Below are 172,377 nucleotides of genomic sequence, written 5' to 3' on the forward strand. Positions count from 1 at the left end.
AAGACTATATCGATCTAAAAAGGAGTAGCGCACTAAGCCAAAAGGATCAGTACGCTACACAGACTGGTTCTTGACCGTCTTAAAGAACAAAGATAAAAATAATTTTATTTGGAAATCAACACAGAATCTCTACGGATTGTCCAATATTGAGGAGTCGGGAGTCTCCTCTTCCTATATATAAACAATATCAATTAAACCTTTCCGATTTCCATAATAATCGATTCCAGAGGAATAAAGATAATCCTGTTCAAATCTCACAATCCCGGCCCTTACCGGATTTTCATGTAAACTGTACAACAGCTATTAAACTCATCTGATGACTTCAAGTCATCCGATGAGTTTAATAATTAATGTTGTGCTAAAAAATCAATTTTCGTAATCGATGGAAACTCTACGGACAGTAACTACAAAAACCAAATTCTATAAACATTTCAAAAAATTATATAAAATATATCAAAATTTTATCCTAATCTTTGCATGAAATTACATGAAAAAGCTTTTAATCACCGTTTTAGCTGTATTCTACCTGAGTGTTTCATCCGGGGCGACTGTGCATTTCCATTATTGCATGGGAGAGCTGATCGAGTGGGGGCTTTCTAATGACAAGTCAGAAAAAGCATCCGATTGCAGCAATTGCGGCATGAAGAAGGGTCTTTCTGAGGACTGTTGTAAAGATCAGAAGCAGGAATATAAGCTAAAAAAATCTCAAAAAGCTCTGCTAAGCACCTTTCAACCTGTTGTTTTTGCTTTAGCACCAGTCTCTTATCCTGACCTTACCCAAATCTTATCGGGCACTCCTGCGAATCTGATCCCTGAGAGCAATGCTCCTCCACGAACATTGAAAACTGCTATTTTCATTCGAAACTGTAATTTCCGTATCTGATTTTTATTTCCTTCTGGTCTGATTTCCTTTCGGACTGATTTCGTATGTTTTTTATTCTGATAGACTCATCGGAATATTAATCATTCGATGAATTATCGCATCTATTCATTTAACCATTAACAATAAATATTATCGTCATGAGAAAATTAATTTATTCAATCGCAATTTTGGTTCTTTTATTCAGCGCTGCCTGCAATAGCTCAGAAAAGCCTGCGGCCGTAGAAACTGATTCATTATCCACTCAAACTGCAGGAGTAGGATATACCTGTCCGATGCACCCTGAAATAAAGAGTGATAAGCCGGGTACTTGTTCAATCTGCAAAATGGATCTTGTTAAAGATTCGGATCTTGAGTCGGACAGCATGATGACTGATAGCAGCAGTCACGATCATAAGCACTAAGCAAAATGGTTGAAAAGATCATTTCCTTTTCATTAAGGAATCGTTTCATTGTCTTGCTTTTTGCTGCTGGATTCTTTGGATTGGGACTTTATTCGGTCAAGACGAGTAAGATTGATGCCATCCCTGATCTTTCGGAAAATCAGGTCATTGTATTTACTGAATGGATGGGACGGAGTCCGCAGATCATTGAAGATCAGATCACTTACCCTCTGGTTACTAATCTTCAGGGATTGCCCAAAGTAAACTATGTACGTGCCAATTCAATGTTCGGGATGAGTTTCATCTATATCATTTTTGAAGATGATGTGGATGTTTACTGGGCACGATCCAGGGTATTGGAGCGCCTCAATTCAATCGGCAATGTTTTGCCCGAAGGAGTTAGTCCGACGCTTGGCCCTGATGGGACCGGAGTCGGTCATGTACTCTGGTACACCCTCGAAGCTCCGGGCATGGACCTTGGAGAGCAGCGGGCTGTTCAGGACTGGTACATAAAGTTTGCCCTACAGAATGTAGCAGGGGTGAGTGAGATTGCCTCATTTGGTGGTTTCCAGAAACAGTATCAGATCAGTATTGATCCCAATCGCCTGACTTATTATAAGCTGGGCATTCAGGATGTGATGCGGGCAGTTAAGAGTAATAATAATGAGGCCGGAGGTAGGAAGTTTGAGATGAGTGGCATTGGTTATATTATTAAAACCAGTGGTTACCTTAAATCTATTGAAGAGATCGAAAACCTGTCTTTACGTACTCAAAACTCTATTCCTGTGAAGATCAGGGATATCGGAACCGTTCAGATGGCCGGAGAAAGCCGTCTCGGTATATTCGATTATAATGGTGAAGGAGAAGCGGTGGGGGGGATTGTGGTATTACGTTATGGTGAGAATGCCGATGAAGTGATCCGCAAAGTGAAGACAAAAATGACTGAAGTAGCTAAGGGGTTACCCCAGGGGATGAAGTTCAATATTGTTTACGACCGGGGTGAATTGATCGCAGAATCAATATCTTCCATTAAAACTACCCTGATCGAAGAGATGATTGTGGTATCGTTGATCGTGATCATTTTCCTGTTTCACTGGAGAAGCGCAATCAGTATCATCATCCAGATCCCAATCACCATTGCTGCCAGTTTTATTTTGCTTAATGCATTTGATATTTCATCGAATATCATGTCATTAACCGGTATCGCACTGGCGATTGGTGTGATTGTCGATAACGGAATCATCATGGCAGAGAATTCTTACAAAAACCTTGCAGTCAGGCAGGCAGAATTAAATGAACAAAGAAAAGGAGGAAATGCAGATGTGGAATAAATCGAAACTAAACAAAAAGCATGATGATTACGTTAAACTTTCTAATGAGGAAAGACTAAGTATTATCGAAAAAGCCTGTCAACAGGTATCAAGAGGTGTATTTTATTCAACAATCATTATTATTACCTCTTTTCTACCGGTATTTTTACTGACCGGGCAGGAAGGAAAATTATTCCATCCGCTGGCCTATACCAAAACCTTTATTCTGATAATCGATGCGGTACTGGTGCTTACACTGGCTCCTGTAATTATTTCATTTTTCATGAAAGGGCGTTTCCGCCAGGAACATGAAAACCCAATCAACAGAGGTTTGGAGACGGTTTATCTTCCGGTGATCCGTGCCTGTATCAGAAACAGAAAAACTACACTTGGAGTTAATATTCTGGCCTTACTGATCTCTGTTCCAATGATGATGAGCCTTGGACGAGAGTTCATGCCGCCGCTGGATGAGCAATCGATTTTGTTTATGCCGGTTACATTGCCTGATGTTTCCAATTCAGAGATCAAGCGAATTCTGCAGGTTCAGGATAAGATCATCAAATCAGTGCCGGAGGTCGACCATGTTTTGGGCAAGGCAGGCCGGGCAAGTTCAGCAACTGACAATTCACCAATCAGTATGATCGAAACGATCATTTCGCTGAAACCAAAAAGCGAGTGGAGGCCAGGAATCAGCAAAAAGGACATCATTGATGAGCTTGATACCAAACTTCAGATCCCCGGTGTAGTGAATGGTTGGACACAACCCATCATCAACCGTATCAATATGCTATCTACCGGTATCCGTACCGATGTTGGCGTCAAGGTATATGGTCAGGATTTGAAACAGATCAGCCATATCTCTGAAGATGTGCATACTATGCTGAAGAATATTGAAGGAGTGAAGGATCTGTATGTGGAGCCTGTTAGCGGTGGTAAATACCTGGAGATTGAGATCCGACGCGATCAGTTGGAGCGTTACGGATTAACTGTGGATGATATTAATGCGACAGTTGAATCAGCAATTGGGGGTACACCTTTTGCATCAACGGTTGAAGGCCGGCAACGTTTTAATATTCATTTGCGCCTGGGTCAGGAGTACCGGAACAGCATCGACCGTTTGAAAAGAATTCCACTGACTTCCCCCGATGCGGGAACTATACCATTATCAGCCGTTACAACCATCCGTTTTGTGGATGGACCACCGATGATCAGTTCTGAAAATGCAATCTTACGTGGTGCAGTGATGTTCAATGTGCGTGAGCGCGATCTGGGACATACAGTTCAGGAGGCTATTGATAAGTTGAATAAGGATCTGAAACTGCCTAATGGATATTTTGTAGAATGGAGCGGTCAGTACGAAAATCTGATCCGCGGACAGCAAACCCTGGTCTATATTCTGCCGGTAGTGATCTTTATCATCTTTCTGGCACTATATCTTGCTTTTAAATCGATCAGAGAGGCATTTTTAAGTCTGGTGACCATTCCTTTCGCCCTAATCGGAGGTGCTTTCCTGGTTTATTTCTGGGGTGTGAATCTTTCAGTCGCAGTGGCGGTTGGCTTTATTGCCCTTTTCGGGATTGCCGTTGAAACAGGTGTTGTGATGGTGATTTATTTGAATGATGCGATGCGTCAGTTGGTTGCTATGAAGGGCAATTCCAGTGAAACAATTACAAAGGAGGATCTCAGAGAATATGTGATCAATGGAGCTGCGAAACGTTTACGGCCCAAGATCATGACGGTTTGTGTTGCATTATTTGGTTTGATACCTGTTTTATGGTCGGGAGGGGTCGGTAGCGATGTGATGCAGCCAATTGTTCTGCCCATGATTGGGGGAGTTCTTACTTCTTCCACTCATATTTTACTGGTTACACCGCTGATCTTTCTGATGACTAAAGAATATGAATTGAGAAAATTTGGAAAACTGGAGGTACATGATGTTCAGCATTAAGAAAATAATTTTGTTGTTTGCATTCCTGAGTTCTTTTACTGTCTACGGGCAGCAGATCATGAACCTGGAGCAAATATTAGCAGAAATTAACGCCAATAATTCCTCTTTGAAGTCCTATGCAAACCGGATTCAAAGCAAGGATTCTAAAGTGGAAGGTGCCGGCTCATGGATGGCTCCAATGGTAGGAGCAGGAACATTTATGAGTCCTTACCCAGCACAGGGGATGATTGCTGAGGGCGACCGCGGGGCATTTATGATCTCTGCCGAACAGGATATTCCCAATCCCGCAAAGATCAGGGCTAAAAAAGAATACCTTAAAACTCAGTCGCAGACTTATGAGTTTGGTAGAAATGAGCGTTTTAACCAGTTAAGAGCCAGTGCAAAGTATTTGTACTTCGGACTTTTGGTTGCTCAAAAGCGTATCGTCTTCCAGAAAGAGAATCAGCAGATTATGCAGACGATGAAAAAGCTTGCAGAGATTCGTTATCCCTTTAATCAGGGTGGATTGAATCAGGTTTTTAAAGCTGAGGGAAGGGTCTATGAATCAGAGAATATGATCCTGATGACCGAGGCAGAGATTCGTTCAAAAAAGATTGCCTTGAATGCATTGATGAACAGATCAGCAACAGCTGAATTTGAAATTGAAACCGAATATAAGGTTAAGTTTAGTCCTAAAGCAGATCTTGACACTGCTTATCTGGCCGGTGCCCGGAGCGATATTTTGCACATGGAACATGACATTCATGCTATGGAAAGGAATATTGATCTGATGCGGCAGGAGTCAAAACCCGATTTTAAAATTCGTTTTGACCATATGTCTAATTATTCGGCAATGATGCCAAGGCAATTTACGGTGATGGGTATGCTTTCCATTCCAATTGCTCCCTGGTCCTCGAAAATGTATAAATCGGAGATCAAATCAATGAATTTTGAGAAGGAGGCTATGAGGCTGGAAAAAGCGGCAATGCTTACCGAGATTTTGGGGATGAGTAAGTCTATGGAAAATGATCTTCTCAACATGCAGCAGCAGTTAACTAATTATGAGACTAAGATTTTGCCTTCATTGGAGAAATACCTCAAGGTTTCAATGATATCCTACCAGGAAAATAAATCAGATCTAAATACGGTCATTGATGGGTGGGAATCAATCAATATGTCGCAGATGAATTACCTGGATCAGTTACAGAAATATTATCAAATGATTGTGGAATATGAGAAGACTATTGAACGCTAGAATTGCATTATTCCTGATCATCGGATTATCAATTTTGGCTTGTAATTCTGATAAAAAGGCTAGTTCCGGGGGACAGGTTCAGAAATACACCTGCCCGATGCACCCGCAGATAGTAAAGGATGCACCAGGTACCTGCCCGATCTGTAAAATGGATCTGGTGCCTCGGCATACTGCTGATACACACGGCGTTGCGGATACAAGTTTAAATTCCTTAGTAAAGCCTGGCAATGAGTTGGTTATATCAGGAATCAAAACGATCAGGGTAGAGAAGGGTCTTAAAAAATCTGAAATCATCCTGAAAGGTATCATAAACTACAATACGAATAACTGGAGGTCTGTATCGGCAAGGGTCAGCGGCCGCATTGAAAAGCTGTTTGTGAAATACAATTATGAGCCGGTGAGTAAGGGACAAAAGATAATGGAGATTTACAGTCCTGATCTAGCAAATGCCCAGCAGGAATTGCTCTTTTTGAAAAACAATAACGAAACAACACTTCTTGAATCTGCCAAAAAGAAATTGGTACTTCTTGGATTGAGCATGGCCCAGATAAACAGGGTTCTGAGTACTGGAAGAATCGAGGATAGAATTGCTGTTTACAGCCCCTATTCAGGTTATGTGGCTGAATTGGGTTTAAATACCTCAGCTTCTCAGGGTCAGGTAAGCCAGGCAGGTGGAACAAAAATCAGTTCAGGAAGCGGAGTTGGGATGAATTCAATGAATGCTTCTGCTTCATCAGCAATAGTTCCGGAAATACCGGATATCCCGACGGGTGGGGCTTTGCAAATCAGGGAAGGGCAATATATCAATGCAGGCCAGAAGTTATTTGATCTGATCAATACAGATCAGGTTTGGGCCGAGTTCTTTGCCCGCCCTGATCAATTACAGGAGTTTAAGCAGGGAAAAAATGTACTGGTGCAATCCATAGATCTTGCAGATCAGCGTTCTGAAGTTGCCGTGAGCCTTGTTCAGCCCTATTTTAAGGATGGTACCAATTATTCCCTTATCAGAGCCAATCTGCCAAACAGTACTAAAATCTGGAAGGTGGGTCAACTGATTTCAGTAAGCCTGGAGGCCGCAGTTGAAGGTTACTGGCTACCAGCTACAGCCCTTGTTCAGGTTGGAACACAATATGTGGTATTTATTAAGAAGGATAATGCATTTGTACCAGTTTTTGTGAAACTGAAGCATCAGTCAGATCAGTGGATCGATATTGGTGATAGTCTGAAAGCGGATATGGAACTGGCATTGAACGCCTGGTTTTTGATAGATAGTGAAAGTTTTATAAAAGCAAAGCGTTTATAATGAGAAAAAAAATAGTTTTAGGGCTGATCATTCTTTGTTCAGGATTCATTTTCTCTGCCTGTACAGAGGGGCATGAAAAACATGCGGAAGCAGGGAAATACACCTGCCCAATGCATCCTCAGATAGTAAATAATGGTCCGGGTACATGCCCGATCTGTAAAATGGATCTGGTGCCGGTAAATTCTGCAGGCGGTAAAAATGAGCTATCCCTGAGTGAAAGTCAGATTCAGTTGGCTAATATTCATACTATGGTAATCAATCGTACTGACTTCAGTACTTCAAAAGTATTGAATGGCCGATTGATAGTAAATCCGGAGCAAACCGAAGTTATTTCAAGCCGCTATGCCGGAAGAATTGAGAAGTTGTTTGTGAAAGAAATGGGCCGGTCTGTTAGTAAAGGCCAGCCGATTTTTCAGATCTACAGCGAGGAACTTCAGACCTTGCAGCAGGATTATTTATTGCAACTGAAGCAGGTTGCGGCATTTCCGGAGGAGAAGATCTATCAGTCGATGCGGGAGGCAGCAAAAAATAAACTTCGATTGTTTGGCTATTCTGATGCTCAAATTCGAGTGCTGACTGCTGCAGGAAAAACAGCACCACTGCTCACTGTCTATTCATCAGCATCAGGAATTGTCACTGAGCTGAATGTTTCTGAAGGACAATATTTATCCGAAGGCAGCCAGATTTTAAAGCTTGAAAATTTCACACAGCTCTGGCTGGAAATGGATGTCTATCCGAATGAATTAGGAAATATCCGTCTGGGTACAAAGGTACAGGCTTCTATAAATGGGATCAGTGATAAAGAACAGACTCTAACTATAGATTTCATTTCTCCGCAGATGGACCCATCCTCACAGATTCTGAAAGTAAGGGCCCCGGTTAAAAATCCTGGAAATTTACAGGCAGGAATGCAGGCTACGGTATTTTTACCGCTTGCCGAGATATCAGATGCTTTGAGTTTACCATTGGATGCGGTAGTGCGGGATGAAAAGGGGGCACATGTCTGGATCAAAACGGCAAAGAATACTTATTCCCCAAGGATGGTACGTACGGGTGAGGAGGATGCTGAACAGATCATTATCCTTTCGGGTCTTGAAAATGTGAAAGAGGTAGTAGTGAGCGGGGCATATTTGTTATCAAGTGAATTTATTTTGAAAAAGGGTACAGATCCAATGGCGGGACATGACATGAACAAAATGTAGAATTATGGAATTATATATCAAAAACATGGTATGCAACAGGTGTATCACGGCAGTTCAAAATGAGCTGTTAAAACTTGATTTGCATCCCATAGATGTTCAAATGGGTATTGTGAAGTTAGAGGAGGAGAAACTTGATGAAGAAAAACTTCTGATCCTGAATAAGCATTTGAATGCTCTTGGATTTGAGTTACTGGATAAGGGTAAGAGCAGGGTAATTGAACAGATCAAAAATCTAATTATTGAAAAGATCTTCCACACAGAGTTTCTGGAACAAAAAGTAAACTGGTCAGGGTTTATTGCTGATAAGATATTTCATGAGTATGGTTATTTAAGCTCCTTATTTTCTTCCGTTGAGGGTATTACTATTGAACAATACATTATTCGCCAGAAAATTGAGCGGGTTAAAGAGCTCTTGTTTTATGATGAATTGAATCTCAGTGAAATTGCCAATAAATTAGGTTACAGCAGTATTGCTCATCTATCTGCCCAGTTCAAGAAAGTAACTGGCCAAACCCCATCTCAATTTAAAAATAGCAGGTCTATGGATGGGCAAAGAAGATCAATAGACAAGGTTTAATCTTTTTAAACACTGAATTCTATAACTCTTTCCAGTAATTCTGTAAAGCCTTTAGCACCTCTATATCATAATTTTGTATTGTAAATCAAGATTATGAAGGTAAAACCAGAATCTCAAGTAAAAGAGGCTTCCAGCACAACAATCAGAGCAGTATTTCCGGTAACAGGCATGACCTGTGCCGGATGTGCAATCAGTGTTGAATCTATGCTTAAAGCCACAGCAGGAGTAATTGATGCAGGAGTAAATTTTGCTAATAATACAGCATGGGCAGAGTATGATACGCTGAAAACCAATCCGCTAGCTTTACAAAAAAGTATTCAATCAATTGGATATGATATAATTATCGATACTGAGAATTCAGCAGAGCTGCAGGAGGGTTTACAGCTTAAAAACTACCGGGAGCTAAAAATCCGGACGATATGGGCTTCAATTCTTGCCTTACCTGTATTTGTAATCGGGATGTTTTTCATGGACATGCCATATGGTACCTGGATCTCTATGATACTGAGTGCTCCCGTCCTGTTCTGGTTTGGCCGAAACTTCTTTATTAATGCCTGGAAGCAGGCAAAGCATGGTATGGTGAATATGGACACTTTAGTAGCTCTGAGCACCGGAATCGCTTTCATTTTTAGCGCATTTAATACGATCTACCCTGAATACTGGCATAGCAGGGGGATACATCCGCATGTATATTATGAGGCTGCTGCTGTGATTATAGCATTTATTTCTTTCGGAAAATTACTGGAAGAGAAGGCTAAGTCAAACACGACAACAGCCATTAAAAAATTAATGGGATTACAGCCTAAAACGGTCCGGATTCTCCAGGGTGATAAGGAAGAGGAGATTCCTGTTTCACAGGTCATGCCTGGTCAGATTATAGTCCTGAGGCCAGGGGAAAGAGTCTCAGTAGATGGCATTGCCGTTTCAGGATCATCCTATCTGGATGAAAGCATGATCAGCGGTGAACCGATCGCAGTATTGAAAGAAGTGAATGACAAATTATTTGCAGGTACAATTAATCAGAAGGGGAGTCTCCATTTTAAAGCTGAAAAAGTAGGGGCTGATACCTTGTTAGCACATATCGTGAAAATGGTCCAATTAGCCCAGGGAAGTAAAGCTCCGGTGCAAAAGCTAGTGGATAAGATAGCGGGAATATTTGTTCCGGTAGTAATCGGTATTTCAATTCTGACATTTGCTGTCTGGATGTTAATTGGAGGAGAACAAGCATTTTCACATGCTTTACTTACATCGGTAACTGTACTTGTCATTGCTTGTCCCTGTGCTTTAGGGCTGGCAACCCCAACAGCCATTATGGTAGGGGTTGGTAAGGGTGCTGAAAATAATATCCTCATCAAGGATGCCGAAAGTCTTGAATTAGGCTATAAGGTTAATGCAGTCATTCTTGATAAGACCGGTACCATCACTGAGGGCAGGCCAGTGGTTACCGCCGTGAATTGGGCTCCTGAAATTAAGGATCAGGATCATTATTTAAAGATTCTTTTCAGCCTGGAAGTAAATTCTGAGCATCCTCTTGCTGATGCGATAATTAAGAAATTAAGAGAGGATGGAATTTCAGGTGTTCCACTGGATTCATTTGAAAGTATCACAGCCCGGGGAGTGAGAGGAATACATAATGGGATTGGATTTGTCGCCGGGAATCTTCATTTTATGGAGGAGCAAAAGATATTTTTGACTACAGATCAGGTAAAATATGTGCAGAAAAAGCAACATGAGGCCAATACGGTAATCTATTTTGCTAATCAGGAAAAAGTACTGGCTATTATTTCTATTGCTGATAAGGTGAAGGATTCCTCAAAAGAAGCCATTCGTCAACTGCATGAAATGGGTATTGAAGTCTATATGCTTACCGGAGATAATGAGCAAACAGCATCAGCTGTAGCAAGTGAAGTGGGTATCAAAAGTTACAGGGCTGAGGTTATGCCCTCTGATAAGGCTGATTTCATTAAACAGCTTCAGTCTGGTGGGAAGGTTGTTGCAATGGTAGGAGATGGGATCAATGATTCTCATGCCCTGGCGCAGGCAGATGTGAGTATTGCGATGGGTAAAGGTTCAGATATTGCCATGGATGTTGCCAAGATTACCCTTATCACCTCTAACTTACTGTCGATTCCCATGGCATTGAAACTTTCAAAAAGGACCGTTCAAACTATTCGCCAAAACCTGTTCTGGGCCTTTATTTATAATATTATTGGGATTCCGCTTGCGGCGGGTGTATTGTACAGCTACAATGGTTTTTTACTCGACCCGATGATCGCTGGGGCAGCCATGGCACTCAGTTCAGTTTCTGTGGTCAGTAACAGTCTCAGATTAAAGGCTTTAAAACTCAAGTCTAATTAAATAAATAACATCAAAAAATCAGAAATAATGGAAACAATTAAATTTAAAACGAATATCAAATGTACCGGATGTCTGGCTCAGGTCGGTCCGGCATTGAACGAGACTGCCGGTGAGAATAACTGGAAGGTAGATCTTGATTCAAGCGACAAAACATTAACTGTTGAGGGAGATCTTAAGGAAGCTGAAATAATTGCTACAGTGAATAGGGCAGGATATACAGCCGAAAGGGTCTAAGTAGCAAAAAAAGGGTACACCAGCGTACCCTTTTTTATAATATCAAGATTAAATTTATTGAGAAATTGTGATCGTACCAAGATCTTTTACAGATCCAGTAACCACCGCAACATTCTCAATAGTTTTATTGATGTACGGACTTACAGGTTGAATCTCAACTTTATAAGTTCCGGCAGCTACACCAGGGAACCAAAATTTACCGGTCGCATCACTAACAGTCCCAAGAGTATCAGTTCCTGCGATCGCATAGATCTTAGGATTAGAAGCTGAGGGTGTAATGACACCTGTAATAGCTCCTGAAACAGCATTAGGAATAGCTCTGATTACAGGTTTTAAGATGTATTTGCCATTTCCAGTCTGAACAATAGATTTTGCAGCATCAAAGTCAAGCAACATAGTATAGGCAACACCTGCTTCCAGGCTTTCCTGAACTTTTAATTTTACTCCTGAACTCTGTCCGCTTGGTGTAGTCAAAGCATAGGTCACCCCATTGATCTTAACCTGATTTCCGGAATCATTTAATACAAGCCGTACTTCCTTAATATTTCCTGAAGGAATATCCTGAGAAGCAATAAGCGTATCCTTACCCATTCTGAAATTAAGAATATTGAAAGGGGTAGAACCAACGGGCATTGTGCTTGTTCCATCAGATGTTAGAATCTGGATTTCTTTAACACTTAAATAAATAGCATCATAAGCACCGGGACTATCGGTGATCTTTACATTCATCCTGGTCATGCCCTCGTCGCTGTTCTTCTTACAGGCTGTAAATCCCATTGCAAGGCCAATACAGCCAATGATCATTAATTTTTTCATAATATTTTTTCTTAGGTGTCTACTAGATGTACACTGATAAATCAATTGCCGTGCCACTACATTTTTTGATTTGAAATAAACTGGCTTGGTTTATGTTGTATAGATCGTAACTAAATGAAAATCAATATGAAAAGATTAATTAACTATGCTTCAATCCCTTTACTAGTCATCGGGATTTTTTTAATGGGCTCTTGTACTAATAACGCTACAAAATCTGACGACTCAGAAGTTGTTGTAATGGATTCTGTTTCAAAAGATCTGGAACAAACCACTAAAGATCTTGAAGATAAAAACGCAAAGCTTGAGGCTTCCTTAGAAAAAGTTGACAAAGAATTTGAAACTGCTAAATAAAAGATATCATGAAAAGAAATAACATTTTAAGGATTAGTATCCTTCCATTAATTGTGCTTACAATTCTTGCTCTGGCTGATCCGCAAAAGGATAAGAATGGACAGGGTAAATCAGAAGGTAAAGAAAACGATGAGATTGGAAAAGGCAGGGTTAAAAATCAGGGAAATAATAATCAGGGACAGGATAATAAGAGGGGCAAGGATGATGATGATCACGGAAAGGATAAAGACAATCGTGATGGTGAAAACGGAAGAGATAATGATGATAAGTACAATGGCAAGTATAATGACAATAAGGGCAATTCCGGCAAAAATAAAGATAGATCTGAAGGAGACAATTGGGAGATAAAAAAGGGAAAGGGTAATAGTAAGATGATGAATGGCAAGAGGGATATCGATATTGACTGGGGCATTAATAATTGGGCACAGCGCAAACATCCAAAGAATCAAAAGAAAGTTAGTGTATGTCACAATCCTTCAGGAAATAATTCTGGAAATTCTGTGACCATAAACATCTCTGAAAATGCAGTACAGGCACATTTGAACCATGGTGATATAATAGGGGATTGTTCCAATAATTATTCTGAGCGCTGGTCCCGGGAATATATAAAATCACGTGAGATGGTTTATAATACCTATGAGCAAACCTATGAAACTATGTCTTACAGCGAATCACTTTTAAAGTACGCAATGGAAAAACTATTAGGCGTAAAAACAAATCTGAACACCAGCAGAGTAAATCTTAGTGCTCAGGAAGTTCAACGTCGTGAAGGTCTCATTCTGGATCTTCAGAATAATGTAACCGATCTGGAAAACCAATTGGATTTAACCCGTAATAAGCTTGATTCTGATGTGAACATTATTGTTCAATTGTAATAGATTTATAGACCTTATAGGTTTATACTAAACACTTTCATATCTTGTAGATTCATTAAAAATGAAATCAGGATATGAAGGTGTTTTTTTATTTATATTTTTCTGCATTTCGGCCATGGGGCATTCAGCCTTACCTGAAACAATAATTCAGGGACAGCAACCAAAGCTTTCAATTGACTCCAAAGGAGTCATTCGCGTTACCTACGGGAACGGAGAAAAGATCTATTGTCTGACTTCAACAAATAATGGGATTAGTTTCTCTTCAGCAGTGCTTGTTGCTGAACTGCCCGGAATGCATTTGGGGAATACGAGAGGCCCGCAAATTGCATCTTCCAGAAACTTTTCTTTTATCAGTGCAATGGATAAAGGAGGAAATATTCATTCTTACAGATTTAATCATTCAAAAGGAGGATGGACTCGGGTTGCAGAAATAAATGATAAAAAAGGTTCTGCTCCTGAAGGATTAATGGCTATTGCTGCTGATAAAGAGGATAATTTTTATGCAACCTGGCTGGATATCAGGGATGGGGGAAGTAATAATATTTATTATTCTTCAATCAATGGAAAATCTGTTAAATGGGATGCTAATTCCCTGGTTTATAAATCACCGGATAAGCATGTATGCGAATGTTGTAAACCAAATATTGTACTGAACGGTAATAAGCTTGTCATTGGTTTCCGTAACTGGTTGATGGGTTCACGGGATATTTATTATTCAGTTTCATACGATAAGGACAAATCTTTTTCAGAGGCCGCAAAATCAGGGACAGGTACATGGCAGTTAAATGCTTGCCCGATGGATGGGGGTAGTTTAGCCTTTAATTCTGAAGGAAAGGTTTCAGCAGCCTGGAGACGCAATGGGGATATATATTACTGGTCAGAAAATCAGGCGGAGTTGAAACTTGGCACAGGCCGTGATGTAAGTATGGCCCAAAAGAAGAATGAAATTTATATTGCCTGGCAGGATAAAAAGATGCTAAGTGCTATTAATTTATCGTTTAAGGATCAGATACCCTTTATTAAGCGCCAAAACCTTTTGGCCGTTTATCATCCGGTTTGTGGTGATGAGGTAATAATATACACCATCACTTAAGGGAGCACTGGTATTCGAGAGCAATCCGGTATTAGCATATCCGGAAAATACCCTGTCACTTTCATTATACCCCGGCATTCGGTAAACCTCATTCCCCCATCGATTGAAGATCAAAACCAGGTTGTCAGGAAATGAAACTATATTCTCCACTTTAAAAAATTCGTTACCAAGTCCATCATTATTTGGGGACACCAAAGGATCGGGAAGGATATCCGGATTCAAAGGAGGATCATTTTTTGTGGTGATGGGAATTGTAGGTACAGGTGGATAGATATCATTAATAATTACTACGGCGCCGCTACCGATTCTTACCAGTGGGTCGGATGTTGATATGATATTGAGTATAACATCTTCATCACCTTCCTGTTCATTGTCTGTTAAAGCAGCCAGGGTGACCTTTTGAGTAGTTGAAATCTTCCCGCGTGGAATCTTGATATCCAGGTACTGATCCAATAGTACATAATCAAGGTCTTTCTTCGCCCGGCCCTGATAGCTGAGCCTGATAGTTACATCATCCCTGAAGGGCCGCATTAATCTCGCGGATATAGCTGTTTTTTTACCCTCAGAAACATTGCTTGTTGAGGGCGTCAGACTAACAATTGTAAAAGGGATAACTTCAATAATCAGGGAGGCTGTAGCACACATTCCGGAAGTATTGCACACCCGGTAAGAGATTACTTCAATTCCCCAGAATCCAACATTTGGGGTATAGTTGAAGTTGCCATCGGGACTAAAGGTTATCGTCCCATTTTTGGCACTTGATGTAAGTGAAAAACTGATATTTTCTCCCTGACGGTCATAATCATTCAGGGCAACACTGCCTGATACAGGAATTTCTTCATCGGTTTTGAAACGATCATCTATGGCTATAGGTGGGCAGCTTCCCTGTAGCACTTCGGCAGAAACTATCAGGGAACATCCTTTAGCATCTTTTATAACCAATTCATAGGTTCCCGGTGCAAGATTATCAATGAAATCGGTTTTAATTGGACTTCCTTTCCAAGTCAGATCATATGGTTTTGTACCCCCGGTGATTGAGGCAGAAATCATCCCATCGATTGATGTTTTACAGACCGTATTTTTTACAGTTAGTGCCGCCTTAAGGATATCAGGTTCAGATATTGGAATACTCATTGTTTCAGAACATCCATTTGCGTCAATCACCGACAGCGAATAGTTGATATTCGGGGCTAAATTCTGCAGGTTCTTTGTAGTTTCATTATTTGACCATTTATAAGTGTACGGTGAGGTACCACCAGTAACACTAATGTCAATACTGCCATCCCTGGCACCAAAGCAACTTGCATCCAACTTGGTAAAAGTAATCCTGAGAGGGACGGATGGTTGCCTGATGGCTATAGATTCACTGTATTCACATCCCTTTGAATCTGTAATTGTCAGGGAATAAGTCCCCGCAACAAGGCCACTTATATCTTTTGTGATCTGTCCACCTTGCCATCGATAGGTGTATGGAGCTGTTCCTCCGGCTGCTGTAATTTTAATTGAACCGTTATTTCCACCAAAGCATGAAACATCTGTGCGGACGAAGCTTAATCCAAGAGGGGCTGCAGGTTGTGTAATAATATAGTCTGGAGATATTACTGTGATACACTCAGGACTAGCAGTATCCCTTACATATAATTGATAGGTTCCCGCAAGAAGCCCGCTGAATTTTGTGCCGCTTTGCCAGTTTATTCCGCCATTTATACTGTATTCATAGGTGCCGAATCCCCCGGAAACAGATTCAACTTGAATAGATCCGGTATTCGAACCATAACAGCTGATGTTGATAAGTGAAGCACTGGCTTTTATGGCTGCCAATGGCTGAATAATTACAGCAGTACCACTTCCTGTATTCGAGCACGAATTTGCATCAATCACTGAAGTAATTCTATAAGTTCTGGTGGAGTCTGAACTGACATTGAATGTATAGTCACTAGTACCGATTCCACTAATGGTGTTTGAGTTTTTCCCGTCGGTATAGCTTATTGTCCAGGGAGCTTTACCGGTCAGTTTGACCCTCAATGTACTTGTTGCACCATAACAGGCATTTTTCCCTCCACTTAAGGTTGCAGTTGGAAGAGGGTTTACCATGATTGTGTATTTACTTTCAGGTCCGGTACAACCATTATTGACCGGAATAATCGTATAGGTTACAAACTCAGGTGTTGATCCACTATTTGTTAGAAATTGAACAGGAATTTTATTAGTACCGCTACTTGTATATCCTGAAACTGTGGCCGGGGCACTTGCAGTCCAGGTGAAAGTAGTTCCTGGGATATTGGAAGTAAGTTCGACCTCTTTTGAACTGGATTGGGTACATAGCATTTGAGTCAAAGAATTACTAAGCCTGGGAAGTGGCTTCACGGTTATGATATAACTCGAAGAAGGCCCGGCACAACCGTTTAAGGTTGGAGTTACAGTAATCGATGCCTGAATTGTTGAACTTGTAGTATTAACAGCAGTAAATTCTGGTACATTTCCATTTCCGCTGGCTGCTAGTCCGATGGATGCATTTGAATTGGTCCAGGCATAAGTTACACCTGCAATATTAGCTCCGAAGGAAGATGCGGAAATCGGTGTTCCGGAGCATATCGTAAGGCTCAATGGAACAGCTACAGTGGGCTCAGGATTGATTGTTATAGTAAAAGTATATGGTAGCCCATTACACCCATTTAAGCTTGGGATTGCAGTAATTGTTGCAGTAATTGGTGCTAAGGTATTATTTATAGCAGTAAATGCAGGTACATTGCCATTCCCGCTGGCTGCTAGTCCGATTGCCGGATTGGAATTCGTCCAGCTTATGGTGGCACCAGGTGGAGTGCTGTTAAAAATACTTTCCGGCACCGTAACTCCTTTACAATAGTTTTGATTTTGAGGGACTACTAAGGTGGGAAGAGGATTTACTTTTATATCGAAGATTTTTGAAACACTGACACAGGAGTTTAGGGTACCTGTTAAAGCATATGTTCCTGACATAGAGATATTTGAATTTGGACGTGTAACTGAAACACCGGTAGCTGTAAAACCCATTGGTCCCGTCCATTTATAAGTAACAAGAGGATCAGGATTAAGAATTGAAAGGACTAAAGGTTCGCCCTGACATACCGGACTAACATAAGGATTAATAGCCGGCTGAGGCGGAGCTCCGGGGCTTGCAATAGATAGTGTAGGACCAATTAATAAGCAACCGTTGGTATTCTTAATTACAACAGAGTAACTGCCGGCACTTAGGTTAATAAACTTACCCCCATTCTGAACAAAAGTGCTTCCCCCATTAATAGAGTATTCAAGAGGCTGTGTGCCAATTGCAGTAATCGTGATTGTACCGTCATTTAGATTACAAGCGGTTTCATTTGTTGCTAAAGCTGTTGTAATAACGGGCAAAGGATTAACTGTAATTGTATAACTTATTGGGTTACCCGCACATCCATTTAGTGAAGGTATTATGGTAATTGTAGCTGAAATAGCAGAGCCGGATGAATTCGTTGCGATAAAACTCGGGATATTTCCTGTTCCACTTGCCGAAAGTCCAATAGCGGTATTTGAATTGGTCCAGCTATAGCTTGTTGCTGGTATATTGCTTATTAAATTTCCTGCTGGAATGGTCTCACTGGCGCATACAACAGAACTTCCGGGTCCAGTAATTGATGGTAATGGATTTACCGTAATTGTAAACGTATAAGTCTGACCCGGACACCCGTTCAGACTTGGAGTTATGTTAATACTTGCAGTAATGGGGGTATTTGTATTATTTGATGCAATAAAAGAGGGGATGACTCCGGTCCCGCTGGCTGGAAGCCCGATCGCTGGATTTGAATTTGTCCAGCTAATAGTTGATCCCGGGGGAGTGCTGTTAAAAATATGTTCCGGAACGACAGCACCTTTACAATAGTTTTGATTCTGGGGAACAATTAAGGTTGGCTTCGGGTCTACCTGAATATTAAAGATTTTAGAAGTGCTGACACATGCGTTAATTGTAGCAGTTACAGCATAGTTTCCAGACATGGAAGGATTTGAATTTGAGCGGATTACAGAAGTTCCTGAAGCAGAAAATCCCAGGGGTCCTGTCCATGTGTAGGTGGCTAATGGATTTGGGTTCAGGATAGAGAGAATTAAAGGTTCTCCCTGGCAGACTGGACTGACATAGGCATTAATATCAGGTTGTGGCGGAGCTCCCGGACTAGAGACAGATAATGTTGGACCATTAATGATACATCCATTTGCATTGCGTACTACTATTGAATAACTTCCTGCTGCCAGTCCTGTGAAGTTCCCCCCATTCTGAACAAATGTATTTCCCCCATTAATCGAGTATTCTAATGGTTGAACACCACTGGCTGTTATTGTAATTGTTCCATCATTGATGTTACATTGTGATTCTGGAGTTGCTATGGCGGATGAAATCACAGGTAAGGGATTAATCGTTATGGTATAGATTATTTGCTGACCGGGGCATCCATTTGAAACAGGTGTTACTGTAATTGTAGCTGAAATAGCTGATATTGAAGAGTTTATTGGGGTAAAGCTTGGAATATTTCCAGTCCCATTAGCCGAAAGCCCTATACCAGGATTTGAATTTGTCCAGCTATAGGTTGTACCTGAAATGTTGCTGGCAAAATTGCTTGCCGCTATCGTTGTTCCGGAACAAACCACCAAATTTGCAGGTTGACTCATCGCAGGCAATGGATTGACCGTAATAGTATAGTTCGATACTGGCCCGGTACAACCATTGTTTGTGGGTGTAACAGAGATGGTAGAAGTAATTGGAGACAGGGTGTTGTTTATGGCGGTAAAAGCTGAAACGTTTCCAATCCCACTTCCAGCAAGTCCAATAGCAGTATTCGAATTGGTCCAGGTATAAGTGGCACCAGCCGGGATACTACTAAATACCGAAGCTGGAATAGTGGTACCAGAACATGCGATGATATTGGTAGGAGTAGTGATAGCAGGTAATGGATTCACTGTTATTGTATAAACCGAGCTTGGGCCAGCACAGCCATTGAGAAATGGAGTCACAGTTATATTTGCTGTAATCATTACTGAACTGGTATTGGTAGCTATGAAAGCCGGCACAGCACCATTTCCACTACCAGGTAAACCAATGGCAGTATTTGAGTTGGTCCAGCTAAAAGTTGTTCCGGGCTGGCTGCTGCTGAAACTGGACGCAGGAATACTTGTTCCGGAACATACCGTAGAATTAACCGGTACAATAACATTGGGTAATGGATTGACTGTGATTGTAAAGCTGGAGGCAGTTCCGGCACACCCATTAAAATACGGAGTCACAGTGATGATTGCAGAAATAGGAGAAGTGCTGTTATTTACTGCGGAGAATGCGGGTAAATTGCCGTTTCCGTTTGATGCCAGGCCAATAGAAGAATTCGAGTTGGTCCAGGTATAGGTAGTTCCTGAAATATTACTGCTGAATGTGCTAACCGGTACGGAGGCTCCACTACATATTGCAAAATCTGCCGGCAATATTACTGCAGGCCTGGGATTAACAGTTATAGTAAAAGTGGCTGGGGGACCTGTACAATTATTTAGAGTTGGTATTACTGTAATTGTTGAGGTAATAGGAGATGTGGTATTATTAACAGCAAAAAATGGCGTTATATTACCGCTTCCGCTAGCAGCCAATCCTATAGCAGGATTGGAATTTGTCCAGCTATATGTTGCTCCGGCAGGAGTACTGATAAAGGCACCTTCCGGGATAGGTGATCCCACGCAATACGTCAGATTTGCCGGAACCGTCACTACTGGGAGAGGATTTACTGTTATCAAAAATGTACGGGCAGTACTCACACATGAATTCACAGTAGTCGTTACTCCATATTCACCAGCCATGGAACTGGAAATGTTTACAATTGTACGGCTCGTTTCCGGGCCCGAATAAGAATACCCGGAAGGCCCTCTCCATGAATATATCGCTCCAGGCTGTGGATTTTGTATAGTTAATATAAGGTTACTGCCTTCGCAGACCGTACCTCCAATGGGAAAAATATCTGGTGTTGGTGGAGGGTTAGGACTGACAACTGACAATGTTGGCCCAACAAGTATACATCCTGTAGAATTTTGCACCACTACCGAATAACTGCCAGCAGGTAAATTTGTAAAGATCCCGCCATTCGAAAAAAAAGTGGATCCTCCATCAATAGAGTATTGCAGGGGTGCAGAGCCAGTTGCACTTATTGTAATTTTTCCATCACTGATTCCGCAGCTTGTTTCTGCTACTGCAGAAGCTAATATATTTGCTGGAAGGGGGTTTACAGTGATGGTATAAGTGCTGGGAGTACCCGTACATCCGTTTAGAGTCGGTGTAACTGTAATTGTTGCAGAAACAGGAGAAGCTGTGTTATTGACAGCCGTAAAACTGGGTATATTCCCTGTTCCACTTCCCACAAGTCCGATTGAAGTATTGGAGTTGGTCCAGGTATAGCTTGCGCCTATCGGAATACTGCTAAAGTTAGATGTGGCAACCGTTCCTCCAGAACAAATTGTAAAACTTGTCGGAAGGGTTACTACTGGGCTTGGTTTAACAGTTATGGTATAGCTGGAAGGTGTTCCGCTACATCCATTGAGTATGGGGGTAACTGTTATGGTTCCACTAATATTCGCACTAGTACTATTGGTGGCAATAAATGTAGGCACATTTCCTGTTCCATTTGTTGCCAGTCCGATTGCAGTATTGGAATTTGTCCAGGTGTAAGTTGCTCCAGCAGGGTTACTGCTAAAGGAAGTTACACTGGTTGAAGTACCCGGGCAAACAGAATAATTTGATGGAACGATCACTGTAGGTAATGGATTAACTACAACTATTGCTGGATTAGATATTGTAGACCCGCAACTATTGCTGACAATTACATCGTAAGAACCGGCATCGGTTGTTCCTATTGATGAAATCATTAATGTTGATGCTGTCTGACCATTAATATTTAACCCGTCTTTTCGCCATTGGTAGGATACAGGGAGCACACTTGTTGAAGTTACACTTAGATTGAGCATGCTTCCAAAACATAAGCTCTGATTTGAGGGTCCGCTGACGATAGGGACAGAGTTGACTATAACACAAAAAGTAGTTGAATATTCATCAAGCGCATCGATTACTCCGAAATCGCCACTGCAAATATTGTCGATGAGCACCCTGTAACAAGTTGAGGCTGTTAAGTTTGAGTAGTTTAGAGTATTTATAACATTGCTTATAACAGTCCAGTCTTGGGTACCTAAAGGAGCAGACTCCCATCTTAAAACGGGCCCCGTATTTCCGGCTACCATTAAGGAACCACTTGCAGGAGAACATTGAGTTGGTGTACCTGATATTGTTCCTCCAGAAATACTTGATTGATTCTGAGAGTAATACAGAAATACAGGTTCTGAAACGCTAGAGCAATTTGGAGAATTGTCTGTAACGATCCTTCTTATCCGGTAATCACCAGATGCAGTCGAATATGCTGCCAATACAAAATTAGTGATATCATTTTTAGGTAAATCTGCGGTTATTATTGGATTACCACCTCCATTTACAATAGTAGTATATGCGGCACCACTAAATGAGACTTCCCAGCGGTAGGTTTGTCCACTCCCGGTAGGTGTAGAGCCCTTGATATTTTGATAGCTGCTGTTTCCACAAGCATAATTGAAAATAGGCTGTCCTCCTAGAAATGCAAGAGTATTAGGCGCGCACTGACCAAATGCGTTTGAATAGGCAGCGATTATTAAAATTGGAAAAATTAATTTTCGTAAAATTTGCATCATTATGCGATTGCAATTTCATGAAACATTATTTAAGTGTTTAATGTATTCGTCTATTACGAAAAATAGGCATTAATGTTTCCTTAATTGCATTTTTGTAATTTATTGCGATAATGGAAAATTCTTCTAATATTAATTAAATGACAGTTTTTTTTCGAAAAAATATTAAGAAAAAGCCACTTTTTAGATTTGTAGATGGCTGATTTTGGGTGCTGAATAAATTGTTTGCACCATGAACCGCTTCAAATTAATGAGAAGATTACAGGATGTAGAATCAGGGATTATAAGTTATAATTAAGAATTTTAAACCAACTCATCCGATAACAATGATCTTGGCAGACTTTCAAGATAATCAACACTCAGTGAGCTGGTCAGGAAGTCGACTACAAAGGGATATTTCTTTGCACGCTCCGAATCTACCTCATCAATTGAATAGGAGGTAATGATCACTTTGGTATTCTTACAATGCGGATAGATTTCTGAAGAAAATCTATAAAGAAATTCCCAGCCGTCCATAACCGGCATATGCAGATCAAGCAGGATAAGACCCGGAAAAGTGTTCTGATTTTCAGTATTCCTATTAATCAGGTTTTTATAGTACTCCAAACCTTCAAAACCATTGAACGCGGTTATTACTTCCTCTGAAAATTTAAATTTATTCAGAATCTGTTTTTGAATCCACAATGTAACTTCATTGTCATTGATACAAAGCACCTTTTTTAATTGTTCGTAAGGCATATTCTAAAATATTAACAAATCCTGCACTTATATACGGAATTGCGTCTGTGAAAGTTTCATAAATAATAGGCTTCATCCCCCTTATTAGATCTCTCATTTATCTGTATTTTATATTGAACAGCAGAGTGTGCATTCTTTGCTGATTTTGCTATTTTTGGTAAACCCTACCGATGAAGAGACTGTTATTCCTGTTTTGTTGCTTCCACGTTCTTACAGCGTTTGGTCAAAATGGTGCTGGAATTAACCGAAGGACTTCATTTAAGCTGCCTCAGGGAATAAGTCAAAGGGACTATTTACCGGATGTGATCATCGTTAAATTCCGCAAGGGGAGTACTGCAGCTCAGATACGTTCTGCAAGTTCAGCTTCAAGTTTAAGAAATATGAATATTAAAGCTTCTGAACTTAATATCAATCAGCTTTTTAAAAACTCAGTAAAAGCAATCAGTTCCGCGGCGATTCAGCGAATGGCAATTAAAGATACGGTTGGGCTTGACAGAATTTATGAATTGAGGTTCAGTTCAAAGCAGGGAATAGAGAAAGTAATCAATGAATTACTGAAGAATCCCGATATTGAATACGCTGAGCCAAGCTACATTCATTATGTTTCCTATACTCCCAATGATCCGCTTTTTTCAGGCTTTCAAAGCCAGCTTAAGCAAGTGAAGGCAGAGCAGTCCTGGGATCTGATTAGAAATTCTTCCAATACAATCATTGCTATTGTGGATACAGGGACTGATATGGATCATGTTGATCTGAAAGCAAACATTATATTTCCGGGAATAGACCTTGTTGGCTTAAGTGGGTCTAACCCGCAGGTGGATAACAATCCTGATGTGAGTAGTGATTCAACAGATCATGGGGTAAGTGTTAGCGGTATCGCCTCGGCCGTTTCAGATAATGGACTTGGTATCGCAAGTATCGCTTACAACGCTAAATTAATGATTGTAAAAGTATGCGCTGATAATAATGCTACAGTTATTTACAAGGGTTATGAGGGAATTAAATATGCAGCGGATAACGGTGCCCATATAATTAATTGCTCATTCAGTGGACCCAATGGTTCCTCCTTTGGCCAGGATATTGTGAACTATGCTGTATCAAAGGGAAGCCTTATTATTGCTTGTGCCGGAAATTCAAATAGTTCTGCACCCGAATACCCCGCCGCTTATGCAGGTGTGCTCGGAGTGTCGGCAGTGGATCTGAATGATAAAAAGAATGATTTTTCAAGTTATGGCAGCCATATTTCCATATCGGCACCCGGAGTAGTTTATTCAAGCAAAAATGGCAATAAATATGGTCTGGTTGCAGGAACCTCTTTTTCAACTCCAATGGTTTCAAGTGCAGCGGCATTAGTCAGGTCACGATTTCCAGCTTTTGATATGTTTCAGGTAGCTGAGCAATTGAAAGTTAGTTCAGATAATATTGATCAGCTTAATCCGGGCCTGGCAGGTCAATTGGGACATGGTCGGTTAAATGTATTCAGGGCACTTACCGAGACTTTACCTTCAATAAAATATCAGAAAATTACGCTTAATGATAAAGGTAATGGATCAATACCTGCTGGTGATACCTTAGTTATTTTTTTGGATATCAGGAATTTTTTATCACCGGCCTCCGGACTTGCAATAAAGCTGCTTACGACTAATCCGAATATTCAGATCATAAATCAGCAATATGTGGTCAGTAGCATCGGGACTAAAGAGTTGAAGACAATGATTGGACCTTTTCGGCTATATGTCAGACCTGGTACACCGGATAATGAACTTGTCAATTTCAGTATAAATTATTCTTCTGGCAGCAATTATCAGAGTACAGAGCAATTTCAGGTTCGTGTAGCCAGGGATTTCATGAATGTTAATGTAAATCAGGTCAGTTCTACCATTAGCAGTAATGGCCGTATCGGCTATGCTGATAGTGATGGCGAGGATGGCTTGGGATTTATTTATAAGTCTGAGCCTCTACTAGTGGAGGCATCTCTGATGATTGGAAACTCTGCTTCGGCGGTTTCAAATAATACGAGGTCGGGTTTCGGAACTGCAGATCAACATTTTGTTAAAAAGCTTAGGGTTTTCAAAGATGATGTTACCAAAGCTGCATTTCTGGGACATTCGGAGTTTGATGATTCCGGGAGTCCAAATCGCTTGAACCTGCATATCAGGCATAGCCAGACGGCCTATGCACCTATGCCGGATGATAAATATATTATTTCCGAATATGAAATTCGTAATGCCGGGCAAACAGTTTTAAACGGTATTTATGCTGGTTTATTTTCGGACTGGGACGTCGATCAGATTGGCAGGGATGTTACAAAATACGATGCTGCAAACAGATTGGCTTATGTTTACGGCAGGCATGGTGGAACATATTATGCAGGTGTTAAACTTCTTAGCACAACCGGACAAGCTGTTTACTACCCCCTTGCTAATCAGGTTCCGGCCGATCCGATTTTTGCTGATGGTGAATTTAGTATTGCCGAGAAATATCAGACACTTTCTGCCGGAATTAAGAGTACAGGTTTGGGCGAGAATGTTCCTGACGGTTATGATGTTTTACTTGTCAGTGGCTATGGGCCGTTTACTGTCCCGATAAATGGAATTGTTAAAGTAGCTTTTGCATTGATAGCTGGGGATTCACTGACTGATCTTCAAGCCAGCGCTGTTGCAGCACAAAAGAAATATGATGAATTAAACAAATCTGAAAGCGCTGATGTCGACTACGGATTTGTGCTCAGCCAAAACTTCCCAAATCCAGGACTCGATCAAACGGTAATTGATTTTAGCCTGAGCCGCCCCGGTCTTACAAATCTGATCTTGTATAATGCAGCGGGTCAGCCGGTCAGAGAATTAATCAGAGATAATCTGGCAATAGGTTCTTATCGTGTTAATTTGGATCTTTCTGAACTTCAATCTGGTTTATACCTTTACAAGCTGCAGTTTGAAGGCAAAGAAAAGACACTTAAATTGCTGGTTACAAAATAGGTTAATAAACCTGTTAAGATTATGAAACATTTACAAGTCCATATAACCTGAGTTTGATATAAGGAAGGTTAAAATAATGAGGTTATAATTGGTTAGTTAAGCCTCTGGAGTCGCAATGATTAGGTTTTAGAAATCAATACCTGTGTGTTATAGGCTGGTTCAGCCCTTTCCTTTGGAGTAGTTCCGGCAAGAAATCGCGTTCTGATTCAAATTTCCGATAGCCGGAAGCTACCTCCTCCGGCAAGGTTTATTTTACCCGTTGCTGTATTTCATTGGGACGGGCAGCCCAGCAAAAGGACTATCAACCATTTAAAATAGCCAAGCAAGATTTTATATTGGAACTCAGGTTATATTAAATATACCTTATCATTACAGGACAAAAACTATGGAACAGACTCCTGCCGGAAATATATTAAGTAATGGAGTAAATTGTTTATGGGAATCAGGCCTTGGTATTGAAGCAGATCCGGCAGCGCGGCTCATAACTCTCCTTTTCACCCAATAATATTTTCGATTCGCTTGGGACAGTACGGTATGAATAAGTTGCAGGTCCGCCACACTGCAAACAAACGGCATGCACCTTGTTTACCACTTCGGCAATTGACATCAGTTCGGGCATAGGCCCAAAAGGTTTACCCTGAAAGTCCATATCCAGTCCGGCTATAATTACCCGGATTCCCCTGTTAGCTAAAGTGTTGCATACATCAGGCAATTGATCATCAAAGAATTGGGCTTCGTCTATTCCGACAACTTCAGTGTTTGAACTCAGGAGAAGAATCGAGGCGGCATTTTCAACCGGGGTAGATTGAATGGAGTTAAGGTCATGGGATACCACTGAGTTTTCATCGTAGCGGGTATCTGTTTTTGGTTTGAATATTTCAACGTTCAGTTTAGCGATCTGGGCACGTCGAAGTCTTCTGATCAGTTCTTCTGTTTTGCCTGAAAACATTGATCCGCAGATGACTTCAATGCTTCCGCTAAGTTCTTTTCTCCGTTTAAAGTTGTGTTCGCTGAATAACATTCTGCTTGTTTGTTCGTCTTTTTTCTTATCGCTAATATCCGATTTTAAATGGATTTAAGAGTACAGAAAAGCGATTCTATCACCAATAATTAGTCAATATTTTTGATAAATGTGCTTATATTTGATTGTGGCTTTTTTGCCATGATATCATTTTGGGGTTGATTCGATCCATTCGCCCCAATATTCGAATTAGAATGAATAAGAAAGAAATTTTTAAGAAAGTTGCCGTCATTATTGCAGAATTAAATGAGCAATATGAATATCTGTCCCAGGATCCTGAAAATCTGAATGAACTTGAACTCGAGCTTTTTGCTGCCAATGCAGATTTTTTATCCGATCATATTACAATTCTTCAGAAACTTAGTCTTAATTTCAAATCGCATAAGCCTGATCCAGAGTCTGCTGAATCCGTAACTTCTGAGCCAATAATCTATGAGAAACCTGCTGAAAACCTTATAATTGAAGAGGAAACTGAATTGACTATTCCTGAGTGGAAATTTGAAATTAAGGATGAATCTGTCCAGTCATTCGAGTATGAAGAGAAGAATGCACATGATTTATTTGATCGTCCACTCACTGAGGAAGAAATGGAAGTAATTGAGCAGAAAACTCAGTTGAAAGTCCAGCCTGAGAATGATTCTGAAATGAAAATTGAAGAATCTTCAGACTCAAAACAAATTGAAGAAGTACTACCTGAAGCTGATTTAAATCCTGTGTTCGGAATATTTGAAGAAAGTAAAATTCAAGAACAGACTAACATAACAACAGAGTCTGATGCTGAAGTACAACCACTTACAATCAATGAGATACTTGCATCCCAGGCTTCTCAAAGTACAGTCTCCAGCCAGTTTGCTCAACGGCAGATAAAAGATCTGAAAAGTCTGATCAATCTGAATGATAAATTATTATTTGTAAGAGATCTTTTCAATGGCTACAGTCTGGCTTATAGTGAAGCCATCGAGATATTGAATCGTTTTGAAAGTTTTGAGTCTGCTGATAATTTCCTTAAGCAAAACTATTCTTCCAAGAATAACTGGGCTGAGAAGCAAAATGTTGCAGATAAGTTCTACGAAATTCTGAACCAGCGATTTTCTAGATAATTCCCATTCTGTTAGAATCAAATTTAAGCAGGATAAATAGCAGGATCGTAAAACTCCATAAGGAAGATCCTCCGTAGCTTAAAAATGGGAGAGGGATACCAATCACCGGAATTAATCCGATGGTCATTCCAATATTGATAAAAACGTGGAAGAACAATATTGAGGCCACACCGTAGCCATAGATCCTCGCAAAGGAAGATCGCTGACGTTCCGCAATATTTACTATCCGTATCAAAAGGAAGAGATATAAACTGATTACAAGGAAACAACCAGCAAAACCCCATTCCTCACCTACAGTGCAGAAGATGAAGTCGGTACTTTGTTCCGGAACGAAATCATATTTGGTTTGTGTGCCCTGAAGATATCCTTTCCCCCATAAACCTCCTGATCCGATTGCTATTTTAGATTGATTTAAATTGTATCCTATTCCACGCGGGTCATTTACCTTTCCAAGAATAACATCAATTCGGTTTTTTTGATGAGGTTTCAGGATCTTGTTATAGGCAAAATCAACAGAAAATATAAATAAGACAGAAAATAAAAAACCTGAACCGATGATAGTTAACGACTTTCTGCTTTTTCGATAAAAATAGATGAGGGTAGCTGCCAGGGCAATGACACCAACAAGCACTACGTATTTATTGTATAAAACCGTAAGTACAAAGAGTACTATTGAAAGTCCCTCAATAACCAGAAAATAGCCTGAAAGCCCTTCGCGGTACAGTACCAAAATAAGCGAACTGAAGGTCAGTGCGGAACCAGCATCAGGTTGCAGCAAAATAAGCGCAGTTGGAAGGAGTATGATAAATGCCGCAGTTATTTGGGTTCTGAACTCCTGCACTTTAATGGTACCCGAGCTAAGGTATCTGGCAAGTAATAAGCAGGTAGCAAATTTAGCAAATTCTGAGGGTTGAAGCCGGAAACTGCCGATAGGAATCCATGCCTGATTTCCTCCTACATTACGACCAATGATCAGCACAAGTATCAGAAGTAAAATGGTAATACCATAGAATACCGGTGAAAAAGTATTGAAAAATTTGTTGTCAAACAGCAGAATAGCGAAGCCAATAATGAATGCTGAAATAATGAAGATCAGTTGTTTACCATAATTTGTATCCAGATCAATAATACTCGGATTCATTGGATCATAAACTGCAGCATGGATGTTGAACCAGCCAATAATGCACAGGGTTAGATAGGTTAATATGATAAACCAGTCTACATTAAAAAAGAGGCTGCGTTGATTATTCATTGGATTTTACCCTCGCTTCTGTTAAAACTGTTTTATTCCTGGTGCTGTCTGAATCCTGCTTCCTGATCACTTTAGCTGAGCCTGGTAGCAGGTTCGCGTCAATCAGTCGATCCATATAAGCTTTTGGTCTGCTGATTTTTTTATTTATGTATTTTTCAACCATCAGGCTCGCAATTGGTGCCGACCAGGTTGCTCCGAACCCTGCATTCTCTACGACTACTGCAATTGCAATTTTGGGATTTTCTCTGGGTGCAAATGCCACAAAAACCGAGTGATCTTTTCCATGCGGATTTTGTACTGTACCAGTTTTGCCGCACATTTCAATTTCCGGAATTCGTGAGTACCAGGCTGTACCGCTGGGCTGGTTTACTACCGCACTCATTCCATCTATAATCACATCAAAATACGCAGGATCAATACCTGCACTATTCTTTTTCAGAAATTCTTCTTTAATTACATTCTCATCACCAATTGCCTTAATAAGGTGTGGCTTATAGAAAAAACCGCGGTTGGCAACAATAGCCATCACATTTGCCATTTGTAGTGGGGTTATTCCCAACTCGCCCTGACCAATGGATAAAGATATCGTAAAAGCAGAACCCCATCTGTCGTTTTTGAAGCGTTTGGTATAGAAATCCGAAGTAGGGAGGAGTCCATTGCGTTCTCCCGGTAGGTCAATTCCCAGTGCAGTTCCGATCCCGAACGCAGAAACGGCTGCCCGCCATTTTTTATAGGCATTTACTGGCCGCATACCTGCCTGATCAATCATTCTGGCATAGGTATAACCATAATAAGTATTGCATGACTCTGTAATCGAACCTTTCAGCCCAATTGATCCATGGACGTGAGTACAGCCCATAAAACCCTGGCGGCCATAACGGTAGCCACCCGGACAAAAGAAATAAGTATTCTCATTAATTAATCCGAACTGTTGGGCAACCAGAGCGTTAACTACCTTAAAAATTGAGCCTGGAGGATATTCTGCCTGAATTGGGCGGACAAACATTGGCTTGTATGTATCGTTGAGCAGGGCCATGTAATTATTGCCTCGCTGACGGCCAACCATCAAATTTGGATCATAACCCGGGCTACTGACAAATGATAATATTTCTCCTGTTGAAGGCTCGATTGCCACAATACTGCCAATCTTGTTCTTCATCAATTGCTCTCCCAGTTTCTGTAAATCCTTATCCAGGGAGGAGATCATATGCTCACCTGCAACTGCTACAGTATCATATTTTCCATCTGCATAATTTCCTTTTGGTCGGTTTAATGCATCAACCATCAGGTTTTGTACGCCCCGCTGCCCCCTTAATAATTCCTCATAGGACTTTTCAATACCAGTAATTCCATGATAATCTCCCTGACTGTAAAAGCCTTTAGAATTCTCAATTACTTTTTGATTAACCTCTCCGATATAACCCAGAAAATGGGCTGCGATACTATCCGGGTATCTTCTAACCGTTCTGTTTTGAACAAAAAATCCCGGAAAATTACTCAGCTTCTCCTGAAAGGATGCATAAATCTGTACGGAAAGCTGCTTCTCAAAAATAGAGGCTTTGTATGGGGAATAGGATCGGGCCTTTTTGAATCTCCTGTCAAATCCTTTTTTATCAATTCCGATCAGATTACAGAATTCAATTGTATCGAATGGCTTTACTTCCCTGGGAATAACCATCAGGTCATAAACAGGCTCGTTTTGTACCAGGATATTTTCATTCCTGTCAAGAATAACTCCGCGTGCAGGATAAATGGGTAATCTTCTGATCACATTATTTTCTGCAGAGAGAATGTACTCATCGCTGATCACCTGTATATAAAACAGACGCATGAGCAGAATTATGGTTATGGCGATGAAGATTCCCTGAACTACAAACTTTCTCGCAAAAAAACTATTCATTAATTCTGATCAAATAAAGATTTTAATTTCTACCTAAAGGCCCTTTTTTAACAAAGATACTATTCGGGCGGAACTACCCTTTTACATATAATCTGTTAAACCGTAAAAGTAAGAAAGAATTTATTCTGCGGACATACGCCATATCTAAATATTTAAGCTTATTTATTAAAAGGAATTATAAGGCCGTTAAACACTATTAAATCTTCAATATCACAGTTATAAAGTAAAAAACACCATTAATACAATGAATTATGCCATAATAGGCTAGTTGCATTCAGTACATTTGTAAATATGAAAAGTGATATTCCTGTTTATGACATAACTTCGTTTTCGGAGTTTAGGCATGAGGATATTCTGGTAGCCCGTTTATCAGAATATTGGGATACTCATAAAGATCTTTATTATTCACACCGTCACAATTTTTATCACATAGTTCTTTTTAAAGAAGGTAAGGGGACTCATAGTATCGACTTTCAAACATTCCCTGTGAAGGCGAATCAGATGTATTTCATGATTCCCGGGCAGGTTCATAACTGGAATTTTGAAGGGCCTGTTGAGGGTTATGTTATAAATTTTTCCATTTCTTTTTTTCAGTCGTTCTTATTAAAGCCTGATCTTCTGAATGATTTTATTTTTTTCAGTGGCGCTGCAGCAGATTCTGTGATACAAGTGCCGGATGAACTTGAATTGAAGGTCAGGCTAATTTTTGAGGAGATATTGGATGAAAATTTAGGAAACAGGTTATCCGGACTTACTCTCGTTCGGGCTTTGCTGATGCAAATTTTTATTCTTGTATCACGATTAAATAACTTTCCACATCATGAGATAGTTGCTTCCAGGAATCATACTCTCCTGAAAAACTATAAAGTGCTTATTGAGAAGAATTATGCTGATCTGAAATTGCCCAAAGAATATGCTGAACTCTTGTTCATTACTCCCAATCATCTGAATGCTTTATGCAATCATTTATTGGGAAAATCTGCAGGTGAATTAATCAGGGACAGGCTGTTTCTGGAAGCTAAAAGACTATTAATGAATCCCGACCTGACTATCAGCGAAGTTTCGAGTCATCTTAACTTTGTTGATAATTCCTATTTCAGCAGGGCCTTTAAAAAAAATGTTGGGATTAGTCCCGAGGAATTCAGGCGAAAAAGTTTAAATAATCAATATGAAAACGATCAATCCAGGTGATGAACCGAAAGCGGTTTCGCAAATTAGTGCTGTTATAAACTCGAAATGTCCCCGTTGCCGGAAGGGCGACATGTTTGTAAATTCTATGTATGGATTTAAAGCCCAGAAAATGCATACAAACTGTCCACATTGTGGCTTGAAATACGAAAGGGAGTTAGGGTATTTTTACGTTGCGATGTTTATCTCTTATGCATTAAATGTCGCACAAATGATCATTGCAGGAATTCTGACCTATCTGATCACAGGGAATACGGAGAGCCCATGGTTATATATGGCTACAATTTTCCCCATAGTTCTTATTCTTGCACCTTTTAATTTCAGATACTCAAGAGTATTATTGCTTCATTATATGACTCCGGGTTTGAATTATGTTCCCGCCATGGGAGCAGACCAGAAAGTATAAAGATCCAACGAAAAATTACCTGATTTTCTTGCGGAAGAAGGCAAACTCAGTGATCAGAATCAGGAAAACTGTAAAAAAAGTACTCAGAACAACGCGAATCAAAGTGAAACCAAGTTCTGAGAATTTGAAGGTTTCGAAACTGAATAAGATCAGATGGTGAAAGAAGGTTAGGATGACCGCATAAAAGATAAACCATCTGAATCCCATTATTCCGAGGCTGGGTTCTGGTTCATTGTCAAAACCATCGCGCTGAACAGTTACAGAAATAAATACAATTCTTACAAAAGCCATTACGGTACAGGCAATAGCATTCAGACCAAGTGTGTCGTAAAAAACGTCGACTGTAATACCGGTAAAGAAGGCCAGCACGAAAAGCAGCGTATTGGGTATTCCGAATGGGAGCAAGAGAATAAACAGAATATAAAGATAGGGAATGCTTAGATTATAATACCCAATATTTTTAAACAGAAATACCTGTGTGGCAATCAGCAGAATAAAACGGATACTATTTATAATCACTGCCCGTCCCATTATTCAACTTTATTTTGAGCTTCCAAATTCAATTGTTCTTCAGAAAGCAGATTGATGATCACATAAACGTACTGTAGTTTCGCAAAATCGATATCCAGTTTTACCTGAATGTTAAGGGCACTGTTTCCATCCCTTGTATCTGAGTCGGTTACATAACCGATATTTGTGCCCGGAGGAAAAAGTGAGAACTCTGAAGTGATTACTCTTGTCCCCTTTTTAATCGTTAAATGGCTTTGGATATCCTTCAAAAGGGCAAATCTGGAGTCATAATTTCCCTCTCCCCAGACCAGGGAGCCGATATTTCCATCTACACTTGCACTGATTTTAGTTTCGGTGTGGAGCAGGGACCGTACTGTTGAAAAATTCTCGGAAACATTCAATACAATACCGACGACTCCGCTTGAAGCAATAACACCCATTCCTTTCTTTATCCCATGCTTGCTGCCCCGGTTGATTGTTAAATAATTGTTCTTTTGGTGTACTGAATTATTGATTACCCTCGCTACAGTGTAAGTATATTGTTGTTTAAGTACGCTGTCTTTTACTGTTATCTGTTTGACACTATCATCATAATAAGATGATTTAAGGAGATTTCTAAGCCTGGCATTCTCTGCTGCCAGACTATCGTTGGTTTTTCCTAAAACTAGGTAGCTGCTGAACTCATTTACCCGTTCATAGGCAGTTCCAACTAACTGATTAGATGAGTTCCATACACTGGCACGCTGATATGAATTATTATTGATCAGCAGGATCAGTGAGATGGTGAAGAAGATTACGAGCAAAAAAAATGCGTTGTACTTACTGATGAAAAGCCAGAGGTTACGCATACTTAAAGTTATAGGTTATAAGTTGTAGGTTATAAGTTATAAGTTATAAGTCTTAAGTCTTGTTGATTAACAGTTCTACTTATGACTTTATATCTAAAAGTTTTCAAGCTATTGAAATAAGATACTTGAGTTTAATACTCAATGAGTAGGATTTAAGAACTTATAACTTAAAACCTACTACTTAAAACTTTATTGCATTAAAAATTTAAAGTTTCCAATATTCTTTAAGGCGATGCCTGTTCCCCGTACTACTGCACGCAGTGGATCTTCTGCTACATGTACAGGAAGTTTGGTTTTTGCACCAATACGTTTATCTAAGCCACGTAATAATGCACCACCACCTGTTAAATAAATACCAGTCTGATAAATATCAGCTGAAAGTTCAGGAGGGGTGATCTCTAATGCTTTCAAGATGGCTTCTTCTATTTTTGAAATCGACTTATCAAGGCAATGTGCAATTTCGGTATACGAAACTGTGATTTGCTTAGGTACACCAGTCATCAAATCACGGCCTTGCACAGCATAGTCTGCAGGAGGATCCGATAGTTCAGGCAGAGCAGCACCAACTTCAATTTTGATCTTCTCAGCGGTACGATCACCAATCATGATATTATGTTGTCTACGGATGTATTGAACGATATCGCTGTCAAAATTATCCCCCGCTACACGGATAGACTGATCACAGACAATTCCGGAAAGTGCAATAACTGCAATCTCTGTTGTTCCTCCACCAATATCAATGATCATATTTCCCATCGGTTCTTCCACATCAATACCAATACCTACAGCTGCAGCCATTGGCTCATGGATCAGGTAAACTTCTTTTGCTCCGGCAATTTCAGCAGAGTCGCGTACCGCACGTTTTTCAACTTCAGTAATACCTGAGGGGATACAGATGACCATACGAAGGGATGGGAAAAACCAGCCTTTGCCGTTGTTAATCATTTTAATCATCCCCCTGATCATGTATTCAGCCGCGTTAAAGTCGGCAATTACGCCATCTTTTAATGGCCTGACAGTTCGGATATTATCATGGGTTTTACCTTCCATCTGCATAGCCTGTCGCCCGATAGCAATCACCTTATTCGTAGTACGGTCAAAAGCCACAATCGAAGGCTCATCTACCACAACTTTATCATTATGTATTATAAGAGTGTTTGCTGTACCCAGGTCAATTGCAATCTCTTGTGTAAACCAATTAAATAATCCCATTAGCTATTTCTTATCGTGTTGAAAATGTATTTACTAAGATAAACTCTTTTATCAATCATGGTAGTATAAAACCCGATGATTTTATTTAAAGAGTTCTATTAATGTTTAAAATGTCTGATGCCTGTGGTGACCATACCCACACCTTTGGTATTCGCCATATCAATTGATTCCTGATCTTTAATTGATCCTCCGGGTTGTAAGATCATTACAACTCCTGCATCGGCAGCAATTTCAACACAGTCGGGGAAAGGGAAAAATGCGTCAGAAGCCATAACGCTTCCTGCAAGATCAAAATTAAATGTCTTTGCCTTTACAATAGCCTGCTGAAGGGCATCGACACGGGAGGTTTGACCAACCCCGCTTGCAATCAAACAAGAATTTCTGGCAAGTACAATTGTATTTGATTTGGTATGTTTTACGATCTTATTTGCAAACACCAGATCTTTTACATGTTGCTCAGTTGGTTTACGTTCAGTAACAGGTTTCATCTCTGCGGCTGTTTCCATCAGCATATCTTTGTCCTGTTCAATTACTCCATTCAACAATGTTTTAAACTGCTTTAAGGGCAGTTTAACATCATTTCTTTTAAGCAGAATGCGATTCTTCTTAGTAGTTAATAGTTGTTTTGCAGGCTCTGCAAATGAAGGGGCAATAAGCACTTCAAAAAACAGATTATTGATTTCAGCAGCTGTTTCTGCATCAATTTCACGATTGCAAATCAGGACGCCCCCAAAAGCAGAAACGGGATCACAGGCAAGCGCCGCCTTCCATGCCTCAATTATGGATTCATTGCTTGCAATTCCGCAGGCATTGGTGTGTTTAAGTATTGCAAAAGTTGGTTCATCAAACTCATCAATCAGTGCAACTGCAGCGTCGACATCAACAAGGTTATTATAGGAAAGTTCTTTACCATTTAGTTTGTCGAACATTTTATCCAAATCACCATAGAAAACACCATTTTGATGTGGATTTTCACCATAACGAAGTGTACTGGCCTTTTGTTCACTGTATTTGAAAACAGTTAAAGGATCTTCCTGATTAAAATAGTTGAAGATCGCGGTATCGTAGTGAGATGAAACATTAAATGCCTGACGTGCAAATGCCTTACGGTGACTAAGAGTAGTATAGCCCCCGTTTTCAGTTAAAATATCGCCTAAAGTTTTATAGTCGTCTTTAGAAGCAATGATGACCACATCATTAAAATTCTTGGCTGCAGCACGTATCAGCGATATACCTCCGATGTCAATTTTCTCGATGATATCGGCCTCAGAAGCTCCTGATTTAAGAGTCTCTTCGAAAGGGTAGAGGTCAACAATTACCAGATCAATTTCCGGAATTTCGTATTGCCAGATCTGGGCTTTATCTTCCTTATTTTCCCTGCGGTTCAGGATGCCTCCGAAAACTTTTGGATGCAAGGTTTTTACCCGTCCGCCCAGAATTGATGGGTATCCGGTCAGATCTTCAACAGCAATCACATCTGTACCAAGTTCGCGAATAAATTTTTCAGTACCTCCTGTTGAATAAAATATCACACCCTGTTCATGTAACTGGCGGATTAGAGGTTCTAAATTATCTTTGTAATAGACTGAAATTAAGGCGTTTTTGATCTTGACAGGATGGCTCATTGATATTTAATTCTAAAAGCGCAAAGATAGTTTTTTTGATCGGTTTGCCATGAAAATTTTAGTGAAAAATCTGCTGCAGAGGATGATTTATAAGAAGAGGCAGGTGCTTCAGCTATTTCAAAAATATTTGTTGTTTGATGTTTCGATTAAGGCTTGAGAAAACTAAACTAAGACTTCATCTTTTTCAGCAATTGCTCTACAACTTTCGGGTAGTGTAAATGCTCCAATTGTTGGCCCTTGAATTTGACCATTTCAAGATCATCACTTGCTTCTATCCTGAAACGCGACTGATGAATAATTTCACCTTCATCAAAATGTTCGTCAATAAAATGGATGGTGATACCCGACTCTTCCTCATGGGCATCAAGAATTGCCTGATGTACCCGGTCGCCATACATACCTTTTCCACCGTATTTGGGAAGCAGTGCAGGGTGGATATTGATAATCTTGTTTGGGAAGGCTTTTAATAGATTTTGTGGGATCAGCCACATAAAGCCGGCCAGAACAATCAGGTCAATCTGAAGATTTTTTAAGAGATCAACCACATTGTTTGTTTTGTAGAATTCATGCTTATCAAATATATGCGATGGGATCTCAAAATTATCGGCACGTTGCAAAACGTAGGCTTCAGGATTATTGGTCAGAACAATGACAACCTCAGCATCCATGTGTTTTTTGAAATGCTCCATAATCTTTTGAGCATTTGACCCTGACCCTGATGCGAAAATTGCGATACGTTTCTTCAAGATTATTCTATTTTTAACAAAGATATTATTTTGGAGGTTTTATGGAAATGATCTTGATCAATTTGTCAATTATCGATTTGTCAATTAGACAATTTGTCGATGTGAGGAATTAGCAAATTAGCAAATTTGAAAATTAGCAAATGATTGTGATTTGTCGATTATGTTAATTAGTTAATTAAAATCAATCTGCCAAACTTATTCTGCTCCCATCTTCAAATCACCTCATCTTCAAATCTCCAAATTAATCACTCCATCTTCAAATCACCTCATCTTCAAATCATCAAATTCCTTACAGGTTCCCCCTTGCTTCCTGTTCTCTTTCCAAAGCTTCGAAAAGTGCTTTGAAATTTCCTGCTCCGAATGATTTTGCTCCTTTGCGCTGAATGATTTCAAAAAACAGGGTTGGCCGATCCTCAACAGGTTTAGTAAAAATCTGGAGTAAATAGCCTTCTTCATCCCGGTCGACCAGAATTCCTAAATTCTTGAGTGGTTCGATATCTTCTTCTATCTTACCTACCCTTGCTTCCAGATCATCATAGTAGATGGCCGGAACCTTTAAAAACTCAACACCCCGGTCCTCCAATTTGCTTACGGTATCTACTATGTCATTGGTTGCAATTGCGATATGCTGAACTCCTTCATCCCCATAAAAATCGAGGTATTCTTCAACCTGCGAACGTTTTTTACCCTCTGCAGGTTCATTTATCGGAAACTTTACATAGCCATTCCCATTACTCATCACTTTACTCATTAAAGCTGAATATTCGGTAGAGATCTGTTTATCATCAAAAGTCAGGATATTTTTGAAGCCCATCACATCCTCATAGAATTTCACCCATTTATCCATTTGATTCCATCCCACATTACCTACACAATGATCAACATAAAGCAGTCCGGTCGGTTCCGGATTATAGGTGCTTTCCCATTTCTCATATCCGGGCATGAACAGACCATTGTAGTTTTTGCGTTCGACAAACATGTGTACTGTTTCACCATAAGTATAGATACCACTCATCTTTACCTGCCCATAATCATCCTCCAGTGTTTGAGGATCCAGATAACTTTCAGCACCGCGGGAAGTGGTTTGATGGTGTGCATCATAGGCATCGTCCACCCAAAGGGCAATGATCTTAACCCCATCACCATGGCGGGTCAATTGTTCAGAAATGGGGTGATCCGGGAATAAGGGAGTGGTCAGCACCAGTCTGATCTTGTTTTGAACAAGAACATATGACGCACGGTCTTTAACCCCGGTTTCCGGGCCGGCGTAGGCCAGACTTTGAAAACCGAAGGCCGTTTTATAAAAATGTGCTGCCTGTTTGGCGTTTCCAACATATAATTCAATATAATCTGTTCCTTTTAGGGGAAGAAAGTCTGTTGTCTGTATACCTGCTACTATCGTTCCTGTTTTCATAATTTTACTGTTGAATATTATTGTTCCTCATCATCAAATCATCAAATCTTCAAATTGTCAAATCGGCATTCACTCTACATTCTCCTGCCAGCTTTTATGATAATTTTCATCCTCAATACTTAACGCGTAATCTGTCAGCATCAATGGTTTAAAGGGATCAATCATCACTGCCAACTCTTCTGTTCTTTCCTTTCCAATTGATTTTTCAACTGTACCCGGATGCGGACCATGAGGTATTCCACCCGGATGAAGGGTTATCTGTCCCTTAACAACACTCTTGCGACTCATAAAATCGCCATCCACATAATAGAGAACTTCGTCGCTGTCTACATTACTATGATTGTATGGCGCCGGGATTGCATCCGGGTGATAATCATATTTTCGCGGACAAAAAGAGCAGATCACAAAATTATGACCCTCGAAAGTCTGATGAACGGGTGGTGGCTGGTGAATTCTTCCGGTAATTGGTTCAAAATCGTGGATCGAAAATGCCCACGGGTAATGAAACCCATCCCATCCTATAAAATCAAAAGGATGAGTGCCATAGGTATAGGGATAGATCAGACCTTGTTTTTTAATCAGTATTTTAAAATCTCCGGCTTCGTCATGAGTTTCAAGATCAGCCGGGCGTTTTATATCACGCTCACAAAAGGGGGAATGTTCCATTAATTGTCCCCATTCATTACGGTAGCGTTTTGGGGTGCGTATCGGACTAAAACTTTCGATTATAAACAATCTGTTGTCTTCAGTGTTGAATTCCATCTGGTAAATCGTACCCCGGGGAACAACAAGATAGTCGCCATATTCAAATTTTATCTTTCCGAAACCGGTTTTCAAGGTTCCGCTGCCTTCGTGGATGAAAATAACCTCATCCGCCTGACTGTTTTTGTAATAATAATCCGTCATTGAATGGCGTGGAGCTGCCAGCGAAATATGAAGATCGCTATTCACCAGTACGGGCTTTCGGCTCTCCAGATAATCATCCTCGGGTTTGATCTTAAAGCCGATCAGGCTCGTATGGCGAAGATGCTTTTCTCTGGCAATCTTCGGTTCAACTGAATAGGGTTCACCCAGTTCTTTTACAATAGTTGGAGGATGACAGTGATAAACCAGCGAATAAAGACTGGAAAAACCTTCAGTAGAGACCAATTCCTCAGCATACAACACACCGTTTGCTTTACGGAAGGCAGTATGACGCTTATGAGGAATAGATCCTAATGTATGATAAACAGGCATAAATTAGAATTTATTGGTTTTATAATTGGTAATACAAAGTAAGCTTTTCTTTATTGGAAACTGAAATATGTTTGTGACGACTCTATCTTTGTTTTTTTGGTGAATGAATAAAGGATAAGCAAAATTCATTAGTTTTGAATAGCTGCTAACCTAATTAGACCTTTCATGAAATTAATTTCCTATAAAACCGAAGATCGCGAACACCTTGGCTTGTTCATTAACGGACATATTTACAATCTGAATTCCTGCGATAAGCTCATCCCCGACAATATGAATGAGTTTTTGAGTGGGGGTGAGGAGTTAATGGAGCGGGCCAAGAAGGTTAATGAAGAGATTAAATCGGGAAAGCAGAAAGCAAAAGAAGAAATATTCTTTGAAGTTTTGGCTCCTGTACCACATCCCAGTTCCTGTCGTGATGGTTATGCTTTCAGGCAGCACGTTGCTTCTGCAAGAAAGAACAGGCGGGTTGAAATGATTCCTGAATTCGATCAGTATCCCATATTTTATTTTACAAACCATAATTCTATTCAGGGCATGGGCGATGTTGAATGTATGCCTGATCATTTTGAGAAACTTGATTTTGAATTGGAAGCCGCAATCGTTATCGGCAAAAAGGGACGAAATATCAGGGCATCAGAAGCCGATTCTTATATCGCAGGATATATGATTATGAACGATTTGAGCGCCCGTACCCTTCAGATGGAGGAGATGTTGCTCAATCTGGGCCCTGCAAAGGGAAAGGATTTTTCAACAGTGATTGGTCCCTGGCTGGTTACCCCCGACGAATTAAAGAAATATAAAATACCTGCAAAATCCGGACATACCGGAAATGCCTATTCGCTTGATATGAAATGCTGGGTCAATGGTAAGGAAGTATCAACAGGATCAATGGCTGATATGGACTGGACCTTTGCCGAGATTATTGAACGTTGTTCTTATGGTGTGGATATTCTACCCGGAGATGTAATCGGATCAGGAACCGTTGGAACCGGATGTTTTCTCGAATTGAATGGAACCGGATTGTTGAATGACCCGGAATATAAATCGCAGTGGCTCCAACCGGGTGATATTGTTGAAATGGAAATTACCGGATTAGGGCGTTTGACCAATACAATCAGAAAAGCAAATACAGACTGGTCTATTTTGAAATTAAAAAAGAAAAGTTCTTAGTGAGTAGAAATTTCCCTTTGGTCGGTGTTATCACTGGACCATAGCACTCATATATACCATGGTCGGTGATAACACCGACCAGAGGGGCGGATTGCATAAGATTGCTTCATCGTACCTGCCCGTCCGATCAGGTGGGCCTCCTCGCAATAACAGTTACGGTGTCATTGCGTGGAGCGAAGCAATCCCCAAACTAATCGTCGGGACTCTTCGCAAAGACATTCTATTATAGTTAATGATATGCTGACAATAAATACCGCCGATCTCAAGCCGGCTGAACTTCAGAATTATCTTCAATATGCGATCGCACCAAGGCCGATTTGTTTTGTTTCGACGATTGATAAGAAAGGCAATGTCAATTTAAGCCCTTTCAGTTTTTTTAACATATTTAGTATCAATCCACCGGTCTGCGTGTTTTCGCCTTCACGTCGGGTAAGGGACAATACCACTAAACATAGCCTTGAAAATATTCTGGAAGTGCCTGAATGTGTGATCAATATCGTGAATTATGATATGGTGCAACAAACATCACTTACCAGTGTGGAGTATCCAAAAGGTGTAAATGAGTTTGTTAAAGCAGGATTTACGCAAATCTCTTCTGAACTGGTAAGGCCTCCGCGTGTTGCTGAATCTCCGGTGCAGATGGAGTGTTTGATCAGGCAGGTAATTCCCTTGGGAGAGAATGCTGGTGCAGGTAATCTGGTTCTGGCAGAAATTAAACGAATACACATCAATGAAGACATACTGGATGATTCCGGAAAGATTGATCAGGCCAAAATTGATCTGGTCGCAAGATTAGGTGGGGATTGGTATTGCAGGGTAGGGGTTGACAATTTATTTGAAGTTGAAAAACCTGTCCGTACACTTGGTATTGGAGTTGATTCCCTTCCCGCGTCGATCCGAAACTCAGCGGTTTTGACCGGAAATAATCTGGGGCAGCTTGGCAATGTTGAAAGCCTGCCATCTGATGAAGAAATTGCTGCGTTCAGGACAGATCCGGAGCTCAGACAAATTCTTGATGCAACGATTGGTGATTCACTTACAAGAGAAAGAGAACTCCATCAGTATGCCAGAAAATTGCTGAAATCTAAGGATGTAATAAAGGCCTGGAAGGTGCTTTTGAGTTAGATTGTCTGTTAGCAGTTAACTGTTGTCTGTTACCTGTAAAACGCCTCCCAACCATGGAATTCCATTCTCAACTGTCAATTAACTTAAAGTCCCAATACCTGTCTCAATTTCGGATACCCTGTTTTGCTGACCGGAATCTTTTCCCCTGATTTCAGAATTGCGAGATGGGATTCTTTTTCATAAGGGTCAATTCTGGTAATTTCATTGATCCTGACAATATAAGAACGGTGAACCCTGACGAAATCATCTTCTCCCAATAGCTTTTCGAAATACGCCATGGTTTTATTCTTAAGAAATGATCCTTCGGGTGTGTGAATTTTAACATAATCATCATCCGCAGCAAGGAAAAGAATATCATTTACCGGGATGATCTTGATTTTGGTTCCTGTTTTAACTACTACACGCTCATTTCTGAGACTTGAGTTCTGAATATTGTCGAGGAGTTGTTTTGTGTTTTGCTTTGGTTCTGCAACCTGTCGCTGATCCATCCACTTTAGAACGGCTTTATTGAAGCGTTCTTTGGTAAAAGGTTTCAGTAGATAGTCTACAGCATGTTCTTCAAAGGCTTTAATGGCATATTCATCAAAGGCTGTGGTAAAGATTACCGAAGGGGGCTGTTCAATAAGTTCGAGCATCTCAAATCCATTGATCTTAGGCATCTGAATATCCAGAAAGATAAGATCCGGCTCATGCTGTGCAATTGCTTTCACTCCTTCAAAACCATCACTGCATTCCTGAACAATCTCCAGATCCGGCCAGGATTGAAGGTATTCAATCACTACTGAACGTGCCAGAGGCTCATCATCAATTACAACTACTCGCATATTTATACCTGAGGAATTTTTACAATAGTTGTAAATATATGGCTATAAGATGTAGTTTCCAATAGGTCGGTTCTTCCAAATAATAAATGCAATCTCCGTTTTACTCCGCTTAGTCCAAAGCCGGTTCCATGTTTAGGACGGGTAGTATCCGGATCATAAGGATTTTGAACAGTGATCTGAAGTTCATTTTCAAGGCATTCTGCAAAAATACTAATGGTAACTACGCCTGTTGTATCATAGAGGCCAAATTTAATTGCATTTTCTACAATAGGCTGAAGCAGCATTGGTGGAAGTAATTTTGATTTGCAGGCTTCATTATATGATATTTCAGTAGAGAGTCGGTGCCCAAACCGAACTTTTTCTATGTCCAGATATAATTCTAAATGTTCCAGTTCATCAATTAGCGAAACAGGCTGCTGATCCTCCTTTTTAAGAGTACCCCGAAGAAAATCTGATAATTGATGGATCATTTTCCTGGCTTCTTCGGGTCTGCTGCCTATCAATGCAGTAATTGAGTTTAAACTGTTAAATAGAAAGTGGGGTTGTAATTGTTGTCTCAAATTGTAGAGCTCGGCATCCCTGGCAAGAGTTTCAGCTTCAAGTTTTCTTTTTTCTGTCTCTTTTTGATCTTCCTGTGTATACCAGACCACACTAACCATGGCCATCAGGCCTATGATTAAGAGTCCGATAAAAAAACGGATAGGTAATGAATTGTATAAAAACTCAGCATAATGCGGGTCGTTTAAAATGATGCTGTCAAGAACCCAATTATTGATCAGCAGCCAAAGAGAAGCAAGAATCGAGCAATACATTAGCATTAGCAGGTACCTGTTTTTCTCTGGCCGGTAATATTTCAGGTTATTTCCGATCAGGTAACAGGCGATTGCAAGCAGTAAAATACTTACGGCACTGTCCAGTAATGAGGTCTGAAAACTGAATCCAAACCATAGCAGTATCGCTGTCTGAGACAAAATACTGGCAACAATACATTGGACAATGACAAGTAAGATCTTACTTCTTGACAAAACCCCGTTGTTAGGATTTGAATTAGATTGCCGTTGTGACACTTGCTTGTTGATTTTGGCTTATCGATAATGCTTTTCTAAGCGCTTCCTTTTCCCCTGAAGCACTGATCAGTCTGAGCTGCTCGTCAAATTGTGGTTGGTGATTTCCATTGCCACAGGTAATTCTGAAAATGAGTTTAGCAACATACCAGTTCATAGCTGTATAATTTATAGGGTGATAGATGATGTTTTTTAACAGGAGAGCTTTCTGATTGGTTTAAAAGCTCTTAATATCTATTCCTCCAAATATGGATGTACCTTCTATAACCAGGATCTTGTCCGGAATTGCATTCAGCTGAGGAGGGCGTTTGTCTTCAATCCCCCCGAAAATGGCGACCATCTCTGAATGGATAGTCCAGTTTGCAGGTACAATGATTTTAGTACCACCAAAAACCTGTACAACTTCAATTTTTACCCTGCCTTTGATGTCGGCCTGCATCAGATTAATCTCACAGCCTCCAAAGAAATTTACTATTTCTCCTCCCTGAAAATCTTTGGAGACAATATTCTTTTTTACTCCACCAAATATTGAAACAGATTCAATTTTGTCTTCAGTTAATGGTCCGGAAGCAGGTCTTTCCTGAGCTTCTCCTGTAAAATTAGTATCATTGCTTTCAGGGTCTACTCTTTTATCCCAGCTTGTAAAATCTTCAGCCTTAAAGCCCTTCTTTCGGCCAAATACTAACCAGGTTCCAAGACCAATGATCAGGAATGGCCAGAAAAATCTGCTAAGTTCCATGCCGGGTATTATCTTATTGCTCAGGAATAGTGCACCGATGGCAATAGGCATAAATGCAGATGGACGATCATATCCCTGACGAGAGCCTATGAAAACACCAATCAGAATCAAGAATACAGGCCAGCTGAAAATCCATGATGGTATAAAGAAAATGTCTAAAGTACGCAGTAATAGTATGAACCCCAGGCCAAGTAAAACTAAGCCTACTAAGGCTTTACCTGATTTTTGATTTGAGCTGTTAAAATTTTGCATGGCTATAATATTTGATTCAAAACTAAGGTCTTATGATCTGATGTAAAATACTTATTAGGCGAGTTTACTACTCTTCTCGGTGAATGTCGTAAAAATGTCGGTGAAAAATAAATCAATATTAGTTGAGAGTTGAGAATTGACAGTTGACAACTTGTAATTTGCTTATTTGCTAATTTACTCATTTGCTAATGTCTTAATTTGTGCCCTTAAGCCTAATGTAAACATGTTTGATATTTCCTTTCCCGGATACCCTTTCATCAAATTCAAATTTATTCAGGTTTTTAATCAGGGGAAGTAGTTTGGGATAGTTATAATTTCTGGAGTCGAAATCAGGTTTCTTTTTCAGAAGTAAATTTCCAAGGTTTCCAAGATAAGCCCAACCATTCTCATCTTCAAGGTCAGAAATACTGTCGCTGATCAGTTTGATTAGCTCTTTATCAATATTATTCAGAGGGGCATTTTTCTTCTTGAGGGGTTTCTTTGATTTTCTGTTTAGTGGGGTTTCATCAAAAGTAGCTTCCTCTGTGCTGCTTTCTTCTGCACTCAGAATCTCGATATAGATAAATTTATCACAAGCCGTGATAAAAGGGATTAAGGTTTTCTTCTCACCGATACCGATAACCATCATCCCCGCTTCCCTTAATCGGGTAGCAAGCCTGGTAAAATCACTGTCGCTTGAAACAATGCAGAATCCATCTACCTTTCCTGAGTATAAAATATCCATTGCATCGATGATCATCGCACTGTCGCTGGCGTTTTTACCGGTCGAATAGCTGTATTGCTGAATAGGTGTAATAGCATTCTCCAGTAAAACCTTTTTCCAGCCCGAAACGGTTGGTTTTGTCCAATCGGCATAGATCCGTTTAAATGTTGGAGTGCCATATTTGGCAATTTCCTGAAACATAGGTTTTACATTCGCATAGGGGACATTGTCAGCATCAATGAGAACTGCGAGCCTAAGATCTTTGGTTATTTCCATGCTGTATAAATTCTTGTATTTTAATTGGCCGAAAGCCATACACATAAAGGTAGGCCTTTTATGCGTTAAAATTTAATGCCTGTTTTGAATTTTAGCTGAATTTTCCTTCAGGATCCGCTTTAATTAATCAGATTTTCCAATCGGCTGACACGATTTTTCCCCTGTTTAGGGAGACATTATCCAATTCAAAATTGTATTTTGCACTTAAACGCAGACAGGGTTCAAAACCCTGTAAGCGTTGATCCGAAGAAGGATCGCAGAGGTGTAAATTTAAATCTCTTCCACTTAATAACGATTCTATGAAAATTTTAATGATTTTTTTTCTGTTTCTGTTGGGCATTTCCACAGAAAATTATGCCCAAAGCAGGTCAGAGAACCTATTTTATATGGTTAATACCCCCGAATCATTTGAAAGTTTTAAGGCCAATGTCGCTCAGATCTCCATCGTTTGCCCCCAAACATTCCTTGTCAGCAAAGAAGGTGTTCTTTCGGGTTCAGTAGACCCCCGGGTGCTTGCTCTGGCAAAGGCCAATCATGTCAAAGTAATGCCTTTGATTGTAAACAGTGGCTTCAATCAGAAACTGCTACACGATATTGTTTCAAATCCGGTGGCGCGTAAACGTTCCATTGAAATGATGCTCGAGTATGCGAGAAAGTATGATCTGGATGGATGGCAATTTGATCTTGAGGGCCTGCATATCTCTGATATGGATAATTTTACCCTCTATTTTAAAGAAACAGCTGATGCATTGCATAAAGCAGATCTTCAACTATCTGCAGCCCTGGTTCATGCAACAGAAAATGTGGGTGGACCCACTGCTTATCATCTTTTCCTATATGAAAACTGGCGTGCAGGATATTCACTGAAAGAGCTTTCAGAAATTGGCGACTTTATATCTATCATGACCTATGATCAGCATACCAGGCGTACCCCTCCTGGACCTGTTGCCAGTCCCGAATGGATGGGAAAAGTGATTGAACATCTTCTTGCTCAGGGAGTAGCACCGGGTAAACTGTCTATGGGAATTCCGAATTATTCGGTTCATTGGTTTACAGATTATACTGAGGAAAGAGGAGGTTTCGCAAACGGCCGGAGTGCTAAATATCCTATGGTTCAGCATCTTCTCGGACAGTACAATGCTATAAAACAATGGCATGAAAAAGCACAGGTTAACTGGGCCATGTGGGATAATGACGGGGTATTTGAGTATTTATTTATCGAGGATGCCCGATCATTAAAACCAAAATTAGATGTTCTGAAGAAATACAATTTAAGAGGTATTTCTGTATGGGTACTTGGAAGCGAAGATCCGGAGTTTTGGAGCGTGCTGAAGAGGGAAGTGGTCAAGACCATACGGTGACCTGTGGTTATAGGAGGAACAAACAACACATAACTTAAGACATACAAATTACAACGCATACCCATGTTAAAAATTGGTATCATCGGACTGGGAGATATAGCTCAAAAAGCATATTTGCCGGTATTAAGTGGCAAAGACCTTGAAATTCATCTTTTTACCCGTAACCAGGAGCGTCTTGCCCAAATAGGAAAGCAATACAGACTCAATAATCTTCATTTTAGTCTTGAATCTATCCTCGAAAGTGGTATCAAGGGTGCTTTTGTTCATACTGCAACCGAATCGCATGAAAGTATCATAGAACAGCTTCTCAGTCATGATATTCATGTATATGTTGATAAACCTATAAGTTATGATTATGCTTCTTCTAAGAGGCTGATTGATCTCGCAGAAAGCAGAGGCCTGAATCTGATGGTTGGTTTTAACAGAAGGTACGCCCCGGCTTACCGGGAACTGAAACAGGTCGAAAATCCGAACATGATCATTCTTCAAAAGAATCGTCATTCCCTGCCAGGGGATATACGGACCTTTGTTTTCGATGATTTTATTCATGTTATTGATACCATGCGCGACCTGTTTACCTTGCCGATTAAAGAAGTTTTGGTGAGAGGAATGAAAAGGGATGGCTTATTAATTCATGTTGTGCTTCAACTGATTGCTGAGAATGGTTCAACTGCTATTGGAATTATGAACAGGGATTCAGGAACCCTTGAGGAGAAAGTAGAAGTATTTAGCCCAGAAGAGAAGAAGACCGTTGTTAATATGACCAACTTGAGTACCATGCGTCAAAAAACCGAAATTTCAAGCGGAATTAACGACTGGGAATCGACTTTATCGAAACGCGGTTTTGAAAGTATTATTCAGGATTTTCTACAGGCACTTGAAAATGGTACGAAACCTCAATTCAGTATGCAGGATGCCTTGCTGACTCATGAGATGTGTGAGAATGTGGTTAATCAATTGATAGTTGAGAATTGATAGTTGAGAATTGACAGTTGTCTGTTGAGAACGGGGATCCGATAGCTATCCTATCGTGTGGACACATCTTCCATGTCGTTATACTTAGGCATCCAGTGTCCCCCGCTGGCGGGGGAATTAAAGGGGGTGGATCCTCCCCTTAGCCCCTCTAAAGGGGCACAGCATAGCGCCTAAATCCCTTCTTAATAATAAATTTTGATACTTAGACACCTGTTTAAAGATGTGTCCGCACGATAGGATAGCTATCGGGTTGAGAATGATGAATCTTTGTTTTTGACTTTATTTTTTAGTATATTGATAAATACTTCGGGTTATCAATTTCTTCATAAACAAATTCATGTAAGCTTATACCGACCTTATAGGGTCTTTATACGGACCTTATAGCGATACAGGAATAGTAGAGCAAGTGTGGAACAAGGCTCGAACAACGCTTGGGACCCGAAAAGAGATAGCCGCTAAGGTGTCGGGTGAGAATTGAAACCCAATAGCTATCGGGTTGGGCATGCAGAGTACCAATAGCTTATTGGTTTAAAAATATTACTTACGAAAATTTCTTTCATAAATACCAACCCAATCTGCTATGCTGATTCTTTTGACCAATTGCCCGATCAGTTCATATGGTATCTGCTCTGGTTTTTTAAACCGCAGACAACTTTTACCCATATCTTTTTTAGCCGAAGTATGTTTGGGATATTCTTCCAGAAACCAGTCCATTGTTTTTTGATCTGCATAAATTCCCATATGGTAAAACGCAATAAAATTTTTCTGGGAAGCAAGCCCCATAAATGGTAGCGGCAATTTAGGACTGCAATGATATCCTGCAGGATATATGGAATGTGGCACAACATAGCCAATCATTCCATAACTCATTTCCTCTGAAAATCCCTTGGGCAGATTATCGAGAATCACTTTTCTTAACTTATTCATCCCTTCCTTACGGTCTGCCGGAAGGGAATCGAAATATTCCTGTGGGGTCATTGCTGTGGATTGCATATTTTTTATTTATTGACTTTCCATTGATGAGAATTATCTTCCATGATCTCCCGTCCCCAGACTGGTAGTTCAGCCTTCAATCTTTCTACGGTTTCATTACAGGCGTCCATTGCAGCTTTTCGGTGTGCTGATGAGGTGAATACAAATAAGCAAATTTCACCTGCTGCTACTTCCCCAAGGCTGTGATGTACATGCATACAGGTTAGTGGGTATTTCGCAAAAATATCCTCCCTGATCAGATGCATTTTTTCAATTGCCATATCTTCAAAGGCTGTAAAATCAATGGCACGTACTTTCCCGTTTTCAGTATCATCTGCCCTTACCTGACCCAGAAATATGCTGTGACCTCCAATAGCTGTCTGGGTACTGTGTTTTTGGATGCTTTGAGCAATGAATGTTGCAGGAATGGCGCCCTGGCTAAAGATGTTTTTAGGTTTTCTTTCTGACATTACAGTACTATTTGGATTTCTGCCAACCGGCGATTCCATCTTTCAAACTATATATTTTTCTGGACTTGCCAAAATGTTTTGATAGTATCTCAGCAGCACCTGCACTTCGTTTGCCACTCTGGCAGAAAAGAATAATCGTTTCGGCTTTAATATCAGGAATTTGATCTTTTAGACTGCTCAAAGGAATATTAATATGGTTAAAATCTTCTGGCTGAGCCGCTTCTCCTGCTTCTCTCACATCAACAAACTGGATATTTTTGTCCATGATCTTTTCTTCAAACTCTTCCTGACTCAGTTCAAAAGCTGAATGAGCTGAACAAAACCAATCGTAGTTGAATGCCTGAAACGCCCTGGTATCTTTCGGAATCATTTTTCCGGTTTCAGGCATCGCCAGTAATTCCATCTCGAAAAAATGATTATTGAGGGAATTGTAGGTTAGCAAACGATTGATCAGAGCATTTCCAATACCGGTGATCAGTTTAATGGTTTCATTGGCCATCATGGTTCCAATGATTCCGGGAAGTACCCCGATTACACCGGCTTCCTCACAATTCAAAACTTCCCCATCTGCGGGTGCCTGAGGGAAAAGATCACGGTAATTGACTGCTATTTTTGCCTCTGAAGGATGATTGAAAATGGCTAACTGGCCCTCAAAACGGGATATTGCGCCATAAACCAGGGTTTTCTTCAGAATGACACAAGCGTCATTAATAAGGTATCTGCTCGCGAAATTATCAGTGCCATCCAGAATAATATCGAAGCCTTTGAGAATGTCAAGTGCATTGGCATTACTGAGTTTTTCGTTGAATACAATGATCTCAATATCCGGATTAATCTGTTCCAGCACATCCCCGGCTCTCAGAGCTTTTGAAAGGCCGATGTCATGAACAGTGAATAAAACCTGTCTGTGAAGATTGCTCAGTGAAACCAGATCAAAATCTACTATACCAATTCTACCAACACCTGCACCTGCCAGGTAAAGCAAGGCAGGACAACCCAAACCTCCTGCACCTATTACCAGTACTTTTGCATCCTTTAGCTTTTGCTGGCCAATTTCACCAAGCTCTTTCAGGGAGATCTGGCGCTGGTATCTATCGTTTTTTGAGGGATTGCTCATGATTAACCTCCTGAAAATGGTGGTAATAATGCGATATTATTGTCTCCGCTAAGAATAGTGTTCTCTTTGATTACTTTTTTATTTAAAGCCATGGCATATTTGGCATTCGCCAAAGATGGGTACATTTCATTCAAGGTTTTAATCAGTGTTTCTGTGTCAGGGACATCATGAAGGATCATTTCTGTTTTCCCTGTGATATCTGCGAGTTGCCCGAATAAAGTAAGATGTACCTGCATATTATTCGTAATTTTTTATGTAAAAATAAGCTTTATTCCGGCCAGCAGTAGTACAATCGCCAGTGTATTTTTTAAAATATTCTGATTAAACTTTAATGAACCAAAATAAGACCCGCATAAACCTCCTGCAAAAGCAATGGCTACATAGCTAATCATATCCGGACTAAACTGAATGCCCTTACTCACATGACCTGCCAGACCCGAGAAGGAGTTTACAAAAATAAATAAAGCACTGATCGCTGCGGTCTGTTTCTGATCTGTCCATTTTAAAAGCAGTAGGACCGGTGAGAGAATGATTCCTCCACCTATTCCAATCAGACCGGATAAAAATCCAATAGATGAGCCAATCAGGATGGACAGGAAAAGATTGTTTTTCCGGATCTCTTCGGTTTGGAAGTTGGCAAAGAAAAGGAAGCGGATCACGGGAATGAATAGGAGTAAACCTAAGATTTTTTTGTAAAAATCAGCCTCTATACTGATCAATCCCCCGGCAAAGGCCATCGGTACTGATGCAATCGCAAGTGGCAAAAATATATTCCATTTGAAGTGCTTTCCTCTATAAAACTGATAAAATGAGGTTAGAGATACAAAGAGGTTTAGCAGCAATGCTGTAGGCTTCATCACCTCCGGTGAAATAGCATAAATAGCCATAAGTGCGAGATATCCACTTGCACCTCCATGCCCTACAGAAGAGTAGAGAAAGGCAACAATAAATAATAGAATGTAAAAGACGTAGATACTTTCCATTCTCTCAAAATGAAGGTAAAATATGGATTTCTACTTCCTCTCCGGCCTTATATTCCGTACGATCCTCATCTAGTTTAATCAGGCAGTTAGCTTTTGCAAAGGAACTTAGTCTGAAAGATTCCTGTGCTTTTAAGTCATTTACGGTTTTCCCGTCAAAATATGCTTTTAGAAATTGGGTAAGACCTGCCGGTTTTTTTATATCTGTTTTCAGAATTACATTCATCATGATCAAGTCTTTCTCATAGTTGCTTAGCAGTTGGATTGCAGGATAGACATATTCATAAAAGCAGCTTAATACTGATGCAGGATTTCCGGGCAAACCGAAAATACATTTATCACCCTTTTTTCCAAAATAGATCGGTTTGCCGGGCTTTTGTCTGATCTTATGAAAAACCTGTTCCACTCCGTTTGCTTCTGCTGCACGAATTACAAAGTCATAATCACCTACACTTACCCCACCTGTCAGCAAAACCAGGTCGCTTTGTTCCATAGCAATTGCCAATACTTCTGTCAGAATTTTAAGATCATCTTCGGCTGAAAATACATCTACATTCAATATTCCCAATTGCCTGATTGCAGCACTTAATGCATAAGAATTGGATTCATAAACCTGACCATAAGATAGAGGCAGTCCGGGTTGCTGGAGTTCATTGCCTGTGAGGATGATGCTAACTGTTGGCCGTGGGTGTACCATCAGTTCATGGATACCCAATCCGGCCAGAAAGCCAATTGCAGGCGCATTCAGCAAACATCCCTTTTCTAGTGCGATTTCACCTTTTTTTGCTTCAGAACCCTGAATTCTTACATTCTGGCCTGCTATTAAATTACTGTCTTTTATAATTAGTTTACCGTCCTGAATATCAACTTTTTCCTGCATCACTACCGTATCTGCACCCGGAGGGATTGCAGCTCCGGTAAAGATCCTGCATGTGTTATTTGCTTGCAAAGGATCCTGTTCGGAAAGGCCTGCCTGAGCCAGACCTTCAATTTTAAGCATATTATTTTGCTTCCAGCCTGCATAGTTCAAGGCATAACCATCCATTGAAGACTGATTGAAGGGGGGGACATCGGTTAATGAATAAATGTCTTCAGCGAGGATTAAACCCGCAGCAACTGAAATAGAAACCTTTATAGAATCAAGGCTTTTAATATTTTCCCGGATCAATTTTTTTGCTTCCGAAACCTCAATAAATTCTGCCGGCATTCCTGTTGAATTTGTTAAACAAATTTGAATTTCTATAAAATTGGAGGATTAGCAATCAGAGCAGCAATCTTATCCCCCAATACTGATCATACTTCTGTTATGAAGATCTTCTGTATGGATTTTTTCAAAATCTTTAGTGAACTGCCCTCCCAATTCTTTAGCTTTTGAGCGGATACTCTCCTGAATCAGGGGCAGAACATCATCTCCTTTTCTAAGTGCAGTAAGCAGGTCGGTTTCTTCCTGAGAAAAAAGACAATTTTTCATTTTGCCATCGGCGGTAAGCCTCATCCTGTTGCAGCCCGAACAGAATGGAGAACTCATGGTACTAATAATGGCAAAAGTGCCTTTATGGCCCTCGATGCTATATTTTTTTGCTGTATCATGGATGTCGCCCTTCAGCGCTACCGGACTATATTTCCGGCTGATTTCCTCCAGCATTTCTTTCCAGGTAAATACCTGATTGCTGGTCCAGCGATTACCTTCAAAGGGCATAAATTCTATGAAACGGACATGAACATTTACATCCTTTGTCCAGGCAACAAAGTCATTGATTTCGTGCTCATTCATTCCTTTCATAACCACTACATTCACTTTTACATGAAAGTTTCGGTCGATCATCAGATGGATGTTGTCCATTACCCTTTTAAAACTGTCTCTGCGGGTGATGATGTTGAATTTATCAGAATCAAGTGTGTCCAGACTAATATTTAAAGAGCTCACTTTTGCTTCTTCAAGTACGTTAACAAAATCATGAAGACGGGTAGCATTGGTTGTTAGGGTGAGTTTGACAGGCAGTTTAGCCAGACGAAGGATGATATCTGCTGCATCTTTCCGTACCAGCGGTTCACCACCCGTCAGCCGAATTTTGCTGACCCCATTATCGACAAAGAGTTTAGCTAATGATTCAATTTCTTCAGGCTGCATTAGCCTTGAATGGGGGGTAAATTCATAATCTTCTTCGGGCATACAATAGAAGCAACGCAAATTGCAATTGTCTGTAAGAGAGATTCTCAGATAATTATGAACCCGGTCAAATGAATCAATAAGCATGGTTAAAAGTACGCTATTTCACTAAATTTCTGTAATCCTCAATTGTATCAATATCAATACTGCCATGATCGAAAGGAATTGTCTCAATTGATTCGGTGTACTTTTTTATCAGAGATCTTGCTCCGGTATCTCCTTTCAGTTCGGAAAGCTCATCGAAATGATTTTTATGAAACAGGGCAGGAGTACCATGTATATTTTCATAGCTGCTGGCCACAATGAAGCTGCCACTTTCTTCCTGTTTTTTAATAAGGTTCTTCAATAATTTTGCATTGACAAATGGTTGATCACAAACCATCAGGATCGCAGATTCAGTATCAGGGTACAAATTATTGATTGTATTAATTCCGCATACTACAGATGAGGCCATACCACTTTCCCAGTTTGGATTTTTAACAATAGTCAAAGGAACTGGATCTAGCCTGGAAGCAATTTCTTCCATATCTGAGCCCAGAATCACAATGATTGGTCCTATCTGACTTTCATGGGCAGCATCAATTGTATGCTGGAGAAGATTTTTCCCCTGATATGAAAGTAGCTGCTTCGGACTGCCCAATCGTGCCGATCGGCCTGCAGCCAGAATAATTAGCACATATTTTCCACTTAGCTCTTTTGAAGGCATATTCTTCTTAATTTCTTGAATGAATAGGTGATCTTCTTTCCCTTAGAAAGCTGCCATCCCTTCCTGAAAATGCAGCTCTGATTCCTGCAGCCAGTGATAAAGCGATTTCTTCCGGATTAACGGCTCCAATATCGAGTCCAAGCGGGGCAAAGATCCTCGCCATTTCATCTCCTGTTACAGCTTGTCCTTCCTGCTCTAATTCGGCCCATATTCTTTCTGAGCGAACTCTCGGTCCGAGCATGCCAATATAGGAAGCGTTTGTGCTCAGTGCTTTAGGGAGATTTTTTTTATCCGTTTTATAATCATGCGACATTAGAATGATTGCCGTATGTTCATCAATTATCAATTCCGGAAATTCAGCCGGCGTCTTGATTTCATCTGCGATCCCCTTTATTAATGAATTGACCTTAATCAATTCGGCAACAATACTTACACGCCAGCCTAGCTCTTTAAACAAGCGGCTCATCGGATAAACATCGTACTGATGACCCATTAGAACCACATGAATCTCCGGGGGTAAAATCTCGATAAAGAGATCAGCTGTTCGGCCGTTCTGACTCTCAAAGCTGTATGGAGCTGATTTTTTCTCAGCTATCTGGTGCTGAATCTGCTTATCCATTTCAGCCTCAAGGATTCTGTCTCCAAAAATACTCAGACTGCCGGATCCTTTATATTTGATAATTTGGCCGGTTTTAGGCAATTGCCATTTTCCGTTTAAACTTGTAATTGTAATCAGTGTGTGAATCTCCCTGCTTTCCTGAATGCATGATTTTAATACCTCAACCTGATTTTGAGGGTTGTTGAAATCCAGGGGACAAAAGAGTACATCGATAATTCCATTGCAACCCAGGCCGACTCCAATCTGATGTGGATCATCTTCACTGGTATCATAGGTGATCAGAGTAGGGCGGGAGCTATTTATTGCCAGACGCGCCCTTTTTAATGCATCGCCTTCGAGGCAGCCGCCGCTGATACCACCAATCCAGGTACCGTTATCCATCACCAGCATCCGGGCTCCGGTACGCCTGTATGAAGACCCCTCAACCCGCACAACAGTTGCCAATGCAGCTTGCTGAGTGGCTTTATCCATTTCATCGTAAGCTTTAATTATGGCTTTAATTTCTTTCATTATTCAATAATATATATCTTTCCAATTAATTATTGATCAGGTTTAATGAATCTAAGGATATAAGATTTGGGTCTGATCTGAAATTACATTATTTTGAATAATATAAATTTAGATGAGCTTACAAAAATCTTAATTTTTTAATTATGAAGAGCACATTATTTGCGGCGTTTTTAATGTTTTTTGCTTTGTTTACATTCGGGCAAAGCGATAATCCCAAGTATGATCAGGTTTTAGCCAAATCTCTGGGTGGGGATGATTATGGCATGAAAATGTATGTCTTTGTTATCCTCAAAACAGGAAGCTATAGTCCTGAGAAAAAGATCAGCGATAGTCTGTTCATGGGTCATATGCAAAATATTAAACGCCTGGTGGATTCCGGTAAATTGATCGTTGCCGGTCCGATGAGGAAGAACGACAAAAACTACCGCGGCATATTTATTCTGAATGCACCTAGTCTTGAAGAGGGAAGGCTTTTGGTAGATTCTGATCCGGCTGTTCAATCGAAATTGCTTGATGCTGAACTTTTTCAGTGGTATGGCTCAGCAGCGCTACCTCAGTATCTGAAATATCATGAAGTAGTCGAGAAAAAGAAAATGTAACTGAACAGGAATGTCACTTATTTTCCAGTGCCTTTCTTACCGCTGGTGCAACCACCGAGCCATACAATTCGATCGATTTCAGGATGTTCTTATGAGGCATATCTCCCATACTCATTTGAGCCAGAAAACGGGTATGCCCAAAGAGTTCATGTTCATACAGAATCTTATCGATTACTTCCTGCGGACTCCCCACCAGTAATGCGCCTTTTGCTGATCGGGAATATTCAAATTGCTGCCGGCTTAATGGCGACCAGCCACGTTCCTGTCCGATACGGTTCATCATAGTTGCATAAGATGGATATAATTCATCGGCCGCCTGTTGAGAATTATCTGCAATATAAACATGCGAATTAATCCCGATCTGAAGTTCTGCAGGGTTTTTTCCACTTTTTTCGGAGTTTTGTCGGTATAGTTCAATAAAGGGAACAAACTGTTCGGGCATACCGCCAATAATAGCCAATGCCAGAGGAAGACCTAGTTTAGCTGCCCTGACTGCGGATGCAGGTGTACCGCCGGCGGCAATCCAAACCGGAAGTGAATCCTGGTAAGGGCGGGGGTAGATGCCGCGATTATCAAATGAAGGTCGGTGTTTACCATGCCAGCTGAGTACTTCATGCTGATTAATTTGCAGGAGCAGATCAAGTTTTTCTGAAAAAAGTTCATCATAATCCTGCAGACTATGCCCGAATAAAGGATAAGATTCAATGAAAGATCCTCTTCCGACCATAATCTCCGCCCGGCCTCCTGATAGCTGATCTATAGTTGCGAAATCCTGAAATACCCTGACCGGATCATCCGAGCTAAGCACAGTAACTGCACTGCTCAGTTTGATCGTTTTAGTCCGAACCGCTGCAGCTGCAAGAATAATTGCCGGAGAAGATACCGCATAGTCAGGCCGGTGATGTTCACCTATACCGAACACATCCAGACCAAGCTGGTCGACAAGCTCAATTTCTTCAAGCAAATCATTAATACGCTGATGGGTGTTTTTGCTTCTTGATGTATTATCAGGAAGCATATCAGCGAAAGTATAAAGGCCTAATTCCATATCAATTTTTTCATTAATTCAGCGCTATTTTTTCATTGGAATAATCGGTTTTAAGAAAATTCCATCCTCATCGCTGCATGTTGCAAATTTCGTTTTAAATATGAAAGGGGAAAAATTGCTATGGGGAAAAATTGTAATGAGGCTGTCAATTTATATTGGATTTATTACCAATTCGGATGAATCAAGCTACAGAAGAGGAGAAAAAAGTCTGACTGCTTTTTCCATGAATTTTTGAAGAACAGATCTTTTAGTCCATTCAGTTTGATTTAATTGTACAGAATCTTTCAAGTCATCATAAAATATACCAGCCAACTCATTAGCTACCTGCTTATCATAGACTATTGCATTAACCTCAAAATTGAGATCAAAGCTCCTTGAGTCCATATTAGCGGTACCAACTATGGCTATTTTAGAATCGCAAACCATGGTTTTTGCGTGAATCAAGCCTTTAGAATATTGAAAAACTTCGATTCCTGCATTTAAGAGATCTGAATAATAAGATCTTACTGCATAATCAACAAATTTCGAATCAGACTTCATGGGTACCAGGATTTTTACTTTTACACCTCCCAAAGCTGCGATGCACAGGGCATCTAAGAGGCTATCATTAGGGATAAAATAAGGACTTGTGATCAGAATTTCTTCGCTTGCAAGATTGATCGCCTGTAGTGTTGCATATAATATCACCGGGCTGGGAGAATCCGGACCACTTGCTGCAATCTGAGTAATTTTATTTCCTTTAACGGGAATGGAGCTAAGCGGAGGGAAAAATTTATCGTTAGGCTCCAGCTTTAGCTCAGCACAAAAATTCCAGTCGCAGAGAAAGAGGTATTGCAGGTATTGCACTCCCGGTCCGTCAATCCGGAGGTGGGTATCCCTCCAGAAGAGTTTGTCAGGCTGCCTGATGTCATTGATATATCTATCGCTGACATTGATTCCCCCGACAAAAGCAGTGATTCCGTCTATTACAATGATCTTACGGTGATTCCGGTAATTCAGTCGGTTGGCGAGAGTAATGAAACGAATTTTGAAAAAAGGAAAGGATTCAATGCCATGAGATCTCATTCTTGGCACCATTGTTTTTCTAATGGCGCGGCTCCCATAATCATCGTAGATGAACCTGACATCGATTCCTTCCCTGACTTTCTGTATCAGGATATTCTCGATCTCCCTTCCGATGTGATCATCTTCGAAAATATAATATTCGATGTGGATATGATCTTTCGCATTTTTTAAAGCTTCTAAAACATCCGGGAACTTATTTTCCCCATTGACCATCAGCTTTACCGCATTATCAGAAGTCAGAGGGCTAAGGGTATCTTTCAAAAGCAGGTTGGCCAGTTCTTCATTACTTTGAACAGTGGCATCGCTCAGATTAAAAGTCTGTTTAGAGTACTGGTAAATCTTTTCACGCAGTTTATCGGATAATTCACTGTTTTCAGTTAACTTTTTACTGTACATCTTCCGGTTTCGGTAGTTTATACCAAACGTGAAATAAAATATTATACCCAAAAACGGAACAAAAACAGCAAACAGGAGGTAGGCCAGACTTTTGGCATTAGTTCGGGTATCATAAATAATCCGGAAGCAAACCAGTACAAGAACCAGCAGGTAGACTATCTCAAAAATAAGCGTCCAGTTCATGTCTAAATATCGATTATTATTTGGTATGAAGATATAGTATTTCCATTGGAACTAAATATAGGTCTTGTTATTTAACCTGCTGGTATTCTTCGGATTCCTGTTAACCGAAATCAACATAAATAGAGACCTGGGTCATATTCTTATACCTATATTAATGTAAATTTGTAAATATAATTTATGCCGATGAACATCAGATTTTTAGCTTTATTATCAATGGTTCTTTTTTCCTGTGGAGATTCAGTCGAAACCATCAAACCGGCCATTGAATCTATTTCTCAATCAGTTTATGCATCCGGGGTAATTAAAAGTCAGGACCAGTACCAGGCTTATGCTTCGGTCAGTGGAATTATTAATCAAATCTTTGTTATTGAAGGTGATACAGTAAAAAAGGGTGATCCAATTCTGACAATTTCCAATGAAGTTCAGAAGCTGAATACAGAAAATGCCAGGATTTTCTCCGATTATAATGCCCTCTCTGCGAATCAGGGTAAACTTAATGAAGCAGCATCTTTGATTGAATTTACCCGGAATAAGATGCGAAATGATTCTGCTTTATTTTACAGACAGAAAAATCTTTGGGAGCAGGAGGTAGGGACGAAGGTTGACCTGGAGCAGCGAGAACTGGCCTGGCAAAACTCAAAAAACACGTATAATTCAGCATTAATTAGGTATAATGACCTGAAACGGCAGCTTAATTTTGCAGCATCCCAGGCCCGGAAAAGTCTCTCGATTTCTCAAACACTTGCCAATGATTATACTTTGAAAAGTGAAATTGATGGTATTGTCTATAATATTTATAAGCTGAAGGGAGAGATCGTTAGTCCTCAAACCCCTGTAGCAGTAATTGGAGCTGCTGATAAGTTTACATTGGAGATGCAGGTTGATGAAAATGATATTCTCCTGGTCAGAAATGGGCAAAAGGTATTAGTTAATCTGGATAGTTATAAAGGGAAGGTATTTGAGGCTGTGGTAAGCCGTATCAATCCGCTGATGAATGAACGGAATAAAACGTTTATGGTTGAAGCTGAATTTATTCAAAAGCCTGAGCGGATTTATCCTAATATCACGTTTGAGGCTAATATTATAATTCAGGAGAAGTCGGATGCATTACTAATTCCAAGGACTTATTTACTCAAAGACACCCTTGTGATTAAAAGCAGCGGGGATACCATTGTAGTAAAAACAGGGTTGAAAGATTATCAAAAGGTAGAAATTCTCTCCGGTATCAAGTCGGACGATGAGTTGGTAAAGCCTGAATTATGAATTACAAACTGATCGCCGACATTTCCCGTTCATTATTGTTTGCCCGATGGAAGCAGACACTGGTTGCTGCAATCGGGGTTACCTTTAGTATAACCATGTTTATCAGCCTTCTTAGTTTTATGTCGGGTTTAAATGATCTGCTTGATGGTTTAATTATTAACCGAACACCTCATATCCGCATGTATAATGAGATTAAACCTTCTGCTCAGCAACCGGTAAGCCTCTCAGAAGAATACAGGGATCACTATAATTTTATTAGTAAGGTTAAACCTAAAAAAGAGCGCCTCGAAATTTATAACAATGCTGCAATTATGAATTATCTGCAAAAGGATGACCGTATTCTTGGTATTGCCCCTAAAATTACTACTCAGGTATTTTATAATGTTGGTGCTATTGATTTGGCTGGGGCAATAAATGGCATAGATGTTGAAGCTGAAAATAAATTGTTTTTATTTCAGAGTTATTTGACAGAAGGAAATTATGTGGATCTGAAAAATACCCCAAACAGCATTATTCTTGGGAAGGGATTATCAGAAAAGATGCTTGCGGATATAGGGGATGTGATTCAGGTCACAACATCCAGGGGAGAACGAATGCCATTGAAAGTTGTCGGATTTTTTCAATCCGGATTGCAGGATATTGACAATACGCAAAGTTATGCCTCCATTACTACCACACAGAAACTTTTGGCGGAGTCGGGTTCCTATATCACAGATATTCAGGTCAAGTTGAAAGACATTAATTTGGCTCCGGAATTGGCATTGGAATATCAGAATTTATTTGATCTGGAGGCTATTGATATTCAAACAGCCAATTCTCAATTCGAAACGGGTAGTTCTGTCAGGACCATAATTTCCTATTCTGTAGGAATTACTTTGCTGATTGTAGCAGGCTTTGGTATCTATAATATCTTAAATATGATGATTTATGAGAAAATGGATTCAATCGCAATTCTAAAAGCTACAGGCTTTTCCGGGAAAGATGTGAACCGGATCTTTATCACCATTGCGCTTAGTATTGGTATTTTCGGAGGTATTCTCGGACTCATTTTTGGTTTCGGTCTTTCTGCATTGATTGATCAGGTTCCTTTCAATACACAGGCACTGCCTACCATTAAAACATATCCTGTTAATTATAATCCTATATTTTATGTCATTGGAGCAGTTTTTTCAATTGTCACGACATATTTAGCAGGTTACTTCCCTTCCCGGAAGGCCAGTAAAATCGATCCTGTAATTATTATAAGAGGCAAATAAAATGGATCTGAAAATTCTCGAGGCCAAAAGTGTTACCAAATACTTTCACGATCCAATTACCTATCAGGTACTCAAAGAGATCAGTTTCTCTGTCAATAGAGGAGATTTCATTTCGGTAATAGGCAAATCAGGCTGCGGGAAATCGACATTATTGTATATACTTTCAACAATGGATACCGACTATGAAGGAGATATTTTGATTGATGGTGAAAGTATGGTGAACAAAAAGGAAGCCGAGCTTGCAATGGTTAGAAATGAGAAAATAGGCTTTGTCTTTCAGTTTCATTATCTCTTGAATGAATTCTCTGTTTTAAAGAATGTGATGCTTCCGGGTTTGAAATCAGGAAAGTACTCAGAAGCAGAAGTGGAACACAGAGCCTTCGAAAAATTGAAAATCCTTGGAATAGAATCCGAAGCCTTAAAAAAGCCAAATCAGGTTTCAGGGGGACAAAAGCAGCGTGTGGCTATTGCCCGTGCCCTGATCAATGATCCCTTAATAATCATGGGGGATGAGCCAACCGGAAATCTTGATAAAAAGAACAGCGAAATTGTTTTCAATATCTTTCAGGAACTGGCAGAAGTATATAATCAATCCTTGCTGATCGTAACTCATGATAATGAGTTTGCAGCCCGTACTCACCGGATTATAGAGATGGAAGACGGGCGTATCATTAAAAAATAGGGTAGATAATTCTGCCGTTTTATTCAGTAAAACGGTTACAGAGATCTTCAACTTCGGAAATTATTTTTTTGATTCTGGGCTCTGAAATTTGAATTTCTTTCAGGACTTTTTCCTTGCCGATCAGGTTTTTACATAATATGATTCCTTTATCAAGCAATTGTTGTTTTTCAAATTTGCTTAAAGTGAGTAAGCTGGTTAAAGGGTGTAAACCCGATTGATCAATCAGCGATTTTAAACTTTTTCCTACTGGATAATCCCAGCTAAGCAGATACATTCCCATACAAAGGCCGTACTTAAGTGCATCACTCGAAAACCGGGTATTTGTAACCAGTCCGCCGATAAATATCGTGTCCTTATGCCCGGATTTCTTTTTTAGTTCCTGTTCTACATCCATGAATCTGGAATGGATATACAGGGGAACTTTTACATCGCAAAAACGACGCTGGTCACTGTGAAATTTACATTCCAGTAAGATGTGTCGATTATCCCGCTCCGCAATAATGTCTATCTCATGACTTACACAATGCCCTTCAACTATATTTCCTACCTCTGTTCGATAGTTTTTAAATTTCAATAATTCACTGATATAGTCTTCGAAAGGAAAGCCGGTTGGACCTAATTCAAGGATTGATTGTTTTAGTTTATATCTTGATGCGGAGTGGGAAGAACTCTTACGAAGATGAGCAAAAGCCATACGGTAGATTTCTTTCGTCGAAATGGAGTCCCTCAGTTCAGTCTTAACTTTTTCTACCACCTTATCAATAATATCATCTTCAGCTTTCGAACGTTTTAATGAATTTCTTAGCTTTTCTTCGTCAAATATGGTTCTCTCACCCGACATCTTGGTGACATAGATTTGTTTGGAATTCATTAATAAGGGTCTTAATTAATCATAAAATTCTTAATGCTCAATTATGTGCCCCGGCAAATTAAGAATGTTTTAGGGAAATTTAACGGCCATATTTTAAAATAATGGCTAATTGTCCTGCATGATATGCTGTATGAGTAATGATGCGGCCAAGTGCCTCAGATTTGGTCTTGGTGCCAAATTCTTTCGTGTTAATCGGATCTTCCCAGGCTTCGTCATTCTGAATTGAAATGGCTGTTTTTAATCCCTCGTAGGCTTTTTGATTATATTCAAGCAGATCGCTGAGATCGGTCCATTCACCTGTGTCCCTCTGGTCAATTATGGTTTGGGCATATACCTGAATACCTTCTGTTTTAAATACATTTTTCGCAAACAATAGTTCTACATCCGCAATATGTCTGATGATGAATCCGGCAGAGTTAGGAGCAGGGGCAAGTGTTTTTTTGAGGTCTTCTTCTTTAATTTCAAATAGTAGTTTTGAAAATCTGGTTCGTCCCTCTTCCCATAGTCTTAAAAAATGCTGATTACTGCTCATATATTAAATACCTTGTATTTGCCGTTTTTTTATGGGTTTATTCGTTAGAGGATATATTTTGTTTCAATTTTTTTGATTAAAAGCTCTTTTCAGAGTTAAAACTGACCAGATAGGTTTAAATTATCTGACCTTTACACAATCAGGCAAAATATGCCAATCAGATTTGCCTTTTTGCCAATCTGTGCCTGAGTTATTTTGTTAATAGTCTATTTCTTCTCTTTTTGAACAGTAGATAATCCAAAAGGCAGATATAATGGGCAAAAACTCATAAAGCTTGTTATTATAAAGGCTCCTGCGACAATTAAAAGCACAATTGCAAGTGTTCCTGAAATTAATTGCATGAAATAAAGAACTCCAATTAAAATTGCTGCCAGAATTCTGATGATTTTGTCGGTATTACCCATGTTTGCTTTCATAACCTTTTATTATTTGTTTATTAAATATACCAAATAATTTTAAAAATGAGATTCAATCAATTCATTTGAAATTCTTAGTTTGAATTAATCCTGAATGGTTAAAACTCTTTATCTGCCTATTTTTTTATGGTATTTAATTCTTTTGACTTTTGTAATGCATCATTGATGTTTAATACAATATTATGTTTATCAATTATTGAATATAACTGAGCTTTCAGCATTTCATGTCTGACCTCATGATTAGCTTCTGAAATTATAATTGTGGTACCTTTAGCAAGAAGCTGTTTACACATCTCTTTGAGGCGGTTAATACCGGTGGCATCTATAAAAGGAACATGCCTCATTCTCAGAATTAGAATTTCAGGTTGTTTATTCAGATCTGTAATCACTTCCTGAAATTTTTGAGATGCACCAAAGAATAGGGGGCCATTAATTTCATAGATCTGCACATTTTTTGGTATTCCTGTAAGCTCTTCTTCAAACAGTATTCCTTCGTTTTCAGACTTGGGTTCCAGTAGATTTCCGGCAGTCTTTATTGACGTTGCTTCACTCATCCGTTTCATAAATATAAAACTGGATAATATCATCCCTATTTCGATGGCTACAATCAGATCAAAGAAAACGGTGAGAAAGAATGAAGTCAGCAGCACAAGCACATCCATACGGTTGCTCTTCATCATCGAAAAGAAGTGATGCCATTCACCCATATGCCAGGCAACAACCACCAGAATCCCTGCCAGACATGGAAGGGGGATCAGTTTAGCAATCGGTGCGAGCAATAGCATAATTAATAATAGTACCAGTGCATGAAAAATTCCTGCAATTGGGGTTCTTCCACCGTTTTTTATATTGGTTGCGGTTCTTGCTATAGCACCGGTAACAGGAATGCCTCCAAATAATCCTGAAAAGATATTAGAAGCCCCCTGTGCTACCAATTCCATATTTGAACGGTGCCGGCCTCCAATCATTCCATCTGCAACAACAGCCGAAAGCAAAGACTCAATGCTTCCCAGTAAAGCGATCGCAATGGCAGGTTGTATTAGCAGTTTGATTGTAGCAAAATCAATACCCGGTACAGAAGGCATAGAGATTTTGTTTGGGATCTCTCCGAATTTACTTTCAATTGTTTCAACCGGCAGTTTGAAAAAATATACGACTGCAGTACTTAACACAATTACAACAATTGATCCCGGGATCTTCGTGCTGATCCTGTGAAAGTTCAGGGATAATAGCACAGTTCCCAGCGCAATGGCAAATGCGGTCCAGTTGATCTGACCAATATAATCCCCATATACCAACCATTTATTTACAAAATCCGGAGGTAAGTTCTGAATCGGGAGACCGAGAAAATCTTTTATTTGTGAAGAGAAGATGATTAGTGCAATACCGCTTGTAAAACCAACAATAAGCGGGTAGGGTATGAATCTCAGGTAGTTGCCAAGTTTGGCAAAACCCATTCCGAGCATCAAAAAACCAGCCATAAAGGTTGCAATTGTTAGTCCATCAACCCCGTGATCATGAACAATGGCATATACAATGACAATGAAGGCACCCGTTGGCCCACCAATCTGTACCCGGCTTCCTCCTAAAACTGAAACAATAAGTCCGCCAATAATTGCTGTAATCAGCCCTTTTTCAGGGCTAACCCCCGAAGCAATCGCAAAAGCAATTGCCAGGGGTAATGCTACTATCCCAACAATTATACCGGCTAAAATATCTTTACTGATCTGTTGTTTGCTGATACCCGAACGAAGAAGGGAGATAAATTTCGGGGTAAACTCATTCTGTTTCATATTCAAATCGTCTTTTGTGGAATTGATTCAGGAAAGGTTTTAAGCAAACAGTTTAATTTCTAATCCTTAAAGGTAATTGTAAATGTTGCTCCTTCATTGATTTTACTGTCCAGTGAAATTCTTCCCCCAAGGCTGTTGATATGATTATAGACCAGATACAAACCGATCCCCTTACTATCAGGATGGTCGTGGAATTTTTGATTCAGACCGAATACCTTATCCCTGACTTTTTCCATGTCAAAGCCCATTCCATTATCAGAAATGATCAGCTGACTTAGTCCATTCGACCGCCTGGAGTAAATTGATATAAGAGGAGGGATACCGGATCTGGCATATTTAATAGAGTTGGTAATCAGATTAAGTAATATGCTTTCCAGGTAATTCCTATTGAATTTGATCGTTTCAAGTTCAGAAAAATCTGCTTTTATACTAACATTTGAGCCCTCTAAGATAGACTGGATTGAACCTAATACCGAATTCAGATGCTGGTTGAGGTTTAATTCTTCAATCTGAATATTCAATTGGTCTTTTTGAGTTAAAACATCTACAGAATTGTTCAGGATCTCACTTAAATTTTCTGCTGATGATTTCAGGAATGTGAGATACTGTAAAATCTCGGGATCATCTACTTTTGAATCATCCAGAAGACCTACTAATGAGAGTAAGTTATTTATTGGAGATCTGAGGTCATGGGAAGTTGCATAAGTCAATTGTTTCAAATCCTGATGGCTTTTCGTTAGATTGGCAAGTTGCTGGTTTCTTTCTTCTTCCAGTTTCTTCTTGTAAGTAATATTTTTCGCTATGGCATAGATTAGTTTTTCCTTTTCAACAGGCATTGAAGTCCAGGAAAGCCAGATAATTCTCCCATCCTTTGTGATATACCGGTTTTCAAAGTTTATCAGTGGATTGCTTTCTGTTAAATACTCACGGGATTCGTCTGTCTTTATCTTGTCTTCAGGGTGTACAAAGCTTGAAATTGGTCTGGACGTAAGCTCTTCAACAGAATACCCTAAAGTACGCGAAACGGAAGGGTTAATCCTTTTCCAATACCCGTCAAAACCTGCAATGCATAGCAAATCAGGGGATAATTCGAAAAAATGCTCGAATTTATACAGGGAGTATGAATCCAGGCTCAGGTTTTTCATGACTAACATTTGGTAAATGTTTCGGAAAATTAAGAAAAAAGATTCATTTTTTAACGATTAGATCGTTACAACTATATACGAAAATAAACATGCTCAGTTGTGATTAATTAATTTTCTGATCTCTTTGATCTGAACCAATCATAGATCAGATGCTTAAATCCGCCTTTAATTTGAGAAGTATAAATACCAGTACCGCCTGAAAACAGGTACGAAAAGGCACAGGCAATGCCGATAAAATACATACTTTCCATTCCGAAGAGCTCTATGCCCAGAATAGTTGATGCAATGGGGGTATTACTTGCGCCTGCAAATATTGCTGCCAGACCCATTCCGGCAAGAAGAGCTAAGGGTAGAGGTACAAACCAGACCAGTGTATTTCCCAAAGCAGCACCAATGAAAAACAAAGGAGTAACTTCCCCGCCTTTGAATCCGGCTCCAATGGTGATGGAGGTAAACAAGAGCTTTAGCAGAAAATCGTAGGAATTAAGATCAGTTTTGAATGCACTTTCGATAATGGGTATGCCTAATCCCATATATTTATAACTACTTGTTATCCAGATAACTGCAGCGATAAAGATCCCGCCAATAAAAGGTCTGATCGGCGCATAATTTATCTTCTTGAAAATATCCGTACAGAAATGTGTCGTTTTGGAAAAAAGCATAGCGGCAAGTCCGAAAATCATTCCTGCCAAAGCTGCCCATAAAATGTTTACAGTACTCATCACCGGCACAAAAGGGATGTTGTATTGGGTATGACTGACATTCCAGGCTGTACAGGTATAATCGGCTATCAGGGCGGCTAATAAGCTGGGTAAAATAGCGTCATAGCGATATTTTTTCAGGATCAGTACTTCCAGAGCAAAAATAGCCCCGGCTATCGGAGTGCCGAATACGGATGCAAAGCCAGCACTGATACCAACGATAATCAGAATCTGCCGGTCTTGTTGCTCCAGTTTGAATACTCTGCTGAACTGGTCGGATATCGCTGCGCCCATCTGCACCGCAGTTCCTTCACGTCCCGCAGAACCACCGAAAAGATGAGTGATCAATGTTCCGAACAATACCATTGGTACCATTTTTAACGGAATCACCTGTTTTGGGCTATGAAACTCTTCCAGTAATTGATTATTGCCTTTAACTATATCGGTACCCCAATAATGATAGGCCAGGCCAATGATGAGTCCACCAAGCGGTAAAAAAGCAATTATCCAGAGATTGCTTTCACGAAGCTTTGTTACCCAATCTAAAGAAACCAGGAAGAAAACGGAGGCAGTTCCGGCAAGGATTCCTGCAATGATTGAAAGGGATACCCACTTTAAGATGTAAACCAGCAAATGACTTTGTACTTTATTTAGAATATTAGACGGACTCATTTTGCCATGATGCAGATTTACTGGTACGCGGATGATCTCGTATTGTGGAGGCTAATGTAATTTTTTTTTATTAATGTTTGAGATTATAGAGATTTTCTGCGAGGTATTGTGTGATTCTTAAGGAGTTCATTGCGAAGGAAGCCCGGCAGGCACAACAGAGGAATCTTTTTTAGGTAGCTTGATTCCTCGAGTTCTATTTATTTGGATTTCTCCATGACCTCTTTGACCTCTTCATCAGTCAGAAATTGAAAATGACTAAAAACAGAAGCGCCATTCAATCTTGTCAGCTGCCTGTATCCCACCATGGTATCTTGTTTGCTTTGAACAATTTGAATAACAACCACCAGGTCTTTTTTCCCTCTTTTTGGGTAGGAGTAATAAGCGAGTTTAGGTAATTTCATATCATAAGCTTTTACATCCCTACCGGGGTTTGGATAATAAAGGAGCGCAGTACCATTGTCAATTTCTTCCTTAGTTGGAAGACGGCCATTTACAACAGGAGTTCTTTCCCATTCCTTGATCTTGATCGGAGGAAAGAGTTCAGCGACAGACTTTTGATCCCTTTGTTTCATCTCCGCACAGGATGCAAGAATCAGCAGAATGATAATCCCGGTAATTTGTGTTTTCATCTCTTTTGAGCAATAATATTAATATGGTTTTCGGGATATTGGTCAAGCTCAAGATGAAGGCATTCGCAGCCTGATTCCATGATGGTCTTCAGGTTTCCATTTATTCCGATGCTACTGTATGGGAAATGATCCCCATGCCATTCGCTTTCATGCTCGTCAATAGTATCCCCAAAAGTGTAAATCAGTATTCCAGAATTTTTGAGCATCCTGCATAGTTTGGCGATAACCGGTTTTTGCATAGCCATTGGTAAATGAAATATGCTGTCCCAGGCAATGATCAGATCAAACTTCTGATCGCTTTCCCAATCGATGATATTGCAGTTTGTTAAATTAATATCCTTGTGTTCCGATTGTGCAATTGCGATCATCTCTGCTGATGCATCAATTCCGTACACAGTAAAATTTTCCTGGATTAATTTGCGGATTATACGGCCACCGCTTCCGCAACCCACATCAAGGGCAGAATTTTTATGCTTACAATAACGGATCGCCCGTTCAATCTGTTCTAAACCATACGAGCTGTTGACATGATTCTCATGCCACCACTTTGCAATTTTATCGTATTTTTTGCCGATGTCAGAATCCATGCAGTAAAAATATAAAATTTGCTATTCCCCTGATCTCAAAATCGTTTTTACATTTAGAATTAAATTATTTAATCTTAAATCAATATCGTGGACGAATTTATTGGTATTGTTAAACTTTTTTAGAGGCAATTTTGCGCCTCAGGCCGGGCTTTTTGTGATGGAGCTTTACTTTCAATTGCTCAGAATCAGGTATTATTTGCATTGCTGGGCAATCAATTTGGTGGTGACGGACTTACTACCTTCGCGCTTCCGAACCTTCAGCCCCTAATATCAGCAAACGAAGCGCCGGTTCAATATATCATCTGTTTGTTTGGGGTTTTTCCATCAAGAGGATAAAGAGTTTTTAGTTACCTGAATAATTTGGAATCATTTCAGGAATCATCCCATTTAAGCATAGTTTTTCTGAACCTGAATGGTTTATCACCAGTTTCAGATTCAATTCTCAGAAATTCTGTTGGCCCAGGGTTAATCGCGCCATCAGGTAACTCACTGTTGATTCTGCTCCCTGGTTGAGGTTTACATTATTGAGTTCAATTCCGTCATAGCATCCTCCCGTACAAGGATTATATACGATCTGATTTAAATGATTATTGCCTTGAAACCAGCTGAATGCTGATTCCATTTTTCTCCGGTAAGAGGGCTCCCTAAAATGCCTGTAGAATTTGCTCAACGCAATTATTGTATAGGCGACATCAATAGGTTGCTCACCTCCGGCATGATCAGCAGGTTGATTTTCGCCTTTTTGAAGCCAGGTTATATTAGAAATTACCTTGATATTGTCATCATTAAAGGTTTTTTCTAATAGAAAATCAAAGCTTGATTTGGCAATGTCTTTATAAACCGTTTTGCCGGTAGCCAGCCAGGCACATAGCAGGGCTTCAGGTAAAATGCTGTTCGCATAGGTGAGATAGCTTTCATACCAGGTCCAATCTTCATCGGATTCATGCCTGAACATTTGAACAAGGCGGTCTGCGAGTTCAATAATTAATCCATGATCTTCTTTTGAATTACGGTAATAAAGACCTTTGATGATGAAACCCATTGACCGTGTTGAGTGGGTAGTATAAGTATTCGGAAGTGCTTTCCGGATGATCAATTCAGCTTCTTCCCTGATTTCAGGTGGCAATAGTTCAGCAATTGAGATCAGGTAACCCAATGCCCAGATGGCTCTTCCGTTTGCATCAGAAAGATTGGTTGAATCATTTTGTTCGGTAAAATCTTTATCAGCATTCACATAATTGAGAAAGTTCCCCCCAGCCTGAATACAGTATCCTATAAAGTTCAGATAGATCTTAATATATCCGATATCGGCTTTGTCGCCACACATTTCATAATGCTGACAAAGGGCTATCATAGCTCTTGCATTATCATCCAGTGTATATCCTGACTCCATATCGGGATGATTAAGCTTTGAAAACTGGATCATTCCAAACTCTGTAGTCATATTTTTTATATGCGACAGATTTAACTCTGGCAAATTATAACGCAGTTCAAGTTTTTCATGACTTATTTTCTCAATTAAAAGGGCATGGGCAATAGCCGAATTTTCCCATGATGTAGCAGCCATCCTGTGTAATCCATTTGAACTGATATTGGTCCGCAGAACTTCATCATCCATTAAACTGTTGACTGCATCGGCCAGTTGATCCGGATTTTCGAAGTCAAAAATTATCCCCGCATCATTGCCTAAAACCTCGAGGGCATGTGGAATTGGAGTGGAAATGATCGGACATCCTGAACTAATGGCATAGGAAAAAGTGCCACTAACAGCCTGATTTCGATCTTTTGAGGTGAATAAATAGACATCCGTAAGCTGCAGGTATTCCAGAAGTTCAGGCAGCGGTAAAAACTGGTTCACAAAGCGGATATGCTTCTGAAGATCTAAGGATTCAATTATTGACAACAGCATTTCCCTGTACCATTCCCCTTCCTGTTTAACAACAGAGGGATGTGTTTTTCCAATGATCAGAAAAATAATGTCGGGATCCCTTTTAATGATATCAGGCAATGCATAAAGTGTGGTTTCAATACTCTTTCCTGAGCTTAAGAGACCAAATGTGGAGAGTACTTTTTTGCCCAGCAGATTATATTTAGTCTTTAGATGTGTTGCATCAACCTGTGGAACCAAATGTGTACCATGTGGTATGATCACGATCTTTTCAGATTTTATGCCATATTCCTCCATTAAGATTTTTGCAGAAGAATGGGTCATAACAATAATAGATTCTGCAGCAGCGGCAATATTCTGAACGTTTAATTTTAGTACTTCATCAGCACGAGGTAAAACGGTGTGAAAGGCAATAATGACAGGTTTTGTAATGGATTCAATCAGTTTAATGAATTTGACTTCTTTTTTGGCGAAGAATCCAAATTCATGCTGTATGATGACCATCTTGATCTCAAGATTTTGACTGATCTTATCTGCGAGTTTTATAAATGAGTCCTCTTTGTCGGTATTCAGGATATATTTGATAGCATCAGGGTAGCTGTGTATTTCATTTTCTGATTCAAGCGGACAAAGACTGATATTAAAAGATTGACCGAATTTATTGTTCAGGACTTTTATCAGATCCTGTGAATAGGTTGCAATACCACACTCCCGTGGGGGAAAAGAGCTGATCACCAGGATTTCGGGCAGATTAAGTATTTTGGCTGGTGTTTTATGGTTCAGAATCGTTTTTTTGTAGCGCGTTAAATTAAACTGAGCAATATTATTGCCTGTCATTGGCCTGTCAAGAAGGTATGTTTCAGTTCTCATCGTTTATGGGATGTTTTAGCAATTCTTTGATTAATTCAGATAGACTCATCGAGGCAGTGGCCACCCGTTCATCGGCTGCGCCATAATAAATGTAAAGTGTGTCGTCAAACAAGACCGCTCCTGTTGGGAAGCAAACATTATTGACTTCTCCGTTTAATTCCCAGCTTTGTTCCGGTTTAAAAAGAGGGTACGGAAGGCGGGCTATTTCTTTTTGCGGATCATCAAGGTCTAAGAGGGCTGCACAAGCAGAATACACATATCCTTTGGTAGTATCGTGTACACTATGGTAGATCAGGAGCCAGCCTTCTTTAGTTTCGATAGGTGGACATCCCCCACCAACATAGCTGATTTCATGTTTGTATTTAGGAGAGATAACGATGCAGCATTCAATATTAAGGAAATAGTTTTGCCAGAACTCTTTAGTAAGCTCTTTCAAATCTTCGACTGCAACTACTTGAATATCAGGTTTTATCCTGTGCAGGAATTGTAATTTTCCATTTATCCTGCGGGGGAAAAAGATCACATTCTTATCCCACATCAAAATGTTTACATCCAGTTTTTCAATACTATGCCAGGGCTCATTATAACGAAGGTATTTTTCGTTGATCGATTTTTTTGATGCAGCCAGGTGATTGAATTCCTGAAAGGTCATTTGTGGACTTATTATCCCATGTTTCTCCCATGTTTTAAGATCTTTTGAGGTAGCAAGAGCTCCCAGCGCATTGATACCATCGTAAGCAGTATAGGTGAGATAGTAGAGATCATCAATCTTTGTAATCCTTGGGTCCTCAACACCATGCAATTCATAGGCTGCCTGCGGAAAAATAAGCGGCGTATCTGAGCGTTCTGTTATTGTTAGCGGACCATTAAGTTTACAATAGCCAATAGTCGAATAATTGCCTTTACTGACTGCCCTATAGAACAAATGAACCTCTTCGCCAATCCGGATCGCGGCAGGATTTAATACACCTTCATTTTCAAATCCCAGCGCGGTTTTTTCGATTAGAATACCTTCTTTTATAACTTCGATCATGATTAATTTGGATGAATATCCTTTAATAGTAATACAATCTGAGAATTATAAAGGTGCTTAATAAACGCCCGAAAGGCTTACATAACAAAAGGAAAAGCTTATATTATTCACACTTTGGGGGGCTTGAGTGAACTGGATTAAGGAAATTTTCAGGATCCATCGCAAAGGGGTGAAAATCGGGGTAGTGCTACCGATTTTTCAGGGAATTTCAAGAAATCATGACAGGGCCTTAATCGCAGAATGTTTATCCGGCAATTTTATTGATCATTCCATTGAAAATAAAGCCATGAAATGGAAGAACTGCATACCAGTAAAGCCGTCCTAATACACCCAGGGGTCTAAAAGTCGCGGTTTGAGTTAGGATATCATTTTCGTCAATTTTAAACTCCAGCCAGGCCTCACCGGGTAATTTCATTTCGGCATACAATAGCAGTCGCTTTTCATCTTTATCGGCCAGGAGTACACGCCAAAAATCAAGCGCATCACCTGAAACTATTTCAGTATCGCTTTTTCTTCCTCTGCGCATTCCAACACCTCCGGCAAGCTGATCAAGAAATCCTCTGATTTCCCATAACCAGTTACCGTAATACCAACCATTTTTACCACCTATGGACCAGATTTTTTCCAGGGAAGCCTGACTGTTTTTAACCTCAACTCTGCAGATGTCTTTAAAACAACCATTTACTGGAACTTCAATGAATTTTGAAAACCCTTCCCTGAATATATCGCTTGTTTGTGCATCCTTCCAGCTGGAAAGCACCTGGTTTTGTTCTATTTTGTCGAAAGCGAGTTTTATGGATGTGTCGAAATCAACCAGGGTTATACCCAGCATTTCAGCTAAGTTATTGGGTTTACAAATCACTTCAACCTTCATACTGTTTACTAAATTCTTTGCGAGAGCATAGGATGTTGCCGTGACAAAATATAACCAGTAAGAAGAAATTTTTGGAGTCATTACCGGTACAATAAGTATGCGCCGCTTCAATCCCCGGATCTTTGCAAAATGCAAAAGCATTTCTTTATAACTTAAAATATCTGGTCCGCCGATATCGTAGCTCTTATTGTAAGTTTCGGATTTACCAATTGCACGCTCTAAAAATTCCACAACATTCCGAATAGCGATTGGCTGGCACCTTGTTTTCAACCAGCGGGGAGTAATCATAAAGGGTAATTTCTCCACCAAATCGCGAATAATTTCAAAGGAAGCACTCCCGGAGCCCACGATAATACCTGCTTTTAGGGTTGTGAGTGCAAATTTGGAACCCGAAAGAATAGTTTCGACGTTTTTACGGGATGACAAATGTTTAGATAGCTCTTCTGCATTGCCGATTCCACTCAGATAGATCACTTGTTTGGCATTTGTTTGTTCAATCCGATTTTTAAAATTGCTGGCACAAAGCTCCTCCATGTTTTCGAAGTCGCCGCTTTGTGTTGACATGGAATGAATGAGGTAATAAGCTACATCAATATCATTTGGAATTTCCTGCAGACTTGACTCATTTAAAAAATCTGACTCAATTACGGTAAGATTTGACGTCGAATAATTTTTCCTGTTAAATCTGTTTTTATCCCGCACACAACAGATGACTTCATGACCATTTTCCAATAAAACGGGCAATAATCTTTGTGCAATATATCCGGTTACACCGGTAAGCAGAATTTTCATGGATTAATTATGTATGGGAATTTAATTAAAGGTAGGGTTTAGGAATTAAAATGGGGGTGTATGTCAGTATTAGGATTTTTGGATTGATAGGAATGTTAGGATTTCTCATGTTAATCATCCTAATCATATAAATCATAGTTCAGATATCAGCTGTTCGATATGCTTTTCAAAAAAAGCCTAATTTCTACTACCTGTGAATAGTCCTGAACGTGAGGTTTACTCTGGGCCTGCTGATTAATTTGGTAGGAGGGAGCCTGTGCAGCCAATAGGATTGTGTATTGTCCTTCATAACAAGTAAACTGCCATGCTCTAAAACTAGGCTGATAGTTTCTTTATTTTCTTTGTGTTTGAATGCAAATTTTCGTTCTGCACCAAAACTTATGGATGCTATTGCTCCGTTCTTCTTCAAATCCTTTTCAGCATCACTATGCCAGGCCATGCCTTCTTCACCGTTATGATACAAGTTTAAGAGACAGGAATTAAAGGTTTCACCGGTTTGATGTTCAATGAGCAATTTAAGTTCCAGCAGTTCTTTAGTCCAGGGTAATGCTGATTTTGTGGTGTTGGAGTAGGTATATTCATAGGACTTGTCTCCATACCAGGCAACTTTTCGTTTGGTGATGATTCTTTTGCCATAGATAATAGCCTCATCATTACGCCATTCAATTGAATCCAACAAGGTTTTAAGATAATAATCAGCCTCTTTTTGATTCAGCACTTTGCCATAGTAATTTACTGTTCCGTCTTTGGGCAGGTAATTTTTGTTTATATCTGGAAGGGTATTGAATAGGTCCATTTGCTAAATTAAGAATTAGATGATGCGGTGTAGATCCCGTTATGGTCGAATTAATTGTTGATAATCGATTCATTACACCAGTCAAATTTACCTAAACTCTGTCTGAAATAGGATTGGTAGGATTAAGATGATTAATAGGATTTTTCAAAATCATCTTAATCACCAAAATCACAGTTCAGGCACCGTTATCCACCCATTATCTGAACTATGATTGTTTTGATTTTTGTGATTTTTCTGATTAAGGTGATTCTGCTTTTTCATAATAATCCTGCTAATCCTACTAATCAAGTAAATCCTAATTCAGACTATCCTGCTTGTAATTAGTTTCGCAACCAATAGATTTGGAACCCAGCACAACCAGGCTACAATCACATAAGCTTTATTAAAATCGCCAAAAATCATGATTAAAATCGGAAGCCATATTCTTAATGTTACAGCTGCAAAGCATGCAGCATAGCTATAAATCATCATTTTTTGATGTTGTTCAATCCGTTTGTTTCGGATATGTAAATAGGCCATCAGAGTAGTGTAGAACCAGATAATACCCAAAGAAATAAAACCCAGGGAGCTTACGATGCCACCGGTAGCATAAAATCCGATGTAAATTCCTGCAATCGAACTTAGAAAAACTGCTATCAAGTAAAGCTTGCCAACCTGTCTATGCAGCAAAATATTCCTGGTCCGCATTTTTGAATTGAATTGGATCCAGCCAATAAGTAAAGCAAGTCCTCCTAAAATTATGTGGGTATAAAAACCAATGTTCCAGAATATGTTGTTTAATAATTCAGTTTTTTTTGAAGATAACAGGCCAAATTCTCTGGGGATCAGGAAATATATACCCGGATAAAGTCCGATAACAATAGCCATGGTCACAAACAAAATCCAGGATGTTTTTTTTATCATAATAGTATACGAAGCCGGTTTGCCAAACAAAATTCTTTATAATTTTTTTATTTGCTGAATTTTATTTTTTCTCTCCAGCAATAAACGTAATAGATAACATTAACATCCTCATGGGATATTTGTTAAATCGAAAAGCTTTATTGTGTAATCAAATAATTCAGTTCCGCCCCATTTTCCGTGTCCAGGAATTACAATTTTTGCTCCCGGATAAGTTTGTTTGATTTTACGCACGGTTTCCGACCAGGCATCGGTATTGGCATCTCCAAGAAAGCCTTTTGAAGCACCACTTTCTTTTATCAGACATCCCCCAAAAATTGCATCGTCCTTAGGGAAATATCCGATGATATTGTCTCTGGTATGCCCTTCTCCAAAATATGTTGCATACACTTTTTTGTGCCCTATTTTAATGCTGAATTTATTATCAAATGAGTTTATAGGTTTTGAGAATTTTATTCCGCGCTGGTTCAGCAAATCAATAGTCTTAGCCGATGCATATGCCGGGATGTTGAATTCATTAAATTTTTCCAGACCTCCTACACAGTCATTATGAAAATGGGTAGGGATAATTGCCTTTATCTTGCATTTAAGCGTATTAGTTACATAGTTTATTAACTCTGCAGATCCTTGATTGTTTGAAGGAGTGTCGAAAATAATTGCTTCATTTTTGTTAACCACAATCATTCCATTGCAGGCCACATTTCCAAAATCATTTGTTTTTAAAAATGAAACATGAGCATAAATATGATTTGAGAGTTTCTGAATGATCAGATTTTGAGTTTTATAAGAGGCTAAGCTATCTGCTCTGTCTCTGAGATTTTCAGCTGCATTGATTTGCTCAGTTGCAAAAATTTGAAATAGGGTAATTAAAAGGACTTTAATTAGAATAAAACGATGTTTTTCCATATGTTCTTAATTATACCCTGGTGATTTATTCAGGATTATTTGCCCGAATAACTTGTGTTTTTTATTTATTTTCGAGATTAAGACGGTATTTTATGTCAATCATTCTTTGATTTTATTACACCTGTTCTGTACAAGTCCAGCGCTTTTTGTAAAATATTTTCAATTGTCCTGATGGGTAAATCTTTGTCTGGATCAACTCTGAAAATTTTCATTCTTGCGCGATCGCCTGATTCTAATTCAGGATGATCAAGGTGTTTTCCTTCCACCAATAGTATATAAGGTTTATGCGTCTTTTTATCGACCCATAGATAACAAAACATCTTCTTTCTATAGCAAAAGCAGGGCATACCATACTTCTGAGTTTCAGTTATTTCTTGGTTCTGAGCAAGTATAATATCTCGTAAGGCAAGCAAACAACTTTTGATTGGTTCTTCCTTACTAAAGTAGAAGTTATGAAGAGCTTCTGGCATTGGTTACTGTTTTGGACTTGTATAAATTGGATTTATTCCTGTTAAAGATAAAGGATTTGTGGAGATGAGAATTAATGTCTAAATAATTTCCGGGGTGAAGGAGGGACGAACTGTGGCTTAAATCTGCTTATTATTTGGACTTGAAAATGTGGAGATTATCAATTGTCTGAACTGTGATTTGTTTGATTAACGTGATTAAGATGATTGAAAAACTCAATCCGGATGTTAAAATTTAGGGCCATATAGCCTTTATTTTTGTAAATTCTATTCTGTAAACCGCTTTGCTTTCTGTAAAGCTTTTTCCGTATAAGACAGTATAAGACACTTCTTGAAGTGTTCTTGAAGTGTTCGGGAAGCGTTCGACTGTTCTTCGAATCGGCTTCGACACTTGTTCGACAGCTGTTCGACCGGAAGGTACTTTTGTCGAAGCGCAGTCGAACAATTTGCACTTCTTTCTCCTATCATTTCAGGTTTAATTGCCCGGGAGTTTATGGCTCAAAAGTCTCCTGATAGTGTTTTCGCTGAATCTTTATTTGTGCCAATCCTGGTCAAATTACGAAAAAATTTGAGTTTTGATGCATCAATTCCGATGTTATAGACTGCGTTTATTTCTTTGTATTTTCAATCCCGATAGTTATCGGGATTGAAATTGTTATTTTTCACAAAGTTCTTTCAATTTATTGAGTGCTTTTGGGTAGGTCTGGTTCATATAATCTACAAAATCTTCAGTGGTGTCTAAGTCAACAGTAAGACTTGTAGTTCCCCGCCCAACCGGATTGTCCGGGCGGGCATTGCTTTCTTCGAAGGAATAGTTTTCAAATCCGTTTGCCCATTTTTCTACTTCTGGTCCTTCTGTAATTTCCTTGTCAGCTTTTAAAAGACCATAATGTTGAATTGAAACAAATCGGTGGGGAATGTTTTCAGCTATCCTGGAAACCATACCTCCCTTTTCTCCTTTCTCATCCACTCCAACAAATAGAATTTTATTCCCCTTGTCCCAACTTCCTTCATAAGTCGATGTTGGGTTAAATAAAGAAGTCCATTGCTCATAAGTTGATTTACTGTTAATGCCAAGCATAAAATCATATACCCTGCTTACAGGTGCATTGATGCTTACTTTGAATTGTAACTTTTTCATATATTAATATTTGTTTAAATTATCCCGATAGCCTTTCGGGATTGAGTTGTTATTTTTAGTAATACTTAGGAGTCGTTTAACATTGCCTATAACGGCGTTTTCGGGCTTTGAGTTCGGGCGGGTTTCAAAGCACAAAACTATCTGCAAGCATTGAACTTGAATAGAAGCACAAAGATCCAAGTTTGCACGTAAGCCCGCCTGACGCAAAACCCGTGTTGCCAGCCGTAGGGTCTTGTATCCACTTTATTTCGTAACCAGTATTTCGTCCCAAGTTAATTGTCAAATAAATCCTTTATTCATTCCGGGTTAAAAAGTTCAATCAAGTCCTAGTTTACCTTTCACTGATTCAAATATTTTGTTTGAATTAAAACCTACTCCACTCTTGAATATAATTTCCATATTTCTGATTTTGGAGATATCCTTCGATAAATTACCATTTATGAGAATTAAATCCGCTTTCTTTCCAACTTCTATGCTTCCTGTTTCCTTAGCAATATCAAGGTAGTTTGCGCCATTTAATGTAGATATTTTTATTGCTTCCTCAATATTGAAACCTGCTTCAATAAGTAATTCAATCAACCGTTGGTTTGAATAACCGGCTATTGTTCTGCCTGCACCTGTAGGGTCTGTCCCTACAACTACTTTACCCCCCATCGAGTGGAATTGTTTTATTCTCCTCATGTCATTTTTAAAACTTTTATAGCTTATTGAATCTAAACTTGAATTAGCATAGTATTTGTGTATGCCTTGTATTTGTTTCAGTAAAAAGGATGCCATAGCAACGTCACCTCCTCCTGGGATAACTTCTCTTCCTTTAAAAGGTTCAAAGACGGTTGGGGTATATGTAATGGTAACATTCTTTTTAATTAGGTGTTCCATTAACTTTTTCAATTCCGGATTGTTGTCATCCAGACTCAATAAGGATTGAGCAATTTTACTATTGTCACACTCATTCTCTTTTTTATCAGGTATAAAATCAGAAGATGCTGCAAACCCATGCTCAAGGTTATCAATACCAAGGTCGGCCGCTTCACGATATGTAATGGAGCATAAATGTCCAGTCACTTTCATGTTTCTTGCGTGAGCGGCTTTGATAATTCTTTCTAAATCATCTTTTGTGATATTGTTATAAGCCTTTACGGAAGTTACACCCTTGTCTGCCCAATAATTTATCCAGTTTTCAATACTCTCATTTCCATACAGTGATTGAATCTGAGGTATAAAACCTTGCCGTTCGATATGCGGTGTTGAAACATCCATATTCGGCCCAACCATCTTACCTTCATTAATAAGGTTTTTTATATTCAAATCGGTATTAGCCTCAATACTACCGGCCGTTCTCATAGTTGTTACGCCTCCTGCAAGATACATTTTTGGAAAAGTATTGGTCATGTGAACCGCCTTATATGCACCTTCAAAAGGTTTTGCATAGAATAAGTGTTCATGTAGCATAACAAAACCCGGAACTACAGTTTTGCTATTACCATCAATAACTTTTGCGGTGGGAGGAATTTTAATCTTCCCCGAATTACCAATAGCAGTTATGCGGTCACCAGTAATAACAATGTCTTGATTTATTCTTGTCGGGCCACCTGTCCCGTCTATCATAGTTACATTTTTAAGAGCAATGATGGGCGCTTGGATTTCAATGAATTTAGTTACCTCTTCGGAAACCTGTTGTCCGTAAGTTTCACACAACGGTAACAGTAAAACGGAGAGAAGAATAATAAATATTTTTTTCATAACTGGTTTATTTTCAATTTGACAATATTAGCAATGCCCAAGTCATTATTTATAAGATGTTGCCTGTTAATGGTCAGCTCCTTTGTCCGACCCTATGGCTGACGTTTTGTGACTTCAAGTTGTAGCGGTTATCCCGATAGCTATCGGGAGCACTTCGTCCGGCCTTAGCACTAAAGTAGTTAGAAATCAGGTAGTTTCAAATAGCTGTGACCGCTATAGCTTGAAGCCGTTGTTAGGTGACGTTTTATTTGCTGAATGATGCTATCAAACTTTTGCATTTCCAAAGAATGTCTGCCTTGAATAACAAATTCGCCTGATCAAACTCTGATTCAATTTCGATGAGTTTTTCAATATTCCAATTAAACCGTTCCGTTCCCAGTGGTAAGTCGTCTGTATTTATATCATAGTCGCGAAAAACACTAAGATCCTCCTTTAGCGGTTCAATATCATTAATCCATGTGATTATCTTATTCATTTTTTGCACTCCTAACGGTAGAGCAACTTGGTTTGAAATAATCGCCTTGGCATTTGACACTAATTTTTCGATTAGCTGTTGTCGACGCTAATTTTGGTAGTTCATGGTGTTGTGGATTTCATAATGGCACCTAACGGTTACGGGCTTGGCGAAGGTGGCGATTTTCATCGAAAACTTGATGCGGAGAACCAACGTTTGATGAACCACAAAACTGTCTGCGGAGTACTGAACCGCCACTTTTGCCAAACGCCTGTTATAGCCAGTGGTATTTGTCGTCCGTGTGTGCAAACCATTGTCGTTATTGAGTTTCATTGTCTTTGTCGTGGCGGGTTGTGCGGTCGGGTACTTTTTTATTTTTAGAAGGGGAGGAGATTTTTTAATTCAATTTTTTCGGGCGGAAAACTTGGAAGCTCTTTTACAATTTTTGGTTTGTGTGTCGGTCTGTGCGAATTGTAAATGTGCTTACAAGTGTGTGTCGGCTATTTGTTGTCTAGCAGTTCCCGCATTTTCTTTTGGAGCACTTTTTTGTCTGGTAGGTATAACTGGTATTTTGAAACGAAAATTTTATTTGAAATTCCTCTTGTCGCGTATTCGACTGTCACATCGTCCTTGTGTTTCGAAAGAATAATTCCGATTGGTGGATTGTCGCCTTCCACGTTTTGTTCTGTATCAAAGTAGTTCAGGTAAAGATTCATTTGTCCGATGTCGTGGTGCTTTACCGATTTTACTTTCAGGTCTATGAGCACAAAGCATTTGAGGATGCGGTGATAAAAGACCAGGTCAACATAGAAATGTGTATTGTCAAGTGTAATGCGGTATTGCCGGCCAATGAAAGCAAAACCTTTTCCGAGTTCAAGTATGAAGCTCTGCAGGTTGTCAATAATGCGCTGCTCCAAATGTTTTTCAGTGTACTTGTGGTCTTCAGGAATTTGCAGGAACTCTAAAACATAAGGATCACGGGTAATGTCTGTTTCCTTTTCAACAATATGTCCTTTGTTTGCCAGCTTCATTACTCCCTTGGCATCCTTGCTCAAAGCAATGCGTTCAAACAATGCGGTGTCCATTTGCCTGCGTAGTTCTCTCACCGACCAGTTTTCGTGAATCGCTGTCTGCTGGTAAAAGCCGGTTTCCTGTTCAGTATTACATTTTAACAGTTCATAATAGTGCGACCAGCTAAGTTGGTGTGACACTGTCAGACCACTTGATTTTATAGTCTTCTTGCTCTTTTGGTGTGACGCTGTCAAACCAGTTCTGGATTTCCCGGACACAGTCTGGAAAGCCTTAAAACGCTGGTAAAATAAACGCATATAGGTTAGCTGGCTGCGGCTAAAGCCTTTCCCTAATTCTTTTGTCAAGTCCTTGGATAAGTCTATGAGCATTTGCCTTACCGAAACCTCATCGTATTTCTCGCTATGTTCCTTTTGAACAATCAGTTTTCCGACTGTCCAATAAGTCTGAAGCAATTCAACATTGATATTGCGAGCAATATTGTGCCTTGCCTGTTCTACCAGTTGCCTGATTTCAGCTATCAGGTCGTTATAAGCGTTCTTAGCTGGTTTCATTTTTCAAGCTTGAGATGGCCGCAAACCTCCTTTAAAATCTCGCAGGGGTCAACATTAATGGCAAGAGCAATAAGATACAGTTCGTCTGCTCTTAGTTTGGTGGAAGTATTCAAAGTCAATTCACTGATACGGACTTTGCTGATTCCGGTTCTTCGAGATACTTCGGATTTATTAACCGACCTTTTTGCAAGATACTTCCCAAGTAGAGTCATCTGATTATTAAGATTTTCTTATCCAAAGTTCATATAAAAATGCCAAATGTTAATAAAATCCGTACATCCGTTTTGTATTTTGAAATATAATCCTTAAGATTGTACAGAAAATATGTAAATACGTACATTTAATATTAACCAAATATTCAATCACAATGAGACAATACACAAAGGCTGATTTGGAATCACTTGTTTCCTGTCAACTGGAAAACCTGAATGCAATGCACGATTTGTTAAGCATTATGAAGGTTCAGAACGAACTACTTCATAACACGAATAAAAAATTGAAAGAAGAAATTTCGGAGTTTAAAGAGAAACAGTTCCCTTACCCGACAAGGAAAAGAAATACAAAATTGTAAGTCCCACCTTGGAACAGCTTCCTGAATTTACCAAAGGTCTAAATTTTTATATTTCATCGTACCGAAAGACTTTACTTGCTAATTCAGGTGTGATAGTAAGTGCATCTCCTCGTCTCGTTGTTCTCCCAGTCTCGCTAATTAAATGCAAGTTTGTTTTTGCCCGCGAGCAAATAACATACATCAGTTTCTTTGATGCATCGGTTGCATTACCTGAAAAAATCTCATTCCAATGAGGAATATATCCATTTAAAAGCCCGTAGGCAATCACTGTTTCAAATTCTTCCCCTTTTACTCCAACACAGGTATTGATAATTACTCCCGTCATTTCTCTATAGAAACTTTTGAATGATTGAATATCGCTGGGAACTTTAAAGTCGGGATCATTTAATCTGCTTTCTATACTATCAAAGAATAGCTTTCTATTCTCCACCAATTGAGGGTATTTCGTGACATCAATTTCTACGGCCTCAAGAAATTGATCAAAGCAATCGTTCAAATAATCTATTCCTTCTGGTTCACTTGATTTAATGGAATTGATTAACTTCAATAAGTTTCTTTCAATTCTAAACTCTTCATTGAACTCAGTATTTGTTTGAACTCTGAAATTATCAATCAACTCGGCAGCCCATCGGTATCTTGAAGAATATATTTTAGGATTTGGTTCCGTTAAAAATAGTCGTGAGAGTTTATACCAAATGTTTTCTCTATTTCTTGACATTGGTGCTAAACCGGAAGCATCAAAGTGTACATCGGGCAATGTGGCTCTTAGTTTTTTTGATACTGAAGTTATCAGCCACCATTGAGGAACAAGAACGCAAATCTCATCTTCCGGAATGCCGCTATCTAAACTCATCTGAATTAACCGGGCAATCTCATCAACTATTTTCGCATGATGGATAGTATTATTGAGAGTAATTAGTCCTACTGTTTCCGAATTACTGCCAACCGCTTCAATTTTTATAGTTTGAGTTTGGAAGTGTGTGTAAAAATCAATTATTCTCTGACTTGACCTGTAATTTCCAGTAAGTGTTAATGGATTAATCGGCATTCCGTCAATTTCTGCCTTAATCTCTGCCATACTTTTTGCTACACCTCCAAGAGAAGCATAAATCGCTTGGTCAGTATCACCAACAAGAAATAAAGATGTATTTCCGTTACCCGCTTTGATAATTACCGAGATAATAGCATACAGCAAATCTTGAGTATCTTGATACTCATCAACGCAAATTAACTTAAACAAGTTAGAAAGTGTTTGCTGAATTTTTGGGTAAGTTATAAGAATCCTATATGAGTAAAAGAGAAGTAACTCAAAGTCAATAAGCTTTTTGCTTTTAAGAATTTCGTGATACTCTTTCAAAAGTTTCCTCTGAACGCTTTTGGGTTCTATGAAACTTCCATCTCTATTGAACCTCAGATTAACAGGGTCTATTTGCTGTAAGCCGTGTTTCTCCTTTAAGCTGTTAATCAAATCCGAACAGAATGTTTCGTCCGCAATTGAATAACCATTTTTTAATTCGGGCAAGTAACAAGAGTATGGCTTTATTATCCACTCAAAGCAAAATGAATGAAGTGTACCTGACCAAATTTTGCCGCTGTTAATTCCCATTGCATTCAGTCGTCTGAAAATCTCTTCCGAGGCACGAACAGTGAAGGTTAGGGCAACAATTCTCTTTTTACTGCTTTGATCAAGTTGTGTTAATTCGTAGGCCAACTTATGAATAATTACTCGTGTCTTGCCACTGCCAGGGCAAGCGGTTAACAAAACGTTTCCTTCCTGTTTAACCGCTACTCTTTGTTCATTATTTAATTTGTCAAGTATCATAGAAGAGCTAAAAACTTTGTCAATTGGTCTTCCTTGAAGGCATCACAAAATGTGGTTAGAATTTCTTCTTCACTTTTTCCTCGTGTCTTAAATTTTTTAGCCTCACCTTGTAAATCGTCATTCGCATTATTCCTCATCGAACGCAGACGATATAGAGCCGCTTTTGCTTTTGAAGATTGGTTAATGTGGGAAGAAGAAAATGCAATAGCTTTAAGAATATAGTTTGGAATGTAGGTATTGTAAAAAATATGTTCAGCGACCAAAAGAGCTAACCAACCTTTGCCTTGTTTATCAGCAATTCTTAAAACTTCTACGCCCGCCACTTCAACAGAGGTATCTTCAAGCTTGACCTTTGCTTTCGCTATGTCCGCTGGTCTTGAATAAATTTTATCAAGACACTCAGTAAGCTCAAAGCTATTGCCCTTCATTAGAAAATCAACTTCAAATGTATGTTTGAAGTAGAATGTCTTTAAAAATGTGTTTCCATTACAAAAATCAGTTAATCGAACTTTGCGCTCTTCCCCACTTTTTTCTGATGCCCTGCAATGCTTTTGATAGTCATCATCGTCTTTTGGATCTGCTGGAAGTGTTACAATGGATTTGTCCAGATCAGTAAGTATTGCACAATTCTTATTGATTCTGTCTGCGTGGAATATTCTCGCAACATTCTCAAACCCTGTACTACCAATATTTACTAAACTTATTCCAATTTCATCGAGTGAAAGTCCAAATACCTTTTTGAACATTTCTGGAATTAAGATTTGCTCTGCATCACCTTCAACCAAAATAATTCCTTTTGCAAAGAGTAAATTGCTTCGCACGGCATCTAAATACCTCTCAATCCTAACAATTTCTTCCGGTTGAAGATTATTCGAAGGATGAAAAACTAATGCTTCTCTTTCCCCCCTACTCAATACATTCAGGCTGCTAATTTTACTCACAGATGAAATATGAGTTGAATGAGTTGAAATTATTACTTGCGTTCTATTTTCTTTGATGTTGTTAAAAAGCGTTTTTTGGATATGTGTATGAATATGAGCTTCTGGCTCTTCTATCAGGAGAAAATTTGCAATCCTGTCAGTTTTCACCTTCTCATATTCAAGCAGCTTTAATGAAAGATAAATGAGATTAGCTCCACCTAGACTTAGTTCCCATATTCTTCCTTTGTAACCTTCATCATCAGGGTCACCTACCCAAAGTCTTAATGATTGGAATAGTTTTTCCATTTCGTTTGGCAACTCAGATTTAATTTCAATGTTTGGGGCATAGGTAGTGCCAACAGCTTCTTTAATGCTTTTGTCAATTCCCCTCTGAACTTCTTTCACTTCATCAAGCGAACTGATTTGATCATTAAGTTTGTCGATGCTCTCAATTATTTCATTTGATTTTGCGACTTCAACGGTTTTCTCCTTTCCTCTTAAAAGGTTTATCAAGGGATTGCTTGCATATGATCTTAAATCACTTTCAACATCTCTCAACGCTTTTATAAAGGTGCAGGAAACTTCATTGTGAATATTAATTTCTTTCGGTAGCCAAGTTCCAAATATTAGTTCCTCTTTATCATCAGGATCGGGGAATTCGACTGTTTCAAAATTGCCCACGTACTTGGAATAAACTGAATCCTGGCTAAAATCAGCAGATCCTCTACTTAAATAAACTGTTTCGTAATCTTCAAGAGTGAGCTTGTCAAGGATAAGCTGTAAGTCAGTTACATTTTTTCCAGACGTTTGAGAGTAGTCATAAAGTTCTTTTCTAAATTGGTACTTTGGCCTGAAGTAAACCGCATAACTGCCTTGTGTAGCCGTGTCCATATGTCCGCTTGATTGCACCGCCAATGCTTGCGCTTCTTCACTTGAATCTAATTCGTCAAAGACAATTGAAATAATTATCCAATGGCCTGCCCAATTCCCTATGGCTCTATTAAAGTCTGCCGGATAAAAATTGATGTATCTTGGAAGAGTATCATCAATTAGTATTCTCAAAGCATAAAACAAGTTTGTTTTCCCTGAGCCGTTTTCGCCAATAATAGTATTTATGCCGTTCTTAAAGTTTAGTTTTACTTTTCTGAAATTCCTGTAATTTCTAATTGATAAAGAAGATATGTGCATAAGAATCTCAGATTTAGGATGTGAATTTGAAAATAACTGGGTAGGTGAAATTGGCTCTTTTGGTTTTGCCCGTGTGTCGGTTTGTGGGTAGCGCAAAACCAAATGTGCCAATGTGGGCTGGTATAAATTGAATTAAAAAATGTGCGGTGGGGAAAAATAAAAAATACAGAAGTGTCGGCAAGGAGTGTCGGTTTACTCGTTGTCCGTTTGAAATATGATTTGTATGTAGGTCACCTGTCAAAATGGTTTGTCTTTGTGTTAATATTTAAATTTTAGGTCGGTCGGTCGTCTTTGGAACGGTCGTCCTACCATTGGCTATAACGTTTCGGGGGTTTAAGAAGTTGGGGATTTCGGAGCACAAAACTGTCTGCCACCACTGAACTTGATACGAAGCACAAATGTTTGATTAACCACTGAACCCCCAATTTCTTAAACCCCTTGTTATCGGTTGCTCTTCTGTCCGTCTGAAGATGTGTCGTGTCAAGTTTGCTCACACTTTGTCCGAAGCCGCCTAAGATAGAAGCACTGTCTGTCCAGTTACGCACTGTGCGGTTGGAAAAAAAATTAAAACACCGTAGGGTGGGAAAAAAAATAATTTGAATTTCTTCTTGGGTAGGAGAAAAAAATACTCTCTTAAAAACTTTGGTCGTGGGCTGGCTTGCAGCGGTTTTTAAGAGTGTATTTTTTTGTGCGTGGGCTTCTACCTTCATTTCAATTTTCGTCTTTAGATTTTGAAAAGTCAACTGCCACAAGGTCTATGAAGTCAGGAATTGCTATTGAAGCAAACAAGTCGTCATGCGTTTCTGATTTTACAATGTCTTGTGAATAATCTTTGTCAAACAAATATTCAACCACTCCAAACCTGTCACGAATTACTTCATCATGAACTTTGAGTTTAGAACGCAAGAAGCGAAGAAACTTAATTTCATTCTCGTCAACTTTCTCGTCTGCGTGAACAAGGCGAAAAGAAACTTCAAGAATTAAAAGTTCTTGAACAACACCGATGTCAAGTTTTGCAAGTGTGTCAAACAGTTCGTCAACTATGTGTTTACCTCTTGCTTTTAAGTCAGAGAGTAATTCTTCTAACTCGTCTGTCAAGTCAATGCCGTTGAAATATGCTGATGATTTGTTCATCAACTTAATTTCTTTGACTTCTCTATCGTCAATGTGTCCGTCACAAGCCATTAAGCAAAATGCTGTGCGAAATAATAAGCGTTGAAAATCTGGTCTTTCTAATGTCATCGTTTTTTGAATTATTATTTGAAACCTATTGGAGTTCTATCGTTATCGTCTTTGCCTCCTTTTTCGTTATCCCACTTCTGTTTGAGTGCAACATATTTATTGATTTCCTTTAGAGTTACTGATGGCTTGTTTGTTTTGATAACTGTTTGCAAAACTTCCATTGTAATTCTGCTCTTTACTTTCAATGCTTGTCTTGATGCTTCATCAATTAAAAACTTGATGTCGCTTGAAACATAGTTCTCTGTTAGGAGTGAAAGAATATCGTAATCAACTGAAAGGTCAACTGGTCTGTCTTTCAAATACAATTTGAACATTGCTGCTCTTGCCGCTTTGTCGGGTGGTGATAAATAAATTGTCTTGTCTAATCTTCCTGCTCTCAAAATTGCAGCATCTATTTTTTCAGGTCGGTTTGTTGCACCGATTACAAATATTCCTCTCTCTCCGCAATTTGTCATTTGTGCTAAAACTTCATTCACTGCTGATGCTGCTCCTTGATGAAGGTCGCCTTCTCTGCTTGGAACAATTGCATCTAATTCGTCAATGAAAATTATTGTCGGTGCGTTTGCTTCCGCTTCCTTAAAAAGTTTTCCAATGTTTTCTTCCGTTGCATTTACCCACTTACTTTTTAAGTCAGAAGGTTTAATCATTACGAAGTTGTAACCAATTTCATCGGCAAACTTTTGAGCAATAAAAGTTTTTCCGCATCCGGGTGGACCATAAAGCAACATTCCGTTAGGAATGGTAATTCCGTAACTGGCGTAAAGTTCTTTCTCACTCAATGCACGAATTACATCCGTGTAAAGAATTTCTTTCAACTCACTCATTCCCGCAATCTGGTCAAAGCCGCTGCCTTTTTTCTTTTCTTTCTTCTCAATTTTCTTCTCAAATGATTTTTCAACTTCCTGTTTCTCTAACATCACTTCACGCTTCAATGCTTTTGAAAAATCTTCTGCTGTTTGAAATCTTTGCTCAATGTCAATGGAAAGTGCTTTTGTCAAAGTGAATTTCAGTTGGTCGTCAATTTCATTTTCGTCTGCAAAATCAAAACTCAATTTCTTTTCTCTTGCTTGTTCAACCAATCCTTTCACTTTGTTTAAAGGTTGGCTCAAAATATTTTCATTATACCAAGGTGCAACTCCGAAAAGTAAATGATGCAACAATGCACCAACTGAAAACAAATCACTCTGCGGAATGAAAACTCCGTTTAATAATTCGGGTGCGGAATGAAAAAATGAAAGTCCTTTGATTGAAACACTTTGATTGCTGTTCTCTAATGTTCTTGCTTGTTCAAACCCTGTCAAAACAGGCTTCTCTCTTTTGGTTGAAAGGTCAAGAAAAATAGAAGTTGGCAAAATGCCGTTGTGAATTATTGGTTCAGATTTGTTGTGCAAATATTCAATTGCCTCTAACAACTCTGTAACTATCGGCACTGCTTCGTATGGAGAAAGTTTGCCTTCCCGTTTTAATTTTTCTGCAAGCGTTTCACCACTAATAAAATCAAAAGTGAGATAGGCGAATTTCTGTTTGTCAATTATCGTTTCGCCTTCTTCTTTCAATGCAGAAATATTTGTGTGCTTAATTTTTTTCAGCAAAGAAACCTGAATGAGTTTTCCTTCCTCAAAAAAAGAAGATGGGAGTGAAGCAAGATTTATCAAGTCAAGCCGAATAATATTTCCGCTTTTGTTTTTGGCTCTGTATGACTGAACAAAAGAATTGCTTCCGATTGGAAATTGAATTTCGTATCGGTCTGCAATTACAGTTCCTTTTGGAAATATGTTTTGCTTACTTTCCATTAGTCAGTTAATACGCTGTCGTCACCAGCAAAAATTGGTTTATCGCTTTTCGGTAACAGTTTGTAAAGTTCCATTACAATAGGTCTCAACCTTTGTTTTGTAGGTGTTGTTGCTGCAATACTCAAACCTTGTTGGATTAACATTTTCGCTTTGCTCCTGTCACTCCATTCATTAAGGTCAAACTCATCATTAAACTCTTTTAGAATTTGAATTTCCATTTGTGCTCCCATTGCGGCATCAACCAACATAAAATCAAGTGCTCTCATTTGGTCAATCAATTCCTTCGCAACTTTTACATTCTTCTCTTTTATCACTTGCGGAATTTGCTCTTTGAATTGTGCAATTGCTGCTTTTACTCCTTCATCATTTATTCCCTCAACCCTGCCTTCAACTTTTTTGAAAGTTTCTTCTAAGCGGTAAAAGGAATTTTTCAATTCTTCTTCTGTCTTTGGAAACTCTGCTGCATCTTGTAAATCATCAATCTTTCTTAAACTTCTGCGAAGGTTGTCTAACACTTGTTTCTTTCTATCGTAATCACTTCTGCCTTGCTCCAAAAGTTTTTCAAGTTCTGCAACCTCTGAATTTATTTTCGTCAATTCATCTTTGCTTGTTGTTCCGCCTTCGTTCTTGATAATATTTAATGATTGTTTCGCTTTTGCAATCTCTGTTTCCAACCAATCAGCATCAATGTCTTCTTGATTTTTGCTTTCATATTCAATTTCGTGAGAGTATTCAAGAATGGGGAAATATGCACTAAGTGAAATTCTACCATCTTTTACTTTTACAGTTAATTCAACACTACTTCCAGACGGTAATAGTTTTGGCAAATCCTCTCCTGTAATAATTGCGTTAAATACATGTTGATTGTAAATAGACCTTGAACCGTTTGCATCATTCTCGGCTTCATATACAGGAACTTTTATAAAATCTCCTTTCAGTCCAGGTCTTAAATCTTTTTGTGTTTTTAAATCGTTAGCAATACCTGTTGCAGGTTGGGATTGATTTTTTTCCAATCCTTTAATTGACCTAAAGATTAATTTGTTGCTTGCTCTGCTCTTAATCTCAATTCCGATATGGTAAGGAAGTGTGGCACTTCCAATTTTTGAACCTTGAATAATTAAAAACTCCGTTGGCTCACTTGGCAATAAATCTCCCTTTTCATTGTAAACAAAAACATTAAAAGAGTTTGCTTTCCCAGCGTTTAATTTTATTTCAATTACTTCACCCGCTTCATCTATTTGAACTTTGCCACTGTCCCACGCTTTATCAGAACGGGCAATCATTGCATAAACTTTATCGGGAATATTTCCTTCCGTTTTGTCTTTTAAAATTTTCACCGTTATGAATTGCTCCATCTCAACCGTTGTCGGTTCGTAACCAAGACCTAATTGAATTTTAGTCCTGTCTCGGTTTTGCTCTACAAGTTCTTCCGAAACATTTATGGTTGAGGCAAACAACGCGGCACCTTCTGCAACTGCTGTCATTGGGTCAATGCTTGTATCAACTTTGTCGGTTATTTGCTCTTTCAACATTCTCCGAAGGATAGGAGAATAAGTCGGCCCTCCAACTAAAATTAAAGCACCAATGTTTTTTCCAACAAGTGAATTTCTTTGTAGTAATTCTTTGCAGATGTCAATTGCCTTTTGGAAAATTGGCGATATGACAGGGCTTAAAATTTCTTCTGTAATTTTAATGTCTAATTCAATTTCAACTCCTTTATCATCTTCAGGAAAATCATCAGGGTCGGAGAGTGAATGAGAGGAGTTAGCAAATGATAAATCTATTTTGGCTTTTTCGGCAAAAACTTTTAATGCTTCTCTGAAATATTCTTTTTTATCTCCTTGCTCAATAAAACTATTGATTGAAAACTTTTCACCTAAATGAGGAATTAAGATGTCATCTACAATAGCAAAATCAATATTCTTTCCCCCTAAATAATTGTCTCCTTCTGTATCAATTACTTTCATAATTCCATCTTCCACTTTCAAAAGTGCTGCATCAAAAGTTCCACCACCAAAGTCAAAAACTAACCAAAGACCGTCTTTGCTTTTTGCATCAAGCCCGTATGCCATTGATGCTGCAATTGGTTCTTGTAAAAGTTCGCAATGTTCAAACCCCGCAAGTTTAGCTGCTCTGCTTGTTGCATCTTTCTGATTGATGGTAAACTTAGCGGGAACTGTAACGATAACAGATTTCAGTTCTTCGTCTGTGATAAACGATTTCAGTTTCTTCAACACTTCTGCTGATAATTCTTCCGAAGTGTAATCTCGGCTCATGTTTGAACTGGAATATTTTTTATCAGTTCCCATTGTCCGCTTAAACTCAATGTAGGTATTGGTATCGGCTTGTAATGTTTTCAATGCTTTCAGTTTGTCTGAACGAAAAGCGTTTGCAGCTCCATCACCAGCGACAATGGATTGCTTTCTATTAAAGTTGATACAGGAAGGCATTGTATCTTTTAGGGTGTCTGTTTTTTTAATTACAGGTTTCCCATTTTCAATTCTTGAGATAGCGGAATTTGTTGTTCCTAAATCAATACCGTAGTCAATTTTTGTTCTTGCCATTTTTATAATCTTTAAATGATAGTTTATTCTCCTTGGCTTACTTCAATTTGTGCTGACTGTATCATCACACCTTTGAAATTTACTTGTGGCTTAATAATTCTTGTAATGATTTGCTCACCTGCTTTTAAGGTTTCATCAGGTTTAAAGTTTGCCGTTACTTTCATTCCTTGGTCATACGGCTTATTGAGCATATCAACCAGTTCATAACCGTTCGCCTCAAAGTTGTCTTGAATTCTTTTTACAGAAGCAACAAGTTGTTTCAATCCTTTTGTTTCAGCATCCATGTTTCCTAAATTCTTTTGGATGCGAATTATTTCATCAGCCACCTTCAAAGCAAGTTCGTGATTTACTTCTTCGGCTTTTGAAGAAGGAACGGCTTGCCGTTCCTCTTTCATCAGTTGCATTTGCGAAGCAAGTAAATCAGCCAACTTGCTGTCAAGTTTTACTCCTTCTTCTTCTAATGCTTTTTTCGTTTGCTGAATGTTGGCTGTAATGTCGGTTTTATTTTTTGAGACTTGTTTGCGGAGCAAACCGAAAAGCAAAACAGAAAGCAATGCAATTCCTAAAACTGCAATTATCCAATAAAGTGTGTTCTTGCTTACTGTTTCTTGAACTCCCTGTATTTGTTTTTCTGCTGTGGTCTTGTTGTCTTGAATTTTAACTCCCAAATCGTTGCTAAGAGTTTGAATGTTTGCCTTGCTGTTCTCTATTTCTGCCCTTAAATTTTTGATGCTGTCATTTGCAGCAGCAAGTTTATTTGAAAAATCAGTTTTCTGATTTTTCAATTCTGTTTTCAAACTGCTGTTTGCAGTTTCAATTTTTTGCAACCTGTCTTGTAGGTCTTTTATTTCGGGGCTTATATCCGTTTGTGCAAGTGTAACTTGCACTATGAACAGCAAAAGCAAACTTGTTGCTATGTGTAGAATTGTTTTTCTCATTTATTTCCTGTTAGTTTTTTTAACTCTGCGTTCTTTAAGATTATTTGCTCTTCAAGTTTTGATATTTCTTTTTTCCTATCGCTTTCCCCTTTTGATTTTAAGCGTTCAATTTTCTCGTGTTGTTCAGCAATTTGCCGTTGCTTGGTTTCACTTGAACGGAACAATTGCCATTCATTAATACTTGCCATTTCAGTTTCTAATGTTTGCATTTCAGAGGCATACATTTTTTTACTTTTAGTATTTGATAACTCCTTTTGAAGTTTGCTAATTTCACCATCTAATTTTGATTTTTCAAAATTGAATTTTATGCTGTTAGTAATTGGTAGGAGGGAGAGAAATGTGGACTTTTTACTTTTAAAGAAATCAGAGCTTTTGTAAGATAATTTTGCCAACAGTTTATCCAGCGAGGTGTAAAAATTCTTTATTAAATCGTCCTTTCCTGACTTGGCGATTTTTTCAATCATGCTATTATCAAGTAATGGTATTGCTGCTTCCCTTATCTTATCTTCATTCACAACTTTAGACCTTCCGCTAATTATAGCATCAATACCAGAGTTTTCCTTTTCTACTTCCGCATAGACATTAATTACTTGGTTTAGAAATGCTATTACTTGTTTAGCATCCCTGTAACGCATTTCTTCAAGAGTGTCTAAAGCTTCATCAATTCTGTTTTTTACTTGTCCAGTTGCTCCAATGCTCTTAGCGTAATTTGCAATCTTTAAGGCATCTTCAAACGGGTCAAAATCTGTGTCATTATCAGAGTTGTAATAGTTGAAAAAATCAATGGAGCATTGGAGCAATTCATTTGATACTTTGTTTACTATGACCTGATAATTCACATTGCCTGCTCCCAACACATTTTTTAGAAATGCTAAATCAGTCTTGGTCTGTTGGTATAGTTCTTCCCCGTATTCCTCGGCATCACTCGCATCTTCTGTTCTGCTTTGTTTTGTTTTTTCAACTTGATTTTCAATGTTACTTACAGGTCTGTCAGTAAATTTTGCAGCTACATATTGCTTTGTCTCTGATGGGAAACTGCTGAAAGCATCAATTAATTGAGATGAAGTAATTCCCTTTGTCTTGTTCAAATACGGTTTTAGTATTTGTAAAATTTCGTCAACAAATTCCTTTCTGATTGTTTCCTTACTTACGCTTGTATTGTCTCCTGCAACCGTTTGAACGAAGTTCAAAAAAGCATCTGATGAAATGATGTGTCCTTTGAGTTCAACACACTTTTTTAATTGTATAGGATTGAATGAGCCGTTAAGCGTGGTCATTCCTAATTGGAGAGTTGAAAGATTTAATGCTGCCGAATAATTCTTTGCAGTAATCGTGTTATCCTTGATTAGCTTCTCCCAAATTTCAGTTGCCTTGTCAATATTGGCTTCTTTCAAATGGTTTAGTGCCGCTTCGTCAATGTGGTTGGTGTTTAGAAACCAAAATAAAGAGAAGTGAACTTTGTTTTTCGCCTGTTCAATTTTACTGGCTGCTGCTGCAACTGTTTGTTCTTCCCGTTTGAAGTCGCCAAGAAAAGGAAAATCATAGTCAAAGGATTTGGACTTGCCAACCTCTGCATAGCGTTTGATAGTTGCAATTTGCTTTTGCAACTCTTTCTCGGTCGCATTGCCGAAAAGTCCTAAAGTCCTGTATGGATTTTCTCTTACTGCGTTCATAATGTTAAGGTAATTTCAAATGTAGATAATTTAGGTTCTGCCACGAACCTTGTGAAAATAAGGAAAAAGTTGGAAACTTGATGCGTGGAAAAAACGGCACTTTATCACAAGCTTTTGGAGCTTGATTCAAATTGGAAGGTTAATGAAGTTGAGTTAATTGAGGGAGACATTGTGATTTTCGTGGAGTATGTTTCAAACCACTGGGTTGATAAACAAACTGGAGAAGAGTTGCCGATTTATGATTTAAGGGAAGAACGGATGTGGCGTCATTTAAATACGATGCAGTATAAGACGTTCATACATTGTCGAGTTCCCCGGGTTCGAGATTCTAACGGCAAGGTTCGCACAATAGATACGCCATGGGCGAAGGATTTAGACCGATTCACGGTCTGGTTTGAAGCCTTTGTGATTGAGGTTTTACTAGCGACAAAAAATCAAACTAAAACGGCAAAGCTTCTTGGTATGGGCTTTAACCAGGTAAACCGGATTATGCATAGGGCTAGCGCAAGAGGATTGGCCAGACGTGACCTAAAGGAAGTAGTGAATCTGTCTATAGATGAGAAGTCTTTTCGTAAAGGTCATCAATATGTTAGTGTTCTCTCCAGCCCTGATACCGGTGCTATATTGAATGTGACGGAAGATCGCACACAAGTTTCTGCTGAATTGTTGCTTACTGAAACATTTGGGTCTGACCAATTAAGGGAGATTCAAACTATTAGCCTGGATATGTGGAAGGCCTTTATCAATGCTGCTGAGAAGGTTTGTCCAAAGGCAGCACTCTGTCACGATAAATTTCATCTGGTTCAGCATATGAATAAGGCCGTTGATCAGGTACGAAGAGAAGAAACAAAGACCCAGCATGAGCTGAAAAAGACCCGGTATATCTGGCTTAAGGATCACGCAAAACTGACCGATTACCAAAGAGAGATGTTTGACACGATCAAAGATATAAACCTAAAAACTGCCCCGGCTTGGCGATTAAAGGAGATGCTGCGAGACTGCATACCGCATTGTAGTGTCAAATCATTAACAGCTTTTACATTGTGGTTAAGTGAAGCTAATCGAAGTGCACTAAAACCGGTTATAAGAGTAGCCAAAATGTTTACAAAGCATCTTAAAGGAATACTAAATGCCCTTGGACTTCAAAAATCCAACGCAATGGCGGAAAGATTGAATGGAAAAATACAGGAGCTAAAAACGGTTGGAAGAGGTTATAGGACGTTCATAAACTTTAAATCCGCCATACTGTTTTTTAACGGAAAATTAGACTTGCTACCACAAGGTTCGTGGTAGAGCCATAATTTAATAGAGCGTGGCAAAAACACTCTTTCATTTTTTTTGGGTTGGGTTTGAGCCGGGCAAAAAAATGAAAGTGTGTTTTCTGCGAGGGCATAGAAATTCAAATTATTTTTTGTGCGGAGGCGGTGGTTTAATTTTTTTTGAAGCGTCTGCCTGTTGGTTAGAAGTCCTGTCATGTCGTTACTTGTTGTCTTAAATGTTTGTTCAATGTCGTGTCGTTTGATGTTACCACGGTCGTCATAGAGTTACCGATAACTTGTACATAAGGATGATAAAACTACCACAAGCCCATCAAATTCGGGTGTATTGTGGCATGTTTGTACATCCTTTATTTAAATATGCTATTTACCTATTCAATATCCAAATCATCGAAAGGGCTTTTGATGTTCTGCAAGCTTTTAGTGCTTACATGGGTATAGATTTCAGTTGTTTTACTGCTTTTATGGCCCAATATTTCTTGTATGTATCGCAGATCGGTGCCATTCTCTAATAAATGAGTGGCATAGCTGTGTCTCAGCCAATGAAGACTTACAGGCTTTTTGATTTTGGCAATGCTTAAAGCTTGTTTAAGTACGCTTGCTAAACTCCTTTCACTGTACTGCTCCCCGGGATCTTGCCCTTCGAACAGCCACACTTTGGGCCGGTATAGTTTATAATATTCCTGCAATTGGGAAATTATCTTTTCTGATAAGGGGACTACCCGGTCTTTCCTACCTTTTGCCTGCTTGATTATCAGCAGCTTTCTTTTGGAATCCACATGCATGATCTTCAAATTTAGGATTTCTGATCGGCGTAGTCCGCTACTATACAGCAAGCAGAGCATTGCCTTGTGTTTGATGTTCTTAGGAGAATTCAGGATCAGTTTAATCTCTTCTTTACTCAAAACATTTGGTAAAACATGAGCCCTTTTTGGTCGGTGTATCAGGTCTGGATTGATTCGAAGGTCTGTTTGTGTTTTAAAGAATAATTTAATGGCATTGACAACCTGGTTTTGGTAAGATGCAGATAATCCGTTTTTAAGCACATAATTATTATTGTATAAAATCACATCTGCATTGCAAATTTCAGTAATTGATTTATCCTGGTGAAAGGTCAGGAATGAACTTAATGCGTTCATATATGTTTCGATGGTATTTTCGCTATAACGTTTCGATCGAAGCCATAATTTAAACGCAGCAATTTCTGTCGACTTATTGGCTAAGGGATCTGCAGGACCATGGATTTTGAATTTTTCCAGATATTCCTCTGTCATAGGTAAATGCCATACTTTTAAGCTACTACTCCATTTTGCACCGGCTAATTTTCTCATTCTAATAACAAGTTCAGTCTTATTCGGAAAATGAACTGCAATTCTTTTTTCTCCCCTGAGTTTCACAAGTTCAGCCTTCCATTGAATTTCCATTTTCTTTAGTATTTAGTATTAATATATTCACTGCTTCATTTTATATTTGACAATCAATTTCTAACAAAAACAAGCGCAAAGATTCTTCATTAAGTTCAGGATGACGGTCATAGGGAAATTAGGAGCCAGGATTCCTTCATTTGACAATTTTATAATCAATCGCCGTCAACCGACACCCGAATTATACAGCTTTCAGCCTTTCGTTTTCTGCTCAAAACCTTGTTTAACCACTAAATAAACATCCCCTTCAAGCTTCAAAAAGCCATATTCATAACAAAAGTAATAGGTATTTCCGTTCTGGGTTTGATGCAGGTGGGTATGATAATCGGGGTTGAAGCCATTTTTTAGCAGATCGTCTTTTTTAATTCTGATTTTGTTTTCAGGGCAAAGTCTGGATAGGATTGCATGGTTTTTCCGGAGGATGGAGTTTACAGGTTTCATGCTTGAGTTAATGCCGGCCTTCATCCGGTTATTGAAACTACTGCGGCACTGGTCATCGCAGAATTTTTTATCGCTGCGCCCGTGCAGCACTGCGCCACAGTCTAAACATTCACGTTCCATAGGCTTGATGTTGAATTGTTTGATGAATTTAAGTCCAATTCGCATCAATCGCTTATAAACGTATGTATCCGTTTATTGTACGGTAAATTAAATCCGATCTCCTCAACTTTATTCTGCTCCTGCCGGGTGGCAGGTATTGGTAAACATAATTAATTGAGAAATGAGCAATCTAAGAAACAGTGTACGTCTGATGGGATTTTTAGGAAATGATCCGGAAATAAAAACCATCGGCGAGAAAAAGAAAATGGCCAGGGTATCTATCGCCACGAACGACTCCTATAAAAATGATAAAGGAGAGAAAATTGAAGAAACACAATGGCATAACCTGGTACTATGGGACCGGCTCGCCAATCTCGCGGAAAGCTACCTGCACAAAGGCTCAGAAGTCTGCATAGAAGGTAAACTCAACAGTCGGGCTTACACAGATAAGGAAGGCGCCAAGCGCTATATTACCGAGGTGATTGTGCATGATGTGCAGATGTTGGGGAAAAAGGGAGGGGCAATTGATAATTGAGAGTGGAGAGTGGAGAGCAAAGAGATCCCTCCTGTGTTGGGATGACGGTGAGGTGCCTCTTATACCGGGATGAAATTGCCGGGTAAAAAAGCTGGGAGTGGGGGATTGGGGCTCCTGCTTCTGGCTTTTAGCCCTCAACTTTGCAGCTTTTTACCAAGGAGCAATTTCTGCTTTAAACATTTTTGATTGTGTTTTGTACACTTGGAACCCAAAATTTGCAATTAAGAGCAGTGCAGACCTGTGGGTGTAATGTCACGCCATATTTTTGCTTTCCAATTCCCCATTCCCAATACTCTTAAAACGTATAAATTCCATCTTCAGCTGCCTTACAACCTACAACCTACAACCTATAACTTATAACCTACAACTTATAACTTACAGACCATTATCTACAACTCCTTCAATTAAATCCCTTAAAATCCTCCCTCTTATAAACCCCCGGCCTGGCATGGTCACCTTCCTTAAAGCTGAAATCAACTTCGCTTATGCCTTCCAGTTCGGTCAGCGAGAAAGTAACTTCGGCAAGGTAAGCACGGGCACCTTCGGTACCTGATTCACGTGTTAGATAGTCGGAATCCTGAATTTTGACAAAAGCTTTATTACCTTCCTGCTTTACCCATTCCAGTTTAATTTGCGGGTATTTGTAGTTGAGGGCATCAATGATATCGAGATTACTTAAATTGGTCATGTTTGCAGCCGGATTTCGTTTGATCTCCATCATATGGGTATTGTCATTCAAGGTTGCTTCCCAGGGAACGACAAGTGTTTTATTCTGGTCGGCAAGTGCTGCTGAATCTGCAGCCATTTCTTCCAGGGATTTTTTTGAGGAATCGCTCTGGCAGGATGCTAATAAGAGCAAAGCAATAAATGCGATATAAAGTTCTGTCTTCATAATCAGATAGGTTAAGGTGTGCTATGTGCTACCGGAAGGATCTTTCCGTTAAAAAATTTATGTCCGCTTAGGGCGAAATCAGCAATGTACTTGCCCATTTCGAAGGCCATAACCGGCGACTGATAATCGGGGAATGCTTTTTCAAGCATTTCGGTTTGAGCTGAGCCCAGTGCCAGACAATTGACTGCAATATCAAGACCTGAAAGTTCTGCAGCAAGGCATTCGGTCAGGGTATGTAAGGCTGATTTACTGGCTGAATAAGCCGATAAACCGGAAAATTTTTGGGTGCCCTGAAATCCGCCCATACTGCCAATATTTACGATATGACTTTTTACAGGCATCAGCGGCACAATCTTTTGAATCATTTTAACATGGCCTAAAAGATTATTCTGCAACATTTCTGCAAAATCAAGCTGAGAAAGCTGCATAAAAGGCTTGTTAACCAGTGATCCGGCATTATTGATCAAAATATCCACATGTCCAATTTTTTCCTTTATGAAAGGAATCAGGCCATTTTCATAATCATCATGAACGATATCAAATTTAGCCGTGTAGAGCATACAACCGGGGTTCAGGGCGAAAGCGATCTCCTGTAATTTGTATAATTTATCCTCCGATCTTGCCAGTGCGATGATCTTATGATTCCCGCTTCCGATCAGTTCGAGAACGGCTTCAAATCCTACACCACTACTGGCACCGCTGATTACAATATTCATAAATTCATTTTTATTAAAGACCAGATTCCATTTGAGTTTTACTGATCAGATAAAACCCGTTTTGGATCAGTTTGTTCAGTTCAGGTTCATTTGAAGCCTTCAATTCCAGATATATCCGGATGTCTCGTGCTATCTCCTGAAATATGTTTCTCTGCTCTAATATCTCTAAAATTTCGATAGCACAGAGCCAATCCTCCCTAAAATCTTGCTTTAGCTCTTTCCAGATATCTTTTAAACGTTCAAATTCATTTTGTGTTTCACGGCATAATCGCAACTGCCTGAACAATTCATGATAGCGTTTTCGATGCGCAGTGTATTCGGGATGAAAAGTTGCAGATTTTGCTTTTGGGGCAATTTCTTCAAAGGCATCCTTATCTGCCGCTCCGCTATAGACCGATACAATTTTCTCTCCAACAGCCATATCATAGACACCCCAGGAAGGTTCGAAATAAACATTTCCCTGCTCATCTTTCAGCGTGCAATCTGTAAAACTGATCAGTATCAGTTTAGAATTACGATTCAAAATTGAACTGACCATTCCTCTCAGATTTAAGCCGCCAACGAAGTTTAATTCTGCAGTATTTCCGCATATGATTCCCAGTTTTTCAAGCTCATCTTCATTTGCATCCTCAAGAGCCTTGCCAAAGTTTTTTAAACGACCAACCAGCGAAGAAAAACCATCAGCATGTATTTGTTTTCCATGCCCTTCCAGTTGTTTATTATCATAAGAAAGCGCGCTGCCCCCGCTTGTTTTCAGGAACAATAATTCATCATTGTTATCCATCCGCAAATCACAAAAAACTCCGCTGATTTGCAAGCCCGAGCTGTAAACTGCTGTACAAGTGTTTTTGCACTCAATCGCTTTTAAAATACTTTCCGATCCGCCTTTTCTGAAAGCCATGGTATCTGCAAAATTCTCCAGAACCAGTGTCAGGTTTTGAAAATTGGGTGTTACAAATAACTGTGGCTGTGGTTTAGTGATATCAAATGGGAAATTGACGGCATCAGCAGTATACCAGTATTTTTTTACCGAAGGGTCCATGCAGCTTTTACTTTCTCCGATAGAGGAGAGCAGTCCCGCACCATAAATTTTCGGATTTTCAAGTGTTCCAATCAGTCCGTATTCAACTGTCCACCAATGCAGACGACTCAATAATGCCATTTCTGAAGGATCTCCAAGGTTCTTCTGGCAAAATAAGACCCGCTTTTCGGAATTTTTCAAGATTTGTGGATCAGGATCTGGCATTTCTTTTAGAATGGACAGCTCCCGAATTGCTTCATAAAGCTCAAAGTCTTTTGAAGAATACATGGCTTTAGCCCCGATGGAGCCAAAATAGCTCAGGTATTGATGATAATCCGGATCGGCAATGATTGGGGCATGACCTGCCGATTCATGAATGATGTCGGGGGCAGGAGTGTATTCAATATGATGCAATTGTCTGATGTCAGCAGCAATGACCAATACCCTGCAGGATTGATATTCCATGAATGCGGCCGGCGGAATAAAGCCATCGACAGTTACTGCACCCCAGCCAATCTTTTTGAGCGCATCATTCATTTCCTGGAGATCCGGTATTTTTTCGATACTTAATCCTGCGGCTTCAAGTCCGGGGATATAAGGGTAGTATGCAATATCCTTCAGAAAATGGTAATTCTGCCGCATCACGAAGCGCCACACCGCCTGATCAACAGGGGTGTAATGTTCATAATGTTGCTCAACAATAAATTGCTTCAGATGTTCAGGTAATTTTTTTACCTGAGGATTGTTGAAATCGTTAAAGTTACTCATCATTGGTTAGGGGAGCAGATGCCATAAAGTTATTAATTTTTTAAAACCTTGTTCTCCCCATACTGCGATTTTTGTCAGAATCAAAAGGGGATTTTCGTATTTTTGCTTAGAAAATGGGAACAAAAAAGCGAATTCTGATCACCGGTGCTGCGGGTTTTATTGGGAGTAATCTGATTAACAGATTGTTGCAAAGTGGCATCTATCAGGTTATTGGATTTGATAATTTCGACGATTTTTACAGCAGGGAACAGAAGGAAAAGAACGTAGCCCCATTTACTCCTCACCCGGATTTTCAATTTGCTGAAGGAGATATCCGAAATATGGATGATCTCAATGCATTGGGCGATTTGGATGTGATTGTGCATCTTGCTGCCAAAGCAGGAGTGAGGCCAAGTATACAGAATCCGGTTTTATACCAGGAGGTGAATGTTGCCGGAACTCAAAATCTGCTGGAGTTTGCCAGAGAAAGGAATATCAGGCAGTTTGTGTTCGCCTCATCAAGCAGTGTATACGGTATTAATGACAATATTCCCTGGAATGAAGAGGAAAAACTGAAACCCATCAGTCCCTATGCTTCAACCAAACTTTCCTGCGAAATGCTCGGGCATGTTTACAGTCATTTATACGGGATTCGTTTTCTGGCACTTCGTTTCTTTACAGTTTATGGCCCGGCTCAGCGCCCTGATCTGGCCATTCATAAATTTTTCAATTCTATTTCCAAAGGCCAGGCAATCCCTGTTTTTGGGGATGGTTCCACCAGCCGTGACTATACTTTTGTAGAAGATACGATACAGGGCATTGAGGCTGCTATAAATTATGAGCAGTCTGATTTCGAGATCATTAATCTGGGAAATCATCAGACAGTAACTTTATCTGAACTGATTGCCGCGATAGAAAAGATCTGCGGGAAAAAGGCCATTATTGATCGCCAGTCGGAACAGCCAGGGGATGTACCTCAAACCTATGCAGATATCAGTAAGGCCCGGAAGTTATTGAACTACCACCCGGAAACCGGACTTGAAACGGGCCTGCTTAGATTCTATGAGTGGTACAATCTTCAAAACCCGAAAAACAATCATTAAATATTTCTTAAAACGAAAATTATTTTCTTGCAAGTTTAGGGTAGAGTGTATTATATCCTTTAACCGAATACCATAAAATAAGGTTTAAGGTATCCTCATTCGCCTGGTCAAGTTCATCCAGTGACATTTCCATTGATTTTTGAGCCCAAAATTTCCTCTTGCCGGACAAAGCTGAAAGTTTAGGATTCATTTCATCGAGTGGAATCTGATTAGGCAATGCTTTGTATGGCCTGAAGTCGGGTTTACTTGTAAAACAATCGGTCATTGGATTTGCGATCATATCGAACTGGCTCATTGGTGGCAGCCCTAAAATCAATTCGATGGTCCTTAAAATACTGTTTTGATTGTAATGGGTATTCACTACAGCGCCCCTCTTGGTATATGGACTGATGCAGAGTGCTACTGTGCGGCGACCATCAATATGATCGAGGCCAGCCTGAGGATCATCCTCAATGACGAAAATAGCCGTTTCTTTCCAGAATTTACTGTTACTTACCGCTTCCACAATTTGCCCGAGTGCCAAATCATTATCGGCCACCTGAGCCCTTGGAGTCGGATAGCCTTCCCTGGTGCCTGTTGTATGATCATTAGGTAATAGCATGATCATGAAATTGGGTAAGGAGTTTGTTTTCTCATATTCCCTGAATTCCTTTAGAAATTCCCTGGCACGGTAAACATCCGGTATAGAGCTTGGAAAGCCAACGAAGGTAGGGCAGAGGTAAGGCTCCAGGGTATGTAATTTACTGATGGCTTTGATCTTTACATTCCTGGTCCCGTTTTTATAGTCATTATATAACTGCGTCCAGCTGGCATTGGCGGGCTCAACTTTTGCTGTAACGAATTCGCCATAATTCCGGAATGTAAGTCCGGCTTCCAAAACTTTATCCCATATAAAACCCGATGAAGCAAATGCTAAGGCATCATCACCCTCATAAGGATAGCTGCGTACGAATCCTCCAAAGCTTTTTTCAAGGTAATCGGTCACATATCCCTCATTAGCCCACTGATGCCCGTCGGCACTCAATACCCCATTGCAATAGGTATTATCCAGAAGTACAAAATTCTCAGCCAGCGCATGATGATTTGGCGTCACTTTTCTGCCGAACTGAGTCAATGAACTGTCTCCTTTGCCTTGTGGAAGATCTCCAAAAACCTGGTCGTAGGTGCGGTTTTCTTTGATGATATACAATACATGCTTGAATACAGATTTTTCACCCGGACGTGTAGGTACCGGAACAATCCGTTCATTAACTCGTTCCAGCCGCAATGACTGAGTGATTTTAGGTAGTCGCATGGTCGTAGCAGCCCGAATCGTATATTCTCTTAAATTTTCAGAATCGGGTACTGTAATAAAGGAAACTGAACCCGAGTGATCATGCGAGTTGATGCCTTTTTCGCGTAAACCCGTCTGGGGACTGCCATTTCCCTTAATATTTGCAACAAAAAGTTTGCTTCCATCCCGTGATAATAGAACCGCACCGGGATACCAACCGCTAGGGATAAGTCCCTTAACTTTTCCGCTATTAAGGTCAATAACTGCAATATGATTATTGCCTCCATTGGCTGCAAATAATGTTTTGCCATCCGGACTTACCGCAACTGCATTTGGTGCGCTACCAAAAGGTAACTCAGCCATCGGCTTAGAACTCAAATCCTTTATGACAGAATTTGTCCTGGTATCGATCACGGAAATCAAATCACTATTGGCGTTGGCAACATAGAGCTTTGTCTTGTCGGGAGAATAGCTCATCCCGCTGGGATGCAAATGAACCTCAATTTCTTTTATCACTTTCTTAGTATTCAGATCAAGCACAGAGACAGTCCCGGAAGAGGCAATACCTGTTTTAGGATCGACTACGACATTTGAACCGCCCGATGGACCCGTTTTATCGCCGGAGATTGGCTGACGACCACCCCAATTGGAAACATAAGCTCTATTTTCGTGCATGAGTACAGTGTATGGAGCGATTCCTACGCTGATCTGCGATTCAAGTTGTTTGGTCTTAAGATTAACTATTCCGAGGGTGTTATTGCGGCTTAAAGCCACATAAGCATACCCCTTCTGATCATCAATTGTCAAACCGCCCGGATAGGGGCCACTTTTATCATCTGGATTTGGTCCGGGCAGTAAAATGGCATCATCCCAGGCATAGCTGCCATTGATTAATTTTGCGGAGCGTAAATATCCCCGGCTATCTGTAGTCCAGACTTTTTGATCATCAGAGTTCCAGGTAATGCCGTTAAAACTATGACCTCCTGCCGGGAGTTTCAGGGTTTGCATTACAGTATGATTTTCTGCACTCATAAACACAATCGAAGTATTGTTTTTAACGGCTAAAACACTTCCTGAATTATTCAGTGCCAGATCTACCGGACGGCCTGGAAAGCTGATGGTCTCACCTGCAGGATCAATTATTTGTGAAGTAGCCACAATCCGGGTATTATCCTCCTGCGCACCCACTACTGAATTGCTTTTAAACATGTCCTTTGACTTTTCAAATAAAGTATTCAGATTCCATTCTTTATTATTTACGCCGCAGCCGGATAAGCAGATCAGGGAAAGGAAAGCAATTGCAATGGCATAATTCTGCCTTTTGGGTTGGATCATGCTTAATGATCTCTTAGGTTTTGACATAAATTCAAAAATCGATTTGATTACAGACATCATTGCTTTTGTTTTTAAATAAGATATATCCCAAATAATAACCCGCTATTCAATGTGACGCAAGTTCTGAATTGGACAAGAGCCCAACACTTAATTAAAATTAAACATTCAATGTTAAGTATGTTTTAATTTTTTATGATCAAGCCTGATAATTTTTTGAATGGGATTTATGGATACGATTTAACCACAACTATTTTACTGGTATTTGGAAGATCCAAAAGAGCTTTTGGATATGAGCCGCTGCATTTAAGATTCCCTTCTCACAACTCATATCTCACATCTCCCATCTCATTTCTCAATCCCCTGTTTCAGATCAATTTTATTCACTCCGATTTTCTGAGGATGAAAAACAAAATAAATTCCGCTGAATGACAGCAGTGCCGATATGCAATAGAAGAGCAGGCTGATGATAACCGCCAGGTGCTGGTTCATCTGGAAATATTGAGCGCCATAAACAAACACTAATTCTCTGGCACCAAGTCCGCCAACAGTAAAAGGAAAAATGGCCACTAGTGAGGAAATCAGAAACATAAAGAGGTATGGAGAGAATTTTCCTTCAAAATTCAAGGCGTACAAGAGCAGAATAACCGAAATTACCTGCATAGATTGTACCATCAGGGCTTTGATGTGCGAAAGCACAAACTGCTTGCTGTAGTCACTGAAGAATTTTCTCATGACCGCATAATAGGCTACCGTGCCTGCTGATACTACCAGCACCGGAACCCAGTTCGGGATGCCCAGGTGCGGGATAAAGATGACCAGTGCCGAAATGATCAGCCCTAATGCCCACAGGCCACTCAGCCGATCGAAGAATATCGCCTGAAACAACCTTCTTCCTTTAATTTCGAATTTCTTTCGCAGCAGAAATATTTTGTAACCATCTCCGCCAATCCCACCCGGCAGAAAAAGATTGTAGAACATACCAAGCAAATAGATCTTGAAATTGTACGTTTCAGAGATCTTCAATCCGATACCCTTAAAAAAGGTATTCAGACGCGAAGAAGAGATCAGTTGGGAGATCACAAATGCGATGAATGCTAAAAACAGAAAAATAGGGTTGGACTTATCAAAAGCATCTTTCAGGTCGTTGAATTCGACCTTTCTTGACACAAGATATAAAGAAAGACCTGTTATTGAAATTTTTAACAGGGTCTTAGTGATGTTCCAGATCTTCTTTTTTTCCATTAAAAATTCGTCTAACCTGGTATGTTTTTCTGTTTGTACCTTCAAAATAGGTACGCACATTAATTTCTGCTAAAATTCCGAAGGTAATCAGTTGTATACCTCCCAGTAAAAAAATAAGGCCTAGTATCAATATTGGTTTACCCCAGATATCCTGACCCATCAGTTTCAGAATAAGGAGATAAGTATTGATGAGGATACCAAGTCCCAGGGAAATGAATCCCATACTTCCAAAGAGGTGCATGGGCTTCTGTATGTATTTTCGGAAGAAAACCATCGTAATCAGGTCGGCCATTACCTTAAATGTGCGGTTAAGCCCATATTTGGATGTTCCATGAATCCGTGCATGATGCTTCACATCAACCTGAGTGATGCTTGCGCCCTGTAATTTGGCGAGCACAGGAATAAAGCGGTGCAATTCTCCATAAATACCAAGATCTTCGGCGATCTCACGCTTAAAAACCTTTAATGTACAGCCATAATCCTTGATATAAACCCCGGTCATCCTCCGGATAATCGCATTGGCGATCTTTGAGGGGATCTTACGCAAGAAAATTCCATCCTGGCGGTTCGCCCGGTTTCCGGCAACTACATCCCAGTCTTCATCCTTCATTTTTTGGAGCATAAAAGGGATATCGGAAGGGTCATTCTGAAGATCGCCATCAATCAATGCGATATATGTGCCTTCTGCATGATCAATTCCGGCGGTCATAGCGGTACTCTGTCCGTAGTTTTTTCTTAATTCGACCAGTTTGATTTTATCATCTGCATGCTCACGGATCTGTTTCTGAGTTCCGTCATTTGAACCATCGTCAACAAAAATTACTTCGTAATCAATTCCTGTTAAGGCATCTTGTAAAGCGCCGATCAGTGGTACAATATTATCCCGCTCGTTTAAAACGGTGATTACAACAGATAGTTCTCTCATTTTACCTGGTAGAGTTTGAGGTTCCGGTATGTTTTTACCAATGTCGCTTTGGGATTATCCAAATCTTTGTCAAAGGTAAAATAATAACCTGGCTTACTAAGCGCTTCGGTAAATTTCACCTGCTGCATCCGGCTGCACTGAATATAGAATATGAGCCGGTCGTGATGCGGAATATCCAGCTCAGAAGGATGATACTGATAAAGATAAAATGGCTGATTTTTCGAAATATTGCCCATTTCAATTGCTGCATCGCGGTATTTACGATCTTCGAGGTGTTCAAACCTGTGCGGAATTACAAACCAGCTGAAAGCAAATCTGACTACGATCAAAAGGCTGATGAATGCAAATATTTTTCCGGTTTTCAGCCGGAAGATTGTGTAGGAGATCAATGCACCGGCAATGCTAAGCGCAATGACCTTGGGCAGAAGATACGGTACATAATTCTGTAAATCGAAAAATAATGCCCCCGGAATACATAAACTAACCATCACTGCAAGGATCAGCATTAATTTATTGAAGAAACTATTAATTTCCGGTAATTTTTCACGGTATGTGAAATAAGCATGACTCCAGATGATGAACAGAAGTGGGTACAGCATCAATAAATATCTCGGTCTGGTTTGAGGCGATAACCAGTAAACCCAGATATTCGCCAGGAAAACGAGGGAGATGAATGTTAAAAATGGATTGTTTTTAATTCCAGTCAAAAAGTTCTTATGAAAGCAAAATAGCAGCAATAAACTGGCCGGGAACAGATGCCCGGCATGTTCAAAAGGGAAGATGATGAAATGTGTTAAGCTTTGTCCGATGCCGAATTCAGAAGCCGTTCTCCGGCTACTTTGATTCCAGATGGTGCTAAAATAGCCCTCTAAATTGGGATTGTACTGATAATAGTTCCAGAAATAAGCAGCAATAATTAATACACAAATTAGTCCGCTTAGTATATGCTGCCAACTAAAGAGTTTTTTAAAGTTTTTGGTATAGGCGAGAACTGCGATGAGTGTAAAACCCTGAAAAACAATTGATGGTAGTCCTTTGCTGAGAAAGGTAATGGCTGTAATCAAATAGGAAATGAAGAAAAGCAAAAACCAATTCTTTTTTTGAAGGAAATAAAAGATCAGCATAAAGGAGCTGAAGCTTAGCCAGGAATAGAAAAGATCAATATGTCCAAGCATGGAATCATAGATCAGCATCCTCCCGTTAACCAGAAACAGAATTCCACTGATTGCTGCTATTCTTTTGTCCTTTAGAAAAAAGGATACAGAAAAATAGATTGTGAATGCAAACAGGAACATCGGAATGATCGCAGGCAGGCGAGTGGTAAATTCTGAATAATTTCCGCTGAGCTGGTAAATTCCGGCAAGTATCCAGTTATAAAAAGGGGGCTTATTGTAATAATACTCTGCTCCAATGGTGGGCACAGCATAGTTTTTGCTGAGAATCATTTCAAGGGCTACGTTTGCCCGGGTAGGTTCATCAGCAAATAAGGCTAAAAGCCCCAGATTGATAAAAAATGCAGGTATGGAAAAGATAATCAGGAAGAGGAATGCCTTTCCCGGATGTTTAATCAGGAAATTTTCCAGTTTTTGCATCATATCCGGCAAAGATATAAAAGCAAAAGGGAGATTTGATTGCTCAAATCTCCCTTTTTATATTGTCAGGACTTAAATACTTGTCAGGACTGTATTTGCTGTTGAAATAAAGTTCGAGACAGCGATATTCTGATCTAAGAAATTTGAATTGTATTTTTCTTCGGGTCCGTTAATAAACAAGCAGGTCTGACCTTTGATAACATTGATAATTGTTTTAGTCAAATCTGTTGGTAAAGCCGGACAACCGTGGCTTCTTCCCAAACGTCCGTGAGTTTTTACAAACGATTCGCTGACGTAATCAGCACCATGAACCACAACCGCACGATCCATTGCATTGGTGTTGAATCCTTTATCCATTCCCTCTAGGCGCATAGAAAGTCCGTGTTTTCCCTGATAAGTATCGCTGGTTACGTAAAACCCAAGACTACTTTGATGCGAATTAGGCTGGTTAGAGAAACTGGTTGCCATATCCATTCCGCTGCCTTGGCCATGAGCCACAAGCGTATGGAATAAAAGCTTGTTATTTGCAAGATCTACTATCCATAATCTTTTCTGGCTGCTTTTTTTACTGAAATCGATTATAGTAATGATAGCTTTTTGAGCAGATAGTAATTGTGTTTTCTTAAGATTATAATAGCCAACCAGTGCTTTTTTAAATACGTCCTGATCCAATCCGCTCTCGGCTAATCCGGCTTGTTCATAAACAGAATTTACATGCTGAACGAAGAGTTCGGCGCTTGAGCTTGTGTTGTTGGTAGTAGTTTTAGACTTTTCACCACCTTCATCGCCTACAGAATCAAAAAACTTTAAGTGTGACTTAGTAGCTGAAACCCAGCTGATTGCCGGTATTGTGGTGATTAATAGCAGAGCGAAAATTGCCCGGAAAGAATGTTTCTTCATAAATTTCTCTGGTTAAACCCTTTTTAAACGTATTTCTTGATGATTAATTGTTTAAAACTTTATTGAGTAAATTAATGCTATAGGCTTTTCGTTTTTCTGTTACAAAGGTACGGTTTTTGAATTTCTCTATTGTCATGGCAAAGTAGAAAGCTTTTTGCTGAAAATGAGGGGTTTAGGGTTTTGGGGTCTCCTAAAGAGGGGGAGGCATGATGCCTAAAAATTTGTGTTCATTACAAATAGTTATTCTTGAGTACTATTCCTGTGCACCCAATATCCCCCGCAGGTCCAAAGGACTCCTTCGGAGCGGGGGAATTAAAGGGGGAGGATAACATGATATTTCATTGAAATGAGTATAACCTCCCCCTGCCATCGCACAAAGCCAAGGCGCCCCCTCCAAAGGGGGATAGCGTGGCGCCTAAAGGTTTGAATTCATAAAAAATTATTTTTCTTAGTTGATTAGTCCAGACCTGGAGTAAAAATCACCAGAATCACCTTAATCAAACCAATCACAGTTCAGACAAGTATCATCTCCTGAAAAAATCCTACAATCCTTTAATCCTACAATCCTAACAATTAACCTATTTCAACAGATTTTTCCAACTTACCATATCAGAAATGATCTTCTCCAGCTGGTCTGCATTCACACGTTCCTGTTCCATGCTGTCGCGGTGCCTGATGGTAACGGTATTATCCTCGAGAGTTTGATGATCGACAGTAATACATATAGGTGTACCTATCGCATCTTGTCTGCGGTATCTTTTTCCAATTGAATCCTTTTCATCATACTGTAAATTAAAATCAAGTTTAAGCAGATCCATGATTTCACGTGCTTTTTCAGGTAAACCATCCTTTTTAGTTAAAGGGAAGATGGCTGCTTTGACCGGCGCAAGACAAGGGTGTAAGTGTAAAACAGTACGTGAATCCTGCTTTTCTTCATTGCTCAAATCCTGTTCTTCATAGGCATTGCAGAGTGTTAACAAGAATAAGCGGTCTAAACCAATGGAGGTCTCAATAACATAAGGCACATAATTCTTATTCTCGGCAGTGTCAAAGTACTGGAGTTTTTTGCCTGAGAATTTTTCATGCTGACTAAGATCGAAATCGGTACGGCTGTGAATGCCTTCTACCTCTTTAAATCCAAAAGGGAATTCAAATTCGATATCTACAGCAGCATTGGCATAATGTGCAAGTTTGGTATGATCATGGTAACGATATTTTTCAGCCGGAGTGCCCAAAGCAAGATGCCATTTTAAACGGGCATCTTTCCAGTGATTATACCATTCCATTTCTGTTCCCGGTTTCACGAAGAACTGCATTTCCATCTGCTCAAACTCACGCATTCGCATAATGAACTGTCTCGCAATGACTTCATTACGAAAGGCTTTTCCGATTTGCGCGATTCCAAATGGAATTCGCATTCTGCCTGATTTCTGAACATTCAGGAAGTTGACAAAAATTCCCTGGGCAGTTTCTGGACGCAGATACACTTCGTCAGATCCTTCGGCCATGGCACCCATCTGGGTAGAAAACATAAGGTTGAATTGTCTCACCTCTGTCCAGTTGCGGGTTCCTGAAACCGGACAAACGATTTCGTGTTCCTCAATGAGTTCCTTTAATCGTGGCAGGTCATCGGCAGATAAAGCTGCTTCCATATCAGCCTGTAACTTATCCGCTTTTTCAACTTTGCCATCCTTAATATATCTGACGATCTTATCCTCCAATAAATTGTCGGCACGATAACGTTTTTTAGAATCTTTATTATCGATCATCGGATCGGCAAAGCCATCCACATGCCCGCTTGCTTTCCATACTTTAGGATGCATGAAAATTGCGGAGTCAATCCCTACAATATTCTCGTTTAACTGCACCATGCTCTTCCACCAGTATGTTTTCAGGTTATTCTTCAGTTCAGATCCCAGCTGTCCGTAATCATAAACCGCACTTAAGCCATCATATATTTCGCTTGATTGAAATACAAAACCATATTCCTTGGTATGCGATACCACATTTTTAAAAAGTTCGTCTGTGTTTTTGCTCATAACCTTGCAAAGATAGTATTGGTGACTATATTTTGAGTCATATTTGTAAGTTTTAGGCGGTAAGTTTTAAAGACTACTTCGAATTAAATTTCTTATTAGCTAAAAGGGTAAAGCTGAAAGCTAAAAGCAGGGATTTCACTTGATATGGAAATCACCCTTAAAACTTAGTTAAATAGACGTAACATATAAGTATTAAATATTAAAGTTTCAAAATGACCAATTAATTCTCCATTCTCCATTCTCCATTCTCAATTCAATAACTACCTTTGAACCATGAGTATTGTGGTAGAGAACCTCAGTAAAATTTACGGAGCGGAGAAAGCGATCGACGGTATCTCGTTTCGGACTTCGCCGGGGAATGTGCTTGGTTTTTTAGGGCCAAATGGTGCCGGAAAATCCACAACCATGAAAATTCTGACCTGCTTCATACCTCAAAGTTCCGGAACCGCCTCTGTTTGCGGGATGGATGTGAATACTCATTCAATGGAAGTACGCAGGAATATCGGCTATCTGCCTGAACATAATCCACTCTACCTTGAGATGTACGTTCGTGAGGCACTAACTTTTATTGGTTCTGTTTATAACCTTGAAAATTCAAAAAGAAGAATTGAGGAGGTCATTGAACTTTGCGGATTAGGGGAGGAGCAGAATAAGAAGATTGGTACCTTATCTAAGGGTTACAGGCAGCGTTTAGGACTTGCTCAGGCTATTTTTTCAGACCCTGCAGTATTGATTCTTGATGAACCAACTTCCGGACTCGACCCGAATCAGGTGATCGGTATTCGAAATCTGATCACTGAATTGGGAAAAACTAAAACGGTGATACTTTCAACGCACATTATGCAGGAAGTAGAGGCAGTTTGTGGGCAGGTAATCATAATCAATAGAGGTAAGATAGTTGCTGATGATAAACTGAGCAGTCTGAAAGAAGCACACCAGAATAAAAGTCTGGAAGATATATTCATCGGACTAACGGGTTCGGTTGTTCATTGAATTTCATATAATTTTAATTTTAACAAAGGAAAATCAGATCGGGTGTTAAGTATCTTAAATAAAGAAATAAGCGGTTTTTTCAGTTCCCTTGCGGCCTATATTTCAATGGGTGTATTTCTGTTGGTTACCGGACTTTTTCTATGGGTTTTCCCAGATTCAAGTATTCTGGATTATGGCTATGCTGGTCTTGATAGCTTTTTCAATATCGCACCCTACCTGTTTATGTTTCTTATCCCTGCAGTTACTATGCGTTCTCTAGCAGAAGAGCAAAAGGATGGCACATTCGAATTACTGGCAACCCGCCCTCTGAGCGACTGGCATATAGTTCTTGGAAAGTTTCTGGCATCCCTGCTAATTGTGGTGCTGACTCTCGTACCAACACTCATTTATTATATAAGTGTGTATCAATTGGGGATAAGCAAAGGAAATATTGATACCGGTGCCGTGATTGGCTCTTACCTTGGTTTGGTCTTATTGGGAGGGGCTTTCACTTCAATTGGCCTGTTTACCTCCTCTTTGGGAAAAAATCAGATCATTGCCTTTACACTTTCAGTTTTTCTATGTTTTCTTAGTTTCAGCGCTTTTGATTCAGTCAGTAAGCTTATTGCATTTCAGGCTTTTGAGAGTAGCTTAACCAGCCTGGGTATTAACCAACATTATCAGTCAATTAGCAGGGGAGTGCTGGATAGCCGTGATTTTATATACTTCTTAAGTTTTGCCGGATTGTTTCTTTTATTAACTAAAACAGTATTGGGAGCAAGGAAATGGTAAACCGCCGTAAACGTGATTTGAACAATTTGGTCCTTGCAATAGCAGGTATAGTGATACTGAATGTTCTTTCATCATTTTTCTTTACCCGTATTGATTTTACTGCTGAAAAGCGATATACACTTTCGGACATTACCAAAACTATTCTGGCAGATCTGGATGATGCGGTTCAAATAACGGTTTACCTTGAAGGGGAATTTCCGGCAGGATTCAAGCGATTAAGAAATTCCACCGCCGACCTTTTGCGGGATTTTAAAACCTATTCAAACGCCAATCTGAAATTTGATTTTGTAAACCCGCTCTCCGGAGATCAGAAGTCGCAGGAAGATGCGTATCAGTTATTGATTGAAAAGGGCATTGAGCCAACTAATTTGAGCGTCAAGACTGAGGATGGGATGTCGCAGAAAATCATTTTTCCTGCAGCTTTGATTACCTATAAAGGAAGGCAGATCCCAGTAAAGCTCTTGCAATCGAGGGCTGGGATTAGTCCGGAAGAAGTTCTGAATAATTCAATACAGAACCTGGAATATGCCTTTGCCAGTGCGATAAAAAAGATAAATAAAAATGAATCAGGGCGCATTGGTTTTACCGAAGGACATGGTGAATTAAGTGATCAGCAGCTGAGTGACGCGATGAAATCATTGGGAGATTCTTATGAAGTTGGCCGTGTTGATCTGAATACTATACCCTTCGCCGGACTTGATCAGCTGAAAGTATTGATCATTGCAAAACCGGAACAGCCCTTTACTGAAGCTGAGAAATATAAGATCGATTATTTCCTGATGAAGGGTGGAAGGATAATCTGGTCGATTGATCAGGTCAGTGCTGACCTTGATAGCCTTCGAGGCGCTACTGAGCAGCTTGCCTTTGCTAAAAAGCTGAATCTGGATGACTTGCTCTTTAAGTATGGGGTTCGTCTGAACTATATCCTTCTGGCAGATATGAATTCTGCGCAGATTCCCGTAAATGTTGGAGAAGTGGGCGGGCAATCCCAAATCCAGCTATTGCCCTGGTTGTTTTATCCTGTATTTGTTCCTGTTTCTACTCATCCATTGGTTAAAAATCTGGATGGGATACGTTCAGAGTTTCCGGGAACTATTGATCTTATTTCTGTGAAAGGTTTAAAGTCGGAAGTAATTCTTTCTTCATCCCCCTTCAATCGTCAATTGGAAGTGCCGGTGCTGCTTTCTCTCCAAATGGTGGAGGAAGAGCCTGATCCCAAGCAGTTTCAATCTGATCCAAAGCCCTTTGGAGTGCTTCTTGAGGGAATATTTCCATCAAACTTCAAGAACCGGCCTATTCCGGTGGGTATTTCAGAGCCATTGGCCATTCCGGAAGTGGCTAAGCCCGGAAAAATGATTGTCCTTGCCGATGGGGATATCTTTAAAAATCAGATCAACAATACAGATGGCTCTGCCTATCCTTTGGGATTTGACCGTTTTACGAGAGAACAGTATGCAAATAAGAGTTTTCTGCTGAATGCTGCAGATTATCTGTACGATGACTCAGGTATTATTAGTTTGCGGAACAAGGAGATCAAACTCAGATTGCTTGACCGTGCAAAAATCCGCCAGGAAAAAATATTCTGGCAGTTCCTGAACATCGGTTTACCACTGATATTGTTGATAGCTTGCGGTATTTTTCAACATTACTATCGCATTCGCAAGTATACACATTAATTTGTATATTTTTGATTCTGAGTTCCACTGGTTAATACTGATATTTAGCTCTTAACAGCTAATTAGGAACTACCAAAAAGCTTTACTATTATTGTTTTTCAGATATTTGAATATGAGATTTATAGTTTCAACATCGACCTTATTAAAACAGCTTCTTGCTGTCAATGGTGCATCCAGTAGCAGCACAGTATTGCCCATCCTGGAAAACTTTCTTTTTGAGATAAAGAATGGTATTTTGACTGTTTCTGCAACTGATCTGCAGACCAGCATGACTACTTCTTTATCGGTTGAATCAAAGGAAGATGGTAAGGTGGCAATCCCATCCAAGATATTGCTCGAAACTTTAAAAACACTTCCCGATCAGCCAATTTCATTTTCAGTTGATGATAAAACATTTGCAATTGAAATCAGTGCCGGAGATGGTAAGTACAAACTGAGCGGAGAGAATGGAGAAGATTTTCCGAAAATTCCTGTTGTTGAAAATCCTTCTTCGGTAGCTATGCCGGCATCTGTTTTATCTGAAGCTATAAATAAAACACTTTTTGCGGTCAGCGGAGACGAATTACGTCCGGCTATGACTGGTGTATATTGTCAGTTAAGTCCGCAGCACATAACTTTTGTTGCAACCGATGCTCATAAACTGGTGAGATACCGTCGTCTGGATACAAAATCTGAAGCTCCTGCCACCTTTATTCTTCCAAAGAAAGCTTTAACACTTTTAAAGGCATCCCTTCCTTCTGATGATGTCAGCGTTGCAGTTGAATATAACAATACCAGTGCATTTTTCAGATTCGGCAATATCAACCTCATTTGCAGGTTGATTGACGAGCGTTATCCTGATTATGAAGCAGTTATCCCTACTAATAATCCGAATAAACTCATTATTGACAGATCCCTTTTCCTGAACTGTCTGCGTCGTGTGGTGATTTTCGCAAACAAAACAACACATCAGGTACGATTGAAAATTTCAGGAAGTGAGTTGAATATTTCATCTGAAGACATCGATTTTGCAAATGAGGCACATGAACGTCTGTCCTGTCAATATGAAGGAGAGGATATGGAAATTGGTTTTAACGCTAAATTCCTGATCGAAATGCTGAATAATCTTGGAGGTGAAGAAGTTCTTCTTGAAATGAGCAGTCCGAATCGTGCCGGATTATTGATGCCACAGACGCATGATGAGCAGGAAGAAGTCCTGATGCTGGTTATGCCTGTGATGCTGAACAATTATGCATAGATTTCTGAACAGTTTGATGTAAATACAAGCTATTGTTTATTGTTTTTAGCTAAATGGCCTGGTTCTTGAACCGGGCTATTTTGTTATAAAGCCAATTTGGCTTGATTGTAAACTAAAACATTGAATTATGAAAACATCAAATCAATTAAGCAAGTATCAATTTTCTGGTCTCTTAAGCGGGCTTGTTATTGCCACTATGGTACTAGGTTCCTGCAGTAAAGAGGATAATGAGGTTATTATTGAGGGGCGGGCAAAGGTTATGATCGTTAATGCAGCCTCGGGTTCACCGGCTCAGGACTTTTACCTCGATAATTCGAAGGTGAATGCTGAGGCTCTTGCATATTCTCAAAGTACATCTTATATTTCAACTGATGCAGGTAATGGTAGAAAGGCTGAATTTAAAAATAACAGCAATGCAAGCGTCAACTTTACGGGGTATGTGGATTTGACTTCAAATGAAAGTTACACCTTCTTTTACACGGGAAAAGCAGATGGATCTGGAAACAGTAGTGCGGTATTTAAGGATGAGCAGGCTAGTCCTTCTCCAAATAAAGCAAAGCTAAGATTTGTAAATCTGTCGGAGGGTTTGGCGAGTGCCAACTTAATGATTACTGGAGGATTGGTGTTCGCATCGAATGTGGCTTTTGGGACTGCCTCAAATTTCTCTGAAGTTGATCCGGGCACATTTACCTTGCAGACCGTTCTGGCTACCAGTACTTCAACTTCTGCCAATCTGGGCAGTTTTACCCTGCAGGCCGGGAAAATCTATACAATTTATACAAGCGGGTCTTTAACCGGAAGTGCAGAAGCGGCCATATCAGCAAAAATGTTAATGCATAATTAATCATACTTATGCAATTAAAATAGAAAACTCAGAGCCTTTGGCCTGAGTTTTCTATTTTTGTAAAAAAACAGATAAACATTGGAAATTATTCAACAGCTTATTGATTTCATACTTCACATCGATAAGCATTTAATAGAAATCGTTCAGGATTATCAAACCTGGACATACCTGATACTTTTTCTCATCATTTTTGCTGAAACTGGTTTTGTCGTCACTCCATTTTTGCCGGGGGATTCTTTGTTGTTTGCCGCCGGAGCAATCATTGCAAAGCCTGAGAGCGGATTGAATATATTCCTGATGTGCTTCCTGCTAATTATTGCAGCAATTTTTGGAGATCTTGTAAACTACCACATTGGAAATTATATTGGCCCGAAAGCTTTTAGCGGAAAAATCAAATTTCTTAAAAAGGAATATCTGGAGCAGACTCAGGCATTCTATGAGAAGCATGGAGGGAAGACGATTATTTATGCCCGATTTATACCTATTATCAGGACTTTTGCCCCTTTCGTAGCTGGAATTGGCACTATGAGTTATCTCAAATTTGCAACCTACAATATTACCGGTGGAGTGTTGTGGGTCACATCTTTTCTTTTCATCGGTTATTTCTTTGGCGGATTACCGGTCATAAAAGACAATTTCACCTACGTCATATTCGGAATTATCATTCTCTCCATTTTGCCTCCTGTGATTGAATTGATTCGTGAAAAGCAGAAAAGCAAATCCCCTAAGTATTGATCATTCCTTCAATAATCCCGAGATGCCTCAATGAGGTTGATCTTTTTATTTTCCCATTTACATCCCATTAAATATTAAAGTTTTGGAAATCATCAGCACCATTCTCGATTATATATTAAACATTGATAAACACCTGGTTAAGATTGTAAGTGATTACCGCACCTGGACCTATCTCATTATTTTCTTGATCATTTTTGCAGAAACCGGTTTTGTTGTTACACCATTTCTGCCCGGAGATTCGCTGCTTTTTGCTGTAGGAGCACTCATCGCAAAAGGAGATACTGGCCTGAATATTTATACCATGGGCCTGTTACTTATTATAGCCGCCATTACCGGAAATACTGTTAATTATACCTTAGGAAATTTTCTTGGCCCTAAAGTCTTCAAGCCCGGCAACAGGATACTTAAGCTGGAGTATTATGAAAAGACAAAGGATTATTTTAACAAGAAAGGTGGTAATATGCTGATATTTAGTAGGTTTATGCCGATTTTCAGAACTCTTGCACCTTTTGTTGCAGGAGTTGGGAAAATGAAATTTGGACCCTTTACGTATTATAATGTTGTAGGCGGGGTTCTGTGGATCGTCAGTTTCCTTGGAATAGGTTTTATATTTGGTAACATCCCAATTATCAAGGATAACTTTACTTATGTTATGCTGGTCATCATTGTTCTGACTATTTTGCCGGCTGTTATTGCCGCCTTCAAGGCTAAAAATAGTATCGAAGGCGGGAAACTTTAGTTTTCGGATCTGCCAATGATCCGGCCCTGACCGAATAGTTTTTCTGCTCGTTCTGTAGTAAGTTTTTCTTCTTCACTGATTTGCTTCTCCTGGAAGTTTCTGAGTTGAGGTTGTCCGGCATCCACCCAGGCAGAGAACCAAAAACTTCCGGTTATCAGGACAGATGCGCGCATCTGATTTTCTACCATTCCTTTTAGTGCGTTATGATAGGCTCTGGCATATTCTTTTGAATATTGTCTTTCAACTTTATCCTTACGCTCACTGAATGAAAACTTCAGATCAGATGCCATGTTTTTATTGAGTCTGGCCTCGACCAATAGGGTCGAATCGAGTAAACTGTGGCTGTTTCTTATGATTTTCCAGGATTCTTTTAATGGATTTTCCAGGTATTTCGCAGGGCCTGTAATAAAATCGTATTCTGTTGAGAAAAGCTCAGGAAGCCTGCTTTCCCAGAATCCGTGAATTCCTGTCTGTCCGCTTAATTGCCCATTGTAATTTTCTGTGGTATGAAGGGGAACATGAGCATCCGAAACATAATGCCCTAAATCTGCCGAAAGTCGTAAGATCAGGATGGAATCACGTTCCCTGAAAGCTTTTACCAATGAGTAATAGATTCTTTCAATTTGCCAGGGGACAATACCGTTTTCAATGAGCCGGTTTGAAGTAAATTTTAATTCCGCATCCGCCCATTTTTCAGGAATACTGTCGAATGGATTTTTACCATAGCGGTCAGCATCAATAAAATGCCTGGGAGCTTCTGCGGTGTCTGAATAGCGGCGTTTGTCGGCATCTACAGCATGCTCTTTGATATACGAAATGTTGTTTTTGTAAAAGCGGATCATATCAGCCGGTAATATGAAAACAGCCATACGATTGATGTTCTGGTGTGCAAAAAATCCCCATGAGGAACAGGATATCCAGACAATTACTGACAGAAGTATGAGCGGTTTTTTCTTCAATTTAGAGGATGTTGAATTGCTATCTAATTTGAGTTTTTTATTCTTTCGGGTTCAGATCAATTTATTTAACGGTCGGATTGTTGATTTAACGGTAGTAGCAGAAGTAAAATGGGGGAATTAAAGCTAAAATTAGCATGTTTTTAATTATATCCATATGATTTATTTACTCTGTTGGGATTAGTTCAATTAGTAATTGAAAGTTTCTGGTAGGCATCTGATAAGTACAAGGAAAATATTTGTTGGCACTATGAAGCTTAAATATACTATTCTTCTTTTTTTAATTTATGCTTTGTATTTTAAAATAATCGGCATATATTTGCAGTCCTTAAAAGAAGGACGGAATAATAAGCTTAAGAAATGGCAAATCATAAATCATCGATAAAAAGAATTAGATCAAACGCGGCTAAGCGTTTACGTAATCGCTATCAGGCGAAAACCACCAGATCCGCAATCAAGAGATTACGTATTACTACTGACAAATCTGAAGCGACTCCGCTTCTGAGCAAAGTGATCTCAATGCTTGATCGTTTGGCTAAAAAGAACATAATCCACAAAAACAAAGCTTCTAATAATAAATCCAAACTGACAAAATTTGTTAACGGATTAAAATAGTCTTTGAAGATATTTGAAAAAGGGGTACCGTTTAATCAGTACCCCTTTTTTGTTTTCTACTGTTTCCATAAATTTAATTATGGAAACCTATGATCATAAAATAAGCATCAAAGCCTGGGCAGAGGAAGACCGTCCTAGAGAGAAACTTTCAAACCAGGGAAGACGAAGTCTGAGTGATGCTGAGCTTATCGCTATTCTGATCGGATCAGGTAATGTAAACGAAAGTGCAGTAGAGCTTAGTAAACGTATTCTTTACTCCTGTGACTACGATCTGAACCAGCTCGCCCGGCTTGGCATTGCCGACCTTTCCAGATTTAAAGGGATCGGGGAAGCCAAAGCCATTACCATCATTGCTGCCCTGGAGCTCGGCCGCCGCAGAAAGGATACAGTAAGTGCACAACTGGTTCAGGTTAGTACAAGCATAGATGTTTATCAATCCATTGTAGCTCAATATAAAGATCTTAATCATGAAGAGTTCTGGATTCTGCTTCTGAACCGTGCCAATAGAATCACATCCAGGCATTTGGTTAGTAAAGGCGGTCAGGCCGGAACTATCGCCGATCCCAAAATCATTTTTAATATTGCCCTTGAGAATCATGCGGCTTCAGTTATTCTGACTCATAATCACCCCTCCGGAAACCTGAAACCCAGTCAGGCAGATCTCGAACTGACACGCAAATTAAAGTCGGCAGGGCAGTTTTTGGATATCCCTGTCCTTGATCATCTGATCATTACTGATCACGGCTTTCTTAGTTTCGCCGATGAAGGTTTACTCGACTAATTTAATCTGAGGTCTGAGGCCTGAGATCTGAGGACCGACATCCGACATCCGACATCCGACATCTGAAATCTTCATATCTCAATTCTCATATCTCTTACTATCTTTGACCTTTATTTTTTTAGAACATGAAGATCTCTTATAAGTGGCTGCAGCAATTCATTCAAACAAGCAAAACCCCGGAAGAATTATCCCTTATTCTGACCAATATCGGGTTGGAGGTGGAGAGTCTTGAGAAGGTTCAGACTATTCCCGGCGGACTTGAAGGTTTGGTGATTGGTTATGTTAAGGAATGCACACAGCATCCGAATGCAGATCGTCTTAAAGTAACCAGGGTAGATGTTGGCCTGGGAGAGGATCTTCAGATCGTTTGCGGGGCAAATAATGTGGCTGCAGGACAAAAGGTGGTTGTGGCAACAGTAAATACAACCGTTCACCCGACAACAGGTGAGCCTTTTAAAATTAATAAATCAAAAATCCGGGGAGAGGTTTCAGAGGGTATGATCTGTGCTGAGGATGAGATTGGCTTAGGCCATGACCATGACGGAATTATGGAACTGAATGCCGATGCCATAATTGGGTCGGCAGCAAAAGATTACTTCAATCTTCAGGATGATTTTGTTTTCGAGATTGGATTAACTCCGAACAGGGCCGATGCGGCTTCCCATTTAGGCGTTGCACGTGATCTTGCAGCCTATCTTAAAATTCCGGTCATCATGCCTGATTTATCGCGACTTAAAGTGCAGAATCAGGATTTGAATATTCCGGTTATTGTTGAAGATACGGAAGCATGTCCGCGTTACTCATCATTAAGCATTAGTGGAATAAATATCAAAGAATCGCCCGAATGGCTGAAAGATAAGCTGAATGCCATTGGTGTTCGACCTATAAATAATGTGGTTGACGTGACTAATTTTGTACTTCATGAACTCGGACAGCCCCTGCATGCTTTTGATGCGGATTCAATTAGCGGCAATAAAGTTCTGGTCAAGAAATTAGCAGAGGGTACAGCATTCCGGACACTGGACGATGTTGATCGGAAATTATCTGCAGATGATCTGATGATCTGTAATGCTGATGGGCCAATGTGTATCGCGGGAGTGTTTGGTGGAATATCCTCAGGGGTAAAGCAATCCACAACAAAAATATTCCTGGAAAGCGCCTGGTTCAACCCGGTTTCGGTAAGAAAAACATCCAAACGACATGGATTAAAGACGGATGCTTCTTTCAGATTTGAGCGGGGTACGGATCCGGATATGACAGTCACAGCACTTAAACGTGCTGCTATTCTGATTCAGGAACTGGCCGGCGGACAAATATCTTCGGAGATTTCAGATATTTATGCATCTCCGGCAAAACCATTCTCTGTGGAGATATCTTTTAAGAATGTGAGCCGTTTGATAGGAAAGACAATACCAACCGATGAGATACGTGCTACTTTGTTGGGTTTAGGGATTAAAATCAGTTCAGAAGATTCTGAAGGAATGAAGCTGGAAGTTCCTGCTTATAAAGTTGACGTTACGCGAGAGGTTGACATCATCGAGGAGATTCTGAGGATACATGGATACAATAATGTGGAGATTCCATCCCAGATCCGCGCATCCCTGAACACGACAATAAAACCTGATAAGGAAGTTTTACAGAATCAGATTGCCGACCTTTTGTCTGCAAATGGATTTTTCGAGATACTCAGTAATTCCCTGACTAAATTGAGCTACTCTGCCGAGCCTGAAAGGGCAGTCAGAATTTTGAATCCCCTGAGCAGCGATCTGGATGTTATGCGTCAGAGCCTCCTGTTTTCAGGACTTGAAGCTATAGCCTATAACCAGAACCGAAGAAATTCTGATCTCAAATTTTATGAATTTGGAAAGGTATATAATCTTGATCGGGAAGGCTATAAAGAGAATCAACGGCTTTCTGTTTTTCTAAGCGGTTCAAAAAATGCTGAAAGCTGGAATTCAAAATCTCTTAATACAGGTTTTTATAATTTAAAGTCGGCTGTTGATCTGGTTATTAGCAGGTTAAATATAAAAGGATTAGCCAGCTCAGAAACCACAAATCCTGAACTTTCAACAGGAATCTCTTATCTTAAAGGTGAAAAGAGCCTTGTTGAATTTGGTGTAGTTTCAAAAAAATCATTGAAAAAGCTGGATATTAGTTCAGAGGTATTTTATGCCGATTTTGACTGGGATCTGATTGTTCGTTCAATCAGAAATAATAAAATAAACTATACTGAGGTTTCGAAATTTCCTTCAGTTAGAAGGGATCTTTCCATGTTGCTGAATAAGGATATAAGTTTCGATCAATTGAAACAGATTGCTCAAAAGACTGAAAAAGGCCTTTTGAAAGAAGTTAATGTGTTTGATGTGTACGTGGGGGATAAGCTTCCCGAAGGTAAAAAGTCGTATGCTCTTAGCTTCCTGCTCCAGGATGAAGAAAAAACCTTAACCGACAAGCAAATTGACGCGATCATGCAAAAATTAATTCTTAATTTCGAGAAGCAGGCGGGAGCGGAGATAAGAAAGTAAGTTGTAAGTTATAGGTTGTAAGTTATAGGTTATAAGTTATAGGTTATAAGTTGTAGGTTATGAGTGGAGACGTAATTAGGTTTGTTGATTATGAACATATTCTTTATTTTTTTCATTATTCAGTCTTGATGTGTAATTTTAAAGTTTTAGCAGTTTTTAAAACTTATAACCTAAAACTTACAACTTATAACTCAAATGACAGTTACAGATCAGCTAAATAGGGTAATTGATAAAACCAGCAGGTTAATTGACCTTTGTGCTGCTTTGCAGGAGGAGAATGATTTATTGAAACTTGAAAATGATTCTTTAAAACTGTCGGTCGAAAGCCGTGATATTAAAAAAACTGAACTGGAGGAAAAGCTTCGTGTAATGACCCTGGCACGTTCTTTAGAGGGTATTCAGCCAACTGAATTAGGCTTGAGTGAAAAAACTCTTGACATAAAGCAAAAAATTACCGAATTTGTACGCGAAATAGATAAGTGTATTGTATTGCTAAAAAAGTAATACTTAGTGAACTAAGCTCAAATGGGAGAAATCTCCATAAAAATAAATATTGCTGACAGAGTTTACCCCTTAAAGGTAAATATTGAAGAAGAGGAAATAATTAGAAGGGCAGCCAAAGTAATAAATGACCGCATAAAGGAATATCAGGACAATTATGCGGTTCGGGATAAACAGGATTTGTTATCAATGTGCGTATTGCATTACGCTACAACTACGCTAAAAGCGGAACGGAAAGTAATGCATGAAGATACGGATGTAACGGAAAAAGTTCATCAACTGGATCAGCTGCTAACAGATTTTTTTTCTAGGTAATATCGTTCTTTTTAACATAGAGTAATAAAGATTTAACCGCAGTTAAATTTTTGAGTTTCACTATTTTAAGCTTAACAATTCAGTATTAGAAGAGTTAAAAGGTAGATCATTTGCTTGCACCTGATCATGACCAATACTCTAAACCTAATGAATGAAGCTTATACAGTACATGAGGCTTAAGATTTAGTTGCGGTTTTTTTATTTAATCAGAAATTATGGACATAATACAAATAGTACTTTACGTTTTACTTGGTATCGGTGCGGGAATCGTGATCGGGCGCTTTCTTCTAAGGAAATTATTCAGGAACCAGGAAATGGGTGCCCAGAATAAGGCAAAAAAAATCCTGAAAGATGCGGAAACCAATGCTGAAATCCTGAAAAAGGATAAACTTTTGGAAGCGAGAGAGAAATTTCTTCAAATGAAGGCAGAGCATGAGCAGGAGATCAACAGCAAGAATAATGCAATCAATCAGCGTGAGAATTCAATCAAACAGAAGGAACAATCCATTACTCAAAAACTGGATAATCTGACTAAGAAAGAGGAGGAATTAGTTGCCGCTAAAGGGAACCTCGAAAAACAGACTGAAATCACTAAAAAGAAGCAGGAGGATGTTGATGCTTTGAAAAATCAACACATTCAGCAAATGGAAGCCATTGCAGGCTTATCTGCAGAAGATGCAAAGAACCAGCTGATTGATTCCCTTCGTGAAGAAGCCCGTACCCAGGCAATGATCCAGATCAAGGATATTGTGGATGAAGCTAAGCTTACTGCGAACAAAGAAGCAAAAAAGGTGGTTATTCAAACCATACAACGTACGGCCACAGAAAGTGCGATTGAGAACACGGTTTCAATCTTTAATATCGAGAATGATGAGATTAAAGGTCGGGTTATCGGACGTGAAGGCCGTAATATTCGTGCACTTGAAGCTGCTACAGGAATCGAGATTATTGTTGACGATACTCCAGAGGCAATTATCCTTTCCGGATTTGATCCGGTAAGACGTGAAATAGCCAGGCTTGCCCTGCATCGTCTGGTAACTGATGGTCGTATCCATCCGGCCCGTATTGAAGAGGTAGTTGCTAAAACGAAGAAACAGATCGAAGATGAGATCGTTGAAATAGGGGAGCGTACGGTAATTGATCTTGGGATACATGGTTTGCATCCTGAACTAATCAGAATGGTAGGCAGAATGCGCTATCGTTCATCCTACGGACAGAACCTTTTGCAGCACTCACGTGAGGTAGCTAATTTCTGTGCAACAATGGCAGCAGAACTTGGTCTGAATGTGAAAATGGCTAAGCGTGCCGGATTGCTGCATGATATAGGTAAGGTCCCTGATGATAATCCTGAATTGCCACACGCAATTTTAGGAATGCAGCTGGCCGAGAAATATAAAGAACATCCTGAAGTTTGTAATGCGATAGGTGCCCACCACGATGAAGTTGAAATGACCTCGATGATCTCACCGATTATTCAGGCTTGTGATGCGATTTCAGGGGCAAGGCCGGGAGCGAGAAGGGAAGTGGTAGAAAGTTATATCAGACGTCTGAAAGAACTTGAGTCGCTTGCATTATCTTATCCTGGTGTTGAAAAAACATTTGCAATCCAGGCGGGAAGGGAACTGCGTGTAGTAGTTGAAAGTGAACGAATCAGTGATGCGGCTGCAGAGATTTTAGCTGCTGATATTTCAAACCGAATTCAAACAGAAATGACTTATCCAGGACAGATCAAAGTGACTGTTATCCGTGAAACACGTTCTGTTGCTTATGCCAAGTAGTTGTAAGTTATAAGTAATAAGTTATAAGTAATATGTTGTAAGTAATAAGTTGTAAGTGGTAAGTAAAACTTATAACTTAATACCTACAACTTATAACTCCTTCATTTATGCAAAAGCAAACCCAAGTCCGTAAGGTGGATGTCTACTTTGATAAGTATTCGGAGAGTCATCAGAATCATACCAATGAAATTATTCACTGGATATGTGTGCCCCTGATTGTATTCAGCCTCTTTGGTTTAATATGGGCAATTCCATTTCCGCACCTTGAATTCCTGGGCAGATACAATGGCTATGTAAACTTTGCGTCTTTTTTAATTGCCTTTTCGATCTATTTTTATTACAAACTTTCTCCGGTACTATCTTATGCAATGCTGCTCATTATTATGATCTTTTCTGCCGGCATTGTGAGTCTCGAGAAGCTCCAAAAGAATTCGGGCTGGCCTGAAATGTGGCAGGTATGCCTTGCAATATTTGTGCTTGCCTGGATCGGACAATTCATCGGCCATAAGATTGAAGGCAAAAAACCCTCTTTTTTTGATGATGTGAAATTCCTGCTCATCGGACCAATATGGTTGCTTCACTTCATTTTTAAGAAGGCCGGCATACCCTATTGATCATCCTGGTGAAAACCAGGACCCCATTCCCAAAAATTAGCAGCATCCACCTCCTGGTGTGCAGCATGCTGTCTTTGTATTTTCTTTTAATTGTTCAGCCGGTATGCCGCATTTATCCTGGGCAAGACAATTGGTTTGCTTTGACAAAAGCACAAAATTGTCGTTCTTAAATCCAAGTTCATATTTTCCAATAGTCTCATTCTGATATTCAACCTCGATCTCCAGATCCTCCATTCCCAATACTTTTTTGGAAAGTGCAATGATATTCAATAATTTTTGCGGCTTTAACCGGTGGTCAAAATCATTGGCATCCCATAATTGAAAATTAGCCACTTTTTCATTCCTGACCGTACCTCCGCAGTCAATGAAATTTTTGCTTACAATTCCAACTTCTGTAACATGGAAGTGTTCTGGTACAAGGACCCCGTTTTCAAGTTCAAATGTTACTGTTTCAACTTTACTTAAATGTTCTTTAATTTCTGATAGTTTCATCGCTTTTGTGTTAAATGTTCAATAAAATATTATATCGCAATATTACGATTAATGGTTGACATTTTAAAGTTTATTCGAAAAAATTGACTTGATGAAGGGATTAGCAGGGTTTAGGCTTCGGGACTTAACATTCAATTAACATACTTAACACAAAGTTGATTTATTGGTTAATCAGGGTTAATATAAAAGCAATCATGAGTTAACACTGGGGTAATACTTTTGTAGAAATTAAAACGCAACAAAGTGAAACACAACGTTATTGTTAGAATCTTAAGCATCAGTCTACTATTAATTTTAGGTACGCTAACTACTTTTAGTCAGCAGACTGGAAAAATTTCAGGAAAAGTAACTGATTCAAAATCCGGTGAAACATTAATTGGTCTGACCGTTAAAATTACCGGTGCCACCTTAGGGGCATCTACAGATATTGAAGGCCGATATACTCTTGGAAATCTTAATCCGGGAAAATATAGTCTGAGCTTCTCCTATATAGGATATCAGGCAAAGAATATTACTGATATTGAAGTACTGGCGGGTAAAACCACGAATCTTGATGTGATTATGGAAGAGGCTAGTTCTCTTGCACTCGAAGAAGTGGTTATTACTGCAACAGTAAGGCAGGAAAGCATCAGTGCATTATATGCACAGCAAAAGAATAGCATTAGTATTTCGAGTGGTATTACCTCAGAACTGATCAAAAGAACACCTGACCGCAATACTTCAGAGGTATTGAAACGTGTGAGTGGAGCAAGTATTCAGGATAATAAATTTGTGATTATCAGAGGGCTTGCCGACAGGTATAATTCATCTATTTTAAATAATGCTGTATTACCTTCATCTGAGCCCGACAGAAAGGCTTTTTCATTTGATATCATTCCTGCCAATTTAATTGACAGGATTGTGGTTAATAAAACAGCATCTGCTGATCTTCCCGGAGATTTTGCAGGAGGAGTGATTCAGGTAATTACCCGTGATGTTCCTGAAGAGAACTTCCTGAATGCTTCGGTTAGTTTTGGATACAACAATCAGTCAACTTTTAAAGATTTTACTTCCAATGCCCGGAATAAATATGATTTTCTTGGTTTTGATGATGGCAGTCGTAAGCTTCCTGCTGGTTTCCCTGGTTCGTTCCAGGCTTATAACCCTTTGTCAAACGCAGAGAAGGCAAAATATTCAGTACAAGTAAAAAATTCTTATCCGGAGGTTAGTCAAATGGCTATCCCTACTCAGAACCATCAGTTAACCTGGGGCAAGAGGAAGGAACTAAAGAATGGTGCTTCTTTCGGGAATGTGGTTTCCCTGAGTTATCGGAATTCTCAAAACGTAGCTTTTGCAGAGAGAAAAGATTATGAATTCTCAGGAACTCCATTTTATGAGTATTCTGAAAATATTTCAAAATACAGTAATAACCTTGGTGCACTTGCCAATTTTGCATACATCAAAGGTGGAAATAAGATTGCCTTTAAGAATATGTATAATCGCTCTTTTGAAGATAATTATACTGCAAGAACCGGTTTTACAACTGATAATATTCAGGATGTACGTGTTAATAACTCAGATTTGACTACTAAAAGCCTTTTGAATTCCCAATTAGAAGGTGAGCATCAGTTAGGTAAGAAGCAGGTTAAGTTAACTTGGAATTTGAATTATGCGCGTGTAGAACGCGATCAGCCTGATCAGCGCTCTATGGATTATCGCCGTTCACTGGGAACACAGGAGCCATTCCGATTGATCGATAGAAATACCAGAAGGTTATTTTCCAATCTTGAAGAAGATACTTATGGTGCTCAGGCTGCTGTATCTATTCCGGTAAAGTTATTCGAACAACAATCGACCTTTAAAATTGGAGCCTTGAAACAATTCAAGCAGCGTGATTTCAATGCCCGTATCTTCAATTATCAATTCGTAGGACCTTCTGTTTTCGAAAAATCTTATACCAGCCTTCCAAAGGATGAGATCTTTGCACCTGCAAATATTAACGAGAACGGATTTATTTTAAGTGAATTCACCAATAATACCGATAGTTACGATGCAAATTCAGACCTGAATGCAGGATTTCTGATGATGGATAATAAGTTTGGAGAAAAATTCAGGATATCTTACGGTGCCCGTTTCGAGCAGTTTGCCCAAACTTTGAATGCCATCGATTTTTCGGGACAGGCAATTGCGGCAAAGCAGAATAACTTCGATGTACTCCCATCTGCAAATTTAACCTACAGTTTAAATGCAAAATCAAATATCCGCTTATCAGGATCTCAGACTGTTTCAAGGCCTGAATTCAGAGAGCTTGCATTATTCAACTATTACGACTTTATCAGTCAGACTTCAGTTACAGGAAATCCTAACCTGAAGCGTGCGAAGATCTTTAATGGTGACGTAAGGTATGAGTTATATCCATCTGCGGGTGAAACCTTTACTGTTTCGGCCTTCTATAAAAATTTCAATGATCCGATTGAGCAGCGTGTTAATTCAAATTCCACACCAGTAGTCAGAGGTATCAATTACCTGAATGCAGACCAGGCAACATCACTCGGACTTGAGCTTGATATTCGGAAGAAATTATCATTTCTGGGTGACAAGGTATGGTTAAATAATTTGACAGTGTTTGCAAATGCTTCTTATATCGACTCAAAAGTGAAGGGTGTAGGTATCGACCGTCCGCTGCAAGGGCAGTCACCTTACCTGGTCAATGCGGGCTTACAATACTTCTCACCTAAAACAGAACTAACTTTCACTTCAGTCTATAATCGTATTGGTCAAAGAATCTTCCTTGTAGGATATCAGGGCTATCCGGATATCTATGAAAATGCAAGGGATGTACTTGATTTCCAGGTTAGTAAAAGGGTTCTTAAATCTCAGGCAGAGATTAAACTTAACGTAGGGGATATCCTGAATCAAAGCACTGTGTTTTATCAAAATAATACCGGAGATGCTAGAAAGGCTTATGATGGAGCTGGAATAGATAGACTGATCAATTCATACAAGCTTGGATCAAATGTATCGCTGTCTTTTTCATACAACCTCGGACTTGGTAATAAGAAGAAGTAAATTTTGTAAGACAAATTAATATAGACTTAAAACTGAGCTAACATTCAGATCCTATTTTTGTAATAAATAAAAAGAAAATAATATGAAATCATTGAAATTTAACGCTTTAATTCTCGCAGTAGCTATTTTAGCTGCTTCATGTCAAAAGAATTCTGAACCGGATCCCATTAATCCTAATGCTAAACAAACGCTAACTCTCCAAAATGGAGCAGTAATAACTGGGGTATATAAGAATACAATTCTGAATATCCCTGAAGGTAATTTTACCCTGAAAGGATACGTTTATTTTGAAGATGGTAGTGAAATTAACATTGCTGCAGGTGCAACTATAAAAAGTGATGTTTCTGATAAAGGAGCCTTAATTATTGAAAGAGGTGCAAAGATTAATGCAATAGGTACTGCTGCAAAACCAATTGTTTTCACTTCAGGTAAAGCTGTTGGACAACGTAATCCAGGCGATTGGGGTGGTATTATTGTTTTAGGAAAAGCAAAAACTAATCGTTCTACTGAACCTACTATTGAAGGTGGTGTTGGTAAAAACTTTGGTGGTACTGTCGATAATGACAACTCAGGTACTATTAAATATGTACGTATTGAATTCGCAGGTATTGCTTCTCAGCCAAACTCTGAGATCAATGGTCTGACTTTGGGTGGTGTAGGTTCTGGTACTACTATCGAGTACGTTCAGGTTGCCTATGGTAATGATGATGCATTCGAAATCTTTGGTGGAACTGTAAATGCAAAATATTTAGTTGCATATGCTACTGCTGATGATGATTTTGACTTTGACTTTGGATACTCTGGAAGAATTCAATTTGGAGTTGCATTAAGAGACCCATCGGTAGTTGACCCTGGAGATGCAGGTAATGGTGTCGAATGTGATAACGACGGAACCGGGACCAATGCAACACCTGCAACCCGTCCGGTACTTTCAAACTTTACTTTTGTAGGTCCGAATGTTGATAATACAGCATCAAAGAACCATAATTATGCAAACCGTTTCAGAAGAGCTACGAATTTTGTGCTGAATAATTCAGTATTAATTGGCTGGATGAAAGGTGGTTTATCTTTGGAGTCTGATGCTACCTACAGTAGTTTTGTTGGTCCTACCATAACTTCAGAATTCAAAAACAATTTAATTCATGCAAATGCTTCAACTTATAGAATCGGATCAGTGGCGGTTGCTGGTGCAACGGATGTTGCTGTAAAAGCTAAAGCTGAAGGTAGCGCAACAATCACACTTGCAGCAGCCGCAGATGCTAAACTTACAGATCCTTTTAACTTATCCTCACCAAACATGCTTCCTGCTTCAGGTTCACCTGCATTAACAGGGGCTGCATTTGCCGGTGATCTTACAAATACATTCTTTACCAGTACTACATATCGTGGTGCATTTAGTACTACAAACTGGATGGCAGGATGGACAAGTTTTAACTTTACAAAAGGCGCGAGCGGATATTAATATTCCCTGGCCTGAAATAATAAAAAATACCTGCCTATGGCGGGTATTTTTTATTTAGAGAATTTCTGTTCGATTATTTACCTTCTGAAGGATTATACTGATAGACAACCTCGTAGTTCAGGCCTTCCAGATTTGCAGCAATTTGTCCTATCCTTAAATCCCTGTTCTGTGGAGTAGGCTCGCAAACCGAATATTTTTGGCCTTTATAGATAATTGATTTCCCCTGGGCTTTGTCGAACTGTACCGCCATACTGATATGTGTGGGATACAGTAATGCAATCATGGGGAGATTATATATTTCCTTAACCAGGTAGAAGAATAGGGCGGCACGATCATCACAATCACTATACTTTGAGAACAAGGTTTGTTCAGGTGAAAGACGTTTCTCTTTTCCAAAATTGTTCTCATCCGTCTGATATAGAAAGGCATACCTCGTAAAACGCATCAGATAATCAACCCCTTTTTTCTGACTCATTCCTTCAATATTTTTTCTCAATATCGGGATCAGGGAGTGGTAGGTTTCACGGCTTAATGGGATATTGAAATAAGACTCAAAATCAACTCCAGGGTAATTTTTAAAAATGTTTTCAACTTCAGGGTTTAATTTAACCTGGAAGTGATAGGGTCTGGACCGGTAGCTGAATTGAATTTCTTTTTCATTATAGGATTCCGGCTTGAAGTCGGGCATTCGGGTTACTTTATAGGAAAATGAGTTCCTGGCCTCCGGAATATCCACATTGACAGGGTAGACCTTGTCTTTCTCGAAATCTATTTTGCCATAATCATGGTAATTGAGGCACATATATTTATAACCATCCAGGCTGAAAAAGGGTATATCATTGATGTTTTCGTCGTTTCTGACATAGAATATGATACGGTTATTTCCGATGGAAAGCCTGGCATCATAACCCGACTTGCTCAGTAAAAACCATTTATACAGGGTATACCGGTGATAATTTTCAGCCTTTGGACTTATCTGCTGAGCAGTTTTACGAATGAGCTGATAATAGATCCAGTCATTTAACTGATGCTTTTCCTTATAAGCAAGCAATGAATTCAATATAGATTGATATTTGCTTTGGTTTAACTTATGGTAAAAAATCTGAACTGAAGTTGCAGAAAGAGGGTCTGAAAAATCAATTTCTGATCCGGGATCTAATTCGAAATTGAAGGTTCCACTGTAGAATTCAAAGCTGAAATTATTGGCCATAACCCTGCCTGAAGATACACTCAGGAAGAGTATCAGGAGCAGTTTAAAGCTTAATTTAGCAGCAGAGGAATTCATTTATTAATTACTTAACATTAAATTTACATAGAAATAATGTTAAATTAATATACTTATCCTTCTTTATCGAAATTTTTACTCAGTTTTTCCAGCATTTCTTCCGGAATCTTCCTAAGATCTACTACTAAAAAACCATCCAGGCAGTCAGAAAATTTAGGGTCAATATTGAAACTAATTAGCTTTGCATTTAAGGCCAGATACTGTCTTAGTAATACAGGAACCTTCATATGAGAGCTTTCAATCTCTGAGATCAGGCTGTCCAGGTTTTTAAGTGATTCATGTGATTCCAGCAGTAGATCTTTATCAATTTTTGAAAAATCAAGTTTGAACTTTTTGCGGGGTCTGATATATTCTGCCAGTTCATGGTCAAAGTGATTTTTATTGATAAAATCAACAATAAGCGATTTGGATAGTCTGGAAAAGTTATTACTTATACTTACTGGACCTATAAGGTATCGATATTGTGGGTTTTCAATCAGATACTTCAAAATTCCCTTCCAGAGGAGGAATAAGGGCAGTGGTTTTTGCTGGTATTCTTTACGTATCCAGGATCTGCCTAACTCCAGACTTTGTTGTAATACTGGGTAAAATTCATCCCTGATTTTAAAAAGTTCATTGAGATAAAAGCCTCTTTTTCCGAAACTGTAGAAGATTTCATCACCTTTTCCAATTCGGTAGGCACCGACAATCATTTTACTTTCTTTATCCCAGATAAATAAATGATTGTAATAAATATCGTATTCATCTAAATCTGTGGGCTTATTGGTGCCCTCTCCAACTTCCCTGAAAGTAATTTCCCGGAGTCTGCCAATTTCCTGAATGATATTAGGTAGAGCTGAACAAGGGGAAATATAAATCTCATAATTCTTTTCTGTCCAGATCTTGTATTCAACGAGGGTTTCTACTTCTTTTTCAAGTTTCTGATTATCAATTGCTTGGATAATCGCTTGCGGTATTTTTTTTACCTTGAAAATATTGCGGGGGTTAAATATATTTCGTTGATTTTCAAGTCCCGCACCCAAAGCATAAGTTTTAGCCCTTAGGAAATCGAGTAATTTTGCGGGGTTTTGCTGATAATTCAGATCGGAAGGTAGGATTGCTTTCCCAATTCTAAGCCTGATGCTGTGTCCGCGCTTATTAAAAAGCTCTGAGGGTAATTTTGCAGTTCTTAAAGTGGGATGGATATAGCTAAGCAGATTGAAGAGAAGTCCGTTATTGCCATGAAAATAAATTGGTACAACCGGCACATTCGCTTTGGCGATCAGTTTTCCAACCACAGGATGCCATAACTTGTCTGTGACCTGCTGGGTATCAGCCTTGAATGTTGAAACCTCACCCGCCGGAAATATCCCGATAGGGGTACCTGATCGAAGCAATTCCAGGCTTTGTTTGATACCACTGATGCTGGATGAATGTTCAATTGTTTCGAAAGGATTTACAGCGATGAAGTGCTCACTTAGATTTGGAATTTTTTTCAACAAAAAATTAGCCATTAGTTTGGAATCCGGCCTCATCATGAACATGATTTTCAATAAAATAAGTCCTTCAATTCCTCCATATGGGTGATTAGCAATAGCAATAAAAGCGCCATTTTTGGGTATGTTTTTAAGTTCTTTTTCATCAAACTCAACCTTTATCCCAATAACCTGCAGTATTTTATCTATGAAGCTTATTCCGGTAAGATGCTCGGCTTTTTGAAAGACTTTATTAACCTCATTAATTTTCATCACTTCCATTAAAATGGAAGCCAATCCCGGCATGTATATTTTGTTGAGTTTGGCCGCCCTGGAAAATTCTTCTTTTGTAATAATTTTCATTTGAAAACCGATGGGATTGTTCAGATTTGAATTTCAATTCAACCTCAATGTACTGATTTATTAATAGATTTTTTTGCAAATATCTGGAATCCGGACTTAGTAAATTAAAATATTTGAATTACTTTTATGTTAAATCTGTGCCTTATATGATCCCCCAATACCGTTAAATATCATCACGGTAATCTAAAGCAATGCAGATCTATAATTGCTTTTGTCGATTTATATCAGGCCATGTATCGTTTCAAAAATCTGCTCAGATCATACTTTAGTTTTTCTAAAAAGGAATTGAACGGAATTTTTGTGCTCTTTATTCTGATGGGGCTTGTTTTAATAATTCCTTATCTATATCCTTTGTTTGTTAAAGATGAGAAATATGATCTTGAGAGCTTTAGGATTGAGGCAGAGCGGTTCAGAGCATCAGCTGCAAAAAGGGAAATGGAACAAAAGAAGGGCAGGAGTGATCCGGAGCTGAGCTTGGTCAAGCCAGTGTATTTTGAGTTCGATCCCAACGGACTCAGTAATCAGCATTGGTTACAGCTTGGATTGTCAGTTAAGCAGATCAGGGTAATTCGAAACTTTGAGTTGAAAGGTGGCAGGTTTTTCAAAAAGGAGGATTTAAAACGAATTTATTCAATCTCTGAAAAACAGTATAAAATACTCGAACCTTTTGTGCTGATTAATAATAACAATTCTCAGAAAGATTCAAAGAGTTTCACGACAAATTATAAGCCGGCAGGCATTCCGTTCCGCACCAGTACATCCATTATTGAATTGAACTCTGCAGATTCTCTGGAACTTGAAAGTGTTCGTGGGATAGGTCCGGCATTTGCCTCAAGAATAATCCGTTTCCGGAAGCGTTTGGGGGGCTTTTACCGCAAAGAACAATTGCTGGAAGTATATGGAATGGATTCTGTGAAATATAATCAGTTAAAAGATTTGATTCAGGTAAATGGCGAATTAATCATCAAGATTAATCTGAATACATTTACTTTTGAAGAAATCAAAAGGCATCCTTATTTGACTTATAAACAGATGAATGCTATCATTCAGTATCGTTCACAACATGGATCATTTAGATCTATTGATGATTTAATGAAAATTGCCATCTTGAATGAGGAAATTATACGTAAAATTGAGCCATACATTGTTTTAAGTCCATGATTAGTACTAAACTCGAAAATGCCATAAGAGATATTGCCGATTTTCCGAAGCCCGGTATTGTTTTTAAAGACATAACACCGATATTGAAGGATGCCTGTCTTTGCGGGGAAGTAATTGATGAATTTGTGAACCGGCTGGATGGTATTCAGATCGATGTAATTGCCGGTATCGAAAGCAGGGGCTTTTTATTCGGGCTGATGCTTGCCAACAGGTTGGGCATTCCCTTCGTGCCAATCAGAAAGAAAGGTAAACTGCCTTTCAAGACTGTAGAGGAGCCCTGTGAGCTTGAGTATGGATCAGCAATTCTGGAATTACATACGGATGCAATTTATCCCGGGCAAAGAGTGCTGATACATGATGATCTGCTTGCAACAGGCGGAACTGTGAGTGCTGCGACACGTCTGGTTCAAAAATTAAAAGGGGAGGTTGCCGGCTATGCTTTTGTGATCAGCCTTGATTTTCTTAATGCCAGGGAAAAGCTGGAAGTAGTTTCCGAAAATATTATCACATTGGTTTCCTGTAAATAATTTCTGACGAAGTACTATTATAGCTGTATCCCCTAAATATTTGAACCGGGAACCGCTTTGTTCTGTTCTCAATTCAATTTTTTCAGACTGAAAAGGGTACTATAATTGCTATACTTGTAAACTAACCAAATTATTTTATGCAATCAATTATAGCACCCGAATCAGCCGGGATGAATTTCAGTTTATCTGAAAATCAGCAGATGATCATTACCATGGTACGTGATTTTGCCGAAAAGCATATCCGTCCGCATGTTATGGAATGGGATGAAGCCCAAACCTTTCCGTTAGAAACGTTCAAAAAATTAGGTGAACTGGGGTTGATGGGAGTCCTTGTTCCAGAAGAATATGGCGGTTCCGGATTGAGCTATTTCGAGTACGTAAGTATCATAACTGAAATTTCAAAAGTCTGCGGATCGATCGGACTTTCTGTTGCAGCACATAATTCTTTATGCACCGGACACATTCTTGCTTTTGCCAATGACGAACAAAAGCTTCGTTGGCTTCCAAAACTGGCAACAGCAGAATGGATAGGTGCATGGGGATTGACTGAAGCCAATACCGGTTCAGATGCCATGGGTATGAATACTACGGCAGTTCTTGATGGTGATCATTATATCGTAAATGGCTCCAAGAACTGGATAACACATGGTAAATCAGGGAATGTTGCCGTTGTGATGGTTAGAACCGGAGAAAAGGGCGATTCTAAAGGAATTTCAGCACTCGTTATTGAGAAGGGAACTCCCGGTTTTACACATGGTAAGAAGGAAAACAAGCTTGGAATGAGGGCTTCTGAAACAACCGAGCTCATATTTGATAATTGCCGTGTTCCGAAAGAAAATCTGCTGGGTAAGGAAGATGAGGGCTTTAAACAGGCTATGTACGTGCTTGATGGAGGAAGGATTTCTATTGCAGCATTATCTTTGGGTATGGCAAAAGGAGCCCTGCAGGCAGCGGTTTCTTATTCAAAGGAACGCTATCAGTTCGGTCAGCCAATCTCCAGTTTTCAGGGCATTTCATTTAAAATTGCCGATATGGCGACAGAAGTTGAAGCCGCAGAATTGCTTATCATGCAGGCAGCTGATCTTAAAAATCGTGGAAAAAATGTTACCCGGGAATCTGCTATGGCAAAATACTTTGCGTCTGAAGTATGTGTCAGAACTGCAACAGAAGCTGTTCAGATTTTTGGGGGATATGGTTATACCAAAGATTTTCCGGTTGAGAAATTTTACAGGGATTCTAAACTATGTACTATAGGAGAAGGGACTTCCGAAATACAGAAAATAGTTATTGCCAGAGAGATTCTTAAATAATACATCCGGATTTCAGGGTCAGCTAAATTACTGGCCCTGAACTGGTTTAATAAGGCTCGGAATATTTCTTTTCTGAACCAGTGGAATAAATGCAGGATTTTCATTCCTAAGAAAATCTGTTTTCAAAATATTTTCTGCACTTTCACGATTGAATGAACATTGTAATTTTTTTAAAAAGCCTGAATCAGTCTGCCCAGAAAGGTGTGACCGACCCTATCGTTAGAGCAAGAATCAACATCCTGTACTATATGATGAGTGTTACAGTTGTTTTCGGGCTGATTCTAACGATTGTTTATATAATCAATGGACCTCCCGCTCCAATTGATTAGAATAGTGATTGTAATGCTGTCTCTTATCTATGGATTAAGACAGCTAATCCTCTATAATGATTACAGGCCCTCAGCACATATTGTTCTTATGATCATCAATATGCTGGTGTGGTCGAATATTTTTCTGGTTGCCAATGCTATCAGCATCGTCACCGTTCAATATATTTTGCTTTCAAGTACCATCAGTTTTTTCTTTCTTAATGCACGCTGGGGAATTGTTTATTCACTAATTTCTTTGTCCCCTATTATTTTATATTTTTCGCTTAATGGTATAAATGATTCAGTTGCTTTTATAAGTGGTCAGCAGGCAAGTGAACGCGTCTTTATTGCTGTAATGATGTTCAACTTTTTTCAGCTGATCTTCATAAACTATCATTTTATAACGGGATTTTACCTGGCGCTTTCTCAATTGGAAGAAGCCCGGAATGATGAAGAGGAGTTGAATGAGCAGCTCAGGGCAGCAATTTCAAGGGCTGAAAATTCTTCCAAAGCAAAGTCGGATTTTCTCTCAACTATGTCGCATGAGTTAAGAACTCCATTAAATTCTGTGATTGGCATGAGCTATGTTTTGCTTGCAGATAAACCCAGGGAAGATCAGGCAAGAAACCTGGAGGTGCTTCATTTTTCGGCAGAGAGTCTTCTTGCGCTTATCAATGATATACTCGACTTTAATAAGCTTGATTATGGAAAGCTTGAGATGGAAAAGATTGGCTTTTATCCTGCTGAACTGATTGGCCGGATACATAGTGGTCTGAAATATCAGGCAGATGAAAAGGGACTTTCATTCAGCCTGGATCTGGATGATAATTTAAGGGATATTGCTGCAATCGGAGATCCTACCAGACTTTTACAGATATTTTTGAACCTTTTACACAGGCATCCAGTAACATTACCCGAAAATTCGGGGGTTCCGGCCTTGGTCTGGCAATAACCAAACAGCTTCTTGATCTTCACAGCAGCCATGTTGAGTTAAAAAGTGAAGTTGGTTTAGGGACTACCTTTAAGTTTGAAATAAAGTATAAAATATATCATAGCCCTAACCGCTTCTGTTGCTAACGATATTTATAATAAAATAAAGCTTGCCGGATTAAATGATTATGTGTCAAAGCCTTTTAATCCTACCGAGCTGAAAAACAAATTAATTAACCTGTCAAGGTTAATCTCTAAGTAGGATTTAATTTTTGGCTAATCATGCTTTGTTAATCTGTCATCCTGAATACCTGGTTCGGGAGGTGTTTATTCTCTTTTAAATAGCGGAACTATTTTTTATTTCTCTAAAATATCATTTTTCAATATTTTTTGTAGATTTGCAGTCCAAAACCGAAAGGGGGTATCTGTATATTATGATCATTATTAATGTAAAAGACGGCGAATCATTAGATAAAGCACTTAAACGCTTTAAAAAGAAATTCGAGAAGACCGGTGTATTAAGAGAACTTCGCAGCCGTCAGGCCTACGAAAAGAAATCAATTACCCGCCGTACTCAGGTTAAGAAAGCTATTTATAAGCAAGGATTGAACATCGAATCTGTTTAATTTTTCTTTTTTAGATATATTCACAAACTATTTGTATATTCAATTCGTTGGATATGCAAATAGTTTTTGATGTTTATAGAGCAATTCATACAATACCTGCAATTTGAAAAACGGTTCTCTCCACTTACCGTTACTGCCTATCAGAAAGACCTTAATCAATTTCTTGTTTTTTTAGCCTTATCCGAATCGGGGCTATTAAATGTAACGCACCAGCAGGTACGAAGCTGGATGGTTGCACTCATGGATCAAGGCAATGAAGCAAAAACTATTAATCGCAAGATATCGAGTCTTCGTTCCTTTTATAAATTTCTTCAGAGGAATGACCTGATCAAAACCAATCCAATGACTCAGGTCAGGGCTCCGAAGATCCCGAAGCGCTTGCCCGTTGTTATTACCGAGCAGAAGATGGACACGCTATTGGACGGGGGATTCGACTTTAGGGATGGTTTCTCAGGATTGCGGGATCGGCTGATTATCGAACTGCTGTATGGTACAGGTATAAGACTTGCGGAACTCGTAGGACTCAAAGATGAAGATGTCGATACTTATGAGCAGCAGATCAGGGTGTTGGGTAAGCGGAATAAACAGCGGATTATACCTGTTCATAGCTCTCTCGCAAAACTGATCGCAGATTATAAATTTCAAAAATTAAGTCAAAATTTTGATAACAAAAGCAAGACTTTAATCGTTACTGATAGTGGAAGGGATGTCTATCCAAAGTTTGTGTACCGAACGGTTCGAACAGTTTTGTCCATTGTTTCAACACACGATAAAAAAAGTCCGCATATTTTGAGACATAGTTTTGCAACATCATTATTAAACAGGGGAGCTGATTTGAATGCTATCAAGGAGTTGCTCGGGCATTCTAGTCTGGCGGCCACGCAGGTTTATACCCATAACTCAGTAGAAAAGTTAAAAGCTATTTACAAACAGGCGCATCCCAAAGCATAGTTATTTTATGAAATAATTTGACCAAACTATAACACAATACCCCCGTTTATCCGGGACAATTATCTTAATTTTATATAAACAAAAAGGAGGCAATATGAAAATCAGAGTGCAATCGATCCATTTTACAGCAGACATTAAATTGCTGGATTTTATACAGAAGAAAGCAGACAAGCTGGATCAATTTTATGATCAGATAATTGGTGGGGATGTATACCTCAGATTAGAGAAGACAGAAGATGAAGCAAATAAGATTGCGGAGATAAAACTGGCAATTCCCGGGAATGACCTCTTTGCAAAAGAGCAGTGTAAGAGTTTTGAAGAAGCAACAGATAGGGCAATGGAATCGCTCAGAAGGCAGCTCGATAAACATAAGGAAAAACTTCGTTCACGCCTTAGCAACCATAAAGAGGTGAGTTTATCGGACGAAATTTTATAATTTATTTATTCCTAAAGCCCTAATTATTAGGGTCTTTTTCGGCAGTCAAAACGACTGCCGATTTTTTTTTGTAAAAAATTTTGTCCGACCTTAAATTTTCGTAGATTTGCAGTCCATTTCAGAGGGGGTTATAATTAATGATAGCCAACATGAGCTGGAAAGGTTCTTTAAGGTATTAATAGTTTAAAGGTTTATACATTTCGCCTCCTTAGCTCAGCTGGTAGAGCAACTGACTTGTAATCAGTAGGTCATTGGTTCGATCCCGATAGGAGGCTCAGAAATGTTGGGGGGGTTCCAGAGCGGTCAAATGGGACGGACTGTAAATCCGTTACTTCGGTTTCGAAGGTTCGAATCCTTCCCCCCCCACAACCAATTAATTACGAATTGGTTAATTACGAATTACGAATGCAATACTAATTCGTAATTTATAATTCGTAATTCGTAATTAAAAAAGCGGAAGTAGCTCAGTTGGTAGAGCGATAGCCTTCCAAGCTATAGGTCGCGAGTTCGAACCTCGTCTTCCGCTCAAAGGTTTTTCACCTTCTTTGGTTCATCTAAAGTGAATGAATAAAGGTGATGAGTCTGAGAGCAAATTAAAAGCCGACGTAGCTCAGCGGTAGAGCACTTCCTTGGTAAGGAAGAGGTCATGGGTTCAAGTCCCATCGTTGGCTCTGGATTGAATTAAAATTGAACAATAATAAAATTAACCTAATAATAAGTATAAAACAAAATGGCAAAAGAAAAATTTGACCGCAGTAAGCCGCATTTAAATATCGGTACAATCGGTCACGTTGACCACGGTAAAACTACACTTACAGCAGCTATCACTAAAGTGTTGGCTGATGCAGGCTTTTCTGAAGCACGTTCATTTGATTCAATTGACTCTGCTCCGGAAGAAAAAGAAAGAGGTATCACCATCAATACTGCCCACGTGGAGTATTCAACCGCAACTCGTCACTACGCTCACGTTGACTGTCCAGGTCACGCGGATTATGTGAAGAACATGGTTACTGGTGCTGCTCAAATGGATGGTGCAATCATTGTAGTTGCTGCTACTGATGGTCCGATGCCACAAACTCGTGAACACATCCTTCTTGCACGTCAGGTAGGAGTACCTTCACTGGTTGTATTTATGAATAAAGTTGACATGGTTGACGATCCAGAATTACTTGAATTAGTAGAGATGGAAATCCGTGAACTATTAAGCTTCTACGAATTCCCTGGTGATGATATTCCTGTTATTCAGGGTTCTGCATTAGGTGGTCTTAACGGAGATCCGAAATGGGTTGGTAAGATCATGGAATTAATGGATGCTGTAGATAACTACATTCCAATTCCTCCACGTTTGACTGAGCTTCCTTTCCTTATGCCGGTTGAAGACGTATTCTCGATCACTGGTCGTGGTACTGTTGCAACAGGACGTATTGAAAGAGGAGTAATCAACTCAGGTGAGCAGGTTGATATCTTAGGTATGGGTGCTGAAAACTTAAAATCAGTTGTTACTGGTGTTGAGATGTTCCGTAAGATATTAGACAGAGGTGAAGCTGGTGATAACGTAGGTTTATTGTTACGTGGTATTGAGAAAACTGATATCCGTCGTGGTATGGTTATCTGTAAGCCAGGTTCAGTAACTCCACATACTGACTTCAAAGCTGAGATATATGTATTGTCAAAAGCAGAAGGTGGACGTCACACTCCATTTTTCAACAAATACCGTCCTCAGTTCTACTTCCGTACAACAGACGTTACAGGTGAGATCACTCTTGCTGAAGGAGTAGAAATGGTTATGCCGGGTGATAACGTTACAATCAGTGTAAAACTGATCAACGCAATCGCAATGGAAAAAGGACTTCGTTTTGCAATCCGTGAGGGTGGTAGAACAGTGGGTGCCGGACAGGTAACTGAAATTGTAAAATAACAATTTCTTATAAAGGTTAATTGGATAACATAAGTCCCTTTATTGTGGACTTATGTTTTCTTATAATACACGGGCTTAGTTTACAGGTCATTCTGTACTCGCAGTTTTAACAAACGGGAATAGTTCAATGGTAGAATAGAGGTCTCCAAAACCTTTGATCAGGGTTCGAATCCTTGTTCCCGTGCTTATGCTAAATAGAAGATGGCTAACGTAGTAGAGTTTTTAAAAGAATCGTATACAGAAATGACTCAGAAAGTAACCTGGCCAACATGGGTAGAGTTACAGAATTCAGCTGTATTGGTATTGATTGCTTCCATTATTATCTCACTTGTGATATTAGCAATGGATGAAACCGCTGGTAATGCATTAAAGATGTTTTATAAATCTCTGGCCTAATTCATATGAGCGATCAATTAAAATGGTATGTGGTTAGAGCTGTCAGCGGCAAAGAGAAAAAAGTAAAACAATACCTCGAGGCAGAAGTTAACCGTTTGGGAATTGCACATCTTTTACCTCAGGTTCTGATTCCGATGGAGAAATACTATCAGATGAAGGATGGTAAGAAGATTGCAAAAGAAAGAAACTTCTATCCAGGATATGTCCTGATTGAAGCTGCGCTTGACGGAGAACTCGAACACGTAATAAAAGGAATCAATAGTGTAATTGGTTTTCTTGGCGATAAGGGTGGCAATGCCGTTCCAATGAGAGCTGCTGAAGTCAACCGGATCTTAGGTAAGGTTGATGAGATGGCTGAACAAGGCGAATCAATGAACGTACCATATTATGTTGGGGAGAATGTGAAGGTGATGGATGGACCGTTCAACGGATTCACAGGTGTTATCGAAGAGGTAAATGAAGAGAAAAAGAAACTTAAGGTAATGGTTAAAATCTTCGGAAGAAGAACACCACTTGAGTTGAATTATATGCAGGTTGAAAAAGAGTAGTACAGAGTATTGAGTATTGAGTATTGAGATAGAAAGTCGTATAAAATATTATCGATAGGTTGGTATCTAAGTACTTTGTACTAAATACTAAATACTATCAAAGGTCTTAAATGTTACATAGCTTCCACTACTAACATTGAGTTAAAAACAAATCAATAAAAATGGCAAAAGAAGTCGGTGCTTTAATAAAATTACAGATCAAGGGCGGCGCTGCAAATCCATCTCCACCAGTTGGTCCCGCATTGGGAGCAAAAGGTGTGAATATCATGGAGTTTTGCAAGCAGTTTAATGCGCGTACCCAAGATAAGCCAGGTAAAGTTTTACCGGTTGTAATCACTGTTTATGTCGACAAGTCATTCGAATTTATCATTAAAACTCCTCCCGTAGCTATCCAATTATTGGAAGCCACAGGTTTAAAGAGTGGTTCTGCAGAGCCTAACCGTAAAAAGGTTTCCAGTGTAAACTGGAATCAGGTTGAAAGCATTGCCAAAGATAAAATGACCGACTTGAACGCATTTACTGTCGAGTCAGCCATGAAAATGGTTGCTGGTACAGCACGCAGTATGGGAATTACCGTTAGCGGTGATGCACCCTGGAACAATTAATTATACAAAATCAGTTTAAGAAGTGGCTAGATTAACAAAAAATCAAAAATTGGCACATTCCAAAATTGAGGTTGGGAAAGCATACTCATTAACTCAGGCTTCGGCTTTGGTTAAGGATATCACAACTACTAAATTTGATGCTTCGGTTGACCTGGATGTACGCTTAGGTGTAGATCCGCGTAAAGCGAATCAAATGGTACGTGGTATTGCAAATCTTCCTCATGGGACCGGTAAAACTGTTCGTGTTTTAGTTCTTTGCACTCCTGATAAGGAAGCAGAAGCTACAGCAGCAGGAGCAGATTACGTAGGTCTGGATGAATACATTGCCAAAATAGAAGGTGGATGGACTGACGTTGATATCATTATTACTATGCCTAGTGTTATGGCAAAAGTGGGTAAACTTGGCCGTGTTTTAGGTCCAAGGAACCTGATGCCAAACCCTAAATCAGGAACTGTTACCACTGATGTGGGTAAAGCGGTTACTGATGTTAAAGGTGGTAAGATTGATTTCAAAGTTGACAAAACAGGAATCATTCATGCTTCTATCGGAAAAGTATCTTTCGATGCTGATAAAATTTATGAGAACGCGCTGGAAGTAATCCAGACGATTTCTAAATTGAAACCTTCAGCAGCAAAAGGAACTTATTTCAAGAGCATTCACATGTCGTCGACAATGAGTCCGGGAATAGAAATTGAAACTAAATCAGTAGCAGGAATCTAATCATGAGAAAAGAAGAAAAACACGAAGTTGTTCTTGCTTTAACAGAGACGATTGCTGAGTACGGTAATTTTTACATTACCGATACTGCAAACCTGTCTGTAGCAAAAGTAAATGATATTCGCCGCAAATGTTTCGAGAACGATATCAAAATGCAGGTTGCTAAAAATAAACTGATCAGAAAGGCTATGGAAGCCTCTGCAGGTGATTTTAGCGAAATGTTTGACGTACTAAAAGGATCTTCATCTATATTATTCTCAAAATCAGCAAACGCTCCGGCTAAGCTGATCAAACAATTGAGAAAGTCAGGTGATAAACCTGTACTGAAAGCCGCATATATTGATTCAGCAGTATTCATTGGCGATAATCAGTTAGATGCCTTGGTTAACCTTAAATCTAAGGAAGAATTGGTGGCAGACATCATTGCATTGCTTCAATCTCCTGCTAAAAACGTTATCTCCGGCTTACAGTCAGGTGGTAATAAGCTTGCAGGAATTGTTAAAACATTACAAGAAAGAGGGTAACGAACACCTTAGAGTTCGATTAAATTATTCAAGTACAGAATTTTAAAATTAAAATAAAATGGCAGATTTAAAATCGTTTGCTGAGCAATTAGTAAACTTAACAGTAAAAGAAGTTAACGAATTAGCTCAAATATTAAAAGATGAGTATGGTATCGAGCCAGCTGCAGCAGCAGTGGCAGTAGCAGCAGTTTCTGGTGGCGGTGACGCTCCTGCAGCAGCAGCAGAGCAAACAGCTTTCGATGTAATCCTGAAAGAAGCTGGTGGTTCTAAACTGGCAGTTGTTAAATTGGTAAAAGATCTTACAGGCTTAGGCTTGAAAGAAGCTAAAGATTTAGTAGACGGAGCACCTAAAGAAGTTAAAACTGGTGTTGATAAAGCAGAAGCTGAGTCATTGAAAAAAGCACTGGAAGAAGCTGGAGCAACTGTTGAGATTAAGTAATCTTAACTCATAAAGATTATGGCCTTAGACTCCGATTTTCATCGGGGTCTATTGCCATTTGTATTATACCCATTTGATGTTAGACCTACATATCCGCCCCGGGCGGGTGAACAGGACACAGTTTATTTACTAAACTAAATTCTCAATCCCTTGGCAAACAAAATTAAGCACAACGAAAGAGTAAATTTTGCTACCAGTAAGCATGTGATGGACTATCCAGATTTTTTGGATGTTCAACTGCAATCTTTCAGAGAATTTTTTCAGCTTGAAACCACTTCAGACAACCGCCATCAGGAAGGTTTGTTTAAAGTTTTCTCTGAGAACTTTCCGATCTCTGATTCAAGAAACATATTCGTTCTGGAATTTCTTGATTATTTCATTGATCCGCCGCGTTATGATATACACGAATGTATCGAGCGTGGTTTAACCTATAGTGTTCCTCTGAAGGCCAAGCTTCGCTTGTCTTGTAATGATGCGGAACACGAAGACTTTGAAACAATAGTACAGGATGTTTATTTGGGAACTATCCCATACATGACTCCAAAAGGTACTTTTGTTATCAATGGTGCTGAGCGTGTAATTGTATCTCAATTGCACCGTTCACCGGGTGTATTCTTCGGCCAGAGCCGTCATACAAACGGAACTAAATTATATTCAGCACGTGTAATTCCATTTAAAGGTTCATGGATCGAATTTGCTACTGACGTAAATAACGTCATGTATGCTTATATCGATCGTAAGAAGAAATTCCCGGTTACCACACTTTTACGTGCAATCGGTTATGATTCTGATAAAGACATCCTTGAATTATTCGAACTTGCTGATGAAGTTAAAGTTAGTAAATCCGGTTTAAAGAAAGCTGTTGGCCGTAAACTTGCCGCCAGGGTTCTTAAGAAGTGGGTGGAAGATTTTGTGGATGAAGATACCGGTGAAGTTGTTTCTATTGATCGTAATGAGATCATTATGGAACGCGAAACTGTCCTTGAAGACGAGCATATCGATATGATCATTGAAGCTGGTGTAAAAACGATCATCTTGACCAAAGATGATGCAGTAAACAGCGGTGATTATACTATCATATATAATACTTTACAAAAAGATACCTCTAACTCAGAAAAAGAAGCGGTAGAACATATCTATCGTCAGCTTCGTAACGCTGAACCACCTGATGAAGAAACAGCCCGCGGTATTATTGACCGTTTGTTCTTCTCAGATAAGAGATATGATTTAGGTGATGTGGGTCGTTACCGCATTAACCGTAAATTGAAATTAGCAACTCCTATTGAAACTAAGGTTTTAACAAAACAGGATATCATTGCCATCGTTAAGTACCTGATCAAACTGATTAATTCTAAAGCTGAGGTGGATGATATTGATCACTTGTCAAACCGTCGTGTTCGTACAGTAGGTGAGCAGTTATATGCACAGTTCGGTGTTGGTCTGGCCCGTATGGCCCGTACAATTCGTGAAAGAATGAACATCCGTGACAACGAGGTGTTTACTCCAACCGATCTGATCAATGCACGTACACTTTCTTCTGTGATCAATTCATTCTTCGGAACGAATCAGTTATCACAGTTCATGGATCAAACCAATCCACTTGCCGAGATTACGCACAAGCGTCGTCTTTCAGCATTAGGCCCCGGTGGTCTTTCGCGTGAGCGTGCAGGTTTTGAGGTTCGTGACGTTCACTATACTCACTATGGTCGTTTATGTACCATTGAAACTCCTGAAGGTCCGAATATCGGTTTGATTTCATCATTATGTGTTCATGCGAAGATCAATAATCTTGGTTTCATCGAAACTCCTTACCGTAAGGTTGAGGATGGTCGTGTTGTTGTCGAAGAACCTGTAATTTACCTTTCTGCAGAAGATGAAGAAGGTAAAACTATTGGTCAGGCCAATGCAGTTTATGATGATAAAGGTAATTTCGAAACTCCGCATGTTAAAGCACGTTACGAAGGTGATTTCCCTGTAATTGAGCCTAAGAAGCTTGATTTGATGGATATTGCCCCAAACCAGATTACTTCAATTGCGGCTTCATTAATTCCATTCCTGGAACATGATGATGCTAACCGTGCATTGATGGGATCGAACATGCAGCGCCAGGCAGTTCCATTATTGCGCCCGGAAGCTCCAATCGTTGGTACAGGTCTTGAAGGCAGGGTAGCCCGCGATTCTCGTACCCTGATCAATGCAGAAGGTACCGGTGTTGTGGAATATGTAGATGCAAATGAGATCCGTATCCGTTACGAAAGAAATGAGGATGATGTCCTTGTATCATTCGAAGGGGAGGTTAAATCATACCGACTGATCAAATTCAAGAAAACGAACCAGAGTACCTGTATCAATCTGAAACCTATTGTTAAAAAAGGTCAGAAAGTTGAAAAGGGACAGGTTCTTTGCGAAGGATATGCAACCCAAAATGGAGAATTAGCATTGGGTAGAAACCTGAAAGTAGCATTCATGCCTTGGCAGGGATTCAACTTTGAGGATGCGATTGTAATTTCTGAACGTGTAGTATCTCAGGATATCTTCACTTCATTGCATATTGAAGAATTTGAACTTGAAGTTCGTGATACCAAGCGTGGAGAAGAGGAATTAACTCCTGATATTCCTAACGTTTCTGAAGAGGCCACCAAAGACCTTGATGAGAACGGAATTATCCGTGTAGGTGCAGAGATTAAGGAAGGTGATATTCTGATTGGAAAGATCACTCCAAAAGGAGAGTCTGATCCTTCACCGGAAGAAAAACTTTTACGTGCGATCTTTGGAGACAAAGCCGGTGATGTGAAAGATGCATCCCTTAAAACTCCTCCTTCAATTCACGGAGTTGTTATTGATACTAAATTATTCTCCCGCGCGAAGAAAACAACTAAGCAGGAAGAGAAAGCACTGATTGAGAAATTAGATGCTAAACATAATAAGGCAGTTAAGGAATTGAAAGATACCTTGATTGAGAAATTGTTCGTCATTGTGAATGGTAAAACTTCACAGGGTGTATTTAATGTGTACAAAGAACTATTGGTAGCTAAAGGTGTAAAGTTCACCCAGAAGATACTTACTGAACTTGAGTATGCAAATGTGAATCCAACTAAATGGACAACTGATGAAGACAAAAACGAACTGATCAAACAAACGCTTCACAATTATAATATTAAGCTTAACGAAGAGCTTGGTGCTTACAAACGTGATAAATTTGCAATCAGTGTAGGAGATGAGCTTCCATCAGGAATTGTTCAGATGGCTAAAGTTTATGTTGCTAAGAAACGTAAGCTGAAAGTAGGTGATAAGATGGCCGGACGTCACGGAAATAAAGGTATCGTTGCGAGAATCGTTCGTGATGAAGACATGCCTTTCCTTGAAGACGGAACTCCTGTGGATATCGTGTTGAATCCATTGGGTGTACCATCACGTATGAACCTTGGACAGATCTATGAGACAGTATTAGGATGGGCCGGTAAAGAACTTGGAATGAAGTTCGCTACTCCGATCTTCGACGGTGCATCACATGATGAGGTTGAAGAGTGGGTAGATAAGGCAGGTATTCCTAAATCAGGAAGAACCTATCTATACAATGGTTTAACAGGCGATCGTTTCGATCAGCAGACAACAGTTGGTATTATTTATATGCTGAAACTGGGTCACATGGTTGATGATAAGATGCACGCACGTTCAATCGGGCCATATTCATTGATTACGCAGCAGCCATTGGGTGGTAAAGCCCAGTTCGGAGGTCAGCGTTTCGGTGAGATGGAGGTTTGGGCTCTTGAAGCATTCGGTGCTGCTAACATTCTTCAGGAAATACTTACTGTTAAATCTGATGATGTTGTGGGCCGTGCAAAAACCTACGAAGCGATTGTTAAAGGTGAAAACCTTCCAACCCCATCAGTTCCTGAATCATTCAATGTATTGGTTCATGAATTAAGAGGTTTAGGATTGGATATCACATTGGACTAATGAGCTGAAAGCTGAAAGCTGAAAGCTGAAAGCTCTTGAAAGGACGTCAAATCCTATTAAGTTGCCGATGCTTTAAGCTTTGAGCTTTAAGCTTTAACCTAAAAAAAGCTATGTCTTACAAGAAAGATAATAAAATCAAAAGTAATTTCACCTCAATAACCATTAGTTTGGCTTCTCCTGAATCTATTCTGGAGCGTTCAAGCGGTGAGGTGTTAAAACCGGAAACTATCAACTACCGGACTTACAAACCAGAGCGTGATGGCTTATTCTGCGAGCGTATTTTTGGTCCTGTAAAGGATTACGAATGCCATTGCGGTAAATACAAGCGTATCCGTTACAAAGGTATTGTCTGCGACCGTTGCGGGGTTGAGGTAACTGAAAAGAAAGTGCGTCGTGAGCGTATGGGACACATCAATCTTGTGGTTCCCGTAGCACACATCTGGTACTTCCGTTCATTGCCAAATAAAATTGGTTACCTTCTTGGTTTACCAACCAAAAAACTTGATCTGATCATTTATTATGAGCGCTATGTAGTAATACAAGCTGGTCTTAAAGAAGCAGATGGCATCCAGAAAATGGATTTCCTTACAGAAGAAGAATACCTGGATATCCTGGATTCACTTCCAAAAGAAAATCAATACCTGGATGATAAAGACCCTGAGAAATTCATCGCTAAGATGGGTGCTGAGGCTCTTCAGGATCTTTTAGGCCGCTTGGACCTTGATCAGCAGTCTTATGACCTTCGTCATCAGGCCGCAACTGAAACTTCACAGCAACGTAAAACTGAGGCCTTAAAACGGCTGCAGGTTGTTGAAGCTTTCCGTGGTGCAAATACCCGTATTGAGAATAATCCTGAATGGATGATCGTTAAAATTGTTCCGGTTATTCCACCTGAATTGAGGCCTCTCGTTCCACTCGAGGGTGGTCGTTTTGCGACTTCCGATTTGAATGATCTTTACCGTCGTGTAATTATCCGTAATAACCGTTTGAAGCGTTTGATCGAGATCAAAGCTCCGGAGGTAATTCTACGTAATGAGAAGCGTATGCTTCAGGAGTCTGTCGATTCATTATTTGACAACTCACGTAAAGTAAATGCGGTAAAAACTGAAGGTAACCGTGCTTTAAAATCACTATCAGATATCTTGAAAGGTAAGCAGGGACGTTTCCGCCAAAACTTATTGGGTAAACGTGTGGATTATTCAGCACGTTCGGTAATTGTTGTCGGACCAAACCTGAAACTTCATGAGTGCGGTTTGCCAAAAGATATGGCAGCTGAGCTGTTCAAACCATTTATCATTCGTAAGATGATCGAAAGAGGAGTGGTGAAGACGGTTAAATCTGCAAAGAAAATCGTAGACAAAAAAGATCCTATCGTTTGGGATATCCTTGAAAATGTATTGAAAGGTCACCCGGTATTATTAAACCGTGCTCCTACCTTACACCGTTTGGGTATCCAGTCTTTCCAGCCAAAACTGGTTGAAGGAAAGGCAATTCAGTTACACCCATTGGTATGTACTGCATTCAACGCGGATTTTGACGGTGACCAGATGGCTGTGCATTTACCTTTGGGTAATGCTGCGATCCTGGAAGCCCAGATGCTGATGCTTGCTTCGCATAACATTCTGAACCCTGCCAACGGTACTCCAATCACAGTTCCTTCACAGGATATGGTTTTGGGTCTTTATTACATTACTAAAGGCCGCAGAACTGACGAAGGACGTGTTGTATTAGGACAGGATCAAATCTTCTATTCGCCTGAAGAAGTAATTATAGCTTATAATGAGCGTAAAATCGATCTTCATGCTTTTATTAAGGTTAAGGCCAATGTGAAAGAGAAAGATGGATCTATTGTTAATAAACTTATTGACACTACTGTAGGCCGTGTGTTATTCAACCAGAGAGTGCCTGTTGAAGTAGGATATATTAATGAATTACTGACCAAAAAATCACTTCGTGATATCATTGGGGATGTAGTTAAAGCGACCGGTATGGCACGGGCAGCACAGTTCCTTGATGAAATCAAGGAATTAGGTTTCCAGATGGCATTCCAGGGCGGACTTTCGTTTAACCTTCAGGATTTAAATATCCCTGCTGAAAAGGCTCATTTAATTGACCAGGCAAGCAAAGAGGTTGAAGAAGTAATGAATAACTATAACATGGGATTCATTACCAATAACGAACGTTATAACCAGATTATCGATATCTGGACCCGTATCAACAACCGTTTAACAGCGAATGTGATGAATCAGCTTTCAAGCGATAATCAAGGCTTTAACTCGGTTTATATGATGCTTGATTCTGGTGCCCGTGGTTCTAAAGAGCAGATTCGTCAGCTTTGCGGTATGCGTGGTCTGATGGCTAAGCCTCAGAAATCAGGTTCAGGAGGTGAGATCATTGAAAACCCGATTTTATCCAACTTTAAAGAAGGATTGTCGGTATTGGAGTACTTCATTTCTACTCACGGTGCCCGTAAAGGTTTGGCCGATACAGCATTGAAGACTGCCGATGCGGGTTACTTAACCCGTCGTTTGCATGATGTTGCTCAGGATATGATCGTTGGTGAAACTGATTGCGGAACTTTAAGAGGTATTTATACAACTGCTCTGAAAGATAACGAAGATATCGTTGAACCATTATACGACAGAATCTTAGGTAGAACCAGTTTACATGATGTTTATGATCCATTATCAGGAGAACTTTTAGTTTCTGCTGGTGAGGATATTGAAGAGCATGTAGCAGTTAAAATTGAAAGTTCAGCACTCGAAGGAATTGAAATCCGTTCGGTATTGACCTGCGAAAGTAAGCGTGGTGTTTGTGCACTTTGCTACGGACGTAACCTTGCAACCGGTAAACGTGTGCAAATGGGTGAGGCTGTGGGTGTAATTGCTGCACAGTCAATCGGTGAGCCGGGTACTCAGTTAACCTTACGTACCTTCCACGTGGGTGGTACAGCATCTAACATTGCGGCTGAATCTCAGATCAATGCGAAGTTTGACGGGGTTATTGAGTTCGAAAACGTGAGAACTGTAAGCCACGATACTCCTGAAGGAACTCTGGAAGTTGTATTGGGCCGTTCAGGTGAATTCCGTATCGTTGAGCCGGGAACCAAGAAAATGATCATGTCAAACAACATCCCTTACGGTGCATTTTTGTATGTGAAGGATGGTGCCAAAATTTCTAAAGGCGACAAGATTTGTAGTTGGGATCCATATAATGCGGTTATTATCTCTGAGTTTGAAGGTAAAGCTGAATTTGAGGCAATTATTGAGGGTGTTACCTTCCGTGAAGAATCTGATGAGCAAACCGGTCACAGAGAAAAAGTTATTATTGATACCCGTGATAAAACTAAAAACCCGGTTATCCGTGTTGCGGATAAAAAAGGTAATGGTTTAAAAGGCTATAACATTCCGGTAGGAGCACACATTGCAGTTGAAGAGAACGAGAAAGTTAAAATTGGACAAATTATTGCAAAAATTCCGCGCTCTACAGGAAAAACAAGGGATATTACTGGTGGTTTGCCAAGAGTAACTGAGTTATTTGAGGCTCGTAATCCATCAAATCCTGCAGTTGTTACTGAGATCGACGGTGTTGTAACCTTAGGTGGTGTTAAACGTGGTAATCGTGAGATGTCTATCGAATCAAAAGATGGACAGATTAAGAAGTACCTTGTTCCATTGTCAAAACACATCCTTGTACAGGATAATGACTTTGTGAAAGCCGGTATGCCATTATCAGACGGTTCTATTTCACCTGCTGATATACTTGCAATTAAAGGCCCTGCCGCAGTTCAGGAATATCTTGTTAATGGTATACAGGAAGTTTACCGTTTACAGGGTGTGAAGATCAACGATAAGCACTTTGAAACTATCGTTCACCAGATGATGCAGAAAGTGATGATTGAGGATGCTGGTGATACCCGTTTCCTTGAAAAAGAACTTGTTGATCGTTGGGATTTCCAACTGGAGAATGATGAAATCTATGATAAGAAAGTAGTTACTGAGCCAGGAGATTCTCCGAACCTTAAACCTGGTCAGATCATCTCTGTACGTAAACTTAGAGATGAGAATTCAGTATTGAAGCGTAAGGACATGAAACTTGTTGAAACCCGCGATGCAATCGCAGCAACATCAAGTCAAATGCTTCAGGGTATTACCCGTGCATCATTGGGTACCAAGTCATTCATCTCTGCAGCTTCCTTCCAGGAAACTACCAAGGTGTTGAACGAGGCTGCTATCAGTGGTAAACGTGATAACCTGCTGGGTCTTAAAGAAAACGTAATCGTAGGTCACTTGATTCCTTCAGGAACAGGTTTAAGACAGTACGAGCGTATCATTGTAGGTTCTCAGGAAGAATACGATAAATTGATGGCTTCAAAATTAGAAGAAGCAGAAGCTTAAAAGCTTATAAGCTGAAAGCATAAAGCTAAAAGGCGAAAGCTGGATGCAATAGGAAAAGTCCTCTCAGTTGAGAGGACTTTTTTTATTGATAAAATTTGAATGTATAATTTATAACTTTGAGCTATGGAAGAGCAAAACATAGAAAATCAGTTAAATATTGAACTTTCTGAGGAAGTTGCAGAAGGTATTTACTCTAATCTGGCTGTAATAACGCATTCAAACTCAGAATTTGTGCTTGATTTTATCAGGGTAATGCCCGGTGTTCCAAAAGCTAGGGTTAAATCCAGAATTGTATTAACCCCGGAGCATGCCAAGCGTTTTATGGTTGCTCTTGAAGAGAATATTGAAAAATTTGAAGCCCAGAATGGCAGAATAAAGATCAATGCAGAGCAACCCGGATTTCCATTGAACTTTGGTGGTCCAACAGCACAAGCCTAAGTGAGAGCGCGTTTAAATAAGCTTGTTTTTGGTAATCAGAATTCAGGGAAGTCGAAATCTCCTGAACATACACACCATTTTACGAAGATCCAAAATGTATGGGATAGTACTCATTACCCTGATTTTGGTATTGAACGAATACTCAGGTTGTTTCTGGTAGGTTCAAAAATTTTTTTTCCGGGTATCTATATTGATTTCCTGACCAAGAAATCGACGGTTTACAAAAGAAAGCTCGTTGGCGAATTTTATGTGATCTTTAAAACTCTGGTGCCTTTCATCATGCTTTATTTCAGCTTGTGGAATCATTTTGGACTTTATATATTCAATATATATCTGCTAATAGAGACCTTTCTGCACATTTTTCACAAAATATTTCTTCCTGAGCATGACCATGATAAAATGGCTAACCGCTCAATTATTCTGCTTTTCTTTAATTTTATTGAAGTAATTGCATCTTTTGGGGTTATTTATGCAGCCGGTAATTATTTAAATCAACCAATTCAAAGCTGGGTAGATGCTCTTTATTTTAGTTTTATTACCGGTGTTACGATAGGCTATGGTGATTTTCACCCTGTAAATGAAAATGGAAAGATCCTGGTGATGCTCCAGATTTTGAGTACAATGGCTTTTCTGTTCCTGTTCTTTAATTTTTTTGGTCCCCGCTCCGGAGAGAGGATGTCTCAGCATCAAGATAGTTCAAAATAGAATCGTACTCCCGTGGATCAAACCACTTTATATCCTCTGATTTTTTGAACCAGGTTAACTGCCTTTTTGCAAACCTTCGGGTATTTTGTTTAATCTTATCGATTGCTTCTTCTTTGGACAGTTTTCCATCGAAATATTCGAAAATTTCTGAATAGCCAACTGTATTCAGTGCGTTCAGGTGTCTGTAATCATTTAGTCCTTCCACTTCCTCAATCAATCCGTTTTCAACCATCTGATCAACTCTGAGGTTGATTTGTTCGTATAACTTTCCCCGATTCTGACTAATCGCAAGCTTAATGATGTTGAAATCTCTCTGTTTAGCGGTCTTAGTACGGTAAGAAGAGAATGGATTACCGGTACTTTCATAAACTTCAAGCGCACGTATTAAACGCTGCGGGTTGTGGATATCCACTTCTGAATAATACACTGGATCAACTTTTTTTAATTTCTCCCGCAGATGTTCAATACCTTTCTCAGCCAGAATCTGATTTAAAGCGTTCCTGGTTTCTTCGGATGCTACGGGTAATTCGTCAAAGCCATTGCATACTGCATTGATGAATAATCCGGAGCCACCCACAAGTACTACCTGATTATGAGTTTTGAAAAGTTTTTCGAGAAGATTGATAACCGCTTTTTCAAAATCGCCGACACTAAATGAGTCAAGTATGGAATGACTGTCAATTAAATGGTGTCTGACAGCGGCCAATTCCTCTTTTGAAGGCTTGGCAGTACCGATACTCATTTCCCGGTAGAACTGCCTGGAATCGGCTGATATGATCTCAGTTTTGAAATGTTTCGCTACCTGAATCGCCAGTGAGGTTTTTCCTGCTGCTGTCGGACCTGCAATAACGATCAGTGTTTTGCTCATACAGCTTCCGGTTTAAGGCTGATTACTGATTAATATTCATCCTTCTGAATATCATCCGCATCATAACCTTCATTATCAGAGAATTCATCCATAAACTCATCTTTTTCCTCTTCTTCTTCCTCCACAACTTCTTCCCCGGTAGTGATTCCCATGTCGTTCATTTGCTCAAGTTCTTCGGCATCTTCAGGCTGGAAATCTAATTCATTCAGAAAATCAAACTCCCCGGATATCTCTGTTGCTGCAGCAGTCGGAATAATTCCGATCCCGGTAATTTTGGGAGCCTCGCCCAGACTTCGGGCAACACACGGATATGTTTTTCCCGGCTCATCATTCAGGAGTATTTTGACCAGTTCAACATGAAAGTCGAAAGGCCTGTCGAAATTATAGGTATAATAAAATTTCTGGTGAGGGTCATCAATAAAACTGCTAAGTTTTGAATTGCTCATCAGGGCAACTCCATTATTGACCTTTCGCGGGTTAGGCAAAAAGGCGATTTCTTCATTCTTTATCCACTGATCGTTGCTTACATAAAAGGAGGAAGAGGCCTCAACCTGATATCCGGTCGACTGGTGGATAGCACGATGGAGGTCTTCAAATGTTTGATTTGATTTAATGTCAATATCGCGCTCGATATCATCATAATCCTCAAAAGAAACCCTGAATCTATATATTGCCATGTTCTTGTTTTATTATTTACAAAAATACTATTTGATTGTTTGCTTAAAGATTTTAATTCAGCTAATTAAGAATCTTTATGGTTTTAATTTGACAGGGATAAGTCCCATTGCCTTGCCTTTCTCAAGCATATACTCATAGGCTTCTTCCTTTGAGTTTTTTATCTCCCCTTCCAGAATCGCCTCGCGGATCTGTGTTTTAATGATTCCAACGTCCCTACCGGCATTTATGTTGAATGCCTTCATGATATCTTCACCACTTACCGGAGGTTGCCAGTTTCTGAGCTGATCGCTTTGCTCAACATCCTTCAGCTTTTGCTTTACCAGATTGAAGTTACTTCGATATTTCTTTATTTTATATTCATTTTTGGTCGTTACGTCGGCATTACAGAGTAACATAAGCCCGTCAATTTCTTCTCCCGCTTCAAATAGTAAGCGTCTTACGGCTGAATCAGTAACCACATCCTGAGCCAGAACAATTGGCCGGAGATGTAACTGCACCAACTTTTGGACCAGTTTCATCTTTTCATTCAGCGGTAATTTAAGCTGAGCGAAAATTTTCGGAACCATTCGTGCACCCCGGTCCTCATGCCCGTGAAAGGTCCAGCCATGGCCCGGCTCAAAGCGTTTGGTTGCAGGCTTGGCAATATCATGCAGAATCGCTGCCCATCTCAGCCAGAGATCTTCAGTATTTTCGGCAAGGTTGTCTAAAACCTGCAGGGTATGGTAGAAATTGTCTTTATGTCCTTTTCCTGCAATGACTTCAACACCATAAAGTTCGGCCATTTGCGGAAAAATATGTTTCAGTAAGCCTGTATCGAATAAATATATAAAACCGATGGAGGGCTTCTTCGCCAGAATGATCCGGTTTAACTCATCTGTAATCCGCTCGGCAGATACTATCTTTATTCGTTCTGAATTCTTTTTGATCGCTTCAATGGCATCCGCACTAATAGTAAAATCTAGCTGAGTTGCGAAGCGTATGGCTCGCATCATCCTCAAAGGATCGTCTGAAAAGGTCTCAACCGGATTCAGAGGTGTACGAATCAGCTTATTTTCGAGATCTTTAACACCATCAAATGGATCTAACAAGCTGCCGAAGCTGGCAGTATTTAAACCCAATGCCATTGCATTTATACTAAAATCACGTCGTTTCTGGTCATCCTCAAGTGTGCCGTTCTCCACGATGGGTTTCCGTGATTCCAAGCGATAGGATTCTTTCCTGGCGCCTACAAATTCGATTTCGAGATCTCCATAGCGGAGCATTGCAGTGCCAAAATTCTTGAACACAGAAACTTTAGTTTCCAATAGTTTTCCTGCGGCTTCGGCGAATTTGATACCATTGCCAATAACCACAATATCAATGTCTTTTGATGGCCGGTTCAGGAAAATATCCCTTACATAGCCACCAATTACATAGATTTCTGTTCCGGTAGCATCTGCCAGTTCACTGAGCTTCTTAAATATCGGATGTTGGAGGTGTTTTTTCATATTGAATTATTTCCGAATGAATGAAAAGAGGCCACCCGGTTCAAGCTTCATTATGGTTGATGGCTTTTTTTCTTTTTGCTCGTCCTGCTCCCAATTAACCACATAATCAACACCTTGCAGGATTGCTTCATCAATATCATCGAAAGTCGCCGGAGAAGGGTTGCCACTCAGGTTAGCCGAGGTCGATATCACCGGCTTTCTGAAGCGCTGTAATAATTGCTGGCAGAACTCGTGTTTCACTATCCGTATGCCAATACTGCCATCCTTTGCAATGGCGTTAGGAGCGAGATTTTTAGCACCGGAGTAAACGATTGTTAGCGGATTTTCAGCATATTCAATCAGGTCGTACGCGACTTCAGGAACCTCTTTGACATAGCTTTGAAGTTTATTGTCGCTGTCGAGCAGAACAATCAGACTTTTTTCTTCGGTGCGGCCCTTTAGTTTGAAAACCTTTTCAACGGCTTCAGGATTTGTAGCATCACAGCCAATTCCCCAGATCGTATCGGTAGGATAGAGGATTAATCCTCCATTTTTTAATACCTCAAAAGCTTTGTTTACTTCGTCTTTTAACATTTAATGATGTTTTGATATAAGTTATTTAACTGCCCGGCAATTTTATGGTCCGAGAACTGTTCCAGATGTTCCAATCCGGCTTTGATCATATTTTGTCTTTTTTTAGGATCATTTAAGACTTTCAGGATCTCTGCAGCAAGTGCTGAGCTGTCATTGGGATTAATATAAATACTTCCTGCTCCACCCACCTCTTCCAGGCAGGAGCCTTTTGCAGCAATGACGGGTATTCCTGAGCTTAAAGCCTCTACCACCGGTATTCCAAACCCTTCATATTCTGATGGGAACAAGAACAGATCAGCCATCTGATAGATTCCCGGAAGGTCATTAAATGACACGTTTTTTAAAAAATGAACTCGATTATTGAGGCCGTGTTTATTTACATAATCCCTCACATTTACAGCATAAGGGGTATCTTTTCCAATGATAATCAGTTGAATATCAGTACCAAGTTCCCTAATCGCCTGAACAGCCAGTAAAGCATTTTTCCTGGTTTCAATGGTACCTACATTCAGGAGGTAGTTCTCGGGTAAATTATAGGCAGATCGTATCCTTTGCTTTTCTTCATTGGTAATTTTATTCCGGAATGAAGGATCGCAATTTTGATAGATTACTTCAATCCGGTTCTGATCAAAGTTAAACAGATTGATCAGATCCGATTTTGTTCTCTCGCTGATTGCAATGATCTTATCTGCATGATCGGCAGCATAACGTATTTTATATTCATAGATCTTTCTGTCAAACCAGGGATAGTATTGAGGAAACCGGTAAAAAATAAGATCATGAATGCTCACCACCGAAGGAATACCCTGCTTTCTTAATCCAAATGGGATCTCATTACTTAAACCATGATAAAGATCTATTTTTTCAATCTTAAGATTTTTAACTATACCGAAACTTCTCCAATAGCTTTTGGAAAAGTGTTTTTCAGGATATTTAAATTCTATGGAACTAAATTTTTCGAGCCCCTCAGCTGCCAGGGAAGCTTTAGAAGAAAAGACCTGATACTGGTTATCCGGATAGTATTCTGCCAAAATTTTAAGCACATACCTGCTGTAATTGCCTAAGCCGGTGAAGTTTTGGGTTATACGTTTACCATCAAAGCCTATCTTCATCTTATTGAATTAAAACTAAAAAAGGATGAGTATAGATCATCCTTTTTTTAATTTAAAAAAGCTTGAATGCAGGGTTTATACCGCTACATTATTCTCTCTCAGGGCATCATTAAGAGAGGTTTTTTTATCTGTTGATTCTTTACGTTGACCAATGATCAGTGCACAGGGTACCTGATATTCACCAGCAGGGAATTTCTTGGTATAGGATCCCGGAATTACTACCGAACGGGAAGGAACAAATCCTTTGTATTCTATTGGTTCATCACCCGTAACGTCAATTATTTTAGTCGATGCTGTCAGAACAACATTTGCTCCTAAAACTGCCTCCTTTTGAACGTGAACACCTTCTACAACGATCGCTCTTGAACCAATGAAGCAATTATCCTCAATGATTACCGGAGAGGCTTGTACAGGCTCCAAAACACCACCGATTCCAACACCACCACTCAGGTGAACATGTTTTCCGATCTGAGCACATGAACCAACAGTAGCCCAGGTATCAACCATGGTGCCTTCATCAACATAAGCTCCGATGTTTACATAGGATGGCATTAAGATTACCCCTTTTGCCAGGTGTGCACCATAACGCGCAATCGCATGCGGCACAACCCTGACACCGGTTTCTTTGTAATCTGTCTTTAATTTCATTTTATCATGGAACACAAATGGTCCCACTTCGATTTCTTTCATCTCCCTGATCGGGAAATAAAGAATCACTGCCTTTTTAACCCAGTCGTTAACATGCCAGCGATCACCGATTTGTTCGGCAACCCTGATTTCACCTTTATCCAGATGCTGAATTACACTTTCAATTGCAATTCTGTATTCTTTGAAATTGATGAGAGTGCGATCTTCCCAGGCACTTTCAATTAGTTTTTTATATTCGGAAACCATACTTTTAATTTAAAGCAAATTAAAGGATTTTTCTGCCAATTTTTCCATCCTTTCGTCAATTCTTACGTAATTTTGAAGGATGCAGGGATCTGAAAAATTACGCATCGACAAATATTTATGGGCGATCCGCGCCTTTAAAACCCGTAGTATTTCTACAGAAGCCTGCAAATCAGGTAGAATAAAGCTTGATGGTAATAATCTGAAAGCCTCCCATATTGTGAAAATCGGAGAGGTATACACTGTTCAGAAAGGTAGTGATAAGAAGATCATAGAAGTTATAGCCCTATTGGATAGGAGGGTTGATGCAAAGACCGCTGTTAATTTTTATAAAGATCTAACCCCCATTGAAGATACCCAGGCCTATAAATCAATGTTTCATACTGCTAACCTCAGCAGGGACAGAGGCACCGGCCGGCCAACGAAAAAGGATAGGAGGGAGATTGATGATTTGCAGGAGGGATGGTTCGATTGAGTTGACAGTTGATAATTGACAAGGCAAGGACAGTTGACAGTTGAGAATTGACAATGGAAAGTTGACAATTTCCGCCTTTTTGAACGTCAGGGATGACGGTGGCAAGAAATTATGTCACAAGGAATTTTGATTATCTATTACGATTTTCCTTGTCTTGATTCTTGGCTCTTGGTTCTTGACTCAATCTAATTTAACGATTTCCCATGTCTTGATTCCTGGCTCCAGGTTCTTGAATCAAATCAAACAATTATTGCCCTGGTTGATTATTCGCTTCTCCTGAAATTAAACACCGTCACCTCTGCCCTGGATCCCAGCCTGATTGGGATTCCGCTTGTGCCAATCCCTCTCGAAACGTATAGGTGGGGCAATTCGTCACGGTACCATCCGCTAACATATCTGCCGCTGCCATAAGGCCTGAAAGGTGCAAATCCAAACAGGTTAAGCTGTCCGCCATGGGTATGTCCTGAAAGCATAAGGTCTATTGGAATATCTTTCATCTGTGTTTGAATGATATCCCGGTGCTGCGGACAATGGGTCATCACGACATGATAATCAGATTTCTGATAAAACTCCATCGCCATGTTGTAATCAGCTTTCCCCGCAACCAGGTCATCCATCCCCGAAACAGAAATTGTGGTTTCCCCAAATGTATAAAGGAAGGAATGATTGACAATTAATTCGACTTTATGCTTTTTGTAAACATCAAGAAGTTCTAGTGGATGGACCTTCCAACATTCCCAATTCCCCAGAATAGCTGTTTTTTGGATAGAGGGATCGAACATCGCCAGGTATTTGTCCAGGTTTTTTAAGCTTTTATTCCGGTCGATCACATCCCCGGTAAAAAGAATTAGTTCAGGTTTTATCCTGTTTACAAGAGCAGCAAGTTCATTGTGTTTAGGCTGGATTCTGCGAAGGTGAAGGTCAGAGATTTGAAGGACTTTCAGGTTGCTGCCTTCCGGACTTGCATTCCCGATATAATATTCATTGAGTTCGATAAATACCTTTTCATACCAAAAGGCATCAATCGCGGTCACACTCGTAATCAGTCCGATACTGCCCCAGATAAATTTCCTTCTACTGATCTTCTTCATCAATAGTTTGTTTTCATTGCTGAATGCTCCCAGAGTTCGAAGGCCGATTTTGCTTCTTCGTTCAATATCTGATGCATCGCTATTTTCCGCTTTTCTTTGTTCATTGCAATCTCATCATAAATGAAAGAGTCATTAAATCCGATGTTTGCAGCATCATTCTTTGTATTGGCGTAATAAATAGAGTCAATTTGAGCCCAATAGATTGCACTGAGACACATCGGACAGGGTTCACAGCTTGTATAAATCACACAGCCGCTCAGATCGAAGGTCTTTAACTTCCGGCAGGCCAGTCTGATCGCAGAAACCTCCGCATGGGCAGTCGGATCATTTTTGAGAGTTACTTTGTTTGCACTTCTGGCTATTATTTTATTAGCCTTAACAAGCACAGCACCAAAAGGACCACCCAATGCTTTGCTGACGTTTTGTTCAGAAAGCCTGATGGCTATACGCATGAATTTATTATGTAGTTCGGTCTCTGACATATTCGTTCAATATCCTCAAAATCCTTTCATCTTCAAATTATTCTGAAAAATAAAAACCCCGGCGATTGACCGGGGTTTTTAAGAAAAAGAAGTTTTTAAACTATCCTTATTTTTTTTCTTTTTTATAATCTGCATTCAAGCCATCAACAACAGCCTTGGTTACATCCAGACTTTCGTCTGCGTATAATACTGCCGGGTTTGATTTTGAATAAGTAAGTACAATTTTATAGCCTTTTGACTTAGCATATCCTTTCAGATAATCAGATACTTTATTGTATAATTTATCATTTTCAGCGGCCTCTTCGTTTGCCAGAGCATTACCTGCATTTTGATTATAGGTAGCAAGTTCCTGCTGCTTTCTTGCCAGACGTTCTTCAGTTGTAGCCCTTTGTTCAGCACTTAAATTGGCTGCACCTTGCTGATAAGAAGCAACTTCACGCTGAAAAGCCGTTCCTTTTGCAGTAAGATCTGCCTGTGCTTTCTTTGATTTTTCCTGAAATTTATCCCTTACGGCTTTGTAATAGTCATAATTACTTAGTAGAGAATCTGAATTTACGTATACGATACCTTCTGCAGCAGCTGCTGAACTTGCGGCAACACTTCCTGTACTTTTAGTTTGTTCTTTATTACAGGATACTACTATTGCCGACAGTGTTAAAATGATCGCTATTTTACTGATGCTTGTTATTAATTTCTTCATAATTTTTAATAAAAATTTAAGCAAATATAAACTTTCATACCATTTTCTCAACCATTTAATTTAGGATGCAAAAGGGCTAAACAAAAGCCCTGTTAATTTATCCACAATGTAGCAAAATCCATCTAAAATGGTTATTTTTGATCTTTGTTGTAATAATCATATATGAGCGAAGAAACAGAAGACAAATCAAATTATTCAGCGGATAATATACAGGTATTAGAAGGACTGGAAGCGGTTAGAAAACGCCCGTCCATGTACATCGGTGATACAGGATTTAAAGGCCTCCATCACCTGGTTTATGAAGTTGTAGATAATTCAATTGATGAGGCTCTCGCAGGTTACTGTACTGATATTAATGTAACCATACACAAGGGAAATTCGATTACAGTTGAAGATAATGGCCGTGGAATTCCTACCGCCATGCATACCAAAGAAAAGAAGTCGGCGCTTGAGGTAGTTATGACCGTTCTTCATGCCGGAGGTAAATTTGATAAAGACACTTATAAAGTCTCCGGTGGTTTGCACGGTGTGGGTGTAAGTTGTGTGAACGCACTTTCAAAGCCATTAAAAGTTGTAGTCCATCGTGATGGTAAAATATTCACACAGGAGTATGAGTGTGGAAAACCCCTTTTCGATGTTAAAGTTATAGGTGAAAGCGACAAGACCGGTACCATCGTTAACTTTCAGCCTGATCCTGAGATATTTACATTAACAACTGAATATAAATTTGATACCCTTGCGGCCCGTTTGAGAGAGCTGGCTTATCTGAATAAAGGTATCCGTTTATCGCTTGTTGATGAGCGTGAAACTACCGATGATGGAGCTTTTCTGAAGGAAGAATTCTATTCTGAGGGTGGTTTGAAGGAGTTTGTCAAATACCTTGACGGAATGCGTACTTCTATAATTCCTGAACCTATTTATGTGGAAGGAATTAAACAGGGTATACCTGTAGAGATGGCACTTCAGTATAATGATACCTATACAGAGAATGTCCATTCTTATGTAAACAATATAAATACCCACGAAGGAGGTACTCACGTAGCCGGATTCCGTCGTGGTTTGACCCGTACGCTTAAAGCCTATGCCGAGAAATCGGGCATGCTAAAGAACATGAAAATTGAAATTACTGGGGATGATTTCCGCGAGGGATTAACAGCCGTAATTTCAGTGAAAGTTCAGGAACCTCAGTTTGAAGGACAAACCAAAACCAAATTAGGGAATAATGAGGTGATGGGTGCTGTGGATATTGCCGTTGGTGAAATTCTGGGTAATTACCTTGAAGAGAATCCGCGTGAGGCTAAAATGATCGTTAATAAGGTCATCCTGGCTGCTACAGCGAGAGCTGCTGCCCGTAAAGCCCGCGAAATGGTTCAGCGTAAAACGGTTATGGGTGGTTCCGGTCTGCCGGGGAAACTTGCCGATTGTGCAAATAATGATCCTGCAGCTTGCGAATTATACCTGGTGGAGGGAGACTCTGCGGGTGGAACAGCCAAGCAGGGCAGGGATCGGAATTTTCAGGCTATTCTTCCATTAAAAGGTAAGATCCTTAACGTGGAGAAGGCAATGGAGCATAAGATCTATGAGAACGACGAGATCAAGAATATGTTCACGGCCATGGGAGTTAGTATCGGTACAGCCGAAGACGCCAAGGCATTGAATATGGAGAAACTTCGTTACCACCGTATTATCATCATGACGGATGCTGACGTGGATGGTTCCCACATTACCACATTGATCCTGACCTTCTTCTTCAGGTACATGAAGGCTCTGATTGAATTTGGATATATCTATATCGCAGCGCCGCCACTTTACCTTGTAAAAAAGGGCAAGGAGTTTCAGTATGCATGGAATGATGATCAGCGTGATGCAGCGGTACAGGCATTGAAAGGTGCAGGAAAAGAAGAGAGTGTCAACATTCAACGGTACAAAGGTTTGGGAGAGATGAATGCAGAACAATTATGGGACACTACTCTAAATCCTGAAACCCGTACACTTAGAAAGGTTACGATTGAAAATGCAGCAGAATGTGATCATATATTCTCAATGCTGATGGGCGACGAGGTTGCACCACGTCGTGAGTTTATTGAGAAAAATGCAAAATACGCACGTATTGATATCTAATTCAATTCAGGAGTAGGAATATAAAAAAGCCCTCCACTTATTGTGGAGGGCTTTTTGGTTCAGGGGCATATCGTAAATAGACCACTGCACTAACTTCCTTGGTCGATCGTATCAATACCTGGTGTTCCTTAACACCATCATAAATTCTCAGATTTGAAGTGTTAGGAGGGATCTTGCCCAAATTTTCGGCATAGAGAATAATCTCATGTAGTTCCTGGTTTCTGTTTAAGCGAAGTGTATGGTTTGTAGGCTTATTCACAATAAGCTGATTCCTGATAAATGGCCGTCGGTTATGATAGACAGATATAATATCTCCATCCTCCCGCAAATAATCTTTTAGTTCAAGCCTGACTACATTTTCAGTTATCTCAATTACAATCGGCCGGGCTAGTTTGGTTTGCAGGAACACATTCGGATCCCTGGCATCCAGCAAAATACTGGTAAGATAGTTTTGAGGTATGTTCTGCTTGTTTGCATCCGTAAAGCGTTGCAGGTATACATTTCCGGGATAGCAGGGCAATGAATTTTCCCCGGCGCCGGTAAATGTACCGGTCAGATTATCAATACCTTCCTCCTTGCTCAGGTTGAGTTTAAGGTCTTTAATACATAAAAATCGGGCAGTGTCACTTGGGATTTTGGAGTATAATATCTTTAGTTCATTGATTCTCAGGTTACCTTTATTGATCACGCCGATAAAGTCCAGGATACCTTCAGCCCGGAGTGGATTATCACGATAGATATAGGCCTTCCCGTTAACTATATTATTATCCTGCTCCTTCACATGCAAAATGTAGTTCACATTCAGGGTTCTGATATGTTGAAGATCGGTGTCCATATACCCTAGCCATACCCCTTTGAAATCCTGTGTAAAGCCTGAAAATGGAGCGAATAAAAGTAGAAGTATGAGGGAATATTTCATAGATAATCCTTATTTACTGGTCTTTGCTTTTTTTTCTTGCGGTTTATATCTTAAATATATAGCGGCAGTTTTTTGTTTATCAGATACGATCATTACCCTGTGTTTGGTTTCGCCGTCAATTAAAATAAGTTCTGAGGTATTTGGTGGTATCAGGCCAAGATTCTCAGCATACAGGAGCAGCTCATGAACTACGATCCGCTTATCAATACTGAATTTAATCAGAGCGGGCCTTTTTGAGATCTGAATTTTTTTTACCAGAATTTTCCGGTTAAGGTAAACCGATATCGTATCATTATCCGGTTTTAGATAATCCAGTAACTGAATCTGCAGATCGGCATTATGAACCTCGATTTCTGTTACTTTTTTTGGTTCAGTTTCGAGAAATTTTGAGTTAAAATCTACTAAAACCGGAGCTGCCTGTTCCGGATTCTGGGCTAAAGTATTGATCACAGAGTCTTTACGTTGCTCCAGAAATGTATTGAGACCCTCAATCGATTTGGATAGGATTACCTTGCCAGGGATGCAAACTTCGCTGGAATCATTCTTGCTGATCCCGCTCCAGGTTCCCTCCAGATATTCATAAGCACCATCGTTGCGATAAGCCAGATCGAATTTTTTTATGCATGCAACCCAATCCCATGGGACAAAATCTTCACGTATCCAGTCGATACTTTCATAAAGTCTGATGCTGTCACGATCTACCTTGCCTGAAAGTCCAATGCGTATCCTGACCGAATTATCTTTAAAAGAATAGGAATCACCCCAGATATTTTTTCTCTGACTAAGGTTTAATTGGAGGTCATAAAGTTCACTATATCCACCGGGACCCTGGGTAATTTTGCCAAACCATTTCCCGCTTATATTCTGAGCCAGAATATCCTGTGTAAGGATTGATAAGAAAATGAGCAGGAAGCATTTCATACCTTTATTTTAAATCAAGTTAATGATTTTTAAAGGTTTTAATACAGTCCTTTAACGAAAAAGTTTTAAGTGCAGTTTTTTGTAATTGATAATTGCTTTATAGCGCTGTAGAATATCACCGCCCAAAACTCCAATTACAGGCGGAAGGTTCAGGCTTGAATAAGCATGGCTTATCGTGCTGAGGTCGAGCACGGCAGCTTCGAAATTCTTTAATTTAAATTTTCCGATTTTCAAAACAGAAAGAATTATTGTATGGCTTTCCATGCTGTTCGTCCCCAAACCGGTAGATAAAAGCTCTGAATTCATTAATTCAGCATCTTTCATATGTTTTTCGATCACGGTTTTATCAAAAACTGTTTTCGAAGCCCCGGTATCGAGCACCACATTAAAGGATTGCCCGAAAACAACAACTTCCACCAATAGGTGGAAGCCGTCGTCGTGTAAATTTACCAGTTCTAAAGGAACTCTTGTTTCGCTCATTAAGCGTTTAGATAAGGTTAGAATCTCTGAGAACCTGATTCATATTTCTTACTGCATCTGCACTCTTGTTAAACTCAGCCTGCTCAGCATCAGAAAGTTTGAAGTCAAGGATTTTTTCCCATCCGTTTTTGCCAATGATAACCGGAACAACAAGAGAGATATCTTTCTGTCCGTATTCACCGTCAAGGGCGACACCGCAGGAAATCAATTTTTTCTCATCACGTACAATACTTTCAACCATTGCAGCTGTACCCGCTCCCGGTGCATACCATGCTGAAGTGCCAATCAGTTTTGTTAAAGTAGCGCCACCAACCATGGTTGAAGAAACTACTCTTTCCTGCTGCTCTTTAGTTAATAATTGAGTAACCGGAATGCTGTTCCAGGTAGCATGATTGATTAAAGGGATCATGGTCGTATCACCGTGTCCGCCGATAACCACTGCATTTAAATCTGCAGGTGAACAACCCAGTTCTACGCTCAGGTAATATTTGAACCTTGCAGAATCCAATGCTCCACCCATTCCCAGAATTTTATTCTTTGGAAGACCTGAAGTTTGAAGTGTAAGGTAATTCATGGTGTCCATTGGGTTCGAAACCACAATGATGATGGTATTTGGAGAGTGTTTCAGGATATTTTCTGTAACGCTCTTTACAATGTTTGCATTGGTGCCGATCAACTCCTCACGGGTCATTCCCGGTTTACGTGGCAATCCAGAAGTAATTACAACCACTTCAGATCCTGCAGTAGCAGCATAATCATTAGTTACACCTTTGATTTTAGTATCAAAACCCAAAAGGGCTGAAGTCTGCATCATGTCGATCGCTTTACCTTCAGCAAAACCTTCTCTGATGTCTAGTAAAATAAGTTCTTCTGCTAATTCTTTTCTGGCGATGTTATCAGCACAGGTTGCACCTACTGCACCGGCTCCTACAACTGTAATTTTCATTTTATGATTTGTTTTTAATTTGAGATCGGACCTATTTGAGATTTTAATTAAAATCTGCCTTTTTCTTGTTCAAAAACGCCTTTGCCGGCAGCTTTGAATTGACAAGCCGAAGATAGATAATTCAATCTTTTTTATGAAATTATTAGTGCTTGTTGTGTAAGTTTTTTGTTTCTAAAACAAAGGGTAGGGTTGAAAATATTTTCGAATAAAATCTGCTTGTAGGTTTTTCTTTGAATTCAGTTAGGATCTGTTTCTAATGACCCTGAAGGGGTCGAATGTATTGGAAATTTTCACATACGACCCCTTCAGGGTCGAAAACAATGTTTTATAACGTTTCTATAAACATACGACCACCTTCCTTTAGATTAGTAATCTCTAAGAAAGAGTGGTTATTGTTATTGTAGGATTTTCTTTTTGCTTCTTTTTCTTTTGTTAATAACTGAAATTTATGTGTAAAAGTTAACACTGACAG

At 39.5% G+C, this 172,377-nt stretch carries 152 protein-coding genes, 5 tRNA genes and 1 pseudogene; 73 read left to right on the forward strand and 85 right to left on the reverse strand.

Going from position 1 to position 172,377, the window contains the following annotated elements; translation table 11 throughout:
• The first annotated feature begins 487 nt into the window (after nucleotides 1-487).
• From Q8M41_RS12490 to Q8M41_RS12535, 10 genes are all read left to right on the forward strand, one after another.
• Entirely contained in the window at nucleotides 488-883 is a 396-nt protein-coding gene (locus tag Q8M41_RS12490) for a hypothetical protein (protein ID WP_305365614.1), read from the forward strand.
• A 137-nt stretch (nucleotides 884-1,020) separates the two neighbouring features.
• Nucleotides 1,021-1,284: a heavy metal-binding domain-containing protein gene (locus Q8M41_RS12495; protein WP_305365615.1), complete on the forward strand. Its 264-nt coding sequence runs from the start codon at nucleotides 1,021-1,023 to the stop codon at nucleotides 1,282-1,284.
• Between the two features lie 5 nt (nucleotides 1,285-1,289).
• Nucleotides 1,290-2,594: an efflux RND transporter permease subunit gene (locus tag Q8M41_RS12500; protein ID WP_305365616.1), complete on the forward strand. Its 1,305-nt coding sequence runs from the start codon at nucleotides 1,290-1,292 to the stop codon at nucleotides 2,592-2,594.
• Nucleotides 2,578-4,521, forward strand: coding sequence for an efflux RND transporter permease subunit (locus Q8M41_RS12505; RefSeq protein WP_305365762.1), 1,944 nt, complete (start codon nucleotides 2,578-2,580; stop codon nucleotides 4,519-4,521). Before Q8M41_RS12500 ends, Q8M41_RS12505 begins: the two co-directional genes overlap by 17 nt.
• Nucleotides 4,505-5,755 carry a TolC family protein gene (locus tag Q8M41_RS12510; RefSeq protein ID WP_305365617.1) on the forward strand — a complete coding sequence of 417 codons (1,251 nt, stop codon included), beginning with the start codon at nucleotides 4,505-4,507 and terminating at the stop codon, nucleotides 5,753-5,755. Before Q8M41_RS12505 ends, Q8M41_RS12510 begins: the two co-directional genes overlap by 17 nt.
• On the forward strand, nucleotides 5,733-7,058 hold the full coding sequence (locus Q8M41_RS12515) for an efflux RND transporter periplasmic adaptor subunit (protein ID WP_305365618.1): 1,326 nt from the start codon (nucleotides 5,733-5,735) through the stop codon (nucleotides 7,056-7,058). Before Q8M41_RS12510 ends, Q8M41_RS12515 begins: the two co-directional genes overlap by 23 nt.
• Complete coding sequence (locus Q8M41_RS12520) at nucleotides 7,058-8,260, forward strand: efflux RND transporter periplasmic adaptor subunit (RefSeq protein ID WP_305365619.1); 1,203 nt, start codon at nucleotides 7,058-7,060, stop codon at nucleotides 8,258-8,260. Before Q8M41_RS12515 ends, Q8M41_RS12520 begins: the two co-directional genes overlap by 1 nt.
• A 4-nt stretch (nucleotides 8,261-8,264) precedes the next feature.
• A complete protein-coding gene (locus Q8M41_RS12525; protein ID WP_370870495.1) occupies nucleotides 8,265-8,837 on the forward strand; it encodes a helix-turn-helix domain-containing protein in 573 nt (190 codons plus the stop codon).
• Between the two features lie 93 nt (nucleotides 8,838-8,930).
• Nucleotides 8,931-11,195: a heavy metal translocating P-type ATPase gene (locus Q8M41_RS12530; RefSeq protein WP_305365620.1), complete on the forward strand. Its 2,265-nt coding sequence runs from the start codon at nucleotides 8,931-8,933 to the stop codon at nucleotides 11,193-11,195.
• A 27-nt stretch (nucleotides 11,196-11,222) separates the two neighbouring features.
• Nucleotides 11,223-11,429 (forward strand): heavy-metal-associated domain-containing protein, encoded by a 207-nt coding sequence (locus tag Q8M41_RS12535; protein WP_305365621.1) that lies wholly within the window; start codon nucleotides 11,223-11,225, stop codon nucleotides 11,427-11,429.
• Nucleotides 11,430-11,483: 54 nt separating this feature from the next.
• Here Q8M41_RS12535 and Q8M41_RS12540 read toward each other — a convergent pair whose 3' ends face one another.
• On the reverse strand, nucleotides 11,484-12,245 hold the full coding sequence (locus Q8M41_RS12540) for a DUF4382 domain-containing protein (RefSeq protein WP_305365622.1): 762 nt from the start codon (nucleotides 12,243-12,245) through the stop codon (nucleotides 11,484-11,486).
• Nucleotides 12,246-12,371: 126 nt separating this feature from the next.
• Here Q8M41_RS12540 and Q8M41_RS12545 point away from each other — a divergent pair, with 126 nt between their 5' ends.
• The 3 genes from Q8M41_RS12545 to Q8M41_RS12555 all read left to right on the forward strand — a co-directional run bounded on the left by Q8M41_RS12545 (nucleotide 12,372) and on the right by Q8M41_RS12555 (nucleotide 14,564).
• Nucleotides 12,372-12,596 (forward strand): hypothetical protein, encoded by a 225-nt coding sequence (locus Q8M41_RS12545; RefSeq protein WP_305365623.1) that lies wholly within the window; start codon nucleotides 12,372-12,374, stop codon nucleotides 12,594-12,596.
• 8 nt (nucleotides 12,597-12,604) lie between these two features.
• Nucleotides 12,605-13,471: a hypothetical protein gene (locus Q8M41_RS12550; protein ID WP_305365624.1), complete on the forward strand. Its 867-nt coding sequence runs from the start codon at nucleotides 12,605-12,607 to the stop codon at nucleotides 13,469-13,471.
• A gap of 61 nt (nucleotides 13,472-13,532) precedes the next feature.
• Nucleotides 13,533-14,564 carry a hypothetical protein gene (locus Q8M41_RS12555; RefSeq protein ID WP_305365625.1) on the forward strand — a complete coding sequence of 344 codons (1,032 nt, stop codon included), beginning with the start codon at nucleotides 13,533-13,535 and terminating at the stop codon, nucleotides 14,562-14,564.
• On the opposite strand, the gene Q8M41_RS12560 is transcribed toward Q8M41_RS12555, so the two are convergent.
• Nucleotides 14,463-22,319 carry a PKD-like domain-containing protein gene (locus Q8M41_RS12560; protein WP_305365626.1) on the reverse strand — a complete coding sequence of 2,619 codons (7,857 nt, stop codon included), beginning with the start codon at nucleotides 22,317-22,319 and terminating at the stop codon, nucleotides 14,463-14,465. The two genes, Q8M41_RS12555 and Q8M41_RS12560, sit on opposite strands and share 102 nt — an antisense overlap.
• Nucleotides 22,320-22,619: 300 nt before the next feature.
• On the reverse strand, nucleotides 22,620-23,054 hold the full coding sequence (locus Q8M41_RS12565) for a two-component system response regulator (protein WP_305365627.1): 435 nt from the start codon (nucleotides 23,052-23,054) through the stop codon (nucleotides 22,620-22,622).
• Between the two features lie 170 nt (nucleotides 23,055-23,224).
• On the opposite strand from Q8M41_RS12565, the gene Q8M41_RS12570 reads away from it, so the two are divergent.
• A complete protein-coding gene (locus Q8M41_RS12570; protein ID WP_305365628.1) occupies nucleotides 23,225-26,032 on the forward strand; it encodes a S8 family serine peptidase in 2,808 nt (935 codons plus the stop codon).
• Between the two features lie 442 nt (nucleotides 26,033-26,474).
• Here Q8M41_RS12570 and Q8M41_RS12575 read toward each other — a convergent pair whose 3' ends face one another.
• Nucleotides 26,475-27,053 (reverse strand): thymidine kinase, encoded by a 579-nt coding sequence (locus Q8M41_RS12575; protein WP_305365629.1) that lies wholly within the window; start codon nucleotides 27,051-27,053, stop codon nucleotides 26,475-26,477.
• Nucleotides 27,054-27,247: 194 nt separating this feature from the next.
• Here Q8M41_RS12575 and Q8M41_RS12580 point away from each other — a divergent pair, with 194 nt between their 5' ends.
• The gene (locus Q8M41_RS12580; protein ID WP_305365630.1) at nucleotides 27,248-28,153 is read left to right on the forward strand and encodes a hypothetical protein; all 906 of its coding nucleotides are present in this window, start codon (nucleotides 27,248-27,250) and stop codon (nucleotides 28,151-28,153) included.
• Here Q8M41_RS12580 and rodA read toward each other — a convergent pair.
• Both rodA and mrdA read right to left on the reverse strand, forming a co-directional pair.
• Entirely contained in the window at nucleotides 28,146-29,405 is a 1,260-nt protein-coding gene (gene rodA / locus Q8M41_RS12585) for a rod shape-determining protein RodA (protein WP_305365631.1), read from the reverse strand. The genes Q8M41_RS12580 and rodA overlap by 8 nt on opposite strands.
• Nucleotides 29,398-31,305: a penicillin-binding protein 2 gene (mrdA, locus tag Q8M41_RS12590; protein WP_305365632.1), complete on the reverse strand. Its 1,908-nt coding sequence runs from the start codon at nucleotides 31,303-31,305 to the stop codon at nucleotides 29,398-29,400. Before mrdA ends, rodA begins: the two co-directional genes overlap by 8 nt.
• Nucleotides 31,306-31,596: 291 nt before the next feature.
• Between mrdA and Q8M41_RS12595 the strand changes: the two genes are divergently transcribed.
• Both Q8M41_RS12595 and Q8M41_RS12600 read left to right on the forward strand, forming a co-directional pair.
• Complete coding sequence (locus Q8M41_RS12595; protein ID WP_305365633.1) at nucleotides 31,597-32,496, forward strand: AraC family transcriptional regulator; 900 nt, start codon at nucleotides 31,597-31,599, stop codon at nucleotides 32,494-32,496.
• The gene (locus Q8M41_RS12600; protein WP_305365634.1) at nucleotides 32,474-32,899 is read left to right on the forward strand and encodes a DUF983 domain-containing protein; all 426 of its coding nucleotides are present in this window, start codon (nucleotides 32,474-32,476) and stop codon (nucleotides 32,897-32,899) included. Before Q8M41_RS12595 ends, Q8M41_RS12600 begins: the two co-directional genes overlap by 23 nt.
• A gap of 15 nt (nucleotides 32,900-32,914) precedes the next feature.
• Here the strand turns inward: Q8M41_RS12600 and Q8M41_RS12605 are convergent, their stop codons facing one another.
• The 7 genes from Q8M41_RS12605 to Q8M41_RS12635 form a co-directional block, all read right to left on the reverse strand.
• Nucleotides 32,915-33,430, reverse strand: a complete 516-nt coding sequence (locus Q8M41_RS12605) for a rod shape-determining protein MreD (protein WP_305365635.1) — start codon at nucleotides 33,428-33,430, stop codon at nucleotides 32,915-32,917.
• The gene (mreC, locus tag Q8M41_RS12610; protein ID WP_305365636.1) at nucleotides 33,430-34,257 is read right to left on the reverse strand and encodes a rod shape-determining protein MreC; all 828 of its coding nucleotides are present in this window, start codon (nucleotides 34,255-34,257) and stop codon (nucleotides 33,430-33,432) included. The genes Q8M41_RS12605 and mreC overlap by 1 nt, the downstream gene beginning before the upstream one ends.
• 189 nt (nucleotides 34,258-34,446) lie before the next feature.
• The gene (locus tag Q8M41_RS12615; RefSeq protein WP_305365637.1) at nucleotides 34,447-35,469 is read right to left on the reverse strand and encodes a rod shape-determining protein; all 1,023 of its coding nucleotides are present in this window, start codon (nucleotides 35,467-35,469) and stop codon (nucleotides 34,447-34,449) included.
• A 98-nt stretch (nucleotides 35,470-35,567) separates the two neighbouring features.
• Nucleotides 35,568-37,094 (reverse strand): bifunctional phosphoribosylaminoimidazolecarboxamide formyltransferase/IMP cyclohydrolase, encoded by a 1,527-nt coding sequence (gene purH / locus Q8M41_RS12620; RefSeq protein WP_305365638.1) that lies wholly within the window; start codon nucleotides 37,092-37,094, stop codon nucleotides 35,568-35,570.
• 167 nt (nucleotides 37,095-37,261) lie between these two features.
• Nucleotides 37,262-37,840, reverse strand: a complete 579-nt coding sequence (purN, locus tag Q8M41_RS12625; protein ID WP_305365639.1) for a phosphoribosylglycinamide formyltransferase — start codon at nucleotides 37,838-37,840, stop codon at nucleotides 37,262-37,264.
• A 289-nt stretch (nucleotides 37,841-38,129) separates the two neighbouring features.
• A complete protein-coding gene (gene hppD, locus Q8M41_RS12630; RefSeq protein ID WP_305365640.1) occupies nucleotides 38,130-39,254 on the reverse strand; it encodes a 4-hydroxyphenylpyruvate dioxygenase in 1,125 nt (374 codons plus the stop codon).
• A 69-nt stretch (nucleotides 39,255-39,323) separates the two neighbouring features.
• A complete protein-coding gene (locus Q8M41_RS12635; protein WP_305365641.1) occupies nucleotides 39,324-40,490 on the reverse strand; it encodes a homogentisate 1,2-dioxygenase in 1,167 nt (388 codons plus the stop codon).
• A 165-nt stretch (nucleotides 40,491-40,655) separates the two neighbouring features.
• On the opposite strand from Q8M41_RS12635, the gene Q8M41_RS12640 reads away from it, so the two are divergent.
• Complete coding sequence (locus Q8M41_RS12640) at nucleotides 40,656-41,660, forward strand: fumarylacetoacetate hydrolase family protein (protein ID WP_305365642.1); 1,005 nt, start codon at nucleotides 40,656-40,658, stop codon at nucleotides 41,658-41,660.
• A gap of 237 nt (nucleotides 41,661-41,897) precedes the next feature.
• Nucleotides 41,898-42,785 (forward strand): flavin reductase family protein, encoded by an 888-nt coding sequence (locus Q8M41_RS12645; protein WP_305365643.1) that lies wholly within the window; start codon nucleotides 41,898-41,900, stop codon nucleotides 42,783-42,785.
• An 83-nt stretch (nucleotides 42,786-42,868) separates the two neighbouring features.
• Here Q8M41_RS12645 and Q8M41_RS12650 read toward each other — a convergent pair whose 3' ends face one another.
• The 5 genes from Q8M41_RS12650 to Q8M41_RS12670 all read right to left on the reverse strand — a co-directional run bounded on the left by Q8M41_RS12650 (nucleotide 42,869) and on the right by Q8M41_RS12670 (nucleotide 46,643).
• The gene (locus Q8M41_RS12650) at nucleotides 42,869-43,609 is read right to left on the reverse strand and encodes a LytTR family DNA-binding domain-containing protein (RefSeq protein WP_305365644.1); all 741 of its coding nucleotides are present in this window, start codon (nucleotides 43,607-43,609) and stop codon (nucleotides 42,869-42,871) included.
• Nucleotides 43,610-43,611: 2 nt separating this feature from the next.
• Nucleotides 43,612-44,634 carry a sensor histidine kinase gene (locus Q8M41_RS12655; protein ID WP_305365645.1) on the reverse strand — a complete coding sequence of 341 codons (1,023 nt, stop codon included), beginning with the start codon at nucleotides 44,632-44,634 and terminating at the stop codon, nucleotides 43,612-43,614.
• A gap of 22 nt (nucleotides 44,635-44,656) precedes the next feature.
• On the reverse strand, nucleotides 44,657-44,830 hold the full coding sequence (locus tag Q8M41_RS12660) for a DUF4288 domain-containing protein (RefSeq protein WP_305365646.1): 174 nt from the start codon (nucleotides 44,828-44,830) through the stop codon (nucleotides 44,657-44,659).
• 60 nt (nucleotides 44,831-44,890) lie between these two features.
• A complete protein-coding gene (locus Q8M41_RS12665) occupies nucleotides 44,891-45,664 on the reverse strand; it encodes a LiaI-LiaF-like domain-containing protein (RefSeq protein ID WP_305365647.1) in 774 nt (257 codons plus the stop codon).
• A 193-nt stretch (nucleotides 45,665-45,857) separates the two neighbouring features.
• Entirely contained in the window at nucleotides 45,858-46,643 is a 786-nt protein-coding gene (locus tag Q8M41_RS12670; protein ID WP_305365648.1) for an NYN domain-containing protein, read from the reverse strand.
• A 299-nt stretch (nucleotides 46,644-46,942) separates the two neighbouring features.
• Here Q8M41_RS12670 and Q8M41_RS12675 point away from each other — a divergent pair, with 299 nt between their 5' ends.
• Entirely contained in the window at nucleotides 46,943-48,004 is a 1,062-nt protein-coding gene (locus Q8M41_RS12675) for a glycosyl hydrolase family 18 protein (RefSeq protein WP_305365649.1), read from the forward strand.
• Nucleotides 48,005-48,067: 63 nt separating this feature from the next.
• Nucleotides 48,068-48,979: a Gfo/Idh/MocA family protein gene (locus Q8M41_RS12680; protein ID WP_305365650.1), complete on the forward strand. Its 912-nt coding sequence runs from the start codon at nucleotides 48,068-48,070 to the stop codon at nucleotides 48,977-48,979.
• A gap of 537 nt (nucleotides 48,980-49,516) precedes the next feature.
• Here Q8M41_RS12680 and Q8M41_RS12685 read toward each other — a convergent pair.
• From Q8M41_RS12685 to Q8M41_RS12725, 9 genes are all read right to left on the reverse strand, one after another.
• Nucleotides 49,517-49,972: a DUF1801 domain-containing protein gene (locus tag Q8M41_RS12685; RefSeq protein WP_305365651.1), complete on the reverse strand. Its 456-nt coding sequence runs from the start codon at nucleotides 49,970-49,972 to the stop codon at nucleotides 49,517-49,519.
• Between the two features lie 5 nt (nucleotides 49,973-49,977).
• Nucleotides 49,978-50,421, reverse strand: a complete 444-nt coding sequence (locus Q8M41_RS12690) for a molybdenum cofactor biosynthesis protein MoaE (RefSeq protein WP_305365652.1) — start codon at nucleotides 50,419-50,421, stop codon at nucleotides 49,978-49,980.
• A 7-nt stretch (nucleotides 50,422-50,428) separates the two neighbouring features.
• Complete coding sequence (moeB, locus tag Q8M41_RS12695; RefSeq protein WP_305365653.1) at nucleotides 50,429-51,538, reverse strand: HesA/MoeB/ThiF family protein; 1,110 nt, start codon at nucleotides 51,536-51,538, stop codon at nucleotides 50,429-50,431.
• 2 nt (nucleotides 51,539-51,540) lie between these two features.
• Nucleotides 51,541-51,774, reverse strand: a complete 234-nt coding sequence (locus Q8M41_RS12700) for a MoaD/ThiS family protein (protein WP_305365654.1) — start codon at nucleotides 51,772-51,774, stop codon at nucleotides 51,541-51,543.
• A 15-nt stretch (nucleotides 51,775-51,789) separates the two neighbouring features.
• Nucleotides 51,790-52,521 (reverse strand): sulfite exporter TauE/SafE family protein, encoded by a 732-nt coding sequence (locus Q8M41_RS12705; protein ID WP_305365655.1) that lies wholly within the window; start codon nucleotides 52,519-52,521, stop codon nucleotides 51,790-51,792.
• Nucleotides 52,522-52,525: 4 nt separating this feature from the next.
• Nucleotides 52,526-53,725, reverse strand: a complete 1,200-nt coding sequence (gene glp, locus Q8M41_RS12710) for a gephyrin-like molybdotransferase Glp (RefSeq protein ID WP_305365656.1) — start codon at nucleotides 53,723-53,725, stop codon at nucleotides 52,526-52,528.
• A gap of 69 nt (nucleotides 53,726-53,794) precedes the next feature.
• Nucleotides 53,795-54,775, reverse strand: a complete 981-nt coding sequence (moaA, locus tag Q8M41_RS12715; protein ID WP_305365657.1) for a GTP 3',8-cyclase MoaA — start codon at nucleotides 54,773-54,775, stop codon at nucleotides 53,795-53,797.
• Nucleotides 54,776-54,788: 13 nt separating this feature from the next.
• Nucleotides 54,789-55,394, reverse strand: a complete 606-nt coding sequence (locus tag Q8M41_RS12720) for a nucleotidyltransferase family protein (RefSeq protein WP_305365658.1) — start codon at nucleotides 55,392-55,394, stop codon at nucleotides 54,789-54,791.
• 7 nt (nucleotides 55,395-55,401) lie between these two features.
• On the reverse strand, nucleotides 55,402-56,523 hold the full coding sequence (locus tag Q8M41_RS12725; protein ID WP_305365659.1) for an XdhC family protein: 1,122 nt from the start codon (nucleotides 56,521-56,523) through the stop codon (nucleotides 55,402-55,404).
• A 143-nt stretch (nucleotides 56,524-56,666) separates the two neighbouring features.
• On the opposite strand from Q8M41_RS12725, the gene Q8M41_RS12730 reads away from it, so the two are divergent.
• A complete protein-coding gene (locus tag Q8M41_RS12730) occupies nucleotides 56,667-57,122 on the forward strand; it encodes a YciI family protein (protein ID WP_305365660.1) in 456 nt (151 codons plus the stop codon).
• Nucleotides 57,123-57,135: 13 nt separating this feature from the next.
• On the opposite strand, the gene Q8M41_RS12735 is transcribed toward Q8M41_RS12730, so the two are convergent.
• Together Q8M41_RS12735 and cls are read right to left on the reverse strand one after the other, a co-directional pair.
• On the reverse strand, nucleotides 57,136-58,170 hold the full coding sequence (locus tag Q8M41_RS12735; RefSeq protein ID WP_305365661.1) for an LLM class flavin-dependent oxidoreductase: 1,035 nt from the start codon (nucleotides 58,168-58,170) through the stop codon (nucleotides 57,136-57,138).
• A gap of 186 nt (nucleotides 58,171-58,356) precedes the next feature.
• Complete coding sequence (cls, locus tag Q8M41_RS12740; RefSeq protein ID WP_305365662.1) at nucleotides 58,357-59,814, reverse strand: cardiolipin synthase; 1,458 nt, start codon at nucleotides 59,812-59,814, stop codon at nucleotides 58,357-58,359.
• A 183-nt stretch (nucleotides 59,815-59,997) separates the two neighbouring features.
• On the opposite strand from cls, the gene Q8M41_RS12745 reads away from it, so the two are divergent.
• The 3 genes from Q8M41_RS12745 to Q8M41_RS12755 are packed head-to-tail and all read left to right on the forward strand — an operon-like array spanning nucleotide 59,998 to nucleotide 63,015.
• A complete protein-coding gene (locus Q8M41_RS12745; protein ID WP_305365663.1) occupies nucleotides 59,998-61,077 on the forward strand; it encodes an efflux RND transporter periplasmic adaptor subunit in 1,080 nt (359 codons plus the stop codon).
• A complete protein-coding gene (locus Q8M41_RS12750) occupies nucleotides 61,074-62,333 on the forward strand; it encodes an ABC transporter permease (RefSeq protein WP_305365664.1) in 1,260 nt (419 codons plus the stop codon). The genes Q8M41_RS12745 and Q8M41_RS12750 overlap by 4 nt, the downstream gene beginning before the upstream one ends.
• A gap of 1 nt (nucleotide 62,334) precedes the next feature.
• Nucleotides 62,335-63,015 (forward strand): ABC transporter ATP-binding protein, encoded by a 681-nt coding sequence (locus tag Q8M41_RS12755; RefSeq protein ID WP_305365665.1) that lies wholly within the window; start codon nucleotides 62,335-62,337, stop codon nucleotides 63,013-63,015.
• A 19-nt stretch (nucleotides 63,016-63,034) separates the two neighbouring features.
• Here the strand turns inward: Q8M41_RS12755 and Q8M41_RS12760 are convergent, their stop codons facing one another.
• The 8 genes from Q8M41_RS12760 to Q8M41_RS12795 all read right to left on the reverse strand — a co-directional run bounded on the left by Q8M41_RS12760 (nucleotide 63,035) and on the right by Q8M41_RS12795 (nucleotide 70,361).
• On the reverse strand, nucleotides 63,035-63,886 hold the full coding sequence (locus Q8M41_RS12760; RefSeq protein ID WP_305365666.1) for an ATP cone domain-containing protein: 852 nt from the start codon (nucleotides 63,884-63,886) through the stop codon (nucleotides 63,035-63,037).
• 79 nt (nucleotides 63,887-63,965) lie between these two features.
• The gene (locus tag Q8M41_RS12765; protein ID WP_305365667.1) at nucleotides 63,966-64,418 is read right to left on the reverse strand and encodes a DinB family protein; all 453 of its coding nucleotides are present in this window, start codon (nucleotides 64,416-64,418) and stop codon (nucleotides 63,966-63,968) included.
• Between the two features lie 206 nt (nucleotides 64,419-64,624).
• Nucleotides 64,625-64,834 carry a DUF2892 domain-containing protein gene (locus tag Q8M41_RS12770; RefSeq protein ID WP_305365668.1) on the reverse strand — a complete coding sequence of 70 codons (210 nt, stop codon included), beginning with the start codon at nucleotides 64,832-64,834 and terminating at the stop codon, nucleotides 64,625-64,627.
• A 116-nt stretch (nucleotides 64,835-64,950) separates the two neighbouring features.
• Complete coding sequence (locus Q8M41_RS12775) at nucleotides 64,951-66,627, reverse strand: SulP family inorganic anion transporter (protein WP_305365669.1); 1,677 nt, start codon at nucleotides 66,625-66,627, stop codon at nucleotides 64,951-64,953.
• 59 nt (nucleotides 66,628-66,686) lie between these two features.
• Complete coding sequence (locus Q8M41_RS12780; RefSeq protein WP_305365670.1) at nucleotides 66,687-67,772, reverse strand: PAS domain-containing sensor histidine kinase; 1,086 nt, start codon at nucleotides 67,770-67,772, stop codon at nucleotides 66,687-66,689.
• A 107-nt stretch (nucleotides 67,773-67,879) separates the two neighbouring features.
• Complete coding sequence (locus tag Q8M41_RS12785; protein ID WP_305365671.1) at nucleotides 67,880-69,145, reverse strand: voltage-gated chloride channel family protein; 1,266 nt, start codon at nucleotides 69,143-69,145, stop codon at nucleotides 67,880-67,882.
• Nucleotides 69,146-69,342: 197 nt separating this feature from the next.
• Nucleotides 69,343-69,774: a hypothetical protein gene (locus Q8M41_RS12790; protein ID WP_305365672.1), complete on the reverse strand. Its 432-nt coding sequence runs from the start codon at nucleotides 69,772-69,774 to the stop codon at nucleotides 69,343-69,345.
• Nucleotides 69,771-70,361 carry a class I SAM-dependent methyltransferase gene (locus tag Q8M41_RS12795; protein WP_305365673.1) on the reverse strand — a complete coding sequence of 197 codons (591 nt, stop codon included), beginning with the start codon at nucleotides 70,359-70,361 and terminating at the stop codon, nucleotides 69,771-69,773. Before Q8M41_RS12795 ends, Q8M41_RS12790 begins: the two co-directional genes overlap by 4 nt.
• Nucleotides 70,362-70,502: 141 nt before the next feature.
• Here Q8M41_RS12795 and Q8M41_RS18220 point away from each other — a divergent pair.
• A pseudogene (locus tag Q8M41_RS18220) lies at nucleotides 70,503-70,697 on the forward strand (phage tail protein); the annotation flags it as partial.
• 106 nt (nucleotides 70,698-70,803) lie between these two features.
• On the opposite strand, the gene Q8M41_RS12800 reads toward Q8M41_RS18220, so the two are convergent.
• From Q8M41_RS12800 to Q8M41_RS12855, 12 genes are all read right to left on the reverse strand, one after another.
• Nucleotides 70,804-73,119, reverse strand: a complete 2,316-nt coding sequence (locus Q8M41_RS12800) for a glycosyltransferase (RefSeq protein ID WP_305365674.1) — start codon at nucleotides 73,117-73,119, stop codon at nucleotides 70,804-70,806.
• Nucleotides 73,109-74,152 (reverse strand): hypothetical protein, encoded by a 1,044-nt coding sequence (locus tag Q8M41_RS12805; protein ID WP_305365675.1) that lies wholly within the window; start codon nucleotides 74,150-74,152, stop codon nucleotides 73,109-73,111. Before Q8M41_RS12805 ends, Q8M41_RS12800 begins: the two co-directional genes overlap by 11 nt.
• A 244-nt stretch (nucleotides 74,153-74,396) precedes the next feature.
• A complete protein-coding gene (locus Q8M41_RS12810; RefSeq protein ID WP_305365676.1) occupies nucleotides 74,397-75,818 on the reverse strand; it encodes an SDR family oxidoreductase in 1,422 nt (473 codons plus the stop codon).
• Nucleotides 75,819-76,005: 187 nt separating this feature from the next.
• A complete protein-coding gene (locus tag Q8M41_RS12815) occupies nucleotides 76,006-76,614 on the reverse strand; it encodes an alpha-ketoglutarate-dependent dioxygenase AlkB (protein WP_305365677.1) in 609 nt (202 codons plus the stop codon).
• Between the two features lie 300 nt (nucleotides 76,615-76,914).
• Nucleotides 76,915-77,517 carry a DUF2306 domain-containing protein gene (locus Q8M41_RS12820; RefSeq protein WP_305365678.1) on the reverse strand — a complete coding sequence of 201 codons (603 nt, stop codon included), beginning with the start codon at nucleotides 77,515-77,517 and terminating at the stop codon, nucleotides 76,915-76,917.
• A gap of 108 nt (nucleotides 77,518-77,625) precedes the next feature.
• Nucleotides 77,626-78,420: a subclass B1 metallo-beta-lactamase gene (bla, locus tag Q8M41_RS12825; RefSeq protein WP_305365679.1), complete on the reverse strand. Its 795-nt coding sequence runs from the start codon at nucleotides 78,418-78,420 to the stop codon at nucleotides 77,626-77,628.
• A gap of 95 nt (nucleotides 78,421-78,515) precedes the next feature.
• On the reverse strand, nucleotides 78,516-78,890 hold the full coding sequence (locus Q8M41_RS12830; protein WP_305365680.1) for a DUF1801 domain-containing protein: 375 nt from the start codon (nucleotides 78,888-78,890) through the stop codon (nucleotides 78,516-78,518).
• A 652-nt stretch (nucleotides 78,891-79,542) separates the two neighbouring features.
• Nucleotides 79,543-80,028: an SRPBCC domain-containing protein gene (locus Q8M41_RS12835; RefSeq protein ID WP_305365681.1), complete on the reverse strand. Its 486-nt coding sequence runs from the start codon at nucleotides 80,026-80,028 to the stop codon at nucleotides 79,543-79,545.
• A gap of 315 nt (nucleotides 80,029-80,343) precedes the next feature.
• Nucleotides 80,344-81,771 (reverse strand): amidohydrolase family protein, encoded by a 1,428-nt coding sequence (locus tag Q8M41_RS12840; RefSeq protein ID WP_305365682.1) that lies wholly within the window; start codon nucleotides 81,769-81,771, stop codon nucleotides 80,344-80,346.
• Nucleotides 81,772-82,015: 244 nt separating this feature from the next.
• The gene (locus tag Q8M41_RS12845) at nucleotides 82,016-82,246 is read right to left on the reverse strand and encodes a hypothetical protein (RefSeq protein WP_305365683.1); all 231 of its coding nucleotides are present in this window, start codon (nucleotides 82,244-82,246) and stop codon (nucleotides 82,016-82,018) included.
• Between the two features lie 479 nt (nucleotides 82,247-82,725).
• Nucleotides 82,726-83,808: a YhcG family protein gene (locus Q8M41_RS12850; RefSeq protein ID WP_305365684.1), complete on the reverse strand. Its 1,083-nt coding sequence runs from the start codon at nucleotides 83,806-83,808 to the stop codon at nucleotides 82,726-82,728.
• Entirely contained in the window at nucleotides 83,805-84,020 is a 216-nt protein-coding gene (locus tag Q8M41_RS12855) for a helix-turn-helix transcriptional regulator (RefSeq protein ID WP_305365685.1), read from the reverse strand. The genes Q8M41_RS12850 and Q8M41_RS12855 overlap by 4 nt, the downstream gene beginning before the upstream one ends.
• A gap of 155 nt (nucleotides 84,021-84,175) precedes the next feature.
• Here Q8M41_RS12855 and Q8M41_RS12860 point away from each other — a divergent pair, with 155 nt between their 5' ends.
• Nucleotides 84,176-84,379, forward strand: a complete 204-nt coding sequence (locus tag Q8M41_RS12860) for a hypothetical protein (RefSeq protein ID WP_305365686.1) — start codon at nucleotides 84,176-84,178, stop codon at nucleotides 84,377-84,379.
• A 46-nt stretch (nucleotides 84,380-84,425) separates the two neighbouring features.
• Here Q8M41_RS12860 and Q8M41_RS12865 read toward each other — a convergent pair whose 3' ends face one another.
• From Q8M41_RS12865 to Q8M41_RS12900, 8 genes are all read right to left on the reverse strand, one after another.
• Entirely contained in the window at nucleotides 84,426-86,201 is a 1,776-nt protein-coding gene (locus Q8M41_RS12865) for a UvrD-helicase domain-containing protein (protein ID WP_305365687.1), read from the reverse strand.
• Nucleotides 86,198-88,420: an ATP-dependent endonuclease gene (locus Q8M41_RS12870; protein ID WP_305365688.1), complete on the reverse strand. Its 2,223-nt coding sequence runs from the start codon at nucleotides 88,418-88,420 to the stop codon at nucleotides 86,198-86,200. Before Q8M41_RS12870 ends, Q8M41_RS12865 begins: the two co-directional genes overlap by 4 nt.
• Before the next feature lie 194 nt (nucleotides 88,421-88,614).
• Nucleotides 88,615-89,019 carry a hypothetical protein gene (locus tag Q8M41_RS12875; RefSeq protein ID WP_305365689.1) on the reverse strand — a complete coding sequence of 135 codons (405 nt, stop codon included), beginning with the start codon at nucleotides 89,017-89,019 and terminating at the stop codon, nucleotides 88,615-88,617.
• A 1-nt stretch (nucleotide 89,020) separates the two neighbouring features.
• Entirely contained in the window at nucleotides 89,021-89,551 is a 531-nt protein-coding gene (locus Q8M41_RS12880) for a hypothetical protein (RefSeq protein ID WP_305365690.1), read from the reverse strand.
• 14 nt (nucleotides 89,552-89,565) lie between these two features.
• Nucleotides 89,566-91,344, reverse strand: coding sequence for an AAA family ATPase (locus Q8M41_RS12885; RefSeq protein ID WP_305365691.1), 1,779 nt, complete (start codon nucleotides 91,342-91,344; stop codon nucleotides 89,566-89,568).
• Nucleotides 91,344-93,908 (reverse strand): Hsp70 family protein, encoded by a 2,565-nt coding sequence (locus tag Q8M41_RS12890; protein ID WP_305365692.1) that lies wholly within the window; start codon nucleotides 93,906-93,908, stop codon nucleotides 91,344-91,346. The genes Q8M41_RS12885 and Q8M41_RS12890 overlap by 1 nt, the downstream gene beginning before the upstream one ends.
• A 23-nt stretch (nucleotides 93,909-93,931) precedes the next feature.
• Nucleotides 93,932-94,846: a type VII secretion EssA family protein gene (locus Q8M41_RS12895; RefSeq protein WP_305365693.1), complete on the reverse strand. Its 915-nt coding sequence runs from the start codon at nucleotides 94,844-94,846 to the stop codon at nucleotides 93,932-93,934.
• Nucleotides 94,843-96,519 (reverse strand): hypothetical protein, encoded by a 1,677-nt coding sequence (locus tag Q8M41_RS12900; protein WP_305365694.1) that lies wholly within the window; start codon nucleotides 96,517-96,519, stop codon nucleotides 94,843-94,845. Before Q8M41_RS12900 ends, Q8M41_RS12895 begins: the two co-directional genes overlap by 4 nt.
• Before the next feature lie 84 nt (nucleotides 96,520-96,603).
• Here Q8M41_RS12900 and Q8M41_RS12905 point away from each other — a divergent pair, with 84 nt between their 5' ends.
• On the forward strand, nucleotides 96,604-97,812 hold the full coding sequence (locus Q8M41_RS12905; RefSeq protein WP_305365695.1) for an ISL3 family transposase: 1,209 nt from the start codon (nucleotides 96,604-96,606) through the stop codon (nucleotides 97,810-97,812).
• 355 nt (nucleotides 97,813-98,167) lie between these two features.
• Here the strand turns inward: Q8M41_RS12905 and Q8M41_RS12910 are convergent, their stop codons facing one another.
• Entirely contained in the window at nucleotides 98,168-99,220 is a 1,053-nt protein-coding gene (locus Q8M41_RS12910) for a site-specific integrase (RefSeq protein WP_305365696.1), read from the reverse strand.
• 192 nt (nucleotides 99,221-99,412) lie between these two features.
• Entirely contained in the window at nucleotides 99,413-99,826 is a 414-nt protein-coding gene (locus Q8M41_RS12915; protein ID WP_305365697.1) for a hypothetical protein, read from the reverse strand.
• Nucleotides 99,827-99,941: 115 nt separating this feature from the next.
• Here Q8M41_RS12915 and Q8M41_RS12920 point away from each other — a divergent pair, with 115 nt between their 5' ends.
• Nucleotides 99,942-100,295: a single-stranded DNA-binding protein gene (locus Q8M41_RS12920; RefSeq protein WP_305365698.1), complete on the forward strand. Its 354-nt coding sequence runs from the start codon at nucleotides 99,942-99,944 to the stop codon at nucleotides 100,293-100,295.
• A 400-nt stretch (nucleotides 100,296-100,695) separates the two neighbouring features.
• On the opposite strand, the gene Q8M41_RS12925 is transcribed toward Q8M41_RS12920, so the two are convergent.
• The 3 genes from Q8M41_RS12925 to Q8M41_RS12935 are packed head-to-tail and all read right to left on the reverse strand — an operon-like array spanning nucleotide 100,696 to nucleotide 103,695.
• Nucleotides 100,696-101,187, reverse strand: a complete 492-nt coding sequence (locus Q8M41_RS12925; protein WP_305365699.1) for a hypothetical protein — start codon at nucleotides 101,185-101,187, stop codon at nucleotides 100,696-100,698.
• An 11-nt stretch (nucleotides 101,188-101,198) separates the two neighbouring features.
• Nucleotides 101,199-101,903: an SDR family oxidoreductase gene (locus Q8M41_RS12930; RefSeq protein WP_305365700.1), complete on the reverse strand. Its 705-nt coding sequence runs from the start codon at nucleotides 101,901-101,903 to the stop codon at nucleotides 101,199-101,201.
• Between the two features lie 13 nt (nucleotides 101,904-101,916).
• The gene (locus tag Q8M41_RS12935; RefSeq protein WP_305365701.1) at nucleotides 101,917-103,695 is read right to left on the reverse strand and encodes an aromatic amino acid hydroxylase; all 1,779 of its coding nucleotides are present in this window, start codon (nucleotides 103,693-103,695) and stop codon (nucleotides 101,917-101,919) included.
• A gap of 110 nt (nucleotides 103,696-103,805) precedes the next feature.
• Between Q8M41_RS12935 and Q8M41_RS12940 the strand changes: the two genes are divergently transcribed.
• On the forward strand, nucleotides 103,806-104,774 hold the full coding sequence (locus Q8M41_RS12940) for a GDP-mannose 4,6-dehydratase (RefSeq protein ID WP_305365702.1): 969 nt from the start codon (nucleotides 103,806-103,808) through the stop codon (nucleotides 104,772-104,774).
• A gap of 19 nt (nucleotides 104,775-104,793) precedes the next feature.
• Here Q8M41_RS12940 and Q8M41_RS12945 read toward each other — a convergent pair whose 3' ends face one another.
• The 6 genes from Q8M41_RS12945 to Q8M41_RS12970 form a co-directional block, all read right to left on the reverse strand.
• Nucleotides 104,794-107,409: a bifunctional YncE family protein/alkaline phosphatase family protein gene (locus Q8M41_RS12945; RefSeq protein ID WP_305365703.1), complete on the reverse strand. Its 2,616-nt coding sequence runs from the start codon at nucleotides 107,407-107,409 to the stop codon at nucleotides 104,794-104,796.
• A gap of 318 nt (nucleotides 107,410-107,727) precedes the next feature.
• Nucleotides 107,728-108,624: a lysylphosphatidylglycerol synthase transmembrane domain-containing protein gene (locus tag Q8M41_RS12950; protein WP_305365704.1), complete on the reverse strand. Its 897-nt coding sequence runs from the start codon at nucleotides 108,622-108,624 to the stop codon at nucleotides 107,728-107,730.
• Nucleotides 108,593-109,549: a glycosyltransferase family 2 protein gene (locus Q8M41_RS12955; protein WP_305365705.1), complete on the reverse strand. Its 957-nt coding sequence runs from the start codon at nucleotides 109,547-109,549 to the stop codon at nucleotides 108,593-108,595. The genes Q8M41_RS12950 and Q8M41_RS12955 overlap by 32 nt, the downstream gene beginning before the upstream one ends.
• Nucleotides 109,546-111,144, reverse strand: a complete 1,599-nt coding sequence (locus tag Q8M41_RS12960; protein ID WP_305365706.1) for a glycosyltransferase family 39 protein — start codon at nucleotides 111,142-111,144, stop codon at nucleotides 109,546-109,548. Before Q8M41_RS12960 ends, Q8M41_RS12955 begins: the two co-directional genes overlap by 4 nt.
• Before the next feature lie 69 nt (nucleotides 111,145-111,213).
• Complete coding sequence (locus tag Q8M41_RS12965) at nucleotides 111,214-112,041, reverse strand: murein L,D-transpeptidase catalytic domain family protein (RefSeq protein ID WP_305365707.1); 828 nt, start codon at nucleotides 112,039-112,041, stop codon at nucleotides 111,214-111,216.
• Between the two features lie 578 nt (nucleotides 112,042-112,619).
• Entirely contained in the window at nucleotides 112,620-114,080 is a 1,461-nt protein-coding gene (locus tag Q8M41_RS12970; RefSeq protein WP_305365708.1) for a glycine--tRNA ligase, read from the reverse strand.
• 273 nt (nucleotides 114,081-114,353) lie between these two features.
• Here Q8M41_RS12970 and Q8M41_RS12975 point away from each other — a divergent pair, with 273 nt between their 5' ends.
• From Q8M41_RS12975 to Q8M41_RS13005, 7 genes are all read left to right on the forward strand, one after another.
• Nucleotides 114,354-115,073, forward strand: a complete 720-nt coding sequence (locus Q8M41_RS12975) for an ATP-binding cassette domain-containing protein (protein ID WP_305365709.1) — start codon at nucleotides 114,354-114,356, stop codon at nucleotides 115,071-115,073.
• 42 nt (nucleotides 115,074-115,115) lie between these two features.
• A complete protein-coding gene (gene gldF / locus Q8M41_RS12980) occupies nucleotides 115,116-115,844 on the forward strand; it encodes a gliding motility-associated ABC transporter permease subunit GldF (RefSeq protein ID WP_305365710.1) in 729 nt (242 codons plus the stop codon).
• A 17-nt stretch (nucleotides 115,845-115,861) separates the two neighbouring features.
• Nucleotides 115,862-117,520: a gliding motility-associated ABC transporter substrate-binding protein GldG gene (gene gldG / locus Q8M41_RS12985; RefSeq protein WP_370870499.1), complete on the forward strand. Its 1,659-nt coding sequence runs from the start codon at nucleotides 115,862-115,864 to the stop codon at nucleotides 117,518-117,520.
• A 112-nt stretch (nucleotides 117,521-117,632) separates the two neighbouring features.
• A complete protein-coding gene (gene dnaN, locus Q8M41_RS12990; protein WP_305365712.1) occupies nucleotides 117,633-118,757 on the forward strand; it encodes a DNA polymerase III subunit beta in 1,125 nt (374 codons plus the stop codon).
• 127 nt (nucleotides 118,758-118,884) lie between these two features.
• The gene (locus tag Q8M41_RS12995; RefSeq protein ID WP_305365713.1) at nucleotides 118,885-119,601 is read left to right on the forward strand and encodes a DUF4397 domain-containing protein; all 717 of its coding nucleotides are present in this window, start codon (nucleotides 118,885-118,887) and stop codon (nucleotides 119,599-119,601) included.
• A 78-nt stretch (nucleotides 119,602-119,679) separates the two neighbouring features.
• Nucleotides 119,680-120,336 (forward strand): DedA family protein, encoded by a 657-nt coding sequence (locus Q8M41_RS13000; RefSeq protein WP_305365714.1) that lies wholly within the window; start codon nucleotides 119,680-119,682, stop codon nucleotides 120,334-120,336.
• Nucleotides 120,337-120,418: 82 nt separating this feature from the next.
• A complete protein-coding gene (locus Q8M41_RS13005; RefSeq protein WP_305365715.1) occupies nucleotides 120,419-121,075 on the forward strand; it encodes a DedA family protein in 657 nt (218 codons plus the stop codon).
• Here Q8M41_RS13005 and Q8M41_RS13010 read toward each other — a convergent pair.
• Nucleotides 121,072-121,944: a zinc dependent phospholipase C family protein gene (locus tag Q8M41_RS13010; RefSeq protein WP_305365716.1), complete on the reverse strand. Its 873-nt coding sequence runs from the start codon at nucleotides 121,942-121,944 to the stop codon at nucleotides 121,072-121,074. The two genes, Q8M41_RS13005 and Q8M41_RS13010, sit on opposite strands and share 4 nt — an antisense overlap.
• On the opposite strand from Q8M41_RS13010, the gene Q8M41_RS13015 reads away from it, so the two are divergent.
• The 8 genes from Q8M41_RS13015 (at nucleotide 121,931) to Q8M41_RS13050 (ending at nucleotide 129,160) form a co-directional block, all read left to right on the forward strand.
• Nucleotides 121,931-122,155, forward strand: coding sequence for a hypothetical protein (locus Q8M41_RS13015; protein WP_305365717.1), 225 nt, complete (start codon nucleotides 121,931-121,933; stop codon nucleotides 122,153-122,155). The genes Q8M41_RS13010 and Q8M41_RS13015 overlap by 14 nt on opposite strands.
• A gap of 236 nt (nucleotides 122,156-122,391) precedes the next feature.
• Nucleotides 122,392-122,646 carry a 30S ribosomal protein S20 gene (gene rpsT, locus Q8M41_RS13020; protein ID WP_305365718.1) on the forward strand — a complete coding sequence of 85 codons (255 nt, stop codon included), beginning with the start codon at nucleotides 122,392-122,394 and terminating at the stop codon, nucleotides 122,644-122,646.
• Nucleotides 122,647-122,725: 79 nt separating this feature from the next.
• Complete coding sequence (gene radC / locus Q8M41_RS13025) at nucleotides 122,726-123,427, forward strand: DNA repair protein RadC (protein ID WP_305365719.1); 702 nt, start codon at nucleotides 122,726-122,728, stop codon at nucleotides 123,425-123,427.
• Between the two features lie 125 nt (nucleotides 123,428-123,552).
• Complete coding sequence (gene pheT / locus Q8M41_RS13030; RefSeq protein WP_305365720.1) at nucleotides 123,553-125,952, forward strand: phenylalanine--tRNA ligase subunit beta; 2,400 nt, start codon at nucleotides 123,553-123,555, stop codon at nucleotides 125,950-125,952.
• Between the two features lie 195 nt (nucleotides 125,953-126,147).
• Complete coding sequence (locus Q8M41_RS13035; RefSeq protein ID WP_305365721.1) at nucleotides 126,148-126,456, forward strand: hypothetical protein; 309 nt, start codon at nucleotides 126,148-126,150, stop codon at nucleotides 126,454-126,456.
• Between the two features lie 21 nt (nucleotides 126,457-126,477).
• Entirely contained in the window at nucleotides 126,478-126,768 is a 291-nt protein-coding gene (locus Q8M41_RS13040; RefSeq protein ID WP_305365722.1) for a cell division protein ZapA, read from the forward strand.
• Nucleotides 126,769-126,983: 215 nt separating this feature from the next.
• Nucleotides 126,984-128,546, forward strand: coding sequence for a ribonuclease Y (gene rny / locus Q8M41_RS13045; RefSeq protein WP_305365723.1), 1,563 nt, complete (start codon nucleotides 126,984-126,986; stop codon nucleotides 128,544-128,546).
• A gap of 107 nt (nucleotides 128,547-128,653) precedes the next feature.
• Nucleotides 128,654-129,160, forward strand: coding sequence for a DUF962 domain-containing protein (locus Q8M41_RS13050; protein ID WP_305365724.1), 507 nt, complete (start codon nucleotides 128,654-128,656; stop codon nucleotides 129,158-129,160).
• 36 nt (nucleotides 129,161-129,196) lie between these two features.
• Here Q8M41_RS13050 and Q8M41_RS13055 read toward each other — a convergent pair whose 3' ends face one another.
• The gene (locus Q8M41_RS13055; protein WP_305365725.1) at nucleotides 129,197-129,652 is read right to left on the reverse strand and encodes a DUF6428 family protein; all 456 of its coding nucleotides are present in this window, start codon (nucleotides 129,650-129,652) and stop codon (nucleotides 129,197-129,199) included.
• Between the two features lie 243 nt (nucleotides 129,653-129,895).
• Between Q8M41_RS13055 and Q8M41_RS13060 the strand changes: the two genes are divergently transcribed.
• Both Q8M41_RS13060 and Q8M41_RS13065 read left to right on the forward strand, forming a co-directional pair.
• Nucleotides 129,896-132,700 carry a TonB-dependent receptor gene (locus Q8M41_RS13060; protein WP_305365726.1) on the forward strand — a complete coding sequence of 935 codons (2,805 nt, stop codon included), beginning with the start codon at nucleotides 129,896-129,898 and terminating at the stop codon, nucleotides 132,698-132,700.
• Nucleotides 132,701-132,782: 82 nt separating this feature from the next.
• Nucleotides 132,783-134,162, forward strand: coding sequence for a hypothetical protein (locus Q8M41_RS13065; RefSeq protein ID WP_305365727.1), 1,380 nt, complete (start codon nucleotides 132,783-132,785; stop codon nucleotides 134,160-134,162).
• 73 nt (nucleotides 134,163-134,235) lie between these two features.
• Here Q8M41_RS13065 and Q8M41_RS13070 read toward each other — a convergent pair whose 3' ends face one another.
• Both Q8M41_RS13070 and Q8M41_RS13075 read right to left on the reverse strand, forming a co-directional pair.
• Nucleotides 134,236-135,447, reverse strand: a complete 1,212-nt coding sequence (locus Q8M41_RS13070; RefSeq protein ID WP_305365728.1) for a hypothetical protein — start codon at nucleotides 135,445-135,447, stop codon at nucleotides 134,236-134,238.
• 53 nt (nucleotides 135,448-135,500) lie between these two features.
• Nucleotides 135,501-137,264, reverse strand: a complete 1,764-nt coding sequence (locus tag Q8M41_RS13075) for a lysophospholipid acyltransferase family protein (protein WP_305365729.1) — start codon at nucleotides 137,262-137,264, stop codon at nucleotides 135,501-135,503.
• Nucleotides 137,265-137,495: 231 nt separating this feature from the next.
• On the opposite strand from Q8M41_RS13075, the gene Q8M41_RS13080 reads away from it, so the two are divergent.
• The 24 genes from Q8M41_RS13080 to Q8M41_RS13190 all read left to right on the forward strand — a co-directional run bounded on the left by Q8M41_RS13080 (nucleotide 137,496) and on the right by Q8M41_RS13190 (nucleotide 158,161).
• Nucleotides 137,496-138,425 (forward strand): helix-hairpin-helix domain-containing protein, encoded by a 930-nt coding sequence (locus tag Q8M41_RS13080; protein ID WP_305365730.1) that lies wholly within the window; start codon nucleotides 137,496-137,498, stop codon nucleotides 138,423-138,425.
• Nucleotides 138,422-138,952 (forward strand): adenine phosphoribosyltransferase, encoded by a 531-nt coding sequence (locus Q8M41_RS13085; protein WP_305365731.1) that lies wholly within the window; start codon nucleotides 138,422-138,424, stop codon nucleotides 138,950-138,952. The genes Q8M41_RS13080 and Q8M41_RS13085 overlap by 4 nt, the downstream gene beginning before the upstream one ends.
• A 170-nt stretch (nucleotides 138,953-139,122) precedes the next feature.
• Nucleotides 139,123-140,262: an acyl-CoA dehydrogenase gene (locus Q8M41_RS13090; RefSeq protein WP_370870502.1), complete on the forward strand. Its 1,140-nt coding sequence runs from the start codon at nucleotides 139,123-139,125 to the stop codon at nucleotides 140,260-140,262.
• Nucleotides 140,263-140,604: 342 nt separating this feature from the next.
• Nucleotides 140,605-141,522, forward strand: coding sequence for a HAMP domain-containing sensor histidine kinase (locus Q8M41_RS13095; RefSeq protein ID WP_305365733.1), 918 nt, complete (start codon nucleotides 140,605-140,607; stop codon nucleotides 141,520-141,522).
• Entirely contained in the window at nucleotides 141,480-141,647 is a 168-nt protein-coding gene (locus Q8M41_RS18225) for an ATP-binding protein (protein ID WP_370870504.1), read from the forward strand. The genes Q8M41_RS13095 and Q8M41_RS18225 overlap by 43 nt, the downstream gene beginning before the upstream one ends.
• 287 nt (nucleotides 141,648-141,934) lie before the next feature.
• On the forward strand, nucleotides 141,935-142,126 hold the full coding sequence (rpsU, locus tag Q8M41_RS13100) for a 30S ribosomal protein S21 (protein ID WP_305365734.1): 192 nt from the start codon (nucleotides 141,935-141,937) through the stop codon (nucleotides 142,124-142,126).
• Between the two features lie 69 nt (nucleotides 142,127-142,195).
• Nucleotides 142,196-143,077, forward strand: a complete 882-nt coding sequence (locus Q8M41_RS13105; protein ID WP_305365735.1) for a tyrosine-type recombinase/integrase — start codon at nucleotides 142,196-142,198, stop codon at nucleotides 143,075-143,077.
• 94 nt (nucleotides 143,078-143,171) lie between these two features.
• Nucleotides 143,172-143,513: a ribosome hibernation-promoting factor, HPF/YfiA family gene (hpf, locus tag Q8M41_RS13110; RefSeq protein WP_305365736.1), complete on the forward strand. Its 342-nt coding sequence runs from the start codon at nucleotides 143,172-143,174 to the stop codon at nucleotides 143,511-143,513.
• 202 nt (nucleotides 143,514-143,715) lie between these two features.
• Nucleotides 143,716-143,788, forward strand: a tRNA-Thr gene (locus Q8M41_RS13115).
• A gap of 10 nt (nucleotides 143,789-143,798) precedes the next feature.
• Nucleotides 143,799-143,879: transfer RNA gene (locus Q8M41_RS13120), tRNA-Tyr, on the forward strand.
• 87 nt (nucleotides 143,880-143,966) lie between these two features.
• Nucleotides 143,967-144,039 (forward strand) — tRNA-Gly (locus Q8M41_RS13125).
• Between the two features lie 73 nt (nucleotides 144,040-144,112).
• Nucleotides 144,113-144,184: transfer RNA gene (locus tag Q8M41_RS13130), tRNA-Thr, on the forward strand.
• A 59-nt stretch (nucleotides 144,185-144,243) separates the two neighbouring features.
• Nucleotides 144,244-145,431, forward strand: coding sequence for an elongation factor Tu (gene tuf, locus Q8M41_RS13135; protein ID WP_305365737.1), 1,188 nt, complete (start codon nucleotides 144,244-144,246; stop codon nucleotides 145,429-145,431).
• A gap of 113 nt (nucleotides 145,432-145,544) precedes the next feature.
• A tRNA-Trp gene (locus tag Q8M41_RS13140) sits at nucleotides 145,545-145,615 on the forward strand.
• 17 nt (nucleotides 145,616-145,632) lie between these two features.
• Nucleotides 145,633-145,827 carry a preprotein translocase subunit SecE gene (secE, locus tag Q8M41_RS13145; protein ID WP_291402866.1) on the forward strand — a complete coding sequence of 65 codons (195 nt, stop codon included), beginning with the start codon at nucleotides 145,633-145,635 and terminating at the stop codon, nucleotides 145,825-145,827.
• A gap of 5 nt (nucleotides 145,828-145,832) precedes the next feature.
• Nucleotides 145,833-146,375, forward strand: coding sequence for a transcription termination/antitermination protein NusG (gene nusG / locus Q8M41_RS13150; protein WP_305365738.1), 543 nt, complete (start codon nucleotides 145,833-145,835; stop codon nucleotides 146,373-146,375).
• Between the two features lie 161 nt (nucleotides 146,376-146,536).
• Complete coding sequence (gene rplK / locus Q8M41_RS13155) at nucleotides 146,537-146,980, forward strand: 50S ribosomal protein L11 (RefSeq protein WP_305365739.1); 444 nt, start codon at nucleotides 146,537-146,539, stop codon at nucleotides 146,978-146,980.
• A gap of 22 nt (nucleotides 146,981-147,002) precedes the next feature.
• Entirely contained in the window at nucleotides 147,003-147,701 is a 699-nt protein-coding gene (gene rplA / locus Q8M41_RS13160; protein WP_305365740.1) for a 50S ribosomal protein L1, read from the forward strand.
• Between the two features lie 2 nt (nucleotides 147,702-147,703).
• On the forward strand, nucleotides 147,704-148,222 hold the full coding sequence (rplJ, locus tag Q8M41_RS13165) for a 50S ribosomal protein L10 (protein WP_305365741.1): 519 nt from the start codon (nucleotides 147,704-147,706) through the stop codon (nucleotides 148,220-148,222).
• 58 nt (nucleotides 148,223-148,280) lie between these two features.
• Nucleotides 148,281-148,661 carry a 50S ribosomal protein L7/L12 gene (gene rplL / locus Q8M41_RS13170; protein WP_305365742.1) on the forward strand — a complete coding sequence of 127 codons (381 nt, stop codon included), beginning with the start codon at nucleotides 148,281-148,283 and terminating at the stop codon, nucleotides 148,659-148,661.
• Nucleotides 148,662-148,811: 150 nt separating this feature from the next.
• Nucleotides 148,812-152,621 carry a DNA-directed RNA polymerase subunit beta gene (gene rpoB / locus Q8M41_RS13175; RefSeq protein WP_305365743.1) on the forward strand — a complete coding sequence of 1,270 codons (3,810 nt, stop codon included), beginning with the start codon at nucleotides 148,812-148,814 and terminating at the stop codon, nucleotides 152,619-152,621.
• Between the two features lie 110 nt (nucleotides 152,622-152,731).
• Nucleotides 152,732-157,018, forward strand: a complete 4,287-nt coding sequence (gene rpoC, locus Q8M41_RS13180) for a DNA-directed RNA polymerase subunit beta' (protein WP_305365744.1) — start codon at nucleotides 152,732-152,734, stop codon at nucleotides 157,016-157,018.
• A 123-nt stretch (nucleotides 157,019-157,141) separates the two neighbouring features.
• Nucleotides 157,142-157,456, forward strand: coding sequence for a DUF3467 domain-containing protein (locus tag Q8M41_RS13185; RefSeq protein ID WP_305365745.1), 315 nt, complete (start codon nucleotides 157,142-157,144; stop codon nucleotides 157,454-157,456).
• Nucleotides 157,457-158,161: a potassium channel family protein gene (locus Q8M41_RS13190; protein ID WP_305365746.1), complete on the forward strand. Its 705-nt coding sequence runs from the start codon at nucleotides 157,457-157,459 to the stop codon at nucleotides 158,159-158,161.
• On the opposite strand, the gene miaA is transcribed toward Q8M41_RS13190, so the two are convergent.
• From miaA to Q8M41_RS13220, 6 genes are all read right to left on the reverse strand, one after another.
• A complete protein-coding gene (gene miaA, locus Q8M41_RS13195) occupies nucleotides 158,100-159,029 on the reverse strand; it encodes a tRNA (adenosine(37)-N6)-dimethylallyltransferase MiaA (RefSeq protein ID WP_305365747.1) in 930 nt (309 codons plus the stop codon). The genes Q8M41_RS13190 and miaA overlap by 62 nt on opposite strands.
• 29 nt (nucleotides 159,030-159,058) lie before the next feature.
• Nucleotides 159,059-159,706 carry a hypothetical protein gene (locus Q8M41_RS13200; protein ID WP_305365748.1) on the reverse strand — a complete coding sequence of 216 codons (648 nt, stop codon included), beginning with the start codon at nucleotides 159,704-159,706 and terminating at the stop codon, nucleotides 159,059-159,061.
• Nucleotides 159,707-159,781: 75 nt separating this feature from the next.
• Nucleotides 159,782-161,194, reverse strand: coding sequence for a CCA tRNA nucleotidyltransferase (locus Q8M41_RS13205; RefSeq protein WP_305365749.1), 1,413 nt, complete (start codon nucleotides 161,192-161,194; stop codon nucleotides 159,782-159,784).
• 6 nt (nucleotides 161,195-161,200) lie between these two features.
• Complete coding sequence (locus Q8M41_RS13210; RefSeq protein WP_305365750.1) at nucleotides 161,201-161,767, reverse strand: L-threonylcarbamoyladenylate synthase; 567 nt, start codon at nucleotides 161,765-161,767, stop codon at nucleotides 161,201-161,203.
• Nucleotides 161,761-162,879 (reverse strand): glycosyltransferase family 1 protein, encoded by a 1,119-nt coding sequence (locus Q8M41_RS13215; protein WP_305365751.1) that lies wholly within the window; start codon nucleotides 162,877-162,879, stop codon nucleotides 161,761-161,763. Before Q8M41_RS13215 ends, Q8M41_RS13210 begins: the two co-directional genes overlap by 7 nt.
• A gap of 75 nt (nucleotides 162,880-162,954) precedes the next feature.
• Nucleotides 162,955-163,773: a 2,3,4,5-tetrahydropyridine-2,6-dicarboxylate N-succinyltransferase gene (locus tag Q8M41_RS13220; protein ID WP_305365752.1), complete on the reverse strand. Its 819-nt coding sequence runs from the start codon at nucleotides 163,771-163,773 to the stop codon at nucleotides 162,955-162,957.
• Between the two features lie 79 nt (nucleotides 163,774-163,852).
• Here Q8M41_RS13220 and Q8M41_RS13225 point away from each other — a divergent pair, with 79 nt between their 5' ends.
• Nucleotides 163,853-164,245, forward strand: coding sequence for an RNA-binding S4 domain-containing protein (locus Q8M41_RS13225; RefSeq protein WP_305365753.1), 393 nt, complete (start codon nucleotides 163,853-163,855; stop codon nucleotides 164,243-164,245).
• Between the two features lie 263 nt (nucleotides 164,246-164,508).
• Here the strand turns inward: Q8M41_RS13225 and Q8M41_RS13230 are convergent, their stop codons facing one another.
• From Q8M41_RS13230 to Q8M41_RS13240, 3 genes are all read right to left on the reverse strand, one after another.
• A complete protein-coding gene (locus tag Q8M41_RS13230) occupies nucleotides 164,509-165,336 on the reverse strand; it encodes a metallophosphoesterase (protein WP_305365754.1) in 828 nt (275 codons plus the stop codon).
• The gene (locus tag Q8M41_RS13235; RefSeq protein WP_305365755.1) at nucleotides 165,336-165,818 is read right to left on the reverse strand and encodes a nucleoside deaminase; all 483 of its coding nucleotides are present in this window, start codon (nucleotides 165,816-165,818) and stop codon (nucleotides 165,336-165,338) included. Before Q8M41_RS13235 ends, Q8M41_RS13230 begins: the two co-directional genes overlap by 1 nt.
• 106 nt (nucleotides 165,819-165,924) lie before the next feature.
• A complete protein-coding gene (locus Q8M41_RS13240; protein WP_305365756.1) occupies nucleotides 165,925-166,518 on the reverse strand; it encodes an OmpH family outer membrane protein in 594 nt (197 codons plus the stop codon).
• A 162-nt stretch (nucleotides 166,519-166,680) separates the two neighbouring features.
• Between Q8M41_RS13240 and gyrB the strand changes: the two genes are divergently transcribed.
• Nucleotides 166,681-168,639, forward strand: coding sequence for a DNA topoisomerase (ATP-hydrolyzing) subunit B (gyrB, locus tag Q8M41_RS13245; RefSeq protein ID WP_305365757.1), 1,959 nt, complete (start codon nucleotides 166,681-166,683; stop codon nucleotides 168,637-168,639).
• A 37-nt stretch (nucleotides 168,640-168,676) separates the two neighbouring features.
• On the opposite strand, the gene Q8M41_RS13250 is transcribed toward gyrB, so the two are convergent.
• From Q8M41_RS13250 to mdh, 4 genes are read right to left on the reverse strand one after another with little or no spacing between them, the layout of a single operon-like run.
• Nucleotides 168,677-169,558 (reverse strand): hypothetical protein, encoded by an 882-nt coding sequence (locus tag Q8M41_RS13250; RefSeq protein WP_305365758.1) that lies wholly within the window; start codon nucleotides 169,556-169,558, stop codon nucleotides 168,677-168,679.
• Between the two features lie 9 nt (nucleotides 169,559-169,567).
• The gene (locus Q8M41_RS13255) at nucleotides 169,568-170,479 is read right to left on the reverse strand and encodes a hypothetical protein (RefSeq protein WP_305365759.1); all 912 of its coding nucleotides are present in this window, start codon (nucleotides 170,477-170,479) and stop codon (nucleotides 169,568-169,570) included.
• A 51-nt stretch (nucleotides 170,480-170,530) separates the two neighbouring features.
• Entirely contained in the window at nucleotides 170,531-170,959 is a 429-nt protein-coding gene (locus Q8M41_RS13260; RefSeq protein ID WP_305365760.1) for a retropepsin-like aspartic protease, read from the reverse strand.
• A gap of 7 nt (nucleotides 170,960-170,966) precedes the next feature.
• Complete coding sequence (gene mdh, locus Q8M41_RS13265; protein WP_305365761.1) at nucleotides 170,967-171,905, reverse strand: malate dehydrogenase; 939 nt, start codon at nucleotides 171,903-171,905, stop codon at nucleotides 170,967-170,969.
• Nucleotides 171,906-172,377 lie beyond the last annotated feature (472 nt).

The organism is Daejeonella sp., from assembly GCF_030684675.1.
Classification (GTDB): Bacteria; Bacteroidota; Bacteroidia; order Sphingobacteriales; family Sphingobacteriaceae; genus Daejeonella.

Coding starts and splice junctions, on each gene's coding strand:
- Q8M41_RS13035 (WP_305365721.1), top strand. CDS start 126,148: ATGACAGTTACAGATCAGCTAAATAGGGTAATTGATAAAACCAGCAGG.
- Q8M41_RS12760 (WP_305365666.1), bottom strand. CDS start 63,886: ATGAATTCCAAACAAATCTATGTCACCAAGATGTCGGGTGAGAGAACC.
- Q8M41_RS12500 (WP_305365616.1), top strand. CDS start 1,290: ATGGTTGAAAAGATCATTTCCTTTTCATTAAGGAATCGTTTCATTGTC.
- Q8M41_RS12640 (WP_305365642.1), top strand. CDS start 40,656: ATGAAATTAATTTCCTATAAAACCGAAGATCGCGAACACCTTGGCTTG.
- Q8M41_RS12660 (WP_305365646.1), bottom strand. CDS start 44,830: ATGAACTGGTATGTTGCTAAACTCATTTTCAGAATTACCTGTGGCAAT.
- Q8M41_RS13235 (WP_305365755.1), bottom strand. CDS start 165,818: ATGTCAGAGACCGAACTACATAATAAATTCATGCGTATAGCCATCAGG.
- Q8M41_RS13205 (WP_305365749.1), bottom strand. CDS start 161,194: ATGAAAAAACACCTCCAACATCCGATATTTAAGAAGCTCAGTGAACTG.
- Q8M41_RS12505 (WP_305365762.1), top strand. CDS start 2,578: ATGCAGATGTGGAATAAATCGAAACTAAACAAAAAGCATGATGATTAC.
- Q8M41_RS12575 (WP_305365629.1), bottom strand. CDS start 27,053: ATGTTATTCAGCGAACACAACTTTAAACGGAGAAAAGAACTTAGCGGA.
- Q8M41_RS12530 (WP_305365620.1), top strand. CDS start 8,931: ATGAAGGTAAAACCAGAATCTCAAGTAAAAGAGGCTTCCAGCACAACA.
- Q8M41_RS12820 (WP_305365678.1), bottom strand. CDS start 77,517: ATGATAAAAAAAACATCCTGGATTTTGTTTGTGACCATGGCTATTGTT.
- Q8M41_RS12850 (WP_305365684.1), bottom strand. CDS start 83,808: ATGAAACCAGCTAAGAACGCTTATAACGACCTGATAGCTGAAATCAGG.
- Q8M41_RS12790 (WP_305365672.1), bottom strand. CDS start 69,774: ATGAAAACACAAATTACCGGGATTATCATTCTGCTGATTCTTGCATCC.
- purH (WP_305365638.1), bottom strand. CDS start 37,094: ATGAGCCATCCTGTCAAGATCAAAAACGCCTTAATTTCAGTCTATTAC.
- mrdA (WP_305365632.1), bottom strand. CDS start 31,305: ATGAATAGTTTTTTTGCGAGAAAGTTTGTAGTTCAGGGAATCTTCATC.
- Q8M41_RS12785 (WP_305365671.1), bottom strand. CDS start 69,145: ATGAGTCCGTCTAATATTCTAAATAAAGTACAAAGTCATTTGCTGGTT.
- moeB (WP_305365653.1), bottom strand. CDS start 51,538: ATGAGCAATCCCTCAAAAAACGATAGATACCAGCGCCAGATCTCCCTG.
- Q8M41_RS12995 (WP_305365713.1), top strand. CDS start 118,885: ATGAAAACATCAAATCAATTAAGCAAGTATCAATTTTCTGGTCTCTTA.
- Q8M41_RS12830 (WP_305365680.1), bottom strand. CDS start 78,890: ATGCCAGAAGCTCTTCATAACTTCTACTTTAGTAAGGAAGAACCAATC.
- Q8M41_RS12835 (WP_305365681.1), bottom strand. CDS start 80,028: ATGAAAAAGTTACAATTCAAAGTAAGCATCAATGCACCTGTAAGCAGG.
- Q8M41_RS12935 (WP_305365701.1), bottom strand. CDS start 103,695: ATGATGAGTAACTTTAACGATTTCAACAATCCTCAGGTAAAAAAATTA.
- Q8M41_RS12615 (WP_305365637.1), bottom strand. CDS start 35,469: ATGGGATTATTTAATTGGTTTACACAAGAGATTGCAATTGACCTGGGT.
- Q8M41_RS12970 (WP_305365708.1), bottom strand. CDS start 114,080: ATGAGCAAAAACACAGACGAACTTTTTAAAAATGTGGTATCGCATACC.
- Q8M41_RS12745 (WP_305365663.1), top strand. CDS start 59,998: ATGAACATCAGATTTTTAGCTTTATTATCAATGGTTCTTTTTTCCTGT.
- Q8M41_RS13240 (WP_305365756.1), bottom strand. CDS start 166,518: ATGAAGAAATTAATAACAAGCATCAGTAAAATAGCGATCATTTTAACA.
- Q8M41_RS12635 (WP_305365641.1), bottom strand. CDS start 40,490: ATGCCTGTTTATCATACATTAGGATCTATTCCTCATAAGCGTCATACT.
- Q8M41_RS12890 (WP_305365692.1), bottom strand. CDS start 93,908: ATGGCAAGAACAAAAATTGACTACGGTATTGATTTAGGAACAACAAAT.
- rny (WP_305365723.1), top strand. CDS start 126,984: ATGGACATAATACAAATAGTACTTTACGTTTTACTTGGTATCGGTGCG.
- Q8M41_RS12930 (WP_305365700.1), bottom strand. CDS start 101,903: ATGAATATTGTAATCAGCGGTGCCAGTAGTGGTGTAGGATTTGAAGCC.
- Q8M41_RS12815 (WP_305365677.1), bottom strand. CDS start 76,614: ATGGACCTATTCAATACCCTTCCAGATATAAACAAAAATTACCTGCCC.
- Q8M41_RS12600 (WP_305365634.1), top strand. CDS start 32,474: ATGAAAACGATCAATCCAGGTGATGAACCGAAAGCGGTTTCGCAAATT.
- cls (WP_305365662.1), bottom strand. CDS start 59,814: ATGAACTGGACGCTTATTTTTGAGATAGTCTACCTGCTGGTTCTTGTA.
- Q8M41_RS12960 (WP_305365706.1), bottom strand. CDS start 111,144: ATGATGCAAAAACTGGAAAATTTCCTGATTAAACATCCGGGAAAGGCA.
- Q8M41_RS12580 (WP_305365630.1), top strand. CDS start 27,248: ATGAATAAGAAAGAAATTTTTAAGAAAGTTGCCGTCATTATTGCAGAA.
- Q8M41_RS13225 (WP_305365753.1), top strand. CDS start 163,853: ATGCAGGGATCTGAAAAATTACGCATCGACAAATATTTATGGGCGATC.
- mreC (WP_305365636.1), bottom strand. CDS start 34,257: ATGCGTAACCTCTGGCTTTTCATCAGTAAGTACAACGCATTTTTTTTG.
- Q8M41_RS12900 (WP_305365694.1), bottom strand. CDS start 96,519: ATGAACGCAGTAAGAGAAAATCCATACAGGACTTTAGGACTTTTCGGC.
- Q8M41_RS12555 (WP_305365625.1), top strand. CDS start 13,533: ATGAAATCAGGATATGAAGGTGTTTTTTTATTTATATTTTTCTGCATT.
- Q8M41_RS13250 (WP_305365758.1), bottom strand. CDS start 169,558: ATGAAATATTCCCTCATACTTCTACTTTTATTCGCTCCATTTTCAGGC.
- Q8M41_RS13055 (WP_305365725.1), bottom strand. CDS start 129,652: ATGAAACTATCAGAAATTAAAGAACATTTAAGTAAAGTTGAAACAGTA.
- rpoC (WP_305365744.1), top strand. CDS start 152,732: ATGTCTTACAAGAAAGATAATAAAATCAAAAGTAATTTCACCTCAATA.
- Q8M41_RS12665 (WP_305365647.1), bottom strand. CDS start 45,664: ATGCAAAATTTTAACAGCTCAAATCAAAAATCAGGTAAAGCCTTAGTA.
- Q8M41_RS12545 (WP_305365623.1), top strand. CDS start 12,372: ATGAAAAGATTAATTAACTATGCTTCAATCCCTTTACTAGTCATCGGG.
- Q8M41_RS12845 (WP_305365683.1), bottom strand. CDS start 82,246: ATGAATAAGATAATCACATGGATTAATGATATTGAACCGCTAAAGGAG.
- Q8M41_RS12800 (WP_305365674.1), bottom strand. CDS start 73,119: ATGAGAACTGAAACATACCTTCTTGACAGGCCAATGACAGGCAATAAT.
- Q8M41_RS12595 (WP_305365633.1), top strand. CDS start 31,597: ATGAAAAGTGATATTCCTGTTTATGACATAACTTCGTTTTCGGAGTTT.
- Q8M41_RS12940 (WP_305365702.1), top strand. CDS start 103,806: ATGGGAACAAAAAAGCGAATTCTGATCACCGGTGCTGCGGGTTTTATT.
- Q8M41_RS12795 (WP_305365673.1), bottom strand. CDS start 70,361: ATGGATTCTGACATCGGCAAAAAATACGATAAAATTGCAAAGTGGTGG.
- Q8M41_RS13065 (WP_305365727.1), top strand. CDS start 132,783: ATGAAATCATTGAAATTTAACGCTTTAATTCTCGCAGTAGCTATTTTA.
- Q8M41_RS12770 (WP_305365668.1), bottom strand. CDS start 64,834: ATGAAAGCAAACATGGGTAATACCGACAAAATCATCAGAATTCTGGCA.
- Q8M41_RS13200 (WP_305365748.1), bottom strand. CDS start 159,706: ATGGCAATATATAGATTCAGGGTTTCTTTTGAGGATTATGATGATATC.
- Q8M41_RS12885 (WP_305365691.1), bottom strand. CDS start 91,344: ATGGAAAGTAAGCAAAACATATTTCCAAAAGGAACTGTAATTGCAGAC.
- pheT (WP_305365720.1), top strand. CDS start 123,553: ATGAAGATCTCTTATAAGTGGCTGCAGCAATTCATTCAAACAAGCAAA.
- Q8M41_RS12675 (WP_305365649.1), top strand. CDS start 46,943: ATGAAAATTTTAATGATTTTTTTTCTGTTTCTGTTGGGCATTTCCACA.
- Q8M41_RS12540 (WP_305365622.1), bottom strand. CDS start 12,245: ATGAAAAAATTAATGATCATTGGCTGTATTGGCCTTGCAATGGGATTT.
- Q8M41_RS13050 (WP_305365724.1), top strand. CDS start 128,654: ATGCAAAAGCAAACCCAAGTCCGTAAGGTGGATGTCTACTTTGATAAG.
- Q8M41_RS12700 (WP_305365654.1), bottom strand. CDS start 51,774: ATGCAGGTACATCTTACTTTATTCGGGCAACTCGCAGATATCACAGGG.
- Q8M41_RS12670 (WP_305365648.1), bottom strand. CDS start 46,643: ATGGAAATAACCAAAGATCTTAGGCTCGCAGTTCTCATTGATGCTGAC.
- Q8M41_RS12910 (WP_305365696.1), bottom strand. CDS start 99,220: ATGGAAATTCAATGGAAGGCTGAACTTGTGAAACTCAGGGGAGAAAAA.
- rpsT (WP_305365718.1), top strand. CDS start 122,392: ATGGCAAATCATAAATCATCGATAAAAAGAATTAGATCAAACGCGGCT.
- rplL (WP_305365742.1), top strand. CDS start 148,281: ATGGCAGATTTAAAATCGTTTGCTGAGCAATTAGTAAACTTAACAGTA.
- Q8M41_RS12645 (WP_305365643.1), top strand. CDS start 41,898: ATGCTGACAATAAATACCGCCGATCTCAAGCCGGCTGAACTTCAGAAT.
- Q8M41_RS12975 (WP_305365709.1), top strand. CDS start 114,354: ATGAGTATTGTGGTAGAGAACCTCAGTAAAATTTACGGAGCGGAGAAA.
- Q8M41_RS12865 (WP_305365687.1), bottom strand. CDS start 86,201: ATGATACTTGACAAATTAAATAATGAACAAAGAGTAGCGGTTAAACAG.
- Q8M41_RS12520 (WP_305365619.1), top strand. CDS start 7,058: ATGAGAAAAAAAATAGTTTTAGGGCTGATCATTCTTTGTTCAGGATTC.
- Q8M41_RS12955 (WP_305365705.1), bottom strand. CDS start 109,549: ATGAGAGAACTATCTGTTGTAATCACCGTTTTAAACGAGCGGGATAAT.
- dnaN (WP_305365712.1), top strand. CDS start 117,633: ATGAGATTTATAGTTTCAACATCGACCTTATTAAAACAGCTTCTTGCT.
- Q8M41_RS13070 (WP_305365728.1), bottom strand. CDS start 135,447: ATGAATTCCTCTGCTGCTAAATTAAGCTTTAAACTGCTCCTGATACTC.
- Q8M41_RS12810 (WP_305365676.1), bottom strand. CDS start 75,818: ATGAAAATTCTGCTTACCGGTGTAACCGGATATATTGCACAAAGATTA.
- Q8M41_RS13230 (WP_305365754.1), bottom strand. CDS start 165,336: ATGAAGAAGATCAGTAGAAGGAAATTTATCTGGGGCAGTATCGGACTG.
- Q8M41_RS12895 (WP_305365693.1), bottom strand. CDS start 94,846: ATGAGAAAAACAATTCTACACATAGCAACAAGTTTGCTTTTGCTGTTC.
- Q8M41_RS12920 (WP_305365698.1), top strand. CDS start 99,942: ATGAGCAATCTAAGAAACAGTGTACGTCTGATGGGATTTTTAGGAAAT.
- Q8M41_RS13215 (WP_305365751.1), bottom strand. CDS start 162,879: ATGAAGATAGGCTTTGATGGTAAACGTATAACCCAAAACTTCACCGGC.
- rodA (WP_305365631.1), bottom strand. CDS start 29,405: ATGAATAATCAACGCAGCCTCTTTTTTAATGTAGACTGGTTTATCATA.
- Q8M41_RS12705 (WP_305365655.1), bottom strand. CDS start 52,521: ATGGAAAGTATCTACGTCTTTTACATTCTATTATTTATTGTTGCCTTT.
- Q8M41_RS12840 (WP_305365682.1), bottom strand. CDS start 81,771: ATGAAAAAAATATTTATTATTCTTCTCTCCGTTTTACTGTTACCGTTG.
- Q8M41_RS12690 (WP_305365652.1), bottom strand. CDS start 50,421: ATGTCAGAAAGAAAACCTAAAAACATCTTTAGCCAGGGCGCCATTCCT.
- Q8M41_RS12765 (WP_305365667.1), bottom strand. CDS start 64,418: ATGAGCAGTAATCAGCATTTTTTAAGACTATGGGAAGAGGGACGAACC.
- Q8M41_RS12750 (WP_305365664.1), top strand. CDS start 61,074: ATGAATTACAAACTGATCGCCGACATTTCCCGTTCATTATTGTTTGCC.
- radC (WP_305365719.1), top strand. CDS start 122,726: ATGGAAACCTATGATCATAAAATAAGCATCAAAGCCTGGGCAGAGGAA.
- Q8M41_RS12680 (WP_305365650.1), top strand. CDS start 48,068: ATGTTAAAAATTGGTATCATCGGACTGGGAGATATAGCTCAAAAAGCA.
- bla (WP_305365679.1), bottom strand. CDS start 78,420: ATGGAAAAACATCGTTTTATTCTAATTAAAGTCCTTTTAATTACCCTA.
- Q8M41_RS12720 (WP_305365658.1), bottom strand. CDS start 55,394: ATGCCTTCAAAAGAGCTAAGTGGAAAATATGTGCTAATTATTCTGGCT.
- Q8M41_RS13015 (WP_305365717.1), top strand. CDS start 121,931: ATGAAAACAGCCATACGATTGATGTTCTGGTGTGCAAAAAATCCCCAT.
- Q8M41_RS12860 (WP_305365686.1), top strand. CDS start 84,176: ATGAGACAATACACAAAGGCTGATTTGGAATCACTTGTTTCCTGTCAA.
- Q8M41_RS12950 (WP_305365704.1), bottom strand. CDS start 108,624: ATGGAAAAAAAGAAGATCTGGAACATCACTAAGACCCTGTTAAAAATT.
- Q8M41_RS12525 (WP_370870495.1), top strand. CDS start 8,265: ATGGAATTATATATCAAAAACATGGTATGCAACAGGTGTATCACGGCA.
- Q8M41_RS13085 (WP_305365731.1), top strand. CDS start 138,422: ATGATTAGTACTAAACTCGAAAATGCCATAAGAGATATTGCCGATTTT.
- Q8M41_RS12880 (WP_305365690.1), bottom strand. CDS start 89,551: ATGACATTAGAAAGACCAGATTTTCAACGCTTATTATTTCGCACAGCA.
- Q8M41_RS12945 (WP_305365703.1), bottom strand. CDS start 107,409: ATGTCAAAACCTAAGAGATCATTAAGCATGATCCAACCCAAAAGGCAG.
- Q8M41_RS13105 (WP_305365735.1), top strand. CDS start 142,196: ATGTTTATAGAGCAATTCATACAATACCTGCAATTTGAAAAACGGTTC.
- Q8M41_RS12780 (WP_305365670.1), bottom strand. CDS start 67,772: ATGAAAAACCTGAGCCTGGATTCATACTCCCTGTATAAATTCGAGCAT.
- rplJ (WP_305365741.1), top strand. CDS start 147,704: ATGAGAAAAGAAGAAAAACACGAAGTTGTTCTTGCTTTAACAGAGACG.
- Q8M41_RS12565 (WP_305365627.1), bottom strand. CDS start 23,054: ATGCCTTACGAACAATTAAAAAAGGTGCTTTGTATCAATGACAATGAA.
- Q8M41_RS12925 (WP_305365699.1), bottom strand. CDS start 101,187: ATGAAGACAGAACTTTATATCGCATTTATTGCTTTGCTCTTATTAGCA.
- moaA (WP_305365657.1), bottom strand. CDS start 54,775: ATGCTTATTGATTCATTTGACCGGGTTCATAATTATCTGAGAATCTCT.
- Q8M41_RS12510 (WP_305365617.1), top strand. CDS start 4,505: ATGATGTTCAGCATTAAGAAAATAATTTTGTTGTTTGCATTCCTGAGT.
- Q8M41_RS12605 (WP_305365635.1), bottom strand. CDS start 33,430: ATGGGACGGGCAGTGATTATAAATAGTATCCGTTTTATTCTGCTGATT.
- nusG (WP_305365738.1), top strand. CDS start 145,833: ATGAGCGATCAATTAAAATGGTATGTGGTTAGAGCTGTCAGCGGCAAA.
- Q8M41_RS12515 (WP_305365618.1), top strand. CDS start 5,733: ATGAGAAGACTATTGAACGCTAGAATTGCATTATTCCTGATCATCGGA.
- Q8M41_RS13075 (WP_305365729.1), bottom strand. CDS start 137,264: ATGAAAATTATTACAAAAGAAGAATTTTCCAGGGCGGCCAAACTCAAC.
- tuf (WP_305365737.1), top strand. CDS start 144,244: ATGGCAAAAGAAAAATTTGACCGCAGTAAGCCGCATTTAAATATCGGT.
- Q8M41_RS13220 (WP_305365752.1), bottom strand. CDS start 163,773: ATGGTTTCCGAATATAAAAAACTAATTGAAAGTGCCTGGGAAGATCGC.
- Q8M41_RS13010 (WP_305365716.1), bottom strand. CDS start 121,944: ATGGCTGTTTTCATATTACCGGCTGATATGATCCGCTTTTACAAAAAC.
- Q8M41_RS12535 (WP_305365621.1), top strand. CDS start 11,223: ATGGAAACAATTAAATTTAAAACGAATATCAAATGTACCGGATGTCTG.
- secE (WP_291402866.1), top strand. CDS start 145,633: ATGGCTAACGTAGTAGAGTTTTTAAAAGAATCGTATACAGAAATGACT.
- Q8M41_RS12735 (WP_305365661.1), bottom strand. CDS start 58,170: ATGGAATTAGGCCTTTATACTTTCGCTGATATGCTTCCTGATAATACA.
- Q8M41_RS12650 (WP_305365644.1), bottom strand. CDS start 43,609: ATGCGAGTAGTTGTAATTGATGATGAGCCTCTGGCACGTTCAGTAGTG.
- gyrB (WP_305365757.1), top strand. CDS start 166,681: ATGAGCGAAGAAACAGAAGACAAATCAAATTATTCAGCGGATAATATA.
- Q8M41_RS12775 (WP_305365669.1), bottom strand. CDS start 66,627: ATGAAACAGAATGAGTTTACCCCGAAATTTATCTCCCTTCTTCGTTCG.
- Q8M41_RS12730 (WP_305365660.1), top strand. CDS start 56,667: ATGAAGAGCACATTATTTGCGGCGTTTTTAATGTTTTTTGCTTTGTTT.
- Q8M41_RS13255 (WP_305365759.1), bottom strand. CDS start 170,479: ATGAAATGCTTCCTGCTCATTTTCTTATCAATCCTTACACAGGATATT.
- Q8M41_RS13095 (WP_305365733.1), top strand. CDS start 140,605: ATGCTGTCTCTTATCTATGGATTAAGACAGCTAATCCTCTATAATGAT.
- Q8M41_RS12875 (WP_305365689.1), bottom strand. CDS start 89,019: ATGAAGGTAGAAGCCCACGCACAAAAAAATACACTCTTAAAAACCGCT.
- Q8M41_RS13210 (WP_305365750.1), bottom strand. CDS start 161,767: ATGTTAAAAGACGAAGTAAACAAAGCTTTTGAGGTATTAAAAAATGGA.
- Q8M41_RS13040 (WP_305365722.1), top strand. CDS start 126,478: ATGGGAGAAATCTCCATAAAAATAAATATTGCTGACAGAGTTTACCCC.
- rpsU (WP_305365734.1), top strand. CDS start 141,935: ATGATCATTATTAATGTAAAAGACGGCGAATCATTAGATAAAGCACTT.
- miaA (WP_305365747.1), bottom strand. CDS start 159,029: ATGAGCAAAACACTGATCGTTATTGCAGGTCCGACAGCAGCAGGAAAA.
- mdh (WP_305365761.1), bottom strand. CDS start 171,905: ATGAAAATTACAGTTGTAGGAGCCGGTGCAGTAGGTGCAACCTGTGCT.
- Q8M41_RS12725 (WP_305365659.1), bottom strand. CDS start 56,523: ATGAAAGAAATTAAAGCCATAATTAAAGCTTACGATGAAATGGATAAA.
- Q8M41_RS12755 (WP_305365665.1), top strand. CDS start 62,335: ATGGATCTGAAAATTCTCGAGGCCAAAAGTGTTACCAAATACTTTCAC.
- hppD (WP_305365640.1), bottom strand. CDS start 39,254: ATGAAAACAGGAACGATAGTAGCAGGTATACAGACAACAGACTTTCTT.
- Q8M41_RS12915 (WP_305365697.1), bottom strand. CDS start 99,826: ATGCGAATTGGACTTAAATTCATCAAACAATTCAACATCAAGCCTATG.
- Q8M41_RS13185 (WP_305365745.1), top strand. CDS start 157,142: ATGGAAGAGCAAAACATAGAAAATCAGTTAAATATTGAACTTTCTGAG.
- Q8M41_RS12550 (WP_305365624.1), top strand. CDS start 12,605: ATGAAAAGAAATAACATTTTAAGGATTAGTATCCTTCCATTAATTGTG.
- Q8M41_RS12490 (WP_305365614.1), top strand. CDS start 488: ATGAAAAAGCTTTTAATCACCGTTTTAGCTGTATTCTACCTGAGTGTT.
- Q8M41_RS12685 (WP_305365651.1), bottom strand. CDS start 49,972: ATGCAATCCACAGCAATGACCCCACAGGAATATTTCGATTCCCTTCCG.
- Q8M41_RS13080 (WP_305365730.1), top strand. CDS start 137,496: ATGTATCGTTTCAAAAATCTGCTCAGATCATACTTTAGTTTTTCTAAA.
- Q8M41_RS12495 (WP_305365615.1), top strand. CDS start 1,021: ATGAGAAAATTAATTTATTCAATCGCAATTTTGGTTCTTTTATTCAGC.
- Q8M41_RS12855 (WP_305365685.1), bottom strand. CDS start 84,020: ATGACTCTACTTGGGAAGTATCTTGCAAAAAGGTCGGTTAATAAATCC.
- Q8M41_RS12560 (WP_305365626.1), bottom strand. CDS start 22,319: ATGATGCAAATTTTACGAAAATTAATTTTTCCAATTTTAATAATCGCT.
- Q8M41_RS13260 (WP_305365760.1), bottom strand. CDS start 170,959: ATGAGCGAAACAAGAGTTCCTTTAGAACTGGTAAATTTACACGACGAC.
- Q8M41_RS12805 (WP_305365675.1), bottom strand. CDS start 74,152: ATGATCGAAGTTATAAAAGAAGGTATTCTAATCGAAAAAACCGCGCTG.
- Q8M41_RS12965 (WP_305365707.1), bottom strand. CDS start 112,041: ATGAAGAAACATTCTTTCCGGGCAATTTTCGCTCTGCTATTAATCACC.
- Q8M41_RS12570 (WP_305365628.1), top strand. CDS start 23,225: ATGAAGAGACTGTTATTCCTGTTTTGTTGCTTCCACGTTCTTACAGCG.
- hpf (WP_305365736.1), top strand. CDS start 143,172: ATGAAAATCAGAGTGCAATCGATCCATTTTACAGCAGACATTAAATTG.
- Q8M41_RS13090 (WP_370870502.1), top strand. CDS start 139,123: ATGAATTTCAGTTTATCTGAAAATCAGCAGATGATCATTACCATGGTA.
- rplK (WP_305365739.1), top strand. CDS start 146,537: ATGGCAAAAGAAGTCGGTGCTTTAATAAAATTACAGATCAAGGGCGGC.
- glp (WP_305365656.1), bottom strand. CDS start 53,725: ATGCCGGCAGAATTTATTGAGGTTTCGGAAGCAAAAAAATTGATCCGG.